This is a genomic window from uncultured Paracoccus sp., assembly GCF_947487305.1.
In the GTDB taxonomy this organism is placed as follows: Bacteria; Pseudomonadota; Alphaproteobacteria; order Rhodobacterales; family Rhodobacteraceae; genus Paracoccus.
Genome location: NZ_CANKWH010000005.1, coordinates 55,305 through 262,864 on the forward strand (window position 1 = coordinate 55,305; position 207,560 = coordinate 262,864).

The 207,560-nt window shown below is 66.1% G+C and carries 195 protein-coding genes, 1 tRNA gene, 2 pseudogenes and 1 riboswitch (1 of these 199 only partly in view); of the genes and pseudogenes, 94 read left to right on the forward strand and 104 right to left on the reverse strand.

Features of this window, described 5'->3' with window-relative positions:
• Positions 1-891 carry the 5' portion of a nitronate monooxygenase gene (locus Q1A36_RS07890; RefSeq protein ID WP_299841723.1) on the reverse strand. It extends 123 nt beyond the left edge of the window, so the window shows 891 of its 1,014 coding nt (coding positions 1-891); its start codon is at positions 889-891; its stop codon lies off the left edge, out of view.
• A 60-nt stretch (positions 892-951) separates the two neighbouring features.
• Positions 952-1,488 carry a cytochrome b gene (locus Q1A36_RS07895; RefSeq protein ID WP_299841725.1) on the reverse strand — a complete coding sequence of 179 codons (537 nt, stop codon included), beginning with the start codon at positions 1,486-1,488 and terminating at the stop codon, positions 952-954.
• A gap of 111 nt (positions 1,489-1,599) precedes the next feature.
• On the opposite strand from Q1A36_RS07895, the gene Q1A36_RS07900 reads away from it, so the two are divergent.
• From Q1A36_RS07900 to Q1A36_RS07925, 6 genes are all read left to right on the forward strand, one after another.
• Positions 1,600-2,361 carry a CDP-alcohol phosphatidyltransferase family protein gene (locus tag Q1A36_RS07900; protein ID WP_299841726.1) on the forward strand — a complete coding sequence of 254 codons (762 nt, stop codon included), beginning with the start codon at positions 1,600-1,602 and terminating at the stop codon, positions 2,359-2,361.
• Entirely contained in the window at positions 2,358-3,929 is a 1,572-nt protein-coding gene (locus Q1A36_RS07905; RefSeq protein WP_299841728.1) for a sulfatase-like hydrolase/transferase, read from the forward strand. Before Q1A36_RS07900 ends, Q1A36_RS07905 begins: the two co-directional genes overlap by 4 nt.
• A 70-nt stretch (positions 3,930-3,999) precedes the next feature.
• Positions 4,000-4,998, forward strand: a complete 999-nt coding sequence (locus tag Q1A36_RS07910; RefSeq protein WP_299841730.1) for an ABC transporter substrate-binding protein — start codon at positions 4,000-4,002, stop codon at positions 4,996-4,998.
• The gene (locus tag Q1A36_RS07915) at positions 4,988-5,761 is read left to right on the forward strand and encodes an ABC transporter ATP-binding protein (protein WP_299841732.1); all 774 of its coding nucleotides are present in this window, start codon (positions 4,988-4,990) and stop codon (positions 5,759-5,761) included. The genes Q1A36_RS07910 and Q1A36_RS07915 overlap by 11 nt, the downstream gene beginning before the upstream one ends.
• Complete coding sequence (locus Q1A36_RS07920) at positions 5,758-7,332, forward strand: ABC transporter permease subunit (protein WP_299841734.1); 1,575 nt, start codon at positions 5,758-5,760, stop codon at positions 7,330-7,332. Before Q1A36_RS07915 ends, Q1A36_RS07920 begins: the two co-directional genes overlap by 4 nt.
• Positions 7,329-8,378 carry a glycosyltransferase family 4 protein gene (locus Q1A36_RS07925; protein ID WP_299841736.1) on the forward strand — a complete coding sequence of 350 codons (1,050 nt, stop codon included), beginning with the start codon at positions 7,329-7,331 and terminating at the stop codon, positions 8,376-8,378. The genes Q1A36_RS07920 and Q1A36_RS07925 overlap by 4 nt, the downstream gene beginning before the upstream one ends.
• A gap of 4 nt (positions 8,379-8,382) precedes the next feature.
• Here Q1A36_RS07925 and Q1A36_RS07930 read toward each other — a convergent pair whose 3' ends face one another.
• Positions 8,383-9,135: an ABC transporter permease gene (locus Q1A36_RS07930; protein ID WP_299841738.1), complete on the reverse strand. Its 753-nt coding sequence runs from the start codon at positions 9,133-9,135 to the stop codon at positions 8,383-8,385.
• A gap of 408 nt (positions 9,136-9,543) precedes the next feature.
• Between Q1A36_RS07930 and Q1A36_RS07935 the strand changes: the two genes are divergently transcribed.
• Together Q1A36_RS07935 and Q1A36_RS07940 are read left to right on the forward strand one after the other, a co-directional pair.
• Positions 9,544-10,608, forward strand: coding sequence for a capsule biosynthesis protein (locus Q1A36_RS07935; RefSeq protein WP_299841740.1), 1,065 nt, complete (start codon positions 9,544-9,546; stop codon positions 10,606-10,608).
• Between the two features lie 2 nt (positions 10,609-10,610).
• Positions 10,611-11,309 (forward strand): ABC transporter ATP-binding protein, encoded by a 699-nt coding sequence (locus Q1A36_RS07940; protein WP_299841742.1) that lies wholly within the window; start codon positions 10,611-10,613, stop codon positions 11,307-11,309.
• On the opposite strand, the gene Q1A36_RS07945 is transcribed toward Q1A36_RS07940, so the two are convergent.
• The gene (locus Q1A36_RS07945) at positions 11,306-11,905 is read right to left on the reverse strand and encodes a VOC family protein (RefSeq protein ID WP_299841744.1); all 600 of its coding nucleotides are present in this window, start codon (positions 11,903-11,905) and stop codon (positions 11,306-11,308) included. The genes Q1A36_RS07940 and Q1A36_RS07945 overlap by 4 nt on opposite strands.
• 198 nt (positions 11,906-12,103) lie before the next feature.
• Here Q1A36_RS07945 and Q1A36_RS07950 point away from each other — a divergent pair, with 198 nt between their 5' ends.
• A complete protein-coding gene (locus Q1A36_RS07950) occupies positions 12,104-14,413 on the forward strand; it encodes a cache domain-containing protein (RefSeq protein WP_299841746.1) in 2,310 nt (769 codons plus the stop codon).
• Entirely contained in the window at positions 14,413-15,093 is a 681-nt protein-coding gene (locus Q1A36_RS07955; RefSeq protein ID WP_299841748.1) for a response regulator, read from the forward strand. The genes Q1A36_RS07950 and Q1A36_RS07955 overlap by 1 nt, the downstream gene beginning before the upstream one ends.
• A gap of 308 nt (positions 15,094-15,401) precedes the next feature.
• On the opposite strand, the gene Q1A36_RS07960 is transcribed toward Q1A36_RS07955, so the two are convergent.
• Positions 15,402-16,382, reverse strand: a complete 981-nt coding sequence (locus Q1A36_RS07960) for a LacI family DNA-binding transcriptional regulator (protein ID WP_299841750.1) — start codon at positions 16,380-16,382, stop codon at positions 15,402-15,404.
• A gap of 231 nt (positions 16,383-16,613) precedes the next feature.
• Between Q1A36_RS07960 and araD the strand changes: the two genes are divergently transcribed.
• The 4 genes from araD to Q1A36_RS07980 are packed head-to-tail and all read left to right on the forward strand — an operon-like array spanning position 16,614 to position 21,524.
• Positions 16,614-18,356: an L-arabinonate dehydratase gene (araD, locus tag Q1A36_RS07965; protein ID WP_101753052.1), complete on the forward strand. Its 1,743-nt coding sequence runs from the start codon at positions 16,614-16,616 to the stop codon at positions 18,354-18,356.
• An 8-nt stretch (positions 18,357-18,364) separates the two neighbouring features.
• Complete coding sequence (locus Q1A36_RS07970; RefSeq protein WP_299841753.1) at positions 18,365-19,261, forward strand: dihydrodipicolinate synthase family protein; 897 nt, start codon at positions 18,365-18,367, stop codon at positions 19,259-19,261.
• 11 nt (positions 19,262-19,272) lie between these two features.
• Complete coding sequence (locus Q1A36_RS07975; RefSeq protein WP_299841755.1) at positions 19,273-20,793, forward strand: aldehyde dehydrogenase (NADP(+)); 1,521 nt, start codon at positions 19,273-19,275, stop codon at positions 20,791-20,793.
• Positions 20,794-20,813: 20 nt separating this feature from the next.
• On the forward strand, positions 20,814-21,524 hold the full coding sequence (locus tag Q1A36_RS07980; protein WP_299841757.1) for a ribonuclease activity regulator RraA: 711 nt from the start codon (positions 20,814-20,816) through the stop codon (positions 21,522-21,524).
• On the opposite strand, the gene Q1A36_RS07985 is transcribed toward Q1A36_RS07980, so the two are convergent.
• Entirely contained in the window at positions 21,521-22,453 is a 933-nt protein-coding gene (locus Q1A36_RS07985; RefSeq protein ID WP_299841759.1) for a LysR substrate-binding domain-containing protein, read from the reverse strand. The genes Q1A36_RS07980 and Q1A36_RS07985 overlap by 4 nt on opposite strands.
• A 227-nt stretch (positions 22,454-22,680) precedes the next feature.
• Here Q1A36_RS07985 and Q1A36_RS07990 point away from each other — a divergent pair, with 227 nt between their 5' ends.
• From Q1A36_RS07990 to Q1A36_RS08035, 10 genes are all read left to right on the forward strand, one after another.
• Positions 22,681-23,553 (forward strand): DMT family transporter, encoded by an 873-nt coding sequence (locus Q1A36_RS07990; protein ID WP_299841761.1) that lies wholly within the window; start codon positions 22,681-22,683, stop codon positions 23,551-23,553.
• A gap of 195 nt (positions 23,554-23,748) precedes the next feature.
• Positions 23,749-25,248 carry an ABC transporter substrate-binding protein gene (locus tag Q1A36_RS07995; RefSeq protein ID WP_299841764.1) on the forward strand — a complete coding sequence of 500 codons (1,500 nt, stop codon included), beginning with the start codon at positions 23,749-23,751 and terminating at the stop codon, positions 25,246-25,248.
• A gap of 78 nt (positions 25,249-25,326) precedes the next feature.
• Positions 25,327-26,241 (forward strand): ABC transporter permease, encoded by a 915-nt coding sequence (locus Q1A36_RS08000; protein ID WP_299841767.1) that lies wholly within the window; start codon positions 25,327-25,329, stop codon positions 26,239-26,241.
• A 10-nt stretch (positions 26,242-26,251) separates the two neighbouring features.
• Entirely contained in the window at positions 26,252-27,175 is a 924-nt protein-coding gene (locus Q1A36_RS08005) for an ABC transporter permease (protein ID WP_299841768.1), read from the forward strand.
• Positions 27,168-28,790, forward strand: a complete 1,623-nt coding sequence (locus Q1A36_RS08010) for an ABC transporter ATP-binding protein (RefSeq protein WP_299841771.1) — start codon at positions 27,168-27,170, stop codon at positions 28,788-28,790. Before Q1A36_RS08005 ends, Q1A36_RS08010 begins: the two co-directional genes overlap by 8 nt.
• Positions 28,790-29,764 (forward strand): 2-hydroxyacid dehydrogenase, encoded by a 975-nt coding sequence (locus Q1A36_RS08015; RefSeq protein WP_299841773.1) that lies wholly within the window; start codon positions 28,790-28,792, stop codon positions 29,762-29,764. Before Q1A36_RS08010 ends, Q1A36_RS08015 begins: the two co-directional genes overlap by 1 nt.
• A complete protein-coding gene (locus tag Q1A36_RS08020) occupies positions 29,761-30,441 on the forward strand; it encodes an SDR family oxidoreductase (protein WP_299841776.1) in 681 nt (226 codons plus the stop codon). Before Q1A36_RS08015 ends, Q1A36_RS08020 begins: the two co-directional genes overlap by 4 nt.
• Positions 30,438-31,454 carry a four-carbon acid sugar kinase family protein gene (locus tag Q1A36_RS08025; protein WP_299841779.1) on the forward strand — a complete coding sequence of 339 codons (1,017 nt, stop codon included), beginning with the start codon at positions 30,438-30,440 and terminating at the stop codon, positions 31,452-31,454. Before Q1A36_RS08020 ends, Q1A36_RS08025 begins: the two co-directional genes overlap by 4 nt.
• Positions 31,455-31,501: 47 nt before the next feature.
• A complete protein-coding gene (locus tag Q1A36_RS08030) occupies positions 31,502-32,224 on the forward strand; it encodes a FadR/GntR family transcriptional regulator (RefSeq protein WP_299841782.1) in 723 nt (240 codons plus the stop codon).
• An 82-nt stretch (positions 32,225-32,306) separates the two neighbouring features.
• Positions 32,307-33,485: an exo-alpha-sialidase gene (locus Q1A36_RS08035; RefSeq protein WP_299841785.1), complete on the forward strand. Its 1,179-nt coding sequence runs from the start codon at positions 32,307-32,309 to the stop codon at positions 33,483-33,485.
• Positions 33,486-33,510: 25 nt separating this feature from the next.
• Here Q1A36_RS08035 and pdxA read toward each other — a convergent pair whose 3' ends face one another.
• Positions 33,511-34,491 carry a 4-hydroxythreonine-4-phosphate dehydrogenase PdxA gene (pdxA, locus tag Q1A36_RS08040; protein WP_299841788.1) on the reverse strand — a complete coding sequence of 327 codons (981 nt, stop codon included), beginning with the start codon at positions 34,489-34,491 and terminating at the stop codon, positions 33,511-33,513.
• Positions 34,492-34,528: 37 nt separating this feature from the next.
• On the reverse strand, positions 34,529-35,422 hold the full coding sequence (locus tag Q1A36_RS08045; RefSeq protein WP_299841791.1) for a dihydrodipicolinate synthase family protein: 894 nt from the start codon (positions 35,420-35,422) through the stop codon (positions 34,529-34,531).
• A 338-nt stretch (positions 35,423-35,760) separates the two neighbouring features.
• Here Q1A36_RS08045 and Q1A36_RS08050 point away from each other — a divergent pair, with 338 nt between their 5' ends.
• Positions 35,761-36,879 carry an iron-containing alcohol dehydrogenase gene (locus Q1A36_RS08050; RefSeq protein ID WP_299841794.1) on the forward strand — a complete coding sequence of 373 codons (1,119 nt, stop codon included), beginning with the start codon at positions 35,761-35,763 and terminating at the stop codon, positions 36,877-36,879.
• 3 nt (positions 36,880-36,882) lie between these two features.
• Here the strand turns inward: Q1A36_RS08050 and Q1A36_RS08055 are convergent, their stop codons facing one another.
• The 10 genes from Q1A36_RS08055 to Q1A36_RS08100 all read right to left on the reverse strand — a co-directional run bounded on the left by Q1A36_RS08055 (position 36,883) and on the right by Q1A36_RS08100 (position 47,633).
• Positions 36,883-37,896: a LacI family DNA-binding transcriptional regulator gene (locus Q1A36_RS08055; protein ID WP_299841797.1), complete on the reverse strand. Its 1,014-nt coding sequence runs from the start codon at positions 37,894-37,896 to the stop codon at positions 36,883-36,885.
• Complete coding sequence (locus Q1A36_RS08060) at positions 37,897-39,063, reverse strand: dihydrodipicolinate synthase family protein (protein WP_299841800.1); 1,167 nt, start codon at positions 39,061-39,063, stop codon at positions 37,897-37,899. It abuts the gene before it with no gap.
• The gene (locus Q1A36_RS08065) at positions 39,063-39,395 is read right to left on the reverse strand and encodes a Dabb family protein (protein WP_299841803.1); all 333 of its coding nucleotides are present in this window, start codon (positions 39,393-39,395) and stop codon (positions 39,063-39,065) included. The genes Q1A36_RS08060 and Q1A36_RS08065 overlap by 1 nt, the downstream gene beginning before the upstream one ends.
• Positions 39,396-39,397: 2 nt before the next feature.
• Entirely contained in the window at positions 39,398-40,993 is a 1,596-nt protein-coding gene (locus Q1A36_RS08070) for a GMC family oxidoreductase N-terminal domain-containing protein (protein WP_299841806.1), read from the reverse strand.
• A gap of 4 nt (positions 40,994-40,997) precedes the next feature.
• Positions 40,998-41,756 carry a 3-ketoacyl-ACP reductase gene (locus Q1A36_RS08075; protein ID WP_299841809.1) on the reverse strand — a complete coding sequence of 253 codons (759 nt, stop codon included), beginning with the start codon at positions 41,754-41,756 and terminating at the stop codon, positions 40,998-41,000.
• On the reverse strand, positions 41,753-43,264 hold the full coding sequence (locus Q1A36_RS08080; protein WP_299841812.1) for a GMC family oxidoreductase: 1,512 nt from the start codon (positions 43,262-43,264) through the stop codon (positions 41,753-41,755). Before Q1A36_RS08080 ends, Q1A36_RS08075 begins: the two co-directional genes overlap by 4 nt.
• On the reverse strand, positions 43,261-44,379 hold the full coding sequence (gene ugpC / locus Q1A36_RS08085; RefSeq protein ID WP_299841815.1) for a sn-glycerol-3-phosphate ABC transporter ATP-binding protein UgpC: 1,119 nt from the start codon (positions 44,377-44,379) through the stop codon (positions 43,261-43,263). Before ugpC (Q1A36_RS08085) ends, Q1A36_RS08080 begins: the two co-directional genes overlap by 4 nt.
• A gap of 101 nt (positions 44,380-44,480) precedes the next feature.
• Positions 44,481-45,359, reverse strand: a complete 879-nt coding sequence (locus Q1A36_RS08090; RefSeq protein ID WP_299841818.1) for a carbohydrate ABC transporter permease — start codon at positions 45,357-45,359, stop codon at positions 44,481-44,483.
• On the reverse strand, positions 45,359-46,261 hold the full coding sequence (locus tag Q1A36_RS08095; RefSeq protein ID WP_299841821.1) for a sugar ABC transporter permease: 903 nt from the start codon (positions 46,259-46,261) through the stop codon (positions 45,359-45,361). Before Q1A36_RS08095 ends, Q1A36_RS08090 begins: the two co-directional genes overlap by 1 nt.
• A 115-nt stretch (positions 46,262-46,376) precedes the next feature.
• Positions 46,377-47,633, reverse strand: a complete 1,257-nt coding sequence (locus tag Q1A36_RS08100) for an ABC transporter substrate-binding protein (protein ID WP_299841825.1) — start codon at positions 47,631-47,633, stop codon at positions 46,377-46,379.
• A gap of 255 nt (positions 47,634-47,888) precedes the next feature.
• Between Q1A36_RS08100 and Q1A36_RS08105 the strand changes: the two genes are divergently transcribed.
• Complete coding sequence (locus Q1A36_RS08105) at positions 47,889-48,881, forward strand: LacI family transcriptional regulator (RefSeq protein WP_299841828.1); 993 nt, start codon at positions 47,889-47,891, stop codon at positions 48,879-48,881.
• Positions 48,882-48,886: 5 nt separating this feature from the next.
• On the opposite strand, the gene Q1A36_RS08110 is transcribed toward Q1A36_RS08105, so the two are convergent.
• The 11 genes from Q1A36_RS08110 to Q1A36_RS08160 all read right to left on the reverse strand — a co-directional run bounded on the left by Q1A36_RS08110 (position 48,887) and on the right by Q1A36_RS08160 (position 65,599).
• Complete coding sequence (locus Q1A36_RS08110; protein ID WP_299841831.1) at positions 48,887-50,410, reverse strand: aldehyde dehydrogenase family protein; 1,524 nt, start codon at positions 50,408-50,410, stop codon at positions 48,887-48,889.
• Between the two features lie 3 nt (positions 50,411-50,413).
• Complete coding sequence (locus Q1A36_RS08115) at positions 50,414-51,184, reverse strand: enoyl-CoA hydratase/isomerase family protein (protein ID WP_299841834.1); 771 nt, start codon at positions 51,182-51,184, stop codon at positions 50,414-50,416.
• Entirely contained in the window at positions 51,181-52,752 is a 1,572-nt protein-coding gene (locus tag Q1A36_RS08120; protein ID WP_299841837.1) for a malonate decarboxylase subunit alpha, read from the reverse strand. Before Q1A36_RS08120 ends, Q1A36_RS08115 begins: the two co-directional genes overlap by 4 nt.
• Entirely contained in the window at positions 52,752-53,750 is a 999-nt protein-coding gene (locus Q1A36_RS08125) for a Gfo/Idh/MocA family oxidoreductase (protein ID WP_299841840.1), read from the reverse strand. The genes Q1A36_RS08120 and Q1A36_RS08125 overlap by 1 nt, the downstream gene beginning before the upstream one ends.
• A 75-nt stretch (positions 53,751-53,825) precedes the next feature.
• Positions 53,826-55,865: a penicillin-binding protein 1C gene (gene pbpC / locus Q1A36_RS08130; protein ID WP_299841843.1), complete on the reverse strand. Its 2,040-nt coding sequence runs from the start codon at positions 55,863-55,865 to the stop codon at positions 53,826-53,828.
• Complete coding sequence (locus Q1A36_RS08135; RefSeq protein ID WP_299841846.1) at positions 55,865-61,291, reverse strand: alpha-2-macroglobulin family protein; 5,427 nt, start codon at positions 61,289-61,291, stop codon at positions 55,865-55,867. The genes pbpC and Q1A36_RS08135 overlap by 1 nt, the downstream gene beginning before the upstream one ends.
• Before the next feature lie 97 nt (positions 61,292-61,388).
• Positions 61,389-61,733, reverse strand: a complete 345-nt coding sequence (locus tag Q1A36_RS08140) for a hypothetical protein (RefSeq protein ID WP_299841849.1) — start codon at positions 61,731-61,733, stop codon at positions 61,389-61,391.
• A complete protein-coding gene (locus Q1A36_RS08145; protein WP_299841852.1) occupies positions 61,730-62,341 on the reverse strand; it encodes a hypothetical protein in 612 nt (203 codons plus the stop codon). Before Q1A36_RS08145 ends, Q1A36_RS08140 begins: the two co-directional genes overlap by 4 nt.
• Positions 62,342-62,433: 92 nt before the next feature.
• Positions 62,434-63,756: a hybrid sensor histidine kinase/response regulator gene (locus Q1A36_RS08150; protein ID WP_299841855.1), complete on the reverse strand. Its 1,323-nt coding sequence runs from the start codon at positions 63,754-63,756 to the stop codon at positions 62,434-62,436.
• Complete coding sequence (locus Q1A36_RS08155; protein ID WP_299841858.1) at positions 63,756-64,892, reverse strand: FIST N-terminal domain-containing protein; 1,137 nt, start codon at positions 64,890-64,892, stop codon at positions 63,756-63,758. The genes Q1A36_RS08150 and Q1A36_RS08155 overlap by 1 nt, the downstream gene beginning before the upstream one ends.
• Positions 64,892-65,599, reverse strand: coding sequence for a response regulator transcription factor (locus Q1A36_RS08160; RefSeq protein WP_299841861.1), 708 nt, complete (start codon positions 65,597-65,599; stop codon positions 64,892-64,894). The genes Q1A36_RS08155 and Q1A36_RS08160 overlap by 1 nt, the downstream gene beginning before the upstream one ends.
• Positions 65,600-65,783: 184 nt before the next feature.
• Here Q1A36_RS08160 and Q1A36_RS08165 point away from each other — a divergent pair, with 184 nt between their 5' ends.
• The 3 genes from Q1A36_RS08165 (at position 65,784) to Q1A36_RS08175 (ending at position 68,119) form a co-directional block, all read left to right on the forward strand.
• Positions 65,784-66,746, forward strand: coding sequence for an ABC transporter substrate-binding protein (locus tag Q1A36_RS08165; protein WP_299842268.1), 963 nt, complete (start codon positions 65,784-65,786; stop codon positions 66,744-66,746).
• A gap of 61 nt (positions 66,747-66,807) precedes the next feature.
• Entirely contained in the window at positions 66,808-67,521 is a 714-nt protein-coding gene (locus tag Q1A36_RS08170) for an ABC transporter permease (protein ID WP_299842272.1), read from the forward strand.
• A complete protein-coding gene (locus Q1A36_RS08175; RefSeq protein WP_299841864.1) occupies positions 67,511-68,119 on the forward strand; it encodes an ATP-binding cassette domain-containing protein in 609 nt (202 codons plus the stop codon). Before Q1A36_RS08170 ends, Q1A36_RS08175 begins: the two co-directional genes overlap by 11 nt.
• Here the strand turns inward: Q1A36_RS08175 and Q1A36_RS08180 are convergent.
• The 7 genes from Q1A36_RS08180 to pqqA form a co-directional block, all read right to left on the reverse strand.
• The gene (locus tag Q1A36_RS08180; RefSeq protein ID WP_299841867.1) at positions 68,061-68,789 is read right to left on the reverse strand and encodes a hypothetical protein; all 729 of its coding nucleotides are present in this window, start codon (positions 68,787-68,789) and stop codon (positions 68,061-68,063) included. The genes Q1A36_RS08175 and Q1A36_RS08180 overlap by 59 nt on opposite strands.
• Before the next feature lie 113 nt (positions 68,790-68,902).
• Positions 68,903-69,679 carry a quinoprotein dehydrogenase-associated SoxYZ-like carrier gene (locus tag Q1A36_RS08185; RefSeq protein WP_299841869.1) on the reverse strand — a complete coding sequence of 259 codons (777 nt, stop codon included), beginning with the start codon at positions 69,677-69,679 and terminating at the stop codon, positions 68,903-68,905.
• 2 nt (positions 69,680-69,681) lie between these two features.
• Positions 69,682-70,818, reverse strand: coding sequence for a pyrroloquinoline quinone biosynthesis protein PqqE (gene pqqE / locus Q1A36_RS08190; protein WP_299841872.1), 1,137 nt, complete (start codon positions 70,816-70,818; stop codon positions 69,682-69,684).
• Entirely contained in the window at positions 70,815-71,108 is a 294-nt protein-coding gene (pqqD, locus tag Q1A36_RS08195; RefSeq protein ID WP_299841875.1) for a pyrroloquinoline quinone biosynthesis peptide chaperone PqqD, read from the reverse strand. Before pqqD ends, pqqE begins: the two co-directional genes overlap by 4 nt.
• Positions 71,105-71,854, reverse strand: a complete 750-nt coding sequence (gene pqqC, locus Q1A36_RS08200) for a pyrroloquinoline-quinone synthase PqqC (protein WP_299841878.1) — start codon at positions 71,852-71,854, stop codon at positions 71,105-71,107. The genes pqqD and pqqC overlap by 4 nt, the downstream gene beginning before the upstream one ends.
• Positions 71,851-72,732 (reverse strand): pyrroloquinoline quinone biosynthesis protein PqqB, encoded by an 882-nt coding sequence (gene pqqB / locus Q1A36_RS08205; protein WP_299841881.1) that lies wholly within the window; start codon positions 72,730-72,732, stop codon positions 71,851-71,853. Before pqqB ends, pqqC begins: the two co-directional genes overlap by 4 nt.
• A 73-nt stretch (positions 72,733-72,805) precedes the next feature.
• Positions 72,806-72,898, reverse strand: coding sequence for a pyrroloquinoline quinone precursor peptide PqqA (gene pqqA, locus Q1A36_RS08210; RefSeq protein WP_101753100.1), 93 nt, complete (start codon positions 72,896-72,898; stop codon positions 72,806-72,808).
• Positions 72,899-73,020: 122 nt separating this feature from the next.
• Between pqqA and Q1A36_RS08215 the strand changes: the two genes are divergently transcribed.
• From Q1A36_RS08215 to ugpC (Q1A36_RS08240), 6 genes are all read left to right on the forward strand, one after another.
• A complete protein-coding gene (locus tag Q1A36_RS08215) occupies positions 73,021-74,076 on the forward strand; it encodes a quinoprotein relay system zinc metallohydrolase 2 (RefSeq protein ID WP_299841885.1) in 1,056 nt (351 codons plus the stop codon).
• 103 nt (positions 74,077-74,179) lie between these two features.
• A complete protein-coding gene (locus tag Q1A36_RS08220; protein WP_299841888.1) occupies positions 74,180-75,535 on the forward strand; it encodes an ABC transporter substrate-binding protein in 1,356 nt (451 codons plus the stop codon).
• Between the two features lie 81 nt (positions 75,536-75,616).
• Positions 75,617-76,609, forward strand: a complete 993-nt coding sequence (locus Q1A36_RS08225; RefSeq protein ID WP_299841891.1) for a sugar ABC transporter permease — start codon at positions 75,617-75,619, stop codon at positions 76,607-76,609.
• Complete coding sequence (locus Q1A36_RS08230; RefSeq protein ID WP_299841894.1) at positions 76,609-77,736, forward strand: carbohydrate ABC transporter permease; 1,128 nt, start codon at positions 76,609-76,611, stop codon at positions 77,734-77,736. The genes Q1A36_RS08225 and Q1A36_RS08230 overlap by 1 nt, the downstream gene beginning before the upstream one ends.
• An 11-nt stretch (positions 77,737-77,747) precedes the next feature.
• Entirely contained in the window at positions 77,748-79,289 is a 1,542-nt protein-coding gene (locus Q1A36_RS08235; RefSeq protein ID WP_299841899.1) for an alpha-amylase family glycosyl hydrolase, read from the forward strand.
• A gap of 15 nt (positions 79,290-79,304) precedes the next feature.
• Positions 79,305-80,399, forward strand: coding sequence for a sn-glycerol-3-phosphate ABC transporter ATP-binding protein UgpC (gene ugpC / locus Q1A36_RS08240; protein ID WP_299841902.1), 1,095 nt, complete (start codon positions 79,305-79,307; stop codon positions 80,397-80,399).
• A 72-nt stretch (positions 80,400-80,471) separates the two neighbouring features.
• Here the strand turns inward: ugpC (Q1A36_RS08240) and Q1A36_RS08245 are convergent, their stop codons facing one another.
• Both Q1A36_RS08245 and Q1A36_RS21460 read right to left on the reverse strand, forming a co-directional pair.
• Positions 80,472-81,359, reverse strand: a complete 888-nt coding sequence (locus tag Q1A36_RS08245) for a hypothetical protein (protein ID WP_299841905.1) — start codon at positions 81,357-81,359, stop codon at positions 80,472-80,474.
• 27 nt (positions 81,360-81,386) lie between these two features.
• Positions 81,387-81,512 (reverse strand): annotated as a pseudogene (locus Q1A36_RS21460) (hypothetical protein); the annotation flags it as partial.
• A 258-nt stretch (positions 81,513-81,770) separates the two neighbouring features.
• Here Q1A36_RS21460 and argC point away from each other — a divergent pair.
• Positions 81,771-82,688 carry an N-acetyl-gamma-glutamyl-phosphate reductase gene (gene argC / locus Q1A36_RS08250; RefSeq protein ID WP_299841908.1) on the forward strand — a complete coding sequence of 306 codons (918 nt, stop codon included), beginning with the start codon at positions 81,771-81,773 and terminating at the stop codon, positions 82,686-82,688.
• A gap of 67 nt (positions 82,689-82,755) precedes the next feature.
• Here argC and Q1A36_RS08255 read toward each other — a convergent pair whose 3' ends face one another.
• Genes Q1A36_RS08255 through Q1A36_RS08280 form a run of 6 tightly spaced genes read right to left on the reverse strand, consistent with a single transcriptional unit; the run spans position 82,756 to position 87,648 of the window.
• On the reverse strand, positions 82,756-83,334 hold the full coding sequence (locus Q1A36_RS08255) for a hypothetical protein (RefSeq protein WP_299842275.1): 579 nt from the start codon (positions 83,332-83,334) through the stop codon (positions 82,756-82,758).
• Between the two features lie 14 nt (positions 83,335-83,348).
• Positions 83,349-84,170 carry an ABC transporter permease gene (locus Q1A36_RS08260; protein WP_299841910.1) on the reverse strand — a complete coding sequence of 274 codons (822 nt, stop codon included), beginning with the start codon at positions 84,168-84,170 and terminating at the stop codon, positions 83,349-83,351.
• Positions 84,167-84,889, reverse strand: a complete 723-nt coding sequence (locus Q1A36_RS08265) for an ABC transporter ATP-binding protein (RefSeq protein WP_299841913.1) — start codon at positions 84,887-84,889, stop codon at positions 84,167-84,169. Before Q1A36_RS08265 ends, Q1A36_RS08260 begins: the two co-directional genes overlap by 4 nt.
• Before the next feature lie 17 nt (positions 84,890-84,906).
• The gene (locus Q1A36_RS08270; protein ID WP_299841915.1) at positions 84,907-85,461 is read right to left on the reverse strand and encodes a hypothetical protein; all 555 of its coding nucleotides are present in this window, start codon (positions 85,459-85,461) and stop codon (positions 84,907-84,909) included.
• A 28-nt stretch (positions 85,462-85,489) separates the two neighbouring features.
• Positions 85,490-86,449 (reverse strand): YVTN family beta-propeller repeat protein, encoded by a 960-nt coding sequence (locus Q1A36_RS08275; RefSeq protein WP_299841918.1) that lies wholly within the window; start codon positions 86,447-86,449, stop codon positions 85,490-85,492.
• 8 nt (positions 86,450-86,457) lie between these two features.
• Complete coding sequence (locus tag Q1A36_RS08280) at positions 86,458-87,648, reverse strand: ABC transporter substrate-binding protein (protein ID WP_299841921.1); 1,191 nt, start codon at positions 87,646-87,648, stop codon at positions 86,458-86,460.
• A gap of 178 nt (positions 87,649-87,826) precedes the next feature.
• On the opposite strand from Q1A36_RS08280, the gene Q1A36_RS08285 reads away from it, so the two are divergent.
• Both Q1A36_RS08285 and Q1A36_RS08290 read left to right on the forward strand, forming a co-directional pair.
• A complete protein-coding gene (locus Q1A36_RS08285) occupies positions 87,827-88,381 on the forward strand; it encodes an SRPBCC family protein (RefSeq protein WP_299841924.1) in 555 nt (184 codons plus the stop codon).
• Complete coding sequence (locus Q1A36_RS08290) at positions 88,378-89,313, forward strand: YncE family protein (protein ID WP_299841927.1); 936 nt, start codon at positions 88,378-88,380, stop codon at positions 89,311-89,313. The genes Q1A36_RS08285 and Q1A36_RS08290 overlap by 4 nt, the downstream gene beginning before the upstream one ends.
• On the opposite strand, the gene Q1A36_RS08295 is transcribed toward Q1A36_RS08290, so the two are convergent.
• From Q1A36_RS08295 to hrcA, 13 genes and pseudogenes are all read right to left on the reverse strand, one after another.
• Positions 89,288-89,827 (reverse strand): rhodanese-like domain-containing protein, encoded by a 540-nt coding sequence (locus Q1A36_RS08295; RefSeq protein WP_366141557.1) that lies wholly within the window; start codon positions 89,825-89,827, stop codon positions 89,288-89,290. The genes Q1A36_RS08290 and Q1A36_RS08295 overlap by 26 nt on opposite strands.
• The gene (locus Q1A36_RS08300; RefSeq protein ID WP_299841930.1) at positions 89,824-90,636 is read right to left on the reverse strand and encodes a substrate-binding domain-containing protein; all 813 of its coding nucleotides are present in this window, start codon (positions 90,634-90,636) and stop codon (positions 89,824-89,826) included. Before Q1A36_RS08300 ends, Q1A36_RS08295 begins: the two co-directional genes overlap by 4 nt.
• Entirely contained in the window at positions 90,636-91,283 is a 648-nt protein-coding gene (locus tag Q1A36_RS08305) for a c-type cytochrome, methanol metabolism-related (RefSeq protein WP_299841933.1), read from the reverse strand. Before Q1A36_RS08305 ends, Q1A36_RS08300 begins: the two co-directional genes overlap by 1 nt.
• A 238-nt stretch (positions 91,284-91,521) precedes the next feature.
• A pseudogene (locus Q1A36_RS08310) lies at positions 91,522-93,318 on the reverse strand (methanol/ethanol family PQQ-dependent dehydrogenase); the annotation flags it as partial.
• Positions 93,319-93,485: 167 nt separating this feature from the next.
• Positions 93,486-94,328, reverse strand: coding sequence for an S-formylglutathione hydrolase (gene fghA / locus Q1A36_RS08315; protein WP_299841939.1), 843 nt, complete (start codon positions 94,326-94,328; stop codon positions 93,486-93,488).
• A gap of 174 nt (positions 94,329-94,502) precedes the next feature.
• Positions 94,503-95,135, reverse strand: a complete 633-nt coding sequence (locus tag Q1A36_RS08320; protein ID WP_101753117.1) for an ATP-dependent Clp protease proteolytic subunit — start codon at positions 95,133-95,135, stop codon at positions 94,503-94,505.
• A gap of 77 nt (positions 95,136-95,212) precedes the next feature.
• On the reverse strand, positions 95,213-96,340 hold the full coding sequence (locus Q1A36_RS08325; RefSeq protein WP_299841945.1) for an S-(hydroxymethyl)glutathione dehydrogenase/class III alcohol dehydrogenase: 1,128 nt from the start codon (positions 96,338-96,340) through the stop codon (positions 95,213-95,215).
• Between the two features lie 81 nt (positions 96,341-96,421).
• Positions 96,422-97,006 (reverse strand): S-(hydroxymethyl)glutathione synthase, encoded by a 585-nt coding sequence (gene gfa / locus Q1A36_RS08330; protein WP_299841948.1) that lies wholly within the window; start codon positions 97,004-97,006, stop codon positions 96,422-96,424.
• A gap of 93 nt (positions 97,007-97,099) precedes the next feature.
• Complete coding sequence (locus tag Q1A36_RS08335) at positions 97,100-97,870, reverse strand: amino acid ABC transporter ATP-binding protein (RefSeq protein WP_299841951.1); 771 nt, start codon at positions 97,868-97,870, stop codon at positions 97,100-97,102.
• A complete protein-coding gene (locus Q1A36_RS08340; protein ID WP_299841954.1) occupies positions 97,867-98,541 on the reverse strand; it encodes an amino acid ABC transporter permease in 675 nt (224 codons plus the stop codon). The genes Q1A36_RS08335 and Q1A36_RS08340 overlap by 4 nt, the downstream gene beginning before the upstream one ends.
• Positions 98,541-99,314 (reverse strand): amino acid ABC transporter substrate-binding protein, encoded by a 774-nt coding sequence (locus tag Q1A36_RS08345; RefSeq protein WP_299841957.1) that lies wholly within the window; start codon positions 99,312-99,314, stop codon positions 98,541-98,543. The genes Q1A36_RS08340 and Q1A36_RS08345 overlap by 1 nt, the downstream gene beginning before the upstream one ends.
• A gap of 171 nt (positions 99,315-99,485) precedes the next feature.
• A complete protein-coding gene (locus tag Q1A36_RS08350; protein ID WP_299841960.1) occupies positions 99,486-100,016 on the reverse strand; it encodes a nucleotide exchange factor GrpE in 531 nt (176 codons plus the stop codon).
• 4 nt (positions 100,017-100,020) lie between these two features.
• Positions 100,021-101,076 carry a heat-inducible transcriptional repressor HrcA gene (hrcA, locus tag Q1A36_RS08355; RefSeq protein ID WP_299841963.1) on the reverse strand — a complete coding sequence of 352 codons (1,056 nt, stop codon included), beginning with the start codon at positions 101,074-101,076 and terminating at the stop codon, positions 100,021-100,023.
• A 75-nt stretch (positions 101,077-101,151) separates the two neighbouring features.
• On the opposite strand from hrcA, the gene rph reads away from it, so the two are divergent.
• From rph to Q1A36_RS08375, 4 genes are read left to right on the forward strand one after another with little or no spacing between them, the layout of a single operon-like run.
• A complete protein-coding gene (rph, locus tag Q1A36_RS08360) occupies positions 101,152-101,865 on the forward strand; it encodes a ribonuclease PH (protein ID WP_101753125.1) in 714 nt (237 codons plus the stop codon).
• The gene (gene rdgB / locus Q1A36_RS08365) at positions 101,862-102,470 is read left to right on the forward strand and encodes an RdgB/HAM1 family non-canonical purine NTP pyrophosphatase (protein WP_299841968.1); all 609 of its coding nucleotides are present in this window, start codon (positions 101,862-101,864) and stop codon (positions 102,468-102,470) included. Before rph ends, rdgB begins: the two co-directional genes overlap by 4 nt.
• Positions 102,463-103,662, forward strand: a complete 1,200-nt coding sequence (gene hemW / locus Q1A36_RS08370; protein WP_299841971.1) for a radical SAM family heme chaperone HemW — start codon at positions 102,463-102,465, stop codon at positions 103,660-103,662. Before rdgB ends, hemW begins: the two co-directional genes overlap by 8 nt.
• Positions 103,663-103,669: 7 nt before the next feature.
• Complete coding sequence (locus Q1A36_RS08375) at positions 103,670-104,017, forward strand: YbaN family protein (protein WP_299841974.1); 348 nt, start codon at positions 103,670-103,672, stop codon at positions 104,015-104,017.
• Between the two features lie 18 nt (positions 104,018-104,035).
• Here Q1A36_RS08375 and Q1A36_RS08380 read toward each other — a convergent pair whose 3' ends face one another.
• The 7 genes from Q1A36_RS08380 to Q1A36_RS08410 all read right to left on the reverse strand — a co-directional run bounded on the left by Q1A36_RS08380 (position 104,036) and on the right by Q1A36_RS08410 (position 111,323).
• Positions 104,036-104,941, reverse strand: coding sequence for a ParB/RepB/Spo0J family partition protein (locus Q1A36_RS08380; protein ID WP_299841977.1), 906 nt, complete (start codon positions 104,939-104,941; stop codon positions 104,036-104,038).
• Positions 104,934-105,731 carry a ParA family protein gene (locus Q1A36_RS08385; protein ID WP_299841980.1) on the reverse strand — a complete coding sequence of 266 codons (798 nt, stop codon included), beginning with the start codon at positions 105,729-105,731 and terminating at the stop codon, positions 104,934-104,936. Before Q1A36_RS08385 ends, Q1A36_RS08380 begins: the two co-directional genes overlap by 8 nt.
• Positions 105,724-106,317, reverse strand: coding sequence for a 16S rRNA (guanine(527)-N(7))-methyltransferase RsmG (gene rsmG, locus Q1A36_RS08390; protein ID WP_299841983.1), 594 nt, complete (start codon positions 106,315-106,317; stop codon positions 105,724-105,726). The genes Q1A36_RS08385 and rsmG overlap by 8 nt, the downstream gene beginning before the upstream one ends.
• The gene (gene mnmG, locus Q1A36_RS08395) at positions 106,314-108,185 is read right to left on the reverse strand and encodes a tRNA uridine-5-carboxymethylaminomethyl(34) synthesis enzyme MnmG (protein WP_299841986.1); all 1,872 of its coding nucleotides are present in this window, start codon (positions 108,183-108,185) and stop codon (positions 106,314-106,316) included. The genes rsmG and mnmG overlap by 4 nt, the downstream gene beginning before the upstream one ends.
• Positions 108,186-108,187: 2 nt before the next feature.
• The gene (gene mnmE / locus Q1A36_RS08400; protein ID WP_299841989.1) at positions 108,188-109,444 is read right to left on the reverse strand and encodes a tRNA uridine-5-carboxymethylaminomethyl(34) synthesis GTPase MnmE; all 1,257 of its coding nucleotides are present in this window, start codon (positions 109,442-109,444) and stop codon (positions 108,188-108,190) included.
• Positions 109,445-109,479: 35 nt separating this feature from the next.
• Positions 109,480-110,751, reverse strand: coding sequence for a transcription termination factor Rho (gene rho, locus Q1A36_RS08405; RefSeq protein ID WP_101754340.1), 1,272 nt, complete (start codon positions 110,749-110,751; stop codon positions 109,480-109,482).
• 125 nt (positions 110,752-110,876) lie between these two features.
• Positions 110,877-111,323, reverse strand: coding sequence for a CopD family protein (locus Q1A36_RS08410; protein WP_299841993.1), 447 nt, complete (start codon positions 111,321-111,323; stop codon positions 110,877-110,879).
• Positions 111,324-111,816: 493 nt separating this feature from the next.
• Between Q1A36_RS08410 and Q1A36_RS08415 the strand changes: the two genes are divergently transcribed.
• Genes Q1A36_RS08415 through Q1A36_RS08430 form a run of 4 tightly spaced genes read left to right on the forward strand, consistent with a single transcriptional unit; the run spans position 111,817 to position 114,823 of the window.
• Positions 111,817-112,671, forward strand: coding sequence for a shikimate dehydrogenase (locus tag Q1A36_RS08415; protein WP_299841996.1), 855 nt, complete (start codon positions 111,817-111,819; stop codon positions 112,669-112,671).
• Positions 112,668-113,246: a dephospho-CoA kinase gene (gene coaE / locus Q1A36_RS08420; RefSeq protein ID WP_299841999.1), complete on the forward strand. Its 579-nt coding sequence runs from the start codon at positions 112,668-112,670 to the stop codon at positions 113,244-113,246. The genes Q1A36_RS08415 and coaE overlap by 4 nt, the downstream gene beginning before the upstream one ends.
• Positions 113,239-113,937 (forward strand): DNA polymerase III subunit epsilon, encoded by a 699-nt coding sequence (dnaQ, locus tag Q1A36_RS08425; RefSeq protein WP_299842002.1) that lies wholly within the window; start codon positions 113,239-113,241, stop codon positions 113,935-113,937. Before coaE ends, dnaQ begins: the two co-directional genes overlap by 8 nt.
• 25 nt (positions 113,938-113,962) lie before the next feature.
• Positions 113,963-114,823 carry a YihY/virulence factor BrkB family protein gene (locus Q1A36_RS08430; RefSeq protein WP_299842005.1) on the forward strand — a complete coding sequence of 287 codons (861 nt, stop codon included), beginning with the start codon at positions 113,963-113,965 and terminating at the stop codon, positions 114,821-114,823.
• Positions 114,824-114,865: 42 nt separating this feature from the next.
• Here the strand turns inward: Q1A36_RS08430 and Q1A36_RS08435 are convergent, their stop codons facing one another.
• On the reverse strand, positions 114,866-115,669 hold the full coding sequence (locus Q1A36_RS08435; protein ID WP_299842008.1) for a response regulator: 804 nt from the start codon (positions 115,667-115,669) through the stop codon (positions 114,866-114,868).
• 99 nt (positions 115,670-115,768) lie between these two features.
• On the opposite strand from Q1A36_RS08435, the gene Q1A36_RS08440 reads away from it, so the two are divergent.
• The 7 genes from Q1A36_RS08440 (at position 115,769) to Q1A36_RS08470 (ending at position 122,468) form a co-directional block, all read left to right on the forward strand.
• A complete protein-coding gene (locus tag Q1A36_RS08440) occupies positions 115,769-115,918 on the forward strand; it encodes a NepR family anti-sigma factor (RefSeq protein WP_101753139.1) in 150 nt (49 codons plus the stop codon).
• Complete coding sequence (locus Q1A36_RS08445) at positions 115,919-116,521, forward strand: RNA polymerase sigma factor (protein ID WP_299842014.1); 603 nt, start codon at positions 115,919-115,921, stop codon at positions 116,519-116,521.
• A gap of 9 nt (positions 116,522-116,530) precedes the next feature.
• Positions 116,531-118,333 carry a histidine kinase dimerization/phosphoacceptor domain -containing protein gene (locus Q1A36_RS08450; RefSeq protein ID WP_299842017.1) on the forward strand — a complete coding sequence of 601 codons (1,803 nt, stop codon included), beginning with the start codon at positions 116,531-116,533 and terminating at the stop codon, positions 118,331-118,333.
• A 90-nt stretch (positions 118,334-118,423) separates the two neighbouring features.
• Complete coding sequence (locus tag Q1A36_RS08455) at positions 118,424-119,104, forward strand: paraquat-inducible protein A (protein WP_299842020.1); 681 nt, start codon at positions 118,424-118,426, stop codon at positions 119,102-119,104.
• Positions 119,101-119,781, forward strand: coding sequence for a paraquat-inducible protein A (locus Q1A36_RS08460; protein ID WP_299842023.1), 681 nt, complete (start codon positions 119,101-119,103; stop codon positions 119,779-119,781). The genes Q1A36_RS08455 and Q1A36_RS08460 overlap by 4 nt, the downstream gene beginning before the upstream one ends.
• Entirely contained in the window at positions 119,774-121,831 is a 2,058-nt protein-coding gene (locus Q1A36_RS08465) for an MlaD family protein (RefSeq protein WP_299842026.1), read from the forward strand. Before Q1A36_RS08460 ends, Q1A36_RS08465 begins: the two co-directional genes overlap by 8 nt.
• Before the next feature lie 4 nt (positions 121,832-121,835).
• Positions 121,836-122,468 carry a PqiC family protein gene (locus tag Q1A36_RS08470; RefSeq protein WP_299842030.1) on the forward strand — a complete coding sequence of 211 codons (633 nt, stop codon included), beginning with the start codon at positions 121,836-121,838 and terminating at the stop codon, positions 122,466-122,468.
• 108 nt (positions 122,469-122,576) lie between these two features.
• On the opposite strand, the gene Q1A36_RS08475 is transcribed toward Q1A36_RS08470, so the two are convergent.
• From Q1A36_RS08475 to Q1A36_RS08490, 4 genes are all read right to left on the reverse strand, one after another.
• Positions 122,577-123,020 (reverse strand): hypothetical protein, encoded by a 444-nt coding sequence (locus Q1A36_RS08475; RefSeq protein WP_299842033.1) that lies wholly within the window; start codon positions 123,018-123,020, stop codon positions 122,577-122,579.
• A 233-nt stretch (positions 123,021-123,253) separates the two neighbouring features.
• Positions 123,254-124,042, reverse strand: coding sequence for a 3'(2'),5'-bisphosphate nucleotidase CysQ (locus Q1A36_RS08480; RefSeq protein WP_299842036.1), 789 nt, complete (start codon positions 124,040-124,042; stop codon positions 123,254-123,256).
• Positions 124,029-125,381 carry a TldD/PmbA family protein gene (locus Q1A36_RS08485; RefSeq protein WP_299842039.1) on the reverse strand — a complete coding sequence of 451 codons (1,353 nt, stop codon included), beginning with the start codon at positions 125,379-125,381 and terminating at the stop codon, positions 124,029-124,031. The genes Q1A36_RS08480 and Q1A36_RS08485 overlap by 14 nt, the downstream gene beginning before the upstream one ends.
• Before the next feature lie 67 nt (positions 125,382-125,448).
• Positions 125,449-127,185 carry a DUF2125 domain-containing protein gene (locus Q1A36_RS08490; protein ID WP_299842042.1) on the reverse strand — a complete coding sequence of 579 codons (1,737 nt, stop codon included), beginning with the start codon at positions 127,183-127,185 and terminating at the stop codon, positions 125,449-125,451.
• Positions 127,186-127,256: 71 nt separating this feature from the next.
• Here Q1A36_RS08490 and Q1A36_RS08495 point away from each other — a divergent pair, with 71 nt between their 5' ends.
• The gene (locus Q1A36_RS08495; RefSeq protein ID WP_299842045.1) at positions 127,257-127,871 is read left to right on the forward strand and encodes an enoyl-CoA hydratase/isomerase family protein; all 615 of its coding nucleotides are present in this window, start codon (positions 127,257-127,259) and stop codon (positions 127,869-127,871) included.
• On the opposite strand, the gene Q1A36_RS08500 is transcribed toward Q1A36_RS08495, so the two are convergent.
• The gene (locus tag Q1A36_RS08500) at positions 127,862-128,203 is read right to left on the reverse strand and encodes a DUF2853 family protein (RefSeq protein WP_101753148.1); all 342 of its coding nucleotides are present in this window, start codon (positions 128,201-128,203) and stop codon (positions 127,862-127,864) included. The genes Q1A36_RS08495 and Q1A36_RS08500 overlap by 10 nt on opposite strands.
• A gap of 265 nt (positions 128,204-128,468) precedes the next feature.
• Here Q1A36_RS08500 and Q1A36_RS08505 point away from each other — a divergent pair, with 265 nt between their 5' ends.
• Complete coding sequence (locus tag Q1A36_RS08505; protein WP_299842075.1) at positions 128,469-129,395, forward strand: ROK family protein; 927 nt, start codon at positions 128,469-128,471, stop codon at positions 129,393-129,395.
• 28 nt (positions 129,396-129,423) lie between these two features.
• On the opposite strand, the gene Q1A36_RS08510 is transcribed toward Q1A36_RS08505, so the two are convergent.
• Positions 129,424-129,555, reverse strand: coding sequence for a hypothetical protein (locus Q1A36_RS08510; RefSeq protein ID WP_299842078.1), 132 nt, complete (start codon positions 129,553-129,555; stop codon positions 129,424-129,426).
• On the opposite strand from Q1A36_RS08510, the gene Q1A36_RS08515 reads away from it, so the two are divergent.
• Both Q1A36_RS08515 and Q1A36_RS08520 read left to right on the forward strand, forming a co-directional pair.
• Positions 129,554-131,350, forward strand: a complete 1,797-nt coding sequence (locus tag Q1A36_RS08515) for an autotransporter assembly complex family protein (RefSeq protein ID WP_299842081.1) — start codon at positions 129,554-129,556, stop codon at positions 131,348-131,350. The two genes, Q1A36_RS08510 and Q1A36_RS08515, sit on opposite strands and share 2 nt — an antisense overlap.
• Positions 131,350-136,140 (forward strand): translocation/assembly module TamB domain-containing protein, encoded by a 4,791-nt coding sequence (locus Q1A36_RS08520; RefSeq protein WP_299842084.1) that lies wholly within the window; start codon positions 131,350-131,352, stop codon positions 136,138-136,140. Before Q1A36_RS08515 ends, Q1A36_RS08520 begins: the two co-directional genes overlap by 1 nt.
• A 6-nt stretch (positions 136,141-136,146) precedes the next feature.
• Here Q1A36_RS08520 and Q1A36_RS08525 read toward each other — a convergent pair whose 3' ends face one another.
• Together Q1A36_RS08525 and Q1A36_RS08530 are read right to left on the reverse strand one after the other, a co-directional pair.
• Positions 136,147-137,733 carry a PAS domain-containing protein gene (locus Q1A36_RS08525; protein ID WP_299842087.1) on the reverse strand — a complete coding sequence of 529 codons (1,587 nt, stop codon included), beginning with the start codon at positions 137,731-137,733 and terminating at the stop codon, positions 136,147-136,149.
• A gap of 49 nt (positions 137,734-137,782) precedes the next feature.
• Positions 137,783-139,105, reverse strand: a complete 1,323-nt coding sequence (locus Q1A36_RS08530) for an ActS/PrrB/RegB family redox-sensitive histidine kinase (protein ID WP_299842090.1) — start codon at positions 139,103-139,105, stop codon at positions 137,783-137,785.
• Positions 139,106-139,230: 125 nt separating this feature from the next.
• On the opposite strand from Q1A36_RS08530, the gene Q1A36_RS08535 reads away from it, so the two are divergent.
• The 3 genes from Q1A36_RS08535 to Q1A36_RS08545 all read left to right on the forward strand — a co-directional run bounded on the left by Q1A36_RS08535 (position 139,231) and on the right by Q1A36_RS08545 (position 140,855).
• Positions 139,231-139,863: an SCO family protein gene (locus tag Q1A36_RS08535; RefSeq protein ID WP_299842093.1), complete on the forward strand. Its 633-nt coding sequence runs from the start codon at positions 139,231-139,233 to the stop codon at positions 139,861-139,863.
• Between the two features lie 49 nt (positions 139,864-139,912).
• Positions 139,913-140,467, forward strand: a complete 555-nt coding sequence (locus tag Q1A36_RS08540) for an ActR/PrrA/RegA family redox response regulator transcription factor (RefSeq protein ID WP_299842096.1) — start codon at positions 139,913-139,915, stop codon at positions 140,465-140,467.
• Positions 140,468-140,531: 64 nt separating this feature from the next.
• Positions 140,532-140,855, forward strand: coding sequence for an H-NS histone family protein (locus Q1A36_RS08545; RefSeq protein ID WP_332872934.1), 324 nt, complete (start codon positions 140,532-140,534; stop codon positions 140,853-140,855).
• A gap of 75 nt (positions 140,856-140,930) precedes the next feature.
• Here Q1A36_RS08545 and Q1A36_RS08550 read toward each other — a convergent pair whose 3' ends face one another.
• The 3 genes from Q1A36_RS08550 to Q1A36_RS08560 all read right to left on the reverse strand — a co-directional run bounded on the left by Q1A36_RS08550 (position 140,931) and on the right by Q1A36_RS08560 (position 142,695).
• Positions 140,931-141,554, reverse strand: a complete 624-nt coding sequence (locus Q1A36_RS08550) for an HD family hydrolase (protein ID WP_299842099.1) — start codon at positions 141,552-141,554, stop codon at positions 140,931-140,933.
• A gap of 18 nt (positions 141,555-141,572) precedes the next feature.
• Entirely contained in the window at positions 141,573-142,106 is a 534-nt protein-coding gene (gene secB / locus Q1A36_RS08555; protein ID WP_101753157.1) for a protein-export chaperone SecB, read from the reverse strand.
• An 82-nt stretch (positions 142,107-142,188) separates the two neighbouring features.
• On the reverse strand, positions 142,189-142,695 hold the full coding sequence (locus Q1A36_RS08560; protein ID WP_299842102.1) for an FxsA family protein: 507 nt from the start codon (positions 142,693-142,695) through the stop codon (positions 142,189-142,191).
• Between the two features lie 112 nt (positions 142,696-142,807).
• Here Q1A36_RS08560 and Q1A36_RS08565 point away from each other — a divergent pair, with 112 nt between their 5' ends.
• Together Q1A36_RS08565 and Q1A36_RS08570 are read left to right on the forward strand one after the other, a co-directional pair.
• Positions 142,808-143,464, forward strand: coding sequence for a Tim44/TimA family putative adaptor protein (locus Q1A36_RS08565; protein WP_299842106.1), 657 nt, complete (start codon positions 142,808-142,810; stop codon positions 143,462-143,464).
• Positions 143,464-144,054, forward strand: a complete 591-nt coding sequence (locus Q1A36_RS08570) for a Smr/MutS family protein (protein ID WP_299842109.1) — start codon at positions 143,464-143,466, stop codon at positions 144,052-144,054. The genes Q1A36_RS08565 and Q1A36_RS08570 overlap by 1 nt, the downstream gene beginning before the upstream one ends.
• Positions 144,055-144,057: 3 nt before the next feature.
• Here Q1A36_RS08570 and Q1A36_RS08575 read toward each other — a convergent pair whose 3' ends face one another.
• The 3 genes from Q1A36_RS08575 to hslU all read right to left on the reverse strand — a co-directional run bounded on the left by Q1A36_RS08575 (position 144,058) and on the right by hslU (position 146,739).
• Entirely contained in the window at positions 144,058-145,125 is a 1,068-nt protein-coding gene (locus Q1A36_RS08575) for an alpha/beta fold hydrolase (protein WP_299842112.1), read from the reverse strand.
• A gap of 72 nt (positions 145,126-145,197) precedes the next feature.
• Entirely contained in the window at positions 145,198-145,377 is a 180-nt protein-coding gene (locus tag Q1A36_RS08580) for a PLD nuclease N-terminal domain-containing protein (RefSeq protein ID WP_299842115.1), read from the reverse strand.
• A 57-nt stretch (positions 145,378-145,434) separates the two neighbouring features.
• Entirely contained in the window at positions 145,435-146,739 is a 1,305-nt protein-coding gene (gene hslU, locus Q1A36_RS08585) for an ATP-dependent protease ATPase subunit HslU (RefSeq protein ID WP_299842118.1), read from the reverse strand.
• Between the two features lie 150 nt (positions 146,740-146,889).
• On the opposite strand from hslU, the gene Q1A36_RS08590 reads away from it, so the two are divergent.
• Both Q1A36_RS08590 and Q1A36_RS08595 read left to right on the forward strand, forming a co-directional pair.
• Positions 146,890-147,201 carry a BrnT family toxin gene (locus Q1A36_RS08590; RefSeq protein ID WP_299842121.1) on the forward strand — a complete coding sequence of 104 codons (312 nt, stop codon included), beginning with the start codon at positions 146,890-146,892 and terminating at the stop codon, positions 147,199-147,201.
• Positions 147,185-147,424, forward strand: coding sequence for a BrnA antitoxin family protein (locus Q1A36_RS08595; protein WP_299842124.1), 240 nt, complete (start codon positions 147,185-147,187; stop codon positions 147,422-147,424). Before Q1A36_RS08590 ends, Q1A36_RS08595 begins: the two co-directional genes overlap by 17 nt.
• A 66-nt stretch (positions 147,425-147,490) precedes the next feature.
• Here Q1A36_RS08595 and hslV read toward each other — a convergent pair whose 3' ends face one another.
• Positions 147,491-148,048: an ATP-dependent protease subunit HslV gene (gene hslV, locus Q1A36_RS08600; protein ID WP_101753165.1), complete on the reverse strand. Its 558-nt coding sequence runs from the start codon at positions 148,046-148,048 to the stop codon at positions 147,491-147,493.
• A 130-nt stretch (positions 148,049-148,178) separates the two neighbouring features.
• Between hslV and Q1A36_RS08605 the strand changes: the two genes are divergently transcribed.
• Positions 148,179-149,093 (forward strand): hypothetical protein, encoded by a 915-nt coding sequence (locus tag Q1A36_RS08605; RefSeq protein ID WP_299842130.1) that lies wholly within the window; start codon positions 148,179-148,181, stop codon positions 149,091-149,093.
• A gap of 81 nt (positions 149,094-149,174) precedes the next feature.
• The gene (locus tag Q1A36_RS08610; protein WP_299842133.1) at positions 149,175-150,611 is read left to right on the forward strand and encodes an alkaline phosphatase D family protein; all 1,437 of its coding nucleotides are present in this window, start codon (positions 149,175-149,177) and stop codon (positions 150,609-150,611) included.
• A 59-nt stretch (positions 150,612-150,670) separates the two neighbouring features.
• Here the strand turns inward: Q1A36_RS08610 and trxA are convergent, their stop codons facing one another.
• From trxA to tsaE, 5 genes are read right to left on the reverse strand one after another with little or no spacing between them, the layout of a single operon-like run.
• Entirely contained in the window at positions 150,671-150,991 is a 321-nt protein-coding gene (gene trxA / locus Q1A36_RS08615) for a thioredoxin (RefSeq protein ID WP_101753168.1), read from the reverse strand.
• A 60-nt stretch (positions 150,992-151,051) separates the two neighbouring features.
• The gene (addA, locus tag Q1A36_RS08620; RefSeq protein ID WP_299842137.1) at positions 151,052-154,447 is read right to left on the reverse strand and encodes a double-strand break repair helicase AddA; all 3,396 of its coding nucleotides are present in this window, start codon (positions 154,445-154,447) and stop codon (positions 151,052-151,054) included.
• Positions 154,440-157,391 (reverse strand): double-strand break repair protein AddB, encoded by a 2,952-nt coding sequence (gene addB / locus Q1A36_RS08625; RefSeq protein WP_299842140.1) that lies wholly within the window; start codon positions 157,389-157,391, stop codon positions 154,440-154,442. Before addB ends, addA begins: the two co-directional genes overlap by 8 nt.
• On the reverse strand, positions 157,381-158,073 hold the full coding sequence (locus Q1A36_RS08630) for a nucleotidyltransferase family protein (protein ID WP_299842143.1): 693 nt from the start codon (positions 158,071-158,073) through the stop codon (positions 157,381-157,383). The genes addB and Q1A36_RS08630 overlap by 11 nt, the downstream gene beginning before the upstream one ends.
• Positions 158,052-159,485 (reverse strand): tRNA (adenosine(37)-N6)-threonylcarbamoyltransferase complex ATPase subunit type 1 TsaE, encoded by a 1,434-nt coding sequence (tsaE, locus tag Q1A36_RS08635; RefSeq protein WP_299842146.1) that lies wholly within the window; start codon positions 159,483-159,485, stop codon positions 158,052-158,054. The genes Q1A36_RS08630 and tsaE overlap by 22 nt, the downstream gene beginning before the upstream one ends.
• Before the next feature lie 138 nt (positions 159,486-159,623).
• On the opposite strand from tsaE, the gene Q1A36_RS08640 reads away from it, so the two are divergent.
• Entirely contained in the window at positions 159,624-160,229 is a 606-nt protein-coding gene (locus Q1A36_RS08640; RefSeq protein WP_299842149.1) for an SH3 domain-containing protein, read from the forward strand.
• A 38-nt stretch (positions 160,230-160,267) separates the two neighbouring features.
• Here the strand turns inward: Q1A36_RS08640 and dapB are convergent, their stop codons facing one another.
• Entirely contained in the window at positions 160,268-161,077 is an 810-nt protein-coding gene (gene dapB, locus Q1A36_RS08645) for a 4-hydroxy-tetrahydrodipicolinate reductase (protein WP_299842152.1), read from the reverse strand.
• 67 nt (positions 161,078-161,144) lie between these two features.
• On the opposite strand from dapB, the gene rbfA reads away from it, so the two are divergent.
• Both rbfA and Q1A36_RS08655 read left to right on the forward strand, forming a co-directional pair.
• Positions 161,145-161,570, forward strand: coding sequence for a 30S ribosome-binding factor RbfA (gene rbfA, locus Q1A36_RS08650; protein WP_299842155.1), 426 nt, complete (start codon positions 161,145-161,147; stop codon positions 161,568-161,570).
• A complete protein-coding gene (locus Q1A36_RS08655) occupies positions 161,560-162,315 on the forward strand; it encodes a phosphodiester glycosidase family protein (RefSeq protein ID WP_299842157.1) in 756 nt (251 codons plus the stop codon). Before rbfA ends, Q1A36_RS08655 begins: the two co-directional genes overlap by 11 nt.
• 28 nt (positions 162,316-162,343) lie before the next feature.
• On the opposite strand, the gene Q1A36_RS08660 is transcribed toward Q1A36_RS08655, so the two are convergent.
• The 3 genes from Q1A36_RS08660 to Q1A36_RS08670 form a co-directional block, all read right to left on the reverse strand.
• A complete protein-coding gene (locus tag Q1A36_RS08660) occupies positions 162,344-162,850 on the reverse strand; it encodes a cell wall hydrolase (protein ID WP_299842159.1) in 507 nt (168 codons plus the stop codon).
• Between the two features lie 100 nt (positions 162,851-162,950).
• Complete coding sequence (locus tag Q1A36_RS08665) at positions 162,951-164,507, reverse strand: hypothetical protein (RefSeq protein WP_299842161.1); 1,557 nt, start codon at positions 164,505-164,507, stop codon at positions 162,951-162,953.
• Positions 164,508-164,593: 86 nt separating this feature from the next.
• Positions 164,594-165,520, reverse strand: a complete 927-nt coding sequence (locus Q1A36_RS08670) for a hydrogen peroxide-inducible genes activator (RefSeq protein ID WP_299842165.1) — start codon at positions 165,518-165,520, stop codon at positions 164,594-164,596.
• A 173-nt stretch (positions 165,521-165,693) separates the two neighbouring features.
• Here Q1A36_RS08670 and katG point away from each other — a divergent pair, with 173 nt between their 5' ends.
• From katG to Q1A36_RS08730, 12 genes are all read left to right on the forward strand, one after another.
• Positions 165,694-167,871, forward strand: coding sequence for a catalase/peroxidase HPI (gene katG / locus Q1A36_RS08675; protein ID WP_299842167.1), 2,178 nt, complete (start codon positions 165,694-165,696; stop codon positions 167,869-167,871).
• A gap of 157 nt (positions 167,872-168,028) precedes the next feature.
• A complete protein-coding gene (locus tag Q1A36_RS08680; protein ID WP_299842169.1) occupies positions 168,029-168,961 on the forward strand; it encodes a sugar-binding transcriptional regulator in 933 nt (310 codons plus the stop codon).
• A gap of 105 nt (positions 168,962-169,066) precedes the next feature.
• On the forward strand, positions 169,067-170,383 hold the full coding sequence (locus tag Q1A36_RS08685; RefSeq protein ID WP_299842171.1) for a sugar ABC transporter substrate-binding protein: 1,317 nt from the start codon (positions 169,067-169,069) through the stop codon (positions 170,381-170,383).
• Between the two features lie 100 nt (positions 170,384-170,483).
• Positions 170,484-171,353 (forward strand): sugar ABC transporter permease, encoded by an 870-nt coding sequence (locus Q1A36_RS08690; protein ID WP_299842173.1) that lies wholly within the window; start codon positions 170,484-170,486, stop codon positions 171,351-171,353.
• A 10-nt stretch (positions 171,354-171,363) separates the two neighbouring features.
• Entirely contained in the window at positions 171,364-172,188 is an 825-nt protein-coding gene (locus Q1A36_RS08695) for a carbohydrate ABC transporter permease (protein ID WP_101753220.1), read from the forward strand.
• 12 nt (positions 172,189-172,200) lie between these two features.
• A complete protein-coding gene (locus tag Q1A36_RS08700; RefSeq protein ID WP_299842176.1) occupies positions 172,201-173,199 on the forward strand; it encodes an ABC transporter ATP-binding protein in 999 nt (332 codons plus the stop codon).
• Positions 173,196-173,969, forward strand: a complete 774-nt coding sequence (locus tag Q1A36_RS08705) for an L-iditol 2-dehydrogenase (RefSeq protein WP_299842178.1) — start codon at positions 173,196-173,198, stop codon at positions 173,967-173,969. Before Q1A36_RS08700 ends, Q1A36_RS08705 begins: the two co-directional genes overlap by 4 nt.
• Positions 173,970-174,026: 57 nt before the next feature.
• Complete coding sequence (locus tag Q1A36_RS08710; protein WP_299842180.1) at positions 174,027-175,493, forward strand: mannitol dehydrogenase family protein; 1,467 nt, start codon at positions 174,027-174,029, stop codon at positions 175,491-175,493.
• 7 nt (positions 175,494-175,500) lie between these two features.
• Positions 175,501-176,160, forward strand: a complete 660-nt coding sequence (locus tag Q1A36_RS08715; RefSeq protein ID WP_299842182.1) for an HAD-IA family hydrolase — start codon at positions 175,501-175,503, stop codon at positions 176,158-176,160.
• Between the two features lie 10 nt (positions 176,161-176,170).
• Complete coding sequence (locus Q1A36_RS08720) at positions 176,171-177,637, forward strand: FGGY-family carbohydrate kinase (protein ID WP_299842185.1); 1,467 nt, start codon at positions 176,171-176,173, stop codon at positions 177,635-177,637.
• A 62-nt stretch (positions 177,638-177,699) separates the two neighbouring features.
• Complete coding sequence (locus Q1A36_RS08725) at positions 177,700-178,443, forward strand: SDR family oxidoreductase (protein WP_299842283.1); 744 nt, start codon at positions 177,700-177,702, stop codon at positions 178,441-178,443.
• Between the two features lie 21 nt (positions 178,444-178,464).
• A complete protein-coding gene (locus Q1A36_RS08730; RefSeq protein WP_299842188.1) occupies positions 178,465-179,319 on the forward strand; it encodes an ureidoglycolate lyase in 855 nt (284 codons plus the stop codon).
• Between the two features lie 50 nt (positions 179,320-179,369).
• Here the strand turns inward: Q1A36_RS08730 and Q1A36_RS08735 are convergent, their stop codons facing one another.
• From Q1A36_RS08735 to gcvT, 4 genes are all read right to left on the reverse strand, one after another.
• Positions 179,370-179,753: a VOC family protein gene (locus tag Q1A36_RS08735; RefSeq protein WP_299842191.1), complete on the reverse strand. Its 384-nt coding sequence runs from the start codon at positions 179,751-179,753 to the stop codon at positions 179,370-179,372.
• 273 nt (positions 179,754-180,026) lie between these two features.
• Positions 180,027-182,867 carry an aminomethyl-transferring glycine dehydrogenase gene (gcvP, locus tag Q1A36_RS08740; RefSeq protein WP_299842286.1) on the reverse strand — a complete coding sequence of 947 codons (2,841 nt, stop codon included), beginning with the start codon at positions 182,865-182,867 and terminating at the stop codon, positions 180,027-180,029.
• A gap of 109 nt (positions 182,868-182,976) precedes the next feature.
• Positions 182,977-183,333, reverse strand: coding sequence for a glycine cleavage system protein GcvH (gene gcvH, locus Q1A36_RS08745; protein WP_101754351.1), 357 nt, complete (start codon positions 183,331-183,333; stop codon positions 182,977-182,979).
• Between the two features lie 14 nt (positions 183,334-183,347).
• The gene (gene gcvT / locus Q1A36_RS08750) at positions 183,348-184,472 is read right to left on the reverse strand and encodes a glycine cleavage system aminomethyltransferase GcvT (protein ID WP_299842193.1); all 1,125 of its coding nucleotides are present in this window, start codon (positions 184,470-184,472) and stop codon (positions 183,348-183,350) included.
• A 147-nt stretch (positions 184,473-184,619) separates the two neighbouring features.
• A riboswitch (glycine riboswitch) is annotated at positions 184,620-184,709 on the reverse strand.
• 150 nt (positions 184,710-184,859) lie between these two features.
• Here gcvT and Q1A36_RS08755 point away from each other — a divergent pair.
• On the forward strand, positions 184,860-186,587 hold the full coding sequence (locus tag Q1A36_RS08755; RefSeq protein ID WP_299842196.1) for a glycosyl transferase family 90: 1,728 nt from the start codon (positions 184,860-184,862) through the stop codon (positions 186,585-186,587).
• Positions 186,588-186,593: 6 nt separating this feature from the next.
• On the opposite strand, the gene Q1A36_RS08760 is transcribed toward Q1A36_RS08755, so the two are convergent.
• From Q1A36_RS08760 to Q1A36_RS08780, 5 genes are all read right to left on the reverse strand, one after another.
• Positions 186,594-187,673: an ABC transporter ATP-binding protein gene (locus Q1A36_RS08760; RefSeq protein ID WP_299842198.1), complete on the reverse strand. Its 1,080-nt coding sequence runs from the start codon at positions 187,671-187,673 to the stop codon at positions 186,594-186,596.
• A 108-nt stretch (positions 187,674-187,781) separates the two neighbouring features.
• A complete protein-coding gene (locus tag Q1A36_RS08765) occupies positions 187,782-188,561 on the reverse strand; it encodes an SDR family oxidoreductase (protein WP_299842201.1) in 780 nt (259 codons plus the stop codon).
• Positions 188,562-188,624: 63 nt separating this feature from the next.
• Complete coding sequence (locus tag Q1A36_RS08770) at positions 188,625-188,882, reverse strand: hypothetical protein (RefSeq protein WP_299842203.1); 258 nt, start codon at positions 188,880-188,882, stop codon at positions 188,625-188,627.
• A complete protein-coding gene (gene rpe, locus Q1A36_RS08775; protein WP_299842204.1) occupies positions 188,882-189,571 on the reverse strand; it encodes a ribulose-phosphate 3-epimerase in 690 nt (229 codons plus the stop codon). Before rpe ends, Q1A36_RS08770 begins: the two co-directional genes overlap by 1 nt.
• A 105-nt stretch (positions 189,572-189,676) precedes the next feature.
• Entirely contained in the window at positions 189,677-190,459 is a 783-nt protein-coding gene (locus Q1A36_RS08780) for a DUF2268 domain-containing putative Zn-dependent protease (protein ID WP_299842206.1), read from the reverse strand.
• A gap of 163 nt (positions 190,460-190,622) precedes the next feature.
• Here Q1A36_RS08780 and truB point away from each other — a divergent pair, with 163 nt between their 5' ends.
• Entirely contained in the window at positions 190,623-191,519 is an 897-nt protein-coding gene (gene truB, locus Q1A36_RS08785; RefSeq protein ID WP_299842209.1) for a tRNA pseudouridine(55) synthase TruB, read from the forward strand.
• A gap of 9 nt (positions 191,520-191,528) precedes the next feature.
• Here the strand turns inward: truB and Q1A36_RS08790 are convergent, their stop codons facing one another.
• The 4 genes from Q1A36_RS08790 to Q1A36_RS08805 form a co-directional block, all read right to left on the reverse strand.
• Entirely contained in the window at positions 191,529-192,356 is an 828-nt protein-coding gene (locus Q1A36_RS08790; protein WP_299842289.1) for a C40 family peptidase, read from the reverse strand.
• Positions 192,357-192,367: 11 nt separating this feature from the next.
• Positions 192,368-193,741 carry a M17 family metallopeptidase gene (locus Q1A36_RS08795; protein WP_299842212.1) on the reverse strand — a complete coding sequence of 458 codons (1,374 nt, stop codon included), beginning with the start codon at positions 193,739-193,741 and terminating at the stop codon, positions 192,368-192,370.
• Positions 193,742-193,821: 80 nt separating this feature from the next.
• The gene (locus tag Q1A36_RS08800) at positions 193,822-194,478 is read right to left on the reverse strand and encodes a LysE family translocator (protein WP_299842215.1); all 657 of its coding nucleotides are present in this window, start codon (positions 194,476-194,478) and stop codon (positions 193,822-193,824) included.
• A 260-nt stretch (positions 194,479-194,738) separates the two neighbouring features.
• Complete coding sequence (locus Q1A36_RS08805) at positions 194,739-195,113, reverse strand: hypothetical protein (protein ID WP_299842218.1); 375 nt, start codon at positions 195,111-195,113, stop codon at positions 194,739-194,741.
• 150 nt (positions 195,114-195,263) lie between these two features.
• Here Q1A36_RS08805 and Q1A36_RS08810 point away from each other — a divergent pair, with 150 nt between their 5' ends.
• The 4 genes from Q1A36_RS08810 (at position 195,264) to Q1A36_RS08825 (ending at position 198,822) form a co-directional block, all read left to right on the forward strand.
• Entirely contained in the window at positions 195,264-195,911 is a 648-nt protein-coding gene (locus tag Q1A36_RS08810) for a carbonic anhydrase (RefSeq protein ID WP_299842221.1), read from the forward strand.
• A gap of 70 nt (positions 195,912-195,981) precedes the next feature.
• The gene (locus Q1A36_RS08815; RefSeq protein ID WP_299842225.1) at positions 195,982-197,172 is read left to right on the forward strand and encodes an MFS transporter; all 1,191 of its coding nucleotides are present in this window, start codon (positions 195,982-195,984) and stop codon (positions 197,170-197,172) included.
• Entirely contained in the window at positions 197,165-198,208 is a 1,044-nt protein-coding gene (locus Q1A36_RS08820; RefSeq protein ID WP_299842228.1) for a glycosyltransferase family 4 protein, read from the forward strand. The genes Q1A36_RS08815 and Q1A36_RS08820 overlap by 8 nt, the downstream gene beginning before the upstream one ends.
• The gene (locus Q1A36_RS08825) at positions 198,205-198,822 is read left to right on the forward strand and encodes a glycosyltransferase family 29 protein (RefSeq protein WP_299842231.1); all 618 of its coding nucleotides are present in this window, start codon (positions 198,205-198,207) and stop codon (positions 198,820-198,822) included. The genes Q1A36_RS08820 and Q1A36_RS08825 overlap by 4 nt, the downstream gene beginning before the upstream one ends.
• 282 nt (positions 198,823-199,104) lie before the next feature.
• On the opposite strand, the gene Q1A36_RS08830 is transcribed toward Q1A36_RS08825, so the two are convergent.
• Positions 199,105-199,551, reverse strand: coding sequence for a RidA family protein (locus Q1A36_RS08830; protein WP_299842234.1), 447 nt, complete (start codon positions 199,549-199,551; stop codon positions 199,105-199,107).
• A gap of 180 nt (positions 199,552-199,731) precedes the next feature.
• Between Q1A36_RS08830 and Q1A36_RS08835 the strand changes: the two genes are divergently transcribed.
• The 4 genes from Q1A36_RS08835 (at position 199,732) to Q1A36_RS08850 (ending at position 204,129) form a co-directional block, all read left to right on the forward strand.
• Positions 199,732-200,754 (forward strand): aspartate-semialdehyde dehydrogenase, encoded by a 1,023-nt coding sequence (locus tag Q1A36_RS08835; protein ID WP_101753196.1) that lies wholly within the window; start codon positions 199,732-199,734, stop codon positions 200,752-200,754.
• A 9-nt stretch (positions 200,755-200,763) separates the two neighbouring features.
• A complete protein-coding gene (locus Q1A36_RS08840; protein ID WP_299842292.1) occupies positions 200,764-201,363 on the forward strand; it encodes a DedA family protein in 600 nt (199 codons plus the stop codon).
• A gap of 99 nt (positions 201,364-201,462) precedes the next feature.
• Positions 201,463-203,094 carry a DUF4139 domain-containing protein gene (locus Q1A36_RS08845; RefSeq protein ID WP_299842240.1) on the forward strand — a complete coding sequence of 544 codons (1,632 nt, stop codon included), beginning with the start codon at positions 201,463-201,465 and terminating at the stop codon, positions 203,092-203,094.
• Positions 203,095-203,193: 99 nt separating this feature from the next.
• A complete protein-coding gene (locus Q1A36_RS08850) occupies positions 203,194-204,129 on the forward strand; it encodes a hypothetical protein (protein ID WP_299842243.1) in 936 nt (311 codons plus the stop codon).
• 76 nt (positions 204,130-204,205) lie between these two features.
• Here the strand turns inward: Q1A36_RS08850 and Q1A36_RS08855 are convergent, their stop codons facing one another.
• The gene (locus Q1A36_RS08855; RefSeq protein ID WP_299842246.1) at positions 204,206-204,655 is read right to left on the reverse strand and encodes a hypothetical protein; all 450 of its coding nucleotides are present in this window, start codon (positions 204,653-204,655) and stop codon (positions 204,206-204,208) included.
• Positions 204,656-204,795: 140 nt separating this feature from the next.
• Between Q1A36_RS08855 and leuB the strand changes: the two genes are divergently transcribed.
• The 3 genes from leuB to Q1A36_RS08870 all read left to right on the forward strand — a co-directional run bounded on the left by leuB (position 204,796) and on the right by Q1A36_RS08870 (position 207,114).
• On the forward strand, positions 204,796-205,923 hold the full coding sequence (gene leuB, locus Q1A36_RS08860; RefSeq protein ID WP_299842249.1) for a 3-isopropylmalate dehydrogenase: 1,128 nt from the start codon (positions 204,796-204,798) through the stop codon (positions 205,921-205,923).
• Between the two features lie 28 nt (positions 205,924-205,951).
• Entirely contained in the window at positions 205,952-206,941 is a 990-nt protein-coding gene (locus Q1A36_RS08865; RefSeq protein ID WP_299842252.1) for a DMT family transporter, read from the forward strand.
• Between the two features lie 96 nt (positions 206,942-207,037).
• Positions 207,038-207,114 (forward strand) — tRNA-Pro (locus tag Q1A36_RS08870).
• Positions 207,115-207,560: the final 446 nt, after the last annotated feature.

The window sequence follows — 207,560 nt, forward strand, 5'->3', positions numbered from 1 at the left end:
CTTGGCCGCATCATAGGCCATCGGGTAGCCCGGCGCATCCTGCTGGTCCATCGCCATGAAGCGGTTGACCAGCCCGCGCGCCGGTCGGCCCGAGATCGCGCGGGTCATCTCGGTCGGCGTGGTGGTCAACCGCGCCCGGTGATCCGGTGTGGTCGCCGCCTCGGGTGACAGCAGGAAGGCCGTGCCGCATTGCACCGCCACTGCCCCGGCTTCCATCGCCGCCCGCCGGTCCGCCGCCTCCATGATCGCCCCCGCCGCGATCAGCGGCAGGCCAAGTTGCCGCAACTCGGCCAAGAGTGGCAGCGTCTCCAGCCGCGTGTCTGCCGCCATGTCCACCGGGTCCATGAGCCCGCGATGCCCGCCCGCCTGCCAGCCCTGCGCGATGATGCCATCCACCCCCGCCGCCGCGACGGTGCGCCCGTCCGCAAGGCAGGTGGCGGTGGCCAGAAGGATGGCGCCGGTCTGGCGTAGCGCCTGCATCTGGTCGGGACGCGGCAGGCCGAAATGGAAGCTGATGACCGGCGGTTTCTCGGCCACCAGCAAAGCCAGCATCTCGTCGTTCACCCGGAAGCTGGTGTAGATCTCGTGCAATTCCTCGGGCGGGGTTGCGTCGAAGCGGGCGAAATCGGGTGCCAGCGTCTGGAGCCAGCGCGCCTCCTTCGCCGGGTCATGCGTAGCCGGTTCGTGGCAGAAGAGGTTCACGCCGAAAGGTTTTTCGGTCAGCGCGCGGGTCTGCTCCAACTCCTGCCGGGCTCGTTCGGCAGTGAAGGTCGCCAGCGCGACGAAGCCCAGCCCTCCGGCATTGGCGACAGCCCCGGTCAGCGCGGGCGTTGAGACCCCAGCCATGGGTGCCTGAATGACATTGGTGGTCGTGCCCAGCCCCTCGAACATCGCCCGTCTCCCCTGGTTCGGGCCGACTATTCCATGCCGGGCCGGGCAAGCAAAGCCCAGTCAAAGCGGCCAGATCCGCGCCCAGACCCCGTCGCGGCGGATCAGCGCGTGTTGCAATGCCGCCGCGACATGCAGCGCCAGAAGCGCGATCAGCAGGACCGCGCAGGCCTGATGCACCGACTGGAAGACCCCGGCCAGCGCCTCGTTCTTCGGCACCAGGGGCGGCACCCCCAGCGCGTCCAGCGATTCGATCGGGAAACGCTCCAGCCGCACCCGCAGATAGCCGCTGATCGGCAGGGCGAACAGCAGGACATAGAGCGCCAGATGGGTCAGTTCCGCCGCACGACGCTGCCAGGGCGCGATGTCAGCAGGCAGGGGCGGCGGCGGGTGGCGCAGACGCCAGACCAGCCGCGCCAGCATCAGCAGGAACACGATCAGCCCGGTATTCTTGTGAAAGATGAACAGCGTGTCCTGCAGAGGCCGGGGCAGGCCCTGCTGGATCATGATCAGCCCGGCCGGGATCATCAGCAGCACGAGAACCGCGATGAGCCAGTGATAGATCCGGGCGGGACGCGCATAGCCCTGCTGATGTTCCATCAGAACCACCCTCCGTTCGCGGCAGGATAGAACTTTCGCGCCGCCGATCAATCTTTTGCCAGAAGCGCGGCACCGCTTGACCCAATTCCGGCTTGGCCTAGGCTTGGCGTCATGGGCAACCCGCAGCATCTGCAGGAGGGTCGACCGGGGCGCAGCGCCGTCCATCGGGGAAACGCGCCTGCCGATCCGCTGCGCTGGGGGTTGCTGGCAGCCGGGCTGGCCGGTCTGGCGGCTGTGCTCGCCTGTCAGCTCCTTCTCGATATATCGGGCGCCCTATTGTGGGGCCTCGCCGCGCTCGGCTTTGCGCTGATCTGGCTGATCGTCGCACGGCAAATGCGGCGGGGCTATCCGCATGGGCGCATCGGCGCGTGCAATGCGGTGACGCTGATCCGGGTCGCACTGGCACTGGCGCTGGTTCCGCCGCTGCTGGCCGGTCAGCCCGCCGGTTGGATCGTGGCCGGGATCGCCGGGGTCGCGCTGGTGCTGGACGGGCTCGATGGCTCGCTGGCGCGGCGGCAGGGGCTGGTTTCGGATTTCGGCGCCCGCTTCGACATGGAGGCCGATTCGATCCTTGCGCTGATCCTGTCGCTGCATGTGGTAGCCGGCAGCGCCGTCGGGGCCGAGGGCCTGATCCTCGGCTTGGCCCGCTATGCCTTCGTCGGAGCCATGCTGCTCTGGCCGTGGCTGTCTGCGCCCTTACCGCAGAAATTCCGGCGCAAAACGATTTGTGTTGTGCAGATGGTGGCGCTGATCCTGCTTCTGCTGCCGATCCTCACCCCCGATGCCGCGATCCTCGTGGCGCGGTTGGCGGCGGCGCTGGTCGTCTGGTCCTTCGCGGTCGACATCCTCTGGCTGCGCGGGCGGGCCGGATGAGGCGACCGGCGATCTGGCAGGCAGGGGTGGCGGCGCTGGCGCTGTGGCTGGTGATGATCCTGCCGGCGGCACCGGGCGGCATCACGCCCGCGAGACTCGTAACCCCCGAACCGCCGCTGATCCTGCTGCTGCTGATCGCCACGGGACCGAACCGGGTCCTGCGGGCCCTTCTCACCATGCTTCTGTTGCTGATCGCGGCGCTGAAGCTGGCCGATCTGTCCATGGCCGAAATCCTCGGCCGGGGCTTCAACCCGATCGCCGATCTGGCGCTGATCGACGCTTCAGCCCGGATGATCGCTGGCAGCCTCGGGATCTGGGCTGCCATCGGCGCGGCGGTTCTGTGCCTCGCTCTGGCCGCCGGGATGGCCGCGATCCTCTGGTGGGCGGCGGGGGTCTGGCAGCGCGTTTCGGTTCCACGTCGGCCCGCGCTTCTGGCGGCGGTCGGGCTGGTGGCGCTGCTGATCCCCGGCTTCCTGCCGCTGAAAGCCGCGACCACCAGCTATGCGATGGACAAGACCGCACTGGCGCTGCGTAGCGTGAGTGACCTGCGCGAGTTCCGCCGACTCGCAGGGGAGGACCCGATGGCGGCGCAGACCGGGCTGCTGACCGGGATCGACCGCGACGTGCTGGTGATCTTCATCGAAAGCTATGGCCGCACGAGTTTCGACACGCCCTTCTATGCCAAGGCCCATCTGCCCGCCCTGCGCGAAGCCGAGGAAGCGCTGGCCGAGGCCGGGCTGGCGATGCGCTCGGGCTTTTTGACCGCGCCGACGCAGGGCGGGCAAAGCTGGCTCAGCCACGCGACATTCACCTCGGGTCTCTGGATCGACGATCAGAGCCGCTACCAGGCGGCGCTGGCCAGCGGGCGGCAGGGCCTATTCCATCTGGCCCGGAAAGCCGGGTTCCGCACGGCGGCGGTGATGCCCGCGATCACCCGGCCCTGGCCGGAATCGGCCCGCATGGGGTTTGACCGGGTGCTGGGCGCAGGTGATCTGGGCTATCGCGGCAAGCCCTTCAACTGGGTCACGATGCCCGACCAGTTCACCCTCGCCGCCACCGACCGGCTGCTCAGGGATGGCGACAATGACCGGCCCCTGTTTGCGCAGGTGGCGCTGATTTCCTCGCACGCACCATGGGTGCCGCTGCCGCAGATGGTGGATTGGGACCAGTTGGGCGATGGCCGGATCTTCGACGCCATGGCGGATGCCGGGCCGACCCCGAAAGAGCTGTGGGATGATTACGATGACGTGCGGGCGCAGTATCGCGCCTCGATCACCTATGTGCTGCAGGCGGTGGCGGGCTATGCCCGGCTGCATGCCGCCAACCCGCCCTTGCTGATCGTTTTGGGCGACCATCAGGCCGCCGCCCGGATCGCGCTGGACGAGCGGCGCGAGGTGCCAATCCATCTGATCGGCCCGCGCGACCTTGTCGAGCGGAGCCGCGACAGGGGCTTTGCGCCCGGTCTGATCCCGCCGCCGGACAGCGCCGCCCTGCCGATGGAGGGGATGCGCGACCTGATCCTTCAAGGCTTCACGCGGGGGACGAGCACGACAGCCCTGCGCGACTGAACAAACAAAGGTCAGGCTTGCCGTGCGGCTCTGGTCTCGTAAGCTGCGGCAAAGAGGAAGGGAACCCATCATGACCCACCGGTTTTGGACCCGCCGGCAGATGCTCGCCACCGCCGCCGCCGGCCTCGCCGCCCCGACGCTGCTGCCCCGCAGGGTGCTGGCACAGGCCGCCACGCCGGTCAGTCTGCAGCTTTCATGGCTGCATTCGGTGCAATTCGCCGGCAGCTATCTCGCCCGCGAAAACGGCTGGTGGCGCGAGGCCGGGCTGGAGGTGACGCTGCTGCAGGGCGGCCCCAATGCCCCGGTCGAGCCGCCGGTCGTCTCGGGCACGGCGCTTGTCGGCATCTCGGCTGCCGATTACACCGCCGCCGCCGTGGCCGAGGGCGCGCCCTTCAAGATCATCGGCGTGGCGATGCAGAAGAACCCCTTCGTCATCGCCTCGCTGCCCGCCAACCCGGTGAACGCCCCCGCCGAACTCTCAGGCAAGAAGATCGGCATGGCTCTGGCGAATACTCCGGTCCTGCAGGCCCTTAGCACGCTGAACGGCGTCGAGATCGACAGCATCGAGATCGTGCCGACGCAATACTCCGCCCAGCCACTGGTCGGTGGCGAGGTCGATTGCCTGCTCTGCTGGCAGACCGACCTGCCGGTGGCGATGACCATGCAGGGGATCGAGAATGTGACCATGCTGATGGCCGATCACGGCTATGCGCTGCATTCCCAGACCTATATCGCCACCGAGGACAGCCTTGCCAATCGCCGCGCCGAACTGGTGGCGCTGATGGCGGGCGAGGTGCGCGGATGGGACGCCTATCGCGCCGACACCGATGCGGCCGCCGAACTGACGGTGAAGCTCTTCCCCGATGCCGGGCTGGATCTGGAGACGCAGAAGCTGCAGGCTGCGCGGCAGGTGCCGCTGATGTTCTCGGAGCTGACCGATCAGAACGGCTTCGGCTCGTGGACGGACGAGGCGGTGGCCGCGAATATCGAGACGCTGGCGCTGCTGGGGCGGACCGTCACCCCCGATCTCTGGGACCGCTCGATCCTCGACGAGGTCCATGCCGGCTGATCCGCCCCCGCCCGATATCCTCTGCCGCGGTCTCGCCAAGGTCTTTCCCGGCGGGGTCGAGGTGCTGTCGCCGCTTGATGTCGCCCTTGCCGCCGGCCAGACAACCGCGCTGGTCGGCCCCTCGGGCTGCGGCAAGTCCACGCTGCTGCGGCTGATCGCGGGGCTGGAAGACCCCAGCGCCGGCAGCATCCTGATCGGCGGCGAGACGCCTGACCACATGCGCCGGCAGGCCGCCATTTCGGTGGCGTTTCAGGACCCTTCGCTGCTGCCCTGGCGCAGCCTGCGCGGCAATATCGCGCTGGGGCGCAAGCTGGCCCGTCTGCCCGCCGATCAGGCGCTGGTCGACAGGCTGATCCGGCTGGTCGGGCTGGCGGGGTTCGAGGCGACGCGCCCGGCGGCGCTGTCGGGCGGGATGCGTCAGCGCGCCGCCATCGCGCGCGCACTGGCCAGCGCACCGCGGCTGCTGCTTCTTGATGAACCCTTCGGCGCGGTGGATGAACTGACCCGCCGGCAACTGGCGCTGGACCTGCCGCCCCTCTGGCAGGAACGCGGCACCACGACGCTTCTCGTCACCCATTCGGTCAGCGAGGCGGTGTTCCTGGCCGACCGGATTCTGGTCCTGTCACTCCGGCCCGCCCGGATCGTCGCCGATATTGCCGTGCCCCTGCCGCATCCGCGCCTGTCTGATCTGGCCGACAGCGCGGGCTTTCACGCTCTGGCGTCACAGGTCTCGACGGCGCTGGCGCGGGGCGTGGCGGCATGAGTCTTGCCATGACCCTGCCGGGACGGGCGGCGACGCCGGCGCTGCGGGCCTTGGGTGGGGCGGTGATCCTGCTGCTGGCTTGGGAACTTGCCGCGCAACGTCTGGGCGGTGCCTATCTGCTGGCCGGTCCGGTCGAGGTCGCCCGCTGGCTGACCGAGAATCCCGGCCTGACCGGGCGGGCGCTGGCGGTGACGCTGTGGAATGGCGCGGCGGGGTTCGTTCTCGGCAACCTGGTGGCCATGCTGCTGGCCGGCGCGGCGCTGATCTGGCCGCGCAGCCAGCCCGTCATTACCGGGCTGTCGCTTCTGGTCTTCTGCCTGCCGCTGGTCGCCACCGGGCCGATCCTGCGGGTGCTGATGGGGCCAGGCAACGCACCGCAGATCGCGCTGGCGGCGCTGGCGGTATTTTACACCACGCTGATCCCGCTGCTGGTGGGCCTGCGCGCCGCGCCCGCCGTCTGGTTCGATCTCGTGCGCAGCTATGGAAGGGGACGGATGGCCGAGCTGCGCCATATCCGCGCACGAGCCGCCCTGCCCTATCTCTTCGCCGGGCTGCAGATCGCCGCGCCCGCCGCCTTTCTGGGGGCGATGGTGGGCGAGTTCACCGGGGCCGAGCGTGGCCTCGGTGTCCTGACCATCCGCTTTCTCAGGGCACTGGACGTGCCGGGTCTCTGGGCGGTCTGCTCGGTGGCCGCCACGGTCTCGATCCTCGCCTATGCCGGGATCGGCGCGCTGGCGCGGGCGGTCCTGCGCGAGCCGCCGCCACTGATCCTGTCCATGCCCTCGACCGAACGCGCGCCACATGCGCTGGTCAGCACGGCGCTGGTCGCGGCGTTGGCCCTGCTGATCTGGTGGGCGGGGATGGAGGCGATGTCGCTGAACCCCTTCTTCGCCAAGAGACCGGGGGATGTGTTGGATGCGCTGCTCATCGCACCCGATGCGGCCGAGACGCGAGCGAGGCTGGGGGCCGCGCTTTCCGAAACCGCCATCTTCCTGCTGCCGGGCTACGTGGCCGGGCTGGTCATCGGTGCCGCTCTGGCGATGGCGGTGACGCTTCTGCCGGCGGCGGGGGCGCTGGTGCTGCCGCTGGCCGTCGCCCTGCGTTCGGTTCCCATTGTCGCCACCGCGCCGCTGATCGTCCTCTTGCTGGGGCGCGGGGCCCTGGGCACGATCACGCTGGTCGGCGTGATGGTCTTCTTCCCGACCTTCGTCGCCTGCCTGCACGGGCTCAGGCAGACCCCGGGCCAGATCCGCGATGTCTTCGACTGCTTCGCCGCCTCGCGCCTGCGCCGGCTGGTCGATCTGCAGATCCCCGCCATGCTGCCCGCCTTCTTCGCCGCCGCGCGCATGGCGGTGCCGGCGGCGGTTCTGGCGGTGACGGTGGTCGAATGGCTGGCGACCGGGCGCGGCATCGGCAGCCTGATGGCGCTCTCGGCCTCGCTGTCGGACTATGACATGCTCTGGTCCTGCGTGCTGGTCGTGGCGGTGCTGTCCGCGCTTGGTTTCGCCGCCATCGCCGGGATCGAGCGGCGGATGCTGTCGCGCCTTGCCCCCGAACAGGTGCGCCAGTGACCGCGCCGCGCAAGGCCGCCTTCGCCATTCCCGGCGATATCGAGACGCTGACCGGCGGTTATATCTATGAACACCGCCTGCTGATGGGGCTGCGCGACCAGGGGCGGGACGCCGAGCATGTGCAACTTCCCGAGGGCTTTCCCGATGCCGATGCGGCAGCGATGGCGCAGGCCATCGCGCAACTGCAGGCGGTCGCGCCGGAACGGGTGCTGATCCTTGACGGTCTGGTCTTCGGCTCGATCGACAGCGCAGGACTGGCGGGCGTCCGCGCACCGGTCGTCGCCATGATCCATCATCCGCTGGCAATGGAAAGCGGGCTTGATGACGCGCGGCGGCAGCATCTTTTCACCACCGAGCGCGACAACCTGCGGCTGGCGCGGCATGTGCTGGTGCCGAGCCCCCATACCCGTGATCTGCTGGTCGCCCGCTATGAGGTGGCCCCCGAGCGGATCACCATTGCCCGGCCCGGCGTCGATCCGCCCCGCCATCCTGCGGCCCCCCTATCGCCGCCGCTGATCCTGTCGGTCGGCATCCTGCATCCGAGGAAGGGGCATGACGTGCTGATGGAGGCCCTGTTCCGGATAACGGATCTGGACTGGCAGGCGGTCATCGTCGGCAGCCCTTGGGATCCTGCCCATGCCGAGGCGCTGGCGCGTCAGGCGGAACGTTCAGGGCTGGGCGCGCGCCTGCGCCTTGCCGGGCGCGTCACGACGGATGAGCTGCATCGCCACTACGCCAGCGCCTCGGTCTTCGCGCTGGCCACCCGATACGAGGGCTATGGCATCGTCTTCGACGAGGCGCTGTCCTATGGCCTGCCGATTGTCAGCTGCGCCACCGGCGCGGTGCCGCAGACCGTGCCGGCGGAAGCGGGTCTCCTCGCGCCGCCCGAGGATAGCGAGGCCTTTGCGGATCTGCTGCGCCGGATGATCGCGGATGACCGGCAGCGGCAGGCCTGTGCCCGCGCCGCGCGGTTGGCGGCGAGGCGCCTTCCCGACTGGTCTCAGACGGCGGTGGCGGCAGGCAAAGTGCTGGACAGCCTCGACTGAACGATCAGGATTCCATCAGGCGCTTGAAATGCCGCGACAGCAGCAGAAGCCCGAAGAACAGGGTGATCATGCTGACCAAGATCACATAGCCGACGCTGATATATTCGCCCTGATAGCTGGGATAGAAGCCGCGCCGCATCAGCCCGACCAGATGGACCAAGGGATTGTACCACAGGATATCGCGGGCAACTGCGGGCATGGAATCAAAGGTGAAAAACACTGCGGACATCAGGAACAGCGGCCGGGTAGCGATGGACCAGATCTGCTCATAGACCGGGAACGAGGTCATCAGGAAACAGTTCAGCGATCCGACCCCTGCGGCCAGCAGAATGGACAAGCCGATTGCCGTCGCGACGCTGGAGAGGTCAGCCCAGAAGGGCAACCCGAAGATCACCAGAATCCCACCGAGCACGATGGCCATGACGATCGCGCCGGTGATTGCGGCAAGCACCAGGCGCGCGAGGATCGCGTCAATGAATGTGACGCAGGGATAGGTCATGAACGGCCGCGAAAACCGCACCGAACCCGCCACCTTGCCTATGGTGCCCATGGCCAGCGCGAAGGGCAGAAAGCCGGTCGCATAGAACAAGGGAAAGTTCGTCCCCATCGGCGGGGCGCGCAGGGCCAGCGAGAAAATGACTGACAGCAGCGCAATGCCGAGGACAGGCTCGATGACGGCCCAGAAATAGCCCCCGACAGATCTGCCATAGGTCGTCGACATCTCGCGCAGCATCAGCGCCATGATGGTACGCAGCATCTGGAAGCGCGGCCGTTTGCGAACGGCATGAAGCCGCGGAACGCTTGGGGCCTGACTGTCGCTGGCGGTCATGTGAACTCTGGCTCTGGTATTGCTGCTGGCGGACAGTTACAAGCCTGCAGCACGAGAAACAACTGAAAGCATCGTGACGTGAGCCAATCCTCTTCGCTCGACCGAGCAGAAAAGGGCCAGCAAGCCCCGGAGAAGGCCGCGCCACTGAATCGGTCCGACATGATAACAAGCCAGCAGCCCAAGTCAGCAGCGACCAAGCCGCAGGCCGCAACCTCAGCGCCGTCGCCGGCTTCATCCCCTCGCGAGTCCATGAACACTCATACCTATTTGCGTCCAGCGGTTGGTGCGGCTCGTTTCGAACGCCGGCACATTATCCTTACCCTGTCCTTCGTCCTCATGGTGATCGTGCCGACGGCGATTTCGGCCTGGTATCTGTGGACGCGGGCCGTCGATCAATATGTCTCGACCGTCGGCTTCTCGATCCGCAAGGAGGATTCCGCCCCCTCGATCGACTTCCTCGGCGGGTTGACGCAGTTCGCTGGTGGCAGCACGGCATCGGATACCGATATTCTCTATGACTTCCTGCAGAGCGAGGACATTGTTGCGCGGATCGACGCTGCGGTTGACCTTCGCGGCAAGTTCTCGAAGGAATGGCCGAATGACCCGATCTTTGCCTATGACCCCAACGGCACGATCGAAAATCTGACCCGGCACTGGAAGCGGCAGGTCGACGTTCTCTACGACACCACGACGCGGCTGATCACGCTTCGGGTCTCGGCCTATACGCCCGAAGATGCGCTGGCTATTGCCAATGCAACCTTCGAGGAAAGCAGCCGCACCATCAACCGGCTGTCCGACGTAGCGCGCGACGATGCCACGCGCTTTACCCGCAATGAGCTAGCCCGTGCCCAGGAAAAGTTGACGACGGCGAGGCAGGCGCTGACCGCATTTCGCATGCGCACCCAGATCGTCGACCCGACCGCCGATCTTGAGGGCCAGATGGGCATTCTGAATTCGCTGCAGGCGGCCCTTGCCGAAACGCTGATCGAGTTGGACACGCTGCGCGAGAACGCGACCGATCGCGACCAGCGCGTTATCCAGACCGAGAAGAAAGTCGACGCCATCCGCAACCGCATCTCCGAGGAGCGCGAGAAATTCAGCGCCAGCAGCGAGGGGCCCGGCGGCGAGAACTATGCCGAACTGATGGCGGAATACGAAAAGCTGTCCTCGGACATGCTGTTCGACCAGACCGCCTATCGCTCTGCGCGGGCGGCCCATGACATTGCTCAGGCAGAGGCGCAACGCCAGTCGCGTTATCTGGCCGCCCATATCGAGCCGAAACTGGCCGAAGCGTCGCTGGTGCCCAATCGCCCTTATCTGCTGGCCTGCGTCTTCGGAGCCCTGCTTCTGGGCTGGTCGGTCATGCTGCTGATCTACTACAGCGTTCGCGACCGTCGCTGATCATGATCGTTCTCGAAAATCTGACCAAGATCTATCGTCGGGTCGGCAAGGAGACGGTGGTCGCCGACAAGATCTCGGCGGTCTTCCCGACCGGCGAGTCGGTGGCCTTGCTGGGTCGAAACGGGGCGGGAAAATCCAGCCTGTTGCGAATGATCGCCGGCACGATGCTGCCGACCTCGGGCAAGGTAATGAGCGATGGCAGCGTCTCCTGGCCGGTAGGTTTTGCGGGCAGCTTTCACAGCGAGCTGACCGGTGCCCAGAACGTGCGCTTCGTGGCCCGCATCTATGGCGTCGGCAGCAACGAGCTGGTCGATTATGTCGATGATTTCGCCGAGCTCGGGGTGAATTATCACAAGCCCTTCGGCACCTATTCCTCGGGGATGCGCTCGCGTCTGGCCATGGGAACCAGCATGGGGATCGATTTCGACACCTATCTGGTGGACGAAGTCAGCAGCGTCGGCGATGCCGCCTTTCGGGCGAAGTCCAAGGCGGTGTTCCTGGACCGGATGCAGAACGCGAGTTCGGTGGTTGTCAGCCATTCGATGGCCTTCATCCGCGAGACCTGCTCCATGGGGGCGGTGCTGGAGCATGGCCAACTGAAGGTCTTCGAAGATCTGGACGAGGCGATTGCCTATCACGAGACCTTGATGGGCGTCGCCCTGAGCGCCCCGATCAAACCGAAGCCTGCGGTCACCGCCTAATCCGGCAGAAAGCCGATCCAGCCGCCGGGTCCTGCTGCGGTCGGGATCGGCGGTTCGTCGAAAAGCTCGAACATCGTTTCGCCAAGCTTCACGAAGCGAACCTCGACCGCCGCATCCCCCGACCCCAGGACGTGCTGCGCGACCCGCGCCGCGCCCATGGCCGCCAGCGCCGCCTCGACCCCGTCCAGATTGGGGGTGCGGATCGCCAGGTGATCATGACCCTCGGACACATCGGGCAGACCAATCCGGGCGCAGAACTCGACCGGCCAGCCCTCGGGGCCGTCGAAGAAGACATAACGCACGCCGTTATCCCAGAACGCGGCGATCTCGGAGGGGCCGCTCGGGGTAAAGCTGGCGGACAGCTGCCCACCCCGGGCCTCGATCCGCTGGCGACAGGCATCGGCATCGCCAATGCGCAGCGCGACATGGTCCAGCCGCAGCGGAATCAGGCCCGGCGGCGGGGTATCGGCAGGGCAGAGGCAAATCCGCTGATCGCCAAAGCGCGCAGTCGTCGCATCCTCGGCCACCAGCCCCAACACCTGAACCAGCTGCCGTAGCGCCTTTGCGGGATCATCGACTGCCAGTACCGGTCTCATCCTGATCTATCCATCATCCGCCCTGACCGTCGCACGCATCGCGCCGTCCGCGTCATTACTAGCGATCCGGACCGCGTGACGCCAGAGCATCGCGGAGAGGCCAGCGCCAGAGCCGCGACCGACCACGTGTTACGACGTGACTTGCCCAGCACCCCCGATCTGCGCAAGACTTCGCCGAGGAGCGAGGACAATCGACGAATGAGAAATTCACTTGCGGCGCTGCTGGCACTCGGCTTGGCCGGATTGCAGTTCATCGCCGTTCTGGCGGTGGTGCTGTCCTCTTACCTGACCTCCGAGCGGACGCTGCTTGATCACGCGCGCTCGCTGCTGACCGATGTCGGCTATAACGCGACCGAGCATACCAAGGGTTTTCTCGATCCCGCGCGCAGCGCGGCCGAGCTGGCGGCGCGGTTGGCACAGCACCGGGTCGTAGCCAGCGACGATCCGGCGCTGCTCGAGCAATTCCTGTTCCAGCAATTGCGGGTGACGCCCAATTTCTCGGGCCTCTATTACGGCGACGAGAACGGCACCTTTGTCATGATCATGCGGACCGAGACGCCCGGCCGTTTTCGCTCCAAGATCATCCTGACCCAGCCAGAGCGTTCGGTGCAGTTCATCTGGCGGAACGAGGATTTCAGCGCCGTTGACAGCGAGTTCGACCCGGCCGACCAGTTCGACCCGCGCACCCGGCCCTGGTACCAGCGCGCCGCCGAAACGCGGGGCACGATCTGGACCGACCCCTATATCTTCTTCTCGGCCAAGGCGCCGGGCATCACCCTGGCCTCGCCGGTCTTCTCTTCCAGCGGCGCGATTCGCGGCGTCGTCGGCGTGGATATCGAGATCAGCAGCATCTCGAACTTCCTGTCGCGGCTGCGCATCGGCACCTCGGGCAAGGCGCTGATGATCAACCAGAACGGCGACGTGATTGCCCACCCCAACCAGGAACTGATCCAGACCGAGAACAGCGACGGCTCGCTGCGCTTTACCCAGATCGACGAGATCGAGGACCCGATTGCCCGCACCGCCTTTGGCAGCAGCGGGCTGAACGTGGCCGACAGCAAGACCCGTCGCGCAACCTTTTCCGAGATCACTTATGGCGATGCCCGCTATGTCGCAAGCGTCATGCCGGTGATCAGCGAGGAACTGCCCTGGACCATCGCGGTCTACGCGCCCGAGGACGATTTTACCGGCGAGATCAAGAAGAACCGGGCCACCAATGTCTGGATCGCGGCGCTGGTGGCCATCGTCACCGGGCTGATCGGACTGGCGCTGGCGCAATTCATCCATCGGCCAGTGCGTGCCTTTGCCGTCCGCTCGGCGCTGATCTCGCAGGGTGAGATCGACCCGTCCGAGCCGATGCCCAAGACCTATAGCGAGCTGGCCGAGGCCAATGCCTCGCTGGTGCGCCAGATCGTCGAGCGCAAGAAGACCGAGCGCGAATACGGCCTGACCTTCGACCGCTCGTCGCGCGGCATGGCCCAGATCGCACCCGAAAGCGGGCGGTTCCTCAAGGTGAACTCGACCTTCTCGGACATGACCGGCTACAGCGCCGAGGAACTGGCCGCCATGGACTATGCCGACCTTGCCCCGCCCGAGGATGCCGCGTTGCTCCGGCCGCTGACCCCGATGCAGGACGAGGATTTCGCCACCCATCGCGAGGCAAGGCTGATCCGCAAGGATGGCGATGCCATCAGCGTGACGGTGAACGCCATCCTGATCCGCGACCATAACGGCCAGCCGCTACATGCCGTCGTCGCCTTTGACGACATCACCGAGACCAAGGTGAAGGAAGGTCAGATCGCCCGGCTGAACCGCGACCTGTCGCATCTGGCGCGGGGCGAGACCATGGGCGAACTGGCCGCCGGGCTGGCCCATGAGGTGAACCAACCACTTGCCGCCATTGCCCAGAACGCCGATACCGCGCTTCTTGTGCTGGATCAGGCCAAGGACAGCCCGCCAGAACTGCGCGAGATCCTGACCGAGATCGAGAAACAGTCCCTGCGCGCCGGCGAGATCATCCGCGCGCTGCGCGGCTTTATCCGCAAGGAAGAAGTCACTACCGACCCCTTCGACCTGTCGGAGCTGGTCGAACAGACCCGTATCCTGGTCCAGCCCGAGGCGACCGAGGCCGGGGTTGCGCTGCACACGGTCCTTCCCTCGCTGCCGCCGGTTGCGGCCAACCGGGTGCAGATCGCGCAGGTTCTGGTGAACCTGATGCGCAACGCCATCGAGGCCATGCAAAAATCCGACCCGACGCTGCGGCAGGTAACGGTTGCAGCGCGGCAGATCGACCGACAGATCGAGGTTTCCGTCACCGATACCGGGCCGGGCGTCGATCCGGCGATCAGCCTGTTCACCAAGTTCGAGACGACGAAATCCACCGGGATGGGGCTTGGCCTGTCCATTTGCCGCTCGCTGATCGAGGCGAACGGTGGCAAGCTGTGGCTTGACCATGAGCATCCGGCCGGTGCCCGCTTCTGCTTTACCCTGCCGGTAAGGGCCGCCTGATGAAGAACGAGCAATTACCCATGGCCGAAGAGAACACCACCGCCCCCGCCGGCACCGTCTACATCGTCGATGACGACCCGGATATCCGCTCGTCCCTGTCGCGCGCGCTGAGGGTTCGGGGCTATGCTGTGGAAAGTTTCGACTCGGCGGCGGGCTTTCTCGAAAGCTATGACGGCAATCCCCATGGCTGCCTGATCCTCGATCAGGGCCTGCCGGGCATGACCGGGCTGGAGTTGCAGAAGCACCTGAACCAGGAAGGCCGCGCCCTGCCGATCATCTTCATCACCGGTCATGGCGGCGTGCCGGAATCGGTGCAGGCCATCAAGGGCGGGGCGCTGGATTTCCTCGAAAAACCCTTCCGCCAGTCCGAGCTGATCGAGCGGATCAACAGCGCTCTGGAATCCGCGGAACGGCTGATGCAGGTGGAGAACCAGAGCCGCGACGCGCGCTCGAAGCTGGAACGGCTGACCCCGCGCGAGCGCGAGATTGCCGATTACATGCTGGCCAATCCGGGCGACTTGTCCAGCAAGGGCATCGCCCGGGCGCTGGACATCAGCCCGCGCACGGTCGACCATCACCGGGCAAGGATTCTGGAAAAGCTGCAGATCGGATCGGTGGCCGAACTGATCGACCTGGCACGACGGCTGAACAATCCGCCCGTCGCATCCCGCGAGGTCTGAAGCCCGGCAGAGCAGCCTTCTTCCGGCGAACACGGCAGGACGAAAAATCGACCGCCAGAACCTTCTTGGTGGGTAACCGGTTCAGGCGGCCGCAGGCTATGGTATTGGTCTTATCGTTTGAAAAAAGTCACTCGTTACGAACCCAGAGAGAGCGTTCGCAGTGGCCGCCGGATCGCGGTTCGGCAGCCTTGTCAATCACTTGCCACATCACAAGGTCAGAATACGAAATGTTGCAGCCACGCGAAATGCGTGGCTTTGCCTAGGTAGAATTGCCTAGAAATGCCCAAATGGGCAGGAATTCGGTACCGTCAGGCCGAGCCACGCTGGATCAGTTGAAAGCCCACATCGACGACGGACGGCCCCGGCGTATGCTCGGCGAAACGGCTGAGCAATGCCCCCGCCGCCGCCTCGCCCAGAACAGCGCGGTCGACCCGGATGGTCGTCAGCGCCGGGTGGGTATGGGCGGCGAAATCCTGATCGCCAAAACCGATCACCGCGATCTGGTCCGGTACGCGAAGGCCCCGCGCCGCCGCCTCGGTCAGCAGGCCATGGGCGAACTGGTCGGAACTGCAAAAGACCACGCCAGCCATGAACCCCTGCCGGTCCAACAGATCGACCAGTGCCGCCCGGCCCTGTTCCAGCGTGGCGGTGCCGGGCTGGAAATCCACCGCCGGAACCTCTGCCCCGGTCATCCGATGAAAGGTTTGCACGAAACTGTCGCGCCGCCGGATCGCGCGGGCATCGCCGGCAGTCACGGTCGCCGCGCGCCGGTAGCCCGCCTTGACCGCGAATTCCGCCGCCGCCTGCCCCGTCGCCGCATGGGAAAAGCCGACGCAGCAATCGATGGGCGTTTCGCTGATATCCCAGATCTCGACCACCGGGATGCCCGATCCGATCAGCATCCGCCGCGTCCCCGGTGCGTGATGCACCCCGGTCAGCAGGACGCCATCGGGGCGGCGACTCAGCAGCGCCTCGACCAGCGCCTGTTCGCGCTCGGGGTCATGGCCGGTTTCCGACAGCATGATCTGATAGCCGTTTTCCCGCATGATCTCCGAGAAGCCATGCAGCAGGCTGGAATAGACGATATTCGTGAAGGACGGCACCAGCGCCGCGATCAGGTTGCTGCGGCGCGAGGCCAGCGCGCCCGCCAGCGCATTCGGCACATAGCCGGTCGCCCGGATCGCCTCGTGGATGCGGGCCAGCGTCTCGGGCGAGACCTTCGAGGGGTCCGACAGCGCCCGCGAGACTGTGACCTGCGACACGCCCGCCATGCGACCCACGGTCGTCATGGTGACGGCTGCGGAGGCTGGCAGGCCCGGCCGCCGTCTCGCTGCGTCGCTGTCGCCCATCACATCCCTGCCCAATGTTTACGCATTCATCATTTGAGAGGATTACTCCGCACCTTGTCAAGTGATGCCAAATTATCGACATTTTCGACCTGCACACCGCGCAAATCCGGCTTGACCCTCCGTCATGTATGCGCATACATCAGTTCATCCAGAATCGGGGGGAGGGGACGGATGGCCTTGGATGGACGCATAACCGCGGATCAATTGCGCAGCGCGCGCTGGTTCGCCCCCGATGATCTGCGCAGCTTTGGCCACCGCTCGCGGATGATGCAGTTGGGCTATGCCGAGGAAGAATTCGTCGGCAAGCCGATCATCGGCATCCTGAACACCTGGTCCGAACTGAATTCGTGCCACGGCCATTTCCCCGAACGGGTCAGGGACGTGAAGCGCGGCGTGCTGGCAGCGGGCGGTTTCCCGGTCGAGATGCCGGCGCTGTCGGTGGATGAAAGCTTCACCAAGCCGACCTCGATGCTTTATCGCAACATGCTGGCGATGGAGACCGAGGAAATGATCCGCAGCCACCCGCTGGACGGCGTGGTGCTGATGGGCGGCTGCGACAAGACCACGCCGGGGCTGGTCATGGGCGCGATCACGGCGGGCGTGCCGATGATCTTCCTGCCCGCCGGGCCGATGCTGCGTGGCAATTATGCCGGCAAGACGCTGGGGTCGGGCTCGGATGCGTGGAAATACTGGGACGAGCGCCGCGCCGGCAATATCTCGGACGAGGAATGGCTGGGCATTCAGGGCGGCATCGCCCGCTCGGTCGGCACCTGCATGACCATGGGCACGGCCTCGACCATGACCTCGATCACCGAGGCGCTTGGCCTCAGCCTTCCGGGTTCGTCCTCGATCCCTGCCGCCGATTCCGGCCATCAACGCATGGGCAGCGATTGCGGTCGCCGCATCGTCGACATGGTCTGGGAGGCGCTGACCCCCGACCGCATCGTCACCGAGGCCGCCGTGCGCAATGCCGCCATCGTCGCCATGGCCACCGGCTGCTCGACCAATGCCGTGGTCCATCTGATCGCCATGGCCCGCCGCGCCGGCGTCGATCTGACGCTCGACGATCTGGACGCGCTTGGCCGCGACACGCCGATGATCTGCAATGTCCGCCCCTCGGGCAAAGATTACCTGATGGAAGATTTCTACTATGCCGGCGGATTGCGCGCGCTGATGACGCAGCTGACCGAACGGCTAGACCTCTCGGCCCTGACCGTCACCGGGCGCACGCTTGGCGAGGGGATCGAGGGCGCCGTGGTCTACAACGACGACGTGATCCGGCCCTTGTCGAACCCGGTCTATGCCGAGGGCTCGCTGGCGCTGCTGCGTGGCAATCTCTGCCCCGATGGCGCGGTCATCAAACCCGCCGCCTGCGATCCGAAATACTGGGTCCATGAAGGCCCGGCGCTGGTCTTTGACAGCTATCCCGAGATGAAAAAGGCCATCGACGACGAGACGCTGGACGTGACCCCCGATCATGTGCTGGTCCTGCGCAATGCCGGGCCGCAGGGCGGGCCGGGGATGCCGGAATGGGGGATGCTGCCGATCCCCAAGGCGCTGATCAAGCAGGGCCACCGCGACATGCTGCGCATTTCGGACGCCCGCATGTCCGGCACATCCTACGGCGCCTGCGTGCTGCATGTCGCGCCCGAAAGCTTTGTCGGCGGGCCGCTGGCGCTGCTGAAGACCGGCGATATCGTGCGGCTGGACCTGCCCAACCGGCGGCTCGACATGCTGGTCGACGAGGCCGAGATCGCCCGCCGCCGGGCCGAATGGACCGCGCCGGAACCGCGCTTCGAGCGTGGCTGGGGCTATATGTTCTCGCGCCATGTGACGCAGGCCGACAAGGGTTGCGATTTCGACTTCCTCGAACGCGGCTTTGGCCGCGCCGCCGGCGAACCCGACATCTTCTGAGAGGCATCATGGCTCACGATCTGGACAAGGCGCTGGCCGGGATCTCCGGCATTCTGGTCACCCCCTATGACGCGGCGGGCGAGATCGCGCCCGGCAAGCTGGCGCCGATCATCGACCGGGCGATTGCGGCGGGCGTGCATATGCCGGTCGTCAACGGCAATACCGGCGAGTTCTACGCCCTGACCACCGACGAGGCCGTCGCCATGGTGGCCGAGGTCGCGGCGCTGATCGACGGGCGGGTGCCGCTGCTGGCCGGTGTTGGCCGCGGCATTCGTGACGCGGTGCGGCTGGCACGCGCCTCTGCCGATGCCGGGGCCAGCGCGCTGATGGTGCATCAGCCGCCCGATCCCTTCGTCGCCCCGCGCGGCACGGTGGATTACGTCAGGGCGATCGCGGACGCCTCGGGCCTGCCGATCATGCTCTATCTCAGGAACGACGCCATCGGCACCAAGGGGATCCAGGCGCTCTGCGAGATCCCGGGCGTCAAGGGCGTGAAATGGGCCACGCCCAACCCGATGAAACTGGCCGATGCCATCGCCGCCTGCGACCCGGCGATCACATGGGTCTGCGGTCTGGCCGAGGTCTGGGCACCGGCGCTTTATGCCGTGGGCGCGCGGGGCTTTACCTCCGGCCTCATCAATGTCTGGCCGGAACGCTCGGTTGCCATCCACAGCGCGCTGGACGCGGGCGATTTCGCCGAGGCCCGTCGCCTGATCGCCGAGATGCGCGCCTTCGAGGATATCCGCGCCGAAGAGCTGAACGGCACCAATGTCACCGGCGTCAAGGCGGCGCTGCAGGCCCTCGGTCAGGATTGCGGCCCGACAAGACCGCCCTCGGCCTGGCCACTGAGCGATGGACAAAAGGCGCAACTTCTGGCCTTCCTGCGCGCGAACAACCTGATCTGAAAGGAACGACCATGACCTTCACCCCTCACGGAAAACACCTGATCGCGGGCGAATGGGTCGGATCGGATCAGAGCTTTGCCTCCGAACCCGCGCATGGGCCGGTGCATCAGTTCTCGGTCGGCACGGTCGATCTGGTGAACCGCGCGGCCGAGGCGGCGGAAGAGGCCTTCTGGACCTATGCCTATACCACCCGCGAGGAACGCGCGGCCTTCCTTGACGCCATCGCCGACGAGATCGAGGCCCGGGCCGAGGCGATCACCGAGATCGGCAGCCAGGAAACCGGCTTGCCCGAGGCGCGGCTTCAGGGCGAGCGTGGCCGCACCGTGGGCCAGCTGCGGCTTTTCGCATCGCACATCCGTGACGGCGCCTATCTGGATCGCCGCCATGACAAGGCCCTGCCCGACCGCCAGCCGCTGCCCCGCCCCGATATCCGGGTGATCCAGCGGCCCATCGGTCCGGTCGCCGTCTTCGGCGCCTCGAACTTCCCCTTGGCCTTTTCGACCGCCGGTGGCGACACCGCCGCCGCGCTGGCCGCCGGTTGCCCGGTGGTGGTCAAGGGTCATTCCGCCCATCCCGGCACCGGCGAGATCGTGGCCGAGGCAGTTCTGGCCGCGATCGAAAAGACCGGCATGCCCAAGGGCGTCTTCTCGCTGATCCAGGGCGGCAAGCGCGATGTCGGCACCTCGCTGGTGCAACACCCGCTGATCAAGGCCGTGGGCTTCACCGGCTCGCTTGGCGGTGGCCGGGCGCTGTTCGATCTCTGCGCGCAGCGCCCCGAGCCGATCCCCTTCTTCGGCGAATTGGGCAGCGTGAACCCGATGTTCATCCTGCCCCATGCCGCCAAGGCGCGCGGGGCCGAGATCGGGAAGGGCTGGGCCGGTTCGCTGACCATGGGCGCGGGGCAGTTCTGCACCAATCCCGGTATTGCGGTGATCGAGACCGGCGCGGCGGGCGATGCCTTTGTATCCGCCGCCAAGGACGCCCTGGCGCAGGTCGGCCCGCAGACCATGCTGACCGAGGGCATCGCGAAAGCCTATCGTGACGGTCAGGCGCGGTTCGAGGGTCGCAACAGCGTGACCCCGCTGCTCTCCACCGAAAGCAAGGGCCGCGAGGCGAACCCGAACCTCTATGAAACAGACGCCGCGACCTATCTGCAGGATCACGCGCTTGGCGAAGAGGTCTTTGGCCCGCTCGGTCTGGTGATCCGGGTCAGCGGCACCGATGACATGGAAAAGCTGGCCAAAGGCTTCGAGGGCCAGCTGACCGCGACCATCCACCTGGATGCCGAGGACGCTGCCAAAGCCCGCCGCCTGCTGCCGATCCTCGAGCGCAAGGCCGGTCGCGTTCTGGCCAACGGCTTCCCGACCGGCGTCGAGGTCTCCGAGGCCATGGTCCATGGTGGCCCCTACCCCGCCTCGACCAATTTCGGCGCCACCTCGGTCGGCACCCTGTCGATCCGCCGCTTCCTGCGGCCGGTCAGTTTCCAGAACATACCTGAGGGCGTGCTGCCCGACGACCTGCAGGACATCTAGTTCAAAGAAGGAGCGCCACCATGAACCAAGCCACCCGCGACAAGCTGATGGGCGTGTCCGTCGCCACGCTGGCCAGCGTCCTTTACAAGCGCGGCCTGCGCAATCAGGTGATCCAGGGCGTCCATCCGCTTGGCTGGAAAGGCAAGAACATGGTGGGGCCAGCCTTCACCCTGCGCTACATGCCCGCGCGCGAGGATCGCAACCCGATGACGGTGTTCCGCAATGCCGATCATCCCCAGCGCGTCGCCATCGAGACCTGCCCGCCGGGCGCAGTTCTGGTGATGGACAGCCGCAAGCAGGCCAATGCCGCCTCGGCCGGTGACATCCTCATCACCCGGTTGATGATGCGCGGCGCGGCGGGAGTCGTGACCGATGGCGGCTTCCGCGATGCCGCCACCATCGCCGAACTGGAGATGCCGGCCTATCACACCCGGCCCTCCAGCCCGACCAACCTGACGAATAACGAGGCCATCGCCATCAACGAGCCGATCGGCTGCGGCGATGCGCCGGTCTTTCCGGGCGATATCATCGTGGGCGACGCCGATTGCGTCATCGTCATCCCCGCCGAGATCGCCGATGAGTGCGCCGACGAGGCTGCCGAGATGACCGTCTACGAGGATTTCGTCATCGAGAAGGTCAAGGCCGGCACACCGATCATCGGGCTGTACCCGCAGACCAAGTCCGAATTCGCCGGGGAATTCGCGGCATGGCGCAAGTCGCAGAACCGCTAACCGGCCTCGCCGCGCGGCAGGATCTCGGGCGTCAGTTCCGCCCGGATCAGCGCAGCAATGTCGCGCACCAGCGGCTCGGGCTCCTTGGGGCGCAGCGCCAGATAGAGATCGGAATGCAGCGCGTCGGGCGGCAGGCCGATATCGCGGATCTCGGTATTGGGCATGGCGATCTGGCTGTTCGAACGCGGCACCAGCGCCACGCCAAAGCCGCCGTCGACCAGCGACATGATCGTGTGGCTCTGCGCCACGGCAAAGATCATCCGCGGCGTCACGCCCTGCGCGTTCAGAAAGCCCTGCACCACCTCGGCCAGAAAGCCGCCGCGTTCGGTCGAATAGCCGATGAAGTCGATGCCATGCAGCGCGCTGACCGGGATCTCGTGCTGATCCAGCAGCGGATGACCGCGCGGGGCGGCAAGGACGAAGGGTTCGCTCCACAGCTTCTCGATCGGCAGGCCGGGATTGTGGCGCGGCAGGCGGATGACGGCGAAATCCAGACTGCCCGCCTGCAGCGCATCGACGGCCTCGGCGGTCATCACCTCGCGCAGGGTCAGATCGACCTCGGGCAGCGCCTCGCGCACCCGGCGGGCGATGCGGGGTATGACCTCGAGACAGGCCGAAGGCACGAAACCCAGTTCGATATGCCCGGCTTGCCCGCGCGCCGCCTGCCGCGCCGACAGGATCGCGCTTTCGGTGCGGGTCAGGATGTCGGTCGCATCGGCCAAGAGCCTGCGACCCGCCGGGGTCAGCCGGACCGAGCGGTTGGTGCGATCAAACAGCCGCGCGCCAAGCACGTGCTCCAGCAGCGCAATATGCCGCGACAAGGGCGGTTGCGTCATGTTCAGCCGCCGCGCGGCGCGGCGGAAGTTCAGCTCTTCGGCTACGGCCACGAAATAGCGCAGCTGGTTCAACTCGATCGTCGGTCCGCTCATCCCGCCCCCTTGCGCCATGGTGCGAGAGCCGGGCTTGAGCCGCAATATGTAATATTTTGTCATCTTATGATGAAGATATTAGATCATCTAAGTTTGACTGTATTTGCTAGGCATTGTGAAAGAACACTTGCGCGTCAATCGTCAAATACAGAAGTTTTCTTTTTACAAGATGACAAAATAACCGAAAGCTGTTAAGTCACATCTCCAAGGCGTGAATCGGGGGGATCATGCAGGACCGCAATGCCATCACGGGGGTCGCGATCATGGCGCTGGTGGCGCTTGGCGGCGCCGTGGACAGCGCCATCGTGCGACTGCTGGCGGGCGAGGTTCATCCCTTCGTCATCGGTTTCACCCGCGTCAGCTTTGGCCTTTTGGCGATGCTGCCGCTGATCCTGACCCGGCCGGGCATCCTGCGGACGCAGGCGCGCTTCAGCCATGTGCTACGCGCGGCGCTGAAGCTTGGCTCGCTGGTCGCGGTCTTTGCCGCGCTGCAGGCCGCGCCGCTGGCCACAGTCACCGCCATCGGCTTTGCCGCCCCGATCTTCGTCACCCTTGGCGCCTGGCTGTTCCTGTCCGAGAAGCCGGGGCCGCTGCGGCTGATGGGGCTGGTTCTGGGCTTTGCCGGGATCGTGGTAATTCTGGCGCCCTCGATCGGGCTGGGTGAGGGTGAGGCGCTGATGCTGGCGCTGCTTGGCGCATTGCTGACGGCGGCGATCCAGCTGATGCTGAAGGTCATGGGCCGGACCGAGCGCGCCGATACGCTGGTGGCCTGGAACCTGATCGTCTCGGTGCCCTTGGCCGCACTGCCGGCCTGGTATTTCTGGGCGACACCCACCGCGACCCAGTGGGGGCTATTGGCGCTGCAAGGCGTCATTGGCACGATCTCGCAACTGGGCGTCACCCGGGCGTTCCAGCTGGCCGATGCCTCGCTGGTCGCGCCGGTCGATTTCCTGCGCCTGCCCTTCGTCGCCGCCATGGCCTGGTTCGTCTTCAGCGAGCTGTCGCCGATCTCGACCTGGGCCGGCGCGGCGCTGATCTTTGCCGCCATCCTGTTGATGGCCGCCTCGGCGCGCGGGCGTCAGGCCGTGGTGCAGGGCTGATACCGATGACAGCACCAGTGATAGCGAGAACGTATCATTCTGCATCAGAAACGAGTCGACTGACATGCGGATGACCCTAAAATCGCGGATGACCCAGGAGGAGGGCCGGTCAAGGCCTCGGGTTCAGATGCTTGTCCGGCGTCTTGCGGCGACCGCCGGAGTGATTGCAACAGCCGCTCCTATGGGAGGACTACCATGAACTGTCGCGCAACCCTGCTCGGCGGGGCGACCTTGCTTGCCTTGTCGGCACCCGCCTTTGCCGCCGATACCGATGTCATCATCGCGCTGAACGAAGAACTTGAAACGGTCGAACCCTGCATGGCCTCGCAGTCGAATATCGGCCGCGTCATCCTGCAGAACATCTCCGAGACGCTGACCGAGCTGAACACCGAGGACGGCTCGCTGATGCCGCGTCTGGCGGAAAGCTGGGAGGATATGGGCAACGGCACATGGCGCTTCCACCTGCGCCCCGGGGTCAGCTTCTCGGACGGTTCGGCCTTTGACGCCGCCGACGTCAAGCATTCGATCGAGCGCACGGTCTCGCCCGACCTGACCTGCGAGATCGGCGCCAAGTTCTTCGGCGGCATGACCCTGACCACGGCGGTTGTCGATGACGCGACGATCGACATCACCTCGGACCCGGCCCAGCCGATCCTGCCGCTGCTGTTCTCGACCCTGACCATCGTGCCCTCGGAAACGCCGATGGAGTTTACCCGTCAGCCGATCGGCACCGGCCCCTATGTGCTGAGCGAATGGAATGCCGGGCAGAACATCATCCTGGACCGCCGCGACGATTACTGGGGCGAGGCCCCGGTGGTGACGAAGGCCACTTATCTGTTCCGCACGGATGACGCGGTGCGCGCCGCCATGGTGCCGGCGGGCGAGGCCGATATCGTGCCGCTGATCAACCAGAACGACGCCACCAACCCGGCCACCGATTTCGCCTATCCGAACTCGGAAACCACCTATCTGCGTCTCGACAGCAGCAAGGCCCCGCTGAATGACATCCGCATCCGCGAAGCGATGAACCTGGCGGTTGACCGCGAGGCGTTCCTTGGCACGCTGGTGCCCGCCGATGCCACGCTGGCCACCCACATGACGCCCCCGACAGCACTTGGCGCCGATGTCGATCTGGGCGTGCCGCCCTATGACCCCGACCGCGCCCGCGCGCTGATCGAGGAAGCCAAGGCTGCCGGTGTGCCGGTCGATACCGAGATCACCCTGATCGGTCGTCTGGGGAACTATCCCAACGTGACCGAGGTGCTGGAAGCCCTGCAGCAGATGTTCGCCGATGTCGGGCTGAACGTGAAGCTCGAGATGGTCGAGGTGGCCGAATGGGTCGAGCATTACTCGAAACCCTTCGCGGCGGGCGACAAGCCGGCGATGGTCTCGGCCATGCATGACAACAATCGCGGCGATCCGGTCTTCTCGATGTATTTCAAATATGCCTGCGACGGGTTGCAGTCGGGCATCTGCGACGAGGAACTGGACAAGCTGATCGCCGATGCCACCGCGGCGACGGGCGATGCCCGGGCCGAGGCCTGGCGCGCGGCCTTCCAGAAGGCGCATGACCTCTGGGCCGATATCTTCCTGTTCCACATGGTGGGCTTCAGCCGCGTCTCGGAACGGCTGGACTTCAAGCCGACCATCGCCACGAACTCGGAACTGCAGCTGTCGCAGATCAAGTTCAAGTAACCCCCTCGGGCGGCGGGGCGATCCCGCGCCGCCGCCCTTTCCTCTCCGGCCCATCAGCCCTGAAAGAGAGATCTGACGATGAAGAAATTTCTGTTCAAACGGGCAATTTCCAGCGCCATCTCGCTGCTCTTGCTGATCGTTGCCGTCTTCTTCCTGTCGCGCCTGACCGGCGATCCGACGGACCTTTATTTGCCCGTCGATGCCAGCCAGGAGGCGCGCGACAATTTCCGCGCCATCAACGGGCTCGACCAGCCGCTGATCGTGCAGTTCGGCCGCTATGTCTGGGACGTGCTGCATCTGGATTTCGGCGACTCGATCCGCCGCGCCCGCCCGGCGCTGGAAGTGGTGATCGAGGCCTTTGCCTGGACCCTGCAACTGGCGCTGATCACCATGTTCCTGGTCTCGCTGGCGGCGATCATCCTCGGCTCTCTGGCAGCCTTCAAGGTCGGCGGCTTCTTTGACCGCATCGCCACCTTCTTCTCGCTGATCGGTGCCGCCGCCCCGGATTTCTGGGTCGCCATCGTCGCCATCGTCATCTTCTCGCTTGGCCTCGGCTGGCTGCCCACATCCGGAACCGGTACGCCCCTGCACTGGATCCTGCCAATCGCCGTCCTCTTCATCCGGCCCTTCGGCCTGATCCTGCAGGTGGTCAGGGGTTCAATGATCAACGCGCTCTCCTCGGCCTATGTGAAGACCGCCCGGGCCAAGGGCGTGACGCCGAAGAAACAGGTCTTCGTCCATGCGCTCAGGAATGGCATGCTGCCGGTCATCACCGTCATCGGCGATCAGGCGGCGGGTATGCTGAACGGGGCGGTGATCGTCGAGACCATCTTCGGCTTCCCCGGCGTCGGCAAGCTGATGATCGATTCGATCCTGCAGCGCGACTTCTCGGTGATCCTCGCGGCGATCATGGTCACGGCCATCGCCATCTTCCTGATGAACATCCTGATCGACCTGGCCTATGCCGCGCTCGATCCCCGCATCCGCTATTAGGGAGGCGATCATGACCCAAGCAACCGAATCCGCGGCCCCCGAGAAGGAACGCAGCGGCTTTCGCACCTGGCTGTCGCTGCTCTGGGCCGACAAGCTCGCGTTCTTCGCCGCCGTCTTCCTGCTGATCGTGCTGCTTTGCGCCATCCTTGGCCCCTGGCTGCTGGACGGCGTGGCCACCAAGCAGAATCTGCGCGGCCGCAATGCCCCGCCCTTCGATCTGTCGCGCGGCTTCATGATGATCCTCGGCGGCGACCAGCTGGGCCGGCCGCTGCTGGCGCGGCTGATCGTGGCGGCGGGCAACACCATGGCGGTGGCCGCCGGCGCGGTGATGCTGGCCATGCTGATCGGCTCGACCCTCGGCCTGATCGCCGGCTATTCCCGTGGCCGCATGGCCGAGCTGATCCCGCGCCTCGCGGACGTGATCATGTCCTTCCCCTCGCTCCTCTTGGCAGTGATCGTCCTCTACATGCTCGACCCCTCGGTCGGGAACATCATCCTGGTCCTCGCCATCACCCGCATCCCGGTCTACCTGCGCACCACCCGCGCCGAGGTGCTGGAAGTGCGCGAGCGGATGTTCGTGCAGGCCGCAACCGTCATGGGCGCGCCCACGCGACGGATCATCTTTCGCCACATCCTGCCGATGATCCTGCCCACCATCCTGACCATCGCCACGCTGGATTTTTCCTTCGTGATGCTGGCCGAAAGCTCACTCTCCTTCCTCGGCATCGGCATCCAGCCGCCCGAGATCACCTGGGGCCTGATGGTCAGCCAGGGCCGGCCCTATCTGACCAGCGCCTGGTGGCTGTCCTTCTGGCCGGGTCTGGCAATCATCCTGACCACACTGTCCCTGAACCTTCTGTCGAACTGGATGCGCGTCGCGCTGGACCCGACACAGCGCTGGCGCCTTGAAATCGGAGCACGGAAACATGGCTGAGCCCCTTCTGGAAGTCCGCAACCTGTCGGTCACCTTCCACACCGCCCGTGGCCCGGTCGAGGCCGTCCGCAATGTCAGCTGGCAAGTCGCCCCGGGCGAGGTTCTGGCGATCCTTGGCGAATCCGGCTCGGGCAAGTCGGTCTCGGCCTCGGCGGTGATGGACCTGATCGACTGCCCGCCGGGCGAGATCACCTCGGGCGAAATCATCTATCGCGGTCGTGACCTGCTGAAGCTGAGCGCCGATGAACGCCGCGAGATCAACGGCAAGCGCATCGCCATGATTTTTCAGGACCCGCTGAGCCACCTGAACCCGGTCTATACCGTCGGCTGGCAGATCGAAGAGGCGCTGACCACCCATGGCACGCCGAAGGACAAGGCCCGGGTGGAAACCATCTCGCTTCTGGACAAGGTCGGCATCCCCAACCCCGAAGCCTCGGCGCGGAAATACCCGCACCAGTTTTCGGGCGGGCAGCGACAGCGCCTGATGATCGCCATGGCGCTGGCGCTCCGCCCCGACGTGCTGATCGCCGACGAGCCGACCACGGCGCTCGACGTAACCGTTCAGGCACAGATCCTCGCGCTTCTGGAGCAGTTGCAGCACGAGACCGGGATGGCGCTTCTCATCATCACCCATGACCTTGGCGTGGTCGCCGAAATTGCCGACCGGGTGGTGGTGATGAACGCGGGCGAGATCGTCGAGCAGGGCACCGCGGCGGAGGTCTATGCCAACCCCCAGCATCCCTATACCAAGCGGCTGATCGGTGCGGCGCCGGGCAAGGGCGCGATCCATGATGATCCGCCGACGACCGAGCCGATCCTGCTGTTGCAGAATGTCTGCAAGAAATACGGCGAATTCGAGGCACTGAAGGGCTGCAGTTTCGAACTGTGCGAGGGCGAAACGCTGGCCATCGTCGGCGAATCCGGCTCCGGCAAATCGACCACGGCGCGGGTGCTGCTGCGGCTCGAGGAACCGACCAGCGGGCGGGCGATGTATCACGGGCGCGACCTCTTCGCCCTCACGCCGCGCGAGCTCTTCGAGATGCGGCGCGATATCCAGATGGTGTTTCAGGACCCGACGCAAAGCCTCAACCCGCGCATGACGGTCTATCAGATCATCTCGGAAGCCTGGGCGATCCACCCCGAGATCCTGCCAAAGGCGCGCTGGCGCGAGCGGGTGGCCGAGCTTTTGGGTCAGGTCGGGCTGAAGCCCGAACACGCCCACCGCTATCCGCACCAGTTTTCCGGCGGCCAGCGCCAGCGCATCGCCATCGCCCGCGCCCTTGCGCTGGAACCGCGCGTGATCGTCTGCGACGAGGCGGTCTCGGCGCTGGACGTGCAGGTTCAGGCGCAGGTGATCGAGCTTCTGGACAAGCTGAAGGACGAATTCGGCCTCAGCTATATCTTCATCGCCCATGACCTGCCGGTGGTGCGCGACTTTGCCGACCGGGTGATCGTCATGCAGAAGGGCCAGATCGTCGAACAGGGCCCGGTGCGCGACATTTTCGAGAACCCGCGCGAAACCTACACGCGGAACCTGCTGGCGGCCTCGCTGGACCCCGATCCAGAGGTTCAGGCCCGCCGCCGCGCCGAACGACTGTCGAAGGAGGTTGCCTGATGTCGAAACCCGATGTGATGATGCTCTATCCCATGCGTCCCAAGGCAATGGAGCAGCTGGAGGCAGCCTATACGCTGCACCGCGCCGATCTGGCGGATGACAAGGCGGCCTTCATCGCCCTGCACGGGCCGAACTGCCGGACCATCGCCACCAACGGACACGAGCCGGTGACGCGCAAGATGATCGAGGCCATGCCGAAGCTGGAACTGGTCGCCTGTTCCAGTGCCGGGTTCGAAAGCTTTGACCTTGTTGCGATGGCCGAGCGTGGGGTGAAGCTGACCAATACCTCATCCGCGCTCAGCGATGACGTGGCCGACACGGCGATCATGCTGATGCTGGCGGCGCGGCGGTCGCTGGTCGCGGCCGAAGCCTATGTCCGCTCGGGTGACTGGGCCAGAAAGGGCATGTTCCCGCTGCAGCACACAATCTCGGGCAAGCGGCTCGGCATTGTCGGCATGGGCACGATCGGGCAAGAGATCGCCCGCCGGGCCGAGGCGATGCGGATGCAGGTCAGTTACTGGAACCGCAGGCCGAAGGACGTGCCGTGGCCGTTCCAGCCCGATCTGCTGCAGCTTGCCAGCGACAGCGATGTTCTGGTTGTCATCGTCGCCGGTGGCGAGGGCACGCGCGGGCTGATCTCGTCCAAGGTGATGGCGGCGCTGGGGCCGCAGGGTCTTCTGGTCAATGTCTCGCGCGGCTCGGTTGTGGACGAGCCGGCACTGATCGCGGCGCTGTCCTCGGGCGCGCTCGGTCAGGCGGCACTGGATGTCTTTGCCAGCGAACCCGACCCCGATCCGGCGCTGACCGCCCTGCCCAATGTGACACTGTTTCCTCATCACGCCTCGGGCACGGTCGAGACGCGGGACGCGATGGCGCAGCTGGTGGTGGACAATCTGGCCGCCTTTTATGCCGGACAGCCGCTGCTGACGCCGGTTGATCTCGGGGCCTATGCCCCTGTCCCCGCGCAGGGATGAGCCGGGGCGCTGTGCTGGTGACAGGGGCCAGTTCCGGCATCGGGCTGGCCATCGCGCAGGCGCTGCTGGCGGAGGGGTTTTCGGTCATCGGCCTGTCGCGCAGCGCAACAGAGGGGCTTGGTGCGGGTTTCACCCATCTGCCGATCGATCTGACCGATCCTGTGGCACTCACCGCCGCACTCGACGGCCTGCCGCCACTCGCGGGCGTGGTCCATGCGGCGGGCCTTCTGCGGGTCGGGCGGCATGACGCCTTCGATTTCACCGATGGCGCGCGCATGTGGCAATTGCACGTCGAGACTTCGGCCCGGCTGATCGGCGCGCTGGCTCCGCGCCTGCCCGAGGGTGGCCGGATCGTGCTGATCGGCAGCCGGGTGGCGCGCGGCGCGCCGGGCCGGGCGCTTTATGCGGCCTCCAAGGCGGCGCTTTCGGGTCTGGTGCGATCTGTCGCCGCCGAGCTGGCCCCGCGCGGCATCACCGTCAACATCGTCGCCCCCGGCGCCACCGACACGCCGATGCTGCGCGACCCCGAACGCGCCAGCGAGGCCCCGAAGCTGCCCCTCATCGGCCGGATGATCCGGCCCGAAGAAGTCGCGGCGGCGGTCGGTTTCCTGCTGTCGCCCCTCGCAGGCGCCATCACCGGGCAGGAGATCGTCATCTGCGGCGGGGCCTCGCTGTGACCCATCGCGTCCTCATCATCGCCGATGACCTGACCGGCGCCTTGGACAGCGGTTCCGCCTTCGCCATGCGCGGCCACGCGACGCGGGTTCTTCTTGACGCCGCCGGCCTGCCCGCTGCGCTGGCCGATCCTGACTTGCAGGTAATCGCCATCGCCACCGGCACGCGCGAGGTGCCTGTGGCCGAGGCCGCGCAGACGGTGCATCGCATTGCCGAAACGGCTGCGGGCTTCGACGGCATCCTGTTCAAGAAGATCGACAGCCGGATGAAGGGCCATATCGCCGCCGAACTAGCGGCCTTGCGGGGTGTCTTTCCACTGCCGGTTCTGGCGGTCCCCGCAATCCCGCGACTGGGGCGACTGGTTGTCGATGGCTGCGTGACCGGCGCGGGGGTCGAGACGCGGATCCCCATTGCCCCGAGACTTGGGATCGCGGCCCGCATTCCCGACACCACCAGCGACGCCCAGATTGACGCCGTTCTACCGGGCGCACTGGATCAGGCGATCCATGCCGGCGCCGCCGGTCTGGCCGAGGCTCTGGCCCGCGCCCTGCCGCCGGGTCATGCCACGGGTCCGATCGACCTGCCGCTCCCCCTGCTGATGGCCATCGGCTCGCGCGATCCGGTGACGCTGGCGCAGATCGCAGCACTGGAAACCGCCCCCATCACGGCCCCGAATGGCGCCGTTCCGACGCTGCCGGTGGCCGACCTGAGTCTGGTCCAGATGACAGCCGGTGTTGAACCTGTGTCTCCCGCTGAAGCCGCAGAAAACTTTGCAACCGGCATCGCCCGCGAGCTGCGCCGCAACCCGCCCCGCAGCCTCTTTGCCTGCGGCGGCGAGACCGCCCATGCCATCCTGCGCCAACTCGGCACCACCACCCTTGATTTGCTTGGCGAAATCCTGCCCGGCATTCCCGTGGCCCGCACGATTGATGGCAAGCGGACCGTCATCACCAAATCCGGCGGCTTCGGCGGGCCTGACGCCTTGCGGCAGTTGACAGGAAAATTTGTCAAATGATGCTCGGATAGGTTAGTCACGTGTCCGAAGCCGTTACGGAGCCAAAGATGACCTATGAAAACGCCAAGCCCAGAACCACGCTGGCCGACAAGGTCTATCACCTGCTGTTCACCCGGATCACCAATGGCGAATACGAGGTGAACCAGAAATTGCCGCCGGAGAACGCGCTTTCGGTCGAATTCGGCGTCTCGCGCCCGATCCTGCGCGCGGCGATGGAGCGGCTGCGCGACGAGGGCCTGATCTATTCGCGGCAGGGCGCGGGCAGCTATGTCCGCCTGCCGGTCAATGCGCCGGTGGGCTTTGCGCGGGTCGAGACGCTGGCCGATATCCAGCGCTGCTATGAATTCCGCCTGACGCTGGAATCCGATGCGGCGCGACTTGCGGCAGGGCGTCGGAACCAGGCGGCGCTGGAGGAAATCGACCGGGCGCTGGCGCTTCTGCGCGATGCGACCGGATCGATGCAGCACCGCGAGGATGCCGATTTCGCCTTTCACCTCGCCATCGCCAAGGCCTCGAACAACCAGTATTACGAGGCCACGATGCGGGCGTTGCGCGACCATATCAACGTCGGCATGAAGATGCATGGCCAGTCGCTGATGAGCGATGGCGCCAAGGGGCTGGAGGATGTGCTGGCCGAGCACACCGCCATCCGCGAGGCGATAGAGGATCAGCGGGGCGAAGACGCGGCGCGGCTGATGCGCGGGCATATCGAGCATTCGCGCGACCGGCTGTTCGGCGGCGGGTTGATCGATCTGCAGATGCGGAATTGACAAGTTATTTACAACATCACAAATAACTTGACATCTGACCCGGTTCGAGGCTGAATCCCCCTGCAAACACTGGGGGGATTCCATGACCGTTGACGAGATCGCCGCTTCGATGGCCGGCCGCCTTGCGGCCACCGCACCGGGCCGGGACGAGGCCTTCCTGCCCTCGCCCGCCGTCCAGAACCACGCCTCGTTCCTGGTCGAACTGCCCGACGGCGCGGTGATCTGCACCTGGTTCGGCGGCTCGCTGGAGGGCAAGTCCGACATTTCCATCCGCGCCGCGATCCTGCTGCCTGCTGCAAACCAATGGGGTCCGGTCTCGACGCTCAGCGACGACCCCGACCACTCGGAGCAGAACCCGGTGATCTTCCCAGCACCAGATGGGCAGTTGTGGCTGTTCCACACCTCGCAGCCCTCGGGCAATCAGGATGAATGCCGGGTGCGCATGGCGCGGCTGACCCGCGAGGGCGACCGGCTCAGGGCCGAAGCGGGCGATTATCTCGACCTGCCGCGCGGCTGCTTCATCCGCGCGCAATTGCAGGTGCTTGTCGATGGGTCATGGCTGCTGCCGCTGTTCCGCTGTGTCCAGCGGCCGGGCCAGAAATGGACCGGCAGTCACGATATCGCCGCCGTTGCGATCTCGCCAGATCAGGGGAAAAGCTGGTCCTATCAAGAGGTTCCAGGCTCGGTCGGCTCGGTTCATATGTGCCCGGTCGATACCGGCGCGCGGCTTTCGGCCTTCTATCGCCGGCGTCAGGCCGATTTCGTTTGCCGATCGGACAGCCTCGATGGCGGGCGCAGCTGGTCGGCGCCGGTGGCGACGGACGTGCCGAACAACAATTCCTCGCTGGCGGCGACCCGGCTGGCCACGGGCCAAATCGCGTTGATCTGCAACCCGATCAATGCCGAGATGTCGCCCGACCGCCGGGCTTCGCTCTATGACGAGCTGGGCGAGGAGGATGGCCGCCCTGATGCCGATCCGCAGGGCGGCTGCGCACCGATCTGGGGCGTGCCGCGTGCGCCTGTGGCGCTGTGCCTCTCGACCGATGGCGGGGCGAGCTTTCCCGAACGCTACCTGATCGAAGATGGCGATGGGGCGTGCCTGTCGAACAACTCGCTGGACGGGAAAAACCACGAACTGTCCTATCCCTGGCTGCTGGAGGCGACGAACGGGGCGCTGCATCTGAGCTATACCTTCCACCGCCGCGCCATCAAGCATGTGCGTCTGGCACCGGGCTGGCGCGAGCGGCTGACCCGGCTGTGAAAGGACGGCGCAGGTTGTAAAGCGATCAGACCTTGGCGCGGCGTCCCTGCGCCAGCTTCCCGGCATAATCCAGCGCCGACAGCATGTTGACATGATTGGCCCGGCCCGTTCCGGCAATGTCGAAGGCGGTGCCATGATCGACCGAACTGCGGTCGATGGGCAGGCCAAGCGAGACATTCACCGCAGAGTCGAAAGCGATCAGCTTGATCGGGATATGCCCCTGATCGTGATATTGCGCGACGACCAGATCGAAGGCACCGTTATAGGCGCGGTGAAACACCGTATCGGCCGAGATCGGCCCCTGCACGTCGATCCCCTCGGCCCGGGCGATCTCGACCCCCGGCGCAGTCTGCAGATCATCCTCGCGCCCGAAAAGTCCGTTTTCCCCGCAATGCGGGTTGATCCCGGCAACGGCGATCCGCGGGTTCTCGATCCCCATGCGGCGCAGGTGACGATGACCGGTGCGGATGGTTTCGGCCACACGCTCGGGCGTGGCGCGGGTGATGGCGTCCTTCAGCGAGACATGGGTCGAGACGTGGATGACGTTCAGCCGTTCCGAGGCCAGCAGCATCCACGAAGACTTGCAGCCGGTCAGCGCCGCCAGCATCCCGGTATGGCCGTCATAGTGATGGCCGGCGGCATTCAGTGCCTCCTTGTTGATCGGCGCGGTGACGATGCCCGCCGCCTTGCCGCCGCTGGTCAGCTCGACCGCGCGCTTGATGTATTGAAACGACGCCTCGCCGCAGGCGTCGGACAAGACGCCGAAGCGGCCCGGCAGCCCGCCGACCGGGACATGGATCACCTGCAACGCGCCGGGCTTCGGCGCGTCGGACAGATCAAGCTGAACGCTGCTGGCCGCGATGGCCCGGTCCAGCGTGTCGCGGTCGCCGATGACGGCATAGCCGGCGCGCGCCTCGGGCGGCAGCGAGGCGATGGCTTTCACGGTCACCTCGGCGCCGACGCCCGAGGGGTCGCCCATGGTGATGACGATGGGTTGGTCGGTCATGGGGCGTCCTTTCGGTGGGAGGAATCGGGGCGGGGGGTCATGCCGTCAACTCGTATTTACGCAGAATTTCGCGGATGGCGGCATCCTGCGCGGCATCGGGCAGCAGCGCCGGCTGACGCGACTGCCCGACCGAGGGGTCCATCTGGAACAGCGCCCGCTTGACCAGCGCCGGCGGGAAGCCAAGCGCGTAAAGATCCTTGCGCAGCCCGGCAAAGACCGTCTGTGCCGCCTCGCCCCCGGCATCGTCGCCGGCATTGAAGCTGGCGATGATCTGGGCCAGCACCTGTGGTGCGACATTGCCCAGACCCGAGATCACCCCGGCGCAGCCCTGCTGCAAGCCCCAGTGGACCAGGTGGTCGGGGGCGCAATAGACCTCGAAATTGCCTTGGTCGCGGGCGACATCCAGATAGTCCATCACCGTCTCGGTCGAGCCGCCGGAATCCTTGATCCCGGCAATGTTCGGATGGCGGGCCAGCACCCGGGCGGTATCGGGCTCGATATGGTTCTGGGTGCGCGCCGGAATGTCATAGAGATAGACGGGCGTCGTCACCGCATCGGCGACGGTGGTGAAATGGCGGATCAACCCGTCCTGCGTGCAGGCGATGAAATAGGGGGTGATGACGGCGATGCCCTCGACCCCCATGCGGTCGAAAGCGCGCGCGAGCTGCAGCGTCTCGAAGGTCGCCGGGCAGCCGGCATTGACGATCACCTTCACCTGCCCCGCCACCTCGTCCATCACCGCCTCCAGCAGGTCGATCTTCTCGCCCTGGGTCAGCGCGGTGAAATCGCCATTGGTGCCACAGCACATGATGTTGTTGCCGGCCGCGACCTGACGGCGCACCTGCGCGCGCGTGGCCTCGAGGTTCAGCGTCTCGTCCTCGTTGAAACAGGTGACAAGCGCAACATAGGCCGAACGGGGGGATTGGGTCATGAGTCACCTCGCAATCGGGCCGTTTCTGTCGGGGCGATTCCCCGGCATGGCGAGCCTTGGCGGGAAATTGGCGTAAAGATGATAAGTTGTCAATAACAGTTGCCGGATTTCTGACAGTTCACGTGACTCAGCGCCCAGCTTCTGCGGCATCAACCCGGCAAATCTTCTGCCACATATATCTGATTCTGACGTAAAATGCGTGCTATGAGAAACCAAACACGGCCAGACCGGAGACTGAGCGGCCCGAATCTGCCATCAAACATACTTGTTGACAATTTTTCGAAACCTGCCCATTCTCCTCGCCATCCAGCCCGCCGCCCATCGCCCGGAGTGACATGATGCCCCTGCTTTCAGACCCGATAGAGATGCTGCGCCCGCCGGTCCTGCGCTTTGGCGTGGGAACGATAGACACTTTGGCCGGTTGGGTCGAGGAACGGGGTTACAGCCGCCCGGTGGTGATCGCCGATCCGGTGAACGCGGCGCGACTGGCGGTGCTCGGGCTTGGCACGCCGGCCTGCTTTGGCACCGTGGTGCCCGAACCCGACATCACCAACCTGATGGCGGCCGTGGCTGCGGCCGAAGGCGCCGATTGCGTCATCGGCTTTGGCGGCGGTTCGGCGATGGATCTGGCCAAGATGGTGGCGGTTATGGCCGGCCACGACCTGACGCTGGCCGATATCTCCGGGCCGAACCGCGCGCCCGCCCGCCGCGTCGGGCTGGTGCAGATCCCGACTACCGCCGGCACCGGCTCCGAGGTCGGCACCCGCGCGCTGATTACCGATCCCGCCACGCAGGCCAAGGTTGCCACCGAAAGCCGGCACATGCTGGCCGATCTGGCGATCATCGACCCGGCCCTGACCTATTCCGTGCCGCCCTTCGTCACCGCGGCCACCGGCGTCGATGCCATGGCCCATTGCGTCGAGGCCTTCACCTCGAAACGCAGCCATCCGATCATCGATGCCTACGCCCTGCAAGGGATCGAACTGGTCGGCAAATACCTGCGCCGCGCGGTCGAGAATGGCGCGGATGCCGAGGCGCGGGCCGGCCTGTCGCTGGCGGCGCTTTATGGCGGGGTCTGCCTCGGTCCGGTCAACACCACCGCCGGCCATGCCGTCGCCTATCCGCTGGGGACGCGGCACCATCTGGCCCATGGCATCGCCAACGCGCTGATCTTCCCGCATGTTCTAGCGGCCAACGCCCCGGCGGCGGCGGAAAAGACCGAGGCGATCTGCCGCGCCCTGGGCTTTGCGCCCGGCGGCTCGCAGGACGTGCTGGCCGGTGCGCGGGATTTCTGCGCAGCGCTTGGCCTCGACATGCGTCTGCGTGCCCATCGCGTGCCCGAAGATGATCTGCCCAACATGGCGCGCGATGCCCATGCGATCCGGCGGCTGCTCGACTGGAACCCCGTCGATCTGTCGGTTGGCGAGATCGAAGGCATCTATCGTGCCGCCTATTGAGGACTAAAGACCCTCGCCCGTGCTCGAGGCGCGCGGCACCAGATGCACCGGCTCGCGATGCAGCGCCGGGGGTTTCCGACCCTCGACCAGCCAGTCCAGCAGCGTCGCGGCGGTTTTCTGGCCAAAGCTGGTGATGTCGCAGCTGATCGAGCTGAGCCCCGGCCAGACCTGCCCGCTTTCCTCGATATCGTCAAATCCGATGATGCGGAGATCGCGGCCCGGCATGACCCCCGCGCGCGCGAGCCGCGCCATCATCCCCAGCGCCACAAGATCGTTGAAGCAGATCGCCGCATCGACCTCCGGGTGATCGCGCATCAGCCGCTCGGCCAGATCGGCCCCGACTTGCCGCGAGGGGCGGCCATGCAGGACCAGCGGCTCGGCCCCGATCCGCGCCATCTCGTCCAGATAGCCCTGCATCCGCTCCGCCGTGATCGCACGCCCCTGCAAGCCTCCGACGAAGGCGATGCGCCTTGCCCCCGCCTCGACCAGATGCCGCGCCGCCTGCCGGCCGCCATCGACATAATCGAAGGAGGAGAAGGGAAAGTCCTCGGTCAGCGGGCTGACCTGCCGCAGCACCTGCAATGTCGGCACCTGCGCGCGGGCGATCTGCTCGAAGGTTGCGGTTACATCGCCATAGCTGGGCGAGATGACCAGCGCCGAGACGCCATGCTCGATCATCGAGGTGATGATCTCGGCCTGCATCGCCGGATCCTCGCCGGAGTTCGAGATGACGGTGGCATAGCCCCGCGCGAACAGCGCCATCTGAAACGAGGCGGCGAATTCGGTGAAGAAGGGGTTACGCAGGTCGTTGATGACCAGCCCCACCAGCCCGGTGGAGCTGGATCGCAGGTTCGCCGCCGCCCGGTTATAGACGTAACCCACCGCCTCCATCGACCGCCGGACCAGCGCCGCCGTTTCCGGCTTGATCTGCGGGCTGTTCTTCAGCACCAGCGAGACCGTCGATTTCGACAGGCCGGCATGGGCGGCGACGTCCAGAATGGTCGGGCGGCGGGGCATTCAGCCGATCCCGTGCAGCGCGAGCAGCAGCCGCATCCGCTCTTCCGCCAGTTCGGGCCGCGACAGCACGCGGGCCTGATCGGCCAGCCGGTAGACCTCGGCATAATGGCTGATCTCGCGCGAGGACTGGAAGCCGGCGGGCATGATGAAATGCGACTGCGCGCCGTTCAGCCAGGCAAGGAAGGCGATCCCGGCCTTGTAGAACTGGGTCGGCGCCTTGAAGATCTCGCGCGACAGCGGCACGGTCGGGGCGAAAAGCGCGTGGTAGGTTGCGGTGTCACCCTGCGCCAAGGCCTCCAGCGCCTGTGCGGCGGCGGGGGCGATGGCGGCAAAGGCCCCCAGCAGGGCATGGGAATAATGCGTCCCGTCGCCCTCGATCAGCGCGGCATAGTTGAAATCATCCCCGGTATAGAGCCGCACCCCCTCGGGCAGGCGGGCGCGGAAGGCTTCTTCATGCGCCTGATCCAGAAGCGAGATCTTGATGCCGTCGACCTTGGCCTTGTTGGCATTGATGATCGCCAGCACCGCATCAGAGGCCGCCGCGACATCCGTGCCGCCCCAATAGCCTTTCAGCGCCGGGTCGAACATGTCTCCCAGCCAGTGCAGCACCACCGGGTCCTTCGCCTGCGACAGAAGCCGGTCATAGACCCGCGCATAGGTCTCGGGTCCGGCACCGATGGCCGGCAGCGCCCGCGTCGCCATCAGGATGACCTGCCCGCCGGCAGCCTCGATCGCCTCCATCTGCGTCTCATAGGCGGCGATGATCGCAGCCTCGTCGGGCAACTCGGACAGCGTCTTGTGATCGGTTCCGGCGCCACAGGCCACGCGCGGCTTCAGGGAATGCGCCTTGGCCTCGACCATCGTGCGCTCGATCAGTTCCCTGGCGGTCAGCCAGTCGACCCCCATGCCGCGCTGCGCCGTGTCCATCGCCTCGGCCAGCCCCAGCCCCTGATCCCAGAGCCAGTGGCGAAAGCGCAGAGTATTCTCCCAATCGACCGCCGGGCGACCCAGCCAGGGATCGCGCTCGGCCAAAGGATCGCTGACCACATGGGCGGCGGCAAAAGCGGTGCGGGTCAGCGGCACGCGCGGCGCGCGCGGCACCAGCGGAACGCCCTGCAGGGCATAGGCTTCCAGACGGCCATCATAGGTGGGCAGGTTCAGCGCCATCAAAAGGCTCCTTCCACGGGCCCATCGACGGGCAGGTCAAAGACAAGGATGCCGTCCACACCGCCATCCGCTGCGGCGACTATGGCATCGCCCACGCGGCGATGCTCGGCATGTTCCTGGTAAGCGGCCAGCGTCTCCCAGCTTTCGAAATCGACCGTGAAGCCGTGCATGTAACCGCGTTCCAGCATTTCCGGGCTTTCGCTGCGACCGGCGCGGAACGGACCCATGCCGGGCAGCAGCGCGCGGATGCCCTCCAGATCGGCATGGATCTGGGCAATCTGCGCCTCGGTGGTTTCCGGGCGATAGCGGACAAGGACGATATGGCGGATCATTGTTACACTCCGTTGTCGGTGCGGATCATGTCGGCGGCTTTCTCGGCGATCATGATGGTCGGCGCATTGGTATTCGACGAGACCAGCCGCGGCATCACCGAGGCATCGACGACGCGCAGCCCATCGATCCCGCGGAAGCGCAGGCGGGTATCGACAACGGCAGCCTCGTCACTGCCCATGCGGCAGGTGCCGGCGGGATGGTGATCGGTCTTGGCATTCTGGCAGGCATAGCGGATGTAATCCTCGTCCGTCCGCACCTCGGGTCCGGGCAGAACCTCGCGCGTGACCATGCCCTTCAGGGCGGGCTGGCGCATGATTTCCTGCGCCAGTTTCAGCCCCTTGATCGACATCTCGCGGTCATGCGGATCGGCCCAGTAATTCGGATCGATCAGCGGCGCGGCAAGGGGATCGGCACTGGCCAGCCGCACCGTCCCGCGCGAGCGGGGCCGCAGATAGGCCGAGTTCAGCGTGACCCCGCCGTTGGGCATGGCGGCAACCCCGGCCTCGATCCCCGAGCCGAGACCCAGATGGAACTGGATATCCGGTGAACGCGCGCCCTCCTCCGCATACCAGAAGCCGCCGGTTTCAAACAGGCTCGAGGCCACCGGCCCCTTGCGGGTCATAAGGTATTGCAGCCCCGCCACAGCCGACCACCAGGGCTTGGCATAGCGGTCATAGGTATAGGGCCCGCTGCATTCGGCGATCACGAACAGATCCAGATGGTCCTGCAGATCCGAACCGACGCCGGGCTGGTCCAGCACCACCGGCACGCCCACCGATTGCAGGTGATCCGCCGGGCCGATGCCCGACAGCATCAACAGGCGCGGCGAGCCGATGGCGCCCGAAGACAGGATCACCTCGGCCTCGGCGCGCAGGGTCTCGGGGCCGGATTTGCCGATGAGTTCCACCCCCACGGCGCGGCCATGTTCGGTGACGATGCGCGTCACCTGTTCGCCCGAGCGAACGGTCAGGTTTGGCCGACCCCTCGCCGGGTCCAGAAACGCCTTGGAGGTCGAGGAGCGCCGGGCATGGCGCTGGGTCAGTTGGTAATATCCCACGCCATCCTGCGTCTCGCCGGTCATGTCGGCGTTGAAGGGAATGCCCAACTCGCCCGCTGCCCGGAAATAGGCCTCGCAGATCGGCAAAGGCGCGGCGGGCTTCGACACGCCAAGCGGACCACCCTGCCCGTGATAGCGGTCATTGTAGGTGTCGTTATTCTCGGATTTGCGGAAATAGGGCAGCACATCCTCGTAGGACCAGCCGTCGCAGCCCAGTTGCCGCCATTCGTCATAGTCGAGCGCATTGCCGCGCGTGTAGATCTGGGCGTTGATCGAAGAGCCACCGCCCAAAACCTTGGCCTGCGTGAAACGGATGACCATGTCGTTCATGTGCCGTTGCGGGACGGTGTTCCAGCCCCAACTGCCGATGCCCTTGGTCATCTTCGCAAATCCCGCCGGCATGGCGAAGAACGGGTGCCAGTCGCGCCCGCCTGCTTCCAGCAGCAGCACCCGCAGGTTCGGGTTCTCGCTCAGCCGCGCGGCCAGCACGCAACCCGCGCTGCCACCGCCGACGATGATGATGTCATAGGCCTCTGCCATCTTGTCACAACCTTGGTATGGAAAGCCCGCCATCGACGGGGATCACGGCGCCGGTGGCAAAACCCATGCGGCCCTCGGCCAGCGGCACCACCGCCTCGGCAATGTCCGAGGGTTGGCCCCAGCGTGCGGCGGGAACCAGACCGCCCTCGATCCGGGCGGTGTACTTGTCAGCCACGCCCGCCGTCATCGGCGTCTCGATGATGCCGGGGCGGATGTCGAAGACGCCGATGCCAGCCGGTGCCAGCCGCACGGCAAAAAGCTGCGCCATCATCGCGGCGGCGGATTTCGAGATGCAGTATTCCGCGCGCTCAATCGACACCATAGCCGCGCTGACCGAGGTGACGAAGATGATCGAACGATAGTCCGACCCGTCCAGCGCCAGCATCCGCCGCGCCACCGCCTGCGCCAGGAAGAAGGCGCCGCGCAGGTTGATGTCGGTGGCAAAGTCGAAATTCTCGGGCGTCAGGTCCAGCATGTCGCCCCGGATGCGGGCGGGAACGCCGGCGTTGGAGACGAGCGTCGTCACCGGCCCCAGTTCGGCCTCGATCCGGTCGAGAAGCGCCGGCACCGCCTCGACCTCGGCCAGATCGTGCCGGACATAGCGGGCCTTGGGGCCAAGCCGGGTCAGCGCCGCCTGAACCGTGGCATCATCCTCGGGCAGTTGCGCGGCCAGAACCGGGGTGAAGCCCGCGCCCGCCAGCGCCTCGGCAATGCCCAGCCCGATACCCTGCTGGCCGCCGGTAATCAGCGCGATGCGGCTCATGCGCCCCGCTCCGTCCGGGCGATCTCGTCGCCCACGCGCAGCGCATGGGCGGCAACGGTCAGGGCCGGATTGACAGCAGCCGAGGTCGGCAGCACGCCGGCATCGGCGATGAAGAGGTTCGGGTGATCGTGGCTGCGCCCGCGCGGACCCACCACGCTGGTCGTCGGATCATTGCCCATCCGCAACGTGCCGCATTGATGCGAGGGGGTGCGGCGGTCGAAGGGCTTTGACAGCACCAGCGGAAAGCCCGCGCGGCGCAGCATTTGCTTGAGCTTGGCCACCAGAGCCTCATGCGCCGTCCAGTTCGAACGCTTCCAGTCCAGCATGATCTGGCCGTTCTTCAGGCTGACCCGGCTGTCGGGATCGGGCAGATCCTCGGACATGGCGTAAAGATCGATGGCGCGGTCGGCGATGGGGCCGGCGAGCCAGCCGGGCAGGCCCGAGCTTGCGGCGAGGATCGGGCGCGAGACCCGGCCAAGCAGCTGGATATTGCCAAGCGGCCGGTCATCCGGTCCGCCTTTCAGGTAGAAGTCGTTCACCTGCAACGTCTTCTGATAGATCGTGCGGTTCCTGCGGAACGGATGGATCGCCAGCACCGCCGAGCAATTGTGGTTCATGAAGTTCCGCCCGACCTGATCGGAACTGTTGGCCAGTCCGGTCGGATGGTTGTCATTGGCCGAAGCGAGCAGGATCGCCGCCGAATTCACCGCGCCCGCCGCCAGAACGACGACCGGCGCGCTGATGGTTTCCGCGCGCCCGCCGCGCTCGGCAAGAACGCCCGTTATGCGGCCCGATCCGTCCGCAATCAGCTTTTGAACCCTGATTCCCGTCATAAGCTGCACATTAGAACGTTCCAATGCCAAGGCAAGGGAAATCGATTCCGCGTCCATTTTTCCGCGACCCAGTTCGTGTCCGGTGTTTGGGAACGCATCCCAGGGGGTCTTTGCCGCCGCCAGCCAGCGGTCGATATCGACGCCAAGCGGCAGGCTGGAGGGGTGCAGGCCCACCGATCTCAGCCGGGCGCGAAGGTCCGCAATCTCGGGCTCATCGGGCACCGGGGGGAAGGGATAGGGCGCGGAATGCGGCGGCTCGCTGGGGTCATCGCCCAGCTCGCCGCGCACATTGAACATCTGCTCGGCGCGCGAATACCACGGCTCGAATTCGTCATAGTCGACCGGCCAGCCGGGGGTGGTGCCGCCCAGATGCACCATCGGGCGGAAATCCTCGGCGCGATAGCGCAGCAGAACCGCGCCGTAGAATTTCGTGTTGCCGCCGACATAGTAGTAATTGCCCGGATTGAACGGCTTGCCCGCCCCGTCCAGCCATTCCTCGGTCGGGCGGTAATGTCCGTCGCGGAAGATCGCCACCGGATCGCGGGCCTCGGGCGTGTTGGGCAGACGCTCGCCACGCTCAAGGATCAGGATGCGGCGGCCGGTCGGGGCAAGGGCGGCGGCAACCGTCGCCCCGCCCATGCCGGAACCGATGATGATGACATCGGGCTGGCTCATTGGTCGATCCGTTCCTCGGTCTGCGGATCGAACAGCACCGCCTTGTCCATGTTGACGGTGAAGTCGAAATCCTGACGCGGCCTGGCATCGGCATCGGCGCGCATCCGGGCGACGCAATCCTTGCCCGAGAGCGACATGGTGACAAAGGTGTCCGACCCCGCCGGCTCCGTCACCGAGACCATGTTGCGCAGGGGTTGCAGGTTCTGCGCCCGCTTGTCGGCCCCTTCGGCATCGGTGATCGCCTCGGGCCGGATGCCAAGGATGACGTTCTTGTTCAGATGTGCCCGAAGACTCGCGCCCTGCTGCGACAGCGGCAGGCGCACCGCAGCACCGTTGGAATCGCTCAGTTCGGCGGCCAGCGCGCCGTTGTGATCGACCAGCTTGGACGGCAGCAGGTTCATCGACGGGCTGCCCATGAAGCTGGCGACGAACATGTTCGCCGGGTTGTCATAGATTTCCTTCGGCGTGCCAAGCTGCTGCACGTAACCCTTGTTCATCACCGCGATGCGGGTCGACAGGGTCAGCGCCTCGATCTGGTCATGGGTGACATAGACAATGGTGGTGCCAAGGTTCTGGTGCAGCTTCTTGATCTCGGTCCGCATATCGACACGCAGCTTGGCGTCGAGGTTCGACAGCGGCTCGTCGAACAGGAACACGTCCGGGTCACGCACCAGCGCGCGGCCCATTGCCACCCGCTGCCGCTGGCCGCCCGACAATTGCCCGGGCTTGCGCGCCAGCAGCTGTTCGATCTGCAGCAGCTTCGCCACCTCGGCCAGCTTCCTGTCGCGCTCAGGCTTGGGGATCTTGTGCATCTCCATGCCGAAGGTGATGTTCTGCCCGACGGTCATGTTCGGGTAGAGCGCATAGCTCTGAAACACCATGGCGATGTTGCGCTTGGAGGGATGCACATCGTTGACCACGCGGTCCTTGATCGAGATCGTCCCGCCCGAGATGTTCTCGAGCCCGGCGATCATGTTCAAGAGCGTGGACTTCCCGCAGCCCGAAGGGCCGACGAGGACCAGGAACTCGCCCTCTTCGACGGCGATGTCGACGCGGTGCAGCACCTCGACATTCCCGTAAGCCTTGGTGACGTTGTCGATATTGAGAAAGCTCATGGGATCATTCCTTCGGAATGGCCGGCGCCTCGCAGGCTCGGCGCGTTCGACATTTCAAACCGTCCACCGGACGCTTTGATTTTTCTTCGAAAAAGCATGCCTCACCCTTTCACAGAGCCAGCCATCAGCCCGCGCACGAAGTAGCGGCCGGCGACGATGTAGACGAGCAGGGTGGGCAGGGCGGCGAGGATCGCGCCGGCGAAATGGACGTTGTATTCCTTCACCCCGGTCGAGGATTGCACGAGGTTGTTCAGCGCCACGGTCATTGGCGGGTTGCTGCCCGCGAAAGAGGCACCGAAGAGGAAGTCGTTCCAGATATTGGTGAACTGCCAGATGATGCAGACGATGGTGATCGGCCCTGACAGTGGCAGCATGATCCGCCAGAAGATCTGGAAGAACCCGGCGCCGTCGATCTGGGCCGAGCGCACCAGCTCGGTCGGCACGGCGGCGTAATAGTTGCGGAAATACAGCGTCGCAAAGCCGATGCCATAGACCACATGGACGAGGATCAGCCCGGGAATGGTGCTGGCAAGGCCAAGGATGCCGAGGATGCGGGCCATCGGGATCAGGACGATCTGGAACGGGATGAAGCAGGAAAACAGCATCAGCCCGAACAGGATGGTGTCGCCGCGAAAGCGCCACTTGGTCAGGATATAGCCGTTCAGCGCCCCCAGCACTGTCGAGATCGCCACGGCGGGCACCACCATCAGGATCGAGTTGAGGAAATAGGGTTTCAGACCCGTCGCCTCGACCCCGATCTGCGCCGTCGACCAGGCCGAGAGCCAGGGGGCAATCGTCGGCTCCTTGGGCAGGGCCATCATGTTGCCGCCGGTGATCTCGGGCAGCGGCTTCACGCTGTTCACCATCATGATGAAGAAGGGCAGAAGGTAGAAGCAGGCGAAGAAGATCAGGACCACATAGATGAAGGTCCGGGTGATGCGGCCGGTGCGGACGGCCGTGTCCTGTGTCGCGACAGCCATCACTTCTTCTCCTTCAGCTCGGAATAGATGTAGGGGACCATCACCGCCGCCACGCCCATCAGCATGATCACGGCCGAGGCCGCACCGACGCCCATCTGGTTGCGGGTGAAGGTATACGAATACATGAAGGTCGCGGGCAGCTCGGTCGCGCGGCCCGGTCCGCCGCCGGTCAGGGCGATGACGAGGTCATAAGACTTGATGGCAAGGTGCGCGAGGATGACGAAGGCCGACATGAAGGCCGGACGCAGCAGCGGAATGACGATCCGGCGATAGAGCTGCCAGTTCGAGGCGCCGTCGATCTGGGCGGCCTTCAGCATCTCGTTGTCGATGCCGCGCAGCCCGGCGAGGAACATCGCCATGACGAAGCCCGAGGATTGCCAGACCGCCGCGATCACCAGCGTATAGATCGCCATGTTGCGATCCTTGATCCAGCCGAACTTGAAGCTTTCCCAGCCCCAGAGTTGCATGGTGTGTTCCAGCCCGATGCCGGGATCGAGGAACCATTTCCACGCCGTGCCGGTGACGATGAAGCTGAGTGCCATGGGATAGAGATAGATCGGACGCAGCACGCTTTCGCCGCGGATCTTCTGATCGAGGAAGATGGCCAGAAGCAGCCCGATGGCCATGCAGATGACGATATAGAGGCTGGCAAAGACCGCCAGGTTCACCAGCGCCGTGCTCCAGGCCGAGAGGCCGAACAGGGTGGCATAGTTCTTGAACCCGACCCAGTCATAGCTGGGCAGCATCTTGCTGTCGGTGAAGGACAGATAGATCGTGTAGACGATGAAGCCATAGACGAAGACCACCATCGCCGCCACCGAGGGCGACAGAACCAGCTTGGGCAGCCAGTCCTGAAGCTTGGTGCGGAAATCGGGCTCGGCCGTGCTGTGGACGGAGGCCATGATATCTCCCTTGCAAGGTGCGAGCCATCACGCCGCCGGGGCGGGTGATCGGGCTCTGATCAGGGGCAAAAGGGGGGTGGGCAGGGCCGCTTTTGCGGCCCCGCCCGGTCACGGTTTACTGTGCAGCCTCGACGGCATTGGCCAGCTCTTCGGCGGCCTGGGTGCTGTCGTATTCGCCGTTGAAATGCGCCGTCACCACGTCATAGATCGCGTTCTTCACGGCAGCCGGGTTGGCATGGCCATGGGCCATCGAACCCAGCAGCGTGCCTTTTTCCGACGCTTCCTTCAGCTGGGCCATGCCCTTCTTGCCGCAATCGTCGAAATCAGTGTCCGGCACATCGGTCCGCGCCGGGACCGAGCCCTTCACCTTGTTGAAGGCGATCTGGAACTCGGGCGATTCGATGGCGCTGGCCATGGCGTTCTGGGCCTGCTTGGCGGCGTCATCGCCCTGCTTGAACATGACGAATTCGTCGCTGTTGAAGGTCACGACGCCCGCCGTGCCCGGCACCCGGAAGCACAGGAAGTCGGTGCCCGGCACCTTGCCCGCGTTCAGGAATTCGCCCTTGGCCCAGTCACCCATGATCTGGAAGGCGGCCTCGTTGTTGATGACCATGGCCGAGGCCAGGTTCCAGTCGCGGCCCGAGAAGTTGTCATCCACGAAGCCACGCAGCTGGGTCATCTTGTCAAAGGCCTGAACCATCTCGGGCGAGTTCAGCGCCGCCGGGTCCAGATCGATGAAGGCCTTGGTGTAAAGCTCGGGTCCGCCGGTCGCCAGCACCGCGCTGTCGAAGATGGTGGCGTCCTGCCAGGGCTGACCGCCATGGGCCAGCGCGACCTTGCCCGAATCCTTCACCTTCTGCAGGGCGGCGATGAATTCGTCCCAGGTGGTCGGCTCGGCAATGCCCATCTCGTCCAGCATGGCCTTGTTGGCCCAGACCCAGTTGGTCGAGTGCACGTTCACCGGCGCGGCGATCCAAGTGCCGTCGGGCTTGCTGAACTTCTGGATGGCGGCGGGGATCACCGCGTCCCAGTTCTCGGCGGCGGCAACCTCGTTCAGGTCGGCAAGCACTTCGCCCTGCTGCGCCCAGTCCAGAATGTCGAAGCCCAGCATCTGCACGGCTGTCGGCGGGTCGCCTGCGGTCACACGGGCGCGCAGCGCGGTCATCGCCGCCTCGCCACCGCCGCCAGCCACCGGCATGTCCTTCCAGCCAATTCCCTGGCCGGCGAGGTTTTCCTTCAGCACGTTCAGCGCCGCAGCCTCGCCACCGGCGGTCCACCAGTGCAGCACCTCGACATCCTCGGCCTTCGCCGCAGCGGACAGGGCAAGGGTTAGTGCCAGGGCCGAAACACCGGCCTTCGCAAGAATTTTCATGTTTCTCCTCCCGGTTGTCTTTCCCCGCCTGGCGGGGAGTGGGTAATTAAAACGTTATAAACACCCGACTCGTCAACAAAAATATTTCGACTGGCCGCGCAGCGAATTTGCAGTAAACGCAAGGACTTCGCGTGCTGCAGCGCAGCGACGAAATATTGTTGTATCGTTGCACATACCTAGCGTAACCTCGTCCCAAGCTAGAAACCGAGGTCTGCCCTGCCCGATACATCCGCCCCTTCGCCGACCCGAGCCCGCGTGACCCTGCGCACCATCGCGGGCGAGACTGGCTTGGCCGTGACCACCGTGTCGCGGGCGCTGTCGAACGACCCGCGAATCGCCGCGACGACCCGCGCGCTGGTGGCCGAAACCGCCGAACGGCTCGGCTATGTCCCCGACCGGGCGGCGCAGCGGCTGCGCACCGGGCGCACCAAGGTGATCCAGGTGCTGCTGAACCTCGACCACGAATTCCTCAGCTTCACCCACGAACTGCTGGGCGGCCTTTCCGAGGCGCTGGCCGGCACCGGCTATTCGGTCACGCTGTTTCCCGACATCCTGGAACGCGACCGCCTGACCGCCGTGCGCCAGATTGTCGAGGGCCGGCTGGGGGACGGCATCATCTTCAACCGGACCGAGCCCTTCGATACCCGCGTCCGCTACCTGACCGAGCAGGGATTTCCCTTCGTCTGCCATGGCCGGACCGAGTTTTCCGTGCCCCACCCCTCGGTCGATTACGACAACGAGGCTTTCGCCCGCATCGCCATCCAGCGGCTGTTGGCCCATGGCCGGACCCGGCCGCTGATGATCCTGCCACCCGCCCGCTATACCTTTTCCCAGCATCTGCGCTGGGGTGCCGTTGCGGCGGCGCGGGATGCCGGGATCACCATCGAGTTGCCGGACGAGATCACGCTCGACACGCCGCAGGACCAGGCCGCCGACTGGATGCGCCAGCGTCTGGCACGATCCGACCGGCCCGACGGCGTCATCTGTGTGGGTGAGGTCGCGGCGCTCATCACCATGGCCGCTTGTGCCGATAATGGATTGCAGATCGGCCGCGACATCGACGTGGTGGCCAAACGTGCCAGCGGCGTCTTTGATCTCCTGCGCCCGCGCATCGACGCCCTGACCGAGGACCTGCGTGAGACCGGCCGGGCGATGGGTGACATCCTCTTGCGCTCGCTCGCGGGCGAGGATCCGACGGGGTTGCAGGTGCTGCTTGCCCCCGGAACCGACTTCCGCCAGGACGCCTAGGCGGATCATCCCGCGACCCAGTTGTTGCGGCCGCGCGCGACGCGCATCTGCACGGTCTTCAGCTCCAGGTACTCCTCGATGCCAAAACGGCCGAGTTCGCGGCCCAGCCCGCTTTCCTTCACCCCCCCGAAAGGCAGCTCGGCAAAGCCGTCCATCCAGGTGTTCGTCCAGACCGTGCCGGCGCGCACCTTGCGGGCGAAGTTGAGGCAGGTATGGACATCAAGGCTCCACACCCCGGCCGAAAGACCATAGGCCGCGTTGTTCGCCAGTTCGATCGCCTCGTCCTCGGTCCTGAAGGTCAGGACCGACAGGACCGGCCCGAACACCTCTTCCCGCGCAATGGCCATCTCGGGCGTCACCCCCGCCACCACGGTCGGAGCATAGAAACGACCGTCCAGCCCAGGCACCGCCAGCACGCCGCCGCCGATCACCACCTTGGCGCCCGCCGCCTCTGCCTCGCGCACATAGCCGTCGATCTTGCCCAGATGCTCGTCCGAGATGATCGCCCCGACCTGCGTCGCATCGCTCAGCGGATCGCCGAAGGGCACCTTGCGCGACAGCGCCGCGATGCGGTCGGTCAGCGCCTCGGCCACGTCCTCGTGCACGATGATCCGGCTGCCGGAATTGCAGCATTCGCCGGCGTTGAAATAGATGCCGAAGGCGATCGCATCCGCCGCCGCATCCAGGTCGGCATCGGGAAAGATCACCTGCGGGTTCTTGCCGCCCAGCTCCAGCGACACCTTCTTCAGCGTGCCCGAGGCCGCCGCGACGATGCGCTTGCCCACCCCGGTCGAACCGGTGAAGCTGACCATGTCCACATCCGGATGCGCGGTCATGACCGCACCTACCGGATCGCCATAGCCCAGCACAAGGTTGGCCACGCCCGCGGGCAGCCCGGCCTCTTCCAGCAGTTCGAACAGGATCACCGTGGTCGAGGGCGTCATTTCCGAGGGTTTCACCACCGCCGTGCAGCCGGCGGCCAGCGCGAAGGGCAGTTTCTGGCTAACGATCAGGAAGGGGAAATTCCATGGCGTGATGATCGCGGCCACCCCGATCGGTTCCTTCAGCACCAGCCCCAGCATGTCGGGGCCCAGATTGTTGTGGCTGTCGCCATGCGCCATCCGCGCCAAGGCGGCCGCATAGCGCCAGATATCCGCCGCGCCCTCGATCTCGCCCCGCGCCTGCGCGATGGGCTTGCCCGATTCCAGCACCTCGATCCGGGCGATCCGCTCGCGGTCACGATCGATCAGATCGGCCACCCGGTTCAGGATCTCGGACCGCGACTTGCCCGAGGAGAAGGCCCAATCGCCTTGGTCAAAGGTCCGGCGGGCGGCGGCGATGGCGGCCAGCACCTCAGCCTCGCCACCCTTGGCCGAACGGCTGGCCAGCACCCCGTGCGAGGGCGAGACACGGTCGAACGTCGCACCATCGGCGCTGTCTTTCCACACACCATCGATCAGGTGGCGGCCGGTGAAGGGCGTGGCCGGCACGGCAGCACCGCTGGCGGGGATCAGGGTAAATTCGGTCATGGCTCAGGTTCCCGGAAACACGGGTTTGCGTTTGTTGGCAAAGGCGTCAACGCCTTCGGCCTTGTCGGCGCTGGCGGCGATCATGCCCGACCCCAGCGCCTCGATCATGGCATCGCGATCCTCGCCGACACCGGCATGGATCATGTATTTCGCGACCTCGGTGGCGCGGGGCGAGGTCGTCAGCAGCTTCTCGGCGATGGCCCGCGCGGCGGCCGCCGGATCCTCCGCGATCTCGGCCACGAAGCCGCAGGCCAGCGCGCGCTCGGCACTGATCCGGCGCCCGAAGAGCGCCATTTCCTTCAGCATCGGTTCCGGCAGCAGCCGGGCGATGCGCTGCGTGCCGGACCAGCCCGGAACGATGCCGACCTGGCTTTCCGGCAGCGCCAGCGTGGCAGCGGGCGCGATCACCCGGATATCGCAGGCCGAGGCCAGTTCCAGCCCGCCGCCAAAGGCATGGGCCTGCAAGACGGCAATGGTCGGCTTTGACAGCCGCGCCAACCGGTCGAAGATGCGATGCCCGTCGCGAACCCAGATGCGGGCGAATTCGGCGGGCGCATATCCGGCCCAGGCCTTGATATCGGCCCCGGCGCAGAACGCGCGCTCACCGTCCGAGGTCAGCAGCACCGCCCGCACGCCTGTATCCCGGTCGATCTGGTGACAATGCGCGGCCAGCTGTGCCAGCATCTCGGGGGTGAAGGCGTTGAGCTTCGTCGGGTTGTCCAGCCGCAGCGTGGCAATGCCGCCTTGGGTGTCCAGATGAACCGCACCGCTCACAGCGCAAGCTCCATCGGGCCCTCAACCAGCAAAGATTTCGACATGGTGATGGCATTGTCAGCCACCTTTACCCGACCTTGCGAGGCGGCGATGATGTCGCGCTCGGCTTCGATCCCCGGCATGATCTCGATGGCGACCAGCCCCTCGGGGGTCAGCCGGATCACGCAGCGCTCGGTGATATACAGCGCCTCCTGCCCGGTCTCTACGGCGCGGGCGCCCGAGAAGGTCACATGCTCGACCTCCTCCACCATCTTGGTGAATTTTCCGGGCTTCGAGATGCGCAGACCGTTTTGCGACAGGTCGAACTCGGCCGCCGCCTCGAAGAAGCCCGAGAAGACGATCTTGCGGGCATTGGCGGTGATGTCGACGAATCCGCCGCAGCCGGCGGTCAGATAGGGCTTCTTGCCCAGCTTCGACACGTTCACATTGCCCTGCACGTCCACCTCGAGGAAGGACAGGAAGGACATGTCGAAGCCGCCACCCTGGAAATAGCTGAACTGGTTCGGCGAGGGGACGTATCCGTAGGCGTTCGAGGCGCAGCCGAAGGCAAAGCCGGTCAGCGGCATGCCCCCCACCGCACCCTGCTCGATCGCCCAGGTCACGGCCTGCGGCTCGCCGGCTTCCAGCAGGATGCGCGGCACCATGGCCGAGATACCAAAGCCCAGATTTGCCGTCTGGCCCCGGCGCAGTTCCAGCGCGGCGCGGCGGGCGATGATCTTCTCGACGCCATGCTCGGCCAGCGAAAAGCTGGACCAAGGGCGCATGATCTCGCCCGAGATCGCGGGGTCGTAATCGGTTTCCGTGGTCTGGCGCTGATCGGGCGCAACCACGACCAGATCGACCAGATGGCCCGGCACATGGACGTCATGGGGGCGCAGACTGCCCGAGGCGGTGACGCGCTTGACCTGCGCAATGACCAGCCCTCGATGGTTGCGGGTAGCAATGGCCTGATCGAGACCGCCGAGATAGGCGCCCTCGTGCTCATAGGTCAGGTTGCCATCCTCATCCGCCGTGGTGGCGCGGATGATGGCGACATTCGGGATGATATTCGGGAAATGCAGCCAGGTCTGGCCGCCGAATTCCTGCCGGAAGACGATGGGTTCGGCTGCGGCAACCTCGTTCATCGCGCAACCCTGCCGGATCGGATCGACGAAGGTGTCGAGCCCCACCCGCGTCAGCACGCCGGGGCGGCGGGCGGCCACGTCGCGGTGCATGTCGAACATGATCCCCGAGGGCACGTTATAGGCCAGCACCCGGTTTTCCACGATCATCTTCCAGATCTCGGGCATCGGCAGGTTCGACGAGCCCGAGGGATAGGAGCCGCCGAGGATACGCTTCAGCAGCCCGTCCTTGGCGATGTGATCGACGCCCTTCACGCCATACATGTCACCCGCCGCAATGGGGTGCAGCGTGGTCAGATCGCGCGGATGGCCCTCGGCGTCGAAACGCTCGCCCAAGGCCTTCAGCACGGCATCGGGACACCCCAGCGCCGAGGAAGAGGAGACGGTGACAACGGCCCCGTCGGCAATGCGCGATACCGCCTCGGCAGCGCTGACGATCTTGGACATTACAGCCCTCCGTAATTGACGGCGGTGCGCTTGCCGGTCCGGGCCGCCTCGGCCACGGCTTCGGCGACGGCCAGCGAGGCAACGCCATCGCGGCCATCGGCCGAGGGACGGCCCTGGCCCGCGACGGCATCGGCAAAAAGCGCGACTGCACGCTCGTAAAGGTCATGGGTCGCAAAGCTGACCGGCTCGGTACCCGCGGCCGTGACCAGCGTGATCTCTCCGACCGGCTGCTGGGTCATCACGTTGCGGGCGAAGATCGAGCCCTCGCTGCCGTGGATCTCGATCCCGGTGCCGGCGAACTGGTGGGTAAAGCTTTCATGGGCCTGAACCTGCGCGCCCGAGGGCGTGGACCAGACCGACATCACGCTGTCCTCGACACCCTGCCCCATGCCGGATTGCGCGGTCATGGCGACGACCTCGACCGGGTCCTCGTCCAGATGGAAGCGCACGGTATCGGCGTCGTGGACGGTGATATCGGGAATGACCCCGCCGCCCGCCGCCGGATTGTCGATCCGCCAGCCCTGCAGATGCGGCGGCAGATAGACGGCGTGGAACACCCGGACGCTGCGAACCGTGCCGATGCGGCCCGACTGCACCAGATCGCGGATCGCCAGATGGCTGCCCGCGTTGCGCAGGTGGTGGTTGGTGGCAAAGACCAGCCCGGCATCCTTCGCCGCGCGGACCATGGTCACGGCGTCCGCGACCGACATGGCCAGCGGCTTTTCGCACAGCACATGCTTGCCCGCCGCGATGGCCGCCATGGCCTGCGGGAAGTGCTTTTCATTGGTGGTCGAGATATAGACCGCATCCAGATCTGCATCAGCCAGCATCGCGGCCAGATCGGCACAGCCTGTGGCGATGCCATTGGCGGCGGCATAGTCCCGCGCGCGGTCAGCACTGGAGGACAGGACGGAACGAACCTCGCCGCCCGTCGCCCGCATGGCCCCGATCATGTGCTGGGACGCGATGTTGCTCGCGCCGATCAAACCCCAACGCATGTCTGTTCCCCCGAATCTGGACCGTTCCAGATATAAATTAGAACGTTCCAGAAAACGCGTCAAGATGATTCCCGCTCACCGCTGCAGATCGACCGTCACCGAATCCGCCCGGCCCCGCACATCGATGACCGAGATCCGCACCGACCCGGTCTCGGTCAGGTCCAGTTCCAGCGCGGTTTCGCCACGGGCGATGGCGACCGGGCGGCCATCGGCCAGCCAGGTAAAGGGCGGCGCGCCGTCCATGACCTTGACCAGCAGCCGACCCTCGGGCGCCTCGATCCGCGCGCCATCGGGCGGAAAGGCCATCTTCGGCGCATCCGCCGGTTTCGCGGCCAGCGCCTCGCCCGGCGCGCGGAACTGGCGCAGGGGCTGGGGCAGCTGCGCGGTGGGCACGGTCAGGGTCGCCGGCGGCGGAGGCGGCAGGGGTGTGCCGCCAGCCCGCGCCCGGTCAAAGAGCTCGAACAGCAGCGGCGCGGCCAGATCGCCACCGAAAGCGCCCGGAACCGGCGTGCCATCGGCCCGGCCCATCCAGACGCCACCGACATGGCCGCCGTCGAAACCGACGGCAAGCGCGTCCCGGTGGCCATAGCTGGTGCCGGTCTTGTAGGCGATGCGCCCCGGCGCGCCACCGGGCGGCGGGTTCATCTGCGACAGGATATTGCCGACCTGCCAGGCCGCGACCTCGCCCAGAAAGTGCCGACCCGTCGGCCCGCCTCTTTCGGGCAGCGGCGACAGCGCCACCGCCTCGCCCCGCGCTGCCAGCCCGGCATAGGCGGCGACGAGGCCATGCAGGCTGACCCCGGCCCCGCCAAGCGCCACCGCCAGCCCCGGCTGACCGCCCGGCACTGCCAGATGCGCGCCGGCACGCTCCAGCGTGTCGATCAGCCGAGCCGGGCCGACGGCATCGGCCAGCCGCACCACCGGGATGTTCAGCGAGGCCAGCAGCGCCGCCCGCACCGTCACCGTGCCGTGAAAGCTGCGATCGAAATTCTGCGGCGCATAGCGCCCGAAGGCCACCGGCCGGTCCTCGATCAGGGTTTCGGGATGGGCCATGCCATCGTCAAAGGCCAGCCCGTAGACAAAGGGCTTCAGCGTCGACCCGGGCGAGCGCAGGGCCTCGGACATTTCCACGAACCCGGCGCGTGCGGTGTTGGTCCATTCCGCACCATCGACCTGCGCCAGGATCTCGCCGCTGCGGTGATCGGCCAGCAGCATGGCGACGGTGATGCGCTCGGTCTGACCGGCCACGGCGCGGCGGGCCAGCGCCTCGGCGGCACGTTGCAGCGGCGCATCGATGGTGGTGGCGATGCGCAGGGCCGTCGGATTTTCGCGGTGAAGGCGCGCGGTCAGGTGCGGGGCAAGCGCCGGAAAGGGACGGCGATGGCCGGGCAAGGCGGTCGAACCCGCCGCACGCGCCTGATCGGCGTCGAGCACGCCCTCCCTGACCGCGCGGGCCAGCACGCGATCCCGCGCCCGCATGGCGTTTTCCGGGTTGCGGTCAGGTTGGCGGGCGGCGGGGGATTGAGGCAGGGCGACCAGCAGCGCGGATTCAGCCGGGGTCAGCCGGCGCGGCTCTTTCCCGAACCAGGACAGGCTGGCGGCGCGCACGCCTTCCAGGTTGCCGCCATAGGGCGCAAGCCGCAGGTAGAGGTCGAGGATCTGCGGCTTCTCCAGCCGCCGCTCCAGCGCCAGTGCCACGCGCATCTGCCGCAGCTTGCCCTGCCACTCTCCGGTCGGGCCTTCCTCCAGCAGCCGCGCCACCTGCATGGTCAGGGTCGAGCCGCCCGAGACCACCTGCCCGGCCAGAGCCGATTGCCCCGCAGCGCGTATCAGCGCCAACAGATCGACGCCCGAATGGCGGTAGAACCGGCGATCCTCATAGGCCAGCAGCATCTTGATGAAGCCCGGATCGACCGGCCCCGGCTCCAACCGCCAGCGGCCATCGGCCACGGCAAAAGCGCGCAGCAGGCTGCCATCGCGGGCGACGATCTCGGCCCCCGTGACCACCGCCAGCACCGGCAATTCCGTCCGCGCCACCCAGTCATCCAGCGCATCCCGCGCCAGCCCCACCGCAAACAGCAGCAGGGCCAGCGCGAAAAGCCCGAAACGGCGCATCACTCGGTCACGGTCGTGCTGCCCGTGTCTGTCCATGCCCGCCAGTCGGGGCGATACATGTCCATGACGCTGGCCGCCGGGTGGGCGAACTGCCCCGGCGTGATGGCGCGGACGTTATAGGCCAGCCGGAAGCTGTCGACCGAGGTCCAGTCCACCGCCGAGATGAAGCGGTCATCGCGGAATTCCGAGGTCTGGACATCGCTGAGCGCCTCAAGCCAATCGAGCGCGGCATTGTCGCCCTGCCGGATGAGATGCGGGTTCTCGATCTCGAAGCCTGCGGGCAGCGGGTCATCGATGATCAGCCGGCCACCGCCCTCCTGATGCGGCGTCACAGTCAGCACCGCCACCAGCCGCGCGCCCTGCGCCACCATGCCCGGATCGACCGGCTCGCCCTCGTGCGTGTAGTACTCGCGAGTGATGGTATAGCCCTTGCCGCCCGCCGGTTCCGGCACAGACGGCAGGCCGGTCAGAGTCAGGGTCAGCACCTCCTCGCGGCCCGAGCCGTTATGGATGACGGCCCCGCCATCGCCGGTCACATCGCGGATCAGCGCCGAACCGAGCGGCTGGCCGTTCAGCGTGAAGCCCTCGCCATTCGCGCCGCTGGCCAGCGCACCCGCCGCCATCAGCGACCAGACCGATTCCTGCGGCGACAGCGTCTGACCACGCAGGCTCTCGGCAAGGCTGGCACCCAGCCCGTCCAGCGACAACACCTCGCTGCCCGCGCCGGCAGCCAGCGCCAGCACGCCGGCCAGATCGCGCAGCCGTGTGCCGTAATCGGCGCGCAGGACATAAGCCTCGTCGTCCGTGTCGTTCAGACGCTGCGCCACAAGCGAGAACATCGCATCGGCGCGGCGCTGGTCGCCATACATCGCCAGCGCCGATCCCAGCTGCGCCATCGCCAGCGGCGTGCCGAAATCGCCGCCCTTTTCGTCGGCATAGTAGCGCAGATCACCCACCGGCACTGCACCCTCGCGCGCCAGCACCATCAGCGCATAGGCCAGCGCCTCGCCGCCGCCATTGCTGTCGGCATCGAAATCGGCGGCATAGTTCACCGTGTTCCGCAGCCGGTCCAGCGCCATGCGGAAGGCCTGATCGGGCACCACATGGCCCGCCGCGCGGGCGCGAGAGAGGAAATCGGTGACATAGGCGTTCAGCCAGTTGTCCCCGCCCTCGGCCGACCAGAGGCCAAAGGCGCCGCTGGAATCCTGCCGGGTCAGCACCCGGGCAATGGCCTGATCGATGCGCTCCGAGGCGCGATCCGCATCCGGCATCCCCTCGGCCGCCTGTGAGAAGGCCAGCAGCGGCATCGCCTGCGAGGTGATCTGCTCGGTGCAGCCATAGGGGTATTCCTCCAGCCCGCGCAGGATCGCCGCCGCATCGAAACGCGCCGCCGGACCCAGCGCCAGCGTGGCGCTGGCCGTGCCCGGAACCATATTCTCCAACAGCTCTGCCGGCAGGGTCAGATCGCTGCCCGTGGCGAGGGTGAAGCGGCTTTCATGGCTGACCCGCGCCCCATTGGCCAGAACCGGAATGGTCAGCCTCTTCTCCAACAGCTTGCCATCGGGCGTCGTCACCGACAGCGCCAGTTGCACCGGCCCCTCGGCCTCGGGCGCGGTGATCGGCAGGCTCAGCCGTTCGCTGCCAAGCTCGGCCAGCGTGACCGAGGCCGGCAGCGTGCCAAGGGTCAGCCCCTCGCCGCTGGCCGCCAGAGCAACCTCGCCCGCCGGGCCGCTGGCATGGGTCAGTTCCAGAAGCACCCGCGCCTGATCGCCCGGCGCAAGGAAGCGCGGGGCCGAGGCGGTCAGCACCACCGGATCGCGCACCAGCACGTCCTGCTGGGCCTGCCCGACGCCCTTCTCGGACCAGGTGACGGCCATCAGCCGCACCGTGCCGTTGAAGGCGGGCAGCGGGATCTCGGCCTTGACCGTGCCATCCTCGCCAACGGTCAGCGGTCCCGAGAACCAGGCCAGCAGATCCTCGGTCGGCGGCGGCGACTGGGTGGAAACCGCGTTCATAGCATCCCCGCCCGAACGGATCGCGCCCTGCGCGCCCGCCTGCCCGTCGATCAGCCGCCCATAAAGGTCACGGATCGCCACGCCAAGGCGGCGCTGGCCGAAATAGTGCGCGGATGGGTCGGGCGACTTGAACGCCGTCAGGTTCAGGATGCCCAGATCGACCGCCGCCAGCGTGGCATGAACCGTATCGCCCGGCGCCGCCCCCGCGACGCGCAGCGTGACCGGCAGCAGACCGCGCGGATCGGCCTCGGCCGGGGCCTCGATGGTGGTGGCCAGCGCCCGGTCGCCCGGTTCGATCCCGGCATGGGCCAGACCCAGCGCCCGCACCGGCGTATGACCGCCCTCGGCACCGACCGCGCGCAGGGCGCTGACGGTGACATAGGCGCCCGTGCCCCAGGCATCGGTCACCGGCAGCTCGATCCGGTTCTCGCCCGCCGTCACCGGCACCAGCTTCATGTCCACGACGCGGTTGGTCAGCACCGAGACGATCGCCGTGCCATCCGCCGGCGCATCGACCAGCGCCAGCGCGGTCTCGCCGGCGCTGTAGCGCGGCTTGTCCAGCGCCACGGACAGCCGGTCCGGCGTCTCGAGCGAGCCGGCAACCGTGTACCAGCCGGAATCGAAGGCCGTGGAGGCCGCGCCACCGCCCTCGGGCGTCACCACGATCTCGTAGCGGCCCCAGTCGACCGGCACGGCAACCTCGGCGGGCTGGTCGGCGGCCAGCGTCACCGCCCCCTCGGACAGCTTCACCCGCCGGGTGATCATCTCGTAATCCCAACGGCCATCCATCGAATACCACTGATAATCCGTCTCGATCCGGTTCACGACCCAGGTAGCGGGTGTCGCCACCTGCCGGCCATCCGGGCCGATGGCGATGACAGAGAAACGGGCTTCCTCGCCCTCGCCCACGGCACCGCCCTCGAACATCGGACGAATGCCGGCGACCGGCTGATCGGGCAGCACGGTGCGGGTCACCACCCGCTCGACCGGGCGGCCCGAGCCTTCGCGCACCGACAGGATGAAATCGGCCTTCAAGGGCCGCGCCGCCTGCGCCGCGTCTTCCGGCAGCGTCGCGGTCAGGGTCAGATGGCCCTGATCGTCGGTCTCGCCCCCGACCAGCATCTCGGCACGCGGATCGAAGCGCTGATCCTGTAGACCAAATTGATACCCCTCGTGATCGGACAGGCTGTCGGCGGCGGACAGTCGCACCTCGCCCTCGACCGGCAGACCCGCGCCGGGCGCGCCGAAAAGATAGCGCACATCGACCGAGACCTGCGGCAGCGCATCCATCGCCAGCGGGCCTTCGGGCAGCTCGGGGGTGAAATCCAGCCGCTCGGGCAGGAAATCCTCGACCAGCAGCTTGGTGCTGGCCAGCGCCGGTGCCTCGGGATCGGCGAAGACATCCAGCCGCCATGTCCCGCGCGGCGCGGTCACCGGCAGGGTGAAATCGGCAGTATGCCCACCCGCGCCGGCCTCGGGCGCAATCTGGCGGGTCAGTTCCACCCCGTCGGGACGGGTCAGCACCGCGGTCAGCGGCAGGCCGGAAATGGCCCGCTGATCAGCACCATTGCGGGCCAGGATGGTGGCATGAACCGTCTCGCCCACGCGATAGGCACCACGCTCGGTCGTCAGAAACACATCGACCGGCGGCGCAGGAGGCAGGCCCTCGACCCCGCGATCCGACAGGTCGAACTCGGGATCGGTCAGCGGCAGGAAGGCCATGTCATCGCCATCCGCCACGGTGATCGCGGCCGGGGCGGCATTGCCCTCGCCCTTCGTCTCTGCGGCAACAAAGCGCGCCAGCCCCTGATCGTCGGTCTGAACCTCGGCCAGAATCTCGTTGCCGCGTGAGAGCAGGGCCACCCGAGCGCCCGCGCGCGGTCCGGTATCGGTCAGCCCGCGAACCACGACCTGCATCCCGTCCGCGCCCTCCAGCGCCGAGATGCCCAGATCCGAGATGACGAACCATTGCGTCGCCGTCGCCACCTCGTCCGGACTGGTCTCGGGCACCTGCGCCTGAAGGGCATAGATGCCGGCGCCAAGCGGGCCTGTGACCTCCTGAATCGGCAGGCGGGTTGTCATTTCAGCGTTCAGCTGACTGCCCACATCGGCCTGACCCTGCCAGACGACCTCGCCCAGATTGTCCGTCACCTGCTGCTCGGCCCAGTAATCCAGCGGCCGCGCCATGTAGCGGTCGCGCAGGGTCTGCACCAGGTTGCGGTCAGACACCCGGATCAGCCGCAGGTCAAGATGTTCGGTATTGACCGTCACGACCGGCAGCCCGGCATCGGCCATGCGCGGCAGGACATAGTTGCGGCCCTCGAAGCGCACCAGCGGCGCGCGGTCGCGGACATATTGCGTCATCGCCACGTCGCGCCACAGCGCCTCGCCGGTTTCGGCGGGCAGGCCCTTGCGGAAGGTCAGATCATAGCGCGCGCCATGGGTCAGGCCGGCGACGCAAAGCCGGTCGCCCTCGGCCTGAACCGAAAGGCCCGTTTCGGACAGGGCCACATAGGGGGTGTAATCGACCGAAGGCCGCAGCTGTTCCGAGAACTGGGCGCAGATGCGCGGCATGGCGCGGTCGGCCTCGACGATCTGATCGATCATGCGGAAGCCGTATTTGCTTTCGGCGTCCTGCAAGGCAAGCGCGATATCCTCGCGCGCGTCCAGCGTATCGGCCAGTCGCAGCGCCGACAGCGCATCCCGCCCGCGCCCGTCATCCTCCCAGATACGCGACAAGAGAAAGAGCGATTCCGCAGCGGTGGCATCACCCTCGGACCGCAGATAGGCATTCACCGCCGCCGTCTGCGCCGGCTGCAGATTGCCGTTGTCCTGCGACAGGATCAGCTCGGCAAAGCCGCCCCAATCCTCGGCCCGGTCATCCAGCACAATGGCCGCACCCAGAAGCCGCTGCGCCTGCACCGGATCGCCATTCCCCATCGCATCGCGGGCATATTGCGCGAGGCTCGCCCCGTCGAGGCCGCCGGTCAGGTGATCCGACATGCCCTCGGCCTGTTCCAGCGCCGCGCGCAGCAGATGCTCGCCAATGAAGGGTGCGGCCTCGGCCCGGCGCTGCGCCAGATCCTGCGCGGCGGCAGGCGTCATCAGCACGCGGGCGGAATAGGCGCCCTGGAACGGCGTGGCCTGACCCACCGATCCCTTGGGAAAGCAGGACGAGGCGCGGGCGTTATAGGTGACGGCGGCGCAGTCCTGATCGGCGAGGCAGTTACGCAGGCAGGCATCCATGCTGACATCAAAGACCTGCCGCAGGTCGTTCCCCGGCAGATCGACATCCTGCGTGACCGCCATGCGCTTGGGCGGGATCAGCGGGTGATCCTGCGCCAGCGCGGCTGGCACGGCGACGGCAGAGATCAGGGCGGCGGCAAGCAGGGAAATCGTGAAACGGCGCATGGGAACCTCGGTTGAAACCGGCCCGAGGGTGGCACAGGCCCCGATTCCCGACAATGGGGGTCAAGGCGTCCGCGACCTATGCGAAGCGCCCGGAGGACTAGAAACAGAGAATTTCAGCCTCCGCCTCGGCGCGGCGCAGGGTGGCGACCATTTCGGTCATCTCGGGCATGCCACGGAACATGCTGGCACGCTCGCCCGAGACCTGCCGCATCGCCAACACCGTCTCGGCGCTGACGTAATCTTCATAGGTGATAACGCTGGCGATCTGGTCGATGGCGCAGGAACAGCGGTCCAGCATGTTGCGGTTCTGACCGTTGGTCGCCATGCAGGCAAAGACGTATTCCGCGCGCGCATTGGTGGGGAAATCGTTCAGCTCCTGCGCGACAGCCGGTCCGGCCAGCGGCGTGGCAAGGACGGCCAGCAGCGCAGCCGCCCGCCTCATTGCATCACCAGATGGTTCACATAGCCGGGGCTGTCGCCCTCGGTCCGTGCCAGCATCTCGCGGATCGGGGCCTTGGGGCCGCCGATGGTGAAGACCAGTTCCAGCGTCTCGAACCCCTTCATCCTAGCGGCATTCGGATCGCTTTCGAACGGCTTGAACCGCGCCTCGACCGTGTCGCCGTCGCGGCTGAGACTGCCCGCGCCGAAAAGCGCATCCTTCATCCGGTTGCGGATATAGAAGGGGCTGCCGCCGGTCAGAGCCGCCATGTCGCGTGCGGTGCGCTCCAGGAAGAAGGTCAGCACCGGATCGCCGCCCGAGATCGGGAAGGGGCCGACCTTGCGCTCGAAATCGTTCGAATCGTGGTTGATCTGCAGCACCGGCTTGCCGTCCGAGGGATCGATGGTCTCGGAGAGGGTCAGGGTGCCGCCCTCGACAGCGCGGAACCCCTCGGCCTCGGGTCCCTTGACCGTCTCGGACCAGACCAGGGTCTTGTCGCCCAAGGACCAGGGGCCGCGTTCGGCAAAGACCGCGTCTCCGGCTTCGCCCGCATAGACAGGTGCAATGGGGGCCAGCAGCAGGGCCAGCGCGAGACAGATGGTTTTCTTCATGCGATTCCTCCCCGAACCGGGTGGCAGATTGGCGCGGGCTTGCGCCTTGGGCAAGGCTTGCGGGCGAGGCCTCCGTCCTAGGTCGCAGGTGGTCACGCCAGAAGCTGTTCCAGCATCAGCTGCAAATCGGCCGGGCGCACCGGCTTTTCCAGCAGAGGCACACCGATATCGGCGCAGGCGCGGGCGATGTCGGGGTCGCGACGGGCGGTGACCATCACCGCCGGGATCGGATGGCCGGCGGCGGAGCGCAGCGCGTTGATGGCGGCGATGCCGGTATCGTCATCATCCAGATTGTAATCGGCCAGGATCACGTCGGGCGGGTCCTCGCCCATGGTCGCCAAGGCCTCGGCGGTGCTGCCCGCCAGGCGCACGACCATACCCGCCTGTCCTTGCAGGATCACTTCGTAACCACGCCGCATGCCGCTGTCATTCTCGACGATCATCGCCAGCCGCCCGCGCAGCGCCCCGGTCTGGCCGTGACGCGCGGCGGGGCCATGCGGGTCGGCGTGAACCGCCACCGGCAGGCCGACGCGGAAGACCGTCCCGCGCATCGGCTCGCTGTCCAGTTTCAGCGGATGGCCCAGCTTGGCACAGGCGCGGCGCACGATCGAGAGGCCCAGCCCCATGCCGGCGGCACCGCTGTCCTGATTGAGCCGCTGGAACTCGCCGAAGATGCGGTTGCGGTCGATGGCGGGAATGCCGGGGCCGGTATCCCAGACCTCGAGCCAGCTTAGCGGGCCGCGCGGGCGCATGCCGACCAGCACCCCGCCCCGCGCGGTATACTTGATCGCGTTCGAGATCAGGTTCTGCGCAATGCGGCGCAGGAAGACCGGGTCGCTGTCGATCACCGCCCGCGTGGGGGCAAAGCGCAGGCGCAGCCCCTTGGCCTCGGCCATCGGGCCATATTCATCGGCCAGCCGCACGAACAGCGGGTCCATCGCCACCGGCTTGCGGTGGAACTCGATCCGCTGGCTGTCCAGCCGGGCGATGTCCAGGACCGCATGCATCAGCTGCTCGACCGATTCAAAGGCGCCGGTCAGGCGGGCGACCATTTCCTGCTGGCCGGAATCCATGTCGGTGACGGCGAGGGCATCCAGAAACAACCGCGCCGCCGAGAGCGGTTGCAGCAGGTCATGGCTGGCGGCGCGCAGGAAGCGGGTCTTGGAGCGGTTGGCCTCTTCCGCCGAGGCGCGGGCCACGGCCAGTTCGCGGTTTCTCTGCGACAGGTCGGCCAGCGCCTGTTCCAGCTGCGCGGTGCGGGTCGTGACCTCCTGCTCCAGCGCCACGGCGGCCTGGAACATCGACCAGGCCGAGCCGCGCGATTCCTCCAGCCGGTCCACCCGCTCGATCAGCACATCGGCGATGCGGCCCAGTTTCTCGGCCCGGCGCTCGGGGCTGTCCTCCTGGCGCAGCATCATGGCGAGGCCGGGGGCAGGATGGCGAGGCCGACGAAGGTCTGGTTCACATGCATGGCGCTGTGCTGCTCGCCATAGGTGTTGAAGCCGATGATGTTGAACCGGGCAAAAAGATCGGACATGGCGCCCATCAGCCCGGCTCGTTCCAGCGCCAGCCGGCGCAGGATGCAGTCAAAGCCCAGCACCATCAGCGGGCGGCGCGGCAGCGCCTCGAGCGCGCTGGCAAAGCCATGGGTCAGATCCTCGGCCCGGCCAAGGGTCAGGACCGTGCCCACATCGATGGCCGACATCAGCGACAGCCCGCCATCCTCGGTGCGGGCGCGGATGGCGCGGACATGGTGGCGGCGACCCATGCGCAGAAGCAGCGGATGGCGGGCGAAATCGCTGGGGGTCAGGGCGGCTTCGGGGATGCCGGTCAGGCGGGCATATTCCTCGGCCGCCGGTTCGGCATTCAGTTCCAGAATGATGCGCTGATCGGGGATGGCGGCGGTCACGACCGCGCGGGTCGGGGTCGCGCTGAAATGCGCGAAGGACACCTCGCTGACGGGCAGTAGGGTCTCGACCATGACGAAGACGGCGATATCCGAGGCAACCTCGTCATCGGCAATCAGGCAGGTGCGGGTGAATTCCAGCCCATCCCCCGCCGATCCACCCAAGACCGGCATGGCCGGAAGCGCCGCCTCGATGGCGGCGATAAGCACCTCTTCCTTGCCGGCCAGCCCGTCCGAGAACAACAGCCCGAACTGCGCCTTGTCGCGATCACCGGCAAAGGCCGTGTGCCGCCGGCGCAGCTGCGCCATCCAGTCCGAAACCGGGATATGCGCCAGATTGCGCAGCACCTCGATCTCGGCGCGAAAGCTCTGGCGGGGAAAACCGATGGCGACGATTTGGCCGGTGCAATAGCCGTGACAGCCGATCTCGCCCGCCGAGGAACAGCCCGCCACCCGGCTGTCGGGCAGCGCCGCGCGCAGGGCGCGCGCCAGGGGTGCCAGCGCATCGCGGGGCGAACCGAAGATGATGACCAGTCCCGGGTCGATGCCGGCCATATCGGCCACAAGCCGCGCGGCGCCACCCGGATCGGCCGAGTCGATCTGGACGGTTCGCGGCCCGTAGGGAGGACCCGCGCCGTCCGGCATCATCCGGCCTCGAACAGTTTCGCCGAATTGGCCAGCAGCACGGCTTGCGTGCGCCGACGGGCGTTGATCTTGGACATGATGGCGGTGATATGGGTCTTGACCGTGGCCTCGGCGATGGACAGCTCGTAGCTGATTTCCTTGTTCGCCTTGCCCTGGCAGATCAGCCGCAAAATGCGCATCTGCTGCGGCGTCAGGCTGGCAAAGCGCCGCGCCAGATCGGCCCGCGCCTCTTCCTCTTCCTCGGCCAGTTCCGGCTCGTAGCCCTCGGGCGTCACCTGCTCGCCGTTCCACATGCGGCGCAGGCTGTCGACCAGCGACTCGCGGCCCAAGGACTTGCTGATATAACCCTGCGCCCCCGCCGACAGCGAGGCCTGGACCTGCGCCGCGTCGATATCGGCCGAGATCATGGTGATCGGCACCTCGGGCAAGAGCCGGCGAAGGGTGACGATGCCCTCGGCCCCGCGCGCATCGGGCAGGTTCAGATCAAGGATCACCGCATCGGGCGCGCCCTGCGAGCGGATCTGTTCGACCGCAGCGGCGAGGCTGCGGGCGGTGCGGACATGTTTCAGACCAAAACTGATCTTCAGCGTCAGTGCGAGCGCATCGCACATCAGCGGGTGGTCATCGACGATCAGGATCTCCTTCACCTGATCGGCGGACAATCGGAACGGCGATACGGGCGTTTCCGCCTCGGGCTCTGCCGGCATGTTAGGACTCCTCCCCTGAAGATCGAAACCTTGTTTCACCGGCCCCGTTTCTGCATCGATTGTAGGGGCGTGTCCCTGCAAAGCAAGTCCCATACAACCAACGTGCTATTGGCGGCGGGCGGCGGTCATGCCAGTTTCGAACCGACCGGACCGGGTGAAGGGGAGACCACCGATCATGACCATCATGGCGAAACTGGCGCTTGCCGCCTGTCTCTGGGCGGGCGTGGCAGAGGCACAGCAGGCCAGCCTGCCGGTGATCGAGATCGGCACGCTCGAAAACGGCACGGTGAACTGGGAACTCCAGACCATCAAGGACCGGGGATTCGACGCCGCCAACGGCTTTACGCTGGAGCTTCTGCCGCTGGCCGGCAACCCGGCGACGCAGGTCGCCATGCAGGGCGGCGAGGTCGATGCCATCGTCTCGGATTTCCTCTGGGTGGCGCAGCAGCGGGCGCAGGGGGCGGATTTCACCTTCCTGCCCTATTCGACCGCGGTGGGCAGCCTCGTGGTACCGGCGGACAGCCCGGTGCAGACGCTGGCCGACCTGAAGGGCAAGAAGATCGGCATTGCCGGCGGCCCGGTGGACAAAAGCTGGCTGATCCTGCGCGCCTGGAACGCCAAGGAGAACGGCGAGGATCTGGCGGCGGTGACCGAACAGGTCTTTGGCGCGCCGCCGGTCATCATGAACGCGGCCGAGACCGGCGAGGTCGATGGCGCGATCAATTTCTGGCATTTCCTCGCCAAGATGAAGGCGGCGGGGATGCGCGAGGTGATCAGCGTCGAACAAGCCGCGACCGATCTGGGGCTGGACCCGACCACCCCGCTTCTGGGCTTCGTGCTGCGCGATGCGTGGATTGCCGAGCATCCCGATCTGGCCAAGGGTCTTGCCGCCGCCTCGCATCAGGCCAAGGCGCTGCTGGCCAGCGACGATGCCGCATGGGAGGCGATCCGGCCGATGATGAACGCCGCCAATGATGCCGAGTTCGAGGCTTTGCGCGACGGCTGGCGCGCGGGCATTCCGCCCGAGGGGCCGGTGAATGCCGAAAATGCACAGGCGATGTTCGCGGTGATGGCCGAACTTGGCGGCGAGGAACTGACCGGCGGTCTGACCGAATTGCCCGAGGGGTTGTTCTGGTCGGGTGAGTAAGGCGCAGCGACATATCTGGCAAAGCCCCGGCCTGCTGCCGGGGCTTTTCTCGGTTCTGGCGATGCTGGTCCTCTGGGCGGTGGCCTCGCAGCTGACCGAGCGGCCGCAGGTTCTGCCCGCGCCATGGGTGGTGGCCGCGCGCATCTGGTCGCTGGCCGCCTCGGGCGAGTTGTGGTTTCACGCCGGGATGACGCTGTTCCGGGTGCTGGCCAGCTTTGTCATCGCCATGGCTGTGGGCATCGCGCTGGGGCTGTGGATGGGGCGGTTCCGCACCGCCGATCACTGGCTGAACCCGGCGCTGGTGATCGCGCTGAACATCCCGGCGCTGGTGACGATCGTCTTGGCCTATATCTGGATCGGGCTGAACGAGGTCGCGGCGATCACCGCCGTGGCGCTGAACAAGATCCCGGTCGTCACCGTCATGCTGCGCGAGGGCAGCCGCGCGCTGCGCCCTGATCTCGACGACATGGCATCGGCCTTTCGCATGGGCCGGCTGGAGCGGCTGCGCCATGTCGTCCTGCCGCAACTGGCCCCCTATATCGCCGGGGCGGCGCGGGCGGGCATTTCGCTGATCTGGAAGATCGTGCTGGTGGTGGAATTCCTCGGCCGCTCGAACGGGGTTGGGTTCAAGATCCACCTTCTGTTTTCCAGTTTCGACGTGGCGGGCGTGCTGGCCTGGGCGCTGGCCTTCGTCGCGGTGATGCTGCTGATCGACCTGATGATCCTGCGCCCCTGGGAAGCACGCGCCAACCGCTGGAGGCGCGATGAGGCTTGATCTGACCGAGAAGCATTTCTCCGACCGCAAGGTGCTGGGCGCGCTGGTGTTGCAGGTGGAACGCGGCCAGCGTGTCGCGGTGCTGGGACCTTCGGGCATCGGCAAGTCGACGTTGCTGCGCATCATCGCCGGGCTGGACCGGGAGTTCAGCGGGCGGCTCAGCGGCGAGGACCGGCTGGCGGTGGTGTTTCAGGAACCGACGCTGCTGCCTTGGCGGCGCGCACTGGAGAACATCACCATCCCCACCGGCTGCGATACCGCGCTGGCGCGGCAGTTGATGGGCGAGGTCGGGCTGGCGGGGCGCGAGGGGCAGTTTCCCCGGCAGATGTCGCTGGGTCAGCAGCGCCGACTGGCGCTGGCCCGAGCCTTTGCCGCGCGGCCTGACATCCTGTTGATGGACGAACCCTTCGCCAGCCTCGATGCCGAGACCGCGGCGCGGATGATCGATCTGACCGCCGCGCTCTTGGATCGCAGCGGGGCGGGGCTGATCCTTGTCACCCATGACGCGGGCGAACCGGCGCGGCTTGGCGCCAACCCGGTCACGCTGTCGGGCCAGCCTGCCCGGCTGCAGCAGGCGCTGCCTTCGCCCGGCGCCTGAGCACCTGCTCCAGCTTCAGCCCGGAATGGGCCGTGCGTTCCTGCATCATCAGCCGGTGTTCGCGCTGCATCTCGGGCGGGCGGGCGCGATGGACGCTGTTGAAGAGGGAGGTCCGCCAATAGGCGTGCTGCATGTTACTGGCGATCTCGTCCTTCTCGCGCGGCAGGATCCACATGCTGCGCGCCGCGCGGGCGTGCAGCCGGGCATGGCGCAGATCGACAAAGCCGGCGGCCGAGATCACCTCGTCCAGCGCGGGCAGGTTGCGGCCCAGCATGCAGGCGGTGCCGGTGCCCAGAATATCGACCTTGGTGATGTGTTGCGCCGGCTTGTGGAACAGGAAATTCCGCCACAGCCATTCATCGGTCTGTTTCTTGTGGACCCAGGCATTGCCCTGAAAGCCCAGCACATTGTCGTCGGGATCCAGCAGGTCGAACCCGGCCAGCGTCCGGGCGACATAGTCGGGCGGATAGAGGATGTCGTCATCGATGGTGAAAACGAAATCGTCGGGCGCGGGCGGAAAGGCGAACTTGCCCGCATCCTTCAGGTCACGCTCGGGGATCAGCGCCTCGATCCTCGCGTCATCCTTCAGTTCGTCGGGGATTGCGTCGTACTGGTTCAGGCAAAGGCACAGCCGGTCGACCTGCGGCAGGATCGTTTGAACCGTCTGCATCAGGATGCCGGACCGGATGGGAAAGGTTGCCAGATGGGCCCGGATCATCGCCGCCTCGCGCTGTAGTCGGCAGGCAGGATGCGCGAGGCCGCGCGGGTGCGCAATGGACGGGTTCAGCCGGCGGCGTCGAAGACCTGATCCCAGACCTGCCCTTCGGTATCCTCGACATGGACCGAGATCGGCTGGCCGTTCGGTTCATAGCCAAAGCGGAAAACCGGGTCCTCGCTGACCGAAATGCCCGCTGACATGGTGAACAGCAGCTCCTCGCCCTGCCGCACCTCAAGCTTGTCGATGAAATGCGCGGGGATGTTCAGCAGCGTCACTTGGTCGCGCTGCAGGCCCGAGAAGTTCGGATGGCGGATCATCAGCGTGCCGATGGTGCGGCCACCTTCGGCAACCGATTTCCAGCGCATTTGGCCCATGGTCTCGGCCACTGCCGCCATGTCCTTGCCCGCCGGGGCCGAACAGCCGCCCGAGGCTTTCACGAAGCGCCCGGCCATGACCGTGTCGCCGCCCTCGGTGGTGGCAATGCCGCGCACGTCGGAATAGGCATTCACCCGCATCCGCACCTCGAAATCGAGCGGCATCAGCGCCGGGCCAAAACTGTATTCGGCGGCGACCGGGGCCGGGTTCTCGTCGATCACCACGGTCAGATCGGTGATCGCCGCGCCGCCTGCGGGCTGGGTGATGTGGATCGGCACCAGCGCCGCGTCATTGGCGCGGATCGGCGCGGTCAGGTCGAACACCGCCGGATCGACGGGCGGCTCGGCCGTCAGGCCGACGACGCTTTCGCGCAGATCGTCCCATGTCGCCGAGGGCAGCAGCGGATTGTCCTCGGCCAGTGCCGGGGCGGCCAGCGCGAGGAAGGCCAGGGTCAGAAAGGGTCGCATCGTCAACCTCCTTTCGTCATGCGGCGATAGATCAGCGCCTCGGTCGGGCTGGCGGCATCGGCCTCGGCCCGGGCGACGACCTGTTCGTGCAGTGGCGATTTCGAGCAGACCGGATCGGTCGCCCGCGCATCGCCCGCCAAGGCCATAGCCTGACACCGACAGCCGCCAAAATCCACGGTTTTCCGCTCACATGTCTGGCATGGCTCGGGCATCCAGGCGGTGCCGCGGAAGGCGTTGAAGCTGTCCGAGAGGCTCCAGATTTCGGCAAGGCTGCGCTCGCGCACGGTCTCGAAGGCCATGCCCTTGATCGACTGCGCCGCATGGCAGGGCAGTACCGTGCCGTCGGGCGTGACATTGAGCCCGGTCGAGCCCCAGCCGCCCATGCAGGCCTTGGGATAGATCGCGTGGTGATCGGCGGGGACATAGTCGATGACCATGCGGCCCCTGAGGCGCAGGCGCGCGTCATTCACCACCTGCCGCGCGAATGCGGCCTGTTCGCGCGTTGGCATCAGCGCGGCGCGGTTCAGGTCGGCCCAGCCATGGAACTGCACCGTCGCCACCTCGATCCGCCTTGCCCCCAGACGCTCGGACAGATCGATCATCTCGGACAGGCGCTCCATGTTCTGGCGATGCACTACGGCATTGACGGTCAGCGGAAAGCCGATCTCCGTGACCCAGTCGGCGAAGGCCATCTTCTTGTCCCATGACCCCGGATGACCGCTGATGCGGTCGGCCATGTCGGGACGGATGCCCTGCAGAGACAGCTGCACATGCTCGACCCCCGCACGGTCCAGTTCCTCGAGCCGCGCGCGGGTGATGCCGATGCCCGAGGTGATCAGGTTCACATAAAGCCCGGCCTCGCGCGCGCCCGCGACGATCTCGGCCAGATCGCGCCGCGCGCCGGGCTCGCCGCCAGAAATATGGACCTGCAACACGCCCAGTTCGGCGGCCTCGCGGAAGACCCGTGCCCAGTCCGCAGGCGAAAGCTCATTGCCGGCACGGGTCAGTTCGACCGGGTTCGAGCAATAGGGGCAGGCCAAGGGGCAGCGATGCGTCACCTCGGCCAGCATGGCCATCGGCGCGCGGGGGGTGACGGGATTGCCGTCAAGGTCGCGGGGCTGGGCGGGCAGGTCCTTCATGGCGCATCCCTCACGAAAACCATGCGACGCTCGATCAGCCCGGTCAGGAAGTCATGGATATCGCCGGCGATCTGATCCTCGGGCGCGTTGTAGCGGCTGGCGAGGTCGCGGGTGATCTGGCCCATGCTGCGCGCGCCGTCGAGTTCCGACAGGATCGCATCGCCGATCTGGTCCAGCTGCATCGCTCGTTCCGGCGCCTGCAGGATGCGCAGACCCCGCACCCGGTCATCGGCCAGCCGCACCCCGCGCGGCAGATAGGGCACCTGATCGGGCGCGATCAGCGGGGTCATGCCATGCCCTCGCCGGGCTGCCATGCGCCGGGCGGGATATGACCCTGGACATAGCCATGCCAGAGCGCATCCAACTGCGCCCAGAGCACATCGGTCTTGAAGGTCAGCGCGGCGGCGGCGGCATCCTGTTTCTCCAGCGTGTCGGCATGGGTCAGAACATAGTCGAGGCCGAAGGCCACATCCTCGGGCGCCTCGGTCAGCCGCTTTCTGAAATAGGCGAGGCTGCTGTCATCGGCGAAATCGTAATGCGCCAAGAGGCCCTCGATCCGCTGCGCGTGGATCCTGGGCGCGAAAAGCTCGGTCAGGCTGGCGGCGACGGCATCGAGCAACGGCATGTCACGGACGAAGCGGACATAGGCCTCGACCGCGAAGCGGGTGGCCGGCATGATGCCCACGCCCGAAGCGACGTAATCCGGATCAAGCCCCACCGCCTGCGCAAGCGCCAGCCAGCGGCGGATGCCGCCGCCCTCGGTCACGCCGCCATCGTGATCCTCGATCCGCTTGCGCCAGATACGGCGCAGGTCGGGGTCCTCGACCCGCGACAGGAAGGCCGCGTCCTTCATCGGGATGCGCGACTGGTACATCCAGCGATTGATGACCCAGGCCCGGACCTCGTCGGGCGTGCAGGCACCGCCATGCAGCCTTGCGTGGAACGGGTGGCGGTCGTGATAGCGTTCGGCGCCGATGGCGCGCAGCCTTGCCTCGAAATCCGCGCGGCTCTGGGCCGCATGGGGAAGGTCTTTCATAGGGTGATCTCCATGCCGTCGTGGCCGATATGCCAGCCATGCTCGCGGGCCTCGGCCGATTGCGGGCTGGCCGGATCGGTCAGCGGGTTGGAATTGTTGAGATGGACGAAGACGCGCTGGCCGGTAGGCACCTGCGCCAGCGCGCGGATGCTGTCCGAGGCCGACATGTGGCCCATGCGGCGGCCGGTCTTCTGGCCCAGCCCGGCGGCGATCATCTCGCCATCCTGCCACAGCGTGCCATCGAACATCAGCAGATCAGCGGCGGCAATGCGGGTCTTGAGCCAGCCCGGCAGATCGGCGCAGCCGGGGATATAGAGCGCGCGCCGATCGCCCCCCGTCAGTTCGACGCCCACGGTATTCTCGCCGATGAGCCCGGTCTCGACCTGCTCTTCCTCGAGATAAAGCGGCACCTTGCCCGGCACGGCGAAAAGGGTGGCGGTCAGGCCGGGGGCGAGCGTGAAGGGCTGGTCAAGCGCGATGGACCGGCGCGGCACGAAATCGGGATTCACCGCGCTCAGCATCGGATTGGCGTCCAGTGCGGCGAGAATGGTCTCGGTGCCAAAGAGGTCGAAAGGCTGGCTTTCGCGCAGCGTCAGCAGCCCGGCCACATGGTCGATATCGCCATTTGTCACCAGAACCGAGCAGAGCGGCATCTGGCGCAGCCCGGTCGGATGCAGCGCCGGGGTGGCGGCAAGTTGCGTGCGGATGTCAGGCGAGGCGTTGATGATCGCCCAGTCCTGCCCGTTGGCGGACACCGCGATGCTGCTTTGACTCATCGTCGGAATCCGCCCGTCCCGCGCCGCTTTGCAATTGGCGCAGCCGCAATTCCATTGCGGCAGTCCACCGCCCGCCGCGGCGCCCAGGATGATGATCCGCATCTTGACCCGAAATGAAACGATCCCGCCCGGTCAGGCCGGACGGGACCGTTCTCTCATGTCCGGCCCGTTCCTGTCAGAACAGGACCGGCTCGTCTTCGGCCGGGGCGTACATGTTGATCTCCATGCCGCAGGCGACTTCTTTCAGAACGGGTTTAGTCCAGGCCATCGGGTTCCTCCTCGTCTATGCCCGACACATGCTAGGATAAGCGCGCTACAGGTCAACGCGACCTAAGTCGCAACGCCGCCGGAGGCCGGCAAGAATCGTGACGAACCGGGAAAGATTGGCACATGTTCCATCTCATTTTGACCGCCTGCATCGCCGCAAATTCCGGGCAATGCCTGGACCTGCTGCTACCCAATGGCGATGCGGCGACGCAGCAGGACTGTATTGCGGCGGCGCAGCGAATCAGTGGTGAGTGGATCGCGGCGCAGCCCGGCCTGACGGCCACCAAGGCGACCTGCCGCGAGACCACCGAGGTCGAAACCGTCGATCTGGAAGAGGTTGCCCCGGGCATCTGGGTCCGTCGCGGGATCATCGCCCAGATCGAGGCCGAGAATCGCGGCCGGATCGCCAACCTGTCGGTGGTCATCGGCAGTGACAGCGTGGCGGTCATCGATGCGGGCGCCAGCCGGGCCGAGGGTCAGGCGCTTTATGCCGCGATCCGGCGGCTGACGATGAAGCCGATCAGCCACCTGGTCCTGACCCATATGCATCCCGATCACGTTCTGGGTGCCTCGGTCTTCGCCGAGGCCGGGGCGACGGTCATGGCCAGCGCCAAGCTGCCGCCGGCGCTTGAGGCCCGGTCCGCGACCTACCTGGAGAATTTCGATCGCATCCTTGGCGCGCGGGAGATGATCGGGACCGGCATCACCCTGCCCGTGGCGCTGGTGGAGGAGAGCGACCGGATCGATCTGGGCGATCGGGTCCTGGAACTGCGCGCGGTGCCGACGGCCCATACCGACAATGATCTGATGGTGCGCGACGAGACCACGGGAACGCTGTTCACCGGCGATCTGGTCTTTCGTGGCCTGACCCCGGTGGTCGATGGCTCGATCAACGGATGGTTGAACTGGCTGGCCGAGCCCCCCGCCCCTGCCGGGGTGATCGTGCCCGGTCATGGTGAAATTGCGCAAAACTGGCAGGAAGCTGTTGCCAAACAAACCGATCTGCTGGTCCAATTGCGTGATTCGGTCCGCAAATCGATCGCATCCGGGCAGCCCATGTCCGTCGCCGTTCCCGAAATAGTCAACCAGCTTCAGGGCCTTGCAGATGGATGGACGGACTTCCCCGAGACGATCGCCCGCGATGCCACCGCCGCCTACAAGGAGCTGGAGTGGGAGTAACAAATGATTGACAAAGTCTTAACTTTCTCGGATGTTGGCGCTAACAGACCGCTTCCGGCCTGAGCGTCAAGCTCGGGTGCAGCCGAAGAAACTGGGAGGAATAATGAAGAAAGTTCTCATGACGTCAGCCGCCGCCTTGGCGCTGACCATCACCGCAGCACACGCCCAAATGGTAATCGAACCGGGCAGCGATGACCGGATCAACTGGCAGAGCCTCGAGGATTTCAAGGCCGCCCATACCGGGCTCGAGGGCCAGACCCTCAGCATCATGGCACCCTGGCTCGGTCCGGACCAGGAGCTGTTCACCTCGCTTCTGCCCTATTTCGAGGAAGCGACCGGGGTGAAGGTGAACTATTCCGGTTCGGCCACCTTCGAGCAGCAGATCGTCATCGACAGCGAGGCCGGCTCGCCCCCCGATATCGCGGTCTTCCCGCAACCCGGTCTGGCCGCCGACCTGGCCAAGAAGGGCCGCCTGAAGCCCCTGCGCGAGGATATCACCCCCTGGCTGCAGGAAAACTACGCCGCCGGCGACAGCTGGATCCGCTTCAGCACCTATCCCGGACCCGACGGGGCCGAGCATCTGTATGTCTTCCCCTACAAGGCCGACGTGAAATCGCTGGTCTGGTATGTGCCGGAAAACTTCGAGGATGCGGGCTACGAGATCCCCGAAACCTATGAGGATCTGAAGGCGCTGACCGAACAGATCGCCGCCGATGGGGAAACCCCCTGGTGCATCGGCCTGGCTGCGGGCGGCGCGACCGGCTGGCCGGCGACCGACTGGGTCGAGGACCTGATGCTGCGGACGGCCACGCCCGAGGATTACGACGCCTGGACCACCAATGCGATGCCGTTCAACGATCCCAAGGTGATCGCGGCCATCGACGAATTCGGCTGGTTCGCCAAGACCGACGGGTACGCCGCCGGCGGCACGGCGGGCGTCAGCTCGACCGACTTCCGCGACAGTCCCAAGGGCCTCTTCGAGACGCCGCCGGCCTGCTACATGCACCACCAGGCCAGCTTCATCCCCTCGTTCTTCCCCGAGGGAACCGAGGTGGGCGTGGATGCGGACTTCTTCTATTTCCCGGCCCCGGCCGATGGCAGCGTTGGCCAGCCGGTTCTGGGCGGAGGCACCCTGTTCGGGATCCTGACCGACAATCCGGCGGCGCAGGCCTTCATCGACTACCTGCAGACGCCCGCTGCGCATGAGATCTGGATGAGCCAGAGCGGCTTCCTGACCCCCTTCAAGTCGGTCAATGCCGAAGCCTATGGCAATGACACGCAGCGCAAGCTGGGCGACATCCTGCTGAACGCGACCACCTTCCGCTTTGACGGCTCGGACCTGATGCCGGCAGCGATCGGCGCGGGCGCGTTCTGGACGGCGATGGTCGACTATGTCGGCGGTGCTTCGGCCGAGGATGTGACGGCGGCCGTGCAGAATGCCTGGTCCACGCTGAACTAGCGCTCCGACACCACGCACAAAGAAAAGGGCGGCCCGCCGCGGCGGGCCGTCACTGAACCCGGATAATCGGAGGGACGAGTGATGGATCTGTTGTGGCTCGCCGTCAGCACCATCGTGATCGGCGTATTCGGCTGCGTCGCGTGGTTCTGGGGCTCGAACTGGATACTGGACGCGATCTACCCGCCGCGCGGCCCCAATGCCGGGGACAATATCCGGCGCGCGAATGTCATCCGCCCCTGGCTGTTCCTTGGCCCCGCGATCCTGTTCCTGTCGCTGTATCTGGTCTATCCGGTGATCGGCAGCTTCTGGGCCTCGCTGCACAATGCGAGCGGCACCCAGTTCGTCGGGGCCGACAACTATGTCTGGCTGCTGGGCGACGCGAAATTCTGGGAATCGATGCGCAACAACCTGTTCTGGTTGCTGGTCGTTCCCGCTCTCTCGACCCTGTTCGGGCTGCTCGCCGCGCAGCTGACCGACCGGATCAAATGGGGCAGCATCGGCAAGTCGCTGATCTTCATGCCGATGGCGATCAGCTTCGTCGGCGCGGGCGTCATCTGGAAATTCATCTACGAATACCGCGAGGCGGGTGAATCGCAGATCGGCCTGCTGAACGCCATCGTCACCTCGCTTGGCGGCGATCCGCAGGTCTGGCTGAACCTGATCCCGTGGAACAACTTCTTCCTGATGATCGTGCTCGTGTGGATCCAGACCGGCTTTGCCATGGTGATTCTCTCGGCCGCTTTGCGCGGCATTCCCGAAGAAACTATCGAAGCCGCCATTCTCGACGGCGCTTCGCCGATGCAGGTCTTTTTCAAGATCAAGGTGCCGCAGATCATGGGCACCATCGCCGTGGTCTGGACCACCATCACCATTACCGTGCTAAAGGTCTTCGACATCGTCTTCGTCATGACCAACGGCCAGTACGGCACGCAGGTTCTGGCCAACTACATGTATGACTGGGCCTTCCGGGCCAACGATGCCGGGCGCGGCTCGGCCATCGTCATCGTGCTGATGCTGCTCGTCACCCCGATCATGATCTGGAACATCGTCAACCTGCGCAAGGAGGCCCGCTGATGGAAGGCATGGCAGGACAGAAATCCTCGCTGACCTGGTCGGTCAACATCGCCGCGCTTCTGCTGGTGATCCTCTGGACCATCCCGACCTTCGGCCTGTTCGTGTCGTCGTTCCGCGACCGCGACCAGATCTCGACCTCGGGTTGGTGGAAGTCCTTCTCGGCGCAGGAGCAGACGGGCTTCGTCCGCACCGGCACCGATGATGATGCGACGCAGGATGGCGGCCTCTATGTGCTGGAAGGTTCGCTGGTCACGGAAGGCCAGGACCTGATCGGCTGGGGCACGTCGGCCCGCCGGCCCGATGAATTCGCGCCCGGCACCAGCCAGACCATCGAGGATGGCTGGGAATTGACGGTGAACGAGGATGGCAGCTATCGCCTGACCTCGCCCACCCCCTTCGAGATGAGCCGTGGCGAGCGGATCTTTACCACCACCACCGCCCCGGCGAAATTCACCACCGCCAACTATACGCGGGTGCTGACGGCGGACGGGATCGGCCGCGCCTTCATCAACACGGCGACCGTGACCATCCCGGCGACGATCATCCCGATCCTGATCGCGGCCTTTGCCGCCTATGCGCTGGCCTGGATGCGTTTCCCCGGTCGCGCGCTGATCATGGCGGTCGTGGTCGGGCTTCTGGTCGTGCCGCTGCAGGTGGCGCTGATCCCGCTTCTGCGCTTTCACAACGAGATCGGCATCGGCAAGGGCTATCTGGGCATCTGGCTGGCGCATACCGGCTTCGGCCTGCCCTTGGCGATCTATCTCCTTCGCAGTTACATGGCAGGCTTGCCGCGCGAAGTGATCGAATCCGCCCGCGTGGACGGCGCGACGGAATTCCAGATCTTCCGCAAGATCATCCTGCCCCTGTCTTTCCCGGCGCTCGCCTCGTTCTCGATCTTCCAGTTTCTCTGGACCTGGAACGACCTGCTGGTCGCCACCGTGTTCCTTGGCAATACCGATGAACAGCGGGTGATGACCGCGGCCCTGCGCGAGATGATGGGGTCGCGCGGCGGCGAATGGGAAATCCTGGCGACGTCGGCCTTCATCAGCATCTCGGTGCCGCTGATCGTCTTCTTCGCCATGCAACGTTACCTGGTCCGCGGATTGCTGGCCGGATCGGTCAAGTAAGGACAATCAAGTTGACGAAGACGACGAATGACTGGTGGAAGGGCGCGGTGATCTATCAGATCTATCCGCGCAGCTTCCAGGACACGACGGGCGACGGCCGGGGCGATCTTTCAGGGATCGCGCAGCGGCTGGACCATGTCGCGTCGCTGGGTGTGGATGCGATCTGGATCTCGCCCTTCTTCACCAGTCCGATGAAGGATTTCGGCTATGATGTCAGCGATTATCGCGGCATCGACCCGCAATTCGGGACCATGGCCGATTTCGACCGGGTGATCGCCCGCGCCCATGAGCTGGGGCTGAAGGTGCTGATCGATCTGGTGCTGTCGCACACCTCGGACCAGCATCCGTGGTTCCAGGAAAGCAAATCCTCGCGCGATAATGCCAAGGCCGACTGGTATGTCTGGGCCGATCCGAAGCCCGATGGCACCGGGCCGACCAACTGGCTGTCGATCTTTGGCGGCAGCGCCTGGCAGTGGAACCCCAAGCGCGAGCAGTATTACCTGCACAACTTCCTGAAGGAACAGCCCGACCTGAACTTCCACAACCCGGATGTGCAGGAGGCGCTGGTCGATGTGGCCCGCTTCTGGCTGGAACGGGGCGTGGACGGCTTCCGGCTGGATACGATCAACTTCTATACCCATGACGCGCAGCTGCGCGACAATCCGGGCCTGCCGCCGGAACAGCGGCGCGCCGATACCGCCCCGGCGGTGAACCCCTATAACCACCAGAGCCACAAGTTCGACAAGTCGCAGCCGGAAAACTTGGTCTTCCTGAAGAAGCTGCGGGCGGTGATGGATGAATACGGCGCCGCCGCCGTGGGCGAGATCGGCGACAGCGAACGGGCCTGGGAGCTCTTGGAGGAATACACCCGCGGCAAGCACGGCGTGCAGATGTCCTATGTCTTCGACTTCCTGTCGGGCGAGGATCTGACCGCCGGCCGCGTCGTCGAGGTCTTCGACGAAAAGGCCCGCCGCGCCCCCGATGGCTGGCCCTGCTGGGCTTTCTCCAATCATGATGTGGTTCGCCACATGTCGCGCTGGAACCTGAACCCCGCCGCCGCCAAAGCCTATGCCACGGTGCTGATGGCGCTGCAGGGCTCGGTCTGTCTCTATCAGGGCGAGGAACTGGGTCTGCCCGAGGCCGATATCGCCTTTGAGGACCTGCAGGACCCCTATGGCATCGAGTTCTGGCCCGAGTTCAAGGGCCGCGACGGCTGCCGCACGCCGATGGCCTGGGAGGCGAAGGCCAACGACTATGCCGGCTTCTCGACGGTGAAGCCCTGGCTGCCGGTGCCCGAGGCGCATCGCGCGCTGGCGGTCAGCGAGCAGGAGGATGATCCGGATTCGCTGCTGAACCACTATCGCTGGTCGATCGGGCTGCGGCAAAAGCATCCGGCGCTGCGCATCGGCGATCAGACCGCGATGAAAGCCGAGGGTTCGGTCCTGTCCTTCCGCCGCGCGGCGGGCGAGGACAAGCTGCAGATCCGCGCGAACCTGTCGAACAAACCTGCGGCGGGGCTTGCGCCCTGGCAGGTCGAGATTAACGAGGGATAATGGAGGGGGAGGCCCATGGCTGATCTGAATTTGAAGGATGTCGCCAAATCCTATGGCGATGTGCATGTCCTTCGGAACATCAATCTGGACATCAAGTCCGGCGAGTTCATTGTCTTCGTCGGCCCGTCCGGCTGCGGCAAGTCTACGCTGCTCAGGATGATCGCCGGGCTGGAACAGATCACCGGCGGCACGCTGAAGATCGATGGCGGGGTGATGAATGACATCCCGCCCAGCCAGCGCGGCATCGCCATGGTGTTCCAGTCCTATGCGCTTTACCCGCATATGACCGTGCGCGACAACATGGCCTTCGCGTTGAAGATCGCCGGAAAGTCCAAGGCCGAGATCCAGGAAGCCACCGACCGCGCCGGCAAGATGCTGCAGCTGACCCCCTACCTCGACCGTCTGCCCAAGGCCCTGTCGGGCGGCCAGCGCCAGCGCGTCGCCATCGGCCGCTCGATCGTGCGCGACCCCAAGGTCTATCTCTTCGACGAACCGCTGTCGAACCTTGACGCCGCGCTGCGGGTGGCCACGCGGATCGAGATCGCCCAACTGAAGGCATCGATGCCTGACCGGACGATGATCTACGTGACCCATGACCAGACCGAGGCCATGACCCTTGCCGACCGCATCGTGGTGCTGGCCGGCGGGGGCATCGCCCAGGTCGGCGCCCCGCTGGAACTTTACGAGCGGCCGATGACCGAATTCGTCGCCCAGTTCATCGGCAGCCCGGCGATGAACCTGCTGCCCGGCAAGGTCGTCCAGACCGGCGCGACCACCACCGTCCAGCTGGATGGCGGCGGCATCGCCCACGCGGCCATCCCGACCCAGCCCGGCGACGAAGGGATGCGCGTCAACGTCGGCGTGCGCCCCGAGGACATGGTCGAAACCGAGGGCGATGTGCTGTTCGAGGGCCAGGTCGATCTCAGCGAGGCCTTGGGCGAGGTGACGCTGCACTACTTCGGCACCAATCAGCCCGACGGCAAGGCGCCGGTCGTCGCCAAGCTGCCGGGTATCCATCGCGACATGGGCGGCAAGACCGTGCGCCTGACCGCCGCACCCGAGAAACTGCACCTGTTCCACGACGGTCGGTCGCTGCTTTATCGTCACTGAGCCCCGTTCAGACAGCAAAATGCCCGCCGGTTTGCAGCCGGCGGGCGTTCTTGTAAGCGGTGAAAGTCGGGATCAGGTGAAGATGAAATCCGAGCCGTCCAGATCCGCAGAATGCAGCGCGCGGTCGGTATCGCGCAGCTCGAAGCTGAGGGAGGAATCGGCGAGCGCCACCAGGACGCGGCCATTGCCCAGATCGGTGAGGGTCAAATCGTCGATGCTGTCGGCGCCCCATTGGCTGATGTCGAGCTGGTCGACCCCGTCCTCGTAATCGCGGACAAGATCGCTGCGCGTATCGAAGCTGACGAAGACAAATTTGTCCGCTCCGGCACCACCCCACATCTGGTCATAGCCGTCGCCACCGTTCAGAACATCCGCGCCGTCATCCCCATAGAGCGTGTCGGACCCGATATTTCCGAACAGACGATCATCACCGCCGCCGCCGTGAATTTCATCAGCATTGCCAAGGCCGGCCAGATTATTGTCCTGCTGATCGCCGACCAGCGTGTCCTGGGCATTCGTCCCGCGGATATTCTGGAAATCAACGAAATGCTGGGTTACGCCCCTTACCGTGAAGGTGCCGTTGCCGAGGGCGTCATCATCCATGATGGCCACAACGCCGCCCTCCCGGGTTTGAGCCCCGCGGACAAGCCCTTCGAGGTTCAGCCAGTTGGTGCCGCCATTGCCGAAATGCAGCGCATATTCATTGGCCGTGACGGATACGCTGTCGAAGCCGGTTGAATATTCGTAGATTTTCGTTCCAGCATAGACGAAATCGGTGGCGTCGATCACCATCGAATCCGATGCATCAAACGGGCTGACATAGACCGAATGTCCGCCATCGGCAGTGGAGATCTTGATCTTGCCCGGTTCGACCTCGGTCACGACGAGCTGGTCGAATTTGGTGACTCCCCAGCCGCTGAGATCGATAAGATCGCTGCCATCCTCGAAATCATTGAACATCTTCAGCTGCCCGTCATTGCCAGGCGTGTAGATGTCCTTGCCCTGACCGCCATGGACGATATCGAAACCGTCATAGCTGTAGATCCAGTCCGAGAGCTCTGTCCCGAACATGATCTCGACTCCGCTGGTGCTGGTACCGTCGATTCTGTTCATGCGTTAACCTCCACAAGTTAAAACTGCCACTGCATCGTCAGGATCGGCCGAATCAGGGGGAATGATTAAGAGCCCGATTCGACTGATGAATCGACTCCGATACTAAGGTTCGCTAAACTTCTCTCGACAGTGGTCCTTTTGGACAGGTGCGAATCGCGCGGCTGCGGTCGGAAATCGATCTGCGGGGCGTATTTTCATGTCCATTGTGCGGCCTCGATCATCGGCCTATAGATCGGGCGTTCATAAGGAGGATGGGACATGGCCTATCAGGTGTTCATCGACGGCGAAGCAGGCACGACGGGTCTTCAGATCCGCGATCGCCTGGCGAATCGCGATGATATCTGGCTGGTCCAGGTCGATCCCGCCCGCCGCAAGGACCCAGAGGCCCGGCGCGAGGCTTTCGCCTCTGCCGATGTGGCCATCCTGTGCCTGCCCGACGATGCCGCCCGCGAGGCAGTGGCGCTGGCCGAGGGGCTGGAGGTGCGGTTCATTGACGCATCCACGGCGCATCGCGTGGCCGATGGCTGGGTCTATGGCTTTGCCGAGGTCGCAGCCGGCGCCCGCGAGGCCATTGCCGGGGCGAAGAATGTCAGCAATCCGGGCTGCTATTCCACCGGCGCCATCGCCGTCATCGCGCCGCTGGTCGCGGCCGGGCTGGTGGCGAAGGACGAGGCTTTGTCGATCATCGGCGTCAGCGGCTATACCGGCGGCGGCAAGGCGATGATTGCCGATTTCGGTAGTGGCGAGGCCCCGGCGCATTTCATCTATGCGCTTGACCAGCATCACAAGCACCTGCCCGAGATCATCGCCCGCACCGGGTTGACGACGCGGCCGGTGTTTTCACCTGCAGTCGGCAATTTCGCGCAGGGCATGGCGATTCAGCTGCCGCTGCAACTGGGCGGCGGGCGCAGCCTCAACTCGCTGCATCAGGCGCTGGCCGATCACTATGGCGGCGCGCAGTTCGTGCGCGTGGTGACGGCGGAAGAGGCGGGAACCCGCATCGTGCCGACCAAGCTCAACGACACCAACATGCTCGAGATCTCGGTCCATGGCGATGATGCCAATGGCTGCGCCAATGTCATCGCGGTGCTGGACAATCTCGGCAAGGGTGCCTCGGGCGCGGCGGTGCAGAACCTGAACATCATGCTGGGCGTGGACGAGGGCGCGGGGCTGTAAGCCGCACCTTCAGCGGGGGCGCTGCCCCCGCCGCCCCCGGGATATTTCTGCCGGATGAAGCTGCGCGTCAGTCCAGATGGCCCGCGATGGCGCGGGCCAGCGCGAAGGCGCGCTGCTCAAGGATGACCGGGCTTTCGCAGACATAGGTCAGAGATTGCTGGCGGTCGGTGAAGATACGCTGATCCCAGTCGAGCGCCGCTTCCTCGGCATCGATGGCGTCGAAATCGGGCTCGGTGGCGGCCTCGAGCTCGGCCATCTTCGCCCGGCGATCCTCGATCATCTTCGCCAGATCGACCTGTTTCTGGCCGTAGCGGGCAATACCTTCGATCATCGCGCTGCGTTCGGGTTCGATCTTGTCCAGAATCGCCTGCATCAGCGCGGTCAGACGGGCATTGTCGGCGTCAGCGGCAAATTCCGCGATCAGCGGCTCGGCCTCCTCGATGGGCAGGCGGCGCTGTTCCAGCCGGGCGGCCAGTGCGGCGATCTCGGGGTCACGCGACAGGGTGGTCGTCGCCTCGTCGGGCTGCGGCCCGGTCCACATCTGCCCGATCGACAGATGCGGCTGCTTGCGCTGGATGCAGGGCCAGGTCGGGTCGGTGCCCGAGGCGGCAAAGGCCGCAGGCGCTGCCCCCAGCATCAGGATCATGGCAATCACGCGCGTCATGCGGCCCCCTTCCTGCGCCCCCAGGCGCCCTTGGCCGGATCATACATGAAGACCGCCGCGCCAAAGAACCCCGCCAAACAGCCTAGGACCACGGTCAGAGACAGCCAGTTCACCTGCAGATAGAGCGCAAAGCGGATCAGCTCGACCGCATGGGTGAAGGGGTTGAAGGCGCAGATGTCGTGCAACAGGACCGAGCTTTCGCGCATCCGCCACAGCGGATAAAGCGCCGAGGAGGCGAAGAACATCGGGAAGATGACGAAGTTCATCACCCCGGCGAAGTTCTCGAGCTGGCGGATGGCCGAGCTGAGAAACAGCCCCATCGCCCCCAGCATCATCCCCGACAGGACCAGCGCCGGCAGCACCGCAACATAACCCCAGATCGGCGGGCGGATATCCCAGAACCAGGCGATGGCGAGGAAGGTATAGACCTGGATGATCGAGACGATCACACCGGCGACCAGCTTCGATCCCAGCAAGAACCAGCGTGGAAACGGGCTGACCAGCAGCGTCCGCATCGCCCCGGTTTCGCGGTCATAGACCATCGAGAGCGAAGATTGCATGCCGTTGAACAGCTGGATCATGGCGCAGAGACCGGGGGTCACGTAGACCTCGTAAAGCACATAGGTCTGGTAGGGCGGGGTGATCGACATACCCAGCACCGCGCGGAAGCCGGCGGCGAAGATGAAGAGCCAGACCAGTGGCCTGACCAGCGCCGCAAGGAAACGGCCGCGCTGGTTCACGAAGCGCAGCGTCTCGCGCCGGGCGATGCCAAGGAAGGCCGTGGCCCAGGCCCGGGGCGGGAAGGCGATATCGCTCATGCCGCCACGCCCGTCAGGTCGAGGAAGGATTGCGTCAACCCGCGCTCGCCCGAGACGTCCCCGGCCCGGCCGTTCTCCAGCACCTGGCCCTTGTGCAGGATGACCAGCCCGTCATCGGGCTGGATCTCGTCGAGGATATGCGTGGCCCAGAGCGCCGAGACGCCCCGCTCGGCGATCAGGCGGCGGGTCAGGGCCAGCACCTCAGCGCGGGATTTCACATCGAGGCCCACGGTCGCCTCGTCCAGAAGCAGCAGGTCGGGGCGGTGGATCAGGGCGCGGGCGATTTCGGCCCGGCGCTGCTGACCCCCCGACAGCGCGTTGACCCGGTCCCCGGCGCGCTCGGCCAGATCGACCTGCGCCAGCACATCACCGATGCGGCCACGCGCCTCGGCGCGCGGAATGCCGTGCAGACTGGCGTGATACATGAGGTTCTGCGCCACGGTCAGATCGGCATCGAGCGCACGGCTTTGGAACACCACCCCCAGCCGCGCCAGTGCCTGCGCCGGCTGGCGGCGCAGGTCATAGCCGGCGACAGCGATGCTTCCCGAGGTATTGTTGTAAAGCCGGGTGATCAGCGAGAAGAGCGTGGTCTTGCCCGCCCCGTTCACCCCCAGAAGCGCAGTGAACCCGCCCCTCGGCACGCTCAGCGATACGTTGCGCAGAGCCTCGACCGGGCCGAAGCTGTGGCTGACATCGCTGATCTGAAGGGCCGGGGTCATGGCGCGACTATAGCGCGCTACTGGATATTGAACACCGCCTGTTGCGTCTCGCCAGTGGAACCGGGGATCGACAGGGTATAGCGGCCCGGCACGATGGCGATGAAGCTGATCCTGGCGCTGCCGGCATCGTCGAACTCGATGCTGTGGACGCCCATCGGGCGGATCTCGATATCGTTGATGACGACCTCGTTGATCCAGACCGCGCGGAAGAAATCGCCGCCCGACAGCGCCAGTTCCTGCGTGCCGTCGGCATTGATGTGGATGGTGTAATAGCCGCCCGACTTGATGGTGTATTCTCCGCTGGCGACCGGCTGCCCGGCGCTCAGCGTCAGCGGCGCCAGAAGCGCGCGGTTGTCGCTGGCCATGATGCCCGAGAAGCCGAAATCATATTTTCCGGATGCTTGCAGCACGCCCTCGCCCTCGTCAGCCGCCTCCTCTTCCTCGGCTTCGGCCTCCGCCCCTTCGGCAGACTGGGCCGCGGCCTCAGTGGTCGCTTCAGGGGCGGCTTCCTGCGCGGCCACGGGCAGGGCCAGGGCGGTGGAGAGGAACAGCAGGCTCAGCAATCGGGTCACGGGGTTCTCCTTCAGAATGAATACGGATCTAGTTCGGTGCGACGACCACGCCCCAAGGCTGCTGGCCAACCGGAATGGATTTGATCACCTCGCGCGCGGCCACGTCTATGACCGAAACGTCGTTGGAATTGCCGTTGGTGGTGAACAGGTATTTCTGGTCGGGCGAGAAGCCGAGTTGCCAGACGCGCTGGCCGACCAGCAGGTAATCGATCACCTCGTCGGTCTCGCCATCGATCACCGCCACCCGGTTTGCCGGGCCAAGCGCCACGAAAACGGTCTTGCCATCCGCCGTCACCCGCGCGCCCACGGGCTGGATCGCCTCGGGCAGGACGCCGGGAATGTCGAACCCGATCTTGGTGGTGATCTGCTGGGTCGCCGGATCGATCACGCTGACCGTGCCGCCAATCTCGCTGGTGACGTAAAGCTTGGTGCCGGCGTCGTTGTACTGGGCAAAGCGCGGGCGGCTGTCGACCAGCACATTGGCGACGATCTCGAAGCTTTCGGTATCGATGAAATGCGCCATGTTGGTGGTTTCCGAGGTGTTGATGACATACTTGCCATCCGGGCTGACGCCCATGCCCTCGGGTTCAACCCCCACCGGGATCTCGGCCAGCACCTTGTGGGTCTGGGTATCGACCACGGTGACCAGATTGTCATCCTCGTTTGCGATGTAGAGCGGGTTGCCCGAGGGGTGCAGAACGAACAGCTCGGGGTCGGGACCCGATGGCAGGGTATGGGTCTCTTCCATCGTCTCGGGATTGAACACCCGCACCAGATCGTCGTCGCTGGCGCAGACATACAGTTCCTTGCCATCAGGGCTGATGGTGATGCCGCGCGGGCGGTTGCCGGCGGGATAGCTGCCGATCACCTCCATCGTCTCGCTGTCGATGACGGTCACGTCATTGCCCTTTTCATTGGTCACGAAGACTCGGTTGGCCAGCGCCGGGCTGGCGGCAAGGCAGAGGGTAAGGACAAGGGCGTGTTTCATGGCAAACCTCAGAACGAGCATTCGGTTTCGGGGCGGTCGATCCCCAGCGTGTCCAGCGCGCTGGTCTGGTGCAGGAACTGCTCCTGCGGGCTGACGCTGGCCATCAACAGGCCCGTGGTCAGCAGGATCGGCTGGCGCAGCTGGTGGTCCCAGTCGCGGACGGTCAGTTTCTGGCCCTTGAACCCGGCCACGTCGAAATCGGGCGACAGGATGAAATCCTTCAGCACCGCCGGATCGGCGGATTGCTGGCGCGTCGCCGCCTCGCCGATGATCCGCAGCGCCAGCCAAGCCTGGTAGTCTGCCTCGCGCATCTGTCGGCCGGCCAGTTTCTCGAAGCGGTTCTGGAACTGGGTCGCGCCCCAGGCTTCCATCGCCGGATGCCAGCTGCGCGGCACCAGTCCGGAGGAGCCCGCCACCGGGCGCGGGTCCCAGGTCTGGTAGGGCAGGTAGGCGGCGAAGATGTCGGCCTCGTCGGCGGCGATCACCACGTCATGTTCGGGCGCGCGCTGGGTAAAGACCGGCATCTGCTTCTGCACCTGGACATGGCCGGAATCGGTGCGCCTCGCGCCGCCGGTATCCTCGAAGACCCGCTCCTCGACAATCCTGGCGCCAAACTTGATGGCGGCGCGCTGGAAGGCTTGCGCCAGATCCTCGTCCTGCGGGTGGCTGCCCTTGATCAGGAACCAGTTCTGCCACTGCTTCCATACCAGGAACTGCGCCAGACCATCGGCGATCATCGCATGGCTGGGCGCGACATGTACGGTGTTGAATCGGCAATCGGCGCCGCGCAGATTGTCGCCCCGCGCCAGCGCATTCAGGATCAACGCCCGGTCGCCCGCCTGATCGGCCAAGGCCAGCGTCACCGGGTCATCAGCCAGCACCACGACGAACTGGATGCCCTCGCCGATCAGCTTGTCCAGTTCCGCCGCCGCCGTCTCGGGCGTGGCCACCACTTCGACCGCCTCGAAATCCTGCCCCATGAAGCGGCCGGTGGTATCATTGTCTTCGATCGCCAGCCGCGCGCCGGCGAAGCCCAGGTCTTCGGTCGGCAATTCCAGCCGGGAAATCGGCGGCAGGCCGGGATTGTCCACCCGCAGCACCGCCGAGCGGATCAGAACCGGTTCTGCTGCCTGCTGGGCCACAGCAGGCAGCGCGAACCCGGCCAACCCCGCCAAAAGTATGATGATTCTCTGAAACATCAGGCCCCTCCCCGAACCATCGTGTCTGCCAGAGGGGGCTTGTGACAAGCCTGCAATCGTTCCCGGACGGCTCGGGAATGTTTGGCTCATCCCTTTGTCGGATGGACGTGCCGCGACGGCGCGCGCATCCTTCGGCGCAGGACATTCGCCCGATGTGGTGGGAGGAACAATCACGATGATGGCAAGAATTGCGGCGCTGGCCGCGGGAATCGTCTTCGCGGCGGCAACGGTGGCGGGCGCGCATGGCCCGTCTCGGCTGAAGACCGAACTGTCGGTGGTGCTCGATGCCACGCCCGACGAGGTCTGGGCAGCCATCGGCAATTTTGGCGACATGAGCTGGCACCCGGCCGTCGCCTCGACCGAGATGGTCCCCGAGGGCGCGCCGGCGGATTTGCCGGATGAGTCGACCCGGGTGCTGCACCTGAAGGCCGACAGCGGCGATCCAACCATCACCGAGCAGCTGATGGCGGTGAATCCTGAAAAGCGCAGCTACAAATACATGATCACCGAGGTCGCGGTCGAGGTTCTGCCGGTGACCAACTACTCCTCGACGCTGCAGGTCAATGACAAGGATGGGAAGGCCGAGGTGGTCTGGAAGGGCGGCTACTATCGCGGCTTCCCGAACAACGACCCACCTGCCGGCCAGACCGATGACGATGCCACCGCAGCCGTGACCGGCGTCTATCAGGCCGGGCTGGATGCGCTGGCCGAGAAGTTCGGCAAGGTCGAATGATCAGGGCGGCGCTGGCCGCCCTTGCGCTTGTTGCCCCGGCCGCGCTGGCCGGGGATCTGGCCTTCGTCACCTCGCAGAACGGCAATGCGGTCAGCGTCATCGACCTGACCCGCCGCGAGGTGATCGCGACCACGACCGTCGAGGGCGCCCCCGCTCCGGTCGCCTATGACCCCGCCACCGCCCGGGCCTTCGTCATTTCCGCCGATACCGGACGGCTGACCGTGCTGGACGAATCCGGTGCCATCACCGGCACGCTGGATCTGGGCGAGGGTGCCTTTGGCATTGCCACCGGGCCGCAGGGCGCGGTCTATGTCGCCGACTGGTATGGCGGGCGGCTGATGCGCCTTGGGGTCGATCTCGAGACGCTGTGGCAGGCCGAGACCGGGGCCGCGCCCGCCGGCATCGCCACCAGCCCCGATGGCGCGCTGGTGGCGACAGCGGATCGGGACGCGGATGCGGTCAGTATCTTTGAGGCCGCCAGCGGCAAGCGGCTGCATCAGGTCAAGACAGCCGGACCGCATCCCTTTGGCATCACCTGGCATGACGGTCGTATCTGGACCGCCGATGTGCAGGGCGACAGCCTGTCGGTGATCGACCCACAGGCAGGCAAGCTGCTGGGCAGCCTGCCGACCGGCAGCCATCCCTATGCCGTGGCCTTTGCCGGAGGGCGCGGTTTTGTGACCGATCAGTATGGCTCGACCGTGACGGTCTTCGATCCCGAGACGCTGGCCGTCATCGACACGGTTGCCACCGGCGACTATCCCGAGGGCATCGCCCCCCTGCCCGATGGCAGCGGCGTGGTGGTGGCGAACTGGGACAGCGATACCTTGCAGATCATCGATGCCGCGACGCTGGACGTCACCGCCGAGATCGAGCTGCCCGCCGGTCCGCGCGCCTTTGGCACATTCACGGGTCGGCAGGTTCAGCCCTGACCAGATCGGCCCCCAGCGCCGCCTGCCAGCCGTCGGTGCCTTCGGGGAACCAGCGCACACCGGTATAGCCCCATGACACGGCGCGCTTGGCGGCGTTCCAGCTCATCCAGCAATCGGCGCGGCAGAAAACAACGACCGGCGCGGTCTTGTTGCCGCCCGTTGCCCGGTCCAGCCCTGTTTCCAGCCGCGCCCTCTCGGCCTCGGACTGGCGTTCATAGCCGGTATCCCACAGCCAGATCGCGCCCGGGATGGTGTCATGGCGCGGCTCGCGCCAGATGGTGCCCTCGGGCAGGCCCTCGGGCTTGCGCACACGGGGATAGACGTCGATGAAACCCACGCCCTGATCGTGCAGCGCGATGGCGGTATCGGCATCGATGGTCTCGGCGCCCTTCAACCGGTCGGGCACCTTGGCGTTATAGGGCTCGCCCCGGTAGATCTCGAACCCCGAGGTTTGCGCGAGGGCAGGCTGGGCCAGCGCCGCCACCAGACCCAGGATGGCGGCGCGCAGGATCAATTGAGCAATTCCTTGCCATAGTCATCGACCAGCGGCACGCCGGCCTCGGCCAGGATGGCGTTGATCTGGTCCTGATTGCGGCGGATCAGGCTGTTCAGCTCGCGCTTCCATTCCTGTTCCGGCAGGCGCACGCCCATGGTGATGCGGTAGAACATCTTCGGGCTCGCGGTTTCCTTCAGAAGGGGCGTGAACTGCAACTCGGGATCGGCCTTGACTTGCGGCCCGGCCAGCGGGCCCCACAGCACGGCGGCGTCCAGCGTGCCGTCCTTGACCCCCCGGATCATGTCGCCCACCGGGTCCTCGACACGACGGTCGACGGTCAGATCGCCGCCGCGCAGGTCCTTCGCCAACCCTGCCCGCGCCATGATGGTCGCCGGGGGCGTGCCGGCGATGACGCCAAGCTCGTGATCCTTCAGCGCCGGGTCGGCCAGATGGTCGACCGAGGCCAGGTCGCCATCCTTGCGGGTCACGATGCCATAGATCGAGGTGTAGTAATGGTTGGTGTTCTGCACCAGCTCGTCGCCCTGGGCATAGCCCATGACCACATCGCATTCCCCCGCCTGCAGCGTCTTGCGGATGAAGCCTGTGCCCGAGGGAAACCAAGTATACGTCACCGGCAAGTTCAGCAGCTGCCCGAAAAGCTCGGCCAGCTTGTTCTCGAATCCCGATCCATCCTCGGCCGACATCGGCTTCATCGCCGGGTCGGCGCAAACCCGCAAGGACGTGGTCGAGCGCAGGTCGGCCACCTGCGCCGCCGCCGGGCTGGCGACGGCACAGATGAGGCTCAGGGCGATGGCAGCGCCGCGCATCAGCCGTTCATGCAGGCATCTTCCTGCGCCGTGAATTCCGGGGATTTGTCGGCCTTCTTGGCCGGACGGCCACGGGCGACCGAGTCGGTGCCGCGAACCAGCAGATAGACGTAGATGTCGTCGACATAGCACCATACGTTCTTGTTGGTGGCAAAGGCTGGCATCACCTGGTTCGCAGCCGCGTTCACTTCTTTCTTGCCCGAAGCGACGATCTCCTGGAACTGGTAATAGTCCATCTTCAGCACCGAATCCTTCAGCGCCGGCGCATAGGTCGAGCCTTCGCCGTCGGGCCCGTGGCAGACATGGCATTCAGCGTGATAGCGGCGATAGCCCGAGAAGACCGCGTAATCGACCACGTCGTCGTCGATCTTGAAGGTCGGGATGCCCTCGGCGTTATACCAGCGACCGTTCTCCATGTAGTCGGCGGTGATGTCCATGCCATTGGGCAGGATGTGATTGCCTTCGGCGGTCACGTCCGCGCCCGGTTCGGTTTCCGTGGGCGGCGGCACCGCGTCTGCGGCGGCAGCCTCTGCCTCGGGGGCTGCCTCGGCGGGCGGGGTCTCTGTCGTGCCGCTGGTCTGTGCCAGCCCCGGGCCGGCCATGACCAGCCCAAGCGCCATGAGCGCGAGCGGACCTGTAATCTGCATGTGGGGTTTCCTCCTCAAACCGTTCACATCCTTTCAGCGAAAAGCCACCCCAAGCATAACCTCGGGGTGGCTCTTGTAGAGATCAATCTTGGTCTGACGGACCAAAGTCTTAGTTGCTGGCCGGTGCCTCACCCTCTGCCGGAGCTTCGGCTTCGGCCGGAGCCTCGGCAGCCGCCGCCTCCGCAGCAGGTTCTGCCGCAGGTTCGGCCGATGCCGCGTCGGCGGCAGGCGCGTCGCCCGGCAGTTCGAACACGGTCAGCTGACCACCCAGTTCGGTATAGTCGCTGAGCGCGGCATAACCGCCCACGGCGCCCAGACCGTCATTCGGGTTGGTCAGACCAGCCGCCAGACCGATCCCGGCCCAGCCACCGACGCCCGAGAGGATGCCGATATACTGCTTGCCACCCGAGGTGTAGGTCATGACGTTGCCGATGATGCCCGAGGGGGTCTTGAACTTGTAAAGCTCTTCACCCGTATTGGCATCGACCGCCTTCAGATAACCTTCCAGCGTGCCGTAGAAGACCACGTCACCGGCGGTAGCCAGCGCCCCCGACCAGACCGAGAACTGCTCCGGCAGCGACCACTTGATCTCGCCCGCAACGTTGTCCCAGGCGATGAAGTTGCCCATGCCGCCATGGCTCTCCGGAGCCGGATACATGGCCAGCGTGGCGCCCACATAGGGCTGACCGGCCGTATAGGCGACGCGGAAGGGTTCATAGTCCATGCAGACGTGGTTGGTCGGCACGTAGAACAGGTTGGTCTTGGGCGAGAAGGCCGCCGGCTGCTGGTCCTTGGAGCCGAGGGCCGCCGGGCAGATGCCGGTCGAGTTGGTATCCTCGCCATTCTGCTCGGTCGAGTATTCGGCCACCACGGCCGGACGGCCATAGTTTTCCGACGCCGGGTCCATATCGACGCCGCTGGTCCAGTTGACCGCCGGGTCATACTTGTTGGCCACCAGCAGCTCGCCGCTCTCGCGGTCCAGCGTATAGCCGAGGCCGTTCCGGTCGAAATGGGTCAACAGCTTGCGCGGGGTGCCGTTGAAGTCCTGGTCGGTCAGGATCATCTCGTTCACGCCGTCGAAGTCCCATTCGTCATGGGGCGTCATCTGGTAGAACCACTTGGCCATGCCGGTATCGACATCACGGGCCATGATGGTCATCGACCACTTGTTGTCGCCCGGACGCTGCGCCGGGTTCCAGGTCGAGGGGTTGCCGGTGCCGTAATACATCAGGTTCAGCTCGGGGTCATAGGAGAACCAGCCCCAGGTGGTGCCGCCGCCGATCTTCCACTGGTCGCCTTCCCAGCTGTTGATCGAGCTGTCGGCGCCGATCGGCTTGCCCAGAACCATGGTGTTTTCCGGGTCGACCAACATCTCGGCATCCGGGCCGGTGGAATAGGCTTTCCACGCTTCCGAGCCGTCGGCAAGGTTATAGGCCGTCACCCGGCCACGCACGCCGTATTCGCCGCCCGAGACGCCGACGATGACCTTGTCCTTCACCGGCAGCACGGTCGCGGTGTTGGTCTCGCCGATAGCCGGATCTCCGGTCTTGACCGACCACTTCACCTCGCCCGACTTGGCATCCAGCGCGACCAGTGTGGTGTCAGCCTGATGCAGCAGGATCATGCCATCGGCATAGGCCAGACCGCGGTTGACGGTGTCGCAGCACATGACCGCAATGACTTCGGGGTCCTGCTGCGGCTTGTAGGTCCACAGGATCTTGCCGTCATTCGCCAGATCCAGCGCAAAGACGTTGTTGGGGAAGGGCGAATGAACATACATGACATCGCCGATGACCAGCGGGCCACCTTCGTGACCGCGCAACACGCCGGTCGAGAAGGTCCAGGCGACGCGAAGATCCTTCACGTTGTCCTTGTTGATCTGGTCAAGCTCGGAATAGCGGGTATTTGCATAATCTCCGGTCTGGATCGCCCATTGTTCGGGCTTGCCGGTCTCGGTAAGGACGCTCTCGTTCGCGAAGAGTGCCGTGCCATAAAGAAGTATGGCCGCGGCGGCGCCCGTCAGCAGATATTTCATAGATTTTCCTCCACCATCGGATCAGTCGTCCGCAACCCTCCTCCGAGGCAGCGGCTGTCCATGGGTCAGTCTTGGACGGGGGCGCTCATGCGTCAATCCACCACACCGGCAATTCCCCATAAAGTATGGGTCAGTTTGGCAGGCATATCGGGAATATCCGGCAAGCCCTATCGGGCCAGCCGCTCCGCGTGCCACAGCACGTGATCGCCCATGAAGGTCTGGACGAAAAAGTAGCTGTGGTCATAGCCTTCCTGCATCCGGAACTGGCCGGGCTGACGCCGCTCGGCCATGGCAAGGGCCAGCGCCTCGGGCTTCAGCAGGTCCAGGAACTGGTCCTTGCTGCCCTGATCGATCAGCACCTCGCCGGGATAGCCGCGCGTCCGCATCAGCAGCGTCGAGTCATGCGCCGCCCAGGCTGCCTTGTCGGGGCCTAGATAGGCGCCCAGCTGCTTCCTGCCCCAGTCGGATTCCGAGGGGTGGGCGATCGGCGCGAAGGCCGAGACCGACTTGTAGCGTTCGGGGAAGGTCATGGCGATGGTCAGCGCCCCGTGCCCACCCATGGAGTGGCCGGTGATCCCCTGCGCCTCGCGGTCCAGGGCGAAATTGCCGAAGACCAGTTCGGGCAGTTCATGGGTGATGTAATGCCACATCTTGAAATGCGGCTTCCACGGCTCTTGCGTCGCATCGACATAGAAGCCCGCGCCCTGCCCCAGGTCATAGGCATCGTCATTCGCCACCCCGTCGCCGCGCGGCGAGGTGTCGGGGAAAATGATCGCCATTCCGGTCCGGGCACACCATTCCTGCGCCCCGGCCTTGGTCATGGCGTTCTCATGCGTGCAGGTCAGGCCAGATAGGTACCACAGCACCGGCACGCGCTCGTGCTCGGCCTCTTCGGGCAGGTAGAGGCCGAAGGTCATCTTGGTGCCCGTGGCCTGGGACTGGTGGGAATAGACGCCCTGCACCCCGCCGAAGCTGCGGTTCTCGGACACGGTTTCATAGCTGATGGTCATGGCGTTCCCCCTGGTCAGTTTGCCATCCTGGCCGGCAGGTGCGGGCCATGGTCCGGCCGAGATGACGCGCGAGGCGCAGCGCCTGCAAGGGAAAAACCGGCCTTCTGCGCCAAAGGGAGGGCATTGGCCGGATTGCGGCGGGGCGGGGCATCGGCGACGCCCCGCCCGACTGCGTCAATCCAGTTCGGTCACGCTGCGGATGATCTTGCCGACCAGGCCGTAATCCACGGCCTCCTGCGTGTTCAGCCAGAAGTCCCGGTTGGTGTCCTTCTCGATCCGCTCGACCGTCTGGCCGGTGGCGTCGGCCATGATCTGGTTCAGACGCTCGCGCATCAGCCGGATCTGCTCGGCCTGAATCATCATGTCCGAGGTGGTGCCGCCGATGCCGCCCGAGGGCTGGTGCAGCAGGAAGCGGGTGTTGGGCAGGCAGAAGCGGTTCTGCCGCTGCGCGCCGACAAAGATCAGCGCCCCGGCCGAAGCCACCCAGCCCGAACCGATGGTGCGCACCACGGGACGGATGAACTTGATCACGTCATGGATCATGTCGCCCGATTCCACATGCCCGCCGGGCGAGGAAATCAGCATGTTGATCGGCTTGTCGCTTTCTTCCGCAAGGGCCAGAAGATGCGCCACGGTGCGCTGCGCCAGCTTGTCATTGATCTCGCCCGCCACGATCACCGTGCGGGACTTGAAGTAGAGCTTGCCCATATTGTCGCCTTCGGGCAGGCCCAGACCCTCGCTTTTCTCGTCGCGGCGGTCGTCACCCTCGTCTTCGTCTTCGTCGTCCAGCCAAATGTGCCGCGTCATCCTGCTCTCCTTCACATCTCAAGGCGACGGCGGGACCAGTGGCCCCGCCGTATATCTACCTAAGCAGCGATGAAGGATCAGTAAAGGACGACCGAGCGGATCGATTCACCCGCATGCATCAGATCGAAGCCCTTGTTGATCTCGTCCAGCGTCAGCAGGTGGGTGATCATCGGGTCGATCTCGATCTTGCCGTCCATGTACCAGTCGACGATCTTCGGCACATCGGTCCGCCCGCGCGCGCCCCCGAAGGCCGTGCCCTTCCAGACCCGGCCGGTGACCAGCTGGAACGGGCGGGTGCTGATCTCGGCCCCTGCCGGTGCCACGCCGATGATGATCGACTGACCCCAGCCGCGATGGGTGCATTCCAGCGCGTCGCGCATGACCTTGACGTTGCCGGTGCAGTCAAAGCTGTAATCCGCCCCGCCGATCTGGTCGAAGGGCGTCTTGGTCAGGTTCACGATCTCCTGCACCACGTTGTCAACCTTGGTCGGGTTGATGAAATGGGTCATGCCAAAGCGTTCCGCCATCGGAATGCGCCCGTCATTCAGGTCGACGCCGATGATCATGTCGGCACCCGCCAGCCTGAGGCCCTGCAGCACGTTCAACCCGATGCCGCCGAGGCCGAAGACCACGGCCTTGGCGCCGATCTCGACCTTGGCGGTGTTGATGACCGCGCCGATGCCGGTGGTCACGCCGCAGCCGATATAGCAGATCTTGTCGAAGGGCGCGTCCTCGCGGACCTTGGCCAGCGCGATCTCGGGCAGCACGGTATAGTTCGAGAAGGTCGAGCAGCCCATGTAGTGATAGATCGGCCGGCCATCGAGAAAGCTGAAGCGGGTGGTGCCGTCGGGCATCAGCCCCTGCCCCTGCGTCGCGCGGATCGCCGTGCAGAGGTTCGTCTTGCCCGACAGGCAGGACGCGCATTGCCGGCATTCGGGGGTGTAAAGCGGGATGACATGATCGCCCGGCTTGACCGAGGTGACGCCCGGGCCGACCTCGACCACGATCCCCGCACCCTCGTGACCAAGGATCGAGGGGAACAGGCCCTCGGGATCGGCGCCCGAGAGGGTGAATTCATCCGTATGGCAGATACCGGTTGCCTTGATCTCGACCATGACCTCGCCGGCCTTCGGCCCTTCGAGATTGATCTCCATCACCTCAAGAGGTTTGCCGGCTTCAATGGCGACGGCGGCGCGGGTTCTCATGTCTAGCAACTCCTTCGGGTGTGTTCATGGCCGAGGGGGCCGGTTTCCGCGGCCCCCAGGGGTTAGTTCTGCCCAGATCGGTCAGGCCGGTAAGGCCCCCGAGCGTTTGGCGATATGGGTGGCGATGGCGTCCATCAAGGGCGGCGACAGCGCGTCATAGGGTTCCAGCCCCAGTTCGCGCAGACGCGCCCGGATGCCGTCCATCCGCGAGGGATCGACACCCGATTCGATGACAGAGCTGACGAAAGCGGCGAATTCCGGCGCCGACCAGCCATCCTCGGATGACAGTTCGGTATGGACGAAATCGAGGCCATAGAAGGGATGGTCCTTGTTCTCGATCCGGCCATACATGTGAACGCCGCAATCCTTGCAGCGATGGCGCTGGATCGGTGCATCCTTGTTGACGATCTCCAGCTTCTCGGCGCCCTGCACCACCTCGATCGCGTCACGGCCAACCACGGCCACCTGGCTGAACACCGCCCCATCGGGCTTCCAGCACTTGGTGCAGCCGCAGACATGGTTATGCGCCGTCTGTGCCCCGACCCGGACCTTGACCGGATTGCTGGCGCAGTGGCAGGTCAGTTCCCCGCCACCGAAATTCGGATTGCCATTCTTGACGCCGTGATCGACGGCTGGGTGAATGGTGACCCCATCAGTGCTAGCCATGGCCCGTTTCCTCCCTAGGCTTCATGGGAAGTCAGCCTGATGCCGGAACGGGGTCTCACACAAGTCAGAGAAAGGTTGTAGCGTGACCGGGGCTTACCCCTCGGCGTTGCCGTTTCCGGCGGTCACGCGGCGCAGGAACGCCCGTGTGCGCTCATCCTCGGGCGCATCGAAGATCTGCGCCGGAGGGCCCTGTTCGACGATGCGGCCGCCCTCCATGAAAACCACCCGGTCGGCGATCTCGCGGGCGAATTGCATCTCGTGAGTGACGATCAGCATGGTCTGGCGGCCATCGGCGATCTGCCGGATCAGATCCAGCACCTCGCCCACCCATTCCGGGTCGAGCGCACTGGTCGGCTCGTCGAAGAGAAGAAGATCACCGTCCAGCGCCATCGCGCGGCCAATGCCGATTCGCTGCTGCTGGCCGCCCGAGAGCGCCGCCGGATAGCTGTCGGCCTTGTCGGTCAGGCCGATGCTGGCGAGCACCTCGTCTGCGCGGGCATCGGCCTTGGAGCGGGACCAACCGCGCACCGTGACCAGACCCTCGGTGATGTTCTGGCGGGCGGTCTTGTTGGCGAAGAGGGCGTAGTTCTGAAAGACGAAGCCGGTGCGGCGGCGCAGGGCGAGGATCTCGGCCCGGGTCGCGCTGGCCGCATCGACCGACAGATCGCCGATGGTGATCCGGGCGGCATCCGGGCGGTCAAGAAAGTTCAGGCAACGCAGCAGCGTCGACTTGCCGGTGCCGGAGGGACCGATGATCGCCACGCGCTCGCCCGGCGTCAGGTTCAGGTTGATGTCGTTCAGCACGGTATTGGTGCCGAAGCGCTTGGTCAGCCCGGCGATGCTGATGTGGCAATCGGTGGTCATCGGGCAAAGGCCTTCTGCATGTTGCGTTCCAGCGCGCGTTGCACAAACGACAGCGCCTCGACCAGCAGCCAATAGATGACCGCGACTACTAGGAAGGCCTCGAGATAGAGAAAGCTGCCGGCGGCCTCTTTCTGCGCGGCGCCCATCATCTCGGTCACGCCGAGGGTGAAGGCCAGCGAGGTGCTTTTGATGACATCGATGTAGTAGTTCATCAGCGTCGGCGCGGCGATGCGGGCGGCCTGCGGCAGGATGATCCGGCGCAGCATCTGGGCACGGGTCATGCCGATCGACTCGGCGGCCTCCCACTGGCTGCGGTCGACGCCAAGGATCGCGGCGCGGATCGATTCCGCCATATAGGCCGAGAAATGTAGCGTCAGGCCGATGATCGCGGCGGTCACGCCGTCGATCTTGGACAGCGTCGGCATCAGCTGCGGCAGGCCGTAATAGAACAGGAACAGCTGGACGAGCAGCGGCGTGCCGCGGAAGAAGCTGATGAAGACGGCGACGAACTGGTCGATCACCGGCAGCTTCAGTACCCGCACGATGGCCAAGAGTGCCGCCAGCAGCAAGGCAAGAACCATGGCGACGGAAGCCATCGCCATGGTCTTGGGGACATAGCCCAGAATGACCGGCACAAGGCCGGCCATGTAATCGAGGTCGAGTCCGCGCATCAGTTGGCGGGGGCGGCCTCACCGGCCGGCCGGGTCACATCGGCATCCAGCCATTTCTGCGAGATCTCGGCCAGCTTGCCGTTTTCCTTCAGCGTGGTGATGGCGGCATCGACCTTGTCGCGCATGGCAATCCCGGCCTCGTCATTGCGGAAGGGCAGCGCGTTGCGGATCTCACTGAAGGGCTGGCCCGCCTGTTCCAGCGGCGCCGGGCTTTTGGCGATGACCTGTGCGGTGGACACGCGGTCCATCACGAAGGCATCGACGCGGCCAAGGGCAACGTCCTGCTCGATGTTCGACTCGTAGGTGCGGATGTCGATATCGGCGGCATTGGGCAGACCGCGCAGCAGTTCCTCGAAGTTCGAGCCGAGGTTCACCGCGACCGATTTCCCCGACAAATCGTCGGTGCTGTTGATCCCGACCTCGTTGCCCTCGCGCACGACAACCTGCGCACCGTCATAGACATAGGGCTGGGTGAAGACGAATTTCGCCTCGCGTTCGGGGGTGATGGTCAGCTGGTTGGCGATGGTGTCGATGCGGTTCGATTCCAGCGCGCCGACCTGGCCCGAGAAGGACATGGTGACGAATTCGATCTCGTCGCCGGTGACTTCGCCAATGGCATTCATGAAGTCGACTTCGAAGCCCTGCAGCTTGTCCTGTTCGGTGAAGGTGAAGGGGAAATAGCCGCCCGACATGCCGACCCGGATGGTCTCGGCACTGGCGGGGGCAAGGCTGGCAGCGGTCAGGGCCAGCGCGGCAAACAGCGGTTTCAGCATCGGAAACTCCTTAATTTTCAGCAGACAGATGTGACGACTGTCTGCCACTCGCAAGGGGAGATTCCGGGAAGTTAAACAGAAAGGATCAGCGTTTGCCAAGCATCCGCGTCAGGCGGAACGCCGTTCGCCGACCGGACGGTCAGCTGGAACGGCGTTCGGCTGATTGCGGGCTCAGCTGGCCGGCGTCGAGCTGACGCCGACCTTGGCCGGGCGCAGCAGGCGGTCATGCAGCTTGAAGCCGTTATCCATGACCTGGATGATGTCGCCGGCGCGGGTGCCGGGCACCGGGGCCTCGAACATGGCCTCGTGGTTCTGCGGGTCGAACCGCTCGCCGATTTCGGGCGCGAGGATGGTGATGCCGTGTTTCTTGAACACGTTCGCCAGCTCGCGCAGGGTCAGTTCGACCCCTTCGATCAGGCCGGGCGCGGCGGCGCGCTGTTCGTCGCCGGCGGTGTCCAGCGCGCGTGTCAGCGCGTCATGGACCGGCAGAAGGTCGCGGGCAAGGCGGGTGCCGCCATATTGCTCGGCATCGCGGCGCTCTTTGTCGGCGCGCTTGCGGGCGTTCTCGGCATCGGCCAGGGCCCGCATGAACTTGTCGCGCAACTCGTCGCGTTCGGCCGTCAGACGCTCGATCTCGTCCACCGGGTCGGCCAGCGGGTCTTCAATCGGGTCTTCACTGGCAAATTCGTTCTGATCGGTCATCGCATCATCCTTTTCGGCCAGAGAGCACCCGGCCGACCAACTGAGCCGTGTAATCGACAATCGGAACGATGCGGCCATAGTTCAGCCGCGTCGGCCCGATGACACCAACGGCACCCACAATCTTTCGGTCGGCATTCATATAGGGCGAAACGACCAGAGAGGAACCCGAAAGAGAGAAAAGTTTGTTCTCGGAGCCGATAAAAATGCGCACCCCCTCGCCCTGCTCGGCCAGTTCCAGAAACTGGGCGATATCGCGCTTGCGCTCGAGATCGTCAAAAAGCTCTCGCACCCGGTCGATATCGGCTTCCTGGCTGTCCAGCAGATTGGACCGCCCGCGCACGATCAGCCGGGGGTCGCTGTCCGCCGTGTCCCACAGCGCGAGGCCGGATTCGACCAGTTGCGCCGCCAGCCCGTCGAGTTGCTGCCGTCGGGCGGTGATCTCGGCGGCGATATGGCCGCGCAGTTCGGAGAGCGTGCGGCCCTCGGCAATGGCATTGAGGAAATTCGCCGCCTCGCGCATGGATGAGGGCGTCTGGCCAAGCGGCGGGGTGAAGACCCGGTTCTCGACATGGCCATCGGCAAAGACCAGCACCACCAGCGCGCGGTCGGGGCCGAGGGTGACGAAATCGATGTGGCGCACCGGCGCCTCGTGCTTGGGCATCAGCACCAGCGAGGCGCCATGGGTGATGCTGCTGAGCGCGGTGCTGACGCGGTCGAGAAGCGTTCCGGTATCGGGATTGTCATTGCCGATGGTCTGCTCGATCCGGGCGCGGTCGACGGGATCGACGGCATCGACCTCCATCATGCCATCGACGAACAGCCGGAGCCCCAGCTGCGTGGGCAAGCGCCCGGCCGAGACGTGGGGGCTGTCGAGAAGCCCGAGATACTCCAGATCCTGCATGACGTTGCGGATGGTCGCCGCACTGACGCGTTCGGTCATATCGCGCGTGAGCGTGCGCGAGCCCACCGGCTCGCCGGTCTGCAGATAGGATTCCACGACGCGGCGAAACACCTCGCGCGAGCGGTCATTCAGTTCGGAAAGCTGTGTCTGCTGGCTCAACCGGTCCTCTCGCGGGTTGCGTCATGACGGGGCGGGCCTGTATGGGGCAGGAAACACTGGAAAGGATGACCGCCCATGCGCCCCTCTGGCAGGAATTTAAGCGAATTGCGCCCGATTACAATCGAGACCGGCATCATGGGCCATGCCGAGGGCTCGTGCCTGATCAAGATGGGCGGGACGCATGTGCTGTGCGCCGCCAGCATCGAGGAAAGCCCGCCGCGCTGGCTGAAGGGAAGCGGCAAGGGCTGGGTGACGGCGGAATACGGTATGCTGCCGCGCGCCACCAATACCCGCAACCGCCGCGAGGCCGCCGTCGGCAAGCAGGGTGGCCGCACGGTCGAGATCCAGCGGCTGATCGGGCGCAGTCTGCGCGCGGGCGTTGACCTGCGGGCGCTGAACGAGCGGCAGATCACCGTCGATTGCGACGTGATCCAGGCCGACGGTGGCACCCGCTGCGCCTCGATCACCGGCGGCTGGGTGGCGCTGCGCATCGCCGTCAACAAGATGCTGAAGGCCGGGGTGCTGACCAGCGACCCGATCATCGACCACGTGGCCGCGATCTCCTGCGGCATTTATGCCGGGCAGCTGGTGGCCGATCTCGACTATGCCGAGGACAGCGAGGCCGGGACCGACGGCAATTTCGTCATGACCGGCGCTGGCCGGCTGATCGAGGTGCAGATGTCGGCCGAGGGCGCGACCTTCTCGCGCGACGAGATGGGCGGCTTGCTGGATCTGGCCGAGGCCGGCGTGGCCGGGCTGGTCGCTGCACAGAAAGCGGCTGTGGCATGAGGCGTTTCGAGGGCGAGACGCTGCTGGTCGCCACGCATAATGCCGGCAAGCTGGCCGAGATGCGGGCGCTGCTGGCGCCCTTGGGGATCACCGTCATCGGGGCGGCCGAGGCGGGACTGGGCGAGCCGGTCGAGACCGAGGACAATTTCATCGGCAATGCCCGGATCAAGGCACGCGCAGCGATCGAGGCCGCCGGCCTGCCCGTCCTCGCCGATGACAGCGGCATCAGCATCGACGCGCTGAATGGTGCGCCCGGCGTCTACACCGCCGATTGGGCCGAGACCGGCCAAGGCCGCGATTTCGGCATGGCGATGGAACGCGCCTGGCGCGAGCTCGAGGCGGTGAACGCCCCCCTGCCCCGCACGGCGCAATTCCGCTGCACGCTGGTGCTGATGTGGCCCGACGGCCATGACGAGGTGTTCGAGGGCGTCCTGCCCGGTCAGGTCGTCTGGCCGCCGCGCGGGGCCGAGGGCCATGGCTATGACCCGATCTTCATGCCGGAGGGGCATCAGATCACCCTGGGCGAGATGCCGGCGGAGCAGAAGAACTCGCTGAGCCACCGGGCGCGGGCCGTGGCGAAGATGATGGAGGGCAGTTTTGCCTGAAAAGCGCCTGGTTGAGGCCGCAACGGCGGGCGAGGATTGGCGTCAGGGCGGGTTCGGGCTTTATGTCCACTGGCCCTTCTGCGCCGCCAAGTGCCCCTATTGCGACTTCAACAGCCATGTCGCCGGCCAGATCGACCAGCGCCGTTGGGCCGACGCGCTGTCGGCCGAGATCGCACGGCTGGGGCAAGAGGTTCAGGGACCAGCGCGGCAGCTGGATAGCATCTTCCTTGGCGGCGGCACGCCCTCGCTGATGCTGCCCGAGACGGTGGATGCGGTCATCCGCGCCGCCCGCGCAGCCTGGGGATTTGCCAATGACATCGAGATCACGCTGGAAGCCAATCCGACCAGCGTCGAGCAGGGACGCTTTCGCGGCTTTGCCGATGCCGGGGTGAACCGCCTGTCCATGGGCGTGCAATCGCTGCGCGACGCCGACTTGCGACGGCTGGGACGGATGCATTCGGCGGCCGAGGCCCGGGCCGCATTCGACATAGCGCGGAACTGTTTTGGCCGTGTGAGCTTTGATCTGATCTATGCGCGGCAGGATCAGGGAATTGGGGACTGGCGCGCCGAACTGAACGAGGCGCTGAGCATGGCAGTGGATCACCTGTCGCTGTACCAACTGACGATCGAGCCGGGCACCGCATTTGGCGCAAGGCACGCGGCTGGCGGGCTGAAAGGCCTGCCGGATGATGATGTCTCTGCCGATATGTATCTGGAAACGCAGGATATTTGCGATGCTGCCGGCCTGCCCTGCTATGAGATTTCGAACCACGCCCGGCCGGGCTCGGAAAGCCGGCACAACCTGATCTACTGGCGCCAGGGCGATTGGGCCGCCGTCGGCCCCGGCGCGCATGGACGGCTGACGCTGCCCGGCGGTCGGGTGGCGACCGAGGCACATCGGCAGCCGGGGGCCTGGCTGGCGGCGGTCGAGGAGCGTGGCTCGGGCGAGAGTGAACGCGGCGATCTGGGGTCTGAGGACCAGGCGACGGAATACTTGCTGATGTCGATGAGGCTGGCCGAGGGGCTGTCGGCGGCACGCTATGAACAACTGGCCGGGCGCCCGCTGGACGCGGCGGCGCTGGAGCGACTGCAGGACTGGGGCATGGTCGCGGTTCGGGAGGACCAGGTGATGGCCACGCGGGCCGGGCGACCGGTGCTGAACGCCATCCTGCGCGAACTGGCGGTGAACTGAGATGCGGATGCTGTGGCTTGGCATCGGCTGGATCGGTGTGGGCCTGGGCGTCATCGGCCTTGCCCTACCCGTGGTGCCGACCGTGCCTTTCCTGCTGGTCGCGGCCTGGGCCTTCTCGCGCTCGTCGCCGCGGCTGCGGGAGAAGATCCGCAATCATCCGAAATACGGTCCCGCCGTGCGTGCCTGGCAGGAGCGCGGCGCGGTCTCGCGGCTGGCAAAGCTCTGGGCGGTAAGCGCCATGAGCTTCGGCGTGGGCCTGTCCTGGTGGCTGGGCATCGATCCGCGCCTGGTGCTGGCGCAGGCCGTCATCTGCACCAGCATTGCGGCCTACGTCGTCACGCGACCCACGGTCTGACCTGTCGAGCTGGCAGCGTCAGGCGCTGCCGCCGAGGACCTGGCAGAGCCGGTCGAGTTGATCCAGATCCTTGTAGGTCACAACAAGCTGCCCGCCATCGGCATTGGCGGCATGGTTGATCGCCACCCGCATCTTCAGATGCGCGGAAAGATCGGATTCGAGCACGCGGGTATCGGCATCCTTCTCGCCTGCCCGGCGATTGGCCGGCTTGGCGGCTGGCGGATTGATCAGGTCGCGCACCAGCTTCTCAGTTTCGCGGACCGACAACCCTCGCTCGATGACCCGGCGCGCGAGTTGCGCCGCATTGGGTGCCGGCACCAGCGCGCGGGCGTGGCCGGCACTCAGCTTGCCCTCTTTCAGCCAGATCTGCACCTGTTCCGGCAGGTTCAAAAGGCGCAGCAGGTTGGCGATGTGGCTGCGGCTTTTGTTCAGCGCCTCCGCCAGTTGCTCCTGCGTGTGACCGAAACGGTCCATCAGCTGCCGGAACGAAGCCGCCTCTTCGATGGCATTCAGGTCAGCACGCTGGATATTCTCGATCAGCGCAATCTCGAGCACCTCGGTATCGCTGAGATCGCGGATGATGACGGGCAATTCATGCAGCTGCGCCTGCTGCGCCGCGCGCCAGCGGCGTTCGCCGGCGACGATCTGGTAAAGACCCTCGTCGCGCGGATGCGGACGGACGATCAGCGGCTGCAGCACGCCGCGGGCCTTCAGCGATTGCGCCAGTTCCTGCAGCGCCTCGGGCTCGAAGCTGCGGCGCGGCTGATCGGGATTGGGCGAAATCTGCTCGATCGGGATCATGTTACGGTCAGTGCTGGCCGTGGGACGATTGGCCGCTTCCGTTGCCGGAACCAGGTCCACATCGGCCATCAGCGCCGACAAGCCGCGACCGAGGCCACGCTTTCCCAGTTTGGAATCAGCCATTTACAGCCTCCTTGGTCTCGATCTGCTTCAGCCGCCCGGCAAATTCCCGGGCAAATTCCCGATAGGCGATGCCGCCCTTGGAGCTTGGATCGTAATGCACCACCGGCTTGCCGAAAGACGGCGCCTCGGACACGCGGACATTGCGCGGAATGGTGGTGCGATAGACAAGATCGCCCAGAGTGGCGCGTGCATCGGCCTCGACCTGCTGAGAGAGATTGTTGCGGCTGTCGGCCATGGTCAGCAGCACGCCATTCACCCGCAGATCGGGGTTGGCGGTCTGGCGGATCTGGCGGACGGTCATCAGGAGTTGCGAGAGACCTTCGAGTGCATAGAACTCGGCCTGCAACGGCACCAGCACCGCATCAGCGGCGACCATGGCATTGACGGTCAGCAGGCCAAGCGCCGGCGGACAATCGATCAGCACCAGGTCGGCGCCGGCCTCGGCGCGCAGGCTGCGGCGCAGCAGCCGGGTGCGGTCGGCGCTGCGCGAGAAATCGATATCGGCCGAGGAGAGGTCGGGCGTCGAGGGGACAATGCGCAGGTTCTCGACATCGGTGTTCAGCGCGGCTGCAGCCAGCGTCGCCTGCCCCCCCAGAAGGTCATAGGACGTGATTTCGCGCCGGTCCGGGTCGATGCCGAGGCCGGTCGAGGCGTTTCCCTGCGGATCTAGATCGATGAGGATCGTGCGCTGCCCGGCATCGGCCAGCGCCGCACCGAGATTGATGGCCGAGGTCGTCTTACCCACCCCGCCCTTCTGGTTGGCAATTGCAATGATGATCGGTTCAGACATGGGAAATATCGCCTATCTCGAGAATCGCCGCGTTTTTATGGGTTTGGCTCGGATGCGCCACGTGGCGGAATCGCCATTGGGCTTGGGCGTCGCGCAGTTCGTCCTGCCAGTTCTCGCCCTTCATCAGCCAAGCCGTCCCGCCCTGTTTCAGGTGTCGATCCACATATGACATGAGGAGCGGCAGCGGGGCAAGCGCACGGGCGCTGACAATATCGGCAGCGGCAGGAATGAGCGATTCTATGCGCGCCGCGTGGATGGTGACGCGGCCCAGTCCCAGTTCGCGGATGCAGGTTCTGAGGAAGGTGGCCTTGCGCTGATCGCTTTCGACCAGATGGAAGTCAACCGGCTGATCGGCATAGTGGATCGCCGCGACCAGTCCCGGGAGCCCTCCCCCACTGCCGAGGTCGACCCATTTTCCTATCGCAGGGCCGACCAACACCGCGAGCTGCGCGCTATCGCGGATATGGCGATCGGAAATGTCCTGCAGCGTCGACCTGGCGACGAGGTTGATGCGCGGATTCCATTTTTCGATCAGCCGGGCATAGTCGTGCAGCCGTTCCGATGTTTCACGTGAAACATCGCTCATCCCGCGCGCTTCCGGGCGAGGTTGTGGGTTGTCGCCAGGATCAGCGTCAGCGCTGCCGGGGTCATCCCCTCGAGCCGCGAGGCTTCGGCCAGACTGCGCGGACGCTGAGCCGTCAACTTTCGCTGAAGCTCGGAGGACAGGCCCGAGAGATTGGCATAATCGAGGTCAGCCGGCAGCAGGATCTGCTCCTCGGCCTTCAGCATGGCGGCATCGCGCGCCTGGCGGTCGGTGTACTGGTGATAAATGGCATCATTGCGCAGCTGCTCGATGATCGAAGGCGGATATGCAGACAGTTCAGGTGCGAGGCCCAGCATCGCCGCGTCGTCGAGATCGACATAGGACATCAGGTCAAAGACCGACCGCGCTTGCCCGTCCTGGCGCACCGAAATGCCGCGCTTTACGAGTTCACTCGGCGAAAAGCGTGCGTTCTCGGCTATGATGCGGGCGGCAGCGTACTTCTCCATCTTCTCGGCGAACTGCGCCTGCCGTTCCGCACCGACGCAGCCCAGCTTGACCCCGAGTGGTGTCAGTCGCTGATCGGCATTGTCGGCCCGCAGCGTCAGCCGGAATTCGGCCCGCGAGGTGAACATGCGATAGGGTTCGGTGACGCCGCGCGTCGTCAGGTCGTCGATCATCACGCCGATATAGCTGTCGGTCCGGCTGAAGATAATCGGCTCGCGCCCCAATGCCGCCGCTGCCGCGTTCAGCCCGGCGACCAGGCCCTGTGCCCCCGCCTCTTCGTACCCGGTCGTGCCATTGATCTGACCGGCGAGATAGAGACCCTTGATGGTCGACACCTGCAGGGTCGGCTCCAGCGCGCGCGGGTCGATATAGTCGTATTCCACCGCGTAGCCAGGCTGGAGAATAACAACGTTTTCAAGGCCTTTGATCGTGCGAACATAGGCCTCCTGCACGTCGCGCGGCAGCGAAGTCGAGATGCCGTTCGGATAGACGGTCGGATCGGCCAGCCCCTCCGGCTCGAGAAAGACCTGGTGCGAGGTCTTGTCGGCAAAGCGCGTCACCTTGTCCTCGATCGAGGGGCAGTAGCGCGGCCCGACACCATGAATGCGCCCGCCATACATGGCGGAACGGCCCAGGTTGTCCTGGATGATCTGGTGCGTCCGCTCGTTGGTGTGCGTGATGCCGCAGGAGATCTGGGTCAGTGCCGGTTCGTGGCTGAGATCCGAGAACAGTTCCGGCTCGTCATCGCCGGGCTGGCTCTCCAGCACCGACCAGTCAATGGTCCGACCATCGAGGCGCGGGGGCGTGCCGGTCTTCAGCCGCCCGCGCGGAAGATCCAGCTCGGCCAGTGACGCAGCAAGGCCATAGGAGGCCTCGTCACCCCAACGGCCGGCCTTGTGGGTCTCATCACCGATATGGATCAGCCCATTGAGAAAGGTGCCGGTGGTCAGAACGACGGAAGCCGCGCGGAGCTCGGTGCCGTCGGCCAGCGCCACGCCCCGGATCGTCTGTCCGTCGCGGACGAACGACATGACTTCGCCGAACAGCAGCTCCAGCCCGGAAATTCCATCAAGGTGGGCCCGTGCCTCGCGGCGATAGGCGGCTCGGTCCATTTGTGCCCGAGGCCCACGGACAGCCGGGCCCTTGCGACGGTTCAGCAGCCGAAACTGGATGCCCGCACGGTCGGCGATCCGGCCCATGCAACCGTCGAGTGCGTCGATCTCGCGGACCAGGTGGCCCTTGCCGAGCCCGCCAATGGCCGGATTGCAGGACAGCGTGCCGACATCGCTTTCCTGCATGGTCACCAGCGCGGTGCTGGCCCCCATGCGCGCGGCGGCCGCAGCAGCTTCGGTGCCGGCATGACCGCCGCCAATGACGATGACATCATAATGTTTCACGTGAAACATCCCTATTTTCCGATACAGAAGGACGAGAAGATCACGTCCAGATAATCTTCGGCGCCGAGGCGCCCGACCAGTCGTTCCAGCGATAATGCCGTCTGACGGATGGATTCGGCAAGCAGTTCCGGCTGCGCCCGCGACCCGTCCAGCGCCCGCAAGGCATCACGCAACGCATCGGCCTGACGCCGATGGCTGACGATCCCCGCATCTGCGACGCGCCCCGACAGGGCCTCAAAGATCGATTGCAGCAAGGCCTCAACGCCCTCGCCCGTCACCGCAGACAGATCGCCCTGCCCTTCCGAAAGGTCCGCCTTCGACCAGAGCGTCAGATCGCCGTCACGAAACAGCGTCAGATCGTGCTCGCCGCTCTCCGACAGGAAGATCCGCAGATCCGCCGCCTCGGCCCGCATCCGCGCCCGATCCACGCCAACCGCCTCGATCTGGTCCTCGGTTTCGCGCAAACCCGCCGTATCCAGGAAGGTCACGGCAAACCCGCGCAGGTCCATGCGCAGCTCGATGATGTCCCGAGTCGTTCCCGGAATCGCCGAGACGATGGCCACCTCGCGCCGCGCCAGCCGATTGATCAGGCTGGATTTACCCGAGTTCGGCGGCCCGACCACGGCAATCTCGAAACCCTCCCGCAGCCGCTCGCTGGCCGGATAGCCGTTCAGCTCGCGCTCGATCTCGCCGTGCAAGCGCTCGAGCAGGTCAAAGGCTTCCGCCGGAACTTCCTCCGGCACCTCCTCATCGGCAAAGTCGATGCTGGCCTCGACCAGCGCCCCGGAGCGGATCAGCATCTCGCGCCAGCCTTCGACGATCCGCGCAATCTCGCCACCGGCTGCCCGCATCGCCTGCCGCCGCTGCGACTCCGTCTCGGCGGCCAGAAGATCCGACAGGCCCTCGACCTCGGCCAGGTCCAGTCGGCCATTCAGGAAGGCGCGCCGGGTGAATTCGCCGGCCTCTGCCTCGCGCAGCCCGCCATCGCGCAAAGCCGCCATCACCCGCCGCGTCACCACCGGCGCGCCGTGCAATTGCAGTTCGGCAACTTCCTCGCCGGTAAAACTGCGCCCAGATTCGAACCACAGGACCAGTGCCTGGTCCAGAACCTCGTCCCCGTCGCGCAGATTGCGGAACTCGGCTCGCCGCGCCACCGGTAACGGCCCGGCCAGCCGCTCGGCCGCCCCCCGCGCCCCGGGGCCGCTGATCCTCAAAACGGAAACGCCACCCCGGCCGGGCGGCGTTGCTTCTGCAAAGATCGTGTCCATGGCAGTCCGGTCGGTTCCCCGTAAGACCTTCCCCGTCAGGCGTTCATCGAATCGAAGAACTCGCTGTTGGTCTTGGTCTGCTTCAGCTTCGAGATCAGGAACTCGATCGCATCGGTCGTGCCCATCGGGTTCAGGATGCGGCGCAGCAGGTAAGTCTTCTGCAAGTCTTTGGAATCAACCAGCAATTCTTCCTTCCGCGTACCCGATTTCAGGATATCCATGGCCGGGAAGACGCGCTTGTCGGCGACCTTGCGGTCCAGCACGATCTCGCTGTTGCCGGTGCCCTTGAACTCCTCGAAAATCACCTCGTCCATGCGTGAACCGGTATCGATCAGCGCGGTGGCGATGATGGTCAGCGATCCGCCCTCCTCTATGTTCCGCGCGGCCCCGAAGAAGCGCTTGGGGCGCTGCAGGGCGTTCGCATCCACACCGCCGGTCAGCACCTTGCCCGAGGACGGGACAGTGGTGTTGAAGGCCCGGCCAAGGCGGGTGATCGAGTCGAGCAGGATGACCACATCGCGCTTGTGTTCGACCAGGCGTTTGGCCTTCTCGATCACCATCTCGCTGACGGCAACGTGCCGGGTGGCCGGCTCGTCGAAGGTCGAGGAAATCACCTCGCCCTTCACGCTGCGCTGCATGTCGGTCACTTCTTCCGGGCGTTCATCGATCAGCAGCACGATCAGGTAGCATTCGGGATGATTCTTCTCGATCGAATGCGCGATATTCTGCAGCAGAACGGTCTTACCCGTGCGCGGCGGCGCCACGATCAGCGAGCGCTGGCCCTTGCCGATCGGTGCAACCAGGTCGATGATCCGGGCCGAGCGATCCTTGATCGTCGGGTCCTCGATCTCCATCTTCAGCCGCTCATTCGGATAAAGCGGCGTCAGGTTATCGAAGGCAACCTTGTGGCGGGCCTTCTCGGGATCCTCGAAATTGATCCGCTCGACCTTGGTCAGGGCGAAATAGCGTTCATTCTCGCCGGGCGCGCGGATGACACCCTCAACCGTGTCGCCGGTGCGCAGGCTGTGCTGGCGGATCATGTCGGGGCTGACATAGATATCGTCGGGACCGGGCAGATAGTTGGCGCCGGTCGAGCGCAGGAAGCCAAAGCCGTCCTGCACGACCTCCAGCACCCCGTCACCGCCGATGTCCCAGCCATCCTCGGCATGTTCTTTCAACAGCGAGAACATCATCTCGCCCTTGCGCATGGTCGAGGCGTTCTCGATCTCCCATTCCTCGGCCATGGCCAGCAGGTCAGCCGGGCTCTTGGCCTTCAGGTCGGACAGGTTCAAGCGTTCTTCGTTCATCATTCGGACCAATATGGCACGTCCCGCCCATCAGGATCGGTCATGCATCAATGTATGGAAATCCCCGTACCGGACGGCCGGGCTTGGCAGCGCAGATAGGTGAGCCGGGTCGAAAAGTCAACCGCTCAGAACTTGACGATCACCGAGACGACGATCAGCGCCATCAGCAGCGTCGGCACCTCGTTCATCAGCCGATAGCGGCGTCCGCCAAGGGACTGACCATTTCTCAGCAGCTTGCGCTGCCGTCCCAGCCAGTGATGGAACCAGGTCATCGCCAGCACCGCCGCCGCCTTCACCCAGGGCCAGGCATAGCCCCAGTCGACAATTCCGGGGGTGAAGACGAGGCACAGGCCCGCGACCCAGGTCACGATCATCGCCGGGTTCATGATCAGCCGCAGCAGTTTCTGCTCCATCATCACGAAACTGCTGCCCGGCTCACCTTCGGTCATGCCGCGTTCGGCATGATAAACAAAGAGGCGTGGCAGGTAGAACAGACCCGCCATCCAGGAAATCACCGCCATGACATGCAGGGATTTGATCCAGGGATAGAAAGTACTCAACAGCTCGGTCATCGCGCCACCTTTCGACATCGGCCCTCTAACATAAAGAAAGAAAGAAAAGGAATGATGATGTTGTAGGGCCAGTGGATAGTCTGGACAGGAGGACTCCAGACCATTTCATCCACAAGACGGCGTTCTGAGGCAGATCTCGGACGCGGCTGTTGATAACGCGAAATCACCCCTGAATCCAAATTCTTGCGACGGGAAAGCCTTGTGGAGAATCTCTGAATGACTCGGCTTGTCCACATCATCCCCAGCGCACCGAGAGATTTCATCTTCCTGTGGATTAGGTCCGCGCGTTCACCTTTGGTCCCGCCCCTTTTTCCACAGCCCGCCGCGACAGGAGAAAAATCCCAAGCCCAGACCATTCTCCGTCCACAGACTTATCCACAGGTTCGCCCGTCACGGTAAAGGCTTCACGGAAATGCGAGTTTTCGCTTTCGCCACGGGTGAATGCCGCTTACCTTCACCGCCAGACCCAGCTGCCAGGACCCATCGCGCAAGCATGACCGAGACATCTTCCGCGGCGCCGATCGCCAATGTCCCGCTTTCGGGCGTGATCGGGATGCCCATCGCCCATTCCAAATCACCGCGCCTCCACCGCCACTGGCTGGATCGCTATGGCATTGCCGGTCACTACGTCCCGATGCCGGTCATGCCCGAGCATCTGGCCGAGGTGCTGCGCATCCTGCCCTATGCCGGCTTCGTCGGGCTGAACGTCACGATCCCGCATAAAGAGGCCGTGCTGACGCTGGCCGACGTGGTTACGGATCGCGCGGCGCTGATCGGCGCGGCGAATACGCTGATCTTCCGCCCCGACGGCAAGATCCATGCCGACAATACCGACGGTTACGGTTTCATTGCCAACCTGCGCCAGAACCTGCCCGACTGGCAGGCCGATGCAGGCCCCGCCGCCGTCATCGGCGCGGGTGGCGCGGCCCGCGCGGTGGTGGCCTCGCTTCTCGACAGCGGCGTGCAGGAATTGCGTATCTCGAACCGCACGCGCATCCGGGCCGAGCAGATCAAGGCGGAATTCGGGGCTCGCGTCGTCGTCTATGACTGGGCGCAGGTCGGCAATATGCTGGACGGCGCGGCTACGGTGGTCAATTCCACCTCGCTTGGCATGACCGGCAAGCAGCCTTTCCGGGTGCCGCTGGATGCGCTGTCGCCCGATGCGGTGGCGACCGATCTGGTCTATACGCCGCTGATGACGCCGTTTTTGACCGAGGCGCAGCAGCGCGGATGCCGCGTTGTCGACGGGCTCGGGATGCTGCTGCACCAGGCCGCACCGGGCTTTGAACGCTGGTTCGGCCAGCGCCCCGAAGTCGATGCCGCCACCCGCGCTGCCGTCCTCGGATGAGCTTCCGTCTCGGCCTCACCGGCAGCATCGGCATGGGCAAGTCCACCACGGCGCAGATGTTCCGCGATCTGGGCCACCCGGTCTGGGATGCCGATGCGGCGGTGCACCGGCTCTATGCGGCGGGTGGCGCGCCGCTGGAGCAGGCTTTTCCCGGCGCGGTTAGGGATGGTGCTGTCGACCGCGCCCGGCTCAAGGCACTTCTTGCGCAGGATGAAACCGGCTTCGCCCGGCTCGAGCGCATCGTTCATCCGCTGGTCGCCGCCGACCGCGCCGATTTCATCCGCCAGCACCGTAACGCCCCGATCGTCGTTCTCGACATTCCGCTGCTTTTCGAGACCGGGGGCGAAAAGGGCGTGGATGGCATCGCCGTGGTCTCGGCGGGCGCCGAGTTGCAGCGCCAGCGGGTGCTGGCCCGCCCCGGCATGACCGAGCAGAGTTTTGCCATGATCCTTGACCGGCAGATGCCGGATGCGGAAAAGAGGGCGCGGGCGGACTGGGTGATCCCGACCGAGACGCTCGAGGGCGCAAGGGCCGCCGTGGACCGGATCTGCAAGGACATACTGAGCAATGCGTGAGATCGTTCTGGATACGGAAACCACCGGCTTCGAGGCCGAACAAGGCGACCGCATCGTCGAGATTGGCGCCATCGAGCTGGTGAACCACCTGCCGACCGGGCGGACCTTTCACGAGTATATCGACCCCGAACGCTCGATGCCGAAAGAAGCCTTCGACGTTCACGGGCTTGGCGACGACTTTCTGCGCGGCAAACCGAAATTCGCCGAGATCGCGCAGAAATTCATCGGCTTCATCGGCGAGGATGCCAAGCTGGTCATCCATAACGCCAAGTTCGACATGAAATTCCTCAATGCCGAGCTGAAGCGTGCCGGTCACGCCCCCCTGCCCTGGTCGCGGGCGCTCGATACGGTTGGCCTTGCGCGTGAGAAATTCCCCGGCTCTCCGGCATCGCTCGATGCCCTCTGCCGCCGCTTCGGCATCGACAACTCGAACCGCACGCTGCACGGGGCGCTGCTGGACAGCGAACTGCTGGCCGAGGTCTACCTGGAACTGATCGGCGGCCGGCAGCCCGACCTGATCCTTGGCGGGCCGACCGTGTCGCAGGACAGAACCGATGCCACGCAGCAGACCGGTGCGCAGCGCCCCCGCCCGCAGCCGTTGCCCTCGCGCCTGACCGAGGACGAGGCCGCCGCACACGCGGAGTTCGTCACCAAGCTGGGCGCCGATGCCCTGTGGCTGCGCTTCGGATGAGGGTCTCACGCGCCCCGGAGCGCCCATGCTGAGCTTTTTCGGCGACGCATGGGCCTTCCTCTCTGCTGTGATGATCCGCATGGACAAGATCCACATGGGTCTGATCGCGGCCGGCGTTGCCTTCTATGCCATGTTCGCGGTCTTTCCCGGCCTTGCGGCCATCATCGCGCTGTGGAGCCTGTGGTTCGATCCGGCGGTGATCAACGAATACCTGCGTGTCGCGCATGAGTTCATCCCCGACAGCGCGCAGGACATCCTTGATAGCCAGATCAACTCGCTGCTCTCGGGCGGGCGCACCAGCATTGGCTGGGCCTCGATCCTGTCCTTCCTCGTCGCCACCATCGCCGCCCGCGCAGGGGTCGATGCGCTGGTGCGCGGGCTGAACGCCGCCTACGGCGTCCGCTCGCATTCGACCATCTTCGGCTTCCTTCTGGCCTATGTGCTGACCCTGGCCATCGTCGGGATCGTGCTGATGGGGCTGGCCATGATCGTCATCCTGCCGATCATCATCAATTTCATGACCTTCGGCCCGCTTCGGTCCTGGCTGGTCTCGGCCCTGCCCTGGGTGGCGATGTTCGTCATCGTGATCATGGGGATCGGTATTCTCTACCGCTACGGCCCCAACGTGAAATCGCCGCGCACGCCGATCTTCACCTGGGGGGCGCTGGTGGCGGCCCTGGTCTGGGCCGCCGCTTCGATCGGCTTTTCCGCCTATCTCAGCAGCTTCAACAGCTATAACCGCATCTACGGCTCGATCGGCGCGGTGATCGCGCTGTTGATGTGGTTCTACCTGGCCGGCTTCTCGGTGCTTCTGGGCGCGCTGATCAATGTCGAGATCGCCCGCCGCCGCCGCGTCGCCGCTGCGCGGCAGGCGCGTCAGTCCTGACGCGCCGATTGTCGTTATGAAGGTTCGCCGATGGCGAAGCCGTCAGGCGTCCAGCCCCTCGGTCGACGAGAAGAACATCGCCTGCGACACCGCCGAACGCACCTGTTCCTCGGAATAGGGCTTCGAGATCAGGAAGGCCGGTTCGGGCCGGTCGCCGGTCAGGAGGCGCTCGGGGAAGGCGGTGATGAAGATCACCGGCAGATCGCCCAATTCGCCCAGCAATTCGTTCACTGCATCGATGCCCGAGGAGCCATCGGCCAGCTGGATATCGGCCAGGATCAGGTCGGGACGCTTGTTCCGGCCGAGATCGACGGCGGCGCTGTGGGTGCGGGCCACGCCCGTCACCTCATGCCCCATGGCCTGGACGATGCCCTTCAGGTCCATGGCGATGATGGTTTCGTCCTCGATCACCATGACCCGGCCGCGCAGCGCGCTGCCCATCTCGTTCAGGGCGATCTGGATCAGTTCCTCGGCCTCGTCCTGCGAGATCTGCATCACCTCGGCGATCTGGTCGTAACGCAGTTCCTCGATGGTGCGCAGCAGCAGCGCCTCGCGCGAATTCGGCGTCAGCGACTGCAGATGCGCTTGCGCGCGGGCCTCGCGGGCCGTGACCTCACCCTGCTCGACGGGCTGGCCCGAGCTTTGCCAGATGGCGTGGAAGGTCTTGAACAGCCCGATCCGGATGTCGCTCGCACCCTCGATCAGCGAGCGGTCGGACAGGATCGCCTCCAGCGTCGCCGCGGCATAGTTGTCGCCAGCAGATTGCGTGCCTGTCAGCGCCCGGGCATAGCGCCGCAGGAACGGCAGTTCGCGACCGATGGATTGCGCAAGATCGACGGATGGCATAGGTGTACTACCTCAAAAAAAGGCCCGGAACCCGGGAACTCTGTCAAACCCCTACATGTTGGGCATGATGCGCACAAGCTTGTTGGATTTAACAAAAGCATGACCGAAAAACGGGAAACCCGCCGACGGGCCGAGATCGAGAAGCAGATCGACGAGAATCTGCGTCGCGTATACGAGCAGGAAACCGCCAATGACATTCCCGACCGGTTCGTTGCCTTGCTGCAGCAGCTGCGCGATCAGGACAAGTAGATGAGTTCCGGGAGTGGCCGGGCGTCGGCGGCTGGAAAAGCTGACGCGAAACATGGCGACCCGCGCGACGAGCTGGTCGATCACCTGCCCGCACTTCGCGCCTTTGCGCTGTCGCTGACCCGCGAGGGCGCGGCGGCGGACGACTTGGTGCAGGACACCATCGTCAAGGCCTGGACCAACATGGACAAGTTCCAGGTCGGTACCAACCTGCGCGCCTGGCTGTTCACCATCCTGCGCAACACCTTCTATTCCGCCCGCCGCAAGACCAAGCGCGAGGTCAGCGACAGCGACGGTCTGCACGCCGCCCGCCTTGCCGCCCGGCCTGACCATGATGGCAGGCTGGCGCTGCGCGATTTCCGCGCCGCATTCGAGCAACTGCCGGACGAGCAGCGCGAGGCGCTGATCCTTGTTGGCGCCTCGGGTTTCTCGTATGAGGAAGCAGCCGACATGACCGGCGTCGCGGTGGGCACCGTCAAGTCGCGTGCCAATCGCGGTCGCCGCAAGCTGGCCGAGTTGTTGCAACTGGCGGACGGGGAAGAGTTGGAAATGACCGATCAGGCCACCCTTGCCGTGATGGCAACCAATCGCCCCGTATCCCGCTAGGGCGGTAACATGCTGTGGCGTTGGCGCGACCGGCTGGAGTTTACCAAGGGTCTTGGTTTCCGTCTGGCCGCGCTTCTGTCGGTCGCCATCCTGCCCATCGGGCTGATCTCGCTGGTCCAGACCCTGCATGTCTCGCGCGAGGCTGAACGCAGCGCCGAGATCGCGCTTCTGGGCCGCACCGCCTCGGCGGCGGCTGGTGAACGGGCGCTGTTGCAAGGTGCGCTTGGCACTGCCGACGCGCTGGGGCCCGCCGTGCTCGAGGTGCTGGACGATGCGGATGCCTGTGCCGAGATCATGCGCTCGTTTCTTCTTCACAGCGCGGTCTACCAGGGCGCGGCCTTCGTGCCGATGAACGGCATCTCGCGCTGCACCTCTGACGGCGCGGGCAGCGAGCCGGTCGACATGCGCGATTCCCGCGCCTACCAGAAATTCGTCAGCCAGCCGCAGACCATGATCACGGCGCTCTCCAAGGGCTCGCTCAGCGGGCGGCCGGTGGTGGTGGTGATGCAGCCGCTCTATGAGGACCGCGATCTTCTGGGCTATGTGGTGGTCTCGCTGTCCTCGGCGCTGCTGCAATCCACCCATGCAGTCGGCTTCGGCACCGAGGGCGCGGGGATCATCACCTTCAACCACAAGGGCGAGCCGCTGACCGCAGATGGCCGGCCGGAAACGGCGGTCGATGACCTGCTGCCGCGCGGCGTTACCCTGTCCAGCCTGATCGAGTTGAACGATTCGACCTTCGTGGAATGGAGCAATACCGGCGAAAGACGGGTCTTTGCCGTGGTGCCGGTGGTGCCCGGCCTGGTCTATGCCCTTGGCAGCTGGACCCCGCAGCTGGCGGGATTTGACCGGCTGAACATGTCGCAATTCACCGCCATCATCTTCCCCATCCTATTGTGGCTGGTGTCGCTGGCGGTGGCCTATTTCGCCGTCTACCGGCTGGTCCTGCGCCATATCCGGGTGTTGCGCGGGCAGATGCGCCGCTTTGCCATCGGCAACCGCGACACCCCGCCCCCAGTGCTGACCGATGCGCCGGCCGAGATCACCGATGTCAGCCAGACCTTCCACAACATGGCCCGCATCCTGATCCGAGACGAGGAAGCGATGGAGGAGGCCGTGGCCGAGAAGACGGTGCTGTTGAAGGAAGTGCATCACCGGGTGAAGAACAACCTGCAGCTCATCGCCTCGATCATCAACATGCAGGGCCGGATGATCGAGGATAACGACGCCAAGCGGGTGCTGCGCTCGGTACAGGACCGGGTGGCGGCGCTGGCGACGATCTATCGCAATCTCTACCAGGCCGAGCATCTGGACGCGGTCGAGGCCGACAGGCTGATGGGCGACATCATCAACCAGATGGTGAATGCCGGCGTCGAGGCTGGCAGTGGCCTGCGGGTTCAGACCGATCTGCAGCCCCTGACGCTGCTGCCTGATCAGGCGGTGCCGCTGACGCTGCTCGCGACCGAGGCCTTCACCAATGCGTTGAAATATGCCGGCACACCGCCGGGCGAAGATCACCCTTGGGTCCGGGTGTCCTTGACCCATCCGTCCAAGCACAAGGCGGTGCTGGAGATCGCCAACTCGACCGGCGCACGGCTGGATGGCAGCGCCCTCCCCGACAGCACCGGTCTGGGCGGGCAGCTGATCGGTGCCTTTGCCACCCAGCTGGAGGGCGAGGCCGAGTTTGCCCAGCAGGATCACGTCTTCACCCTGCGCCTGCCCTTCAAGGTCCAGCGGGCCAACCCGATGGACGTGACCGACATCCGCAGCGTCGTGCTGACTTCGGCGGCGCGCGAGGGGTCGCAGCATTAGGATCGGCAGGCTTGCCACATGCCGCAGCGCGGCGTGGCGTCACATGTCATCTTTTCTTGTGTGGACCGCAGCGCGGTCTATTTTGGCGCCATGACGAGTGAAGGCCACTATGATCTGCGCACTGGCGAGGGGCTGATTGCCTGCCCTCGCTGCGATGCCTTGCATATCGAAGAAGAGCTGCTCGACGGCGAAACCGCGCGCTGCATCCGCTGCGACACCGTGCTGGCCAAGCCACGCAGCGGTGCTTTCGTACAGATCATCGCGCTGTCCTTTGCCTCGATCGTGCTGTTGATGGCGGCAGTGTTCTTTCCCTTCCTCGAGATCTCGCGCGCGGGCTTTGGCAATGCCACCTCGCTCTTCGGTGTCGCCATGACCTTTGCCGATGGCGTCATGCTGCCGCTGGTGCTGGCCGTTCTCGGTGCGGTCGTGGGGCTGCCGGTCATTCGCGCCCTGCTGCTGGTCTATACACTGACGCCGCTGACCCGGGGGCTCGCGCCCCATCGCCACGCCGCCTCAGCCTTCCGCTGGTCCGAGGAGTTGCGCCCCTGGTCCATGGCCGAGATTTTCGTCATCGGCACCGTGGTCGCGCTGGTCAAGATCGGCGGCATGGCCAATATCCATCTGGGACCGGCCTTCTGGTCCTTCTGTGCGCTTCTGGTGGTCAACCTCTGCTCGCACCGGTTTCTCAGCCCGGCCACGGTCTGGGACGCGCTCGAGGATGCCGGCGTCCCGACCGATGGACGTGAAATGGTTCAGGCGACCAATCCATGAGCGAAAACAGCGATCTCCTCGACGGCGGCCATGTCCTGACCGCGCATCGCGCCGGGCTGGTCGGCTGCCGCAGCTGCGGCCGGGTCTGGCCCGAGGGTCACAGCCGCTGCGACCGATGCGGCGCGCATCTGCATCCGCCTGACCGGCGCGGGCTGCAGGCGGTCTGGGCTTGGCTGTTCGCGGGCCTGATCCTCTATATCCCGGCCAATCTCTATCCAATGATGCAGACCGAGACCCTGGGCGGAATTGGCGGCAATGGCCAGCACACGATCATCGAAGGGGTGATCGAGCTGATCCATCTGGGCAGTTATGACATCGCGGCGGTGGTTTTCGTGGCCTCGGTCGTGGTGCCGATCACCAAATTTATCATCATTGCCCGGCTGGCCATCGTCGCCGGCAGACCGGCCACAGCCGATCAGGCGCATACGCGGCTGCATCTCTTCGAAGGGGTCGAGTTCATCGGCCGCTGGTCGATGATCGACGTCTTCGTCGTCGCGATCACCTCGGCGCTGGTGCAGCTTGGCTTCGTCGCCTCGATCCATCCAGGATCGGCGGCGGTCTGCTTTGCCCTGTCGGTCGCCTTTACCATGCTTTCCGCGCAAAGCTTTGACCCGCGCCTGATCTGGCGCGGCCTGCCCTTGCGCAGCAGCAAGAACAGAACGGACAACCATGACTGAGACCCCCCCACCTTCCGGCCAACCAGCGCGCCCGGTACGCAAGACCGCCCGCCGCGCTGTGCAGGCCGGCGTCAGCCTGGTCTGGCTGGTGCCGATCCTCGCGCTTCTGGTGACGCTGGCGATCGCGTGGAATTCCTATGCAAACCGCGGCCGTGTCATCAAGGTCGAGTTCGCGGATGCCACAGGCATCACGCCGGGCGAAACCGTGCTGAAATTCCGCGAGATTACCGTGGGCAAGGTCGAGGCCGTTGCCTTCACCGAAGATCTGCAAAAGGTCGTGCTGGAAATCCGGGTCGATCAGGATGTCGCCCCCTATGTCGACAGCGATGCGCAATTCTGGATCGTCCGGCCCGAGGTGACGGCGCAGGGCGTGACCCGGCTCGACACGGTGCTGACCGGCGCATTCATCGAGGGCTACTGGGATGCCGTGAAAGACGAGCCGCAGGACCGCTTTGCCGGGCTGGATCGTGCGCCGCTGACGCGCGAGGATGCAAAAGGCACTTGGACGATCTTGTCGCTGGGGAATGCCGAGGGCGTCAGCGAGGGCGCGCCGGTTCTGTTCCGTGGGCTCGAGGTTGGCCGGCTGGAAAACCTGCGCCTGTCCGACGAGGATGAAAGCGTCATTGCCGACATGTTCATTCAGGCACCACATGACGAGCGCCTCACGAGCGCCACGGTGTTCTGGGACGTGTCGGGCTTCTCGGTCTCGCTCGGCGCGCAGGGCGTCGCACTGAACGTCAACTCGCTCTCGACGCTGATCCAGGGCGGCGTCGAGTTCGCCACCCTGACCAGCGGCGGCAGCCCGGTTGAGGCCGGTCATGTCTTCCGCCTGCAACCAGACGAGGATGCCGCCCGCAACAGCCTGTTTACCGGCGAAGATGTGGGCGAACTGCGTTTTACCGTGATGCTGGACGATGCGGTCAACGGGCTCGAGCAGGACGCGGATGTGAAATACAAGGGTCTGAATGTCGGCCGCGTGACCGACCTGTCGGTCAGCGTTGATACGCCCGAGGAGGGGAAACCGCCGGTGGTGCGCCAGCAAGTCACCATTGCGCTGTCCCCGACCCGTCTGGGGCTCGAGCCGGATGCCACGACCGAGAGCGTCGAGAGCTTCATCGCCGGCGAGGTCGAAAAGGGGTTGCGCGCCCGTGTTGCCAGCGCCGGTCTTCTGGGCACCTCGCTGATGATCGAGATGGTCGAGCTGCCAGACAGCCCGCCCGCCACCATGGACCTTGCAGCCGAGCCCTACCCGGTCATCCCCTCGGTCGAGGGTGATCTGACCGATTTCAGCGCCACCGCGCAGGGCTTCCTGACCCGGATCGGCGATCTGCCGATCGAAGATGTGCTGCGATCGGCCAGCGACATGATGAACTCGATCACCGCCATTGCCAGCTCGCAGGAAACCCGCGCCATCCCCGGCTCGCTGCGCACCACCATCGACGAGGCGCAGGCGACGCTGACCGAACTGCGCGAGGTCGCCGCCCAGCTGAACGATGACGAGGTCGTCACCTCGTTGCGCACGGCGCTGGACAACGCCGCCAAGGCCGCCGATGCGGTGGCGCTGGCCGCCGAGGAGGTGCCGCAGATGGTCGAGGATATCGACGCGGCCGCCAAGGCCGTGGACGAGTTTGCCTTTGCCGATATCAGCGCCGAGGCGCAGGGCATCCTGTCGGACCTGCGCGCCATGCTGGGCACCGAGGATGCCGAGCAATTGCCGCGCAACCTGTCGAACACGCTGGAGGCCGCTTCAGGCCTGCTGAACGATCTGCGCGACGGCAATGCCGCGGGCAGCCTGAACAATGCACTCGACTCGGCCAGTTCGGCCGCCGACGAGGTCGCGCGTGCGGCTGAAGGCCTGCCCGCGCTGATCACCCGGCTTCAGCAGACCGCCACCCGGGCGGAATCGGTCATGGCGGCCTATGGCGAACGCTCGGCCTTCAATGCCGAGGCGGTCAGCATGTTGCGCGAATTGCGCAAGGCGACAGCGGCCTTTGGCTCGCTTGCGCAGATGATCGAACGAAACCCCCGCGCCTTCATTCTGGGACGATGACATGATGAACCCCCTTCTCTCTCTGCCCGCCGTCCTGTCGCTCGGGCTGCTAGCCGCCTGTTCGAACCCGGAAAAGACCGGCCGCTACCTGATCGACCCACCCTCGCCCCCGGTCCGGGTGGCGAACCAGCTGGGCCCGACGGTCGAGCTGCGCGATGTTTCCCTGCCGGCCTATGCCTCGGGTCAGGAAGTGTCCTGGCAAAGCCCGGATGGCGCGGTGCGCTCGACCCCCGACAATCTCTGGGCCGACAATCCCGAGCGGGCGGTGACGCTGACCCTCGCGCGGGCGATCTCGGATGTCTCGGGGGCGGCGGTCATCGCCGAGCCGTGGCCCCTGGGTGAACCGGCCGAACGTCGGCTGGAGGTGCGGGTCGAGAAGGCCTTGGCGCAATCCGACGGGCTTTACCGTCTCAGCGGGCGCTATTTCCTCGCCGATGAAAGCGGCGGCGGCACCAACCACGCCCGCAGCTTCGACATTTCGGTGCCGCTGGCCAATGCCGAGCCGCAGAGCATCGCGGTGGCGCAATCAACCGCGCTGTCGATCCTGGCCCAGCAGATCGCGGCGCTGGACGGGGCGGGCACCACCTTCATCACCCGGACGCCGGCCGATCCCTTCGCGCTGGACCCGATCCTCTGACATCGGCTCGGCGGCATCAGCCGAACCCTGAACAAGTTGAACGGGCAGCCTGATGGCCGCCCGTTCAGTTATCCGTGAGCCCACGACGGGGGGGAGGAACTCGTTAAACTAGAGGCTCAACGGATAAACTTTGGCGCCAGAGCCGAAGCCCTGAAGCGGATTGGTATTGCCCATCACGCGGGTCAGGACCGGCAGGACATAGCGGTCAAAGGCCTCGCGGTCGGGCTGCAGGGCGCCGGGCCTGCCGATGCCACCGCATTCTTCGCAGTCCGGGATGGTGCCCCAGCAATTGCCACAGGCACCCACGGCCCCTGCCAGGATCTCGGCGTGATGGGTCAGCAGCGCGTTCTCGCGGCGCAGCCGCTCGACTTCGGTGGGGGCCGGGCGGTCGACTGCGGGATGAGGAAGGCCCGCGTCAGACCGCCCGTAAATCGCCGACGCCAGCAAGGGCGCAATCCGCAGTTCCGGCTCATTCTCCGCGCCCACCGGAAGGGCGCGCAAATGCTGCAACGCGGCGATTAGGTGATCCAGTTGTTCGTTCCGAGTCGTCATAATCTGTCTCCCCGATAAGCCCGGCCCGATTGTGTGTGGCGTTCGGTGCCGCAGCTGATGAGATCAGTTATCGACCTGTGCCGTGAATTCAGCGTGAATCCTTAACGGCAGTTTCGGCGCTTTTACGTGAAAAGGATCAGAAATTTCGCCCGGAAGGAGAATTTTCAGGCAAAAGTTCAAGAAAATCCGGGGTGGCGACTCGAATCGATAGGGGCGGATCGGATCGCCGTGATCTAGGGGCGCGTTAACGAATCAGCCAGTTGCCGGTGCAACACGGGCCCGGCGACGATCATTCCGTCGGTGGCGGCGCGCGCGCTGTTGAAGCCGAGCGGCTTGCCCTGCCGATCGGTGGCCAGCGCCCCGGCGCGTTCGGCAATCAGCGTTCCAGCGGCAATATCCCATTCCCAGGCCGAGCGCAGCGACAGGGCCGCGTCGAAACGGCCCTCGGCCACCAGGCACAGGCGCCAGGCCAGCGAGGGGCGGAATTCACGCCGGAAATCCGGCACCTTCCCGCCCGCCCAGTGCTGCGGTTCAGTCGCCGCGCGATAGGTCAGCACTGTGGCGCCACGCATCTCGCTGCGAGGGCTGACCGCGATCAGCTTGCCGTTCAGAAGCGCCGGGCCGTCGGCATGGGCGGTGTAAAGCAGGTCCTTCGCCGGCAGATAGACCGCCGCCGCCGTGATCCGGTCGCGCGTGGCGATGGCCAGCGAATGCGAGAACCCTTCCTGACCGTCGATGAAGGCGCGGGTGCCGTCGATCGGATCGATGATGAAGCAATGCTCGGCATCCAGCCGCGAGGGATCGGCCTCGCTTTCCTCGCTGAGCCAGCCGTAATCGGGCCGGGCGCGGCGCAAAACCGTCTCCAGATGCACGTTCACCGCCAGATCGGCCTCGGTCACAGGGCCGGCATTGTCGGCCTTGTCCCATTTCTGCGGATCGCGCCGCCAGAAGCGCATGGCAATTTCCCCGGCCTCGCGCGCGGCCTCGGCCAGCAGGCGCAGATCGTCCTCAGGCCCCGGCAACGGTCATTCCCCGGACCAGAAGGCTGGGAACCTGCACCGAACGCCAGTCCTCGGCATCATCGGCGGCGGTAATGGTCATCAGCATGTCGCGCAGATTGCCGGCGATGGTGCACTCATTCACCGGGTAGGCAATCTTGCCGCCCTCGACCCAGAACCCGGCAGCGCCGCGCGAATAATCCCCGGTCGTGCCGTTGATCGACGCCCCCAGCATCGAAGTCACCACCAGCCCTCGGCCCATCTCGGCCAGAAGGTCGTCAACGCTGGCCGCACCCTGGGTCAGCGCCACATTGCTGTTGCCCGGCGAGGGCGGCGAAGTCAGGCCGCGCGTGGCCGAGGCGGTGCTGTCCATGCCCAGCTTGCGCCCGGTGGCCAGATCCAACGTCCAGCCGGTCAGCGCGCCATCCTCGACGATGGCACGGCGGCGGCTCGGCAGCCCTTCGGCGTCAAAGGGGCGCGACGAGGCATAGCGCGGGCGCAGCGGGTCCTCGATCAGCGAAAACCCCTGCGGCAGAACCTGTTCCTGCAGGGCCTTGCGCAGCCAACTGGCCCCGCGTGCAATGGCCGAGCCGTTCACCGCGCCCAGAAGATGCCCGATCAGCGAGGGCGAGACGCGGCGGTCATAGAGGATCGGAAAGGCCCCGGTCGGCGGTTTCCGCGAGCCGGCGCGGGCCAAGGTGCGTTCGGCGGCCAGTCGGCCGATGACCTCGGGTTCGGGCAGATCGGCGGCCCAGATGCGGGATTCACCGGCATAGTCACGTTCCATCCCCAACCCCTCGCCGGTGATGGCGACGGTCGAGACGGCGTGGCCGGTGCGGCCATACCCGCCGGAAAAGCCGTTGCTGCCCGCCAGCCACAGCCGGCGGCGCGAGAAGGAGGCATTGGCGGATTCGATCTGGCTGATGCCAGGCACCTCGGAGGCAGCGGCCTCGGCGCGGAAGGCCAGCGCCTGCAACTGATCCGGCGACGGGTCTTCGCCCGGATCGGCCATTTCCAGCGCGGCGATATCGGAATCGCGCGCCAGCTGGTCGGGATCGGCCAGACCGAGATAGTCATCGACCGGCGCCTCGCGGGCCATGGCCACGGCACGCTCGGCCATCTCGAGGATGGTGGCGGCGGAATGGTCCGAGGCCGAGACGCAGGCCTGCCGCCCGCCGATCAGCACCCGCAGCCCGATCTCGACCGCCTCGGCGCGTTCGGCCAGTTCCAGGTCCGACTTGCGCACATCGATCGAGGTCGCCTGCGCGTGAACCGCGATGGCATCGGATTGGTCGGCGCCGGCGCGGGTCGCGGCCTCGATCATCGCATGGGTCAGGGCTTCAAGATCGGCTGTCTGGGTCATTCGGCTCACGTCAGCAAAGGAAAGGGCCGGGGTGATGCCCGGCCCTTCTGGTCACCTGCCTGCAGTCTTACTTCACCTGCTGGCCATTGGCAAAGATGCTGCCGCCCTCGCGGAATTCCAGCTTGGTCTGCAGCTTGTCGGGCTGGCCCTCGACCGGCTTGGCGAACATCGTCAGCATCATCTTGGCGCCCATCATCTGGTCCTGCGGCACCAGCCCCATGGCGCCGAGCGTGTCGAGCAGCGCGTTTACGCCCGTCAGCTCGCCCGAGATCTCGCCCACCGGCGCGGTGGTCATGTCACCACCTTCCGGCGCGGTCAGCTCGCCCGAGAACTTGGCCTGCGCACCGACGGCGTTGATCGACACGTCGTTCAGCGTCACCCGCACCGGAACCGGCGGCTGCGGCATATCGGCCATGTGCGGGGCGTCGGTGCCAGTGGCGGCATCGGTCCCGGCATCGGCACTGTCCGCAGCGTCCGGGGTCTCTCCCCCCGCAGCAGCAGCGGCGGCCGCCGCGGCTTCCGCAGCCGCAGTTGCCGCATCCGCCGCCGCCTCGGCGTCAGCCGTATCGGTGGCCGCAGCATCCTCGCCCGCTGCGCCATCAGCGGCCTTGTCCATTGCGGCATCCAGCCCGGCAGGCGGGGTCAGGATCGACTCGGGCATCAGCACTTCGCCGCTGAGATCGATGTTAAGGTCGGCCGGATCACGCGCCAGCTTGGCCTCGGGGTCGAACATCGCCCAGATCTCGTCATTGATGGCGAGCCCGGTGATCGAGGTCAGCAGCTTGAACGGCGCCGGCTGGTCCGAGCCCATCACCGGCATCTCGAGATCGAAACCGCCCTTAGCCAGCTGATAGCTGATCGGGAAGGGCAGCGTGCCGATATTCATCGTGGTGTCGATGGTTTCGGCGGCGGTGGCATATTTCAGCCCGGCCTGGGACAGGCCGAAACTCGCCGAGCCCGGACCACTGGAATAGCTGCCATCGGCGGATTGCGGTGTGCCGTCCTCGCCCGGACCGCTGAAGCTGAAGGTGCCGTTGCTGCCGGCATAGGTCAGCGTGAAGTCGAAGGCGGTGCCGGCCTGCAGCGCCTCTTCCAACTGGGTTTCCATGTTGAAGTCGCCCGGCGCCATCATCATGCGCCCTGTCATGGTCAGATCTTCGGCGGTTCCGTCCAGCGCCAGCGCGCCCGGGCCGCCATCGGCGGTTTTGGGCATGTCGGCCTTGGCATTGACCGCCACCTTGTCGGCGGTCGAGTCAAAGGTCGTTTCCTCGCCCGCGTCGCTGCGGACCGAGCGTTGCTTGCCCGCCACGCCGTCGAAGGTCATCGACACGGGCATCGTTTCGCCGGTTTCGGCCAGCGGCATGTTCAGCGTGACCAGCATCTGCTGGGCCTTGAAGTCGTGGGTCAGATCCTCGACAGAGCCTGATGTGACGGTCTCGTTCCCCGGCATGTCGACGGTGAATGTGGTGGTCTGATCCTCTCCGCCTTCGGGCGCAGGCATGGTCACTTCACCTGTGGCGGCGCCATCCATGGTCCAGCGGACATTCCCGTCGCCGGTCTGGTTCATCACCAGCTTGGGAAAGGTCATGGTCATGTCGGACATCTCGCCATCGACCGCCACCTTGGCGTCGGTGATGGTCAGCGTATCGCCGGCCTCTTCGCGGCTGCCCTCGGTGACCGTGTAGCCCATCGACTGGTATTGCTGGACCAGGTGATCCCAGACTTGGGCCGGGGTGATCTCGGCCCAGCCCGGGGTGGTTGCGGCCAGAAGCGCGATGGACGTGGTTGCAAGCAGACGGTTCATACCGATACCTTCCAAAAGAAAACTCGCGCGGATACTCGCACAGCAGTTTCGAATGGGAAAGGTGGCAAGCGATGATCAGCCTAACGCAGCAGGATGGCTTGGCGATGCTGCGCATCCGGCGGCCCGAAAAGGCCAATTCGCTGACCGGCGCGATGCTGCGGCAGCTGACCGAGGGTTTTGACGACATCGCCCATTCCGATTGCCGCGCCGTCATTCTGACCGGCGAGGGCAAGGTGTTCTCCGCCGGGGCCGATCTGGACGAGGCGCAGGCCGGGCTGACCACCTCGCCCGAATGGGAACGGCTGTCGGCGCGCATCGCCACCATGCCCTGCCTCACCATCGCGGCGCTGAACGGCACGCTGGCCGGGGGCGCCTTCGGCATGGCGCTGGCCTGCGACCTGCGCGTGGCGGTGCCAGGGGCGAGTTTCTTCTATCCGGTCATGAAACGCGGCTTTCTGCCGCAACCCAGCGATGCCCGGCGCATGACCACCCTGATCGGTCCGTCGCGGGCCAAGATGATCCTGATGGCGGGTCAGCGCATCGATGCCGCGCTGGCGCTGGACTGGGGCCTGGTCGACCGCATCGACGAGGACCCGGTGGCCCTTGCGAGGGATCTGGCCGCGGATTGTCTGGCGGCCAGTCCCGAGCTCGTGATGGCGATCAAGGGGTTGATCTGTCAGCCATAAACCGACTGTTTGCCGAAATGGACGGTCAGCAGGTAATAGACCACCGGACGATACTTGTTCCGGTTCGACTTGCCGTATTTCTCGATGACCTCGTCGATCGCGGCCATCAGCTGCGGGCCGTCGGCCAGACCCAGCTTCTTGACGAGGAAGCTGTTCTTCACCCGCTCGAGCTCGGCCTTGTCGCTGCCCGAGACGGTCTCGGAATCGGCGTTGTAGATCGAGGGGCCGCAGCCGATCGTCACCTTGGTCAGCAGGTCCATGTCGGGCTTGACGCCGACCTTGTCACTGAGATCGGCGGCATATTTCGCAATCAGATCATCACGCTTGCTCATTCTTTCGTCCCTCCCCGGGTTGTTTTTGATGAGGCCGAGCTTAGCCGTGAACCAGCAAATATCAATCGCCGCGACAGAAGCGGCGCGACAAAAAGCGCAATTGCGCCAGTTTCGGGCGAGTCGGGACGCCGATCCTCGCGCGGCGGCCGATGTCACCGGGCGAATACGGCCTTGCTCCCGTCGCGGAATCTTGTTGACTGACACTCGCCAGACTGACTGTGTTCCTGTATGTGCGCGCTAACATTCATCGGAGGGGGATCGATCCATGGCGATTTTGCTGGCTGACGTCGGAGGCACGAACGCGCGGCTCGCGCTGGCCCGGAACGGCATGATCGACGCTGAAACGGTGACAAGATTCCGTGGCGACGACTTCCGCAGTTTCGATGACGTGGTGCAGCAGTTCCTTCAGCAGCAGGATGATCCGCGCATCACCTCGGTCTGCATCGCCGTCGCTGGCCCGGTTTCGGGCGGGATCGCGCAGTTGACCAACCGTGACTGGGATTTCTCGGAAGAGCGGCTGGCGCGGCTGACCGATGCCGATCAGGTGCGGCTGATCAACGACCTTACGGCGCTTGGCTATGCCACCCCTGCCCTGTCGGGCGATGGCATCGGCATTCTGCGCGAGGCGCCCGAGGGCCGGCATCGCAATGGCCAGGCGCTCGTCGTCGGTGCCGGCACCGGCTTCAATGTCTGTGCGGTCAAGGTGCTGGGCGGTGGCCGAATGACCTGCCTTGAGGCCGAAGAGGGTCACACCCACCTGCCCGCGCTGATCATGCAGCGGCTGCAGGAGGAACTGGGCGCGGTCAAGGCGCGCGAGTTTTTCTCGGTCGAGGAGACCTTTGCCGGTCGCGGCCTGTCGCGCCTGCACGCGCTGCGCTGCGACGCCGAGCCGATCCGCAGCGAACATATCGCCGAGGCCGCGGCTGCGGGCGACCCGCATGCCGATGCGACCTATCGCCTGTTTGCCGAGCTCTTTGGCCTGATGTGCCGCGATCTGGCCCTGCGCTTCATGCCGATGGACGGGATGTTCCTCGCCGGCAGCGTCGGCCGCAGCCTGTCGAACCGGCTGGAACTGCTGATTCCTGCCTTCCTGATGCAAGAGCAGATGCGCCAGATTCCCGAAAATGTGCCGCTGATGCTGATCAAGGACGACATGGCAGCGTTGCATGGTTGCCTCGCTGCGCTCGACTGACGCGCGATAAAGGTCAATTCCGTTAACTTTACTGGAAATCGAGCGGCCAACCTGCCAAAAATGCCTGAAAAGGACATAAAACGGGCAGGGCAAGGCGCATGGGGCTTTTACGGGCAGCAGTGATTGCGGCAACCGCACTGGCGGTGCCTGCGCTGGTCATGGCGCAATCCTCATCGCCCTTCTCCGGCCTCTTCGGTGGCGGCAGCGAAGCCGAAGGTCCGGTCAAGCTGGATGTCCAGGTTTCCGGTGAGAATGATGGGCTGTCGACCAAGGTCAAGAACACCTCGCTGATCTCGGCGGCGCTGTCCGAGGGCCGCACGACGGGGCAGGATGTGCTGGCCGCCGCCCGCGCCGACTATGCCCGGATTCTTGGGCTGATGTATGATGAGGGCTATTACTCGACCGTCATCAACATCACGCTGGACGGGGTCGAGGCGGCCGAGATCGCGCCGCTGGATGCGCCCGAAGTGGTGACGAACGTGGTGGTTTCACTGGATACCGGCCCGCGCTTCACCTTCTCGCGCGCCGCGATCGACCCGCTGGCACCGAAGACCGAGATCCCCGAGGGCTATGCGGTGGGCGAGACCGGCGGCACCGGGGTCATCAAGTCGGCAGCGGTCGCGGGCGTGGATGGCTGGCGCAATGCCGGCCATGCCAAGGCCGATGTCGGTGGTCAGAACATCGTTGCCGATCACAACCAGAATACCGTGGACAGCCAGATCGCGCTGGCCCCCGGACCGACCGTGACCTTCGGCAAGCTGAACATCACCGGCAACCAGCGGATGAACCTGCGCCGGCTCTACAAGATCGCCGGTTTTCCCGAGGGCACGCGCTTCGATCCCGAAGAGATCGAGGACGTGCGCAAACGCCTGCGCCGCACCGGGGTCTTCTCGGCCATCACGCTGGAAGAGGCCGAGACGCTTGGCCCCGGCAATACGATGGACGTGAACCTGACCGTGGTAGAGCAGAAACCCCGTCGGATCGGGGCGGGTTTCGAAATATCGACCCTCGATGGGGCCATGGTCTCGGCCTATTGGATGCATCGCAACCTGCTCGGCGGTGGCGAGCGGCTGCGGATCGATGGCGAGGTATCGGATATCAGCTCGGATACCAGCGGGCTGGATTCCGAGTTCAAGCTGAGAATCGACCGGCCGGCGACCATCACCGCCGATACCACCGCCTATGTCGAGCTGACCACGGAACGCATGCGGGAAGAGGAATACGATTCCGACACCCAGACGATCAGTTTCGGCCTTACGCACATCTTCAGTGATCGACTGACCGCCGATGCCGCGATCGAATACAGCAAGTCCCGGGTCACTGACGACAATGGCACCAGCCATTTCGAGGTCATCGCCTTTCCGATGGACGTGGAATGGGATCGTCGTGACGAACCCACCGACGCCAAGCGCGGCTATTGGCTGTCCGGCGATCTCAAGCCTTTCTACGGTCTTGGGGATACCGGCAACGGCGCGCTGATCGAGGGCGAGGGCCGGGCCTATTATTCGTTCGGTACGGATGATCGCTTCACGCTGGCCGGCCGGGCGCGGCTTGGGACCATTGTTGGTTCGGAGATCGAGGATACGCCGCGCGACTACCTGTTCTATTCCGGCGGGGGCGGCTCGGTGCGTGGCCAGCCCTATGAATCGCTGGGGGTCGAGGTCATTCCTGGTCCCGATGGTCCGATCGAGACCGGCGGCATGAGCCTTGCCAATCTCAGCGCCGAGATCCGCTATCAGGTCCGCGAAAAGATCGGTCTGGTCGCCTTCGCCGATTTTGGCCAGGTTTGGGCCGACAGCACCTTCGGCGGCGAAAGCGGCAATCATGCCGGGGCCGGGGTGGGGGTGCGCTATGCCACGCCGATCGGGCCGCTGCGCTTTGATCTCGCCGGGCCGGTGTCGGGCGATACGGGCAATGGCGTGCAGGTTTATCTCGGCTTGGGGCAGGCGTTCTGATGCGGAAAATCCTTCTTCTTCTGGCCCTGATCCTGCTGCCGCTGTCCCAGGCCTGGGCGCAGGACAGCGCGGCCGAAATTTCCGAGAAGGTCGAGGACGACAAGGGCTTCATCACCAACCTTCTGGAAGAGAACCTGTCGGGCGCCGGTCGCGAGGTCATCATCGACGGCTTTCGCGGGGCGCTGTCCTCGCGTGCGACCTATGACCAGATCACCATTGCCGATGCCGAGGGCATCTGGCTGACGCTGAAAAACGGCGCGATCCACTGGAACCGCGCGGCGCTGCTGCGCGGGCGGATCGAGATTGCCGAACTGTCGGCTGCCGAGATCCTGCTGCCGCGCCTGCCCTCGCCGGGCGAGCAGCAGCGCACCGCCGAAGCCGTCGAGTTTTCCCTGCCGCAGCTGCCCGTGTCGATCAATATCGAGCAGATCCTGGCCGAGCGGGTTGAACTGGGCGAGCCGGTGATCGGCCTGCCGGCCTCGCTGAAGGTCAGTGGCACGATGCAACTTGCCGGTGGCGAGGGCACGGCAAAGCTGTCCATCGACCGGCTGGACGGGCCGCGCGGGCAGTTTCTACTGGATGCGGGCTTTGCCAACGAGACCCGGGTGCTGAAGCTGGACCTGCAGCTCGATGAGGATGCCGACGGGTTGCTGGTCAACCTCGTCGATCTCTATGACAAGCCCTCGGTCAAGGCCGAGATCTCGGGCGAGGGGCCGCTGTCGGACTTTCTGGCCAATATCACACTGGCCACCGACGGCCAGCCGCGCGTGACCGGCAAGGCCAGCGCCACCGCGCAGGCGGCCGAGGATGGCGCGCCGGGGACCGCCTTCCGGCTGGAACTGGGTGGCGATGTGGCCAGCCTGCTGCCGCCCGACAATCGCGGCTTCTTCGGCACCAATACCCAGCTTCTGGCCGATGGCTGGCGCGGCGAGGATGGCCGGCTGCAATTGCCGGTGCTGATGATCGATACCAATGCGCTGAACGTCTCGGGCTCGCTGACTACCAATGAGAACGGCGCGCCCGAGCAGGCGGTTCTGCTGATGACCCTCGGCGCCGATGCCGGGGCGACGGAATTGCCCGTCACCCTGCCCTTTGGCGGCGACCTGAAGGTCAATGATGGCCGGCTGGAACTGCAATATGACGCGGCTCAGGGCGATGGCTGGTCGCTGGTCGGTCGGGTCGGCGAGGTTGATCAGCAGGGCGTGCATATCGGCGCGCTGGAGCTGAACGGTGCGGGCACGGTTCTGCGCGACAATGACCGCCTGTCCGAGATCGACGGCAAGATCGAATTCGGCGGCCGCGAGATGCGCTTCGACGATGCCGGTCTGGCGCGGGCCATCGGCGACCAGATCACCGGCTTGACCGAGTTCAGCTTCGTGCCGGGCGATGTGCTGGAACTGACCAACCTGACCGCGCGCGGCACGGACTATGGCCTTGCAGGCTCGGTTCTGGTCGAGGGACTCAGCACCGGCATCGCGGCTTCGGGCAATGTCACGGCCAGCTATGACGACCTGTCGCGCCTGTCGCAGCTTGCGGGACGCCCTGTCAACGGCAAGGCCGAGGCGGTCATTGCCGGCAATTATGTCGTGCTGAGCAAGGGCTTCGACGTGAACGCCCAGATCACCGGCACCGATATCTCGGTCGATCAAGACCAGCTTGACCAGCTGTTGCAGGGCGAGTCGAAGATCACCCTGATCGCCCGGCGCGACCAGACCGGCATCCAGCTGAACGAGCTGACGGTGAATGCGCAGCGTCTGACCGCCGAGGCCGAGGGCTATCTGAACAGCGGCTCCAGCGATCTGAAGGCCAAGATCTCGATGCCCTCGCTCAGCGATGCCGATGCCGAACTGGGCGGCTCGCTGATGGCCGATGCCTTCCTCAGCGGCGCCTCGGGTTCGCGCCGGCTGACCATCAGCGGCGAAGCCATGGACCTGAAGACCGGCATCGAGGAACTGGACGGCGCGCTCGGCGGCCAGACCAACCTGACGGTGATCGCCGGCGAGCAGGATGGCGGCTATGTGATCGAGCAATTCCAGTTCTCGAACCCGCAGATCAAGGCCGAGGGGCAGGGCAATCTGGTGCCCGGCCAGATGGATGCCAAGGCCGATCTGGATGTGCCGGACCTTTCGGTTCTGGGCCGTGGCTGGGCCGGCAGCCTGACCGCCGATGCGACGGTGCGCGAAGACGGCGGCGTGCGTTTCCTTGACCTGACCGGCCGCGGCACCGACCTGCAACTGGGTCAGGCCAATGTCGATGGCGCGCTGAGCGGTGACACCACGCTGACCGCCAAGGTCGAACAGCGGGGCGAGGTCTTCACCATCCGCGATCTGCAGGTGCAGAACGACCAGCTGAACGCCACGGCCGAGGGCAGCTATGGCCCGGGCCAGACCGACCTGAGTGCTGACCTGTCGATCGCCTCGCTGGCGGCGCTGGGTCAGGGGTGGAGCGGCGCGCTGCAGGCGCAGGGGCGCTTGCAGGAACAGGGCGACGGGGTGCGGCGGCTGAACGTCACCGGCACCGGCACCGACCTGTCGCTGGGTCAGGCCAGCGTCGACGGCGCGCTGACCGGTGAGACCCGGCTGTCGGTGCAGGGCAGCGAACAGGCGGGCGTCTTCACCATCGACGAGGCGCATATCCTGAACGAACAGGCCGAGATCACCGCGCAGGGCGTGGTGGGCGGCGCGGAAACCAATGTCAGCGGCCATGTGAACTTCAAGCAGTTGGCCGCCCTTGGTGCGGGATTGCAGGGCAGTCTGGTGGCCGATGGACGCGCGGTCGCGGGCAGCGACGGGGTGATCCGGGTCGAGGTGACGGGCACCGGGCAGGATCTGGCCATGGGTCAGCAGGATCTGGACGCGGCGCTGTCGGGACCGACCGCCATCAGCCTCAGGGGTGCGCTTGACAAGGGCGTGTTCAGCATCGAGGACGCCCGGATCGACAATGCCCGGCTGGACGTGACGGCCAGCGGCAAGGTCGGGGCAGGGGCCACGGACCTGACCGCCAGTCTGGCTGCGGGCGACCTGCGCTTCCTCGGGCGCGGCATTTCCGGGGCGGTGAACATCGATGGACGGGTGGTGGATCAGGGCGGAAACCGCCAGATTACCGCCAATGGCACCATCAACGGGCTTGCCATCGGGCAGGCGCGCATCGATCCGCTGCTGGCGGGCCGGACCACGCTGGACCTGGCGGCGACGCAATCGGCGGGCGGCAATCTCGCCATCCAGCGGCTGGTGGCGCGCAATCCGCAACTGTCGGTCAATGCCGACGGGGCGCTGCAATCGGGCGTCAATCTGGATGTGACGCTGAACAACCTGGCGCTGCTGCAACCCGGTTTCGCCGGTCCGGCGCGGGTTTCGGGCACCGTGCGGCAGCCGCAGGCGGGGGGCAACTACGCCGTCGATCTGGCGGCAACCGCGCCGGGCGGCACGCGGGCGCAGGTCTCGGGCACGGCAGCAGCCGATTTTTCGATCACCGATCTGCGCGTCTCGGGCGTCAGCGACGCGGCCCTGGCCAATCCGCTGATCCGCACCCGCAGCATTGAAGGCCCGATCAGCTTCGACATCGCCATGCGTGGCCCACCGGGGTTGGATGCGATCTCGGGCAATGTCTCGTTGAATGGTGGCCGCGTCTCCGAGCCGAAACTGGGACTGACGCTCGAGGCGCTGAATGTCCGGGCCGATCTCCAGAACGGTCGGATCAATGTCGAGGGCAGCGGTAATGTCGAGGCCGGGGGCAGCCTGAGGGTCAGCGGTCCAGTCGATCTGCGCAATGGCACGGTGGATATCGGGATCGTGCTCGACAATATCGTGCTGCGCGATCCGAATCTCTACGAGACGCGTGTGTCGGGCAATCTCAGCTTTGCCGGGGTGCAGGCCGACGGGCCGCTGATCTCGGGACGGATCGATATTTCCGAGGCCGAGCTGCGCATCCCCTCGACCGGGTTGGGCGGGGCCAAGGCGATCCCCGAAATCGAACATGTGGGCGACAGCCGCCCGGTCGCGGCAACCCGCGCCAAGGCCGGGATCGAGGCCTTCCCCAGCCTTGCCTCGCAGGATGCGGGGATGCAGGGACCGGCGGCGACCCCGCCCGCCAATCCGCCGCGTCTGGATATCCTGCTGTCGGCGCCCAATCGGGTCTTCATCCGCGGTCGCGGCGTCGATGCCGAGATGGGCGGGCAGATCCGGCTGACCGGCACGTCGCGCAATGTCATCCCCATCGGCACGCTGGAGCTGATCCGTGGCCGGGTCGACCTTTTGGGCAAGCGCTTCGTGCTGACCGAGGGCCTGGTCGAGATGCAGGGCAGCCTGATCCCGGTGATCCGGCTGGTGGCCGAGACCTCGCAAGATGGCATCACCACCCGCATCATCATCGATGGCGAGGCGCGCGACCCCGAGATCACCTTCGAATCCTCGCCCGAAATGCCCGAAGAGGAGGTTCTGTCGCAACTTCTGTTCGGTCGCGGTCTGGACAAGATCAGCCCGCTGCAGGCGGCGCAGCTGGCCAATGCGGTCGCAGTTCTGGCCGGACGCGGTGGCGAGGGCATCATCGGCAACCTGCGCAATCAGGTCGGCCTTGATGATCTGGACCTGCAGACCGATGACGAGGGCAATGTCGAGGTGCGGGCTGGGAAATACCTGTCGGACAATCTCTATACCGATGTGTCGGTCGGCGATGACGGCAAGACCGAACTGAACCTGAACCTCGATATCTCCGAGACGCTGCGCGCGCGCGGTTCCATGGGCAGCGACGGGGACAGCACGATCGGCGTCTATTTCGAGCGCGATTACTAGGGCCGGTCAATCGGCGCCGATTGCCTTGCGGTTGCGAGGGGTCGCACCGTCGCGGCTGGGTCCGGCGACCTCGCCTGTCGGCAGGCGGAAGCGCACCAGCTGGCGCCCGCCGGCGAGCGCGCGGACCGACCAGCCCAGCAGACTGCCATCCGGCGCGGCCATCGCTCCGTCGTCGCGACCGGCACCCTCCCGAAGGCTCAGCCGCTCGCTCAGCGCCTCGAACCCGGCACCGGCCGCCACATCGCCGCGCCAGTGCTCGACCGCCTCGATCATGGTGGCGCTGCGCCCGCCCCAAAGCTGCTCGTAGGCCTTGTTGCACAGAAGGAACTGGCCGTTGGCGCCAAAGACGACCAGCGCATCCTCGATCCCGTCCAGCACCAGCGCGCCGAGGTTCAGGTCCGCCCTGAACTTGCGGGTCAGAGAGATTTCCGAGGTGATGTTCTCGAACAGGAAGGCCACGGCGCCATCGGGATGGGGTCTGCCGGTCACTCGATAGGTCTGCCCCCCGGGCAGGGACCAGGTCTCGACATGACGACCCGTGGCGGCGGCGGTTTCCAGATTGCTCATCTGCTGACGCCAGCTGCGGTAATCCTTGGGCTCCGGCACCATGCGGGCGTCGCGCAGCTTGTCGAGGAAGTCGAACAGTGTCGGCCGCCCGGTCAGGAAGCCCGCCGACAGGCCGGTCAGGTCGATCAGGGCCGGGTTGAACAGTTGCAGGTTGCGCTCGCGGTCGAAGATCGCAAGGCCGGTGGGCAGGTCGGCAAAGGTCTTGGTCAGGGTCTGGACGAACTCCCGCAAGCCGCGTTCGGCCCGCACGGCGGCATCGGCGGGCAGGGCGAAGAACATGGTCTGCTCGCCCGAGCGATGGGCATGGCAATCGAACCACAGCACCGACCCCCGCGCCTCGAGCTGCGCCCGGCGCGACAGGCGCGCGGCGCTGTCGGTTAGGCTCGGCAGGTCCAAAAGCCGGGGCAGGGGCCAGCTCAGCCCATCCTGCGCCACCTCTTCGGCCCGCTTGAGGTAAGCAGCATTGGCCCAGGTGACGGTCCCGTCTGTATCCTGCCGCCAGGCCATCATCGGCGTGTGGTTCATCGAGCCGCGCAGCAGCTCCAGCTCTTCCTCCATCGCCTGCAGGGTCAGTGAATCCACCATGATGGCGGCATTTTCGGCACCGGGATCGCTGATCGTCAGCCGGGTGGTGTTCTGGCCCAGATCCTCGATCACCAGCCGCAGTGCCGCGATCCCGGTTCCGGCGCCGCCGGTCAGCTCGACCCGGCCGGTGGCGGCCAGACCGGCCATGCGTGTTGAGAGGTCGGGAAAGCGGCCTTCCAGCCAGGCGGTCAACCGCAGCAGGTCAACCGCCTCTTCGCTGATCGCGCCGGCCAGGTTCTTGGCCGGCAAGGTTGCATCGACCAGGTTTCTGCCGCGAAACAGGAAGATGATCGGCTCGGCCTCGCCGATCAGCGCCCCGCGAGACCGGCGCGGTGCGTGATGCCCCCGGCCGTCCAGCCAGCGGATGAACACGAGCGCGGCGATCACCGAGACCGTTCCCGCGACGACAGCAATCAGCAGGGTCATCAGGCCATGGGTCATTCCGGTTGCATTCCCGCAGCTAATTTCGCCCCGATTAGCCTATGCAGACTTAAGATTTGGTTAAAGTCCCCATTTCGATTCCAGCCTGGCGCGGATTGTCGCCCAGGGCGCGGCGGCTGTCGGCGGCGATGCGGTCAAGCGGCCAGGTGACGGTGATCGAGGCGCCCGGCGCCTCGTTGGCGAAGTCCAGCACCGCGCCGGACCGCTCCAGCAGGGTCTTGGCGATGAACAGGCCCAGACCCATGCCGTCATAGCCCGGCCGACTGCTGCTCGTGCCGCGTTTGGGGGTGGGATAGGGATCGCCCAGCCTTGCAAGCAGGGCCGGGGGAAACCCCGGTCCGTCATCGCTGACGGCGATGGACAGCTGGTCGCCCAGTTCGACGGCGTCCACATGAACCTCGTGGGCCGCGAAATCCACGGCATTCTGGATCAGATTGCGCAAGCCGTGAATGACGCCCGGATCGCGGCGAATGTCGGGGCCAATGGCGGTGACGAACACCTTGGGGCCGCGCTGCCCGTGAATGCCGACGGCCTCGTCCAGCACCACCCGCAGCGGCGCGCTGCGCAGCAGCAGGTCATCTTTACCCGCCTGCCCCATGGCCTTCAGGATCGCGCCGCAGCGATCGGCGGACCGGCGCAGCTCTTCCAGATCGCTTGCGAGATCCGGGCGATCGGCAAGCTCGTCGCCCAGTTCCCCGGCGATCAGCTTGATCGTGGCCAGGGGCGTGCCGAGTTCGTGCGCGGTGGCGGCGACGACACCGCCCAGATGCTGCAGGCGCTGCTCGCGCGCCAGTGCCAGCTGGGTCGAGAACAGCGCCTGCGAGGTGACCGACAGTTCGGCGACCACGCGATGGGTGTAGATGGCGAAGAAGAAGACCCCGATGATGATCGCCAGCCAGTGGCCGAGCGCCAGAAGCGGCGGGACCGTCACTTCCTCGCCATTTTCATGGGTCAGCGGCAGGGCGAGCCAGAAGGCCATGCTGATCAGCAGGATGGTGGCAAGGCCGATCAGTTCCGTCTGGCGCCGGGACAGCGACGATGCGGCGATGGTGACGGGAGCGAGGACGAGCAGGGCGAAGGGGTTCGAGGGCCCGCCGGTCCACCAGATCAGCAGCGAGATCTGCAGCAGGTCAAAGCCGAGCTGCCCCGCCGCGCGACCGGGGTCGACCCGTCCCGAGGATCCGGCCAGCAGCCAGGTGTTCATCAGTGCCGAGATGCCGATCAGGAACAGCACCGGCCAGATGGCAAAGCGCAGCCCGATCGACCAGGCGACCGCCACCGTCGCCAGCTGCCCGACGATGGCGACCCAGCGCAGGATGACCAGCGTGCGCATGCGAATCGGCTCTGCCTGGGGCGCGTCAGGCAAGAGCATTGATCGGTCCTGATCGGGGGTGAACGACAGGGCAACCTCTCGAACTGAAATGCATCGCCTTGATAACGGCGGTCGGATAAGCGATCAATGCGCGCGTTTTAAATCAGGCGAAGACGGAAGCAGGCATGAACAAGGACCGGAAACTGATATTGGCCGGCACCGCAGCGGCGGTTGCATTACTGGCCGTTGGCGGCTTGTGGATGTCGCGCGATGCCGGCGCAGGGGATTTTGCGCAATGCCAGAAATCGGTGGTTTCGGGGGGAATGGAGGCCTTTGGCACGGAGTTTACCCTGACCAATGGCGCCGGAGAGCGTGTAACCGACAAGCAGGTCTTTGACCGGCCCTCGCTTCTCTATTTCGGCTATACCTTCTGTCCCGATGTCTGCCCGCTGGACAGCGCCCGCAATGCCGAGGCCTCGGCATTGCTCGCCGAAAACGGGATGGAGGTTCAGCCGGTGTTCATTACCGTCGATCCGGCCCGGGACACGCCCGAGGCGGTGAAGACCTTTACCGAGCAATTCTCGACCGCGATGGTGGGCCTGACGGGCAGCGACGACGAGATCCAGGCCGTTTCGAAAGGCTGGCGGAACTATTTCAAGCTGCATAACGAGGAGGATAAGGAGTATTATCTGGTCGACCACATGACCAATACCTATCTTGTTCTGCCCGGCCACGGCACGGTCGAATTCTTTGGTCGTGACGCGTCGCCCGATGAGGTTGCCGAGCGCACCGCCTGTTTCGTCGAGGCCGCGTCCTGACCGCGTCTTCAGTGACCCAAGTCGGACGCCTGCTGTAAGGAGTATTGCCGTGAATCAGGATCTACAGGAACAGATCGGCGCCGACCCGTCGCTGCTGCTGGTCGATGACGACGAGAATTTCGTCAACCGCCTTGCGCGGGCCATGGAAAAGCGCGGTTTCCGCCCGATCAGCACCCGCAGCGTCTCCGAGGCAATGGAGGCCATCCGCAACGCGCCGCCCGCCTATGCGGTGATCGACCTGCGGCTTGAGGATGGCAGCGGGCTGGACGTGGTCGAGGCCCTGCGCGAGTCGCGCGAGGATGCCCGTATCATCGTGCTGACCGGCTATGGCGCCATCGCCACGGCAGTCGCGGCGGTGAAAATGGGCGCGACGGATTATCTTTCCAAGCCGGCTGACGCAACGGAAGTTACCGCCGCCCTGCTGAGTGCTGGCGAAGTTCTGCCACCGCCGCCAGAGAACCCGATGTCCGCCGATCGCGTGAGATGGGAACATATTCAACGGGTTTACGAGCAATGCGACCGGAATATTAGTGAAACGGCACGTCGTCTTCACATGCATCGTAGAACGCTTCAGCGGATTCTTGCCAAAAGAGAGCCGCGCTAAATACGATATGCAACTATTCTTTCCTATGCTAATTTAATTAGTGGTGGGACGGAATATGTTAAACATGGACGACAAAATGACTATTAACTTCGATAAGATGACCCTTAAGGAGATGCGCGATCTTCAGGGGCGGCTCGAGCGTGCGATCAGCTCGTTCGAAGACCGCAAGCGCCGCGAGGCGATGGCGGCCGTCGAGAATGTTGCGCGTGAACATGGTTTCAGTCTGACCGATCTGACGGGCGGAAAGATGAAGCGCGCCGGTACGGTGCCGCCGAAATACTCGAACCCCGGCGATCCGACGATGACCTGGACGGGCCGCGGCCGCAAACCGCGTTGGGTTCAAGAGAGTCTCAACAAGGGCAAGACTCTGGACGATTTGCTGATCTGAAATCGGTTGCGGGCCGCGAATCTGAGGGCGTGGCCCGGCTGATCCCTGCAATCTGTCCGAGGGTTCTGGACTGGATCAGGCTGGCATGTTGTCCAGCGCCGCGATCAATTCTGCATGTCGCGCCAACATTCCTGCCCGCACATCTGCGGGCGGACGTGGTGTGATGCGCAGGTCCGCAAAGCTCTTGTCGGGCAGCGGCCTGAAAAGCCTGTTGGCCTCGGTTTCGGAAAAGCCCGCGATTTGAACGGCCTCAAGCCAGGCGGAAATGCGATCCGCCTGCTTGATCTGCTTTTTGATCGAGGCGGGCAGAACCGCCGGCAATCCGAAACGGCGATGGATGGCCGCCGCGAGGCGTTCGTCCAATTGGCCATATTCGCAACCCAAAGCCGATTTCACCGGCGATATCATATCCCCAATTACATATTCCGGCGCATCATGCAGCAAGGCTGCAAGCTGCCAGCGCGGATGAACCGGAGATTGAATTCGGGTAAAGATCTGCTCGACCAGCAGCGAATGTTCGGCCACCGAATAGGCCCAATCGCCGCGCGTCTGGCCGTTCCAGCGCGCGACGAAAGCCAGCCCGTGGGCGATGTCCTCGATCTCGATATCGAAGGGGGTCGGGTCCAGAAGGTCAAGCCTGCGGCCCGACAGCATGCGCTGCCAGGCCCGGGGCTGGGAGGGTGGCGAGACGCGGGCCATCGGTGGCCTGCCCTGCGATCAGGAGAGTTTCTGGCCTTCGGACTGCGCCTGCGCGGCCTGTGCCTGGGCGCGGCGCGTCAGTTCCTGCCGGTAGAGCGCGACGAAATCGACCGGCTCCATGTTGAAGGGCGGGAAGCCGCCGTCGCGGGTCACGTCCGAGATGATGCGGCGCACGAAGGGGAACAGCATCCGCGGGCATTCGATCATCAGGAAGGGGTGCAGCTGGTCTTCCGGCACGCCCTCGATGTTGAAGACCCCGCCGTAATCCAGCTCGGCCAGGAACAGCGGCTGCTTGTCGCTGCCATTGACCGAAGTCACCTTGAACTTCGACAGCACTTCGTACTGGTTCTCGCTGCCGCGCTTGCGGGCGTCGAGGCTGACCTGCACGCTGATCTCGGGCTGGACCTCGCCCGAAGGGGCGCCTTTCTGGGCGACGACGTTCTCGAAGGACAGGTCACGGATGAACTGCGCAAGGATCTGCATCTTCACCGGCTGCGGGGCAGCGGCGGCCTGGGGTTCTGCGGTGGCGGCGTTGTTGGTTTCATCGGCCATGGTTCTGGCTCCTCATCAGCTGAAATCGATACGGATCACCGACCCGGTCTGGCCGAGGTTCTAGCAGCAGCTTTCCCGGGCCTCAATGCTGCGTCCAGCCCGAGGGCGGACGGGGGCCGGAACGCGGGGGCGCCTGCGGCAAATCGTCAGGCTCGACGACATAATCGGCATCGATCACGCCATCGTCATAGGGTGGGCGATGCGGCTCGTGCGGGCGCTGCGGACCCATGCCGACGCGCGTGACCTGCACGCGCTTGCCGATCTGGCCCATTGCCCAGTTGCGGAATCCCGGGATCAGCAGCAGGATGCCAAGCGTATCGGTGAAAAATCCGGGCGTCACCAGCAGCGCCCCGGCCAGAAGGATCATCGCGCCATGGGCGATCGGCGCCGTCGGATCGCGCAATTCGTTGAAACTGCGCTGGATCTCGATCCAGGCCTTGGTCCCCTGGCTGCGCATCAGCGCGGTGCCGACCACCGCCGACAGCAGCACCAGCGCCAGCGTGGGCCAAAGCCCGATCAGACCGCCGACCTGAATGAACAGCGCGATCTCGATGATCGGAATGGCGATGAACAGCCAGAAAAGCCACATGACGAAACTCCCTTGAGGGGTCTCGGAAACTGGACTTGGCGACCCCCAGCACCTACATAATAGCACAAGACGCCCATACCAACCGCCCTGTCCGAGAATTGAGGTCGAACGCATGTCCAACTCGCTGATCCAGCTGCTTGTTCTGGCCGGGATCGCCATCTTCCTGATCCTGCGGCTGCGGAACGTCCTGGGCACGCGCGATGGCTACGAGCCGCCCAAGGTCGAAACCCCGCCCGCCGGCTCGCGCCGCTTCGAGGTGATCGAGGGTAGCGCCGATCAGGTCGACAACGATATCGCCGATCATGCCGAGGCCGGCAGTCCCGCGGCGCTGGCATTGGCGCAGATGAAACGGGCCGAGCCGGGCTTCGGCGTGGGCGAGTTCCTCTCGGGCGCCAAGGGTGCCTATGAGATGATCCTGATGGCCTTCGAACGGGGCGACCTGTCCGATGTTCGGCCTTTCCTTGGCGAGAATGTCGCCGAGGCCTTCCAGTCGGTGATCGACCAGCGCAAGGCGCAGGGCCAGGTGGTCGAGGCGCAGTTCCTGGGCACGCGCGAAACCGCGCTGGCCGGCGCGAATTTCGATCCCGCGACCAGCGAGGGCGAGGTTTCGGTCCGCTTCGTGGGCGAGATGATTGCCGTGACCCGTGACGCCACGGGCGCGGTGGTTGACGGCGATCCGAAAGCCGCGCGCAAGCAGCGCGACGTCTGGACTTTTGCCCGCCGGATGGGTCAGGACGACCCGAACTGGCAACTGGTCGCGACCGGCTGATGACACGAAAGCGCGGGCTGACGAGCGAGGATCAGGAGATCTGGTCGCGCGTAGCCCGCACGGCGAAGCCGCTGCATCCCACGCTGAAGACACCGGCCCCACCGGCCCCGCCGCGCCCCGCCTCGGACCCTGTCCCGCGGGGCGTCGAGCGTTTCGAGCTCCAGCCCTTCCGTCTCGGCCAGACCTCGCGGCGCGCCACGGTGTCGGCCGAGGCGATCGGCCTCACCCCGGCCGAGCGGCTGGAGCAGCATCCCCTGCGCATGGACCCCAAGACCCACCGCAAGATGCGTCAGGGCAAGCTGCGCCCCGAGGCGCGGCTGGACCTGCATGGCATGACGCTGGCCGAGGCCCATCCCGAGCTGATGGGTTTCATCCTCAGGACCCATGCCACAGGCAAGCGGCTGGTGCTGGTCATCACCGGCAAGGGCCGGGGCGATCACGGCCCGCTGCCCACCCGCCCCGGCGCGCTGCGCCATCATGTGCCGATCTGGCTGCATCAGGCGCCGCTGGCCGGCGTGGTCCAGCAGGTGCAGGGCGCCCATCGCAGCCATGGCGGCGAGGGCGCCTATTACGTCTATCTCCGGCGATAGGCCTTACGGCGAGACCACGATCTGCGCCGCCTGCTGCACCCGGATCGCCGCCGCGCCGAAGGGATTCTGCGCGCTGCCGTAATTGCCCGAGAACATCCGCTCCAGCTCTTGCGCGCTGGACAGGATGCGGATCAGCGTGGGCGAGGTGGCGGCGTTGAAATGGCCGATGCCGGTGTTGAACCGGCTGACATCGACCAGCACCACGTCCAGATCGGCCACCGCCCGGGGGTCCTGCAGCGTCCCCAGCCGCAGGCTCTGGTTCGAGATAAGAGCCGACAGCCGCAGCGCCCGGTCGCTCTGCGAGGTGAAGATGAAGAAGGGCTGCGGCAGATCACCGATGGCCTTGGCCTGCGCCCGGAACACGTTCACGTTGATGTCCGGCGCCTGCAGCACCACGCCATCGAGCTCGTTCAGCACATCGCGCCGCCCGGTCAGCGCCAACTGCCGCAGGCTTTCCATTAACAGCTCTGCCCCCATGGAATGTGCCACAAGGATCAGCTTGCCGCGCCCGCGCGTGGCCGCCAGCGTCTGGATGGTCGTGACCAGATCGTCGCGCGAATACAGCAGGCTGTCCCGATCCGCCGCATAGGCCAGCGCCTTGGTATGCGAGACCCAGGAAAAATGCGTGCGGATGCCGGGGAATTTCAGGTCATGGGCGATCTGGGCATAGCGATAGACCCCCTCGCCATAGCTGGTGTTGAAGCCGTGGATGAACAGGATGATGTCGCTTTCCTGCGCCGGCCGCCCGGCCAGTTCCCGTTCGATCGCGGCGCGAAAGCCCTGCGGCCCGTCCAGCCGGTCGTCGGCAGTGACCAAGAACTCGCGGCGCGGGTCCGCTGTGCCATCGGTTTTCGGATAGCGCACGGTCCCCATCGCGCGATCCGGCGGTACCGAGACGTCGATGCGGTGAAAGCTCAGCCCGCGCGCGGGCTGGTTGTCAGGATTGCGGTTGCCCGCCACGAAAATCCGCTCGACCGTCCCGACAGAACCGGCGTTGCGATCAACCACCACCTCACCACGCGGCCCGCAGGCCGCCAGCACCAGAACCCCCAACACAGCAATCCAGCGCATGGCCTAAGCCCCCCGATTTTCTGATGAAAATCAGTTTGCCAGTTGCGCGGGATTCGGGGAAGCCCCGGTAATCTAGCGGTTGTAATTCGCCTTCGGTCCGGCGAACCACCAGATGATCAGCCCCAGCACCGGCAGGATGGCCACGATCGCGATCCAGACGATCTTCTTCACGGTCGATTCGTTGGTGTTGATGATCGAGGCGATGGCCCAGACATCGAGACAGAAGATGATGATGCCGAAGACATAATCCATGGAAGCGACCCTTATGCTGCGCGAAGGGTCAACACCCGCGACCCTCCGCCGGTTCCCTTAGAGGACATAGCGCGACAGGTCGGTCGAGCGCGACAGATCACCCAGGTGCTCTTCGACAAAGGCGCCGTCCACCGTGACCGTATCGCCGCCCCGGTCGGGTGCGGTGAAGGACAGGTCCTCGAACACCCGTTCGATCACGGTGTAAAGCCGGCGCGCGCCGATATTCTCGATTGCGCCATTCACTTCCGCCGCGATCCGGGCCAGCGCGGCGATGCCGTCATCGGTAAAGCCGACAGTGACCTGCTCGGTCGCCATCAGTGCAGTATATTGCCGGGTCAGAGCATTGTCGGTCTCGGTCAGGATGCGAATGAAATCGGCCTCGGTCAGGGCGCGCAGCTCGACCCGGATCGGCAGCCGGCCCTGAAGCTCCGGCAAAAGGTCCGAGGGTTTCGCCACATGGAACGCGCCCGAGGCGATGAAGAGGATATGGTCGGTTTTCACCGGGCCGTATTTGGTGCTGACCGTGGTGCCCTCGATCAGCGGCAGCAGGTCGCGCTGCACGCCCTCGCGGCTGACCTCGCCGCCCCGCGCCTCGCTGCGCGCAGCCACCTTGTCGATCTCGTCGATGAAGACGATGCCGTTCTCCTGCACCGCCTCCAGCGCCGCCGCCTTGACCGTGTCATCGTCCAGAAGCTTGTCGGCTTCTTCGGCAATCAGCAGCTCATAGCTTTCGGCCACCGTCACCTTGCGCCGCACCCGCCGCCCGCCAAAGGCCTTCATCAGCCCCGACAGGTCCATCATCCCGCCCATGCCACCGGGCTGGCCGGGAATGTCCATCATGCCGAGCGGGTTCGAGTTGTCCTGCACCTCAAGCTCGATGATGGTGTTGTCCAGCTCGCCCCGCTTCAGCTTGTCGCGGAACATCTGCCTTGTGCCGTCGCGGGCATCCTTGCCGGCCAGCGCCTCGATCACCCGCTCTTCGGCAGAGCTGTGGGCGCGGGCCTTCACATCCTCGCGCATCCGCTCGCGCGTCTCGATCAGCGCGGCATCGGTCAGGTCGCGGATGATCTGCTCCACGTCACGGCCGACATAGCCCACCTCGGTGAACTTGGTCGCCTCGACCTTGATGAAGGGCGCATTGGCCAGCTTGGCCAGCCGCCGGCTGATCTCGGTCTTGCCGACTCCGGTCGGCCCGATCATCAGGATGTTCTTCGGATACACCTCGTCGCGCAGGTCATCGCCCAGCTGCTTCCGGCGCCAGCGATTGCGCAGCGCCACCGCAACGGCGCGCTTGGCATCCTTCTGCCCGATGATGAAGCGGTCCAGCTCCGAGACGATTTCGCGGGGGGTCAGGTCGGTCATCTGTTCTGCCTTCTGAGGTTTCTGGGCAGATAGGTGGTCTGCGCTGTGATGTGAAGGGTTGTGCTGTGTATAAACGTACTGTATATACATTAAACCGGAAAGTCGCATATGACGTGCGTCATTCTCTGCAACAGAAGACGCGGAGGTAGCATGTCGAGTGATGAACAGCCGTTTGAATGGGATGAGAGAAAGCGCCTCATAACACTCGAGAAGCACGGGATCGATTTCGTTCGCGCAGCCCAGGTTCTTCTCGGTCAACATGTCGAGATCGACGCACACAGCGAAAGCGAACCGCGATATATGGCGATAGGTCTGGCCGAAGATCAGGTCATTTCGGTCGTATTCACCCGGCGCGACAGCGCGATCAGGATCATCACCGCACGGAGGGCGAGGCGAAATGAAAGAGAATATTTCCGGGCCCTATTCGGCGGATCAGATCCGCCAGATGAAGGACAAGACTGACTGGGACCGTCTCGCCCGTGAAGGCGATTTCGAAGGCGAGGATGAGGATGATTTCGAGGTGGACTGGTCCACCGCCCGTCTCGTCATCCCCGAGCCGAAGAAGGCGGTTTCCTTGCGCATCGACCCCGATGTGCTCGACTTCTTCAAGTCGCAGGGCAAGGGCTATCAGACCCGGATGAACGCGGTGCTGCGTGCCTATATGGATGCAAAGAAGGCCGGCTAGCTGCATCAGGCATGCCGGCATCTCCCCGGGGTGAGGCCCGGAACGGGCTGAGGGCGCAGCGCCCCCTCAGCCTTCCAGCACTTCCACCGTCAGCTTGCCATTGGTGTAGACGCAGATGTCCGCCGCGATCGCCATGGCCTTGCGGGCCACGGCCTCGGCGTCCAGGTCGCCCTCCATCAGCCCGCGGGCCGCGGCAAGGGCGAAATTCCCGCCCGAGCCGATGGCGGCCACGTCATGTTCCGGTTCCAGCACATCGCCCGCGCCGGTGACGACATAGATCTGCGCCCCGTCGGTGACGATCAGCATGGCTTCCAGGTTGCGCAGGTACTTGTCGGTGCGCCAGTCCTTGGCCAGATCGACACAGGCGCGCTGCAACTGGCCGGGAGCAGATTCCAGCTTCTTCTCCAGCCGCTCCAGCAGGGTAAAGGCATCGGCGGTCGAGCCGGCGAAGCCCACCACCACGTCGCGCCCGCCCGGCGTCAGCCGGCGCACCTTGCGCGCCGTGCCCTTCATCACCGTCTGGCCGACGCTGACCTGCCCGTCGCCTGCCACGACCACCTTGCCGCCACGCTTGACCGCAAGGATCGTGGTGCCATGCCAGCCGGGAAATTTGTCTTCCGCCATCAGGGGCCTCCGTATCTCTTGGGGCTGAAATATGAGCGCGGACCCGGCTTCGCAAGCCGCGCGGCTGGTCGGCACGCGGAAAGCATGGCATTGAGGGGGCCGACCCGGCCATTCAAAGCCATGCGAAGCCATGCCCGAACCGTTTGACCTGCGCCTCTACCTGCACCAGCCGATGCTGGGCAATGCGCGTCGCGGCAAGGTGAATTTCCTGCAGCGCCTGACCCGGTTGCTGGAAGGGCAGGGCTGGAGGGTGCAGATCCTGCCCACGGGCGAGGCTGCGCGCGAGGCGGCGCCGGATCAGCCCGGCTATGCGCTGTTCCATATGGAAAAGCCGACCCATGACCGCGCGCTGACCTTCCGCCGCAGCTATCACTATCCCTTCTGGCGCATCGAGCAGGTGGCCGAGCGCTGGCGCTGGCCGGTGGCCGAGGCCCGCTTCGATCCCGAGACCATCGATCCCGACGCCGCCCGTGCCTTTCACACCCGCCTTGCCGCCCGTGTCCTGCCGGGGCCCCCGCCCCGGCGCGGCGATCATGTTCTGATCCCGCTGCAGGGGCGCATCGCCGAGGCGCGATCGTTCCAGACCATGTCACCGCTCGACATGGTGGCGCGCGTGGCCGAGACGGGCCGGCCCGCAATCGCCACTCTGCATCCGAAGGAAACCTACATGCCCGAGGATCGCGCCGCACTGGATGCTCTCGCCCGTCGCCACCCGAACCTGACCATCGGCGGCAACACCGCGTCGCTCTTGCGCGACTGCGCCTTTGTCGCCACCCAGAACAGCGCCGTGGCCTTTGACGGCTATATCCTCAGCAAGCCTGCGGTCCTCTTCGGGCAGGTCGATTTCCACCATATCGGCCTGAACGTCGCTGATCTGGGCACCGGTTCCGCGCTGGCGGCTGCGGCGGATCATCGCCCGGATGTGGCGCGCTATCTCTTCTGGTTCCTGCGAGTGAATGCCATCAATATGTCTGCCCCCGATGCCGACCAGCAGATCGCCGCGGCCCTGCGCCGGGGCGGCTGGCCGGTTCATATGCCGGCCTAGGCGGATTTCTTCACAGCGGCTTGAACTGCCCTTCGCATTCGGCGTTATCCCCCTTACCTGCTGCCCTGAACAGATGACAGGATGATCCCCTTGCCGACCGAGACCCAAGCCACGGCCATCGGCCCGATCCTCTTTTTCCGCCGGCACGACGCGGATCGCGTGCATCTGGCCGCGCTGGTCGGCCGCCCCGACGCGGCTGGCGCGCCCGGACCGCTGCTGGCGGGGGGTGCCGAGATCGGCCCGAGGGAGTTGGGGCAGGTCGCCGGGCTGACCCTCTGGCGCTTCGATTTCGCGCTGTCGCCCGAGGATCGCGGCTATCACTTCGAGGGGCAGGATTACCCGGTCGTCACCGATCTGACCGGCGACATGCGCATCGCCTTCGTCTCGTGCAATGGCGAGGAAAACGGCGATCTCGACCGCGACGCGCCCGAGCGCAACGCCATGTGGGACCGGTTGGCAGCCGAGCATGCGGAAAACCCCTTCGCGCTGATGCTACAGGGGGGCGACCAGATCTATGCCGATGAGGTGACTCAGGACCATGTGCTGACCGAGGATTGGCCGGACTATGCCCCCGACAACCCGACCCCGGCGCAACTCGAGGACCTTCGCGCCCATCTGCGCCAGCGCTTTGCCGAGCGTTACCTGATGGTTCTGGGGGCCGAGGCCTACGCCCGGATTGCCGCACAGGTGCCAAGCCTGTCGGTCTGGGACGATCACGACATCTGTGACGGTTGGGGCTCACTGGCCGATGACCTGGCGAATTCGGCCGTCGGGCAGACGCTCTTCGATGTGGCGCGCGAGATGTATCTGTTGTTCCAGCATGCCGCGACCGAGGCCGATATCCCTGACCTCTTCATGGATCCGCATGGCACCAGCCTCGGCTGGGTGCGGCACCTGCCCGACCTGACGCTGATAGGTCCTGACCTCAGATCCGAACGCACGCGGCGGCGGATCATGGGGCCGGCGGGATGGGAGGCCTTCGACGCGCTGGAGCCGCGCGAGGGCCAGACCATCATGGTCTCCAGCGTGCCGCTGCTGGGGCCGCGCCTGTCGCTGATCGAGCGGCTGCTGCAGGTGATCCCGAAAATGCAGCATTACGAGGATGACCTGCGCGACCAGTGGCAAAGCCGCGCCCACCGGGCCGAGTGGCGGCGGATGCTGCGCGCGGTCCTGCGCCTGCGCGAGGCCGGGCCGCTGACGGTGGTTTCGGGCGAGATCCACGTGGCCACCCGCGCCGAGATGCTGCCCCGCGAAAGCCTGATCCACCAGCTGGTCGCCTCGGGCATCTCGCATCGGGCGCCGCCCAAGGCCTATGGCCGGGCGCTGGGGATGCTGGCCTACCTGGGCGAGGCACCGCTGAAGGAGCACCCGATCCGCAACCTGTTCCTGCCGGGCCAGAAGCAGCGCTATATCTCGCAGCGGAATTACCTGACGCTGGACCGCAAGTCCGGGCGATGGCAGGCGGTGTGGAACCTTGAGGAGAGCGGCAGGACGCCGCCGCTGGCGCTGTCGGAGTAAACAGCAAAACGCCGCCGGAGTTTCTTCCGACGGCGTTTCGATGACGACCGGTCAAAGGGTCAGATCGACTCTTCGATCCAGTTCTTCAGCGCGGCCTTGGGCGCGGCGCCCATGCGGTTCGAGATGACTTCGCCATCCTTGAACATGAACAGCGCCGGAATCCCGCGCACGCCCAGACCGGCGGCGGTGTCGGGGTTTTCGTCCACGTTCACCTTCACGATCTTGATCTTGCCGGCATATTCTTCCGACAGCTCTTCCAGCGACGGGCCGATCTGCTTGCAGGGGCCGCACCATTCGGCCCAGAAATCCACCAGGACCGGAGTATCGGCCTTGCGGACCTCGGCGTCGAACTGGGCGTCGGTGACGGGGCTGGTTGCCATGTTCTTGCTCCTTGAGCTTTGGGTGCCGGCAGGACCGGCGAAAGGGGTCTGTCTTGACAGCTAGGGTCGCGGCGGCACCGGGTCAAGGGCCGTGCTGGCCTGATCCAGCACCGCATCCGGCAGGGGCATCAGGCTGCGCGTGGCCGTCCACAGCACCGCCGCCTTGACCCGGTGGCCGGGATAGATCAGCCGCAGCGCCGCACGATAGGCCGCCATCTGCCGCAGGATCCCGAGCGGGGTCAGGGCTGGATCGGCGGGCACTTCGACATTCGATTTGTAATCAACCGCCAGCACCCGGTCCGGCCCGACGATCAGCCGGTCGATGCTGCCGTGAAGCGTGCCGATGCCCGGCAAGGGCGCGGTCAGACCGACCTCGGTCAGCACGGTCTCTCCCGGCCCCGGGGTCATGACCGCCGCCAGATCGGGCGCGCCGATGACCGCCTCGGCCTCGGCCAGCAACCCGGCCATTTCGTCGGCATCGGGCAAACCACCCTCGGCCCCGGCCAGTGCGGCGCGGGCGATGGCGGGCCAGTCTTCCGTGATCGAACCCGGCAGATGCTCCAGCAGCAAATGCAGCCTTGTGCCGCGCAGCATCGCGGCGTCGCGGTCGGCTTCCTCGCCGCTGCCGCCTGCGCCGCCCCCGCTGCCAATGGCCTTGGCCCCGCCAAGCGCCGTCGCGGCGACGGGTTGCGGCAGGCGCGTCGGGTTGGGCGGTCTTGTCCTGCTCCAGTCGGGTAGGGCGATGGCCGTTACCTCGGTGGTTTTGTCCGCCTCGGCCTCGACCGGCCAGTCGCCGAAACTCAGCCGCCGCGCCGTGCCGACCCCCTCGATCTCGATCGCGCTCTGCTCCAGCCCGGCGCGTTCGGCCCCGTCCGAGACCATGGCGTGCCAGCTGTCCAACCCCGCGCCGGTGTCACCCGCCGCAGCGACGATCAGCCAGCTTTCCGCCCGGGTCAGCCCGACATAGAGCAGCCGCCGCCGTTCCTCCTCGGCCCGCGCGGTCTGGGCGGCTACGGCATCCTCGACCGGCGCGCTGCGGCTCCCCTTGCTGCCGCGCCAGACGGTCGGGCCATCGGGCAGGGCGATGGTATAGCGATCGCCCGGCGGGCGGCGCTTGGCGGTATCGGGCAGGATCACCAGCGGGCTTTCCAGACCCTTGGCACCATGCACCGTCATGACCCGGATCAGGCCGCCCTCGCCGCTGCCGGCCTGCCGGCGCACCTCGACATCATCGCCCGTGAGCCAGACCAGAAAGCCGGTCAGCGTCGGCGTCTCTACGGTTTCATAGGCCAGCGCCTGCGACAGCAGCTCGGCAATGCCGTCCTCGGCCTCCTGCCCCAGCCTCGCCAGCAGCCGCGCCCGCCCGCCATGACGGATCAACAGGCGCGAGATCAGGTCATAGGGGCGCAAATAGCCGACTTTATCCATGAGATCGGTCAGAAGAGCATGAGCCTCGGCGTGATCCGATTCGCGCAGCCGTTCCCACAGGAATTCCCGCTTTCGACCCGCCGCCAGCCGGTAAAGTGCATCCTCGCTGAGGCCGAACAGCGGCGAGCGTAGGGCGGCGGCCAGCGACAGGTCGTCCTCGGGTGTATCCAGCACCGACAGCACGGCGCGGATGTCGCGCACCGCCAGTTCGGCGGCCAGTTTCAGCCGATCGGCCCCGGCGATGGGCAGGCTTGCGGCCTTGCAGGCCCGGATGATCTCGTCGAACAGGCCCTTGCCCTTGCGGCCCTGCACGAGGATCAGCACATCGCCGTAATCCAGCGGCCGGATGCGGCGCTGGCGAATATCGTGGAAGGGCGTGCCATGAATGGCCCTGATCTGGGCGGCGATGGCCTTGGCCAGCAATGTCTCGGCCGAGGGCGGCACTGGAGCGTCACCCGGCTGCCACCAGTCGGGCGGGTCCTCGGCCTCGGGTTCCACGACCGGCGGCCAAAGATCGACCCGACCGGGCAGACCCTCGTGAAAGGCGATGTGGCGCGCGCCCTCGCCCAGACCCTGGGCCGCCTCGCCCTCGAAGACCGCATCGACCAGCCGCAGGATCGCCGGCGACGAGCGGAAGGAATGCAAAAGCTCCCGCCGCTGCATCGGCGCCTCGACGGCGGCGAAGGCGTCGGCAAAGCGGTCGCGGCGGTCCTCAAACACCGCCACATCGGCGCCCTGGAAGGAATAGATCGACTGTTTCGGATCGCCCACCACGAACAGCGTCCGTTCGCGCGGCACCGCCCCGGCGCCGCTGGTGAATTCATCGGTCAGCCGCGCGATCACCCGCCATTGCTCGGGGCTGGTATCCTGCGCCTCGTCCACAAGGATATGGTCGATCCCGCCATCCAGCCGCCATAGCACCCATTGCGCCATGCTGGATTCCGACAGCAGCCCCGCCGCACGGCTGATCAGATCCTCGAAATCCAGCCAGCCATGGGCCAGCTTGCGGGCGTCATAGCGACGGGCGAACTCATGGGCAAAGCGGTGCAGCGCCAGCGTGCGCCGGGCCGAGGCAAGGGCGATCATCTGCCCCCGCGCATCCTGCACCCGCTCCATCAGCTCCTCGAGATCGGGCATCAGCCCGGCCGCCGCCCCGCGCTGCAGGCCCACGGCGGGGAACTTGCCCAGCTTCGCCGTCCCGGCATTCTCGCCCGACTTGTACAGCATCACATCGCAAAGCGTCGCCAGCGCCGCCATGTCCGGCTGGTCCCAGTCATGGCCGGCCAGCCGCTCGGCAATGCCGGCATCGGTCTTGTTGCTGCCCCGCATCAGCGGGATCAGCGCGCCGATGAGGTCCCGCTCGTCGCCGCTGAAGACTGCGGCCATGAGGCTCTCTTCATCTGCCCCTGCCGCCAGCCCCAGCGCCACCCAGAGCGCCGCCTGATCCGGCGGGGCCTCCGCCGCGCCCGGCGGTAGCGCCCTGACAAAACCGTCGAGATCATGCCCGCCATGCAAAGCGGTCAGGTCGGCGATGGCCGGGTGCATCTCCTCGGCCATTTCCTCGACGATCTCGGCCCTCAGAACCCTTGCGCTGCGGTCATCCAGTTCCGCAAAGCCAAGCGGCACCCCGGCCTCCAGCGGGAAGCGGCGCAGCAGCGCGGCGCAGAAGCTGTGGATGGTCTGCACCTTCAGCCCGCCCGGCGTCTCGATGGCCAGCGCGAACAGCCGCCGCGCCTCGGTCAGATCGGCGCTGCCTGCCTCGCCCAGATCGGCCAGCGCGCGGCGCAAGTCGGGCTCGGGCAGCATCGCCCATTCCCCCAGACGGCGCAGCAGCCGGTTCTGCATCTCGGTCGCGGCGGCCTTGGTATAGGTCAGGCACAGGATGCGCTCGGGCCTTGTGCCGCGCAGCAGCAGCCGCGCCACCCGGTCGGTCAGCACCCGCGTCTTGCCCGAGCCGGCATTGGCTGTCAGCCAGGTCGAGGCGGCGGGATCGGCAGAGCCGACCTGGTTGCGGGTCGCCTCATCCATCCTCGCCCACCTTCTCCGGGCGGGCGGCGTCCGACAGATCCCATTCCCCCAGCCGCGCCAGATGGTCGTAATCGCCGCCAAAGCGGCCCGGATCGCCGGCGCGCTGCGCCGCAAATCCGACCTCGCCCGACAGGTAAGCGCGGATCAGGGCGACGAAATGATCCCAGAATTCGCCTTTCAGGTCATCGGGCAGGCTGCGGGCATGCGTCTTACCGTCGCCGCCCAGCTGGATATAGCTGATCCCCGCCACCTCGACCGGGCCGATCTGGTCAAAGCTGCCATCGGTGGCCATGACGGCTTCCAGCAGCAGTTGTTTATCGCTGGCGAGGATATCCTTCTGGGATGGGGGTGCGCCGGACTTGTAGTCATAGACCATCGCCCGCCCGTCCAGCAGCAGGTCGATCCGGTCGGGCTTGGCGGTCAGCTTCAACCCGGTATCGGCCACCGCCATCTCGCGCTTGCGTTCGATGACCTTCGGCTCGCCCTGCGCCAGCCGCGCCAGTTCATCAGTGACCAGCTGATCGGCAATGCCGGTGATCCGCGCCAGCCAGAAGGCCCGGGCCGAGGGCCAGGGCACCTCAGCCTCCAGCACCGTGGCGGCGATCTCCAGCAGCCGCGCGCGCAGTTCCTCGGGCGCCGTGTCGGCGGTCGGGCGGCTTTCCAGAAGCTTCTGGACGATGCTGTGCAAGACGGTGCCGCGCAGCAGGGCATCCGGTTCGGGGCGCAGCGGATCGAGCGATGCGAGGCCCAGCACCCGCTTGGCATAGATGGCATAGGGATCGCGGATCAGGCGCGAGACATCGGTGGCCGACAGTTCGCTCAGCGCCGGGGCCGGCGGGATCGGCGCGGGGCGCGGGGCCGGGGCCTCGCGGGTCTCGGGCCGGGCCAGTGCGGTGGTCAGGTCCAGCCAGTGCTGGCCGCGTTGCCGCATGGCCCGCAGCGCGTCCTTGCCGCCCTGATCCGGCAATCCGTCCAGCAGGTTCGTCAGCCGGTTCAGCCAGCGCGAAGGGATGGTTTCCGCCGTGTCATCCCGCCGGGCGCGGGTCAGGATGACGCTTTCAGCCCCCATGCCCTGCTGGAAGTCATGGGCGGCAAGGCCGATGCGGCGCTCTGGCAGGGTCAGGCCGGCATCCAGCCGCATCTGCCGCGACAGCCACGGGTCGGGCGACAGCGATTGCGGCCAGCCGCCCTCGTTCAGCCCGGCCAGGATCACCGCGCCATGGGCATGGGTCCGCGCCTCGCGCGGGCCGCGAAAGCGCACCATCGGGTGATAGATCAGATCGACCCGGACCGCCTGCGCATGCATCTCGGTGAACAGCAGATCGGCGAAATCGCCCGGCCGCATCGGCGGGCCGGCGGCGGCATGGTCCTGCAGATGCAGCATCAGCGCGCGGGCCTTGCCGCCGGAATCCTTGGCCCAGAGCACCGAGGTTTCCGCATCGCCCCCCGGACCGGCGGCCAGCGCCCGGGCCAGATCCAGATGGTCGCGGACCCGGTCGGCCAAGGGTCGCGGCGCGCGATCACGGGCCAGCGGCTCGATCCGGTCCAGCATCCCCGCCAGCCAGTCAGCCCAGTGCTTGCGCATCTCGTCGCCCTTGGCGCCCCAGTTGCGCAGCGCCTCGCCACCCGGGAAGACCGGCCCCTCGCGGCGCAGCTTCAGTTCCAGATCGCGGGTCAGGCGCAGCTGGTCATTGCGGCCAAGGGTTTCCGATCCGGTCCCCGTGACCGGATGTTTCAGCAGCGCCAGCAGCGCGTCGATGGTCAAGGGCTGGCCGAACAGCTGCGCCACCTGCCGCAGGAACAGGCCGGAAGCCGTCAGGCTCAGCGGCTGGCCGGCGCTGTTGTCGGGCACGATCTGCCAGCGGTCCAGCGCCGCCGCCACACGGCGCACCAGCCCGCCATCGGCCGAGATCAGCGTCATCGGCTGATCGTCCTCGACCGCCTTGCGCAGGATCAGGGCAATGGCCTCGGCCTCCTGCCCCGGCGTCTCGGCCTCGATCAGTGTCAGATCAGCGGTTGCCGGGGTCAGATCGCCAAGCGCCGGGCCATCGGCGATCCACTGGTCGGTGACCGGCGCCGGGCGCAGGGCGAGCGACAGAAGCGCATTTCGCGCGGGCGATGGGGCGCGGCTGTCGGTCCAGCGTTGCGGATAGCCCGCCGCCCGGATCAGCGGCGCGAAGCGCGCTTGCGGGTGATCCTCGGCATGGGCATCAAGCCCGTCCCAGATCGCCTGCGGCTGGTCGAAATCGAAGCCCGGCAGCACCACCGCCCCGTTGGGCAGCGCCGCCACCGCCTGCATGAAGAGCCGCGTCGCCCCGTGCGAGCCGGTCGAGCCCGCGACGATCACCGGCCCGTCCGGCAGGTCCAGCCCCTCGGCCCAGTGCCGCACGAAGCCCTCGGCGGCGAGGCGCTGGCGGGCGGGCCGGTCCTGCGGCGGCTCGGCCAGATAGAAATTCGCCGCGATCTGCAGGAAATCCAGCGCATTCTGCCAGTGCTTCGCGTGTTCGCCCGCATCGATCAGGCTCAGCGCATCGGGGCTGCAGCCCTCGGTCTGCATCTCGGTCATCAGTTCCGACAGCGATTGCGCCAGATCGGGGATGGAATGACCTGCCCCCAGATCGGGCAGCTGGTCCAAGAGATGCGCCACCAGCCGCCCCAGCTGCAGCCGCCGCGCCAGCGGTGCCGCCAGCGGCCCATGGCTGTTCGCCGGACCCGCGCCCAGATCGGTGACGATGCGCAGGCGCGGCAACAGCAACGGGCCGCGCGCGTCGAAGGCCTCGGTCAGCGCGGTCAGGGTGCGGCCGGAATTGGCATAGATGGTGGCGCGGGCCATGGCCTCGGGCGGCTGGCCCGCCATCCGCTGCAGGAAGCCCGCGACGAATTCGCGGGCGAAATCGACGCCCGGCGGCAGGGCGTAGAGGCCGGGCGGAAACTCACCCGCCATTCAGCATTGCCTCGGCCAGGGGAATGGTCTCGGGCCGGCCCAGATCGCACCAGCTGCCGGGATGGATCAGCCCGAAAGCGCGGCCCTCGGGGATCAGCCGGTCCCAGAGCAGGTTCAGCGAAAACACCGTGTCGGGCAGCTCGGCCAGCCGGTCGGGGTTCAGCATCTGTACCCCGCCATAGACCAGATCGCCCTTGCGGCTGATCCGGCCAGCCCCATCGATGCCGAAATCGCCCGCGCCCACCCGGCCACGGGTCTGCGCCAAGGGCACCAGCATCAGCAGCGCGTCCATCCGCGCGGGATCCCAGGCCGCGCGCAGGGCGGCCACCGGGTTCGGCCCCGTCCAGATGACATCGGGGTTCAGCGTCAGAACCGGCCCCTGCCCCAGCATCGGCAGCGCCTTTTTCAGCCCGCCGCCGGTTTCGAGGATCAGATCCGCCTCGTCGCTGATCGCCACATCCTGCCCGGCGAGATGATCGGCGATCATCTGGCCGAGGTAATGGGTGTTCACCACCACTGGCCCCGCCCCTCCAGCACGCGCGAGATCCAGCGCCCGGTCCAAGAGCGTCTGGCCGCCGACCTCGATCAGCGGTTTCGGGCGGCTGTCGGTCAGCGGGCGCATCCGTGTGCCCAGACCCGCCGCGAACAGCATCAGGGGCGTCAGCGGGCGGTCGTCTGGCATCGGGCGGCGATCCTGTCGGCGATATCGGGCGTGGGTGCGGGGAAAGACTTCACGATTGCGGCCAGGGGCGCAAGGGCGGGATGGGCCAGATCGCGCAGGATATAGGCCCAGACCCGCGGCATGAAGTCCAGATAACGGGTCTTGCCGTCGCGCAGCGCCAGCCGGGCAAAGATGCCCATGATCCGCAGGTTCCGCTGCGCGCCGAGCAGCGCATAGGCGGCTGCAAAGCGGTCGGCATCCAGTCCCGTCGCGTCCAGATAGCGCCGGATCATCTTGGCCTCGATCGCCGGGTCCACGTCTTGCCGCGCGTCCTGCAGCGCCGAGACCAGATCATAGGCCGGATGGCAGGCCACCGCGTCTTGGAAATCGAGGAGGCCAAGCGGCGCCTCGCCGCGCCAGATCAGGTTCTCGGCGTGGAAATCGCGCAGGGAAAGCACCGGCGGCAGGTCGGCGCAAAGCTCTGTGTGCAGGTTCTCGACGATCCCGGCGATGGCCTGCGCGGGGGTCGGGTCACTGCCCACCGCCTCCGGATACCAGTCCGCGAACATCCCGACCTGCCGGGCCAGTTCCGGGCCGTCGAGCGCCATCACTGCAGGCGGCCGGTGCTGGTGCAGATCGACCAGCAGATCGGTGATGCGGGCATAGATCGGCTCGGCCATTCCGGGTTCACGCTCCAGCACCCGGGCGACCAGATCATCGCCCAGATCCTGCATCAGCAGCAGCCCGGCACCGGCATCCTCGGCCACAACCTCAGGCGCCAGAAAGCCGCGATCCCTGAGCCAGCCGGTCATCGCCAGATAGGCCGTGATGCTGCCCGGCGGGGCATCATCCATCAGCACGGCACTGTCCTCACCCCGAACCAGCCGAAAATAGCGCCGGGCCGAGGCATCGCCGGCCAATGGCGTGACCCGCGCGTCACCCCAGCCCGCCTGATTTACAAACTGCGCCCGTTCCACCGCGCGGGCGAGATCGGGCCAGTCCTCGGCCCGGCCATGCAGGGAAATGCTGCGCAGATCCGGACCCTCATTGGCCAGCCGCAGCCACAACGCATCCTCGGGCGCGCGGCCCATGCGGTCGGGCCATTCGATCAGCGTGATCGCCTCGGCCATGGCCTCGTCCAGCCCCAGCTCGTCCAGTTCCGACATGTCGCCAAGGCGGTAGAGGTCGGCATGCCAGATCTCGGTTCCCATCGGATCGGCATAGGTCTGGACCAGCGTGAAGGTCGGGCTGGGCACATCCTCGGCCATCTCGCCCTGGCGGGCCTGAATGAAGGCGCGGGCGAAATGGGTCTTGCCCGCGCCGACCGGGCCGTCGAGCAGGATCATCTGGCCGGGGCGCAGCTGTGCCGCCAGCATCCGGGCAAGGGCCGAGGTCATCGCCGCGTCGGCGGTCAGGGTGGCAAGCGTCTCCATGCTCCGGGTTCTAGCGGCTCGCGCGGGGCGAGGAAATGGGCCCCCGAAAACGACTGGCGAGATTGTCTCGCGGGAACGTCAATGGGCAGTCCCGCGAAAACCGCTATCCTGCCCGAAAACCTGCTGACGAGTGCCCCCATGCTGAAACCCGCCCTCCTCTCCCTAGCTCTCGCCCTTGCCGGCCTGCCCGCCCATGCGACACAGGAATATATCCTGCCGACGCTCTTCGACGTGACCGGCGTGGCCGGCGATGACGTGCTGAACACCCGCGACACCCCCTCCGCAAAGGCGGCGATCATCGGCACGCTGGCCCCCGATCAGACCCGCATCGAGGTGGTCGAAGAGCGCAATGGCTGGGCGCGGGTCAATAGCGCCGAACGGTCGGGCTGGGTGAACATGCGCTATCTCAGCTATCGCACCGATGTCTGGGAGGCCGAGAAGCTGCCCGCCAGCTTCCGCTGCCACGGGACCGAACCGTTCTGGGGTCTCAGTGTCGAACAGGGTCAGGCGGTGCTGGACGGGCCGGACATGGCGGCCACGCCGCGGCCCTTGCAAGCGGTGCTGGGCGGCGACATCTTCCGCGACCCGACGCGGGCGGTGCTGGCCGAGGGGCTGACGGCCAGCGTGGTGCCGCAGATCTGTTCCGACGGCATGTCCGACAAGCTTTACGGGCTGCGCGCCAGTGTGGTCTTGACGGGGGATCAGCCGAGGCTGTTGCAGGGGTGCTGTTCGATTCAGCCCTGAGGCTTGTAGGCCCGTGCTGGTTGCACGGGCCAAGGCTGTTAGTCCAGCCCCAGCACATCCGCCATGTCATATTCCCCCGGCCCCTTGTCCTGACCCCAGAGCGCCGCGCGGATGGCGCCGCGCGCGAAGATCGCCCGGTCGGTGGCCAGATGGCGCAGCACCACCCGCTCGCCCTGACCGGCAAAGATCACGTCATGCTCGCCCACCACATCGCCACCGCGAATGGCGGCAAAGCCGATGCTGCCCGGCGCGCGTTCGCCGGTGATACCCTCGCGGGCGGGGGTGCGCAGCTCGGCCAGCGGCTTGCCGCGGCCTTCGGCGGCGGCCTCGCCCAGCATCAGCGCGGTGCCCGAGGGGGCGTCGACCTTGTGGCGGTGATGCGCCTCGACCACCTCGACGTCCCAATCCTCGCCAAGCGCAGCCGCGACCTTGCGGGTCAGGCCGATCAGCAGGTTGACGCCAAGGCTCATGTTCCCGGCGCGGATGATCGGGGCGTGACGGGCAGCGGCGGCGATCTTTTTCAGGTCATCCTCGCCAAGCCCGGTGGTGCCGATCACATGCACCGCCCGCGCCTGCGCCGTCAGTTCGGCCAGCGCCACGGTGGCCGCCGGCGTGGTGAAATCGATCAGCGCCTGCGCCCCGGCAATCGCCTCGATCGGGTCATCGGTGACGGTGACGCCAAGCGCCGCGCCGCCCATCGCCTCGCCGACATCGCGCCCGATCCAGGGGCTGCCGGGCCGGTCCACCGCCCCCGCCAGCCGCGCCTGATCGCCCTCGCCAATCAGCCGAATCAGCATCTGCCCCATGCGCCCCGAGGCGCCCGCGACCACGATTCCCGGTTTGTCCATGCGTCATCCCCTTTTGCCCTGTGCATATCCCGTTGCGGCAAGGCCCGCGACCCCCTACATCGGGCGCATGGCACAGAAACACCATAACCAAGGATCCGGCCCCTCGCAGCGACAGTTGCGCGTGGGCGAATTGATCCGCCGCACTCTGTCGGACGTGCTGATCCGCGCCGATGTGCATGACCCCGACCTGAACCGGCATGTGATCACCGTCAGCGAGGTCCGCGCCTCGCCCGATCTCAAGGTCGCGACCGCCTATGTCATGCCGCTTGGCGGGCATGACGTCGAGGAGGCGCTGAAGGCGCTGCGCCGCAATGCGCCGGAACTGCGCCATCTGGTCGCCAAGGGGATGACGCTGAAATACGCGCCGCAACTGCGCTTCCAGCTGGACGAGACGTTCGACCGCATGGACGACACCCGCCGCATGTTCGCCGAAGAGCGCGTGCGCCGCGATGTCGAGGCGCATGACGACGACGAAACCGACGATGGCAACTGACCGCTGGCGGCGGCTGGGTCTGGCCGCCGGGTTCTTCCTTGCCCTGGCGATCCCGGCCTCGGCCGAGGGCTGCGGCCGCATGGACCATGACGGCCAGAGCTATACCGTCTGTCAGGTCGAGGCCGGCGAGGAACCCCGTCTGCAACTCTGGCAGGATGACGAGGCCGGCGAGCCGCTGAACAGCTTTTATGCCGTGCGCCGGACGCTGGCGCAGGGGCAATCGCTGCGTTGGGCGATGAATGCCGGCATGTTCCATCCCGATTACCGCCCGGTGGGTCTGCTGGTGATCGACGGCGAGGAACAGCATGGCATCGTCACCGCGGGCGGTGGCGGCAATTTCGGCATGTTGCCCAACGGCGTCTTCTGCACCGGCGGCGCCCGGCCCTTTCAGGTGATCGAAAGCCGTGCCTTTGCCGCCGAGAAGCCCGACTGCCGGCTGGCAACGCAATCCGGCCCGATGCTGGTAATCGATGGCGAGCTGCATCCGCGTTTCCTGATCGACAGCGACAGCCGTTACATCCGCAACGGCGTCGGCGTCTCGCCCGATGGTCAGACCGCGTGGTTTGCGATCTCGGACAAGCCGGTCACGTTCCACGAATTCGGCCGGCTCTTCCGCGATGGGCTGGGCGTGCGCGACGCGCTCTATTTCGACGGTTCGATCAGCCGGCTCTACGCGCCCGGCCTGAACCGCGCCGATTTTGGCCGATCGCTCGGCCCGATGATCGGGCTGGTTGACGGCGGCTGAACGGGCCGGGTTTTGCCGATCCGAGGCCCTACCGCCCGGTAATCCCTTCCAGCGGGCGCAGCGGCACCGGGTTTGTCACCAGGTGGCTCTTGCGCTTCTCGTAGAAGGCATTGCCGCCGGCGGTGACGACATAGTGCATGTTGTCATAGGAAAACCGGTGCGTCGCGGCGTGGAAGAACTGGGCATTGCCGATCAGCGGGTGACGCTCGCCGCGCAGCACGGCGCGGGCGGCGGCGCGCACGTCGGGCATCGCCTTCGAGTTCATCTTGCGGGTCATGACGCCGGGGGCGAACTGGTTCTTCTGCCCGACAACGCCGCAGACGGTATTCGGGAATTGCGGCGAGGCGACGCGGTTCATCACCACGCTGCCAACCGCGATCATGCCATCGCGGCTCGAGCGGTTGGATTCGAAGAACATCGCCCGCTCCATGCATTCAAGCTCGGAATGCCGGCGTCCCATGCCGCAGCCGCTGAGGATCAAGAGCGCGGCCAGAAGCGACAGGGTGATCTGCCAGGTCGAGAAGGGGGAGGTCATTCACTGTCCTTTCCGGCCTGTTCCCGGCCGTGCCTGTTTTGACAAGATCCATAGCAAAGGCAGGTGCAGGACGACAACTGCCGCGTTGGGGCGGCGCTGCCTACTCGCCGGAAAAGCGCGCGGCCAGCCCCATGCCGCGCCAGTCGGCCAGCGCCTGATCGGCGGCGGCGGCGCGCAATTCCTCCCAGGCCGGGTCGCCGGCAAAGCGCCCCTCGAGCCGCGCCAGCAAGGCCTGTGACGGGCCGTCGCCAGCGGCGGCGGCGGAACCGGCCAGGCGCAGCGCCAGGGCATAGCTGCGGGGCGTGCCATCGCCCTGCTCCTGCGCCAGCGCCGCATCGCGCAGCGAGACCACCGAGGCGAAGGCCGCATCGGGCAGGGCCGTGGACACGCCGGGCTGGGCGGCGATCAGTTGATCGGTCTTCAGCCGCGCCTCGATCCGGTCCAGTTCGGCCATGGAACCCGCCACGCCCTGCCCGGCGGCGGTCATGGCATGGGCATAGGCGGCGCGCGGATCGCTGCCCGCCTTCAGCCCGGCCAGCGCCAGTGCGATCTCGCCCTCTTTCTGCAGGGGTGTCAGCAGCTCGATGGCACGGCGCGGGTTCCGGGGCAGGCCCTTGCCCTCGGCCAGCGCCAGACCCAGCGCGCGGGGGTCGCTGGCATCGTCAGGATTGGCGACCAGCGCCAGCGGCGGCGTCGGCAGGGCATTGGTCAACACCGGGGCGAAGACGGTCAGCGCCTCGTCGGGACCGGTCCAGTCGCTCGTCTCGAAGGCAACCGGCGCGGCGGGCCTGATCTCGGCAGTCAGACGACCGGGTTCGGCCACGAAGGCTTTCAGTGCGTCCGCCAGCGCCTGCTGGAACGCCTGCTGCGGCGTGCCGGGTTCGGCCGTCACCAAGGCCTGCAATCCTTCGGGGCTGGTGGCCTGAGGCGGCAGGATCGGGCGCAGCTTCTCCCAACCACCGAGATCCTCCAGCGACAGATGCGCCGCGCGCAGCCTGCCCCTGACCCCCATCTCGGGCGGGCCATCGGCCATCTCGGGCGCGGTGTCGTCGCTGGAATCTGCGGGGTCGGAATTGCCCCCGGCGATCCGCTCGAAGAATTCGGGGATGAACATCGAGACATAGGCGAAATCGGCGCTGCCCTCGATCCGCGCGAGGCCCGGCGCGATGGCCTCGATATCCATGGCCAGCGAACCACTGCCGGCGCTTTGGCGCGCGTCGAGGGAAACTGCATCCAGCCGGATCATGTCATCATCGATGACCGCCGCGATCATCGCGCCGTTCATGCCGAAACATTGGGTGGCGATGGCGACGCCCGAGAGGTCAAGCCGGGTCGCGGCCTCTTCCTCAGCCCAGAGGCTCAGCCCCGACACCTGCAGCCGATCCAGCGAGACACGGCAGGTCTGATATTTGCCCTGCCCCGCGATCTCGAGGTCGCGCATGACCAGCGTGCCGCGCGGACCATCCACCGCCAGCGCGCCATAGCGCAGATCGGCGAACATCCGGCCATAGGAGACGATCAGCCGGGTGATACCGCCGATTACCCCCTCGGCCGAAAAGGCGCTGGCGCGCGGGGGGGTGATCTGCGCAGTCGCCGGTGCGGCAAGGGCAAGGCTCAGGGCGACGGGGGCGGCAAGACGGGCAGGCAGAAATTTCATGAAAGCAATCCTCGTCACGGCGAATACGGCCCGACCTGACCCCGCGCAGGCGGGATTTGCAAGCTGCTGTGTGCGGATTGGACGGATCAGCCGACGGCAGGGGCGGTCGGTCGCGCCGCTTCCTGCCCCTGCGCCGCATCGCGCACCAGATGGGCGATCTGCTGCATCTGCCCGAACAGCGGCGAGGTCTTGCGCCAGACCATACCGATCCGCCTGAAGGGGCGCGGTTCGGGCAGGTCGGCCACGCAGACCGGCGCGGTGCGGGTTTCCAGCGCCATCGCCATTTCCGGGATCAGCGTGACGCCGATCCCCGCGCCGACCATCTGCACCAGCGTCGAGAGCGAACTGCCCTCCATCAGATCGCGCGGTTGCGAGGGCGAGGGGCTGCAATAGGACAACGCCTGATCGCGAAAGCAATGCCCCTCCTCCAGCAGCAAAAGCCGCATCTCGCGCAGGTTCTCGGGCCGGGGCACAGGCTTTTGCGCATCCTCCAGCGGCCGCACCAGCAGGAAATCCTCGTGGAACAGCGGCTCCTCGTGCAGCGCGTTTTCCGAGATCGGCAGAGCAACGATCGCCGTGTCCAGCCGCCCTTCCAGCAGGTCATCGATCAGTTTCTGCGTCACCGCCTCGCGCGGGCGCACGTCCAGCGCCGGATGGCGCAGGGTCAGCAGCTTGATGGTCGCGGGCAGCAGATAGGGCGCGATGGTCGGGATCACCCCCAGCCGCAGGGTTCCGGTCAGAGGGCCATCGGTGGCGCGGGCCAGCTCGCCCAGTTCCTCGACCGATTGCAGGATCTTGCGCGCGCGCAGGGCGAAATCCTCGCCCAGACTGGTCAGCGTCACCTGCCGCGCGCCGCGTTCCAGCAGCGGCGCGCCCAGGATCTCTTCTAGCTCCTTCATCTGCACCGACAGCGCGGGCTGCGACAGGGCAAGGCTTTCGGCGGCGCGTCCGAAATGGTTCCAGCGGGCCAGCGCCTCGAAATAGCGCAGATGTTTCAGGGTCAGGCGTTTCATAAGGTAAATTTATCACGAGGATAAGAAGATACAAATTCAAATAATCAAACTTCTGGGGCAGAGTGTTGGGCAACAGGTTGTGGTCCGGTGCGGCCCGAAGGCGTCTGCGCCCTCGGGTCTGCACCGGATTGTTGCCCTGATACGCATTCACATGTTGGAAACGGAGAGGTCAGATGGACGGAAATGAAGTGAAAACTGCCGGCAAATGCCCGGTCATGCATGGCAGCGTGACCTCGGCCGGTCAGTCGAATGTCGATTGGTGGCCGAATGCGCTGAACCTGGACATTCTCAGCCAGCATGACAGCAAGACCAATCCGCTTGGCCCCGATTTCGACTATCGGGAAGAGCTGAAGACGCTGGACGTCGAGGCGCTGAAGGCCGATCTGCGCGCGCTGATGACCGACAGCCAGGACTGGTGGCCCGCCGACTGGGGCAGCTATGTCGGCATGTTCGCCCGCGTGGCATGGCACACGGCGGGGTCGTATCGTCTGGCCGATGGCCGTGGCGGCGGTGGCACCGGCAACCAGCGTTTTGCGCCGCTGAACAGCTGGCCGGACAACGCCAATACCGACAAGGGCCGCCGCCTTCTGTGGCCGATCAAGAAGAAATACGGCAACAAGATCAGCTGGGCCGACCTGATCCAGCTGGCCGGGACCATGGCCTATGAAACCGCCGGGCTGAAGACCTTTGGCTTCGGCTTCGGGCGCGAGGATATCTGGCATCCCGAGAAGGACACCTATTGGGGCGCCGAGAAGGAATGGCTGGCCCCCTCGGACACGCGGTACGACAATGTCGATGCGCCCGAGACCATGGAAAACCCGCTGGCCGCGGTGCAGATGGGCCTGATCTACGTCAACCCGGAAGGCGTGAACGGCAAGCCCGACCCGCTGAAGACCGCCGCGCAGATGCGCGAGACCTTTGCCCGCATGGCGATGGATGACGAGGAAACCGTGGCGCTGACCGCCGGCGGCCACACCATCGGCAAATGCCACGGCAATGGCCGGGCCGAGAATCTGAGCCCGAACCCCGAGGCCTCGGATGTCGAGGATCAGGGCCTTGGCTGGATGAACAAGACCGGCCGTGGCATCGGCCGCGACCAGGTCGTCAGCGGCATCGAGGGCGCCTGGACCACCCATCCGACGAAATGGGACAACGGCTTCTTCAAGATGCTGATGGAGCATGACTGGGAATTGCGCAAAAGCCCCGCCGGCGCGAACCAGTGGGAGCCGGTGTCGATCGCCGAGGAAGACAAGCCGGTGGATGTCGAGGATCCCTCGATCCGCTATAATCCGATCATGACCGATGCCGACATGGCGCTGAAGGTCGATCCGACCTATCGCGCGATCTCCGAACGGTTCTACCGTGATCCCGAGGCCTTCAACGAGGCCTTCGCCCGCGCCTGGTTCAAGCTGACCCACCGCGACATGGGCCCGATCGAGCGCTATTTCGGCCCGGATGTGCCCTCGGAAGAGCTGATCTGGCAGGACCCGGTTCCCGCCGGCCCGACCAACTATGATGTCGCGGCGGTCAAGGCCAAGATCGCGGCCTCGGGCCTGTCGCTGTCGGACATGGTGACGACGGCCTGGGACAGCGCCCGCACCTATCGCGGCTCTGACATGCGGGGCGGCGCCAATGGCGCGCGCATCCGCCTGGCGCCGCAGAAGGACTGGGTCGGCAACGAGCCCGAGCGCCTGGCCCGTGTGCTGGCGGTGCTGGAGCCGATCGCGGCCTCGTCCGGCGCCTCGGTCGCCGATGTGATCGTGCTGGCCGGCAATGTCGGCATCGAGCAGGCGGCGAAAGCGGCCGGTGTCGAGGTTTCGGTGCCCTTCGCGCCGGGTCGGGGTGACGCCAGTGACGCGCAGACTGATGCCGCCTCCTTCGAGGTGATGGAGCCGCTGGCCGATGGCTATCGCAACTGGGTCAAGAAGGACTACGTGGTCAGCACCGAGGAAATGCTCTTGGACCGCACCCAGCTGATGGGCCTGACCGCCCCCGAGATGACCGTTCTGGTCGGCGGGATGCGGGTGATCGGTGCCAATTACGGCGGCTCGAAGGCTGGCGTCTTCACCGACCGCGAGGGCGCGCTGACCACTGACTTCTTCGTCAACCTGACCGACATGAATTACCAGTGGGTTCTGGTGGGCAAGGATCTCTACGAGATCCGCGACCGCAAGACCGGCGCGGTGAAATGGACGGCCACCCGGGTCGATCTGGTCTTCGGCTCGAACTCGATCCTGCGCGCCTATGCCGAGGTCTATGCCCAGGACGACGCGAAAGCCAAGTTCGTGCACGATTTCGTCGCCGCATGGACCAAGGTGATGGACGCCGACCGCTTCGACCTGCGCGCCTGATCCGTAACCTGATCCCGACCCCGCGCCGTCCTGACCGGATGGCGCGGGGTTTTTCTTTGGGCGACCGCCTTCCCTCTCGCGCCACCCGGACAAAGCGCATAGGCGCGCAGACCAATCTCTGTTAATCCCGCATCAGACGTCACGAGGTGCCACAGAAATGAGTGTCGAGGACCGCAAGCAGGAACAGATGGCCCGCGCCGCCTGGCTGTCCTTTGTCGCCGGCCAGACCCAGGACGAGATCGCCGCGCAGATGGGCATTTCGCGCCAGAGCGTGCAGCGCATGGTGGCGCAGGCGCAGGCGGCCGGGCTGGTCAAGGTGCGCATCGACCATCCCTTTGCCGATTGCCTCGATCTGGCCGCGCGGCTGCGGCGGCAGGCGGGGCTGCAATTCTGCGAGGTGGTGCCGGCGGATGCGCGGGGTGCCGGCATGGCGATTGCCGTGGCCGATTGCATCGAGACCTGGCTGCGCCGGTCTGATCCGCTGATCGCCGCCTTCGGCACCGGCCGCACCTTGCGCTCCGGGGTCGAGCAGATGTCGCGGGTCGATTGCGCCCAGCACCGGATCGTCTCGCTGACCGGCAATATCGCCACCGACGGCTCGACCGCCTATTACAACGTGCTTTTCTCGCTGTCCGAGCGCGTGACGGCCCGCAGCTATCCGCTGGTGGTGCCGGTCATCGCCAGCAGCGCCGCCGAGCGCGAGGCGCTGAATGGGCAGGCAGGCATCGCCCGGGTGATCGAGATGACCCAGGCCGCGTCCGTGGCCTTTGTCGGCATCGGCACCATCGGTCCCGATGCCCCGCTGGTGCTGGACGGCTTCCTGACCAGCGCGGAAATCGAGACCCTGCGCAGCGCCGGTGCGGTGGGCGAGATCGTGGGCTGGGCTTATGATGCTGAGGGCCGGCTGATCGACAGCGAGCTGATGCAGCGCGTCGCCTCGCCCTCGATCCCGTCACGGGAATCAACGCTGGTCATCGCCGCCGCAATGGGGCCGGCTAAGCATCAGGCGATCCGCGCCGCGCTGCGCGGCGGGCTGGTGAATGGTCTGATCACCGATACGACGACCGCAGAATTTCTTTTGAAATCATAATCCCGCCTCGCTGATTGACGTGTGGTCAAGAATTTCAGTTGACAAAAACACGCCGATCTATGAGCATTTGCCCATGGGAATGGCAAATGCCAAGGGAGGAAGACTATGAGCTATCTGAAGCGCGCCCTTCTGGGGGCCAGCGCACTGACGGTTATGGGGATTGCGGCACAGGCCGAGACCCTGACCATCGCCACGGTGAACAATGGCGACATGATCCGCATGCAGAAGATGACCGCGCCCTTTACCGAGGCGAACCCGGACATCACGCTGGAATGGGTCACGCTGGAAGAGAACATCCTGCGCGAGCGCGTCACCACCGACATCGCCACCAAGGGCGGGCAGTATGACGTGCTGACCATCGGCACCTACGAGGTTCCGATCTGGGCCAAGCAGGACTGGCTGGTGCCGCTGAACGACCTGCCGGCCGAATATGACGCCGCCGATCTGCTGCCGTCGATCAGCGCCGCGCTGTCGGTCGACAACACGCTTTATGCGGTGCCCTTCTATGGCGAATCCGCCATGGTGATGTATCGCAAGGATCTGGCCGAGGCTGCTGGCGTGACCATCCCGGACAGCCCGACCTGGACAGACATCAAGACCGCCGCCGAGAAAATGACCAACAAGGACGGCGAGGTCTATGGCATCTGCCTGCGCGGCAAGCCGGGCTGGGGCGAGAACATGGCCTTCCTGACGGCCATGGCCAACAGCTATGGCGGGCGCTGGTTCGACATGGACTGGAAACCCCAGTTCGACAGCCCGGAATGGAGTGAGGCGCTGAACGACTATCTGGCGCTGATGACCAATTACGGCCCTCCGGGTGCCTCGTCGAACGGCTTCAACGAGAACCTGTCGCTGTTCCAACAGGGCAAGTGCGGCATCTGGATCGACGCCACTGTCGCCGCCAGCTTCGTCACCGACCCGGCCAACTCGACCGTCACCGACATGGTGGGTTTCGCGCAATTCCCCAACAAGGAAGGCGTCGACAACCACGGCAACTGGCTCTGGGCCTGGAGCTTGGCGATCCCGGCCTCCTCGGACGCGCCTGACGCGGCCAAGAAGTTCGTCGCCTGGGCAACCAGCAAGGACTACACCGCCCAGGTCGCCGCGACCGATGGCTGGCGCTCGGCCCCTCCGGGCACGCGCACCTCGCTTTACGAGAATGCCGAGTATCAGGCGGCTGCCCCCTTCGCGGCCATGACCCTGACCTCGATGAACGCCGCCAACACCACCAAATCCTCGGTGCAGGACATTCCCTATAGCGGCGGCCAGTTCGTCGCCATCCCGGAATTCCAGGGCATCGGCACGGCGGTGGGCCAGCAATTCTCGGCCGCCTTGGCCGGGCAGATGTCCGCCGCCGACGCGCTGGCCGGGGCGCAAGCCAATACCACGCGCGAAATGACCCGCGCCGGTTACATCAAGTAAGAACACCCAAGCATAAGGCGCCGTCCGGTTTCTCCGGTCGGCGCCAAGCCCGTGAGACTGCGCAAGGCCCCCGCCTCGCGCTTGCCGGAGGAGTCACGCCATGGCCACGCGCCAGACCCAGAGCCTCGCCCGCCTCATGCGCGCACCTGCGATTGTCCTGCTTCTGATCTGGATGATCGTGCCGCTGGCGATGACGCTTTACTATTCATTTCTGAACTACAACCTGCTGAACCCCGCGAATACCAGCTGGGCCGGCTTCTTCAATTACCAGTATTTCTACACCGATCCGGCCTTCTGGGAGTCGATCTGGAACACGCTGGTGCTGGTGGTGGGCGTTCTCGCCATTACCGTGGTCGGCGGCATCCTGATCGCCATGCTGATCGACAAGCCGATCTTCGGACAGGGGATCGTGCGCATCCTGGTCATCTCGCCCTTCTTCGTCATGCCGCCGGTGGCGGCGCTGATATGGAAGAACATGATCATGCACCCGAGTTACGGGGTCTTTGCCGATATCGCCAAGTTCTTCGGCGCCCAGCCCGTTGACTGGTTCGCGCAATATCCGCTGTTCTCGATCATCCTGATCGTGGCCTGGCAATGGCTGCCCTTCGCCACGCTGATCCTGCTCACTTCGCTGCAATCGCTGGATGGCGAGCAGATGGAGGCCGCGGAAATGGACGGCGCCCCGGCGCTGCAACGCTTCATCTACCTGACCCTGCCGCATATGGCGCGGGCGATCACCGTGGTGATCCTGATCCAGACGATCTTCCTGCTGGGCGTCTATGCCGAGATCCTGGTGACCACCAATGGCGGGCCGGGCAATGCCTCGACCAACCTGACCTACCTGATCTACCGCGCCGCGCGCCTGAACTTCGACATCGGCGGGGCTGCGGCCGGGGGCATCATCGCGGTCGTGCTGGCCAATATCTGCGCCATCTTCCTGATGCGCGCCGTCGGCAAGAATCTGGACTGAGGAGAGAGACATGGCACGCGCAGTTTCCCGCAACACCCGGATCGGCTGGACCATTGCCGCATGGTTCGTGGCCCTGCTGATCTTCTTCCCGATCCTCTATGCCATCATCACCAGCTTCAAATCCGAACAGGAGGCGATTGCCGGCTTCGACCTGATCCCCAGCTTCACGCTGGAGAGCTATCGCGAGGTGCAGTCGCAGTACAACTACTTCCGGCCCTTCATGAACTCGGTGATCATCGCCGTGGGCTCGACCGTGCTGGCGCTGCTGGTCGCCATCCCGGCGGCCTGGGCCATGGCCTTCTCGCCGACGAAGCGGACGAAAGACATCCTGATGTGGATGCTCTCGACCAAGATGATGCCCGCCGTGGCCGTGCTGGTGCCGATCTACCTGATTTTCCTCCGGACCGGCCTGCTCGATACCCGCACCGGGCTGGTCATCGTGCTGATGCTGATGAACCTGCCGATCGTGGTCTGGATGCTCTACACCTATTTCCGCGAGATCCCGGGCGAGATCCTCGAGGCCGCGCGGATGGACGGGGCGACGTTGGGGCAGGAGATCATGCATGTGCTGGCGCCGATGGCGGTGCCGGGCATCGCCTCGACCCTGCTTCTGAACATCATCCTGGCCTGGAACGAGGCCTTCTGGACCATCCAGCTGACCACGACGAATGCCGCGCCGCTCTCGGCCTTCATCGCCTCCTTCTCCAGCCCGCAGGGCCTGTTCTGGGCCAAGCTCTCGGCGGCCTCGACGCTGGCCATCGCGCCGATCCTGATCATGGGCTGGTTCAGCCAGAAACAACTTGTCCGCGGCCTGACCTTCGGCGCGGTGAAATAAGGAGACCTTACGATGGGCAGCATTACGCTCAAGAACGTCCGCAAGGCCTTTGGCGATGTCGAAGTCATTCCCGGTGTGGATCTGGAAATCAACAATGGCGAATTCGTCGTCTTCGTCGGCCCCTCGGGCTGCGGCAAGTCGACCCTGCTCAGGCTGATCGCCGGGCTGGAGGATGTGACCTCGGGCCAGATCCAGATCGACGGTCAGGATGTGACCGATGCCGGTCCCGCCAAGCGCGGTCTGGCCATGGTGTTCCAGTCCTATGCGCTTTACCCGCATATGTCGGTCAGGAAGAACATCGCCTTCCCGCTGAAGATGGCCAAGATGCCCGAGGCCGAGCAGGAAAAGCGCGTCAGCCATGCCGCGAAGATCCTGAACCTCGACAGCTATCTGGACCGCAAGCCGGGGCAGCTCTCGGGCGGCCAGCGCCAGCGCGTCGCCATCGGCCGGGCCATCGTGCGCGAGCCTTCGGCCTTCCTCTTCGACGAGCCGCTGTCGAACCTCGATGCGGCGCTGCGGGTCAACATGCGGGTCGAGATCAGCGAGCTGCATAACAGCCTCAAGACCACGATGATCTATGTGACCCATGACCAGGTCGAGGCGATGACCATGGCCGACAAGATCGTCGTGCTGCGCGCCGGCAATGTCGAGCAGGTGGGCAGCCCGATGGAGCTTTACGCCCGCCCGGCCAACCGCTTTGTCGGTGGTTTCATCGGCTCGCCCAACATGAACTTCCTCGAGGGCGCGGCGGCGGCGGCTCATGGCGCCCATGCCATCGGCGTGCGTCCCGAGCACTGGAGGCTGTCGACCAGCGAAGGTGACTATCCCGGCACGGTCGGCGTGGCCGAACATCTGGGGTCGGACACCTTCCTGCATATCGATCTGGACAGCGGCGAGCATGTGATCGCCCGGGCCGAGGGCGAGTTTCCGGTTCATCACGGCGACCGCATCTTCCTCAGCGCGCAGGAAGGCCGGGTCTACAAGTTCGGCAAGGACGGGCTGGCACTGTGAAACGGCTGAACGGAAAATCCGCGCTGATCACCGGCGCGGCCCGCGGCATCGGCCTTGGCTTTGCCGCAGCCTATCTGCGCGAGGGGGCGCAGGTCGCCATCGCCGATATCAACCTCGAGGCCGCAGAAGCGGCGGCGGCTGAGATCGGCGATGGTGCCTATGCCGTCCGGCTGGACGTGAGCCAGCAGGACAGCATCGACGCGGCCATTGCCGCCGTGGTCGAAAGGACCGGCAAGCTGGACATCCTCATCAACAATGCCGCGCTGTTCGATGCCGCCGAGACGGTGGACATCACCCGCGCCAGCTATGACAAGCTTTACGCCGTCAACGTCGCGGGAACCCTGTTCACCATGCAGGCGGCGGCGCGGCAGATGATCGCGCAGGGCCATGGCGGCAAGATCATCAACATGGCCTCGCAAGCCGGACGGCGGGGCGAGTCGCTGGTGCTGGTCTATTGCTCGACCAAGGCGGCGGTCATCAGCATGACGCAGTCGGCGGGGCTGAATCTGATCAAGCATGGCATCAACGTCAACGCCATCGCCCCGGGCGTCGTCGATGGCGATCACTGGGTCCATGTGGACTCGATGTTCGCCAAGTTGGAGGGGAAGAAACCGGGCCAGAAGAAGGCCGAGGTCGAGGCCGGCGTCCCCGCTGGCCGCTTTGCCACCCCCGACGACCTGACCGGAATGGCGGTGTTCCTTGCCTCGGACGAGGCCAATTACATCGTCTCGCAATGCTACAATGTCGATGGCGGGCAGTGGATGAGCTGAGGCCGCATCCGGCACCGGCTTCCTGCTTCCCCTCCATCCCAGACCACAGGTGACCTGATGGCGCAAAACCTTTCTGACGCGACCCTTTCCCAACTCGACTGCGCGGTTCCGGCCTATGACCGCCAGAGCCTCAGCGGCGGGATGCTGCATTTCGGCGTCGGCAATTTCCACCGCGCACACCAGGCCGTCTACCTGGACCGGTTGATGAATACGGGGCTTGGCCTCGATTTCGCCATCATCGGCGCGGGCGTCATGCCGGGCGACCAGCGGATGCGCGACACGCTGGCCGGGCAGGACAACCTCTATACCGTGGTCGAGCAATCGGCCGAGACCTCGCAGCCCCGCGTCATCGGCCCGATGATCGACTATATCGCGCCGGGCAATTCTGCGCAGGTGATCGCGCAGCTGGCCGATCCGGCCATCCGCATCGCCAGCCTGACCATCACCGAGGGCGGCTATTTCATCGACGCCAATACCGGGCATTTCGACCCGACCCATCCGGCCATCGCCGCCGATGGCGCCAATCCCGACGCGCCGAAAACGGTGTTCGGCCTGCTGGTCGCGGGGCTGAAGGCCCGCCGCGCCGCCGGGCATCCGCCCTTCACCGTCATGTGCTGCGACAACATCCCGCATAACGGCTCGGTCACCCGCGAGGCGGTGGTGGAAACCGCGCGTCTTTCGGACCCGGAACTGGCGCTGTGGATCAAGGGCAATGTCGCCTTCCCCAATGGCATGGTCGACCGCATCACCCCCGCCACCAGCGACCGCGAGCGGGCCATGGTGCGCGATGAGTTCGGTATTGCCGACGACGCCCCGGTCTTCTGCGAGGACTTCATGCAATGGGTGCTGGAAGACAATTTCCCCGCCGGCCGACCGCCGCTGGAAGAGGCCGGGGTCGAGTTCGTCGCCGATGTGACGCCGTGGGAGCTGATGAAGATCCGCATCCTGAACGGCGGCCATGCGGTCATCGCCTATCCCGCCGGGCTGATGGACGTGCATTTCGTCCATGAGGCGATGCAGAACGATCTGGTGGCGGCCTTCCTCGAGAAGGTCGAGACCGACGAGATCATCCCCGCCGTGCCGCCGGTGCCGGGCACCGATCTCAATGCCTATTTCGCCAAGGTCAAGGAACGCTGCGCCAATCCGAAAATCGGCGATACCGTGCGGCGGCTGTGCCTCGACGGCTCGAACCGGCAGCCCAAGTTCATCATCCCGACCATTGCCGACCGTCTGGCCCGCGATCTTCCGGTCGAGGGGCTGGCGCTGGAATCGGCGCTCTGGTGCCGCTATTGCGCCGGGACGACCGACAGCGGCGCGGTGATCGAGCCCAATGATCCCAGCTGGGACCGGCTGACCGAGACCGCGAAGGCGGCGAAGGACGATCCGTCCGTCTGGCTCGGCATGGCCGATATCTATGGCGCGACGGGCCGCGATCCGCGCTTTGCCGAGGCCTTCGGCAACTGGCTGAACGCGCTGTGGCGAGACGGCACTGCGGCGACGCTGCGCCGCTATCTCGGCGGGTAAGCGACGGATGGGCCGGGCGCTGATCTTCGATTGCGACGGCGTGCTGGTGGACAGCGAGGTGCTGTCGATGGGCGAGCTGATGCGGCTGATTCGCAACCGCGACCTGCCCATCTCGGAACGCGAGGCCTATGACCTGTTCCTCGGCACCTCGACCAGCCACGAGATCAGCTACCTGCGCGAGCGCTTCGGCATCGACATCACCGAGGATCTGTCGGCGCTGCGCGACCGGCTGGCCGACCGCTTCCGGGTGGATCTGCTGGCCATCCCCGGCATCGAACAGGCGCTCAGCCGGCTTGGCGGGCCGCGCGCCGTCGCCTCGTCCAGCAACCCGGACCGGCTGCGCCTGTCGCTGGGTCTGACCGGGCTCTGGGATTACTTCGCCCCGCATGTCTATTCCGCGACCATGGTCAAGCACGGCAAGCCGGCGCCCGACCTGTTCCTGATGGCCGCCGAACGGCTTGGCGCCGCGCCCAAGGATTGCGTGGTGATCGAGGACAGTCCCGCCGGCATCCGCGCCGCCCGTGCCGCCGGAATGCGGGTCGTCGGCTTTCTGGGCGGCGCCCATGCCCGCCCGGCACGGCTGGCCGAGAAGCTGGCGGCGCTGGAGCCCAACGCGCTGGTTGAACATGCGGCCGATCTGCCCGAAACTCTCAGCCGGATGGGCTAGGGGGACGGAATTGCTGTTCAGCGCCGTTGACGTAGGCAGCGCCCGCGCGCGGGCGGCGATATTCGGGTCTGAGGGTCGGCTGCTGGCGCGGGCAAGCCACGGATTTTCCACCAGAACCGACCCGGACGGGCGCGCCGGATACGAGTTTGCCGAGATCTGGCAGGCCGTCGCGGATGCGCTGCGCGAGGCGCAGAACATGGCCGGGGTGGCGCCGGACGAGGTGTCTGCGCTGGCCTTCGACGCGACGTGTTCGCTCTATGTCGATGCGCCGGGCTTTGCCCCCGATGTGATCGCCTGGCATGACCACCGCGCCACTGCCGAGGCCGAGGAGTTGAGCGCCACCGGCCATCCGCTGGCCGCGCGGGCCGGGGGGCAGGTCTCGCCCGAGATGCAGACGCCCAAGCTGATGTGGCTGGCGCGGCACCGCCCCGAAGCCTGGGCCGGGCTGACCGCCGTGCGTGACCTCGGCGATCAGCTGGCCTTTGCCGCGACCGGGCAGGACCACAGGTCGCTGTGTGCGATGGTGGCGAAATGGCCCTATATCGCCGAGGCGGGCGGCTGGCAGCAGGGGCTGATGGCGGGGCTGGGGCTGGTGGACTTGCCACGGGGCGGGGCGGTTCTCGCGCCGGGGGCACCCATCGGCGCGTTGCAGGCCGAAGCTGCGGACCGGCTGGGGCTGACCACCGGATGCCGGGTCGCCGCCGGGCTGATCGATGCCTTTGCCGGGGCGCTGGGGGCGGCCTCCGACATGCCGGTGCTGATCGCCGGCACCTCGAATTGCGTGATGGCCGCCGATGTGCCGCAGAAGCCGGCAATCTGGGGTCCCTATCCCGATGCCATCCTGCCCGGCGAGGCGGTCAGCGAGGGCGGCCAATCCGCGACGGGTGCGCTTCTGGACCGCATCCGCCAGTGCTACCCCGAGCCGCAAAGCCACGGCCAGATCCTCGCCCGCTTGCATCCCGAGCGGCAGGAGCCGGGCGCGGGCCTGCATGTCCTGCCCGACATCAAGGGCAGCCGCACGCCCTTTGCCGATCCGCTGGTGCGGGGCGTGATCCACGGCGCCACGCTGGATCGCAGCGAGGCGGCGCTGGACGCGCTCTACTGGCGGGCGGCGGTCGGGATCGCGCTGGGGACGCGACAGGTGATCGAGCATATGGGGCTGGGCCAGCCCTCCCGTCTGGCCATGGCAGGCGGTCAGGCGCGCTCGTCCCTGATGCGCCAGCTTTACGCCGATGTGACCGGGGCCGAGATCCACTGGCAGCCCGAGGATGCGGTGCTGCGCGGTGCCGCCATCGCTGCCGCCGCGCCGTTTCTGGGCGGCATCCGCGCCGCGCGCGAGGTCTTTGCCCTGCCGGCGCAGATCACCCGCCCCGACCCGGCGGCGCAGGCGCGGCGCAAGCGGGACTGGCAGATTTTCCAGCGGTTGCAGCAGCACCGCGCCGAAATCGACGCCTTGGAGGGCGGATCGCCGCAATAGGCGCTGGCCTCACCCGCGAATTTGGTATACCAGAAGCGCAGGCTGGCTTGGGAGGGCGGATGATGCGGCTGCAGGGCAAGACGATTCTGATCACGGCAGCGGGGCAGGGCATGGGACGCGCCTCGGCCATCGCCTGTGCGGCCGAGGGCGCGACGGTCTGGGCGACCGACCGTGATCCGGGGCTGCTGGAGGGGCTCGAGGAGCACGGCATCCGCATCGCCGCGCTGGACGTGACCGACCGCAGCGCCATTGCCGCGCTGGCGGCGGAACTGCCGCCGCTGGATGGGATCTTCAACTGTGCCGGCATCGTCGTGAACGGCACCATCGAGACCACCAGGGTCGAGGACTGGGATCTCAGCTTCATCCTGAACATCGACGGCATGTTCCACCTGACCCGCGCCGTCCTGCCCGGAATGCTGCAGCGCGCTGGGGAAACCGGCAGCGTGTCGATCGTGAACATGGCGTCCATGTGTTCGTCGATCAAAGGCTTCGTGAACCGCTGCGCCTATGGCACCTCGAAGGCGGCGGTGATCGGTCTGACGAAATCCATCGCCGCCGATTACGTCACCCGCGGCGTCCGCGCCAATGCAATCTGCCCCGGTACGGTCGACACGCCCAGCCTGCGCGGCCGCATCGCTTCGGCCGCTGACCCGGTGCAGGCGGAGAAAGACTTTATCGCCCGCCAGCCCATGGGGCGCCTTGCCACGGTCGAGGATATGACGCCCATTGTCGTCTATCTGCTGTCCGATGAAAGCCGGTTCGTGACCGGTCAGGCCATTCTGGTCGATGGCGGCGTGACGATCTGAGAGACATTCGAGGAGGAAGCGATGAAACTGCTGCGCTATGGCCCCGCCGGGGCGGAAAAGCCGGGACTGCTGGACGACCAGGGGCAGGTGCGTGACCTGTCGGGCCATGTGGCTGATCTGGCGGGCGAGGTGCTGACCCCCGGCGGGCTGGCGAAACTCGCCGCCATCGACCCGGCCTCGCTGCCGGTGGTGCCGGGCAAACCGCAACAGGACCTGCGCCTTGGCGCCTGCGTCGGCGGGGTGGGCAAATTCATCGCCATCGGGCTGAACTATGCCGACCATGCCGCCGAAAGCGGCCTCGCCGTACCCGACGAGCCGGTCGTCTTCAACAAGTGGATCACCTGCATCTGCGGCCCGGATGACGATATCGTCATCCCCAAGGGTTCGACCAAGACCGATTGGGAGGTCGAGCTTGGCGTGGTCATCGGGCAGGGCGGCACCGATATTGCCGAGGCCGATGCGCTGAACCATGTCGCAGGCTATTGCGTCATCAATGACGTGAGCGAGCGCGAATGGCAGATCGAGCGCGGTGCGACTTGGGACAAGGGCAAGGGCTTCGACACCTTCGGCCCGATCGGCCCCTGGCTGGTGACGCGGGACGAGATCGCCGATCCGCAGAAACTGGGCCTCTGGCTCGAGGTCGACGGCCACCGCTATCAGAACGGCAATACCGCCACGATGGTCTTCGGCGTGGCCGCGCTGGTCGCCTATTGCTCGCGATTCATGCGGCTGATGCCGGGCGATGTCATCACCACCGGCACCCCGCCGGGCGTCGGACTGGGACAGAAGCCGCCGGTCTATCTGCGCCCCGGCCAGACCATCCGTCTTGGCATTGATGGTCTGGGCGAACAGACCCAGCGCACCACCGGCGGCTGAGCCGGCGCGACATCCTGCGCTCCGGCCGCACCCGACCTGCGGCCGGAACGTTATCCCTCCAGCAGTTCCAGAAGTTCGATTCGGTTGCCAAAGGGATCATCGACATAGATCCGGCTGATCCCCGGAAGGTCGATTTCGCTGCGAAACTCCAGCCCCTGCGCCCACAAGGCAGTTTTTGCCTCTTCCAGCGAGCTGACCCGCAAGGCCGGATGCGCCTTCCGGGCCGGGGAAAAGGGCTGTTCCACGCCAAGATGCAGGCGCACGGCTCCGGTCTCGAACCAGACCCCACCGCGCCCCCGCAGCGCTTCGGGCTTCGGAACCTCGGCCAGGCCCAGCACGCCAGCGTAAAAATCGCGCGCCAGATCCTCGCCGCCGGCGGGCATGGCAAGCTGGACGTGGTGCAGGTCGCGGATGAAACTATTATTGTATGCCATTGCATACGAATATGCCCGGCCGTTGCCAGCCGGGCAAATGATTTCGGTGGTCACGCCTGCCTGCTCCGCCGCCCTGACCCGACACAGGGCAGGCGGCCTGCCGTGGGTGGCCGCTGAGGCGGTGGGTGGGTGAACCTTTATGTCACCAGCATATCGAACAGCCGTTCGGCGTCGAACCGCACCAGAGCGGCCAGCCGCCGGAACGGCAGGCCGCTTGCCCGGCGGCGCGATGCGCCTTGTTCCGGGCAGGGTCTTCGCAGCGGTCGCGGCTGACTACTCCGCCGCCTCGGCATAGCTTTCCAGCGGCGGGCAGGTGCAGATCAGGTTCCGGTCGCCATAGGCATTGTCGACGCGGCCGACCGGCGGCCAGTATTTGTCGACGCGGAAGGCGCCCGCCGGGAAGCAGCCCTGTTCGCGGCTATAGGCGCGATCCCAGTCAGCGACCAGATCCTCGACCGTATGCGGGGCGTGGCGCAGCGGGCTGTCTTCGGGCTTCATCCGGCCCTCGGCGACCTCGGTGATCTCGTCCCGGATCGCCATCAGCGCGGTGATGAAGCGGTCGATCTCGGCCTTGGTTTCGGACTCGGTCGGTTCCACCATCAGGGTGCCGGCGACAGGCCAGCTCATCGTCGGCGCGTGGAAGCCGTTATCGATCAGCCGCTTGGCGATGTCGTCCACGGTCACGCCATGCTCGGCGAAGGGCCGGGTGTCGAGGATGCACTCATGCGCCACCCGGCCACGGTTGCCCATGAAGAGGATCGGATAGGCCCCGGCCAGACGGCTGGCGATGTAATTGGCGTTCAGGATCGCCACCCGCGTCGCCTGGGTCAGCCCTTCACCGCCCATCATCAGGATATAGGCCCAGGAAATGAGCAGGATCGAGGCCGAGCCATAGGGGGCGGCCGAGACCGCGCCGGACTCTTCCTTGCGCGGGTCGCCGGGCAGGTAGGGGGCCAGATGGCCCTTGACGCCGATCGGGCCCATGCCCGGGCCGCCGCCGCCATGCGGGATGGCAAAGGTCTTGTGCAGGTTCAGGTGGCTGACATCGCCGCCGATCTCGCCCGGCTTCACCAGCCCGACCAGCGCGTTCATGTTGGCGCCGTCGATATAGACCTGCCCGCCATGGTCATGAGCGATCTCGCAGACCTGCCGCACGGTATCCTCGAAGACGCCATGGGTGCTGGGATAGGTGATCATCACCGCCGCCAGCCTGTCGCCCGCCTGCTTCGCCTTGTCGGCGAAATCCTCGAGGTCGATATCGCCATTGGGGGCGGATTTCACCACCACGACCTTCATCCCGCACATCTGCGCCGAGGCCGGGTTGGTGCCATGGGCCGAAACCGGGATCAGGCAGACATCGCGCTGGTCATCGCCATTGGCGCGGTGGAAGGCCTGAATGGTCAGAAGGCCGGCATATTCCCCCTGCGCGCCGCTGTTCGGCTGCATCGAGAAGGCGTCATAGCCGGTGATCTCGCAGAGCTTCTCCTCGAGATCGGCGATGGCCTCGACATAGCCGAGCGTCTGATGACGCGGGGCAAAGGGGTGCAGCGCGCCGAATTCCGGCCAGGTGATCGGCATCATCTCGGCGGCGGCGTTCAGCTTCATGGTGCAGGAGCCGAGCGGAATCATCGCCCGGTCCAGCGCCAGATCGCGGTCCGAAAGCCGACGCATATAGCGCATCATCTCGGATTCCGCCCGGTTCATGTGGAAGACCGGATGGGTCAGGTAATCGGTCTCGCGCAAGAGCGCATCGGGCAGGACCGGGCTGGTGGCCGGCTCGGCCGGTTCGTCGATGCCGAAGGCGTCCAAGAGGCGCGCGATGACCCCGGCATCGGTGGTCTCATCGACCGAGATGCCGACGCGGTCCCGGCCGACCTGACGCAGGTTGATGCCCCGCTGTTCGGCGGCGGCAAGGATGCCCGCCTGACCGACGCCGACCTTGACGGTGATGGTGTCAAAGAAGACCTCGGGCGCCACATCGGCCCCGGCGGCGCGCAGCGCATTGGCGATGGTCACGGCGGTCAGGTGCACCCGCTGCGCGATGGCGCGCAGGCCCACCGGACCGTGGAAGACGGCATAGAAGCTGGCCATCACCGCCAGCAGCGCCTGCGCGGTGCAGACATTGCTGGTCGCCTTCTCGCGGCGGATATGCTGTTCGCGGGTCTGCAGCGACAGGCGATAGGCCTTGTTGCCCGAGGCGTCGATGCTGACGCCGACGATCCGGCCCGGCATGGTGCGCTTCAGCGCGTCGCGGCAGGACATGAAGGCGGCGTGCGGCCCGCCATAGCCCATCGGCACGCCGAACCGCTGCGCCGAGCCGACGGCGATATCCGCCCCCATCTCGCCCGGCGATTTCAACAGGCACAGCGCCAGGAGGTCGGTGGCGAGGATCGCCAGCGCGCCTGCGGCATGCAGCGCCTCGATCTCGGGGGTCACGTCGCGGACATGGCCATAGGTGCCGGGATACTGGAAGATCGCGCCGAAGACCTCGGCGGGCTTCAGATCGTCGATCGCGCCCTTGATGATGCGGATGCCCAAGGGGGCGGCGCGGGTCTCGATCACCGAAATGGTCTGCGGGTGCAGGTCATGGGCCACGAAGAAGGCATCGGTTTTCGCCTTGGACTGGCGCTGCGCCATGGCCATCGCCTCGGCCGCCGCCGTCGCTTCGTCCAGAAGGCTGGCATTGGCCACCGGCAGCCCGGTCAGGTCGGCCACCATGGTCTGATAGTTCAACAGCGCCTCGAGCCGCCCCTGCGCGATCTCGGGCTGATAGGGCGTATAGGCCGTGTACCACGCGGGGTTTTCAAAGATGTTGCGCTGGATCGCGGGCGGCGTGACGGTGCCGTAATAGCCCTGACCGATCAGGCTGTTCATCACCTTGTTCTTCTTGGCGACCTCTTCCATCCGCGCCAGCAGCGCGGCCTCGGACAGCGCCGGCCAGGTCAGCGGGGTGGCCTGGCGGATCGCCTGCGGAACGGTCTGATCGATCAGCGCGTCCAGGCTGTCGGCGCCGACGGCCTTCAGCATCTCGGCCATCTCGGCGGGCGAGGGGCCGATATGGCGGCGGTTGGCGAAATCGTCGGGGTTGTAGTCGGTGGGATTCCAGCGGGTCATCGGCAGCATCCAATCCATCAGCAAGGCCGCGAAACGGGCCCCATCATCCGTGCAAAAATTATCCTCGGTGGCCCGGGGGCAGGCAGCCCCCGGCCTTTGGCTCAGCCGGTCAGCCGATCAGCGCCTGATAGGCGGCTTCGTCCATGAACCCGTCCATGGCGCCGGCATCCGTGGGCGCGATCTTGAAGAACCAGGCCCCCATCGGATCGCCGTTCACATCGCCCGGCGCGTCCGCAAGGGCGCTGTTCACGGCGGTGATCTTGCCGGCGACCGGGGCAGTGATGTCCGAGGCGGCCTTGACCGATTCGATCACCACGACCTCTTCGCCCGCCGCCACTTCGCGGCCTTCCTCGGGCAGTTCGATGAACACGACATCGCCCAGCTGCTCGCTGGCATGGGCGGTGATGCCCACGACGATCTCGCCGCCCTCGGCGCGCAGCCATTCATGGTCTTCGGTAAATTTCAGCATGGGAAGCGTCCTCAGCGTTTGTAGGAAGGAGTGATGAAGGGCAGGGCGGTCACGCGCACGGGCATCCGCTTGCCCCGGACCTCGGCCCAGACAAGGCTGCCAGTGGAGAGCGCGGCAGGCAGGTAGGCCATGGCGACCGGACCGCCGACCGAAGGGCCGAAGCCGCCCGAGCAGACCTCGCCGATCTGGACGCCACCGATCTCGGCGTCGAAGATGGTCACGCCCTCGCGGATCGGTGCCCGGCCCTCGGGCGTCAGGCCCACGCGGCGGCTGGCGGCGCCGTCCTGCACCTGGCCCAGCACCTTGTCGGCGCCCGGAAAGCCGCCGGCGCGGGCACCGCCCGAACGGCGGGCCTTGCCGATGGACCAGGCCAGCCCGGCCTCGACCGGGGTGGTCTCTTCGGTCAGGTCATGGCCGTAAAGCGGCATCCCGGCCTCGAGCCTCAGGCTGTCGCGGGCGGCGAGGCCGATTGGCAGCACCTCGGGATAATCCATCAGCGTCTCGACGAAAGCGGTCAGGCTGGCCTCGGGGATCGAGATCTCGAACCCGTCCTCGCCGGTATAGCCCGAGCGCGAGACCCAGAGCTCGGCCCCCTGCCAGTCAAAGCTCGCCACGTCCATGAAGGCCATGGCCGACACGCCGGGCAATTGCCGCTCCAGCACCTCGACCGCCTTCGGTCCCTGCAGGGCGATGAGGCCGCGATCGGTGATCGGCTGCACCTCGACACCGGCCAGCGTCTGCAGATGCGGAATGTCGTGATCGGCGCGGGCGGCGTTCACCACCAGAAAATAGTGATCGCCGCGATTGGCGAACATCAGGTCATCCAGGATGCCGCCTTCCGCGTTGGTGAAAAGGCCGTAACGCTGCCGCCCCTCGGGCAGGCCCAGCACATCAGCCGGGATCAGCGTTTCCAGCGCCAGCGCCGCAGAGGCCAGATCGCCATCCTTCGGCAGGATCTTCACCTGGCCCATATGCGACACGTCGAAGAGGCCGGCATGGGCGCGCGTATGCAGATGCTCGGTCAGCACCCCGGTCGGGAATTGCACGGGCATTTCCCAACCGGCAAAGGGCACCATCTTGGCACCTTCGGCGACATGCAGGTCATAAAGACCGGTTCGATTCAGTTCCTCGGCCATCGGCCCTCCCTTACATGGCGCCGGTGGTCCGGCATCTGTCAACCGGCACGCTGCCAGCCCTAGATGCCCCCTCTGTCCTTGCCCGCGCTGCGGACGCCTGAGATCGTTATCCCTTCGGCGGGCCTTGCGGCCACTCTCCAGAGTTCAGTCAGGAAGACGGTCCTTTTGCCTGAGAGTTCGCCGGGGCGGCTGCTCCTTCGGCACCGGCACGAGGCCGGATTCTCCCGAGTTCCTGCTGCTGAGAGGTAGCCGCTGCCTTGGCGCAAGGCAAGACCTTTGTCGCAGACGGCACGGGATGCGACGCTTTTGACCACCTTCCCGAAAGCCCGGAAGATTGACAGCCGCCACCCCGCCGCGCGACATAGGCGGCAACGCGACGAGGCCGGCTTGACCCGAAAAATCTTCCAGATCGGCTTCAACAAATGCGGCACCACCTTCATCGAGCGGTTGTTCCGCCTGAACGGCATCCCGGTGCGGCACTGGGAAAAAGGCGCTTTGGCCGAGGATATCGCCTATTCGAAGCTGACCGGACGCGCGCCGCTGCAGCGATGGGCCGACACGGTTGCCTTTACCGACATGGAATCGGTGCGGTTCGTCCATGCCCCGGTGATCGAGGCATTCCGCGATTTCGCCTATCTCGACCGTTGCTTTCCCGGTGCAGTCTTCCTGCTGAACACCCGGCGGGTCGAGGACTGGATCGCCAGCCGCTATCGCCACCAAGGTGGCAGCTATGCCCGCGCCCATGCGATGAACCGGGGCGTCGCGCTGGCGGATCTGGCCAGGCTGTGGCGGGCGGACTGGGACGCGCATCTGGTCGCCTGTCGCGCGCATTTCGGGGACCGGGCCGAATTCATCGAGATCGACATCGACACCGCCGAACCCGAGGATTACCGCCGCGCGCTGTCGCGCTGGTTCGACCTGCCCAAGATTCCCGACCTGCCCGGCGCGGGCCGGGTGGAAAGCCGCAAGGCCTATGCCGCCGAGGTCACGGCCATGCTGGCCGCACCGCAGCCGGGTGCGGGGATCGACGACGAGGCGCGCGAGCGGATGGCCACCTCGCTGGCCCGCTTTGCCGTCCCCGCCCGGATCGAAACCGGACCGCGCGACCTGCCGGGCATCGCGCGATTTGACGCAGCCCTGGGCGAGCTGCGCAACGCGGCGGGCGCGCTGCTGCCGGTGCGGCGCATGGAGACGGGGCGCTACCTCGCCGACCCGCTGCGACCCGGCCATCTGCTGCTCGCGGCGGCGGCGAATGACATCGCGGAGGTGGCGGATCGGGGGGTCTATCACCTCGACATGCGCGATGACTGCCTGATCGGCACCTCGCCCCGCACCGCCAGCGGCGGCCCGGTCATCGCCCCCAGCAGGCGCGAAGGCGCGGCGAACGTAGTCCTTTGGCCGATGCCGCGCTTTCACCGGCTGGGGAACAACGCCTTCCTTGGCCCGGACCCCAATGCGGTGACCCCGCTGGACCAGCGGCTCGACCGGGCGATCTGGCAAGGCGGCTTGTCGGGCTATGCGCCGGGGGCGAGCGGTCCGGGGCTGATGCGCCCGGCCCATCGCGCCGTTGACCTGATCCTGAAAAGCGAGGAGGGCAGCCCGCGGCATCAGGCGGCGCTGGCCGATCTGCAGGAAAACAGTCGCATCGCCTTCGTGCAGCGCTGGCAGGGCTCAGCGGATGTGGATGTGCGACTGCTGCCCGACGCACGCGCGGCGCAGGCGCTGCGCAAGGCCGGGTTGGGGTCGCTGATTTCGGCCGACCTTGCAGGGGATGCGTTGCACAGCCATCGCTTCATCATCTGCCTCGGCGGCGCGGCGCTGGCCGAGGAGTTCCTGCCCGCGCTGAACGCGGGGGGAATGGTGCTGAAGGAAGAGGATGGCTGGCAAGTTTACCATTCCGGGGTGCTGCGTCCGTGGGAGCATTACATTCCGCTGGATTACGGTGCCGCTGATCTGGCCGAAAAGCAGGACTGGGCGCGCGAGAACCCGCTGGCCTGCGCCCGCATGGTGGCCGCAGCGCGCCGGGTCTGCGCGGCACTGGCCGATCCGGCGGGGCGGCGGCGGCATCTGGCGCTGGTTCTGGCCGACTACCGCGCGGCCACCGGGCAGGACTGACGCGGATCAGAGCTTGGGAAAGACAAAGACCCGGTCGCGGCGCAGCATCAGCCACATCGGCGTGCCGGGCGGCGGCAGGAAGACGCCGGGCACGGTCGCGGTCAGTGCGATGGCATCCTCGTCGGTGACGAATTCCACCAGCGATTCCCGGCCCAGGTAGCGCGCGCGGGTGACGCGGGCATGGGCGGCGGTTCCGTTTTCCGGCGTCGGTGACGGCCCCTGCCCGTTGCGGTCGAAATCGATCTTCAGATGCTGCGGCCGGATGACGATCTCGACCTCGGAGCCGTCGGGCACACCCGGCGTCAGGAATTCGCCGAAGGGGGTATGGGTCAGCGCGCCTTTGACCCGGCCCGACAGCACGTTGAGGTCGCTGAAGAACCCCGCCACCTTGCGATCCGCCGGCGCGTTGTAGAGGTTATAGGGCGCGCCCTGCTGGACGATGCGGCCGTCGCGCATCAACAGGATCTGGTCGGCCATGCGCATCGCCTCATGCGGCTCATGCGTGACCAGAAGGACGGCGGTGCCTTCGTCTTTCAGAAGCGCCAGCGTCTCGTCGCGGATGCCGTCGCGCAGGCGTTCGTCGAGGCCCGAGAAGGGTTCGTCCATCATGAGCACGCGGGGGCGCGGCGCCAAGGCCCGGACCAGCGCCACCCGCTGGCTTTCGCCGCCCGACAGCTCGTGCGGATAGCTGTCGATATGGCTGCCCATCTGCACCCGGTCGAGCAGCTCGGCGACGCGCGGCCGGTTGGCCCCGGCCCCGCCCTTGAGGCCGAAGGCGACGTTCTCGGCCACCGAGAGATGCGGGAAAAGGGCGAAATCCTGAAACATCAGCCCGATGGCGCGCTGTTCCGGCGGGATACGCAGCCCGTCATCGCTGACCGTGCGGCCATCCACGGTGATGCGTCCCGCATTCTGCGTATCGACGCCGGCGACGATCCGAAGCGTGGTCGACTTGCCGCAGCCCGAGGGACCCAAGAGGCAGGCCACCTGCCCGGCCGGCACCGCGAAGCTGACGTCATCCACCACCGCGCGGCCAGCAAAGCGGCGGGTCAGGTTCTGGACCTCGAGACGGGGTGGCGTCGGCACGGGCGTTTCTTATGTTTTCGGTCGGATTTCTGCGGGCCTAACAGCGCCGCCGCCCGCCCGCAACCTCTCGATTGTCGGATGGGCGCGGTCCCGCATCAGCCCGGCCCCTCAGATCGTGACGTTCAGCGCGCCCCCGTCCAGAAGGATGTTCTGCCCGATGATGAAACGCGCCTGCTGGCTGCAAAGGAAGGCGCAGGTGGCGCCGAAATCCTCGGCCGTGCCATAGGTGCCGGCGGGGATGCTGGCCTCGCGGCGCTTGCGGGCCTCCTCGACGCTGATCCCCGCCGCCTTGGCCGCCCCGCCGTCGAGGCCAGTGGCGCGGTCGGTCGCGTGGATGCCGGGCAAAAGGTTGTTCACCACCACGCCGCTGCCCGCCACCTGCCGCGACATGCCGGCGACAAAGCCGGTCAGCCCGGCGCGGGCGGTGTTCGACAGGCCCAGCACGGCAATGGGCGAGCGCACCGATTGCGAGGTGATGTTCACCACCCGACCCCAGCCGCGATCCATCATCCCCGGCACCAGCGCCTGCATCAGCGCGATGGCGCTGAGCATGTTGCCGTCGATGGCCTTGATGAAATCGTCGCGGTTCCAGTCGGTCCAGTTGCCCGGCGGCGGGCCGCCCGCGTTGTTCACAAGGATATCCGCCTGCCCGACCGCCTCGAGCACCCGGGCCCGGCCTTCGTCGGTGGTGATGTCGGCGGCAACCGGCGTGACCGATACCCCGTATTTCTCGGCGATCTCGCCCGCGGTCCGGGTGATGTCGGCCTCGGTGCGGCTGTTGATCACCAGATCCACCCCGGCCTCGGCCAGCGCCTCGGCGCAGCCCCGGCCCAAACCCTTCGATGCGGCGCAGACGAGGCCGCGCTTGCCCTTGATCCCCAGATCCATGAATTCCCTCCGTCGGTTCTGCCGCAGGGAACCCCGAGCGGGCGGGGATGTCAAATGGCCGCGTCAGTCGCTGCCGCCCCCTCCGCCTCCGCCGTCACCGCCGCCACTGCTGTCACCGCTGCTGCTGCCACCGGATTCGGTGGACGAGTCGCCGTTCGACATGTCAGCTCCCCAGATGAACAGACGATTCTCCGCACCATCGGCGGTATCTCCGACGGGGCCTGTGCTCTCGCCGGAAGACCCGCCCGGCCGTCGGCGCAAGATCCACAGATAGATCAAGGCTATGCCGAGCCCCAGAAGGGCAAAGTTCAAGACGACCATTACCGCGCCGCGTCAGCCGCCTCGCGGATGGCGCGCATGTTGGCGCCGTAGATCTGCGGCTCGTGGACCGAGCCGCCCTTGAACACGGCCGAGCCGGCGACCAGCACGTCGGCGCCGGCCTTGGCCACCAGTGCGGCGGTCTTGGTGTCAACGCCGCCATCGACCTGAATATGAATCGGGCGGTCGCCGATCATGCCGCGCAGGCGGGCGATCTTGTCGACTTGGCTATGGATGAATTTCTGCCCGCCAAAGCCGGGGTTCACCGACATGACCAGCACCATGTCGGCGAGGTCGAGGATATATTCGACCGCCTCGACCGGGGTGCCGGGGTTCAGCGCCACGCCGGCCTTCTTGCCGGTCGCCCGGATCGCCTGCAGCGTGCGGTGGATATGCGGACCGGCCTCGACATGGGCGGTGATCATGTCTGCGCCGGCCTCGGCATAGGCCTCGATATAGGGATCGACCGGGGCGATCATCAGATGCACGTCCATGAAGGTCTTCACATGCGGGCGGAAGGCTTTCACGGCGGGCGGGCCGAAGGTCAGGTTGGGGACGAAATGGCCGTCCATCACGTCGACATGAACCCAGTCCGCGCCCTGGTCCTCGACGGCGCGAATCTCGGCACCGAAATTGGCGAAATCGGCAGAGAGGATCGACGGGGCGATCTTGATCTTGCGGTCGAACGTCATGGCTTACCTTCCGGGCTGGGTGCGCATCTGCCTTAAGCGCGCCGGGGTCCTGCCGTCAACTGCGGCAGGCCGGCGCATGGCTCGGTTCAGCCGCAGAACGGTGGGTCAGACCGAGGCGGGAAGATCACGCCCGGCATTGTCCTCGGCCGGGCTTTCGCTGCTGTCGGTCACTGCCGCCGCGCCATCCGTTTCCTCGGAGGCTGCGGCCATCGGCGCCTCGACGATCTGCTCGATCTCCTCGATCTCGGCGCCATCGGCCTTGGCCAGCCGCCGCATCGCCTCGCGGAAACTGTCGGCGCGGGTCATCGCCAGCGTGACCGCGTCCTGATCCGGGTTCTGTGCCAGATGCTCGGCCAGCAGCCGATGCCCGAGGCCATAGCCGGTCCATTTGCGGATCTTGCCCTTACCGAAGAACCATTCGGCGTGATCGTACTGCAGCCGCGACCATTCGGTCAGCGCCCGCTTGGCCAGACCGGCAGAGGGCGTGGTCGCGTCCCAGGGATCGGGTCGCCCGCCCAGAACCTGCAGCACGAAATGCCCCGCCAGCCCCTCGCTGACCAGCGCCTCGCCCAAGGATTTGCCATAGCCCGGCCCATCCCAACGGATCAGGTGGTGCAACTCGTGAACCAGCGTGCGCATCAGCAGCGCCGGATCGAAGCGGGCGGGGTTCAGCGTCACCTCGATGAGACCGGGGGCCGGGGCATGGCCGCCGACGCCCCAATCGGGGATGCCGCCGCCCGCCTGGCCGCGAATGACCAGGTCAAAGCGCGGCAGGTCGGCATGGCCCTCGGTCAGCGCGATGGCCTCGCGGGCGGCCGCCCGGATCTCGGGCATGATCGGGGTCAGCGCGTGGCGCGTGTTCAGGAAGTGGATGGTCCAGATCGTCATGCTGCGCATCTTCGCAGGTTCGGGGACGGGCTGCCAGAGGCTTGGCCCTTGGTTCGGCGGGAGGGCGCTTGCGGCTGTCGCGGGCGGACCCGGCTGGCGCCGCCGATTGACGCGCTGCCTGCGCAGGGCTATGCCCCCGGCCTTCAACGCGAGAGAGGCAAGCATGGCACGCAAGAAGGGCCGCGAGATTTCCGGCTGGCTGGTGGTGGACAAGCCGGCGGGCGTGACCTCGACCGCCGTCGTGGGCAAGGTCCGGTGGGCGCTGGACGCGAAAAAGGCCGGCCATGCCGGCACGCTTGACCCCGATGCGACCGGCGTGCTGGCCGTGGCCTTGGGCGAGGCGACGAAGACCGTCCCCTACATCACCGATGCGCTGAAAGCCTATGACTTCACCGTCAACTGGGGTGACGAAACCACGACCGACGATGCCTCCGGCGAGGTGGTCCGCAGCAGCGACGCCCGCCCGGATGCCGAGGCGATCCGCGCCGCCCTGCCCGGCTTCACCGGCGATATCCTGCAGGTCCCCCCGGCCTTTTCGGCGGTGAAGGTCGAGGGCGAGCGCGCCTATGACCTCGCGCGCGAGGGCGAGGCGGTGGAACTGGCCGCGCGACCGCTCTGGGTCGAGGAACTGAGCCTGACCGAAACCACCCCCGACACCGCCCGGCTGATGATGGTCTGCGGCAAGGGCGGCTATGTCCGCTCGATCGCCCGCGATCTGGGTCGCGCGCTTGGCTGCCTCGGCCATGTCGCGCATCTGCGCCGCATCTGGTCGGGGCCGTTCGACGCCGAACAGGGCGTCACGCTGGACCGCATCGACCGCGAGGCGCAGGACTGGCTGGAAAGCCAGCTTCTGCCGCTGGAGGTGGCGCTGGAGGACATGCCGGCATTGCGCGCCACACCCGAGGGCGCGGTGCGCATCCGCAACGGCAATCCCGGCCAAGTGACCGGCACGGCGGAATTCGGCGAAACCGTCTGGGTCAGCGATCCGGCGACCGGGCCGATCTGCATCGGCCGCTACATGGGCGGGCTGGTTCACCCGGACCGGGTGTTCAACCTCTGAGCCGGGCGTTCAGCCTGCCGTGAAACGGCGGGCCCCCAGATAGGGGCCTTCCTTCGCCGCCGCGATCCGCGCCTGCGCCGCCGCAATCTCCTCGATCGAGACCGCCATGGCATGGGCATTGGCATGGACCATGCGCCCGTCGCCGATCGCCATGGCCACATGGCGCGGCCAGAACATCAGGTCGCCCGGCTGCGGCTCGCCCTCGACCGCCACGCCCGCCGCCTGTTGCAGGTCGGTATCGCCCGGGCAGTCGATCCCGCAGGACCAGAGCGCCGCCTGCACCAGACCCGAGCAATCGATGCCCCAGTCGCTGTTGCCACCCCACAGATACGGCGTGCCGACCAGCCGCAGCGCCACGGCGACCGGGTCCGCCTCGTCATGGTCGATGATGTGCTGGACGGGGACATAGCCGCCCGTCGCCAGCCGGGCGAACTTGCCCTCGATCCCCTCGACCGACAGCCTTGCGCCAATCGAGAGGACAAAGATCTGATGCGTCTTCATGTCGGGCGCCGGGTAAAGATGCGTGGCCGGGGCACTGACCCGATGGGTCAAAGGCGGGCGGCGGTCGGTCAGCGCCGCCTCGGTGGTCCAGCCGCAATAGCCGTCCTGCAGCCGCTGGACGAAGACCCAGCCATGCTCGCCACCCTCGTCGATGACCAGGACGTCGCTGCCGAAATTCAGCTGCCGGTCGCGCGCCCCGCCGGGCGTGCGGCAGAGCTCGGCCAAGGGCACCGCCACGCGCATCACCGTGCCATCGGTATATGCGGGACGATCCAGCACGCCCCTGAGGCTCGACTGCGCCACCCGCTCGGTCGCGGGCGTGGTCCGGGGATCCAGCCGGGGCGAGGTCACGACAGCACCTCGGGCAAAGCCGCCAACAGCGCCCGCGCGCCCTGCCCGGTGCCGCCCTTGGTGCGGCCGGGCTGGGCCTTGGGCGACCAGCCATAGATATCCAGATGCAGGTAGCGCCCGGCCCCTTCGGCAAAGCGGCGCAGGAACAGGGCGGCGGTGATCGAACCGGCCATGCCGCCCCCCGGCGCATTGTCGAGATCGGCGATCTCGGGCTCGATCAGCGGCTCGTAGGGGGTCCAGAAAGGCATCCGCCACAGGGGATCGGCGACCGCCATCGCGGCGGATTGCAGCGCCGAAGCGGTGGCGTCGTCGTCGCAGTAGAAGGGCGGAACATCCGGCCCCAGCGCCACCCGCGCCGCCCCGGTCAGCGTGGCAAAGCTGACCAGCAGGTCGGGCTTCGTCTCGGCCGCCAACGCCAGCGCATCGGCCAGGACCAGCCGGCCCTCGGCATCGGTATTGTTGTTCTCGACCGTCAGCCCCTTGCGGCTGGCCAGCACGTCACCGGGGCGGAAGGCATTGCCCGCGACCGAGTTTTCCACCGCCGGGATCAGCACGCGCAGACGCAGGTTCCTGGTCGCGCCGGTCAGGGCCAGCATCTTCGCCAGCCCCAGCACCGTCGCCGCGCCGCCCATGTCCTTCTTCATCAGCGCCATCGAAGCGCCGGGCTTGAGGTTCAGCCCGCCGGTGTCGAAACAGACGCCCTTGCCGACCAGAACCAGTGTCGGGCCGGTGTCGCCAATGGTCATGTCGATCAGCCGGGGCGCGTCCGCCGCCGCCCGGCCGACCGTGTGGATCAGCGGGAAATTCTGCGCCAGCAGCGCCTCGCCGGTGGTGACGGAGATCGTGGCCCCGATCTCGCCGGCCAGATCCCGCGCCGCCTGTTCCAGCGCGGCCGGACCCATGTCATTGGCCGGAGTGTTGATGAGGTCGCGAGTCAGGAACTCGCCCGCTGCGATGGCCTGCAGCCGCGCCGCATCGACACCCGAGGGCGCGACCAGCCGGGCCTTGGCGCCGGAACCGGCCTTGTAACGGTCGAAGCGATAGGCGGCGAGCAGCCAGCCCAAGGCGGCCTCGTCGGCATTGATCCAGCCGGGCAGGTCATTCGCCAGATGCCAGTCGCCCGCCGGCAATCCGCTGGCCGCGCGCGCCAAGAGAAAGCGATCCCGCCGCGCCCCGGCCTCGGTGCCCAGCCCGAACAGCGCCCCGCGCAGATTGCCCTCGCCATCGGGCAAAAGGCAGATCTCGCCCGCCTTGCCGGTAAAGCCGATAGCCTTGGCCCAATTGCCGGCTCCGTCGGGCAGCGGCTGGTCCTTGGCGATCAGCCAGAGCGGCAGGCTGGTCTCGGCGGCGGGGGCGAATTCTGGTGACATGGTTTTCCCGGTCTCAGGCTTTGCCCGCCACACTACACCCCTCACCGCGCCTCGCAAGGCGAAGCGGAGGGGGATCGCTGTCAGGCCGCAGGACGCCGGGCCACCGCCAGAAGCGCGCCGAAGGCGATCATGGTGCTGCCGCTGATGCGATTGATCCAGCGAAGGCCGCGGGCGTTGCGCATCACCCCCGAAAGCCGGGTTCCGGCATAGGCATAGAGCGCGATGGCAACCAGCTCCAGCGTCAGGAAGATCGCCCCGAGGATCAGGAAGCTGCCCCAGTAATTCCCGGACGCGACAAATTGCGGGAAGAAGGCGGTGAAGATCAGGATGGCTTTCGGGTTGCCGATGGCGACCAGAAACTCCTGCCGGATGAAGCCGCGCAGGCTGTGCCCGACGTTCTCGGGGTGGTCCACGGGCAATTCCACCTTCGCGCGCAGGATCCTGACGCCAAGCCAGACCAGATAGGCAGCGCCCAGCACCTTCACCAATGTGAAGGCGAGTTCGGAAGCGGTGAGCAGCGCGCCCATGCCGAAGGCGGCTATGGCAATCATCATCGCAAAGGCGACGAGACGGCCAGCAGCGGCAAGCAGAGCAGACCGCAGGCCATGCCGCGCTCCGATGGTTATCGAGAGCAGGTTGTTCGGGCCAAAGGCCAGGTTCAGCGCGAAACAGGCGGGCACGAAGAGGAGCAGGGTTTCCAGAGGCATCACATCACCACGATCGGTCGCCGGGACCATGCGCCGATCTGCATTGCGACGTCCATCGCCAAGGTGTCGCGCCTTGCGCGCCCGGCCCCCTGCAGGCTCCGCTCGACTTCATTCCCTGCGAGGGCGGCAGCCCTCGACCCCGCCGGCCTCGTCATCTTCCCCAACCGCTGATCAGGAACAGCGTCGCGAGCCAGCAGGGTCCGATGAGCCGAAGCCCTGCGACCTCGAGGAGGATGCCGATGCAGGCAAACGCCAGGCAGAGGCTTGACCGGAGACCCGGCACCATCACCCTAGCCCCGGCTGCAATCCCAGATTTCGGTCAGCGAGCGGTTGCCGACCCGCGTCAACCGTGCCCGGACCGAGGCCAGCGACGACATGTCGCGCCGTTCCGCGCAGGTGGCAACGTCGATGGCGACCCCGGCCAGCGAGGGTAGCCCGATCTGCCAGGCCAGCCGTGACAGCCGTTCCGACATGGCGATGGCCTCGGCCAGATCACCCACCGCCAGCGCGGCCTCGACCTGCATCAGCAGCACCGCCAGCTGCTCCAGCGCCATGACGATGACATTCTGCGCCGCGCTTTCGCCCAACTCATTCACGATATCGCCGACGCGCCTTGCATCGACCCGAATGGCCTCGTCCACGGCCAATGCAGTAACCTGCGCCATCACCACCTCCAACTCGACACGCCCCCGCGACTTTCGCCAGATTGCCAAGTTCCGTTGAAGAATGGGTTAGCGCGACGCGAAGAAACCTCTCGAATTTTCGGCGAATGCCGCCTATCTCTGCGCAGCACACGAAGTCAGACCGAGGCGCCCATGACGAACGCACGCCCCCTGCCGCAATATCTGGTCCAGCGGTATCACGGCTGGAAAGCCACATCCTATTCCGAGAACAAGGCCTGGTATCGCCGTCTGGCCGAGGACGGCCAGCGTCCGCGCGCCATGGTCATCTCGTGCTGCGATTCGCGGGTGCATGTGACCAGCATCTTCGGCGCCGATTCGGGCGAGTTCTTCATCCATCGCAACATCGCCAACCTGGTTCCCGCCTATGCGCCCGACGGCGAACAGCACGGCACCTCGGCGGCGGTGGAATACGCGGTGCAGGCACTGAAGGTCGCGCATCTGATCGTCATGGGCCACACCAAATGCGGCGGCGTCGCCGGCTGCCATGCCATGTGCTCGGGCCATGCGCCGGAGCTGGAAGAGAAGTCCAGCTTCGTCGGCCGCTGGATGGACATCCTGCGCCCCGGCTACGAGCGGGTGAAGGATCTGCCCGAGGATCAGCAGATCGGCGCGCTGGAACGCGAGGCGGTGCTGACCTCGCTCGACAACCTGATGACCTTCCCCTTCGTGCAGGCCGCCGTGGAAAGCGGCGAGATGACGCTGCACGGACTGGTGCACAACATCTCGGACGGATCGCTGGTCCAGGCCGAGGGCCCGCGCGGGCAATTCATCGAGATCTGACACCGAGTAGCGCCGGCCTTGCACATCCGCAGGGCTTGGCGCAGCCTGCCCGGCAGCAAAGCGAGGGCCTATGCCGGTCATTTCGGCCTCCATCATCAGTCTCGTGCTGGGCTATATGCTCAGCCAGTTTTACCGCGCCTTTCTGGCGGTGCTGAGCCCGGTTCTCGGGCAGGAGCTGGGGGCAAGCCCCGGCGACCTGGCGCTGTCCTCGGGCCTGTGGTTCATCGGCTTTGCCGTCATGCAGATCCCGGTGGGCTGGGCGCTGGACCGCTTTGGCCCGCGTCGCACGGTGGCCCTGCTGCTGGGGCTTGGCGGGGCCGGGGGTGCGGCGGTCTTTGCGCTGGCCACCGCGCCCTGGCACCTGCATGTGGCGATGACGCTCTTGGGCATCGGCTGCTCGCCGGCGCTGATGGGGCCTTACTACATCTTCGCCCGCGAATACCCGCCCGCCGCCTTTGCCTCGGTCTCGGGGATGATGGTCGGCGCAGGCTCGCTTGGGAATATCCTCGGCGCCGCGCCGCTGGTCTCGCTGATCGCGGCCATCGGCTGGCGCCCGGCGCTGTGGTGGCTGGCGGCGGTGACGCTGCTGGTGGCGGCAGCCGTCTGGATCTTCGTGCGCGACCCGGCAAGGCTGGGCGAGGATCAGCCGCGCGGCTCGCTGGCGGAACTGCTGCGGCTGCGCGCGCTCTGGCTGATGCTGCCGCTTCTGGCGATCAGCTATGCGGTCTCGGCCTGCATCCGGGGCCTCTGGGCCGCGCCCTACCTGGCCGAGGTCTATGGCGCCGATGCCCAGCTGATCGGCCGGGCGACGCTGGCAATGGGCCTCGCCATGGTCATCGGCAATTTCCTTCTTGGTCCCGCCATGCGGCTCATCGGCGGGGCGCGGCGGATGCTGCTCATTGCCACCGGCGGCACCATCGCCGTGTTGGCGGTGCTGGCGATCCGGCCCGATGCCGGGCTGGGCCTTGCCATCCTGATGCTGGCGCTGATCGGTCTCGCGGGCACCAGCTATGCGGTGCAGATGGCCCATGCCCGGCCCTTCCTGCCCACCCATCTGATCGGGCGGGGTGTCACCTTCCTCAACATGGTCTCGATCGCCGGGGTGGGGGCGATGCAATTCGCCTCGCGCCCGGTCTATGAATGGGCGGCGGCCGGCGGTTCGCCCCAGCGGACCTTCTCGACCGTGTTCCTGTTCTTCCTGATCCCGCTGACCGTGGGTTTCCTGTTCTACTTCCTGACCCCCGAGGCCCCGGATGAATGAATCCCCCGTCGTCGTCGCCCCGAACCTCAAGCGCCGCCTGTCGGGTGTGACCGCGACGGTGGTGCGGCTGATCCCGGTGCAGGCGCGGATGATCGCCATTCGCGCCACCGGGCCGGGCCTGCCGCCCGAGGTGCCGCATCTCCCGCTGATCCGCGCCGCGACCCTGCCCCGCGACCGCTGGCGGGTCTGGCATGCGCGCCGCAATACCGAGATGGCGCTTGGCCTGATCCTGCGCCGGCTGCTCTTCCGCAAATACCGGCTGATGTTCACTTCGGCGGCGCAGCGCCACCATACCGGCTTCACCAAATGGCTGATCCGCCAGCAGGAGGCGCTGGTGGCGACCTCGCCGCAGGCCGCCAGCTATCTGGACCGCCCGGCCACGGTGGTCATGCATGGCGTCGATACCGAGGTGTTCCAACCCGCCCCCGACCGTGCCGCGCTGCGCCGCGAGTTGGGGCTGGACCCCGATGCCGTCCTCCTCGGCTGCTTTGGCCGCGTGCGCGAACAGAAGGGGGTGGACCTCCTGGTCCGCGCCGGGCTGCGGCTGCTGCCGGACCGACCGCGTGCCCAGATCATCTTCACCGGCCGGGTGACGGCGGAACATCGCGGCTTTGCCGATGGGCTGAAAGCCGAGATCGCTGCCGCCGGATTGCAGGACCGCATCCGTTTCCTGGGCGAACTGCCCTGGGATCAGGTGGTGCGCCATTACCAGGCGCTGGACCTTTTCGCCGCCCCGGCGCGGTGGGAGGGCTTTGGCCTGACCCCGCTCGAGGCCATGGCCTGCGGCGTGCCGGCCATCGGGTCGCATGCCGGAGCCTACGAGGCGCTGATCCGCGATGGCGAGACCGGCAGTCTGGTGACGACCGGCGATCAGGACGCGCTGACCGACGCGCTTCGGCACTGGCTCGATGATGACGCCGCGCGCGAGGCTGCCGGTCAGGCCGCCCGCCGCCATGTCGAGACGAATTTCAGCATCGAGACCGAGGCCCGCGCGCTGGTCGCGATCTATCGCGAGCTGCTGGACCGCGCGCCGTGACGCCGCTGCGCTTCCTGATCGCCCGCATCCTGCGGAACGAGCCGATGCTGGCCTCGCTCTCGGTGCCGCAGCCTGACCTGCTGGCGGCCCTCAGGGGCAAGCATGTCGCGCTGATCGGCAATGCGCGTGCGCTGGTCGAAACGGAACATGGCGCGGCAATCGACGCTGCCGATCTGGTCATCCGCATCAATCTTGCGCCCATGCCCTCGGCCAAAAGCCATGGGAGCCGCACGGATTGGCTGGCGCTGGCGACACGGCTGGGGCAGGCGGATCGCGCCCGCATCGCCCCGCGCCGCATCCTATGGATGTCGCACAAGCGCAAGCGGCTGGACTGGCAGACCGCAAGCAGCCCCGGCTTCTACCTGCATCCGCTGACGGATTACCTGTCGCTGAAGGACAAGCTCGGCGCGCCGCCGACCACCGGGGCGATGATGATCGATCTGTTGCTGCGCTCGGATCTCGCCAGCCTGACGCTCTACGGCTTCGACTTCTTCGCCAGCCAGAGCCTGTCGGGCCGCCGCACCGCCGATCAGGTGCCGCATGACTTTACGTCCGAGGCGGATTGGGTGGCGGCACTGGCCGAGGCTGACCCGAGGCTGAAGCTGGTGCGGTAAGCAAAGCTCCGGTCAGCAGGGCAAGCGCCTGTCCGTGGGCTGGCGCTGCCGCGGTTGGCCGGGTCACTTTATGGTGCCACGCCCCTCCCGCCTTCGACCGTCGCGCCGGCGTCACCAAAGCGCCTGCCCGTCGGGACGGACAGGCGCTTGCCCTGCGGGTCTGCGACCCGCGCACCGGGCAGGGGTTTTGGTTCAGCCTTTCTATCCAACAGAGAGCCGGCGCTGGCCCGGGCGCGCTGCGCGCTTGTCCCCGGGCCGGGTCCTTGGTTCAGCCGTCGACGATCAGCTTGCCGGGGCCTCGGCGATGCACTCCACCTCGACCTTCCCACCCAAGGCCAGCCCTGCCGCGCCGAATGCCGAGCGGGCGGGGAATTTCCCCTCTTCGAAATAGCTCTTGTAGACCTCGTTAAAGGCGCCCCACTCGGCCATATCGGCCAGCATGACGGTGCATTTCACCAGGTCGGTCATCGCCAGACCATGCGCCTCGAGCGTGCGCTTGATGTTCTCCATCACCTGAGTCGATTCCGCCTCGATGCCGCCCTCGACAACCGCCGAGGCGCCCGGCGCGATGCCCAGCTGGCCCGACAGGTAGACAGTGTTGCCCGAGCGCACCGCCTCCGAGAAGGGCATGCCGGCCGGGTCGCCCGAGTTCAGGAATTCGGGTGCGGCCAGCGCGGCGGCGGGCAGCAGAAGCGCGGCCAGCGCGCCGGAGAAGAGAAGGTTTCGCATGATCTGGTCTCCGTGTTCGATGGGCGCGGGACGAAATGACCCGTGCTCAACCAAAGATTGAGACGCGCGCCGACGGGGGTCAACCGCCATTCGCCCTGTCGGCCGGATGCCGCTGCAGCCCTTCCATCCGGGCCCCGTTTGCGCTAAGGGCGCTGCACCGCAGTATAAGGAATCCCAAGGATGGGCTACAAAGTCGTCGTCGCGGGCGCCACGGGCAATGTGGGTCGCGAAATGCTGAACATCCTCGCCGAGCGCGAGTTCCCGGTGGACGAGATCGCCGCGCTGGCCAGCCGGCGCTCGATTGGCACCGAGGTCAGCTTTGGCGACAAGACTTTGAAATGCCAGGATATCGAGGGCTTCGACTTCACCGGTTGGGATATCGCGCTGTTTGCGATCGGCTCGGACGCGACCAAGAAATACGCCCCCATCGCCGCCTCGCAGGGCTGCGTGGTTATCGATAACAGCTCGCTCTATCGCTATGACCCGCAGATCCCGCTGGTCGTGCCGGAAGTGAATCCGGACGCGGTGCTGGACTACAAGAACAAGAACATCATCGCCAACCCCAACTGCTCGACCGCGCAGATGGTCGTGGCGCTGAAGCCGCTGCATGACCGCGCCCGGATCAAGCGCGTGGTTGTCTCGACCTATCAATCGGTTAGCGGCGCCGGCAAGGATGGCATGGACGAGCTGTGGAACCAGACCAAGGGCATGTATGTCCCCGGTCAGGAGGTCGCGCCCAGCAAGTTCAGCAAGCAGATCGCCTTCAACGTCATTCCCCATATCGACGTCTTCATGGAAGATGGCACGACCAAGGAAGAATGGAAGATGGTCGCCGAGACCAAGAAGATCGTCGATCCCAAGATCAAGGTCACCGCGACCTGCGTGCGCGTGCCGGTCTTTGTCGGCCATTCTGAAGCGATCAACATCGAGTTCGAGGATTTCCTCGACGAGGACGAAGCCCGCGACATCCTGCGCGAATCGCCCGGTATCCTCGTCGTCGACAAGCGCGAGCCCGGCGGCTACATCACCCCGATTGAATCGGTCGGTGAATACGCCACCTATATCAGCCGCATCCGCCAGGACTCGACCGTCGAGAACGGGCTGAACTTGTGGTGCGTCAGCGACAACCTGCGCAAGGGCGCGGCCCTGAACGCGGTGCAGATTGCCGAGCTTCTGGGCAATCGCGTGCTGAAAAAAGGCTGATTGGTCGAGGTGTTCGACTGGATCACCAGCATGATCGAGGGCGGCGGGCCATGGGCCATCGCCGCCCTCATGTTTCTGGAAAACGTCTTTCCGCCGATCCCGTCGGAACTGATCATGCCGCTGGCGGGGTTCAATGCCGCGCGGGGCGTGTCGTCGCTGTGGCTGACCATCCTGGCCGGCACGGCGGGCAGCCTGGCGGGGGCATGGTTCTGGTTCCTGATCGGGCGCTGGATCGGCCCGGCCAAGCTGCGCCTCTTCGTCCGCAAGCATGGCCGCTGGCTGACGCTCAGCCCGCGGGACCTGCGCCGGGCGCAGGGCTGGTTCGACCGGCACGGGCGACGGGCGGTGTTCTTTGGCCGCTTCATCCCCACGGTGCGCACGCTGATCTCGGTCCCCGCCGGGCTTTCGCGGATGCCGAGCCTGCCGTTCTTGATCTATTCGGGCATCGGCAGCCTGATCTGGACCGCCGCGCTGACGCTGGCCGGCTATTTGCTGGAGGGCGGATATGAACAGGTCGAGCACCTGTTGAACCCGGTTTCCACCGCCATCGTCATCGGCCTTGTCGCCGTCTATGTCTGGCGCGTCGTGACCTTCGATCCCTCACGCTAGGACACGTTCGCGCGACGGACCATGCGCCACCCTGCGCGCTGCTTGCCTGATCAGGGCCGCTCGACGACACTCGGGCGCGTAACCGGTATCGGAGCCCCCATGCGACCCCTCTCCCTTGTGCTCACGCTGTCCTGCCTGCTGCCTGCCCCGATGGCCTGGGCCGAGCGGATCGACCTGCCCACCCCTGTCAGCCGGGTGGTGCTGTACCCGCAGGGCGCCAGCGTCAGCCGCAGCGCCAGCTTTAACGCAACCCCAGGCCAGCATCAGCTGGTCATCCCCGACATGCCGCCCGGCACCGATCCCGCGAGCCTTCGGATCGAGGCCAAGGGCGTCACGCTCGGCTCGGTCGAGTTGCAATCCTCGCGCGCCCTGCCGGATCATGCGCCGGATTCGCCCGCGATTACCGAGGCCAAGGCCGCCCTGCGCCGGGCCGAGGATGCGCTGCGCGCCTTTGACCGCAGCCAGACGGCACTGGCGACCCGGGCCGAGGCGCTGCGCCAGCGCGCCCAGATCACCCGCGACCTGTTGCAGGGCGACAGCCGCCTGCCCACCGGCGAGATTGCCGGCACGGTCGAGCAGATGGGGGCGCTGATCGAGGATCTGCTGACCCAGGCCGACGAGCAGGAGTATCAGATCGCCATGAACGAACCCGACCGCCCGCCGCTGACCGAGGCCATCGACCGCGCCCGGGCGGAACTCGACGCGCTGCGCGAGGAAGGCTCGGAGGCCGAGGCGCTGGTGCTGACGGTGCAGGCGGCCAGCGATAGCCCCGCCGAGATCACAATCACCGGCTTCACCGATCAGGCCGGATGGCAGCCCGATTACGATCTGCGGCTGGACCGCGCCGCCGACACCCTGACCATGCAGCGCGGTGTCAGCGTCTGGCAATCCAGCGGGCAGGACTGGCGCGATGTGACGCTGACCCTGTCGACCGCCCGGCCGCAATCGCAATCCACCCCGACCGAGGTGCAGCCGTGGATGCCGCGCGTCGGCAAGCCCGAGGAGGAATTCGCCCGCGCGGCCAGTCCGCAGGCCGATATGGCGATGGAAAGCGCCTATGCCGCCCCAGTGGTCGAGGCCATGCCCGTCTCGGCCGGGGAAATGTCGCGGCTGGGTGTCACGGTCATCTATGACTATGCCGCGCCCGTCACCATCCGCAATGGCGCCGATTCCCTGCGCCTGACGCTGGACGAAAAGCCGCTGACCCCCGAGATCTTCGCCGAGGCCGCGCCGCGTTTCGACACCAGCGCCTTCCTGATGGCCGAGACGGTGAACTCGACCGGCGAACCGATCCTGCCCGGCCCGGTCACGCTTTACGCCGATGGCGCGCTGGTCGGTCGCTCGGGCATCGAGCTGGTGGCCGATGGCGACAAGCTGCGCTTTGGGTTCGGCCCGATCGACGGGCTGAGGGCCGAGATCCGGCTGCCCGAGGAAACCGAGGGCGACAGCGGCATCATCCGCCGCTCGTCCACGCTGACCGAAAGCGCCACGCTGATCGTCGAGAACCTGACCGGCGAGGACTGGCCGCTGCGTGTCGTCGACCGGGTGCCGGTCTCGCGGCAGGAGGAATTGCAGATCGAGTGGTCCGCCGATCCCGAGCCGTCCGAGACCGATCCAGATGGCCGGCGCGGCGTGGTCTATTGGGAAAGCCCCATCGCGGCGGGCGAGCTGCGCGAGATCGCCCTGACCACGGAACTCAGCTGGCCGGAAGGTAACGAGCTGCTCCGATAGTTGTGATGAAACAGGCGCACGGGCCGCGCGTTCTGCTGCAACCGTCCTGAGTGGCGGGCAACAGGAACAACTGGCACCTTTCGGGGTGGGAGAGCAGACATGGCAGAATATCGTCTGAATACAGGCTACTCGATCGCGCGGACCATTGACTACGCGGGCGACCGGGATTCATTCGCGACCGCTCTGATCGACGGGTTGACCTATTCGGCCCGGGTCAGCGGGTCCTATAGTTCTGGCGGCAGTCTTGCCGACCCGAACCTGACCCTTACCGACGCCTCGGGCCGGGTGTTGGGCTTCAATGATGATATCGTCAATGGCGTGAATCGTGATGCTCGTATCACCTTCACGGCGGACCGGACCGCAACCTACAATCTGATCGTGGGTGAGCAGGGCAATAACGCCACCGGCAGCTATAAGCTGATCCTGACACCGGGCTTCGCAACCAATGCCAATGACAATGTCGGCGGCACCGGCTACGCGGATGCGGTCAACGGCATGGCCGGCAATGACCTGCTGCGCGGGAATGGCGGCAACGACATGTTGTATGGCGGCACGGGCAATGACACGCTCATGGGCGGAAATGATCAGGACCGCTTGATCGGCGATGCCGGCAACGACCTGCTGCGCGGCGAATCCGGCAATGACAGGCTGATCGGCGGCGATGGCGGCGACCGGCTGATCGGTGGGGCAGGGGCCGACGTCTTCGACTTCGACTTTGCGACGGACTCGGATGCCGGCGGCGTCGACGTGATCGCCGCAGGTGACGGCGCACCTGCCTTCCAGGGTGCCGGGGTGTCGGGTGGGGACGTGCTCGATCTCAGCGGTATCGATGCCAACGAGTATCTGGGCGGCAATCAGGCCTTCCAATGGTCGACCAGCAAGGCCGCAGGCACCGCCTATCTGGCGAATGTCAACGGAAGCACCGTGCTTTATGCCCATACGGACAATGACGGCAGTATTGATTTCGCGGTCGTGATCGCGGATGGCGCGGGTGTTTCGGCGCAGAACTATGCGGGAAGCGACTTCATCCTGTAAAGGCAGGTACAGGCAGAAACCGAACGGGCCGCGACAGATGTCACGGCCCGTTTCACGTTGGTCGAAGAAAAATCCGTCAATTCCCCGCCGGTTCCGCCGCCGCTGCTGCGGTATCGGCCGTCGCGGGTTCCGTCGCGCCGCCCATGCTGACCAGCCGGTCGATCAGCGGTTCTGCCTTGGGGCCGATGCGGCCGCAGGAGGACGGGTCATCCAGAAGCGCAAAGGCCGGCCCGTAATAGGCACGGTCGTAATCGCCGGGGTCCATGCCCAGCTTGGCCGCCAGAAGGTCGCTGGTCCCGGTCATCAGCGTCCAGGCGCCGTCGCTGACCTCGTAATCCGGGCAGTTCGAGGTGATGACATTCACCTCGGCCAGTTCGCGCGTCAGTGCCTCGGCCTCGGATTCGCTCAGCGCCGAAATATCGGGCAGCGGCACCGAAAGCCGATCCTCGGCCCTTACCGCCTGCGCCCCGACCACTGACAAACCGGCCAGCACGACCAGCGCCATGATCGCGTCCGAAAGTTTCATATCCGCCTCGATTTCCTCGTCTGTTCGCCAGGCATCCCGCCCGATCGGGCGGCAAACTGCAATGAAATTCGGCGTGAACTTGACCGCGAGGCAAGCCGGGCATAGGGGATCGACGACAGCGAAAATGCGAGGAGGCCGCGATGTCCGACAGCTATTCCCTTCTGATCCTGCCCGGCGATGGCATCGGCCCCGAGGTGATGGAGCAGGTGACGCGGGTCATCGACTGGTTCCAGACCCATCGCGGCATGAGCTTTGACATCAGCACCGATCTGGTCGGCGGCGCCGCCTATGACGCCCATGGCACGCCGCTGACCGATGCGACCATGGCCCGCGCGCAAGAGGTCGATGCCGTGCTGCTGGGCGCGGTCGGCGGCCCGAAATACGACGTGCTCGATTTCAGCGTGAAGCCCGAGCGCGGCCTGCTGCGCCTGCGCAAGGAAATGGACCTCTATGCCAACCTGCGCCCGGCGCAATGCTTTGATGCACTGGCCGATTTCTCGTCCCTGAAGCGCGAGGTGGTCGCCGGGCTCGACATCCTGATCGTGCGCGAACTGACCTCGGGCGTCTATTTCGGCGAGCCGCGCGGCATCCATGCCGATGGCAACAATCCCGAGAACGAGGGTGGCCGCGTCGGCATCAACACCCAACGCTATACCAGCGGCGAGATCCGGCGCGCGGCGCGCTCGGCCTTCGAACTGGCGCGCAAGCGGGGCAACAAGGTCTGCTCGATGGAGAAGGCCAACGTGATGGAATCGGGCATCCTCTGGCGCGAGGAAGTCCAGTGGGTCCATGACAACGAATATCCCGATGTCGAGCTGACCCATATGTATGCCGACAATGGCGCGATGCAGCTGGTGCGCAACCCCAAGCAATTCGACGTGATCGTGACCGACAACCTGTTCGGCGACCTGCTGTCGGACGCTGCCGCCATGCTGACCGGCAGCCTCGGCATGCTGCCCTCGGCCTCGCTTGGCGCGCCGATGGAGAATGGCCGGCCCAAGGCCATGTACGAGCCGGTCCACGGTTCGGCCCCCGATATTGCCGGGCAGGGCAAGGCCAACCCGATCGCCTGCATCCTCAGCTTCGCCATGGCGCTGCGCTATTCCTTCGACGAGGGCGAGGCGGCGGCCGAGCTGGAGCGGGCGGTGGAGAAGGTGCTGGCCGACGGTGTGCGCACGGCGGACCTGATGGGCCCCGAGGGTGGCGTGCCGTTCTCGACCGCCGGCATGGGCGACGCCGTTCTGGCGGCACTGTCGGCCGGGCGCTGATCCCACCACGGACAACGCGGAGGCCGGGATGGCGGGGGGCAGCAACAATGCGCAGGCCGCGCTGATCGCGCTTGGCGCGATGGCGGTCTATGCCACGCATGACGCGATCATCAAGGCACTGGGCGGGCAATACCCCTCGCACCAGATCCTGTTCTTCTCGCAATTGCTGGCCTTCCCGCTGGTTGCGGTGATCCTGCTGAGCGACCGCAGCGAAAAGCCGCTGCGGCCCGTCCAGCCCGGTTGGGTCGCCGTGCGCTCGATCTGCGTGGTCATCGCCGGTCTCTGCGGCTTCTTCGCCTTCTCGCAGCTGCCCATGGCGCAGGTCTATGCCATCCTCTTCGCCACGCCGCTGATGGTCACGGTGCTGTCGATCCCGATCCTCGGCGAGAAGGTCGGCATCCACCGATGGGCGGCGGTGATCGTCGGCCTGACCGGGGTGATGATCGTGCTGCGCCCCGGGCAGGCCGATCTTGCCGCCGGGCACCTGGCGGCGCTGGCCGGCGCCTCGGCCAGCGCGCTGGCCGCCGTGATCGTGCGCAAGCTTGGCTCGTCCGAGCGCGCGGTGGTGCTGATCCTCTGGCCGATGCTGGGGAATTTCGTACTGACCGGGGTGATGCTGACGCTGGCCTACGAGCCGATGCCACTGGGAGACCTGACGCTCGCCGGGATGATCTCGGTCCTCGGCCTGATCGGTGGCTTCCTGGTCATCGTCTCCTATCGCCGGGGCGAGGCCGCCGTGGTCGCCCCGATGCAATATTCGCAGATCATCTGGGCCACGATCTTCGGCTGGTTCATCTTCGACGAGGGGCTGGACGCCGGCACGCTGATCGGCACGGTCATCATCATCGCCTCGGGCGTCTATATCGTCTGGCGCGAGGGCAGCAGCGGCACCTCGAGCAACCAGCCGGTGATCGCCGCCCGGATGCGCCCCGAGACTGTCACCCAGCCGAAATCGATCCTGCTGCAACGCCTCTGGCCCGGACGCGCCGCCGCGGGCGAGTCTGCGGACGAGAAGTAGCGCCCGCACCCCGCTTGCCCCCGCGCCGCCAGCGGCAAATTCTGCCAGTTTGCCCTTGCATTCCCGACTGCCCCGCGCTACCTGCCCCTCCACGGTCGGAGCGTAGCGCAGCCTGGTAGCGCACCTGCTTCGGGAGCAGGGGGTCGGAGGTTCGAATCCTCTCGCTCCGACCAGATTCCCGGTGTGAATTGCCATGATAATCTTCCTCGATTGTCACTATGCTTCCCCTGAAGGGGTGCTATTGGGCCGTTGGCGTCGTCCGACATCTCAATGGACACACAAATTTTCTCCGGTCAGTTGGGCCTTTGGCACTTCTTTTGCGCTGGTCTGAACCGCGCCGGGTTTGCCAGCGAGTATCGCACGCAAAAGATGAGCCTTATGGCACTGAGACGCTTCACCCCCGCCTATCAGGCAGAACTTCGTGACGCGGCGTTCGGCTTTTCCGCGAGCGCCGCGTCAATTTGCGAGCAACAGTGGGGTCTACGAGGCGATCGGGCCAAAGCCCGGCTGCTCACTGGACAGCCGGTATGTCCGATGAAACGGATGCTGTCCCATAGCGTGGTGTAGCTGGCGCTGATTGTCACCGTGATGTTCGGCGCGGGCCTGCTTGATCAGGATG

What these genes read in the sequence shown, in the direction of transcription:
- pqqC (WP_299841878.1), bottom strand. Translation starts at nt 71,854, where the DNA reads ATGAAAGACCTTCCCCATGCGGCCCAGAGCCGCGCGGATTTCGAGGCA.
- Q1A36_RS08845 (WP_299842240.1), top strand. Translation starts at nt 201,463, where the DNA reads ATGCGACCCCTCTCCCTTGTGCTCACGCTGTCCTGCCTGCTGCCTGCC.
- Q1A36_RS08455 (WP_299842020.1), top strand. Translation starts at nt 118,424, where the DNA reads ATGACGAGTGAAGGCCACTATGATCTGCGCACTGGCGAGGGGCTGATT.
- Q1A36_RS08285 (WP_299841924.1), top strand. Translation starts at nt 87,827, where the DNA reads ATGGCAAGAATTGCGGCGCTGGCCGCGGGAATCGTCTTCGCGGCGGCA.
- coaE (WP_299841999.1), top strand. Translation starts at nt 112,668, where the DNA reads ATGAGCTTCCGTCTCGGCCTCACCGGCAGCATCGGCATGGGCAAGTCC.
- Q1A36_RS08075 (WP_299841809.1), bottom strand. Translation starts at nt 41,756, where the DNA reads ATGAGCCGCATCGCGCTGATTACCGGCGGCCAGCAGGGTATCGGGCTG.
- Q1A36_RS08440 (WP_101753139.1), top strand. Translation starts at nt 115,769, where the DNA reads ATGACCGAAAAACGGGAAACCCGCCGACGGGCCGAGATCGAGAAGCAG.
- rho (WP_101754340.1), bottom strand. Translation starts at nt 110,751, where the DNA reads ATGAACGAAGAACGCTTGAACCTGTCCGACCTGAAGGCCAAGAGCCCG.
- Q1A36_RS08730 (WP_299842188.1), top strand. Translation starts at nt 178,465, where the DNA reads ATGAAACTGCTGCGCTATGGCCCCGCCGGGGCGGAAAAGCCGGGACTG.
- fghA (WP_299841939.1), bottom strand. Translation starts at nt 94,328, where the DNA reads ATGACCATCAGCTATGAAACCGTGTCCGAGAACCGCAGCTTCGGCGGG.
- Q1A36_RS08010 (WP_299841771.1), top strand. Translation starts at nt 27,168, where the DNA reads ATGGCTGAGCCCCTTCTGGAAGTCCGCAACCTGTCGGTCACCTTCCAC.
- Q1A36_RS08535 (WP_299842093.1), top strand. Translation starts at nt 139,231, where the DNA reads ATGAACAAGGACCGGAAACTGATATTGGCCGGCACCGCAGCGGCGGTT.
- Q1A36_RS08605 (WP_299842130.1), top strand. Translation starts at nt 148,179, where the DNA reads ATGCCCGAACCGTTTGACCTGCGCCTCTACCTGCACCAGCCGATGCTG.
- Q1A36_RS08415 (WP_299841996.1), top strand. Translation starts at nt 111,817, where the DNA reads ATGACCGAGACATCTTCCGCGGCGCCGATCGCCAATGTCCCGCTTTCG.
- Q1A36_RS07910 (WP_299841730.1), top strand. Translation starts at nt 4,000, where the DNA reads ATGACCCACCGGTTTTGGACCCGCCGGCAGATGCTCGCCACCGCCGCC.
- Q1A36_RS08485 (WP_299842039.1), bottom strand. Translation starts at nt 125,381, where the DNA reads ATGACCCAGACAGCCGATCTTGAAGCCCTGACCCATGCGATGATCGAG.
- Q1A36_RS08570 (WP_299842109.1), top strand. Translation starts at nt 143,464, where the DNA reads ATGACACGAAAGCGCGGGCTGACGAGCGAGGATCAGGAGATCTGGTCG.
- Q1A36_RS08175 (WP_299841864.1), top strand. Translation starts at nt 67,511, where the DNA reads ATGAGGCTTGATCTGACCGAGAAGCATTTCTCCGACCGCAAGGTGCTG.
- gcvP (WP_299842286.1), bottom strand. Translation starts at nt 182,867, where the DNA reads ATGACCCGCTGGAATCCCACCGACTACAACCCCGACGATTTCGCCAAC.
- Q1A36_RS07935 (WP_299841740.1), top strand. Translation starts at nt 9,544, where the DNA reads ATGGTGATCGTGCCGACGGCGATTTCGGCCTGGTATCTGTGGACGCGG.
- Q1A36_RS08340 (WP_299841954.1), bottom strand. Translation starts at nt 98,541, where the DNA reads ATGCGCGGACTCGACCTCGATTACATGGCCGGCCTTGTGCCGGTCATT.
- Q1A36_RS08350 (WP_299841960.1), bottom strand. Translation starts at nt 100,016, where the DNA reads ATGACCGATCAGAACGAATTTGCCAGTGAAGACCCGATTGAAGACCCG.
- Q1A36_RS08185 (WP_299841869.1), bottom strand. Translation starts at nt 69,679, where the DNA reads ATGCGACCCTTTCTGACCCTGGCCTTCCTCGCGCTGGCCGCCCCGGCA.
- Q1A36_RS08575 (WP_299842112.1), bottom strand. Translation starts at nt 145,125, where the DNA reads ATGCGCTGGATTGCTGTGTTGGGGGTTCTGGTGCTGGCGGCCTGCGGG.
- Q1A36_RS08685 (WP_299842171.1), top strand. Translation starts at nt 169,067, where the DNA reads ATGAGCTATCTGAAGCGCGCCCTTCTGGGGGCCAGCGCACTGACGGTT.
- Q1A36_RS08470 (WP_299842030.1), top strand. Translation starts at nt 121,836, where the DNA reads ATGAACCCCCTTCTCTCTCTGCCCGCCGTCCTGTCGCTCGGGCTGCTA.
- Q1A36_RS08260 (WP_299841910.1), bottom strand. Translation starts at nt 84,170, where the DNA reads ATGAGCGATATCGCCTTCCCGCCCCGGGCCTGGGCCACGGCCTTCCTT.
- Q1A36_RS08280 (WP_299841921.1), bottom strand. Translation starts at nt 87,648, where the DNA reads ATGTTTCAGAGAATCATCATACTTTTGGCGGGGTTGGCCGGGTTCGCG.
- Q1A36_RS08070 (WP_299841806.1), bottom strand. Translation starts at nt 40,993, where the DNA reads ATGGCAGAGGCCTATGACATCATCATCGTCGGCGGTGGCAGCGCGGGT.
- Q1A36_RS08005 (WP_299841768.1), top strand. Translation starts at nt 26,252, where the DNA reads ATGACCCAAGCAACCGAATCCGCGGCCCCCGAGAAGGAACGCAGCGGC.
- Q1A36_RS08550 (WP_299842099.1), bottom strand. Translation starts at nt 141,554, where the DNA reads ATGGCCCGCGTCTCGCCACCCTCCCAGCCCCGGGCCTGGCAGCGCATG.
- Q1A36_RS08430 (WP_299842005.1), top strand. Translation starts at nt 113,963, where the DNA reads ATGCTGAGCTTTTTCGGCGACGCATGGGCCTTCCTCTCTGCTGTGATG.
- Q1A36_RS08695 (WP_101753220.1), top strand. Translation starts at nt 171,364, where the DNA reads ATGGCACGCGCAGTTTCCCGCAACACCCGGATCGGCTGGACCATTGCC.
- Q1A36_RS08460 (WP_299842023.1), top strand. Translation starts at nt 119,101, where the DNA reads ATGAGCGAAAACAGCGATCTCCTCGACGGCGGCCATGTCCTGACCGCG.
- Q1A36_RS08545 (WP_332872934.1), top strand. Translation starts at nt 140,532, where the DNA reads ATGGACGACAAAATGACTATTAACTTCGATAAGATGACCCTTAAGGAG.
- Q1A36_RS08345 (WP_299841957.1), bottom strand. Translation starts at nt 99,314, where the DNA reads ATGCTGAAACCGCTGTTTGCCGCGCTGGCCCTGACCGCTGCCAGCCTT.
- Q1A36_RS08050 (WP_299841794.1), top strand. Translation starts at nt 35,761, where the DNA reads ATGCCCCTGCTTTCAGACCCGATAGAGATGCTGCGCCCGCCGGTCCTG.
- Q1A36_RS08290 (WP_299841927.1), top strand. Translation starts at nt 88,378, where the DNA reads ATGATCAGGGCGGCGCTGGCCGCCCTTGCGCTTGTTGCCCCGGCCGCG.
- Q1A36_RS08590 (WP_299842121.1), top strand. Translation starts at nt 146,890, where the DNA reads ATGTCGAGTGATGAACAGCCGTTTGAATGGGATGAGAGAAAGCGCCTC.
- pbpC (WP_299841843.1), bottom strand. Translation starts at nt 55,865, where the DNA reads ATGCGCCGTTTCGGGCTTTTCGCGCTGGCCCTGCTGCTGTTTGCGGTG.
- Q1A36_RS08780 (WP_299842206.1), bottom strand. Translation starts at nt 190,459, where the DNA reads ATGACGATCTGGACCATCCACTTCCTGAACACGCGCCACGCGCTGACC.
- gcvT (WP_299842193.1), bottom strand. Translation starts at nt 184,472, where the DNA reads ATGGCCGAGGAACTGAATCGAACCGGTCTTTATGACCTGCATGTCGCC.
- Q1A36_RS08145 (WP_299841852.1), bottom strand. Translation starts at nt 62,341, where the DNA reads ATGAAGAAAACCATCTGTCTCGCGCTGGCCCTGCTGCTGGCCCCCATT.
- dapB (WP_299842152.1), bottom strand. Translation starts at nt 161,077, where the DNA reads ATGGACAAACCGGGAATCGTGGTCGCGGGCGCCTCGGGGCGCATGGGG.
- Q1A36_RS08065 (WP_299841803.1), bottom strand. Translation starts at nt 39,395, where the DNA reads ATGATCCGCCATATCGTCCTTGTCCGCTATCGCCCGGAAACCACCGAG.
- pdxA (WP_299841788.1), bottom strand. Translation starts at nt 34,491, where the DNA reads ATGACCGACCAACCCATCGTCATCACCATGGGCGACCCCTCGGGCGTC.
- Q1A36_RS07930 (WP_299841738.1), bottom strand. Translation starts at nt 9,135, where the DNA reads ATGCTGCGTACCATCATGGCGCTGATGCTGCGCGAGATGTCGACGACC.
- Q1A36_RS08475 (WP_299842033.1), bottom strand. Translation starts at nt 123,020, where the DNA reads ATGACGACTCGGAACGAACAACTGGATCACCTAATCGCCGCGTTGCAG.
- Q1A36_RS08035 (WP_299841785.1), top strand. Translation starts at nt 32,307, where the DNA reads ATGACCGTTGACGAGATCGCCGCTTCGATGGCCGGCCGCCTTGCGGCC.
- Q1A36_RS08030 (WP_299841782.1), top strand. Translation starts at nt 31,502, where the DNA reads ATGACCTATGAAAACGCCAAGCCCAGAACCACGCTGGCCGACAAGGTC.
- Q1A36_RS07905 (WP_299841728.1), top strand. Translation starts at nt 2,358, where the DNA reads ATGAGGCGACCGGCGATCTGGCAGGCAGGGGTGGCGGCGCTGGCGCTG.
- Q1A36_RS08180 (WP_299841867.1), bottom strand. Translation starts at nt 68,789, where the DNA reads ATGCAGACGGTTCAAACGATCCTGCCGCAGGTCGACCGGCTGTGCCTT.
- Q1A36_RS08000 (WP_299841767.1), top strand. Translation starts at nt 25,327, where the DNA reads ATGAAGAAATTTCTGTTCAAACGGGCAATTTCCAGCGCCATCTCGCTG.
- addB (WP_299842140.1), bottom strand. Translation starts at nt 157,391, where the DNA reads ATGGCGGGTGAGTTTCCGCCCGGCCTCTACGCCCTGCCGCCGGGCGTC.
- Q1A36_RS07990 (WP_299841761.1), top strand. Translation starts at nt 22,681, where the DNA reads ATGCAGGACCGCAATGCCATCACGGGGGTCGCGATCATGGCGCTGGTG.
- rsmG (WP_299841983.1), bottom strand. Translation starts at nt 106,317, where the DNA reads ATGAGCGATGTTTCACGTGAAACATCGGAACGGCTGCACGACTATGCC.
- Q1A36_RS08660 (WP_299842159.1), bottom strand. Translation starts at nt 162,850, where the DNA reads ATGACCTCCCCCTTCTCGACCTGGCAGATCACCCTGTCGCTTCTGGCC.
- rbfA (WP_299842155.1), top strand. Translation starts at nt 161,145, where the DNA reads ATGGCACAGAAACACCATAACCAAGGATCCGGCCCCTCGCAGCGACAG.
- Q1A36_RS08465 (WP_299842026.1), top strand. Translation starts at nt 119,774, where the DNA reads ATGACTGAGACCCCCCCACCTTCCGGCCAACCAGCGCGCCCGGTACGC.
- Q1A36_RS08215 (WP_299841885.1), top strand. Translation starts at nt 73,021, where the DNA reads ATGTTCCATCTCATTTTGACCGCCTGCATCGCCGCAAATTCCGGGCAA.
- Q1A36_RS08700 (WP_299842176.1), top strand. Translation starts at nt 172,201, where the DNA reads ATGGGCAGCATTACGCTCAAGAACGTCCGCAAGGCCTTTGGCGATGTC.
- Q1A36_RS07920 (WP_299841734.1), top strand. Translation starts at nt 5,758, where the DNA reads ATGAGTCTTGCCATGACCCTGCCGGGACGGGCGGCGACGCCGGCGCTG.
- Q1A36_RS07985 (WP_299841759.1), bottom strand. Translation starts at nt 22,453, where the DNA reads ATGAGCGGACCGACGATCGAGTTGAACCAGCTGCGCTATTTCGTGGCC.
- Q1A36_RS08255 (WP_299842275.1), bottom strand. Translation starts at nt 83,334, where the DNA reads ATGATCCTGATGCTGGGGGCAGCGCCTGCGGCCTTTGCCGCCTCGGGC.
- Q1A36_RS08305 (WP_299841933.1), bottom strand. Translation starts at nt 91,283, where the DNA reads ATGCAGATTACAGGTCCGCTCGCGCTCATGGCGCTTGGGCTGGTCATG.
- Q1A36_RS08565 (WP_299842106.1), top strand. Translation starts at nt 142,808, where the DNA reads ATGTCCAACTCGCTGATCCAGCTGCTTGTTCTGGCCGGGATCGCCATC.
- Q1A36_RS08830 (WP_299842234.1), bottom strand. Translation starts at nt 199,551, where the DNA reads ATGCGAAACCTTCTCTTCTCCGGCGCGCTGGCCGCGCTTCTGCTGCCC.
- katG (WP_299842167.1), top strand. Translation starts at nt 165,694, where the DNA reads ATGGACGGAAATGAAGTGAAAACTGCCGGCAAATGCCCGGTCATGCAT.
- Q1A36_RS08160 (WP_299841861.1), bottom strand. Translation starts at nt 65,599, where the DNA reads ATGCCGGCAGAGCCCGAGGCGGAAACGCCCGTATCGCCGTTCCGATTG.
- Q1A36_RS07915 (WP_299841732.1), top strand. Translation starts at nt 4,988, where the DNA reads ATGCCGGCTGATCCGCCCCCGCCCGATATCCTCTGCCGCGGTCTCGCC.
- Q1A36_RS08450 (WP_299842017.1), top strand. Translation starts at nt 116,531, where the DNA reads ATGCTGTGGCGTTGGCGCGACCGGCTGGAGTTTACCAAGGGTCTTGGT.
- Q1A36_RS07980 (WP_299841757.1), top strand. Translation starts at nt 20,814, where the DNA reads ATGAACCAAGCCACCCGCGACAAGCTGATGGGCGTGTCCGTCGCCACG.
- Q1A36_RS08670 (WP_299842165.1), bottom strand. Translation starts at nt 165,520, where the DNA reads ATGAAACGCCTGACCCTGAAACATCTGCGCTATTTCGAGGCGCTGGCC.
- Q1A36_RS08225 (WP_299841891.1), top strand. Translation starts at nt 75,617, where the DNA reads ATGGATCTGTTGTGGCTCGCCGTCAGCACCATCGTGATCGGCGTATTC.
- Q1A36_RS07940 (WP_299841742.1), top strand. Translation starts at nt 10,611, where the DNA reads ATGATCGTTCTCGAAAATCTGACCAAGATCTATCGTCGGGTCGGCAAG.
- pqqB (WP_299841881.1), bottom strand. Translation starts at nt 72,732, where the DNA reads ATGCGGATCATCATCCTGGGCGCCGCGGCGGGCGGTGGACTGCCGCAA.
- trxA (WP_101753168.1), bottom strand. Translation starts at nt 150,991, where the DNA reads ATGGCAACCAGCCCCGTCACCGACGCCCAGTTCGACGCCGAGGTCCGC.
- Q1A36_RS07945 (WP_299841744.1), bottom strand. Translation starts at nt 11,905, where the DNA reads ATGAGACCGGTACTGGCAGTCGATGATCCCGCAAAGGCGCTACGGCAG.
- leuB (WP_299842249.1), top strand. Translation starts at nt 204,796, where the DNA reads ATGTCCGACAGCTATTCCCTTCTGATCCTGCCCGGCGATGGCATCGGC.
- truB (WP_299842209.1), top strand. Translation starts at nt 190,623, where the DNA reads ATGGCACGCAAGAAGGGCCGCGAGATTTCCGGCTGGCTGGTGGTGGAC.
- Q1A36_RS08495 (WP_299842045.1), top strand. Translation starts at nt 127,257, where the DNA reads ATGATCAGCCTAACGCAGCAGGATGGCTTGGCGATGCTGCGCATCCGG.
- Q1A36_RS08530 (WP_299842090.1), bottom strand. Translation starts at nt 139,105, where the DNA reads ATGCTCTTGCCTGACGCGCCCCAGGCAGAGCCGATTCGCATGCGCACG.
- Q1A36_RS08230 (WP_299841894.1), top strand. Translation starts at nt 76,609, where the DNA reads ATGGAAGGCATGGCAGGACAGAAATCCTCGCTGACCTGGTCGGTCAAC.
- Q1A36_RS08335 (WP_299841951.1), bottom strand. Translation starts at nt 97,870, where the DNA reads ATGACCACCGATTGCCACATCAGCATCGCCGGGCTGACCAAGCGCTTC.
- Q1A36_RS08520 (WP_299842084.1), top strand. Translation starts at nt 131,350, where the DNA reads ATGCGGAAAATCCTTCTTCTTCTGGCCCTGATCCTGCTGCCGCTGTCC.
- Q1A36_RS08820 (WP_299842228.1), top strand. Translation starts at nt 197,165, where the DNA reads ATGAATGAATCCCCCGTCGTCGTCGCCCCGAACCTCAAGCGCCGCCTG.
- rdgB (WP_299841968.1), top strand. Translation starts at nt 101,862, where the DNA reads ATGAGGCGTTTCGAGGGCGAGACGCTGCTGGTCGCCACGCATAATGCC.
- Q1A36_RS08765 (WP_299842201.1), bottom strand. Translation starts at nt 188,561, where the DNA reads ATGGATCTGGGGATCAAGGGCAAGCGCGGCCTCGTCTGCGCCGCATCG.
- pqqE (WP_299841872.1), bottom strand. Translation starts at nt 70,818, where the DNA reads ATGAAGGACCTGCCCGCCCAGCCCCGCGACCTTGACGGCAATCCCGTC.
- Q1A36_RS07900 (WP_299841726.1), top strand. Translation starts at nt 1,600, where the DNA reads ATGGGCAACCCGCAGCATCTGCAGGAGGGTCGACCGGGGCGCAGCGCC.
- Q1A36_RS08320 (WP_101753117.1), bottom strand. Translation starts at nt 95,135, where the DNA reads ATGACGCGGCACATTTGGCTGGACGACGAAGACGAAGACGAGGGTGAC.
- Q1A36_RS07895 (WP_299841725.1), bottom strand. Translation starts at nt 1,488, where the DNA reads ATGGAACATCAGCAGGGCTATGCGCGTCCCGCCCGGATCTATCACTGG.
- Q1A36_RS08150 (WP_299841855.1), bottom strand. Translation starts at nt 63,756, where the DNA reads ATGCTGCGCCAGGAGGACAGCCCCGAGCGCCGGGCCGAGAAACTGGGC.
- Q1A36_RS08680 (WP_299842169.1), top strand. Translation starts at nt 168,029, where the DNA reads ATGAGTGTCGAGGACCGCAAGCAGGAACAGATGGCCCGCGCCGCCTGG.
- hslV (WP_101753165.1), bottom strand. Translation starts at nt 148,048, where the DNA reads ATGGCGGAAGACAAATTTCCCGGCTGGCATGGCACCACGATCCTTGCG.
- Q1A36_RS08375 (WP_299841974.1), top strand. Translation starts at nt 103,670, where the DNA reads ATGCTGTGGCTTGGCATCGGCTGGATCGGTGTGGGCCTGGGCGTCATC.
- Q1A36_RS08060 (WP_299841800.1), bottom strand. Translation starts at nt 39,063, where the DNA reads ATGGCGCTGAACCTGCCCACCTATGATGGCCGTCTGGAAGCCTATGCC.
- ugpC (WP_299841902.1), top strand. Translation starts at nt 79,305, where the DNA reads ATGGCTGATCTGAATTTGAAGGATGTCGCCAAATCCTATGGCGATGTG.
- Q1A36_RS07960 (WP_299841750.1), bottom strand. Translation starts at nt 16,382, where the DNA reads ATGACGACCGTGGGTCGCATGGCGGGCGTGTCGCAGGTCACAGTCTCG.
- araD (WP_101753052.1), top strand. Translation starts at nt 16,614, where the DNA reads ATGGCCTTGGATGGACGCATAACCGCGGATCAATTGCGCAGCGCGCGC.
- secB (WP_101753157.1), bottom strand. Translation starts at nt 142,106, where the DNA reads ATGGCCGATGAAACCAACAACGCCGCCACCGCAGAACCCCAGGCCGCC.
- pqqA (WP_101753100.1), bottom strand. Translation starts at nt 72,898, where the DNA reads ATGGCCTGGACTAAACCCGTTCTGAAAGAAGTCGCCTGCGGCATGGAG.
- Q1A36_RS08800 (WP_299842215.1), bottom strand. Translation starts at nt 194,478, where the DNA reads ATGGTCCCGGCGACCGATCGTGGTGATGTGATGCCTCTGGAAACCCTG.
- Q1A36_RS07955 (WP_299841748.1), top strand. Translation starts at nt 14,413, where the DNA reads ATGAAGAACGAGCAATTACCCATGGCCGAAGAGAACACCACCGCCCCC.
- Q1A36_RS08865 (WP_299842252.1), top strand. Translation starts at nt 205,952, where the DNA reads ATGGCGGGGGGCAGCAACAATGCGCAGGCCGCGCTGATCGCGCTTGGC.
- addA (WP_299842137.1), bottom strand. Translation starts at nt 154,447, where the DNA reads ATGGATGAGGCGACCCGCAACCAGGTCGGCTCTGCCGATCCCGCCGCC.
- Q1A36_RS08515 (WP_299842081.1), top strand. Translation starts at nt 129,554, where the DNA reads ATGGCGCAATCCTCATCGCCCTTCTCCGGCCTCTTCGGTGGCGGCAGC.
- Q1A36_RS08690 (WP_299842173.1), top strand. Translation starts at nt 170,484, where the DNA reads ATGGCCACGCGCCAGACCCAGAGCCTCGCCCGCCTCATGCGCGCACCT.
- Q1A36_RS08300 (WP_299841930.1), bottom strand. Translation starts at nt 90,636, where the DNA reads ATGCGCGGCGCTGCCATCGCCCTGAGCCTCATCTGTGCCGTCGCCAGC.
- Q1A36_RS08170 (WP_299842272.1), top strand. Translation starts at nt 66,808, where the DNA reads ATGCTGGTCCTCTGGGCGGTGGCCTCGCAGCTGACCGAGCGGCCGCAG.
- mnmG (WP_299841986.1), bottom strand. Translation starts at nt 108,185, where the DNA reads ATGTTTCACGTGAAACATTATGATGTCATCGTCATTGGCGGCGGTCAT.
- gfa (WP_299841948.1), bottom strand. Translation starts at nt 97,006, where the DNA reads ATGGCTAGCACTGATGGGGTCACCATTCACCCAGCCGTCGATCACGGC.
- argC (WP_299841908.1), top strand. Translation starts at nt 81,771, where the DNA reads ATGGCCTATCAGGTGTTCATCGACGGCGAAGCAGGCACGACGGGTCTT.
- pqqD (WP_299841875.1), bottom strand. Translation starts at nt 71,108, where the DNA reads ATGACCCCGCTGATCGCGCCCGATCAGGTGCCCTATCTGCCGCGCGGG.
- Q1A36_RS08410 (WP_299841993.1), bottom strand. Translation starts at nt 111,323, where the DNA reads ATGACCGAGCTGTTGAGTACTTTCTATCCCTGGATCAAATCCCTGCAT.
- Q1A36_RS08710 (WP_299842180.1), top strand. Translation starts at nt 174,027, where the DNA reads ATGGCGCAAAACCTTTCTGACGCGACCCTTTCCCAACTCGACTGCGCG.
- Q1A36_RS08015 (WP_299841773.1), top strand. Translation starts at nt 28,790, where the DNA reads ATGTCGAAACCCGATGTGATGATGCTCTATCCCATGCGTCCCAAGGCA.
- hslU (WP_299842118.1), bottom strand. Translation starts at nt 146,739, where the DNA reads ATGACCGACCTGACCCCCCGCGAAATCGTCTCGGAGCTGGACCGCTTC.
- Q1A36_RS08655 (WP_299842157.1), top strand. Translation starts at nt 161,560, where the DNA reads ATGGCAACTGACCGCTGGCGGCGGCTGGGTCTGGCCGCCGGGTTCTTC.
- dnaQ (WP_299842002.1), top strand. Translation starts at nt 113,239, where the DNA reads ATGCGTGAGATCGTTCTGGATACGGAAACCACCGGCTTCGAGGCCGAA.
- Q1A36_RS08125 (WP_299841840.1), bottom strand. Translation starts at nt 53,750, where the DNA reads ATGCGTTGGGGTTTGATCGGCGCGAGCAACATCGCGTCCCAGCACATG.
- Q1A36_RS08735 (WP_299842191.1), bottom strand. Translation starts at nt 179,753, where the DNA reads ATGGCATACAATAATAGTTTCATCCGCGACCTGCACCACGTCCAGCTT.
- Q1A36_RS08500 (WP_101753148.1), bottom strand. Translation starts at nt 128,203, where the DNA reads ATGAGCAAGCGTGATGATCTGATTGCGAAATATGCCGCCGATCTCAGT.
- Q1A36_RS08835 (WP_101753196.1), top strand. Translation starts at nt 199,732, where the DNA reads ATGGGCTACAAAGTCGTCGTCGCGGGCGCCACGGGCAATGTGGGTCGC.
- Q1A36_RS08385 (WP_299841980.1), bottom strand. Translation starts at nt 105,731, where the DNA reads ATGTCTGAACCGATCATCATTGCAATTGCCAACCAGAAGGGCGGGGTG.
- Q1A36_RS08810 (WP_299842221.1), top strand. Translation starts at nt 195,264, where the DNA reads ATGACGAACGCACGCCCCCTGCCGCAATATCTGGTCCAGCGGTATCAC.
- ugpC (WP_299841815.1), bottom strand. Translation starts at nt 44,379, where the DNA reads ATGAGCTTTCTCAATATCGACAACGTCACCAAGGCTTACGGGAATGTC.
- Q1A36_RS07950 (WP_299841746.1), top strand. Translation starts at nt 12,104, where the DNA reads ATGAGAAATTCACTTGCGGCGCTGCTGGCACTCGGCTTGGCCGGATTG.
- Q1A36_RS08510 (WP_299842078.1), bottom strand. Translation starts at nt 129,555, where the DNA reads ATGACCAGCGCAGGCACCGCCAGTGCGGTTGCCGCAATCACTGCTGCC.
- Q1A36_RS08715 (WP_299842182.1), top strand. Translation starts at nt 175,501, where the DNA reads ATGGGCCGGGCGCTGATCTTCGATTGCGACGGCGTGCTGGTGGACAGC.
- Q1A36_RS08380 (WP_299841977.1), bottom strand. Translation starts at nt 104,941, where the DNA reads ATGGCTGATTCCAAACTGGGAAAGCGTGGCCTCGGTCGCGGCTTGTCG.
- Q1A36_RS08630 (WP_299842143.1), bottom strand. Translation starts at nt 158,073, where the DNA reads ATGCCAGACGACCGCCCGCTGACGCCCCTGATGCTGTTCGCGGCGGGT.
- Q1A36_RS08265 (WP_299841913.1), bottom strand. Translation starts at nt 84,889, where the DNA reads ATGACCCCGGCCCTTCAGATCAGCGATGTCAGCCACAGCTTCGGCCCG.
- Q1A36_RS08090 (WP_299841818.1), bottom strand. Translation starts at nt 45,359, where the DNA reads ATGGCTGTCGCGACACAGGACACGGCCGTCCGCACCGGCCGCATCACC.
- Q1A36_RS08665 (WP_299842161.1), bottom strand. Translation starts at nt 164,507, where the DNA reads ATGAAATTTCTGCCTGCCCGTCTTGCCGCCCCCGTCGCCCTGAGCCTT.
- Q1A36_RS08275 (WP_299841918.1), bottom strand. Translation starts at nt 86,449, where the DNA reads ATGAAACACGCCCTTGTCCTTACCCTCTGCCTTGCCGCCAGCCCGGCG.
- Q1A36_RS08325 (WP_299841945.1), bottom strand. Translation starts at nt 96,340, where the DNA reads ATGAGAACCCGCGCCGCCGTCGCCATTGAAGCCGGCAAACCTCTTGAG.
- Q1A36_RS08560 (WP_299842102.1), bottom strand. Translation starts at nt 142,695, where the DNA reads ATGTGGCTTTTCTGGCTGTTCATCGCCATTCCGATCATCGAGATCGCG.
- Q1A36_RS08855 (WP_299842246.1), bottom strand. Translation starts at nt 204,655, where the DNA reads ATGAAACTTTCGGACGCGATCATGGCGCTGGTCGTGCTGGCCGGTTTG.
- Q1A36_RS08155 (WP_299841858.1), bottom strand. Translation starts at nt 64,892, where the DNA reads ATGCCGGACGGCGCGGGTCCTCCCTACGGGCCGCGAACCGTCCAGATC.
- tsaE (WP_299842146.1), bottom strand. Translation starts at nt 159,485, where the DNA reads ATGGAGACGCTTGCCACCCTGACCGCCGACGCGGCGATGACCTCGGCC.
- Q1A36_RS08245 (WP_299841905.1), bottom strand. Translation starts at nt 81,359, where the DNA reads ATGTTCAATGATTTCGAGGATGGCAGCGATCTTATCGATCTCAGCGGC.
- Q1A36_RS08095 (WP_299841821.1), bottom strand. Translation starts at nt 46,261, where the DNA reads ATGGCCTCCGTCCACAGCACGGCCGAGCCCGATTTCCGCACCAAGCTT.
- Q1A36_RS08490 (WP_299842042.1), bottom strand. Translation starts at nt 127,185, where the DNA reads ATGAACCGTCTGCTTGCAACCACGTCCATCGCGCTTCTGGCCGCAACC.
- Q1A36_RS08100 (WP_299841825.1), bottom strand. Translation starts at nt 47,633, where the DNA reads ATGAAAATTCTTGCGAAGGCCGGTGTTTCGGCCCTGGCACTAACCCTT.
- Q1A36_RS08725 (WP_299842283.1), top strand. Translation starts at nt 177,700, where the DNA reads ATGCGGCTGCAGGGCAAGACGATTCTGATCACGGCAGCGGGGCAGGGC.
- Q1A36_RS08165 (WP_299842268.1), top strand. Translation starts at nt 65,784, where the DNA reads ATGGCGAAACTGGCGCTTGCCGCCTGTCTCTGGGCGGGCGTGGCAGAG.
- Q1A36_RS08525 (WP_299842087.1), bottom strand. Translation starts at nt 137,733, where the DNA reads ATGACCCATGGCCTGATGACCCTGCTGATTGCTGTCGTCGCGGGAACG.
- Q1A36_RS08135 (WP_299841846.1), bottom strand. Translation starts at nt 61,291, where the DNA reads ATGCGCCGTTTCACGATTTCCCTGCTTGCCGCCGCCCTGATCTCTGCC.
- Q1A36_RS07970 (WP_299841753.1), top strand. Translation starts at nt 18,365, where the DNA reads ATGGCTCACGATCTGGACAAGGCGCTGGCCGGGATCTCCGGCATTCTG.
- Q1A36_RS08595 (WP_299842124.1), top strand. Translation starts at nt 147,185, where the DNA reads ATGAAGGACAAGACTGACTGGGACCGTCTCGCCCGTGAAGGCGATTTC.
- rph (WP_101753125.1), top strand. Translation starts at nt 101,152, where the DNA reads ATGCGCCCCTCTGGCAGGAATTTAAGCGAATTGCGCCCGATTACAATC.
- Q1A36_RS08045 (WP_299841791.1), bottom strand. Translation starts at nt 35,422, where the DNA reads ATGACCCAATCCCCCCGTTCGGCCTATGTTGCGCTTGTCACCTGTTTC.
- Q1A36_RS08055 (WP_299841797.1), bottom strand. Translation starts at nt 37,896, where the DNA reads ATGCCCCGCCGCCCGACCATTCTGGACGTCGCCGCCCATGCCGGCCTG.
- mnmE (WP_299841989.1), bottom strand. Translation starts at nt 109,444, where the DNA reads ATGGACACGATCTTTGCAGAAGCAACGCCGCCCGGCCGGGGTGGCGTT.
- Q1A36_RS08640 (WP_299842149.1), top strand. Translation starts at nt 159,624, where the DNA reads ATGCTGAAACCCGCCCTCCTCTCCCTAGCTCTCGCCCTTGCCGGCCTG.
- Q1A36_RS08815 (WP_299842225.1), top strand. Translation starts at nt 195,982, where the DNA reads ATGCCGGTCATTTCGGCCTCCATCATCAGTCTCGTGCTGGGCTATATG.
- Q1A36_RS08850 (WP_299842243.1), top strand. Translation starts at nt 203,194, where the DNA reads ATGGCAGAATATCGTCTGAATACAGGCTACTCGATCGCGCGGACCATT.
- rpe (WP_299842204.1), bottom strand. Translation starts at nt 189,571, where the DNA reads ATGACGTTCGACCGCAAGATCAAGATCGCCCCGTCGATCCTCTCTGCC.
- Q1A36_RS08110 (WP_299841831.1), bottom strand. Translation starts at nt 50,410, where the DNA reads ATGACCGAATTTACCCTGATCCCCGCCAGCGGTGCTGCCGTGCCGGCC.
- Q1A36_RS08580 (WP_299842115.1), bottom strand. Translation starts at nt 145,377, where the DNA reads ATGGATTATGTCTTCGGCATCATCATCTTCTGTCTCGATGTCTGGGCC.
- Q1A36_RS08435 (WP_299842008.1), bottom strand. Translation starts at nt 115,669, where the DNA reads ATGCCATCCGTCGATCTTGCGCAATCCATCGGTCGCGAACTGCCGTTC.
- Q1A36_RS08505 (WP_299842075.1), top strand. Translation starts at nt 128,469, where the DNA reads ATGGCGATTTTGCTGGCTGACGTCGGAGGCACGAACGCGCGGCTCGCG.
- Q1A36_RS07995 (WP_299841764.1), top strand. Translation starts at nt 23,749, where the DNA reads ATGAACTGTCGCGCAACCCTGCTCGGCGGGGCGACCTTGCTTGCCTTG.
- Q1A36_RS08120 (WP_299841837.1), bottom strand. Translation starts at nt 52,752, where the DNA reads ATGTCCAAGATCGTCAGCGCTGCCGAGGCGGTATCGCGCATTGCCGAC.
- Q1A36_RS08020 (WP_299841776.1), top strand. Translation starts at nt 29,761, where the DNA reads ATGAGCCGGGGCGCTGTGCTGGTGACAGGGGCCAGTTCCGGCATCGGG.
- Q1A36_RS08770 (WP_299842203.1), bottom strand. Translation starts at nt 188,882, where the DNA reads ATGGTCGTCTTGAACTTTGCCCTTCTGGGGCTCGGCATAGCCTTGATC.
- Q1A36_RS08080 (WP_299841812.1), bottom strand. Translation starts at nt 43,264, where the DNA reads ATGAGCCAGCCCGATGTCATCATCATCGGTTCCGGCATGGGCGGGGCG.
- Q1A36_RS08610 (WP_299842133.1), top strand. Translation starts at nt 149,175, where the DNA reads ATGATCCCCTTGCCGACCGAGACCCAAGCCACGGCCATCGGCCCGATC.
- Q1A36_RS07975 (WP_299841755.1), top strand. Translation starts at nt 19,273, where the DNA reads ATGACCTTCACCCCTCACGGAAAACACCTGATCGCGGGCGAATGGGTC.
- Q1A36_RS08140 (WP_299841849.1), bottom strand. Translation starts at nt 61,733, where the DNA reads ATGAGGCGGGCGGCTGCGCTGCTGGCCGTCCTTGCCACGCCGCTGGCC.
- Q1A36_RS08220 (WP_299841888.1), top strand. Translation starts at nt 74,180, where the DNA reads ATGAAGAAAGTTCTCATGACGTCAGCCGCCGCCTTGGCGCTGACCATC.
- Q1A36_RS08445 (WP_299842014.1), top strand. Translation starts at nt 115,919, where the DNA reads ATGAGTTCCGGGAGTGGCCGGGCGTCGGCGGCTGGAAAAGCTGACGCG.
- Q1A36_RS08795 (WP_299842212.1), bottom strand. Translation starts at nt 193,741, where the DNA reads ATGTCACCAGAATTCGCCCCCGCCGCCGAGACCAGCCTGCCGCTCTGG.
- Q1A36_RS08805 (WP_299842218.1), bottom strand. Translation starts at nt 195,113, where the DNA reads ATGGCGCAGGTTACTGCATTGGCCGTGGACGAGGCCATTCGGGTCGAT.